A 230686-nucleotide genomic window follows, 5' to 3' on the forward strand; every position below is an offset into this window, starting at 1 on the left:
CTGTAACAGATGCTAATGGATGTTCAGCTCAATCTAGCTATACAGTAATAGCACCTGGTAATTTTGAAATAGATGCCTTAAACACTAAAACTATTAATGTAGCATGTAACGGCGAAAATACAGGAGCTATTGACTTATTTGTTATAGGTGGCATAGCACCGTTTGAATACGATTGGGATAACGATGGCACAGGTGATTTTGATGACGATGAAGACTTAAATAATTTAAGTCAAGGCACCTATACAGTAGTTGTTAAAGATGCTAGTGGATGTACAGTTAATGGAAGTTTTACAATAACAGAACCCGCTAATCTATTAATTGACTTAATAAATACTAAAACAACCAATGTGTCGTGTAATGGTGAACCTAGTGGTACCATTGATTTAGTTGTATCTGGAGGTACTCCTGGCTATAGTTTCTTATGGAGTAATAATGAAACTACTGAAGATATTTCTGGATTAGCAGCAGGAACATACAGTGTTTTAGTAAAAGATGCTAATAATTGTGAAAAATCTGCAAGCTTTACTATAACCGAACCAACTGAAGTAGAAATAGACCTTCTAGCTACAACTATTACTGGTGCTGCTTGTAACGGAGAAGCTTCAGGGTCAATAGACCTTACAGTAGTTGGTGGCACACCTGCATATTCTTATTTATGGAGTAATGGTGCTACTACTGAAGATATCTCTGGGCTAGCCGCCGGTACTTATAGTGTAACAGTAACAGATGCTCTTAATTGTACGATAACTACAAGTTTTGAAATTACTGAACCAAACTCCGTTATAGCAAATGCTGGTATCGATGATGAATTAACGTGCTCAATAACTGAATTAATGTTAAGTGGTTCAGGAACAGGGCAAAATCCATTATCGTATGCTTGGGCTACCGATGATGGTAATATTGTAAGTGGTGCCAATACTGCAACTCCGACAATTAATGAACCTGGTACTTACACATTAACAGTGACAGATGCTAATGGGTGTACAGCAATGGACGCAGTTCTTATTGGTCAGGATACTGTAAAACCTACTGTAGAAGCTCCCGAAGATGTAACAAGATGTGATAGTTATATATTGCCAGAATTAACTAATGGTAATTATTATACCGAATCTGGTGGACAAGGTAATCTTTTAAATGCAGGAGATGAGATTACAACTACACAAACAATTTATGTTTATGTTCAGGTTGGCATAGGTCCAAACTGTGAAGCTGAAGATAGTTTTACAGTAACAATAACTAATACAATAAATTGTTCGATAACTGTAACAGATAATATCTCTTCTTTTGATCTTACTGCTTCATCTGGAGATTCTTATCTATGGTCTACTGGTGAGACAACACAAACTATTACAGTTTCAGACCCTAATACTTATTCAGTTACTATAACAAGTGGTGGCTGCTCTAGCAGTTGTTCATATACAGTAAGTGAAGATTGTGGCACGTCATGGGCTTACAACTCAAATAATTCGACTTGTTTTGATGCTTTAGATCCTAATAAGGTTCCTAAAAATCCACAATGGGGCTTTACCAATCTAATTAATATAGGAACAACTACTTTCGACTTACTAGAAGGAGCTCCAGGTATCTGTACAGATAACCCTAGCGATAGTAATGGTGATGATGTAGGTGATGTAACTGTGACCTATGATGGCACAAACGTAACCATACAAATTGTAACCGAAAGTAATCATTATTTAAGTGAATTACACCTGTATGCTGGTTGTGACCCACTACCTGTTAAACGAAGAGGGAAAAAGGAAACTTATACAACTGCTCCTGGCCAATTCCCAATGAGTATTGCATTGGATAATGTTACAGACACTGGTGTCATTACTTATACATACCCTATTGATAGTGATTGTATAGGTCAGCCAATTTATGTTGCCATACATGCTGTGACTTGTGAATTGTTACAAGAAGGTGAATCAGGGACCTCTGCACCTTATGCTCATATAGCTAGCTCTTCAACCATTACTGATGGTAATTCTAAACCAAGAAGAACGAAAACATCTGTTAGTGCATACCCGCTACCAATTGTGGAAGTATTAAATTTAGGTTTCACTATTGATTATGACACAAATGTTAAGGTGCAAATTTTTGATATGAATGGTAGATTAATTAAAACATTTAAAGATCAAACAATAAAGTCTGGCAGTAATTCTATTAGATACAATGTACCTAATATTGTACAAATATCAGAAACTCCATTCTTGCTTAAAATAGTAACGGATAGAGAGGTTATTGTTAAAAAAGTATTATTTAAATTATAACTACTTAACACAGGTTCAATCTAATATTTATATGACCAATCTTAAAAACCGGCGCTTAAGCGTCGGTTTTTTAATAAATCTGTTAATTGTTTAATGTGAAACAATATTAACAAGTAAATAATTGTTATATTTTTAAACAAAAGATTGGCTATTATGAATATTCCAAAAAGATTAGAACAAGCACTAATTAAATTATATAATGCTTTTCATAATGATGAGTTAAATCCTGAATGTTGTTCGGCTTGTGCTGTGGGGAATATTTTAGATAATCATGATAGCTGGAAACATCTGTCTGATACTCATGGTTCGGTTCAATTAAGTTATGTTGGTAGAATACACCAACAACTAGGCAGAACTTTTAATGGTTATACTCCACTTGAATTATTACAAATAGAAAAAGTATTTTTAGAAGCTTGCGGGTATAAAGTTCCATTATGTCATTACAATCCGAATCCTCCAAAAAATAAAAATAAAGAAGTGTTGTTTAACGGATTATCTGCTGTAGTTGCATTCTTATGCGATTTAGATAATATAGCAAATGTGATGAACTACTCAAAGATCTTTGAGTATGAAAATGAAAATCCGGTCTATAAATTTGAAGTAATCTATCAGTAAATTTATTTAAAATTAAATTTAAATAAATTCGAAAAACTATCAAGTAAACCGAGTTTTAAGTGCGTCTTGTTACAGCTATAACAAACATACCTTTTACTATTTGGCAATAGCATACGCTGGTATTTTTTACGACGTACTCTTTCTAATGTAAAATTACATCTATAGCAATTCATAATGTCTCCCTTTTTCATAACTAACGTTCTGAACGTCAAAATATTTCTCTAAACAGAGTATATATAAATAGCTTTATACAATTTATATGCCAATTTTACGGCCAGAATACTACAATAATTTCTGCTCACATAAAAAATTTGTAACTTTATGACAATTAATGATTTGTAACTTTTTTAATTAAATGTTACATATTTATTAAACAACTCAACCTAACCCCTATGCTCAAATTCTTTAGAAGAATCAGACAATCTCTTGTGTCTGAAAATAAATTTTCTAAATACTTATTGTACGCCATTGGAGAAATACTGCTTGTGGTAATTGGTATTTTGATAGCACTACAGATTAATAATTGGAATGAAAAGCAAAACCAAGAAACGAAGCTCAAGCAATTTTTAGTAGAGTTTAAACAAGGGTTAAAATTGGACATCAAAGAATTTAAACTAGAATTAAAAATAATAGAAGAAGAAATGAAATTAAAGAACAACCTTCTTACAAACAATCGTTTAGATACGATTTCTTTAAATTCTTTAGAAAAATTAGTAGATACAAGATATATACTTACAGCTCACAATCCTTCATTATTGAAACGCTTTGAAAATTCTCAAATTACATCTTATGGAAAATACGATTCTATATTTATATACTTACAAGATTTCTATGGATATCAATGGCCTCAATTTGAAAAAATAAAAGAATGGCATAACGATCAAGTTGATTTTGAAGATCGTTTTTGGCGTTTTGAACAGGATTCTTATGAGTTTGAACTAGAACACTCTCTTAATGCAATTATTAGTAGTGAAGCAAAAAGAAAAGAAGAAATCATAAAGCTATTAAAATCTCCTAGAGTAAGAAATATGTTGAAACAAGATTATGGGCGAAAAGATTATTTCAAAAATCAAATTAAATTTTATATTGAAATGGCAGAACGCCTTCACAAAAAAATTAATGATTTATTAGAATGATTAAATTCTTTAAACATATTAATAGCAAACAAGTATATTTTACAACTTATGTGGTGATACTATTGTTACTATTCAGTTGTAAAGAAAAGCAAACATTACCAGACCCATTAAAAGCAGGTTGGAAAGGCAAAGCCGTTTGCGAAGTGTTAGAAGATAATAAAGAATTAAGAGTGCTGAAGTGTACATTTAAGCCAGGCGTAGGGCATGAAAAACATTATCATAATCCGCACTTTGGGTATACACTTGCTGGTGGAAAATTTAAAATTACAGATACAACAGGTACACGAGAAGTTGACGTACCAACTGGTTATAGCTTTAGTAATAATGAAGTCACTTCTCACGAGGTTTTAAATATTGGAAAAGCTACGGCTGTATTTCTAATTATGGAGTATAAATAAAAACCAATAAATCCCGATCACTATATCTGTTGTCAGTTCGAGTTGAGTTCTGGTAATAATCGGAACGAAGTATCGAGAACTCTTAAGAGTCAAAATTCTTTTTAGCTAGATTTGGAAGCTTTTCTAACTCATTATTAATAAGAGCTTCCTTTTTAACTCTAGACCATTTTTTGACTTGCTTTTCCATATCAATGGCTTCTTCAATATTTGTGAATTCAGCATAAAAAACTAACTCAATTGGTCTTCTATTATAAGTATAACTATTAAAATGTTTTCCTGATTCATGCTCTTGTATTCGTTTTTCTAAGCCGGAAGTAATGCCTGTATAATAGGTTTTGTCTGAGCATTCAAGAATATAAACATAGTAAACTTGCATATCATAAAGTTAACACTTCTCGATACAAAATTCTTATAGAATTTCACTCGAAGTGACAAAAAAGAAAAGCCGAGCAAATTGCTCGGCTTTTTATACTTAAAGTCGCAATGCGACCTATCCTCCAAAGTCATCGAAGCGAATACTTTCGTCTGGTATACCAAAATCTTCACCCATTTTTTGAACAGCTTTGTTCATTAATGGCGGTCCGCAGAAATACAATTCTATATCTTCTGGTGACTCATGATGATTTAAGTAATTATCTATAACACAATTGTGAATAAAGCCTACAAAACCATCACCTTCGCCATCAATACCATCTTTTACTTTCCAGTTATCTTCTTCTAATGGTTCAGATAATGCTAAATAGAATTTAAAATTAGGGAAGTCTTTTTCTAATTTATAGAAATGGTCTAAATAGAATAATTCTCGTTTAGAACGACCACCATACCAATAGGTTACTTTTCTACCAGTCTTTAATGTTCTGAATAAATGATATAAATGCGAACGCATTGGTGCCATACCAGCTCCACCACCTACATATAGCATTTCTGCATCAGATTCATTAATAAAGAATTCGCCGTAAGGGCCAGAAATCGTTACTTTATCTCCTGGTTTTTGTGCAAATATATATGATGATGCTATACCTGGGTTTACATCCATCCATCCATTTTTATTACGATCCCATGGTGGTGTAGCAATACGAACGTTCAACATAATCTCACGCCCTTCTGCAGGATACGAAGCCATAGAATAGGCACGCTCTACTGTCTCAGTATTTTTCATTACCAATGGCCATAGACCAAATTTATCCCACTCTGCTTGAAACTTATCTGGTGTTTCATGCTCTTCAGGATGCGCTGTAATATCAATATCTTTATAATTAATCGTACAGTTTGGGATTTCAATTTGAATATATCCACCTGCTTTATAACCCATATCTTCAGGAATTTCAACAACAAATTCCTTAATAAACGATGCTACGTTATAATTACGAACAACAGTAGCTTCCCACTTTTTAATACCAAATACCTCTTCTGGTATAGTAATATTCATGTCTTGCTTCACCTTTACCTGACAGGACAAACGAGCACCTGCTTTTAATTCTTTACGTGTAAAGTGTGGTGTTTCTGTTGGTAGCGCTTCACCTCCACCTTCTAATACATGGCATTCACACTGTATGCATGTACCTCCGCCACCACAAGCAGATGGTAAAAATATTTTTTGTCCACCTAATGTCGTTAATAGAGAGTCTCCTGATGGAACTTCGATTTCTTTCTCACCATTAATAGTGATTTTTACCGGTCCAGAAGGTGCTAATTTTTGTTTAACAAATAATAATAGACCAACCAATAACAATGTAATTGCCATAAATGCAACTACTGTGGCTAGAATTACTCCTGTTGTACTAACTGCTAAAAACATATTATTGATTTAATGCTGTTGTATTATTTTCAATTTCTTCTTTCAATTTCTCCTTATCTTCATCCTCAACCTTACTCACCTCTTCAATTTTCTCTTTACCATTTCCTTCATCACCAGTTAACATACCACCAAAACTTAAGAAACCAATACCCATTAATCCGGTAATGATAAATGTAATACCTAACCCTCTTAACGGAGCAGGAACTGCCGAATAACGAATCTTTTCACGAATAGCTGCAATTGCAAGGATGGCTAAGAACCAACCAATACCTGAACTAACTCCATAATTTAATGCCAAACCTAATGTAGGAATCTCACGTGCTTGCATAAACAATGAACCTCCTAAAATGGCACAGTTCACCGCAATTAATGGTAAAAAAATACCTAGTGAATTATACAAGGCCGGAGCAAATTTTTCTACAATAATCTCTACCAATTGTACCATGGTTGCAATGGTTGCGATAAACATGATAAACGATAAAAAACTCAAATCGTAATCTGCATATTCCGGGCCCATCGTTTTAGCCAAAGCGCCAGGTTGTAATATGTATTGATCTAACAACCAGTTTAAAGGTACAGTTACTGCTAATACAAAGATTACTGCAGCACCTAAACCTACTGCTGTTGATACTTTTTTAGATACAGCAAGGTAAGAACACATTCCTAAGAATGTAGCGAACACCATATTCTGTATAAAAACCGATTTAAAAAATATTTCTATATGCTCCATATCTTAGTGATCTTCTACTAATGCAGGATTTTTAGTACGCTGCACCCAAATTAATATTCCTACTATAATCAATGCCATAGGTGATAATAACATAAATCCGTTATTCTCATACCCTAAAGCATATAAGCCTGTTTTTGCAATTGGATCACCCAATACTGGGAATCCTAATAAAGTTCCTGACCCTAGTAATTCTCTAAAAAATCCTACAATGATTAATATTACTCCATAACCAGCTGCATTTCCAATTCCATCAAGGAATGATTTCCATGGGCCATTACCTAAAGCAAACGCCTCGAAGCGACCCATAATAATACAATTAGTAATAATTAGGCCAATAAATACTGCCAACTCTTTACTCAAAGCATATGAATATGCTTTTAATACCTGATCAACGATAATTACTAGTGAAGCAACAACAATCAATTGAACGATGATTCTAATTTTAGAAGGAATGATATTCCGCATAAGCGAAATCACCACATTACCAACACCTAGTACAAAAAATACTGCCAAGGTCATTACAATAGACGCCTTTAATTGTGCAGTAATTGCCAACGCTGAACAAATACCTAATACCTGAATTGTAATTGGGTTATTATCTGTTAGTGGATCAGTAATTAATTTTCTGTTTTTCTTAGAAAACAAAGGTTCACTAGGAGCCTTTACTACTTTTTCTTGCTCTGCTACTTCTGCCATTTGTTATTTTTTTAAAGTATTGAAATAAGGTAAGTACATTGCTAAATCTTTTTTGATCATTGCGGTTACACCATCACCTGTAATAGTAGCTCCAGCAATAGCATCAACCTCATTATCTGTTTTATCGTTATTTACAGGATCATTATTTCCTTTTGCTACAGTAATTCCTTTGAATTCACCATTTGAAAATAATGATTCTCCTTGAAAGTCATCTCTAAAATATCCTTCAGTGATATTAGCACCTAAACCTGGTGTCTCACCTTTATGATCGAAATAAGCTCCTTTTACAGTTTCTAGATCTTCATTCAGTGCTACATAAGCCCAAATAGCATCCCAAAGCCCAACACCACGTATTGGTACGATGTAGAATTTCTTACCATCTTTTTCACCTACAAATAAAGGTAGCTTTCTTGTGTAAGTACCATTTTTAGCTTTATCAGCTTCCTTTTTGATATCAATTAAATAAGCTTGATCATCTTCTGTAGCTGTTGTACCTTCTATATAATATTGCTTCGTGATATATTTTCCAAACTCAGCAGAAGCTTTATCAGCTGAGACAAAACTATTAGCGTCAGATTCGTCACCTGAAACTGTAGCCTCATTTACACCCATAGCAAATAAAATATTTTGCTGCTTTTCGGTTTTCATATTCTGAGTAATTGTAGGCTTTAAGTACGATGCTGTAAATGCCAGCAATGAACCTACAACTACTACCATTGCAATTGCAAATAAAACTGTGTATAAATTACCATCTGTTTTCTTAGCCATAACTTATGCTGTTTTTGCTTTTAAACGTTTTAGTCTTCTCTTTACATTTCCTTGAACCACATAATGGTCAATTGTTGGTGCAAATACATTCATTAATAAAATTGCTAACATTACACCTTCTGGATATGCAGGATTAAATACACGGATCATTACTGAAATAAAACCGATTAAGAATCCGTAGATCCATTTACCTCTATTGGTTTGTGATGCCGTTACTGGATCGGTAGCCATATAAACTATACCAAAAGCTAAACCGCCTATTAATAAGTGTTGCCAAAAATCTACTGACATTAACCCGTAGAATTTACTTCCGCTAGTTATCCAACCAGCATCTACAACTTGATTAAATATGAAGCCCATTAGTAAGGCACCTAGTACGGCACTTAGCATAATTCTCCAACTTCCTATTTTTGTAAAGATTAAAAACAGACCTCCTAATAGGATTAATAAGGTTGAGGTTTCACCAACTGAACCTGGTATAAAGCCCATAAAAGATTCCCAAGTATTATAACTTGGTGTAATGTTTTGTGCTAAACTACCGAGCATAGTTTCACCTGAAATTGCATCTGGCTGCCCTACTCTATTTACCGCATCATGTACCCAAACTTTATCACCACTCATCCAAGTTGGATACGCAAAGAATAAGAATGCTCTTATTGTTAAGGCAGGATTCAAAATATTCATCCCAGTTCCACCAAATACTTCTTTACCGATTACTACACCAAAAATAACTGCTACCGCTAACATCCATAATGGAATATCAACAGGAACAATTAATGGTACTAACATACCAGTAACCAAGTATCCTTCTTCTACTTCGTGTCCTTTAATAACGGCAAATACAAATTCAACCGCTAAACCAACACCGTAAGAAACTAGTACTAATGGTAAAATTTTAGTTAAACCAATTAGAAAATTGTTCATGTTCCAGAATTCACCACTAAAGAAACTAGTCGCTCTTTCTATCTCACCAGCCGCCAAATAATGTTGATAACCTGCATTGAACATACCAAAAATAAGACATGGCACTAATGCCATGATTACAATATTCATAGTACGTTTTAGATCATCTGCAGCTTTTATATGAGTACCACCATGTGTAGTCTCATTTGGTAAATACAAAAACGTATGGATTGCATTAAATGCAGGTGCCATTTTAGTGCCTTTGTACTTTTCTTTTAACTTATGTAAGTTTTGTTTTAATCCCATAACGTGTTAACCTATTTCTTCTAGCATTAAATCTAAACCTTCTCTAATTATATGTTGATGTGGTTGTTTAGACACACAAATAAATTCTGTTAATGCAAAATCTTCTGGTGCAACCTCGTACATACCCAATGCTTCCATCTCGTCTAAATCTTTATACAAACATGCTTTTAAGATTTGCATCGGATAGATGTCTAGCGGAAATACTTCTTCGTAAGAACCAGTAAGTACAAAAGCTCTGTGCTCACCATTTGTATTGGTGTTTAGATCATACTTTTTCTTAGGATTTAACCACGAAAAAGTCAACGCTCTAGAGTTAGAAATCTTATTGAAAATTGGTTTGTTCCAACCAAAGAACTCATAATCATCACCTTCTGGTATTGCCGTAATCTGATTATCATAGTATCCTAAGAATCCTTCTTTAGTTACTTGAGTACCAGATAATACGTTACCGCTAATTATACGTTCGTTTTGTTCGTCTAAATTATTAGTAACTAAATCTTCAATTTTAGCACCAACAACTGCTTCTACATATTGCGGTCTTATAATTTTAGATCCTGTTAAAGCAACTAAACGCTTTGCATTGAATTTACCAGTTAATAATAATTCACCAATTATTATTAAATCTTGCGGATTTACAACCCAAACAGTTTCTCCTTTATTAATTGGATCAATCTTTGCAATTTGAGTACTAACGTTTCCGCTTGGATGTGGACCTGAAACCTTATGCAAACTAATACCCGAAAGATCTGTTAATGGATTGCTAGCATTCTTACCAACACTCACATGTACTTTACCTTCGGTTAGTTTTACCAAAGCAGCAACTGCAGCTTTTAGCTCAGCGTCTTTACCAGCTAATACATAATCTAGATCTGCTGCTAATGGAGCACTAGCATAACCAGAAATAAAGATTGCTTTTGGAGCTTTATCAGGGTTAGCAACCACGTCATATGGACGTTGCTTGATAAATGGCCAGCAGCCAGCAGCAAGTAAATGAGCTTTCACTTCATCACCACTCATATTGGCTGTATCTTTCTTACCAAAATCTTGAAATTGCTGTGTTTTATCTGCTAAAATTTTAATCTCTAAAACTTTTCGTTTAGCGCCACGAACTATCTCTACAACTTCACCGCTAACCGGTGATGAAAATAATAGTTGATCGTTAGCTTTAGAATGAAACAAAGCTTCGCCAGCTTTTACTTCATTACCAACTTTTACTAAGAGTTTTGGAGTTATTTTATGAAAATCGTCTGGCTTTACAGCATACACACTACTTAAAGGAAGTTCGGTAGTTGTCTTTTCAGCCTCGCCAACAAGCTTAATATCTAAGCCCTTTTTAATACGAATGTCTGTTGACATATTTATAAATTGAAATTTATTGTCTTTAAAAGAGGTGCAAATTTAAAAATTTTGTCTGTGTTTTTTAAGCATTTAGCTGGTTTAAAACATTATTTATATTTATTCTAAATAAGCTAGCTCTAAATACTAATTCCGTTTCGTTATTTTTGTTTTCTAAAATCGGTATGGCTTTTGATTTAAAGCTTTAAAATTAATAAATGCAACATAAAAGAATAGTATCGTTCTTCTTAATATTAATTTCTTTAACAGGAAGTTTTTTGTGGGCACAATCTAATGTTATTGTAAATCCTCCAGAAAATATTAAATCAATCATACTTCGTTCTACACTAACAAATGATTATTCGCCAATTATCAAATTAGGAAACTCACTTGTTTTAGAATTTGATGATCTTTTGGCCGATCAACAACAATATTCTTATAAAATAGAGCATTACGATTACAATTGGGAAAAATCAAATCTAAACTCAACAGAATATCTTGACGGATTTACATCTGATTGGATCAGAAATTTCGATAACTCTTTTAATACGATACAAGGATATACCCATTATCAATTGAGGATACCGAACGACAATATTCGTTTAAAAATAAGTGGTAATTATCTAATAACTGTTTTAGATGAAGAAGATGAAGTTGTCTTTACCCGACCATTTATTGTGTATGAACCAAAAGTAAATGTTGGTGTAAGTGTACATAGAAGTAGAGATATTGCTACAATTAATAGTAAGCAGAATATTCAGTTTTCTATCAATCATCCTGATTTACTAATCAACAATCCTAGCCTAGAACTCAAAGTGGTTGTTTATCAGAATAATGATTGGAATTCAGCCATTAAAGACATAAAACCTCAGTTTGTTAGAGGTAATCAACTATTATACAAATATGGAGCAAATGTCAATTTTTGGGCAGGTAATGAATTTTTATTTTTTGATACCAAACAAATTCGAGGCGCCACAAATAATATAGCGCGTAGCGAATTAAAAGATCAATTCAACACCTATCTCTATACTGATGAAGAACGTTTAAATATGCCATATACTCTATACCCAGATATTAATGGAAACTTTGTCTTAAGAACTGTAGACACTGATGATATTAATCTTGAAGGCGATTATTCGTGGGTTCATTTTTCATTAGAATCATTTGAAAACATTGAAAATAGTTCTATTTATATTTATGGTGACTTTAATGACTGGCAGTTAACAGAAGAAAACAAAATGAGCTACGATGGGCAAACAAAATTGTATCATGGTAAGTTATTGTTAAAACAAGGTTTTTACAATTATCAATATGTAACTGCAACCGAAAAAAAAGAGGTTAATAATCACGCTATAGAGGGGTCATTTTATCAAACCGAAAACAATTATTCTGTTCTAGTCTATTACAAACCTTTAGGAAGTCGCTACCAACAAGTAATAGGCTTAGGGTCGGCAAATTCAGAAAACTTACGCAACTAAATTTTAAAAATTACATCTAATAGCTAATTGTAAGCAAATTATAATTTGTTTCATACCTTTGTATTTCAGTATTTAACTATGGTTCAACAAGTAACAAACGGAATTAAAATATCTGTAGAGACAAATTTTGAGGGTACTACCTATCAAAATTACAGAATGTATTTTACATTTAGTTATAGTGTTACTATCGAAAACCAGAGTAACGATTCTGTACAATTAATAAGCCGTCACTGGGACATATTCGATTCTCTTAAAGTGAGAGAAGTTGTAGAGGGTGAGGGTGTTATAGGTAAAAAACCTATTTTAAAACCAAAAACAAGCCATACATACAACTCTTACTGTAATTTGGTTTCTCCTTTAGGCTCTATGAGAGGTTATTATAACATGATCAACTTTACAACTACAAAAAATTTTAAAGTAAACATTCCTTCATTTCAATTAAACGTACCAGCCGTTTTAAATTAATTCATTTTTAATAGCTTCTAAATTCTAAAAATAGCACTATTTTTAGGCGATGTTATCATTGTTTAAAAAGAAAAAAAAAGAAAAATTACCTGCACGCCAAAGAGGTAACTCTTGTCTAAATTGTGAAGTTACTCTTAACGGAGAAGAAAACTATTGCCCTGAGTGCGGTCAACGAAACAATGTAAATCAGCTTAGTTTCAAACTTGTTTTTGATGAATTTTTTGGCAATATTTTTACTTACGATTCTAAAGTATGGAATACTTCTGTGCCATTACTTTTAAAGCCCGGTAAAGTGTCTTATGATTATATTACTGGCAAAAGAAAAAACCTCGTAAACCCATTTAGAACTTACTTTACAATATCATTACTGTTCTTTTTAGTATATGGCTTATTAGGTAAAATAAGTGAGTTAAAAGGGGATTCTGAAAAATTTAAACCTAACATTATAACTTTTAATGATAACCAAAAAGATTCGTTGAACATCCAAAATAAAGATTCAATTACTAAAGCTGCTTTAAAAAAAGCTCAAGAAAATATACCTATAGATTTAGACTCTACATTACAAGCTAATAGTATAGATATAGATAGTTTAAGTAAGTATAATACAAATATCGATTCTTTAAAAAATCAAGCTAAGAATCAAAGCCCTTTTATTAAAAAAGTAACTGCTTTCTATGATTTTTATGGTGAAAACAAAGATCACACAAGAACTCAAGCATTAGATAGTTTGGGTTATAAAAATAGCTTTTGGAACCGGTTTCACTACGATAAAGCTCAGAAAACTCACGATATGTTTAATGGTAATCTAGATGAATTTAATCAAACTGTTTTTTCAAAACTTTCGATTGCTATTTTTCTGTTTTTACCAGTCTTTGCTTTATTTTTAAAGTTTATCTATATGCGAAGAAAGTATACATATATGGAGCATTTAGTCTTTGTGTTTTATACGCAATCTGTATTCTTTCTTTTAATGTTACTTTTTGCTCTATTAAGCTTTTTTGTAAAAAATAATGATATGACTTTTATTTTTATTTTTATGACATTATTTTCTATATATCTGCTATTAGCTATGAAATTTTTCTATAAACAAGGTTGGATAAAAACCATTATAAAATATTTTATAGCAAATATTTCTTTTTTAATGGTTTCCACTTTCGGATTAGCAATATTGATTATGCTATCTTTTATCTTTTACTAAATAGTTAGTTCTGAAGTTTTTTTGGTTAATATATCTTCATAATTAACCTTTATTTTATTTTCAGTTTTTTGAATGCACGTAATACTCACTGTTCCACCTAGCTTTCTATCCATTAGTACATCAATTCTTGGGTCGCCAATACCGGCATTATGATGAAATTCTAAAATTGATTCTTTAACAAACTTATTATCCTTTTGCCATTCGGTAAACCAATTCTTCCTTAGCTGTTTAATACCATTATCATATAATGTAGACGAAGACCATATGGCAGGTTTTTGAGGCAGTGTTTTTACATGCTTTTTTTCGCCATCCCAAACAAACTCAATCAATTCTAAAGTATTGTTCCAATCTACAATTGTTAAGGTAAATTGTTCAACGCCTTCTAAATTTGCATCCTCTAGACCTCTACGGATATTATCTACCTTCAATAACTCTTTTACAATGAGGCCCCTACTCCTTTTATAATAACTCAAAGATGTATGATACTCAAACCCGCCATTTAATAAACAGATTAATCTATTCTTAGAGCTTACTCCTATCCAAGTACCGCCAGCTTTACCGTCTTTAGGATACCATAAATCAACTCCATCTTCAGTATATTTTTTAGGATGTTTAGCTCTTTCACGAGCATACGGAACATCCCTGCTAGATGTTAAAATAAAATCAGAATTTCCTAGAGGAAGATAACTTACAGTACACATTATTTATCGCTTCAATTTTCTTAACTTTGCGCTTCAAATTTAGTCGATTAACACTTAAAAACATACAATAATGGGTAAAGGATTTTTTCAAGTACCAGTAGCAGTAAATGAGCCTGTAAAAGGTTATACTCCTGGTTCACCCGAAAGAGATGCTGTTTTAAAGCAATACAAAGCATATTTTAACGGATCTGTAGATGTACCGATGTATATAAATGGAGAGGAAATTAGAACAGGAAACACTCGTAATATGACACCTCCACATGATCATCAACAAGTGGTTGGTCAATATCATTTAGCAGAAAAAAAGCATGCTGAGCAAGCTATTTCAACAGCTTTAGAGGCTAGAAAAGAATGGTCGCAAATGCCATGGGAACAACGCGCTGCTATCTTTTTACGCGCTGCCGATTTATTAGCTGGCCCATACCGAGCAAAAATCAATGCGGCAACAATGATTGCACAGTCTAAAACAGTGCATCAAGCTGAAATAGATGCAGTCGCTGAGTTTATCGATTTTCTACGTTTTAATGTAGAATTTATGACTCAGATCTATGCTGAACAACCAGATTCAGCAGAAGGTATTTGGAATCGTGTTGAGTATAGACCATTAGAAGGTTTTGTGTATGCTATTACGCCATTTAACTTTACTGCTATTGCTGGTAATTTACCTGCTTCAGCAGCTATGATGGGTAATGTAGTAGTTTGGAAACCATCAGACAGTCAGATCTTTTCCGCAAAAGTAATTGTAGATGTATTTAAAGAAGCTGGTGTACCAGATGGTGTTATCAATGTTATTTATGGTGACCCAGTGATGATTACAGAAACAATGTTGGCTTCTCCAGACTTTTCAGGACTACATTTTACAGGATCTACATTTGTCTTTAAAGAGATTTGGAAACAAATTGGTGAAAACATTCACAACTATAAAACCTATCCAAGAATTGTTGGTGAAACTGGCGGTAAAGATTTTATCATTGCGCACCCTTCTGCCAACCCAAAACAAGTAGCAACGGGTATTTCTAGAGGTGCTTTTGAATTTCAAGGGCAAAAATGTTCTGCAGCTTCAAGGGTATATTTACCAGAGTCTATTGCAGACGAAGTATTGGCTTTTGTAAGAGAAGATGTAAAGTCGTTCAAAATGGGATCTCCTGAAGATTTGAGCAATTTTATTACTGCTGTTATTCATGAAGGCTCATTTGATAAACTAGCAAAATATATAGACGGTGCAAAGGCAGATGATGATGCCGATATTATTGCTGGTGGTAGTTACGATAAATCTAAAGGATATTTTATAGAACCAACGGTTATTTTAGCTAAAGACCCTAAATATACTACGATGTGTACCGAGTTATTTGGGCCAGTAGTTACAGTATATGTGTATAAAGATAAAGACTGGGCAAAAACACTTGAGTTAGTTGATGGTACATCGGAATATGCTTTAACAGGAGCTGTATTCTCTACCGATAGATATGCAGTTGTAGAAGCTACTAAAGCATTAGAAAATTGTGCTGGTAATTTCTATATAAACGATAAGCCAACTGGAGCAGTTGTTGGCCAACAACCATTTGGTGGAGCCAGAGCATCTGGTACTAATGACAAAGCTGGTTCTGCACAAAACTTATTACGTTGGGTATCACCTAGATTGATTAAAGAAACATTTGTTTCACCAGAAGATTATAGATATCCTTTCTTAGGATAATTCATACCAGAAAATGTCACCCTGAGCGCAGTCGAAGGGTCTTAAAAATCGTATCAAATTGATGCGGTTTTTTTGTACTTGACTTTCTCGTTTAAAAACGCGAACTTCGTTTACTTGTGCTGAACTTGTTTCAGTGACAGTCGCTAAATGGAATTAAAACTCCTCTTAGCTTAAAGTTGGCAACAAGCTAAAAATGACCTGGAAAAACTTCAAACTTTTCGGAAAATCCAAAGGACAGCGTCTAAACTCTGAATCTGAAAAATCGGAATTTGAGAAAATCAAGGTTTTTAAAAGCTTACCAAAAGAACAATGGAAACCTGCTTACAACGAGCTGAATAAAATAATCGGTACAAACCTAAAAGAATATGGATTTAAAAAGAAAGGACGAAAGCACTATCGACTGACAAATGACCTGCTCGAAGTTATTGACGTTGATAATCGTGGAAGTTGGTCTGGAGCGAAAGATGATATGGAAATCCGAATTGGGTTAGTTCCTTACTGCTGGAAAGGACTTACCAACGAATATTATTTAGTTGGTTCAAAGCCACTTGAGGAAATTGACAAAACAATCAGGAATCATTTTAGAATTTCAAAAGAATATTTGATTTTGGCAGACTATTTATCGGTACGAATCATAAAAAACGCTCTTCCTTTTTTAGAGAAATATAATTCGACTAAAAAAATAACAAGTCAACCGTATATTTTTCCTTATCACACAAAATGTGGTGGAAATGACATTAGAAACTCTCATTTTTTAATTCTATTCTCGGAATTGAAGCAACACAAAATTGATAAAGCTATCGAGATATTAGATAATGAAATTGAATTTGGTTCAGACAGCCTGAATCAAGTGACTTGGAAAGAATTAAAAACATTGACTGAAAACAAAGATTGGGAAACGATTGACAGGATATTTGCTGAAAACGAAAAAGCTGAATTAGATAAATTAAAAATAAAGCCAGTTGCCAACAATGTATAACCGCAATTACGGCGGATTCGACTACGTCCGAATCCACTCGGAATTGCGAGCGTCAGTGCTTAATCGAAAAGTAAAACATATAAACCCCCATAACTGACGGTTATACGAGACCGTTAAACGAACCCATGACCCGTCCTGACTAAAGTTGAAATGTATTTCTTGATACAATTTACACTTCACATTTATATAATTTATTATCATCTTCTCAACTACTTTTTAAAATCGAAAATAATATATTGATTTAATTACAATAATTATTTGTAATTTTCATATTCTGACTTTTAAAACTATTTAATTGAAAAAAATATTAACCATTCTAGGTAAAACTATTCTAGCATTTATCATCTTTATTTTAGTATATATATCTATTGCTTTTATTTTATCAAAAATAACTGTGGATGAAGAAAAAAATGCTAAAGATGAAGTAGAAATACATATTATTACAAATGGTGTCCATACTGATATAGTTGTACCTGCAAAAAATCCTCAAATTGATTGGACTAAAGAGATAAAATATTCTAATACATCTTCAAAAAATTCAGACAATAAGTATTTAGCAATGGGTTGGGGAGATAAAGGCTTTTATTTAGAAACACCAACTTGGGCAGAGTTAAAACCTTCGGTTGCTATTAAAGCGGCTACAGGTTTTAATACAACAGCCATACATGCAACATATTATAATAAAATGGTTGTAAGTGATTCTTGCAGACAAATTTTAATTAGTAAAGAACAGTATGGCAGGTTAATCAATTTTATTTCTGATAGCTTTCAAAAAGATAGTGAAGGTCATTTTATAAATGTTAAAACCGATGCTCATTACGGTGAAAATGATGCTTTTTATGAAGCAAAAGGGCATTATAGTATCTTTAGAACGTGTAATTCTTGGGCAAATGAAGGTTTAAAAACGAGTGGTCAAAAAGCAGCACTTTGGACAGCATTTGATGGAGGAATATTTTCAAAATATGCAACTACAGAATAACACATATATTCTATAATACCTTGTAATCTGAAATCATCATTTTAATAAACTATTTCAATAGTTTTACAGGGTGCTTTAAAAATAAATGTACTGTCTTTTTTCACAAAACACTTTACAAAAGGTTCTTTTTCAAACCAATCTTTTTTTATGATACCCTTTTTTTGATCTTTCTTTTCTTCATGTTGTTTAAATTTAGGGATATAACCGTTTGCTAGACGTTTTATAACCGATTCATGAATTTTAAGTTTTCCGTTATTGTAATCTTTATTTTGTTCTAAAAAGTAGGATAAACGCCTGTTTCGTCTTAAAAAAGCAATTCCATAATCTTTTTGTGCATCATGAATTTTCGCGTAAATATTTTCGTCAGTGATAAGTATGTTGTCGGTAAATAAATTGAATTTTTTAAGCGATTTTAGCATCCATTTTAAAGGAATGTAGGAGAGTTTATCTTCATGAACACCATTCACTTTATAACCTCCACCAACATCAGAATGTGCTCCAGAAAAATAAACTTCGGTCACAAAATCATTTATATCTTTTTGTTGTGTACAATTGGTTTCAATACAAGGGCAAGTTGCTAAAACTGGTGTAAATATACGTGCTCTATTATCATCTATTGATACAGCATGAAACACATTATTTACATTACAGAATTGCTCTAAATGGTTATCATTTGGGCAACAAGGATTATATGTTTTATCTGGAGCACCTAACGATTCTACAGTATCAAATAATCCCATAACTTCAATATTAACATTAGATTTTCGTCTTATAACAACATCGTGCTTAGATTGCCATTTATTAATTACCTCATCAACATCTTGTTTGCGCTCTTCAATAGTCTTTTTACTTAAATATGCTTTATACATCTTTCTAATTAGTCTACGTTGCAATTTTTCGTTCGGAATATTTTCAAAATTCAAAACTCCAGCAACATGAACTAAATTAGCAACTACTTTACAAGAATATGCCCCACGACTGAAACCAAACATACTTATGCGATCATTATTATTTTTCTTATAGTTTTCACAAATAAAGCGGTAGGCATTCTGCACATCAACTGACATACCAACGCCAAGTAATTGACCTGCAGTCTTACTATCTGGACCAGCGCCAACACCAACAGTATAAAATGTGGCTATATCATCTCGCTGTTGAAGCGCATTTTTCAATTTATTTATATTGCTATTATCTTCTGGAGTATAAGAAGTACCATCAATAAAAATAACTAGGTCTTTTGGTAAACTATTTTTTGCAAAAGAATTTGATCTTTCTATAGTTGGAGGGATTGCTTTGCAATTAACTAATACTACTATCGCAAACAAGCATACATAAACTGGTTTCATATTTACTGCTATTTAATAAACTACTATATCTGAATGGTATAGTTTTACAATTATTTCTGTATTGGTTTAAAAATATTTAATCTGTAATCGAAATACAAGTTTAAAAATTATAATTTTTTATCAAGGCTTTTCACAGCACTATTTTTGACAATTATAGTTTTATTAACTATAGTTCCAACGCAACTAACGATACTCGAACAGGTTAAAAGAACTCAAATTTATGTTATAAAAATCTCTCATTTTTTTAAAACGAATTAAGTCCGTCCAAATATGTAAATTGAATCCGTCATAAGCGTATAACTTAAAACAAAGAATATGACACATTCAATTAAGCATTTATTTCATATAGACGCTAAAAAAGAAGACGTTTTTAAAGCTATCTCTACCATAGAAGGTTTATCGAATTGGTGGACGGTAGAAACATCTGGTGTTATTGACCTAGACGGTATTATTAAATTTCGATTCGCAACTAGTGGCGGGCCAGATATGCAAGTAAAAGAAATAAAACCCAATGAAAAGGTGGTTTGGCAATGTATTGAAAGCCAGCATGGCTGGAAAGATCACATATTTACTTTTTTACTAGATGATAACGATGATAAAACCCGTATTCGATTTTCGCATGAAGGCTGGCAAGAAGCTGATGACTTTTACGCTATTTGTTCCTTTAGTTGGGGTAGATATTTAGAAAGTCTACGTCAATTATGCCAAACTGGTAAAGGAAATCCTTTTAGATCAGAAAATTAATTTTTAATTGTTTGTCCAAATAATTTAATCAATTACGTCATAAGATCAGAAAACTATAAAACTTAACAAATTATGAAAAACTACATGTTTATTATTAGAGGTGGCGATGATATTGCCGAATCAAAATCTCCAGAAGAAATGCAAGAACACATGCAAGATTGGCAAAAGTGGATGGGTGGTCTTGCCGAAAAAGGAAAATTAATTGGCGGTGAGCCTTTACAACCAGAAGCCAAATCGTGGATTAATGGCGGCACTAAAGTTATTGATAGAGCATTAGCAGAAGGCAAAGAACTTGTCGGTGGCTATATTATGGTAAAAGCAGATTCTTTAGATGAAGCCAGTGACCTAGCCAAAGGTTGCCCTGGTTTTGAGCACAATTGTACCATTGAAGTACGCGAAATAATGCCCATGTAATCTTTAAATATTGGTTACATTTAGAGTAGTAAACTCTAAATAGAATTTTGAATAAAGAGCAACTAATACATGCAGAATTAAACCATCTTTTTAGGGAAGAATCCGGAAGGATGGTTTCTGTTTTAACCAAGGTTTTTGGCACTGAAAATTATCAACTAGCAGAAGATGTTGTTCAAGATGCACTTATAAAGGCTTTAGAAACCTGGAAGTTTAAAGGATTACCAGATAACCCAAAAGCATGGCTGTATAGAGTTGCTAAAAACAAAGCCATTGATCTTATTAGAAAGAAAAAACATACCAATTATTTTGATTTTTCTGATGCTGAAAGAATGCTCCTTACATCTGAATATACCTTGTCTACTACTATGGAAAACTACTGGCAAGAAGATAATATTAAAGATGATTTTTTAGGAATGATGTATGCTTGTTGCCACCCTAAAATTTCGCAAGAAGGTCAATCAGCATTTATCTTAAAATCATTGTGCGGATTTAGTACAAAGGAAATTGCAAAGGCTTATATCTGTTCTGAGGATACAATTTCTAAAAGGATTTACCGTGCCAAAGAATTTTTTAGAAAAGAAAAGATAAAACCGGCTATTCCTTCTGAAAGTGAACTCGAAACTAAAACTGTTGCTGTATTAAACACAATTTATATGATCTTTAATGAAGGTTATAATGCTACCAATTCTAAAGACCTTATACGTGAAGATTTGATACGACAAGCTATTTCTCTCTGCAATTCAATGCTTGAAAATGAAAAAACCAAAATCTCACAAGTTTATGCATTAATGGCATTGATGCATTATCATGCTGCTAGGTCTGAAGGGAGACTTACGAATGATGGAGCTATAATTACTCTGTCAAAACAAGACCGCTCGAAATGGGATCAAGACATCATTAAACTGGCAAATGAATACCTACTAAAATCTTCTAGTACAGAAAAACTAAGCCAATATCATGTAGAAGCTGCTATTGCCAGAGAGCATTGTAAAGCAAAAGCTTTTAACGATACCAATTGGGAAGCTATATTGGGTTACTACGACATCTTATTGAAATTTGGCAATGATCCGATTATCGCACTTAATAGAAGTTCTATTATTCTACAAGTAAAAGGCCCTGAACAAGCTTTAAAAGAATTACAGAAAATTAAAAACGAAAAGCTAGAAAGTTATTATTTATTCCATGCTATTAGGGGTGAAATCTACCAGCAGCTAGGTAAAAAAAGACAAGCAATAGATTCATTTAATGATGCAAAAGCATTAACCCATTCTAGGCAAGAACAAACTTTATTAGAAGGGAAAATTGCCGTTTTACAGAATTAGTTAAATCGATATTCTAAACTCAAGCTGAATATTGAATTTCTTCGTTTATCTCCAGATTCATAAGGCAGTAAGTTATTTTTCTCTAATCGATTAAATCCATAGTTATAACGAACTCCAACGCCTAAGTTTTTAGTAAAATAATATCCGAACCCTAGATTAGCTCCAAAATTAAATTCGCTTGCACTTTCTTTTTCTTCTGTAACACCAAAACTATCTCTCAAAAACACAACTTGTTCTCCACTTATAGAAAAAATATAATCAAGTTGAGGTCCAATTTCGATTGAAAAATTATCACCTAGAAAGTATTTAAACATTATTGGTAAAATTAATGTTGATTCATTTAATTTTACTTCTTTTAATTCTCTAAATAAGACATCAGGGTCCTGAGGTAAAACCACGGTTATTGAGTTCAAATTATATTTTGTTCCTTGCAAACTATAAAGTAACTCAGGTTGTAGATATAGTCTATCAGCTAATTCAATTCTTGCAAATCCACCTAATTGAAAACCTAATTTATACTTATAATCAAATGGGCTATTAAAATTTTCAGTAAATGCTGCTAAATTGGCTCCTCCTTTAACTCCAAATGTAACTTCTTGAGCAGCAGTAAATTGAAAACAGGTAATAGTAACTATTAATAGCAATATTTTTTTCATAATTGATTTTTGGTTTAAAGAACAAATAAACCAAATTCGAGTCAAAGAAAAAAATAGCAATTATGGCTTATACTTTAGTGGTAAATGCACCACTTTTTTAGTTTCAAAAAAGTCTTCCTTAAAATAATCTGGTAAATTGTAAAGTGTAGCTTTTGGGAAATTAGCTAACTCTTCTGAGAGGTCGCCTCCTTTTAAGTAGAGAATACCATTTGCCAATTGATGATTTTGCTTTTTAGCAATTTTCTTCCTTGTCCACTTTACAAAATCATTCATATTAGTAACGGCGCGACTCACTATAAAATTGAATTCTCCTTTTACTTTTTCTGCTCTTAAATGTCCTGCTTTTACATTTTTTAATCCTAAAGAAGAAGCAACTTCATTTACCACTTTTATTTTTTTACCGATAGAATCAACTAAGCAAAATTTAGTTTCTGGAAATAGAATTGCCAAAGGTATACCAGGGAAGCCTCCACCCGTACCAACATCTAAAATTCTAGAACCAGGCATAAACGCTTGCACTTTTGCTATACCTAAAGAATGCAAAACATGTCTTAAATAGAGTTCGTCTATATCCTTGCGAGAAATAACATTAATCTGAGCATTCCAATATTTATATAACTCTTCTAACTTAGAAAATTGGTGAAGCTGTTCATCAGATAGATCAGTAAAATAGGTAGAAATCAATTCCATAATAATGATTGCAAAACTACATTATCTTGTTAAAAATTTAATAATTTATATCTTTAAACATTTAAGAAACCAAAAATGGTGTAATTTCGCACCATATTAAAGACAACAACTCAACATGTCAAATAACATATCTGTAAAATTCTCACGAATAGACTCAGCCAAGTTTTTTAAAACTTTAAACAAACGCATCAACAATTACTTTAAAGAAAAGAAAATTAAAAAAACAGGTAACTGGAAATTGTATTTAAAAACAATTGTAATGTTTACGCTGTTATTTGCTCCGTTTGTTTTATTACTTACGCTAGAACTACCAACTTGGATACAAATAGTATTTATGATAATTATTGGTATTGGTATTGCTGGAGTTGGTATGAATGTAATGCACGATGCTAATCATGAATCTTTTTCGAGTAAAAAATGGTTGAATAGATTGATGGGTAGTAGTATTCATATACTTGCTGGAAATGATTATAACTGGAAAGTGCAACATAATGTGTTACACCACACCTATACTAATATACAAGGGCATGATGAAGATATTGATGCTGGTAGGGTAATTCGTTTTTCTAGACATGCTAAATGGCATTCGATGCATCGATATCAGCAGTACTATTCAATTTTTCTTTACGGATTATTAACCATAAATTGGGCTATTACGACCGATTTTAAGCAAACTTATTTATACTTAAAGCGTAAATTGTCTTATGGTAAAATGCCAAGTCCTGCTACACAATGGACTAAGTTGATTATCGGTAAAATAGTTTACTATTCTCTGTGGGTCGTACTTCCTTTGGTTATGGGCTATACATGGTGGCAAGTGTTAATAGGCTTTTTTATTATGCATTATACTGCGGGCGTAATTTTAAGTGTCGTTTTTCAATTAGCGCATGTTATGCCAAACACAGAAATGCCTTTGCCAGATAAAGAAGGTAATATGAAAAATACCTGGGCTATTCATCAGTTATTTACAACTGCTAATTTTGCTCCTAAAAATAAAATTGTAGGATGGTTTACAGGTGGGTTAAATAGACAGATTGAGCATCATCTGTTCTCTCATATAAGTCATGTTCATTATAAAGATCTTGCAAAAATTGTTAAAAAAACAGCTTTAGAGTTTAATTTACCTTATAACGAGTATCAAACTACTAGAGCTGCTATTATTTCTCATTTTCAACAATTAAAAGAGTTGGGTAAAAGACCAACTTTAGCTTAATGTAATTACACATTTCTTAATCTTTTGTTATTAACATAACATTGTATAACAAAAAACTAATTATTGAATACTTATTGTGCATTAATCTTTAATTTTGTGCTTTAACTATTTATGATGATTACTTTGCAACAACAACTCTCTGAACGCATTAACAACTTACCTGTTTCACAAACTTTGGCAATGGCAGCTAAAGCACGAGAATTAAAAGCTGAAGGTAAAGATATTATTAGTTTAAGCTTAGGTGAACCTGACTTCAACACGCCAGAATTTATTAAGGATGCCGCCAAACAAGCTATAGATGATAATTACAATTCTTACACGCCCGTAAATGGTTATTTAGAATTGCGAGAAGCCGTTTGTGAAAAGTTTAAAAGAGATAATGGTTTAAGTTATAATGAAAGTCAGATTGTAGTTTCTACTGGAGCTAAACAATCTATTGCAAATGTTGCAATGGTGTTATTGAATCCCGGAGATGAAGTTTTATTACCCGCGCCTTATTGGGTAAGTTATTCTGCAATTGCAACCTTGGCTGAAGCTAAATTTATAGAAATACCATCATCAATAGAAACTGATTTTAAGATTACACCAGAGCAATTGGAAGAAACCATCACGCCAAAAACCAAGATGATCTTTTTTAACTCACCGAATAACCCTAGTGGCTCTACATATACAGAAAGTGAATACAGAGCTTTAGCGGCAGTTTTAGAAAAGCATCCAAATATCTATATTTTATCGGATGAGATTTATGAGCATATCAATTATAGTGAACCTACTTTTAGTTTTGCAAAAATTGAAAGTATGTACGATAGAACTATTACAGTAAATGGCGTTGCCAAAGCATTTGCGATGACAGGATGGAGAATAGGATATATTGGTGCACCAGCTTGGATTGCTAAAGCATGTACTAAAATGCAAGGTCAGATTACCTCAGGAGCAAATTGTATTGCACAAAGAGCTACAATAACTGCTCTTGAAGCACCTGTTTCTAAGATTCAATACATGGTAGATGAGTTTAAACAAAGAAGAGATTTAGTACTTAATATGCTAGATGAAATAGATGGTATGTCTGCCAATATACCAAGTGGTGCATTTTATGTTTTTCCTGATGTTTCTTCATTTTTTGGAAAAACAATAGATGGTTATGCTATTAATAATGCTACTGATTTTTCATTATTTCTTTTGGGAAAAGCGAATGTAGCTACTGTAACAGGTGATGCCTTTGGCGCACCAAATAATATTAGAATATCTTACGCAGCATCAGAAAAAGAATTGAAAGAAGCCTTTAAGCGAATTAAACGCGTTCTTAGTTAATGAGTTTTAAAAAGACATTTCCTACGCTTTGGGCAAGTTTTGATGCCAATAAACATATGCGTCATTCAGCTTATAATGATTTTGCTGCAGAGTGTAGAGTTCGTTTTTTTAATGAAAGAGGCTTTAGTATAAATCGTTGGGAAAAAGAAGGCTTTGGTCCTATTCTATTTAGTGAAGAAACTAAATTTCTAAAAGAAATTAAATTAGGTGAAGATATTACTGTTGAATTATTTCTTGAAGGACTTTCTGCAAAAGCCGAACGATTTAAATTCTATCATAAAATTTTTAGACAAGATGGCGAGCTTGCTGCTGAATTAAGAGTTTATGGAGCTTGGTTAGACACAAAAAAGCGTAAATTAACTGTGCCTCCTACAGATATGTTAACTTGTTTTCAAACATTAGAGAAAACAGATAATTATCAGGAAATTCTTATTGGATCGAAATCTTAATTTGATGAAGAAAGCTATAGCATATCCAGTAATTATCCTTTTAGTTGCTGTAATACTATATTTAATTAGCCCTTCTTCAAAAGAGGAACAACTTCCTACCAACACCAATAAAGAAATTACGAAATCAAGCCAATTTAATTATTTACCAACTTCAACTACGAATCAGGTTATTAAACATGAACATTATACTTTATCCTATAATGAAAAACATGAACAAGCCGAATGGGTAGCCTACGAATTAAAAAAGGAACATATCTCTTATACTAATAGAAAGAGGCCTTTATTTGAACTCGACACAAAAGTAAAAACGAAATCTGCACATTGGGGTAATTATAAAAATTCTGGCTACAGCAAAGGACATTTAATGCCAGCTGGGGATCGCAAATTTTCTAAAGATGCATATATAGAGACTTTTTTAACCTCGAATGTTTCTCCTCAAAAATATGATTTCAATGCGGGTATTTGGAATCGCTTAGAGCAAAAAGTCCGTTACTGGGTGAGTAAAGAAAGAAGTTTATATGTAGTAACCGGGGGAATACTTACTAAAGACTTAAAAACTATTGGTAGAGAAAAAGTAAGTATACCAAAGTATTTTTACAAAATATTATTAGATAATACTAAACCAGAAATTAAAGTCATTGCTTTTTTAGTACCTCATGAAGAATCAAACAACCCTTTGTACAAATTTGTTGTTTCTACAGATGAAATTGAAGAATTAACGGGTATCGATTTCTTTCCTAGCTTAACAGATGGTTTAGAAAATAAACTTGAAAAAAGTTCTGATTATAAGAATTGGAGTTTCTAATGTACTTCAATACTTGTTTTTAGAATATTAAGAAGTTTATCTAATTCTTTATTTTGATTTGTAAATAATAAAAAAGCCATTAAAGGCAACATAGTTGCACCATTAATAACTACTAGACTAGATTTTTTAAATATTCTTTTCATATTAGTGATTTTACATTTACTAAACAACTCATCATTTAAAATTCCTACTAAAATTAGGAGTCATTCATTTAAAAGATTAGTAGATATACCCATTTCGCCATACATTAAACAATCATTGACTAATTGATTATCAATGTGTTGAAAATATTGAATTTAGATTTATTTTATATCTTGTTGTCTTATTAACCAATTAAACTCTATACATTATGTTCTCAAAATCAAATTTACTAGCTACCCTTGCTGGGTTTATAGTTTGTTTTTTTCTAGGCTATTTAATTTACGGAATTCTTACCCATGATTTTTTTGCAAGTCATGCGCTAACTGATGGTGTTATGAAAGAAGAAGGAGATATGTTATATATAGCCTTAGGCTGCCTAATTCAAGCCTTTATTATGGCAACATTGTACTCTAAATGGGCTCGAGGTGTCCACAGTTTAAAAGAAGGATTTGAATTTGGTGCTCTCGTTGGAATTTTTGTGGGATTTGGTATAGGGTTATTAAACTATGGTGTTATGAACCTGTCTGACCTAACAGGTCATTTAGCTGATGGAGTTATTAGCGTTATCTTTTTTGGGTTAATCGGAATGGCTATCGCCTTTGCTTATAAAGCAACCTCGCAAAAAGAAGCTTAAGTAGGTTTCACTTTATAAAAAAAGCCATTGATGGTAACATAGTTGTCCTTTTTATAACGACTAAACTGGATTTTTATACTTACAAAACAATTTTAAGCATAAAATTCTTACTTAATTTATTAGCAATCTATATGGGCTTAATCAAGTAATTTATTTTAAAAATCATTTTCAATAGATTTTCAATAGACTAGAAACATTGATTTTAGATATATTTCATATCTTGCTGGTTATTAACCAACTAATTTTTACATTATGTTTTCTAAAACTAATATTATTGCAACAGTTGTAAATGCCATTTGGGCATTTATGGGAGGTTATTTGCTTTGGGGTATTATTGCCGATCCTTATTTATCTACTCAAACTCGTACTCCAGGTATTATGAGAGATGCGCCAGATTTTATGTGGTTAGCTATAGGCTGTCTTATTATGGCTTTTGCTTTTTCTACAATCTATTCTAAATGGGCAAGGGGTGCACATAGCATTACACAAGGACTACAATTCGGAATGTGGATTGGTATTTTAAAAGGTTTAGGTAGCGGAATAATAGATTATTCTACTGGAAATATTTTAGGGCTAAAAGGCACAATTGCCAATGCTATAGTTTACATAGTGTTCTTCGCAGTTATGGGTGCTTTAGCGAGTCTGGTATATAGTAAAGTTAACTCGTCTGAAGAGTAAAAACTAGAATTTTAAAACAAAAAAAGCCGCTCAAATGAGCGGCTTTTTTATCAGATAAACTTTTTAAAGCATTTCAACTTTACCAGTATGTAAACTATAAACGCCTCCAACAACTTTCAACTCACCATTATCTTCCATTTCTTTTATTATTGGGCTTCTTTCACGAATTCTTTCCATTGTTAAAAGAACGTTATTTGCTACGGTTTTAGCGACAAACTCTTTATTAGATGAGTTTAATTCACCATCAACTTCGTCAGAAGATTTTTTTACTGCAGGCAAAATATTACCTAACATAGAAGTAATATTACCTAATTCTACGCCATCGCATGCAGCCTTAACGGCGCCACAAGCTTCATGACCTAATACAAATACCAATTTACTGCCAGCTACTTTACATGAATATTCTATACTTCCCAAAATATCAGTATTCTCAAAGTTACCTGCTACTCGTGCTACAAACACGTCTCCAATGGCTTGATCGAAAACTGTCTCTACAGGTACTCGTGAATCAATACATGATAATACAACAGCTTTTGGGTTTTGACCACCAGTAGTTTGACTTATTAATGCCGCGTTATCATTAGTATTCATAGATCCGTTAACAAAACGATTGTTACCTTCTAATAAATCACTTAATACACTAGAAGGTGTCATTGCACCTTGCATTTCTTTTGTTATTGCTATATTTTTTGTTGCCATAATTTTTTATGTTAATTTTTTTGAACCATTTAAATTTTGCTTAATCCAATCTACACATTCATCAAAAGTTTCGAAAATGTGCTCATTAGGTATAAAATCTGGAATAATGTCAATTCGTTCCATCATATATTTTGGCTGTGGTAATAATCCTACAAAGAGAGCTTCTACTTCTTTCTTTTTAAGATCTTGAAGCATGTCTTCCATAGCATACAATCCAGACTGATCCATATACTGCATCCTATCTAAACGTATAATTGCAGTTTTTGCAGCATCAGGGATTTGTTGGGCTAATGCTTGAAAATCGCTAGTTGAACCAAAAAACAAAGGTCCTTTAATATGCTTTATAAATACCTTCTCTTTATATTCATCAGGGAAATCTTCTTCATCTTTCCAATACTTTTCCTTTTTCAAGGTTTTTACATCTGAACGTTCTGCAGTAAGATCACCAATCTTTTTCATAAACATTAAAGAGGCAATCACTAAACCTATACCAACTGCATATACTAGATTCCAGAATGTAGAAAGGATTAACACTACCAACATTACAACCACTTCTGTACTAAACTTAAATGGCCCTAGCTTACCATCTTTTGGCAATACTGGTATAGCACGTAATCCTTTATAATCCATCACACCAATACCAACCGTAATTAGAATTCCAGCTAAAACTGCTGCAGGTATTTTAGACGCTATAGGTGCTAAAGCTAAAAGTATAACAAGTAACATAATTCCTGCTATCATACCAGAAAGTCTAGTTTTACCTCCAGAATTAATATTTACAACTGTTCTTATTGTAGCTCCTGCTCCAGGTATTCCGCCAAAAAGTGCTGCAATACTATTACCAATACCTTGTCCTACTAATTCTTTATTTGGTTGGTGTTTTGTCTTTGTCATATTATCAGCCACAACTGATGTTAATAACGAATCAATAGCTCCTAATAAAGCTAATGTTAATGCAGTAAAAATATATGGTGTAATAGAACTTAAACTAAAATTTGTGAAAATATCCATTCTAGGTATTGGTAAGCCCTGAGGTATCTCTTCGATAGGTCGATAATTTAAGCCAAAGCCAATAGCTATGGCTGTCATTACAACCAAAGCAACCAAAGTGCTTGGCACAGCAGTAGTTATTCTCTTAAAACCATAAATAATTATAATAGTGCCTAAAGCTAATAGGACTTCTAACCAACTAATGTTTTTTAAAGCCCTTGGTAAAACTTTAAAAGCACCCATTACACCAGAGGCATCTTTTGCTGCTAGTGTCTGAGATTCTTTTAAGATATCTGCTTGAGTAATTTTCTCAGCTCTTCCGATCGTTTCTTTAAAATCTTCAAGAACCAATATACCTTCTCCAGCTTCTTCTTTTAAGATGTTTTCTAAAATTACCTCTTCAGCTTGAGCTTTATACTGGTTTACGTATTCTGCATCTTCTTTAGGATAATAACCCAAACTCGGTAATATCTGTGTTACCAATATAATAACCCCAATAGCCGTCATAAAACCAGAAACTACTGGGTAAGGAATATAACGAATATACTTACCAAGACCAATTGCGCCAAGGCCAATTTGCATTAATCCTGCTAATAAAAACACTGTTAAAATTGCTGGTAAAGCTTTATTAACATCACCGTCATTTGCGGCAATAATAGCAGCAATAACTACCATACTTACGGCAGTCATAGGTGCGGTTGGTCCGGAAATTTGTGTGTTTGTACCACCAAAAAGAGCAGCGAAAAAACTAATAAAAATTGCACCGTATAAACCAGCACTTGGACCTAAACCAGATGAAACACCAAATGCCAATGCTAATGGTAGTGCAACGATTCCTGCAGTGATACCACCAAAGGCATCACCTCTTATGTTTGAAAATAAATTTTTCATTTAAATAAATTCTGAATGATTAAACTAAAACTAATTTTTATATAAAATAAAAAAATTAGATCAGTTCTGGAGGTGGGTAAATATTTTCGTTATGCAATTCTGAAAATGAATGCATATAAAAATATTGATTCTTCTTTTTATAAGAATCTAGCAAGGAATTAGAAGGCTCTTCTAGTTCTAAAAATTTTATTTCAAAATCTTTAACTATTTCACTCTCTTTGCTTTCTTCTTCGGTAATATCTAAAATTACAATTACTTCTTCACAATCATCAACAATATGAAGAATTGAAGGAGCACAAATAAGCAATATAAAAATTGCGGAGAAAAAAAGTGAAATAAACTTTCTAAACACTTAGGCTTGATTTTTAGAAAAGCAAATATACCATTTACCTATCATATGAATATTAAAATATTCTTAAATAATAAGAACCATTGTAAAATGGATTTTTAGTATATTGAACAAAGTAAATCATAATTAGTATGAAATCAATTTTCTCTTTTTTCACCCTTGCTGTATTGGCTTCTAATATACTCACAGCGCAATCTATATCTAAGAAAACACAAATTCTTGATAAATTCATTATCGAAGGTATTTCTAAATGGAAACCACCTGGGTTGGCTGTAACTGTGGTGAAAGATGGTGATGTTATTTTTAATAAAAGCTATGGTGTCACTAATATAAATACAAATCAAAAAGTCGATTCAAATACTCTATTTGGTTGCATGTCCACTACAAAAGCTTTTGTGGCCGCTGGCCTAGCTATGTTAGTTGATGATGGAAAGCTTGGTTGGGATGATAAAGTTATTGACCATTTACCTCAATTTCGACTTAAAGATCCTTATATAACACGAGAGCTTACTATTAGAGATTTATTAACACATCGCTCTGGATTAGATAATACAGATTACCTCTGGTCATTAAATACTATAAGTGGTGATAGTGCGATTTATAAACTAAGAGATATCGATTTATCTTATTCGCTACGATCGAGTTTTATTTATCAAAATTTAATGTACCATACTGCGGGAAAAGTAATTGAAGTTATAAGTGAGCAATCTTGGGGTGAATTTTTAGACAAGAGAATCTTTACGCCTTTAAAAATGGAAAATACTTATGCTTTATTAAGTGAAATCCAAAATATTGAAAACAAAGCTGATGCCCATTACGAAATTGATGGAAAAATTACCCGAATAGAACAGATAAATGCTGATAATATAGGCGCGGCTGGCTCTATGTCAGCTTCAATTACAGATATGAGTAAATGGATACAATTCTTATTAAATGAAGGTCGAATAAATAACGATACATTAATTAAACCTAAAACATTTACCGAATTGTTCAAACCGCAACAAATTATTCCGACAGACCAATTCTATCCTACGCAAAAGATAACTAAACCCAATTGGATTACTTATGGTTTAGGTTGGTTTCAACACGACTACAAAGGTAAAATGATTCAATTTCACACAGGTAGTCTTCCTGGCTTGGTAGCTATAGCTGGAATGATTCCTGAAGATGAAATTGGTGTGTATGTGATGGGAAATTTAGATCACGTAGAATTAAGGCATGCCATTATGTATGCTGTTTTTGATCTATTTATCGAAGGAAAACTATCAAAAAACTGGAGCGATGAATTTTACGCTTTGTACCATCCTGACAAAACTGAAAAACCTAAAGTAAAACCTATTGAAGGTACATCACCCTCATTTTCATCTAAAGATATAGTTGGTAAATATTCTAACGATCATTTTGGCTGGGTAAAAATCTTCAATCAAGATGACAGTCTTAAATTCAATATAAACAATACTGTGTTTGGTAACCTCAAACACTGGCATTATAACACTTACAAAGGTATTCATAACGAAAAATATTGGAACAATACCTTTTTCAATTTCAGATTAGGTAATAATGGTAAATTGAGTTATATAGAATTGTATGGTGAAGATTTTTATAAAGAATAGGGTCTTCTATTAAGAAAATTTGGTAAAACTTATAGTAAACAAAAAACTCTCAATCTTTTTTGAGAGTTTTGTGCGGCTGAAGGGAGTCGAACCCCCACACCTTTCGGCACCAGATCCTAAGTCTGGCGTGTCTACCAATTCCACCACAGCCGCAGAATTGTGGGTGCAAATATAATCAATCTAGCTAAATAGCAAAGAAGCCCATCCATATTTTTATTACTTTTGAATTCGTCTAATTTTAACTTCATGAATACTATAAAATCTTATATAGATCAGCATAAAGATCGTTTTTTAAACGAGTTAATAGAATTACTTAGAATTCCATCAATAAGTGCAGATTCTGCATATAAAAAAGATGTAATTGCTACTTCTGAAGCAATTAAAAATTCTTTAAAAAAAGCTGGTTGCGACATTGTAGAAATTTGCGAGACTCCAGGGTATCCTATCGTATACGGAGAAAAAATTATTGATGAAAGATTACCAACGATTTTAGTATATGGACATTATGATGTTCAACCACCCGATCCTATAGATTTATGGGACTCTCCACCCTTTGAACCAGTAATTAAAAATACGGATAAACATCCTAAAGGAGCAATTTTTGCTCGTGGTGCTTGTGATGATAAAGGGCAACTTTATATGCATGTAAAAGCATTGGAATACATGACTTCTGAAGGAAAATTACCTTGTAATGTAAAATTTATGATTGAAGGTGAAGAAGAAGTTGGCTCTGAGAGCTTAGCATGGTTTGTTCCTAGAAATAAAGAAAAATTAGCCAACGATGTCATTCTTATTTCTGATACTGGAATGATCGCTAATGACATTCCATCTATTACTACTGGTTTACGAGGTTTAAGCTATGTAGAAGTAGAAGTCACTGGACCTAATCGTGATCTACACTCAGGTTTATATGGCGGTGCAGTTGCTAACCCAATTAATGTATTAACAAAAATGATTGCGTCACTGCATGACAATAATAATCAGATAACTATTCCTGGGTTTTATGATAAAGTTGAAAATCTTTCCGCCGAAGAGCGTGCAGAAATGGCTAAAGCACCATTCTCTTTAGAGGCTTATAAATCTACCTTAGATATCGACGATATTTATGGCGAAAAAGGTTATACTACAAACGAACGAAATTCTATTCGTCCAACATTAGATGTAAATGGTATTTGGGGTGGCTATACAGGTGAAGGTGCAAAAACGGTTATTGCAAGTAAAGCTTATGCGAAAATATCGATGCGATTGGTACCTAATCAAGATTGGGAAGAGATTACGCAATTATTCAAAACACATTTCGAAAGCATTGCCCCAAAAGGTGTAAAAGTTGAAGTGAATCCACATCATGGTGGGCAAGGTTACGTTACACCAATAAATAGTATTGGATATCAGGCAGCTAGTAAAGCTTATGCAGAAACTTTTGGCAAAACTCCTATTCCGCAGCGTAGTGGCGGAAGTATCCCTATTGTATCATTATTTGAAAAAGAGCTTAAAAGTAAAACTATTTTAATGGGATTTGGGTTAGATAGTGATGCTATTCATTCACCAAATGAGCATTTTGGCATTTGGAATTACCTAAAAGGTATAGAAACTATTCCTTGGTTTTATAAGTATTTTACGGAATTAAAATCTTAATTAACCTATAAACTATCTAAAGAATTAAAATAACCTAGTTCGTCATTTTTCTTTCTTAAAGATTTATGTTCTAGATGATTTTTTAGTGACTTCTTATTTTTTGTTGCAAATCTACTTAGTGTAGATAATTTAAATAATTCGGCCTTTAAATTCTTATAGTCTAATTCTGACATTTGTAGTATTTGTTTTTGTGATTGTATAGTAATAACAATTTAAAGGTTCGGATTCCTACCATATATATAAAAAGTGATTCTGCTAATTCTCTAACCGACAATTAATTATTAATTAAAGTAACAACTTCACTTGTTTCACGTCTTACTTGTATCAACCAAATTATACTACTATGACCTCAGCTAGAAAAATAGCTCATACCGCAGGATTCTTCTATTTACTACTAACAATTTTCGGCGTAATAAGCATTATAATAGTTCCATCACAAATAATTGATTGGAATAGCGCTTCTGAAACATGGATTAAAATTAGTAGTACTGACAAAAAATATTTCTTTAACCTTTTTAATGGCGAAGAATTACTCTTTGTTGGGGTAGCTTCTGGTGTTATTTGCTATACAGCTTATATTTTCTTAGCAGTTTGGCTTTATAAATTATTTAAAAACATCTCTAAGTTAGCAGCTACAGTTCTTGTAATTTTTGTATTTGCAAGTATTCCTTTCGCTTTTTCGGCACTAACGCATTTGGCAGAAATTATCGCTTTAGCAAATGGTGGAGATCATTTAACCTCTTTAACCGATCAAGAATTAGCAACAAAGGCATTCTTATCATTAAAAGCATATGGCACTGGTCTTACTTTAGCTGAAATATTTTGGGGTTTATGGTTATTTCCGTTTGGATATTTAGTTTTCAAGTCAGGGTTTCTACCAAAGGTACTCGGTGTTGCACTTATGTTAGGTTGTTTTTATTATTTGATGGAAGTTCTGCGCTTTTTCATAATGCCAAATATTAATGAAAATATTCTGTATGAAATCCTTTCCTATGCTGCAATGATTGGCGAGATGGGTACTATGTTGTGGCTACTTATAGTTGGAACTAGGTGGATAGAGTGGAAAAGCAAATTGTTCAGCAAATAAAAAGTATTTAAATAAACATAATTTTAACTTTTTAAGCGTAACATTTCATCATTATTAGCGTTAAATTATAATATACTCCTTTTGTCATGATAAAAAACTTCTTTTGGATGTGCTCTGGCGCAGATCCCGACCTTCTTAACGATAGTCCAAAATCTGAACAAATTAAATATGCTGGTATTGGCGGTACTGTATTTTTTACAGCAGTGATGGCCTTTATTTCTGGTTCTTATGCTTTATTTACAGTTTTTGATAATGTTTATTTAGCGGTTGCTTTTGGTCTTATTTGGGGATTGCTGATTTTCAATCTTGATCGTTTTATAGTCTCTACTATTAAAAAACGTGATACTATTTGGAAGGAATTAATTCAGGCTTCACCAAGGATTATTTTGGCAGTTATTATTGCCATTGTAATTTCTAAACCTTTAGAGATGAAAATTTTTGAAAAGGAGATCAATCAGGTGCTACTGGAACAAAAGAATGAGTTAACCTTACAAAATCAGAATCAGATAGCTGAACAGTTTACACCAGAAATTGCAAGAATACAATCGGAGATTCTAGCTCTTAAAAATTCTGTTGATGCTAAAGAAAAAGAAGTAAATGACTTATATGAAACTTACATAGCTGAAGCGGAAGGTAGAAAAGGAACGATGCTATTAGGTAAAGGACCGGTCTATAAAGAGAAGCGAGAAAAACATGATGCTCTTTTACAAGAGTTACAACAATTAAAACAGGATAGTAAAACTGAAATTACAGAAAAGGAAGCTGCTATCATAACACTAAGAACCAAACAAGATTCTCAAGTAACTTCTAGTCAACCAATTATTGATGGTTTTGATGGGCTTATGGCTAGAATTAATGCTCTTGGTGAATTGGCATGGTTTCCATCATTTTTTATTTTACTACTCTTTTTAGCTATTGAGACGGCACCAGTTTTTGCTAAAGTAATGGCTCCAAAAGGGGCTTATGACCTAAAACTTGAAGAACAAGAAAATGCATTAGCTACTTGGGTTATACAACAAAAAAATCAGAGAGCTTCGTTATTAGGTACCGATACTGCTCTAAATGAAAAAGTATATTATGATGTGACCGAAGATCAAGAAGTGTATGATTATAAAAAACAAAAAGCAAAAGAATTGATAAGAAAACAATCAGATGCTTTTTATAAAAAACAAACAGATTTATTATAGTCAGTTCGAGTAAAATTGTTTCAATTTTGTATCTAGAACTGATAAATAGAACTTCTCGATACAATTTTCCAAAGAAAATCACTCGAAGTGACATTATAATTTTTTAACGTAGTCAGTAATAATTACTATTTGAGTAGCACCAACTTTCCCTTCAATATAGTTGGCATTTTCTCGATCTAAAGAAATTCTACGTACTGCTGTTCCTTGTTTGGCAACCATACTAGAACCTTTTACTCTTAGATCTTTTATTAGTACAACTGAGTCGCCTGTTTGTAAAATTGTTCCATTGCAATCTCTATGAATCACTTTCTCGCTTTCATCCAATCCTTCACCAGTAGCTTTAGCAAATTTTTGATCCTCCTCCTCCATGTACATCATATCTAGTAAATCTTGAGGCCACCCTTCAGATCGTAATCTAGATAACATTCTCCAAGCCACAACTTTTACAGCTCTTTGCTCACTCCACATGCTATCATTTAAACAGCGCCAATGGTTTGCATCCGTTTTTTCTGGGTTTTCAATTTGTTCTATACAAGTTACACAGACTAAAAGACTTCCATCTGCACCACCAGCAGAAATTGGTGGTACTACGTAGATATTTAAATCGGTTTTAGCTGAGCATAATTCACATTGTTTTCCACTTCTATCTTCTAAATCTTGTAATAATGACATCGTATAAATTTAGCTGCGCAAAAGTAATCTTTTAAATTTATCTGATTATTTTTATCGTATGAATCTAGAAAGTGATCGACTCATTATAAGAGATGCTAAAATAAGCGACGCTCCATTTTATTTTGAATTATTCAATGACCCTGATTGGAAACTATTTATTAGCGATAAAAACTTAAAAACAGTTGAAGAGACTAAAGTATATTTAAAGGACATTCTACTTAAAAATCATCAAACAGGTGGATTAGGTTTTTTTACTGTTATATTAAAAGAAACTAATCAACCAATAGGTACTTCTACCGCCTTGCAAAGAGATAAATTAGATTTTATCGATATTGGGTATGGTTTTTTGCCTAAAGGAAGAGGAAAGGGGTATGCTACAGAAGCTACTCAATTAATTATAGAATATGTTCGTGAAAAGTTTAAGCAAAAAAAAGTCTATGCTTTTACTATGCCAAAGAATAAAAGATCTCAAAAGTTATTAAAGAGTCTCAATTTTAAATATGTTGGTTTAAAAGCTGTATTTGAAGATGGTGAAGATGCAGTTTATGAATATACATTCTAAATTATTTTACTTCTAGCGATGTAAATTTAAACCTATTCCCATCAAACAATCCTTTATCAGATAGTTTTAATGACGGTATCACTAATAGCGCCATAAAAGATAAGGTCATATATGGAGCTCTTAGTTGACTACCCATGTTTTTTGCCATTGCATCTAATTCTGCATATGCTTTACCAATTATCTCGGCAGGCTGGTCACTCATAATACCAGCAACTGGCAAGGCTACAGTTTTTTCTTCTGAATCAGAAACTGCGCAAATACCTCCTTTATTTTCGATAAGAAGATTAACTGCTTTACAAATAGCTTCATCAGAAACACCAATAGCAATAATATTATGAGAATCATGCCCCACTGAGCTCGCTATAGCTCCTTCTTTTAACCCAAAGTTTTTGATAAAAGCTATTGATGGCTCAGTACTCTGATAACGATTCACCACCGTCATTTTTAGAACATCAGTTTCCGTATTCGAGATAAGGTTTCCTTCTTTAATTAAACTATCAATTTCTATTTCATTCGTAACTAATTCTCCATCTAGAGCTTCAATCACTCGAATCTTTTCTGAAGCAGAATGAAATTCAAAATCCGAAACACTTTTTAAACTAGTATTAAAATTATTCAACACTTCAAAATCAACAGATTTTACAAATGACTTTCCTTTTTCCGACACTAATTTACCATCAATATACGTTTGTAAAACGGCGAATTTTTTTAAGTCTTGTACAACAATAAAATCGGCGTCATCACCTTCTCGTAATAAGCCAACATCTAAATTATAATGTTCAACTGGGTTTATACAAGCAGCTTTTAATATTTTGAAAACATCTATTTCTTTAGCAACTGCTCTTTCACATAATTGATTGATGTGTCCTAAAAGTAAATCATCAGGATGTTTATCATCTGAACAAAACATCATGTTCTCATAATGTTCAGGTAGTAAATCTATTAAAGCTTCAAAGTTTTTAGCTGCACTACCCTCTCTAATGATTATCTTCATTCCTTTTTGCAACTTTTCTAACGCCTCATCGTAAGTAAAACACTCATGATCGGTTGAAATTCCAGCTGAAATATATTTTGTTACATCTTCGCCTCTGAGACCTGGTGCATGCCCATCAACTGGTTTATTATAGTTCTTAGCCCATACTATTTTTTGTAATACTTCTTTATCATCAAAAAGTACACCTGGGTAATTCATCATTTCTGCCAGGTATTTTATATCAGGGTTTTGCATCATTTTATTGATATCATCAGAATCAATAACAGCTCCAGCACTTTCAAAAGAGGTAGCTGGCACACAAGATGGTGCACCAAAATTGAATTTTAACGGCACTTTTTTTCCGTTATCAATCATAAATTCCACACCCTTTACTCCTAAGACATTAGCGATTTCATGAGGGTCGGAAACTGTTGCTACAGTACCATGAGTAACAGCAATTTTGGCAAATTCAGAAGGGACTAACATAGAGCTTTCTATATGAATGTGAGCATCAACAAAGCCAGGAAGAATATACTGTAGATTCGCATGATTAACTTCTTTGACTGAAAGAATCTTTCCGTTGGAAATTTCGATTTCTCCTTTAAAAATTTTACGTTTAAGAATATCTACAATGTTTCCTTGTACTAACATTAACTATAAGATTTAAAGCTAATTTACAAAGAATTGAAAGATGTATAACTCTAAAATTTAGAACTAAAAAAACCTTCTCTAGTTGAGAAGGTCTTTAATATATATTTGTTAGCGAATCTGCTATTTAATTCAAAATTGCAGCAATCGAAAAATCTCTCTCTTTAATGTGAATAGTTTCTTTTTCCTCTACTTGCGGTTTGATATTATCTAGAATGTTTTCTGCGAAAGCGTAATCAACTTTTCTAAAACGATCTGCTTTATAAGCATTATAACCACTACGCGGTGATTTGGTTTCTTTTAATACTAAACCTCCATCATAAGGATTAAAGCCAGCTACAGTATATAACTCATTCTTTGCGAGACCGCCTAAACGATACCATTTTCTTTTAGCATTTATACAAACTACTACTTCGCCTATTTTAAAATTATGATTCATAATATTTACTTATTTGGGTTTATCGTTTATAAAACAATCAAGCTTTAAAAACTCCTAACTCTTAAACTATTTTTTTTCTAAAGTATTGTAAAATAAAAGGAGAAAAGCAACCTGTAGATGTTTAGCTATAAAAAAAATTGTGACTTTTCTCCTTTCTCCCCTTAATTGTATAACTATTAATTAAACAGTTATGAATTTTATTAAAAAACTTACCTGACAAACATAGCTAGTTCGTCATACATAAGTCAATAGATAATTTGGTGATTTTTGAAATTCATGGTTTTTGGGGAGTTTTGCAATAATTTCTACAAATCACTTAAAAACCTAATATTTAGTACTTTAGAATTATCTTTTGCTATGATATCCTGTAAAAATAGTAATTGATTCTAAAGAAAATCTAAAGATTTAAAACGTACGATCTGGGTTAAACATATCTAAATTGAGAGAAGTCTTTTTCTCTGAAATGATTTCTGACACTAATTTACCTGTTGCTGTTGCCATACTCCAACCCATCATAGCATGGCCCGTTGCAATTGTTAAGTTCTTACATTTTTTAGATTTGCCAATATAAGGAAGTCCATCAGGAGAAACTGGGCGTAAACCACTTGTAGCAGCTTCTTTTTCTTCTTTTGTTAGTTTTATATCTGGGTAATATTTTTGAGTTGCATCTGCTATTGCCTCTACCCTAACTTTATTAATGCTATTATTAATACCCGCTATTTCCATGGTGCCAGCAAATCGCGTAAATCCGTTCATGGGTGTTATCGCAACTTTAGCTTCAGCTAAAATAGCAGGAATAGTTACATTATGGTCTCTAAAGGAATTAATACGATACCCTTTGCCAGCTTGTAATAATAACTTTAATCCTAGCCTCTTAACTAATAAAGGGGTCCAAGAACCAGCCGCTAATACAAACTCATCAGCGGTTAATGATTGTTTAGAAGTCTTCAAACTTATTATTTCTTTATTGTTAGTTATCAAATCTTCTACCTTTTCATTTGTTAGAATAGCTATCCCCTCTTTTTGAAGATATGCTTTCATATCTTCCATAAACTCATTTGGTGTAGTATGGGAATCGCATTTATAATAAGTAGCTCCTACGGCATCCATATTAGCATTTGGCTCTAATTTTTCAAGATCTTTTTTACCTAATGATGCTACATCTAAACCCTGCTTTTTAGCTAAATCAGCTACTTTAATTTCGGTTTCTAAGCCTTTCTCTGTTTTACAAAGCATTAGGAGGCCTTTTTTATCATAATGAAATCTAAAATTTTCAGTAGTTTTTATTTCATCGTATAACTTCTGACTTAAAACAGCAATATCTTTAATTATCGGAATAGATCTTTTAACATGCTTCGGGTTACAAGATCTATTAAATGCCCAGGTCCACTTTAAAAAATCAGCTTCTAATCGAGGTTTTATGAATAGCGGGCTTGAAGGGTTAAACATCCATTTTAATCCTTTTTTCATCACACCAGGAGCTGCTAGTGGAATAATATGACTTGGTGATAAATAACCAGCATTTACATAAGAAGCACCAGCATCCATATTAGACTGGTCAACAACGGTTACATGATGACCTTGTTTATGAAGATAATAAGCTGAACATAAGCCTATAATTCCTCCTCCAATTACAATAACTTTTTTACTCATACTCTAAATTACCTGAAAGCCATGCGCATAAGGATCATCTTCACCATCTATAACAATAGTATTATAACCATATACTTTTGCCCATCCTTTAATGCTTGGTATAATAGCTAATTTACCATTTATAGTTGTTTCTTCTTCTATGCTACCAATAAATTTACTACCAATATAACTTTCATGTATAAATTCTTCGCCTTTTTTAAGCTTCCCTTTAGCATATAATTGAGCCATTCTAGCAGAAGTACCTGTACCACAAGGTGAGCGGTCTATTGCTTTATCGCCATAAAAAACAGCATTTCTACCAGAGGATGTTGCATCAACTGGAGTTCCGGTCCATAACACATGGCTTACATCTCTTATCGTTTCATTTTCTGGATGGATAAACTTATTAGGATATTCTTGATTAATCCTTTTACGAACGATTTGAGAATACTGAATCAGTTTACTTGCAGTAAAATCTTGAACTCCCGAAAAATTATCCTGAGGGTCGACGATTGCATAAAAATTTCCGCCATAGGCAACATCGAAAATTAGCTCACCTAATTCAGGGCAATCTATGGTTAAATCTTCAGCAGCCAGATAACTTTTAACATTGGTTAATTTTACCCAATCTACTTTAACTCCTGTTTGTTGATATTCTATTTCTACCAATCCTGCTGGTGCTTCCATGCGTATTTTACCTGGCACTTTTGGTTTTATAAGCCGTTCTTCTATACCTATAGTAATTGTTCCAATAGTACCATGTCCACACATCGGCAAACAGCCAGAAGTTTCAATAAATAAAATGGCCAAATCATTTTCAGGGTCATGAGGCGGATACAAAAAGCTTCCACTCATCATATCATGGCCACGTGGTTCAAACATTAACCCTTTGCGAATCCAATCATATTCTTTTAAAAAATGTTGACGCTTTTCACTCATGTTCGCTCCATTTAACTTTGGAGCTCCTTCTTTAATTACACGAACAGGGTTTCCACAGGTATGGCCATCAATACATTTAAAAACACTACGAGGCATTCTTTATTCTATCTATATAATTATTGATTCGTTTTTCTAAAATGGAAAGTGTCACTGTACCTTGTTCTAAAATCACTTCATGAAATTCTCGGATATCGAATTTTGACTCTAATTCTGCTTCAGCTTTTTTACGTAATTCACGAATCTTTAATTCGCCTATTTTATAGGACAACGCCTGACCTGGCCATGAGATATAGCGATCGGTTTCTGTATTGATTTCATGTAATGATAATGCAGTATTCTTAGTCATAAAATCTACAACTTCATCACGCGTCCAGCCTTTAGCATGAATACCAGTATCGACTACTAATCTACAAGCTCGCCACATTTCATAAGTTAATTGACCAAATTTTTCATAGGGTGTGGTATACATACCCATTTCATCAGCTAAATACTCAGTATACAACCCCCAACCCTCACCGTAGGCTGATAAATAAAGGTTTTTTCTAAATTTAGGAATGCTATCACCTAACTCATTATTTAAAGATCCTTGTAAATGATGACCTGGCACAGCCTCATGTACAGTTAGGGCTGGTAAAGTATATAATGTTCTACTTGTTAAATTATAAGTATTCACCCAATAATATCCCGGATTTGTACTGTTTTTTTCAGTCCCCACATATCTACCTGCTGTATATTTTGGAGCAATTGCTTCAGGTACAGGAGCCACCCCATAAGGTTTTCTAGGCAAGGTCATAAAAAAACGTGGCAATTGTTCATCAGCTCTTTTTGCCATATCTCGAGCTATTTTCAACAATTCTTCAGCAGATTTTGGATAAAACTGCTCATCCGTTCGGAGAAATTTAAAAAAGTCTTCGAAGCTTCCTTCAAAATTAAGTTCGGTAATGATCTTTTCCATTTCAGCTTTTATGCGAGCTACTTCGTCTAAACCGATTTTATGAATATCGTCAGCAGTATATTGTTTACTGGTTGTATAGAAATTAATTCTATTCTGGTAATATTCCTTACCATTAGGAGTGTCAGAAGCACCTAATGTTTCTCTTGTCTTAGGATAATATTCGTTTTCAAAAAATTCTTTAATACGCTTAAATTGTGGAATTACTTTTTCTTCTATAATAACCTTAGCTGCACTTAAAACCGAATCTTTTTGTCCTTGGGTTAATGTTTGAGGTAAACCTCTGAAAGGAGAATAGAAATAGCTATCTTTAAAATTATCTACAATATGATCATTATAAGTTGACTCATATCCTTTAAAAATAACTAGTGGCTGTGATACACCTTTATCTAAACCTTCACGTAAATTCACAAAATGTTGATCTACAAAAGTTGGTAAGGCATTGAGCTTATTTAAGTATTCTTTTGTTTTTTCATAGTTAGCCAAAGGTCTAACCATATAATTTAAACTACTATGAAAGCCTGAGTCAGATAACAAAGGATTGAGATATCTTTCAAATTCATAAAAATCAATTATATCTTGTAGTCTAAACTTTAAAAGCTCTAAAGATATCTGCTCTGTTTCACTCAATCCATCAGAATTAATTTTTGAAAGCTCATCAAGTTTCGACTTAGCAAATTCAGCTTCAGCTTGATAATATTCTTTCGTTGGTAATCCTAAAGGATATTCTTTTTTATCATATCCTTCATGATCTTGGTAACTTTCAATGATGCTTTGAAGTTTCTTGCTATTTGATTCTTCCTTTTCACAGGCTAAGAGTAAAACAAATATGAAAATTACAAGAAAAAATTTTAAGTGATTCATAATTAAATTTTTGAATTAGTTTGTTTGCCATTTACTAATCTAGAAATATTTAAAGGGTTTTCATTTTTTAATTCATCTGGTAATAAATCATTAGGCCAGTCTTGATAGCTAAATGGGCGAACCCAACGTTTTATAGAATGAATTCCAACTGCAGTAAAACGGCTATCAGTCGAAGCCGGATATGGGCCGCCATGTAGCATAGATGGGCAAACCTCAACTCCAGTAGGCACACCATTAAAAATAATGCGTCCTACTCTATTTTTAAGTGCTTCTATAACTCCTGAATACTGTGAAGCTTCGTCATCATCAGCAATAATAGTTCCTGTAAGTTGGCCCTCTAATTGCGAAATAATGGTTTCTAGTTGTTGAACATCATTACATTGTACAACCATTGAAAAAGGGCCAAAAACTTCCTGATGTAGTGTTGTATTTTGCAAAAAGGTATTTCCTTCTACAGTAGTAATGGTTTGCCTCGCATAATTGTCTTGTACATCATTTTCATAATTAGCAACTACTTCTAATCCTGATTGAGAAATAGCATTCATCTTATTTTTTTCGTAAGCACCAATAATATTAGGATGCAGCATACAAGAAGGCTCTAGTATTATAATCTCTTCTGAAAGTTTAGAAATAAAATTATTTAACTCAGTACTTTTCACTCCCAATATAAGACCAGGGTTAGTACAAAATTGTCCAGTACCTAATGTAATTGATTTTGCATACGTTTTTGCTAAAGCATCTCCTCTATTACTCAAAGCATTTGGTAAAATAACAACAGGATTTATACTGCCCATTTCTGCAAAAACAGGTATTGGTTCTTTACGTTTAGAGGCTAAATCAAATAACGCTCTACCTCCTCGAATACTTCCTGTAAAACCAACAGCTTTTACTTCAGGATGCTGTACTAGCTGAACTCCAACTTCTATACCTGAACTGTTTAGATTTGAAAATACACCATTGGGCATTCCTGTTTTTTTAGCAGCTTTCACGATTGCCGAAGCTATTAACTCACCTGTACCTGCATGAATAGGATGTGATTTTACAATTACTGGACATCCGGCTGCTAATGCTGATGCTGTATCGCCGCCTGCTGTTGAGTAAGCTAACGGAAAATTACTGGCTCCAAAAACCACTACTGGCCCTAATGACACCATCATCTTACGTGCATCTGATTTTGGGATTGGTTCTCTTTCGGGAATAGCTGTATCTATTGTTGCTTCTACCCATGATCCCTCTTGCAGTAATTCAGCAAAAGAGCGTAATTGAAAAATAGTTCGGCCTCTTTCTCCTTTAGCTCGGCCTTCTGGCAAACCGGTTTCTGAGCGATACGTCTCAATTAGTTCATCATCTAGGTCTAGTATTTCATCAGCTACGGTATTTAAAAATGCCGCTTTTCTTTTACCAGATACCGTTCTAAATTCTTTGAATGTTTCTGAGGCTAACGCAACAGCTTCATTGATTTCATCCTCGGTAGCTTCGGTAAATTCATGTTCATTTTCAATATTTAACTGAGGGTTGAATGTTTTATACTTTCTATCTCCTTTAGCTGATAAATTATTTCCTATATAGTTCTTTCCGGTAATCATTTATAAATTTTTATAATCTGATAATATTGGTCTTTTTTTCAAACCTTCTTCGATAACATGTAATACATACTTACGCTCTTCTCCGTGTAACGGCAATCTCGGAGCACGAACATTTTCGGTCCCAATACCTGTAGCTACTTCTGCCAATTTTATATTCTGTACTAATTTAGGATTAATATCTAACTCTAGCAATGGCAAAAACCATCGATATATATCTAGGGCTTCTTGAATTCTTCCTGCTTTTTGTAATTCATAAATAGCTACCGTTTCTGCTGGAAAAGCGCATACCAGACCTGCTATCCAACCATCGGCTCCCATGAGTAAGCTTTCTAAAGCCAAGGTGTCGACGCCAGTCATAATCTTTAAGCGATCACCAAATCGATTTTTAATTCTCGTTACATTTGAAATATCTCGAGTTGACTCTTTAACTGCTTCAATATTATTACATTTTAGTAACTCATCAAACATATCTAAAGTTACCTCTACTTTGTAGTCAACAGGATTGTTATACACCATAATTGGCAAAGAAGTATTATTAGCTACTGCCTTAAAATACTCAACGGTCTCTCGATCGCCAGCTTTATAACGCATAGGTGGTAACATCATTAATCCTTTGGCTCCATCTTCTTCAGCCTTATGAGCCGCTTCTATGGCACCTTTAGTAGTTTGCTCTGCTATATTTATTAAGACTGGCACATTTTCTTTAACAATATCTACCGTTGTTCTAGTCAATGCTCTTTTTTCATCATCACTCAAAGTACTAGCTTCTCCTAGCGTTCCCCCAAGGACGATACCATGAACTCCTGCATTTAATTGTGCATTTATATTTACCGCAAACATCTTTAAATCTAAGGTGTCATCGTTATTAAATTTGGTTGTAACAGCTGGCATTACGCCTTTCCATTCTATACTCATTTTTTAAATTTTTATTACTCCAAAACTAACAAGCCTTATCTGTAAATAATAATTGATATTTATCCATTAGCAATACTATATTATCCTTTTTTTAAATAATTATAATAATAATGATTAATTTTATATTATGAAAATATTTCCTTTTAAAATACCAAAGCCTAATGATGATGCCATAATTTATCAAGAAGATTATGAGTTTGTCTTCTATGACAAGCTGCATCAACATCAAGAAATTCAATTAAGTTATATTGCTGAAGGAGAAGGTACTCTTATTGTAGGAGATACCATTAATAGCTACAATAAGGGAGATATTTTAGTATTAGGTAGTAACTTGCCTCATGTCTTTAAAAGTGAAAAATCTGATACCAAATCTTTGATGCTATCTTTATTCTTTACTGAAAATTCTTTTGGAAATAATTTCTTCGATTTAGAAGAATTAGAGATTCTTAAATCTTTTTTTAACAAAGCTTACAATGGACTCAAGGTAATTTCGCCCAAAGCGCAACAAAATTTTGTAAAGCTTAAACATCAAAATAAGTTTGAACGTTTTATTAATTTGCTACAATTGTTAGAAATTTTACAAAGCGAGAAATATCTACCTTTATCTACATTTACCCATGAAAAGCAATATTCTGAGACCGAAGGAAAACGTATGAGAAATATTATGGAGTATTCTATAAATAACTTTCAAAGTAATATTTCATTAGATACAATTGCATCTATCGCAAACATGACAAAAAATGCTTTTTGTAAATATTTTAAAAAGCGAACCAATAAGACATATATACAATTCTTAACTGAATTAAGAGTTGAAAAAGCATGTAAATTACTTTTAAACTATAAAGATTCTTCAATAAATGAAATAGCTGAATTTTGTGGGTTCAATAACCTTTCAAACTTTAACAGACAATTTAAAAAATTGAAAAATACAACTCCAAAATTATATAGAAATAAAAAGGACGCTAATTAAGCGTCCTCTTATAATAATATTTTAACCTTTTTATTTTGAAAGCTCAGGAACAGAGGTATAGATATAATCTCCATGCACTCTTGTAAAGTACTTTTGCCCAGATTTATCCATTTCTTTTCTTTTTGTTTCATCAGACCAATGAGCATTATAAAGCTCACCATTCTTTTTAAACATTTTATCTAAAGCATCTAAAGATTCTACAGCAAAAGCTTCTAAAAATTCGGTTCGGTCACTGCCCCAAGCATGAGCAAGAGGATAATAACCTTTTATATGTTCGTTTTTATGAAATACATTTTCAACATACTCTTTATTCAATTTGTCAAATTCTTCTTGAGTTCCATCTTTTGGAAATGCAAAATGACTTCGGCGAACCAGCCAAACAGTTTCTTTATCAGTTGGAGTCATAGCCTTTACATAGGGCATGGTAGCATAAATTTCATCTGAATGGTCATTAGAATAATAAGCGTTTCTTCCTTTGAAATAGGCTTTTCTAGCATCCTCATCAGCCCATGCTTCTTTAACTAATTCTGCTGTTCTTTTCGCAGCTTTGTCTATATCTTCCCAGCTTGCAAAAGACTGTACACTTACCACCTCTGTATTATCTGGTGTAAAGCGGTGCATATAAACACTAGATGCCATTATATGCTCATTCTTTTTTATAACCTTATCTAAAAAATCTTTTTCAGTAGCTATCCATTTGGCTTTATCAAAATCTTGATAATCCATATTCCAATGGTTCGTTGTGATTACTACATACTCGGGAGCTTTTGGTGTTTCTTCTTGTGCAAAACTTATTGCACTACACATTACTAATAGCAACAATGTTACTACTAGGTTTTTTCTAGTTGTTCTCATAATTAATATTCAAGTTTGGTTAATATTCTAAGTAATATGTACAACTGTAGGTTAAGGGTTACCTATCATTTCGAGCACAGAACCGGCTACATATAAGGTGGGTAAACTTACTGATGTAAACAAATATACGAAAAAATTATTAAGTGATTGATTTTAAATTAGTTGTCAGTTATCTGAATACTTATTATTTACTTTTTTTATTAAGAATTTGGTTTATTAAAAATTTTATTTCTACATTTGTAGAGTTAATTCTAACATTGTAGAGCATGAAATTATCAAAAACCGAAGAAGAACTTATGAATCATTTGTGGAAACTTGAAAAAGCTTTTATGAAAGATTTATTAAGTGCTTATACAGAACCTAAACCAGCTACTACCACCATAGCAACGTTATTAAAAAGAATGAGTGACAAAGGTTTTGTTGGTTACACACTATATGGAAAATCAAGAGAGTATTACCCTTTAGTTAAAAAGTCGACTTATTTCTCTAAACATGTAAATGGATTAATTAAGAACTTTTTTAATAACAGTGCTTCTCAGTTTGCATCTTTTTTTACTTCAGAAACCAATCTTACAAAAGAAGAACTTGAAGAGATCATTAAGTTAGCTGAAAAAGAACTTAAAAAGAAAATGAAATGATTCTATATTTAATAAAATCTGGCATCTGTTTACTGTTATTAATAATAATTTATCACATATTATTGGAGCAGGAAAAAATGTACAAATTCAATCGATTTTTCTTATTAGTTGCAGTACTATTTTCGCTAACTATTCCTTTTTTGGAATTAAATTTAGGTTTTATTTTTTTCGACCAAAAAAAAGCTTTAGAAGGCATTCAAATAATAAACACTACATCTGAAGTACAATTAGATCTAGCATCTCACTTTTTTATCTGGGAATATTTTTTTATTAGCCTATACTTTTTAGGGGTATTATTTATGCTTCTTAGATTTACAAGGAATATCTATAAAATTTGTTCCTTAAGAAAGAATGAAAAATTAATTAGAAAAAATGGATACTCGTTGGTATTATTAGAAAAGCTCCTTCCACCTCATTCATTTTTTAATACAATATTTTTGAGTAAATCATTATATGATAATGATAAGATTGATTCTTGTATTCTTGAGCATGAATTGAGTCATATAAAACAAAAACACACATTAGATATTTTATTCATTGAAATTGTTCAGATTGTTTTTTGGTTTAATCCGATAATTTATTCCTACAAAAAAGCTATAAAACTAAATCATGAATTTTTAGCAGATGATTCTGTATTAGAATCAATTGAAGATTCGTCAATATATGTTAATACATTACTTAAAAATATTTTCCGGAATAACCCAAGCTACTTGGCCAGTAGTATAAATTATTCATTAACTAAAAAAAGGTTTATTATGATGACAAAAAATAAGTCAAAAACAAAAATGTTATTTAAACAATTACTTCTAATTCCATTATTCATGTGCTTCATATTATTATTTAGCACTAGTGTAACGGCGCAAGAAAAAGGTGCTTCTAGAGAGCTAATGAAAGAATATACCTCTAAAACTAAAGATAATATAATAAAAAGAAAAGATGTTAAACGCTTAGAATATATTTACAGCTTAATGTCGGATAAACAAAAAAAGAGTGTAACTCCCATTCCTCCAGAACCTCCAAAAAAGACAAAAGTTTATAAAAGAAAAGATGGTAAAGTTAACTCTCCAGATTCGTCACCATTACCTCCTTTCCCTAGAGATGCAAAATTTTATATTAATGGGAAAAAGGTTTCGATTGACAAAGTGGAAAAATTAAGTGTAGACAAAATAAAAAGTGTAGATATAAAAAAGAAAGATGGTGAAAAAAAATCAGTATATATTATATTAAAATAATTACAACTAAAAAGCCGCTTTAATTTATGCGGCTTTTTATAATTGCTCTCTTAATTTTCTAGACATTTTGGCCACAACCAAATCGTAAGAATGATCAATTAATTTTCTAATTAAATTAGAAGGTAAATTTGTAAACTCAACTGTATTCCAGAGTCTTTTGTTCATATGATAACCACCATATATGAGTCCATTATGTTCCTCGCGAAGTTCGATTGCCCATTCTGGGTCACATTTTAAATTTACTTGAGGTGGCGTTCTTTCTAACCCAGTTAAGGCAAACATTTTACCTAAGACTTTAAATACTAGCGTTTGCTCGTCAAAAGGAAATTCTTCCGTAACACCCTTTTTATTTAAGCAATATTCTCTAAGTTCTTCTATATTCAATATGATCAGATTTTTTAAACTTACAACAAAAAGTTATGTTGATAAAAATGCATTTGCTAACTTTAAATCTTCTGGGGTGCCAATATCTAAGCAAGTGCCTTCCTCAAAAATAACACTCTCAACTTCAAAACCACTATTTATAGCCGCTCTTATCACATCACCTACATATATTTCACTATCCCTTAATTCTTCAGGGGAATTATCTCTAGTTAAGTCTAAGACATAAGAGTTGAAAAACTTAGAAAATTCAGTATTCCACACAGCACAAAACCAACCGTATTTTAAGCTTTTATCCGTAGTCGATTTTATAACTAATCTTTTAATTTTAGAATTCACATCATATTCAACCATATCCCATTTTTCTGGGCGATTAATTGGCATAACGCCTAAAACAATTGACGTATTCGGGTTTGACGATAATATAGCTAATAATTGATTATATACTTTTTTTGGCTTAAACAGGATATCAGGAAAGCCCAAACAAACTATTTTGTCTTTAATAAAAGCGTAAGCCGTATTTAATGAAAAAGGAACTCCGTAATCTACATTTGCAAGATGATAACAGAAATTTAAATCAGCATATTTAATATTATTATTGTAATGTGAGGGTATATCCCATTTCCCCTCTTTAATAATTAAATGAAAATTTTCTATTCCAGCATCTTTCATGTGGTCAATTAAATAACTACTAACGACCTTTTTTTGTCCTGCCAATTCTTCATTTGGGCCAACAGGATAAAGCTCTTTACTAAAAGGTAATGCGCCTAATCTTGTAGCACTTCCTGCACAGGGAATTAAACCAACTATATCACTCATATTTCGTTAGTTAATTTAAACTAGTTTTATAAATCAATTCTCTACAAGTACAATAGTTTCCTAATTTGAAAATTGCAATTTCTGATGATGAAAAATTAAATATTTTATTACTCTCAATAACATCACCAACGCCAATGGTTATATGTGGATTAAATTGTGAGGGATTTATGTGTAAATTCGAGTAATCTTTTATCCAAGATATTGTTTTTTCTTCTACTTCTTCAGAATTAACCAACATATTATTCTTGATATCATAGCTTAAATACCTCCATAGGTTTTTCATTACTCTCTCATGCAATTCCTGAATTTTAATATTCTTTTTTATTTTTAGCCACAAAATGTTTTCATTTTTTGAAACAGCTTGTACACTTAACTTTCCTTGAAAATTAAATTGTGAATAATCATTTGATACTTGATCAATAAATTTTATAATTTGAGGCAGATCACTTTCATTAACCCCACCCATACACAATGAAATATGAGGTTGATTAACTACCTCTCCTAGAATAATTTCATTTTCATTATCTATCAATAATTCTCTATTGATTTCAATTACCTTGTCTGTTATTTCTTTTTCGGGTAACAATACTATGTTAACAGCAATTCTTGAAATCTTACTCATTTATTCTTCAATCTGATATAAAACAGGCTTACTTGGCGAAGCATCATTTTCAAAAGGGGCGATCTGTAGATTTAGAAAATAAGTACCATCCTTAACACGGTTTGGTACATAAATCAACTCGGTAATCGTTGCGTCTTTGCGTAGTTTTCCTGCAGTATTCCAAAAAGCATTGTGTGATGCTAGCATACCTTCGTCTTTCTCTCTATCAACACTAGGCAAATCAATCAATAAATGTTTCACTCCTTTCTCCCTCAAATAAATGGCAGCTTCTTCTAATAAATATGGCCAGTTGGTATATGAATAATGTTTATTTAATTTTTCTTTAGTGTTAGGCATAGTACGAATAACAACTGCATCACGTTTTTTATTACCCAAAACAAATTGAATTTGTTTTTTAGAAATTACAAAATCATTATTAAAAGATTCTGGAGCAACAGTTATTAACTCAGCCAAAAAGAAAAACTGCTTTAAATTTTTGTTTATAGAATGAACTTTTTCGGTAATATGCCCTACACATTCTGTATGTGTACCATGAGCATGTGGATTAAATTCTATATTATTAAAATTAATTGACGCTCCTTTTTCTACACTAGCTACCCAGTTGTCTAACTCTACAGGTTCTATTGTTGGCTTGTCTATATACCAGACATTAACATTTTCTTTAGAAGCTCTTAAAGGGATAGAAATGTCTATAGGTTTAAACAAGTCTATTTTGTGTTTTTTAGAATTGTAATCAATCGTAGCAATCATATCTCAAATATACTAAATCATGAACAAGTCTGAAGCTAATCCGTCTACTAAAAATTTTCCTTTTTGGGAAGCTTTTAATTTACCATTAGAGTTTAAAATTAGCCCTTCTTCAATAAATTTTTGAGTTGTTTGTAGTAATTTTTTCTTAATGGGAAGTCCAAAATCTTGCTCAATTTTTTCTAAGGACACACCCCAAATAGTGCGTAAACCAGTCATTATGTATTCATTGAATCTGTCTTTTTCACTTAGGGTTTCTATTTCTTGCGGAATTATTCCTTCTTTGATAGATTTTATGTACTTAATATTATTTGCAATGTTCCAGCTACGCTGTTTTCCATTAAATGAATGTGCCGAAGGGCCAATACCTAAATACAATTTGCCTTGCCAATAACTAGTATTGTGCTTAGAGAAATAGCCTTCTTTACCAAAGTTTGAAATCTCATAATGCACAAAACCTTGTTCTCCAGTTTCTTCAATTAAAATATTAAAATGTTGCTCAGCAAGCTCTTCAGAAACAGGTGGATATTTTCCTTTTTTAATAAAAGAATCTAAAACTGTATTTGGCTCTACCGTTAATGCATAGCTCGAAATGTGATTTATGCCTAAATCAAATGCCTTTTTTAAATTTTCCTTCCAACGATCATTATTCATATCTGGAATTCCGTAGATCAAATCGATCGTTATATTATCAAAGTAGCGGGTAGCTTCCTCCAAACATAGTTTAGCTTCTTTAGAATTATGCACTCGATTCATAGCTTTAAGATCTTCATCAAAAAAAGACTGTATACCAATACTCAATCGATTAATTGGTGACTTTGCTAATTCAATAATCTTTGCGCTTGTTAAATCATCTGGATTTGCTTCTAAAGTTACTTCAGTGTTTTCAACTACTTCATAAATATCACAAATAGTATCTATTAATAATTGTATTTCATTTGTTGTTAATAAACTTGGCGTTCCGCCTCCAAAATAGATAGTTTCAATAACTTCATTTGATAATTCATCCTTACGTAGAACCAATTCTTTCGTAAGTGCTTGTATCATTCCCTTTTTCCGTGAAAGTGAAGTGGAAAAATGAAAATCGCAATAATAACAAGCTTGTTTACAAAAAGGAATATGAATATAAATTCCGGCCAACTATTTTATCTTTTTAGGGTTGTTCTTTACAAAACTTGCCCATCCTGAGTAACTTTTTCCTACCTCAACTCTATCAGCATTGTAAAAATGACAAACGGCAGCAGCCAAGCCATCAGTAGAATCTAAATTTTTAGGTAATTCTTTTAATTGTAATGTACTTTGTAACATTTTGGCAACTTGTTCTTTACTAGCATTACCATTACCGGTAATTGCCATTTTAATTTTCTTTGGAGAATATTCGGTTATTGGTATTTGCCGTGAAAGTCCTGCTGCCATGGCAACACCTTGTGCACGGCCTAATTTAAGCATAGACTGCACGTTCTTGCCATAAAAAGGCGCTTCTATAGCTATTTCATCTGGGTGATAAGTTTCAATTAATTCTATTGTACGCTCAAAAATAATTTTAAGCTTAGTATAGTGATCTTCATACTTTTTTAGATGCAATTCATTCAACTGCATAAATTTCATTTGCTTATTAACCACTCGAATTAACCCAAAGCCCATAATAGTGGTACCTGGGTCTATGCCTAATATTATTTTTTCTGAACTCAAATAAAAAAGATTACTTTGCAGCAATGTACAATTCGTTGCCATACAAAACTAAACAATTCTTGTTTCTCTTAGTAAAGTTGGCTATTATATTTGGAGCTTTTTATTTTATCTATGATAAGATTGTACATAGTGACCAAATTCAGTTTTCTGACTTTTTAGAACAATTAGAAAAAAGTATCTCATCAAGTTCAAAAACTATTTTTATCCTTGCCGGATTTACTATCTTAAATTGGTTTTTTGAAATTATTAAATGGAAAACGTTAGTCTCAAGTCTTAAAAAAATTACGTTTTTTGAATCTTTACAGCAAAGCCTCGGTGCTCTAACAGCTTCATTATTTACTCCGAATAGAATAGGCGAATATGGGGCAAAAGCTATTTATTATAAAAAAGGAAATAGGCGAAAAATTATGTTGCTGAATCTTTTAGGTAATATAGCTCAAATGTCTACAACCATTCTTTTTGGAGTTATTGGGTTAGTTTATTTTTTAATGCATTATTCTGTCGATATTGAAGTTTTTAGGTTACGAAAATTAGCATATATTCTTGCTTTTCTTATCGCTTTCATATTTTTCGGTAAAAAATTTGGCTATAAAAAAATTAGAGGATTTTATATAGATAAAATTGTTAGTTATATTAAAGAACTACCTTTTTCACTTCATTTAAAAAATGGTTTTTTTTCTGTTATACGATACCTCATATTTTCATTTCAATTTTATTTTTTATTAACTGTTTTTAATATTCAGATCGATTATATTACTGCAATGGTATTTATTTCTAGCATGTATTTATTAGCTTCTTTAATACCAAGTTTATCATTTTTCGATTGGCTCATTAAAGGCTCTGTAGCAGTTTGGGTATTTGGATTCTTTCCTGTAAACGAACTCATTATAGTAACGATTACATTATTAATGTGGATGCTTAATTTTGCTATACCAGCCATTTTTGGCAGTTATTTTGTATTGAATTTTAATTCAACATCAATATTTGAAAACAAAAAAGATTTTTAGTGATTGTATTAGCACTTATCATAGCAATTAGTTACTATGCACTTATTAGTGCTTTTATTGTTGGTTTTGATCGTATTAAAGAATTTAAAACTGTAGAAGAAACTCCTAAAAATTGTTTCTCTATTTTAATTCCTTTTCGGAATGAAGAACTCTTTTTACCAGAATTGTTAGAGAGCTTGTTTAAACTAGATTATCCTAAAGATCAATATGAAATTATTTTTATTGATGATGAGTCCCAAGATAGCTCAGCTGATTTGATTAAACAGTTTTTTGCTAACGAACAAATTGACATTAAAATTTTAAAGAACAAGAGAAAAACAAATTCACCCAAGAAAGATGCTATTAATATAGCTATTAAAGAAGCAAAATATGATTGGATTATAACAACTGACGCTGATTGTGTTGTTCTAAAAAATTGGCTTGTTTTATTTGATACTTTCATAGAACAAAATCAGCCTAAAATGGTTGTGGCTCCTGTTACTTATTCAAACATAAATTCCTTTTTAGATAGATTTCAGTTATTAGATTTTTTGAGTTTACAAGGAACAACGATTGGTGCCTTCGGAATTAAAAAACCTTTTCTCTGTAACGGCGCGAATCTTTGCTACAGCAAATCAATTTTTAAAGAGGTAAATGGATTTGAAGGTAATGAGATCATTGCAAGTGGTGATGACATATTCTTATTAGAAAAAATAGCGAAAAAGTGTCCAAAAAAGGTTAAATATTTAAAATCAAATGAAGCAGTAATAACTACAAAAGCTCAAGCTAACCTTAAAGAATTGATTAATCAGCGTGTTCGTTGGGCGGCAAAATCTACAGGATATCAAAATGGCTTTAGTAAGTTTGTGGGAATATCAGTACTTGCCATGAATGTGATGTTAATCATACTTACTGCCCTGAGCATTTTTGGTTATTTTAATTGGTTATATCTATTATTAATATTTCTGGCGAAGTTTACTGTTGATTTTATTTTAATTACAAAAACTGCCACTTTTTTTAATCAAACAAAAGGATTAACGGCAGTGTTCTTAAGCAGTATTGTTTATCCGTTTTTTAGTATGTTTGCTATTATAGCTTCCTTAACTATTGGATATCAGTGGAAAGGAAGACAATTTAAGCAATAACCAGAATCTGCATGTCCATACTTAATTATAACACATCTAACCCTGCATTTAGTAATTATGTGTGGAAAAATTATCGTTCTAAGGCTACACGGATGACCTTAGGAGGAATTTTTGTTAAATCATTTTTTTGCTTGATTTTAGTTGGTATTACCACTTGGTATGTATGGGATTTAGTCAACAAAGGTGTTGATGTAAAGTGGTATACAGCTAGCGGAATGTTAGCTGCAATTTTCTTCAGTTTATTGACTTCATTTAAGCGTGTCTGGGCACCATTTACTACACCATTATATGCCTTAGCTAAAGGATTTTTTTTAGGTGGTATTTCGGCTTATGCCGAGAATCGATTTCCAGGCATGCCAATGAAAGCAGTAAGTATTACTATTCTAACTTTTTTTGTAATGTTAATACTTTATAAGGCAAGAATTATTATAGTTACCAGACGTTTCAGAAGTGTTATAATTTCAGCAGCGATTACTATTTTCTTTATTTATATTATTAATTGGATACTGACCATTTTTGGATTAAGCTTACCTTTTGTTTGGGGTACTTCTTGGTTTGCAATTGGTTTTAATATTATCGCAGCCATTATAGCTTCTTTTTCTTTACTGCTTGATTTTGATTTTATAGATCGTAAGGTCGGTAGAGCGCCTAAATATTACGAATGGGTTGCAACTTGGGGATTACTTGTAACATTAATCTGGCTATATATTGAGGTATTAAGGCTTATGAAAAAATTGGCAATCAGGTTTTAATTTGTTCTAACAACCACAGCTAGTTTATATTGTGATTTTATAGGAATTCCTCTTTTTAATGCTGGTTTAAGCAAGGGTAATTCATCAACACTAGCTTTAATTACACTATCTAATTGAGGTATATTTTCTTGAATTACTTTAGGAGAATCTATCGAAACAACTTTAGCTTTTCCGTTATTATTAATTAAAAGATTTACATAAGAAGAATCATTAATAGTTTCCTTTACTTCATAATCAATTCTATTTAAAGAATTTGACAAACGCTCAACTAAAACATTTTCAAAACATTCTTTTTGAGATTTCTTTTCGGTAAAATCCTGACAATTAGAAAATAAAGGGTACGCATCCACAGAAGTGTAATCTATAACAGTATCTAAAACTTTAAAATTATTTGCGGTAGTAGTATTAGACGATGTAGTATCGCAAGAAAAAAAGAATAAAATCAATAAAATTGCCGCTACCGTTCGCAAAAACATTGTTAATTAATTGACTATGTGAAAGTACAATTTTTTTGCTTTTGTCTAATCTAGCTTTTCACCATTTATAAACAAAGTTTTTTTAATCTCTTTAATACGTCTTTTTACAAAACCTGTTTGTTCTTTATCTTTATTCTCAAATTTATCTAAATATTTTTCGTAGTGCTTTAATGCTATCTTTTTATCTTTATAATATGAGTCAGAAACCAACGCCAATTGATACAGCAAGTTATAATTTTTATGATTATTTTCTAACCCTTTTTCAAAGGCTCTTAGTGCTTTTTTAGGCTGTTTCAATGCTAATTCTGTCTTCCCTAATTTTAAATAATTCTTATCTACATCTGGTCTTTGATTCATTATTGAAATTGTATACATAAATGCTGCAGATTTAAAATCTTTCTTAGCTTCATAAACTAGCCCTAGATTATAAGCTATACTAGGGTCTTTAAAATCTATCTGTTGAGCTCTTTTTAAAGATGCTTCAGCTTTATCATAGTCTTTCATATTCAAATAAACCAAGCCATACAATTGATAAGTAAACTTAGTTTTAAAGCCTAAATCTTCAAGTTTTTTAAGATAAATTATAGAGGTATCAAAGTCTTTGTTATAAAATGCATCTTTTGCTTTTAACTGATTAAAATTAATACTTCTTGGATTTATCTTTAAGCCTTTATCTATAAACAAGGTAGTAGAATCTTTAAATTTTAGATCTCTATAAAACTTAGCCAGATTGTAAATACTTTTTAAATGTGTAGTATCAATTCTATATGCATCTAAATAACTATTAATACTATTAAGAAAACCTTTTCTACCTAATTTTTCATAAGCTACACCTAATTGATAGGGGTAATTAGGGTTTGCTTTATCTTTGTCACTCAGTTCTTCTAACAATTCAATGCCTTTTTCAACTTTTCGCTCACTTATATAAAGTTTAGCTAGTGTATATTTTAACAGTAAATTGTTAGGGTTTACAGCTAAGATTTCATTGTATAGTTCAATAGCTTTATCGGCATTACCAACAAACTGGTAACTTTTACCAATTTGCTCTTTAATCCTATCAGAAGGCTGCAAAGTATAAGCGCTTTTGTAAAACTCAATGGCTTTAGAATGATTGCTAACTTTCTGATAGATACTTGCAATCTTTTCTAATTCTTTAACGGTAGGTTTCTTTTGTTTTTGCAATTCAGATAAGGCTAATTGATAATTACCAGTTTTCATCAAACTATCTGCAATGTTTAAAACCGAAGTCTGTGCCTCGGTTTTAATTAGAATTGCTAATAATGTAATGATTAGGAGTTTCTTTTTCATAAAATTTTAAATTCAATCTACCTCAAAAGAAATTGGTAAAGTATAGGTTACTCTTACATCTTTATTAGTATGTTTACCCGGTTTCATGTTTGGTATATCATAAATTATGTTCTGAACTTGATTCTCTAATGTTTTATGTGGGGCTCTAACTCTTACATCACTTATCGTACCGTCTTCTTTTATTCTAAACTGAGCATAAATACGCTTTTTACCAGAATTTAAACCTAATGATTGAGCAACAGAACTATCAAAATTATTTTTAATGTGCTCTGTAATTTTTTCTTCAAAACATTTCCTTTGATTTTCTGCGTCTTCACAACCAGGGTAAACAGGTGCTTGGTCTACTTTTGCATAGGGTACTACATCTGAATTTTCATAATTGTTCCTCTCTTTATATTCTTGATATTTCTTCCAATCAAATACTTGCATAATTGATTTATTACCATCTTCAGCAACGAATATTTTAGTAGTCACATGATCTCCTTTAAACATACCTCGACTGTAAGAATCAAATTCTCTTTTTTCATCTGCAGATAAGTTTTCATATTTTATTTCCTCACCATCTGGTTTAGCACCAAACATATACATATCAAAATATCTCTCTTTCTTAGATTTTATTTCTCTACTTTCGATTTTATCACCATCACCTAAATGAATTGTAACCAGTCTTTTTTCATTTTTTTTCAATACCTGTTGATTGAATTCTTCTTTTTCACAAGAAGAATAAATAATCATTGCAGACAATATTGGAAATAACAATAAATATTTGAATTTAAATAGCTGTTTAGACTTACTTTTATTCAGCATAATGATTCGTTTTTTAATTAATGAATGTTTAAAAAATGTATTAATAAATGATATTTTATAAGTGCCGAAAGAAGTAGCTAGTATGTTTTGAAAATAAGCAGACCTATTTTCTTCTTTAATAGAATTAGCATCAGCAATATATTCGTGTAGCTCAGAAATTCTGCTTTGGTAGATATAGCTAAAAGGATTAAACCAACACACAATTTTTTGCAGTTCAAAAAATAACAGATCTATTGTATGTTTTTGTTTAACATGAACTAATTCATGCGCAATGATATCACGCATATCTTGTTGAAGTAATTGCTTGTCCAAAAAAATATAGTTGAAAAAGGAAAATGGAATATTTTCTTCTAAATATACTAGTTCATAATCTTGTATTTTTTCTTTTTCATTCTGATTAATAAGTTTAATTATTTTTAAAAGATTACTGATGAAAACTACTACACTAAACAACACTCCTAAAATAAAAATCAACTGTAATGAAGTAAAAAGTAAAGATGACCAATCGAATTGCTCTTTTATAACTGTTTGTGGTGACAATACAACTTCAGGCAAGAGAATGCTGTATTCATGAGGTACAATTTCACTTACTTGTCTTATTTTAATTAACGGTAATATATAGGCCAAAACTGACGTTACTAATAAATAAAACCGGTTCCATTGAAAAAATGTTTCTCTTTTTAATACCAAGTCATACACAACTAAAAATAGTGTTTGAAACAATAATACTTTTACAAAATAATCTAACATAGTCTTACTTTTTAGAATTCATTTCCTTTAAAATAGCTTCCATTTCTTTTAAATTCACATCATTCTTTTCTACAAAAAATGAGACCAAACTTTTAAAAGACCCTCCAAAATAATTATCCATCAATTTGTGAATACTTTGGTTACTATAGACTTCCCTTTCAATTACCGGATAGTATTTATATCCTTTACCAAAAGGATGATGATCAACAAATTTTTTGCTTTCTAAAATTCTAACTATTGTAGAAACGGTATTATAAGCGGGTTTTGGGTTAGGAAGTTTTTCGATTATTTCTTTAACGGTGCATAATTTTAATTCCCATAAAATCTGCATGACTTGTTCTTCTGCTTTTGTTAATTGTCTCGACATTTTTCAACTAATTTTTTAGTTCAACAATACAAATATAACTAAATAGTTAGTTTAAACTAATTTTTTAGTTGAAAACATGTAACAAACTGCTTATATTTACGTCTAGTAGACAAAAACTATGGATATATTATTATTAATTTTAGGGCTTGGCTTAATGTTTTTAGGTCTTATTGGCTCTTTTTTACCAGTATTACCAGGGCCTTTAACTGGCTGGTTAGGTTTACTAATACTACATCTAACAAAGGTAATTCCTATGGATTGGACGGTTCTTGGAGTTACCTTAGCAATTGCAATTATAATTTGGTTACTTGATTATTTTATCCCAGCCATGGGAACCAAAAAATTTGGAGGCAGTAAATATGGTGTTATTGGTACAACTTTAGGGTTACTAATCGGTTTGTTTTTTGTGCCAATTCCTGGTGGATTTATAATTGGGGCTTTTATTGGGGCTTTAGTTGGAGAAATGATTCACGATAGCAAGGATACCAACAGAGCATTAAAAGCGGCCTTTGGTTCTTTTTTAGGTTTTTTAGCTTCGGCCACACTAAAGTTTCTAGTTAGTTTTGGGTTCTTAATCTATTTTGTAGTTATCGCTTGGAACCACAAAGAAGCATTTTTTGCTTAAAATAAAAAAGGCTCTCAAAATTGAGAGCCCTTATTATATCATGAAAAAAAGTCTTAAATAGTATTTTCTTTTTTAGCAATTTTCCCTTTCGGTAAAAATTTATTTTGTTAACGTCGCTTGTAACATTGTTACGTCTATAGAACAACAATCTCTATTTTTTTCCTACCTATTTCTAATAAATTTTTAAATTAAATTTTAATTTGCTGTATTTCAATTATTTAAACATTAATTTTTTATGTCTTAAATTTATAACAGTTAACTTATCCCCTTCAACCAAATGAAAAATTTATACTATGTTTTTATAATTAGTATTCTTTGCTATCATTTTTCATTTGGCCAAGCTTCAAAAATTGATAGTTTAAAAGGTGTTTGGAAAAAAAACTCTCAGCCAGATTCGATATATTTTGATACAGGTTTAACTATATTGAGATTACAATTCAGACAAAACTTAGATTCCGCCAGAAGTACTGGAATAAAACTTTTAGAATTTGCAACCGAAAAAAGTAATCTCAGCTGGCAAGCTACGGCGCATAGAAATATCGGAAACACTTATGCTGTACAAGCAAATTACCCTAAAGCCTTAAATAAATTCATTAAAAGTCATTCAATATTAAAAGCCATTGGTGACAAAAAAGCTATGGCAACAACACTAAATAATATTGGGTTGATTTATTATGAACAAGGTAATTATCCTGAAGCTCTTAGTAATATGTTAGCCGGGCTCAGGCTTTCAGAAGAATTAAATGATAAAACGAATTTAGCTAGGGTTTCAAATAATTTGGGTAATGTTTATTTAAGACAAAAACAATATGAAAAAGCTCTGGAATATTATCTATATGCATTAAATGTGAAAAAAGAATTAAAAGATAAGAATACTATTTCTTTTGCTTACAATAATGTGGGGCTGGCTTATCAAAACTTAAAAAATTATGAGCTCGCTATAGAAAATTTACAACAAAGTGTTAATGCGGCAGAGAAGATCGGAGATAAGAGGTCTTCATCACGCGCCTACAGTAATCTAGGCGAGGTTTACTATGAAAAAAAAGATTACAAAAGTGCTTTAAGCTATTTAAATAAAGGGATTAAGATTAAACAAACAATTAATGACCGTCATGGTCTTGCTGCTGCATTTTTGTATAGAGGAAATGCTTATTTAAGCACTGATAAATTTATCCTTGCAAAAAATGATTGCCTAAATAGCCTTTCTTTAGCAGAAGAAATAAACTTGCTAATAGCTCAAAAGGATGCTTGTCTATGCCTTAGTAATGTCTTTGAAAAAATTGGCAACACGAACCAATCATTAAAATATCATAAACAATTTGTTAAACTACAAGATTCACTATTCAATGAAGAAAAATCTAGTGAAATTGCGCGTCATGAACTTCAATATGAGTTTGATAAAAAACAATTAGCTGACAGCATTGCGTATCACAAAGACAAAGCCCAACAGGAACTTTTATATGAACGAAATTTAAATAGCGAGAAAAACAAATTAAACATAATCATCTTTGGCGTACTAGGGTTATTGCTAATTGGCGGAATTTATTGGAGATCACGTCAGAAAAGTATCAAATTAGCTAGAGAAAGAGAACAAATAAATCAACTTTTAGAAGTAGACAAACTAAAAGATGAATTTCTAGCCAATACTTCGCATGAATTACGAACTCCTCTTACTGGAATTATAGGTTTAACTGAATCTTTAAAAGATGGAATAGCTGGTCAATTACCTAGTGCGGCAATAGAAAATTTAGATATGATCGCCAGTAGTGGTAAAAGATTATCGCATTTAGTAAATGATATTTTAGATTTCTCTAAGCTTAAAAACAGAGACTTAGTTTTAAACTTAAGCCCTGTAGATATTTATGCTTTAACTACTATTGTTATAAAACTTTCTAAATCTTTGCTTACATCAAAAAAAGTTGATTTAATAAACAATATTTCAAAGGATATTTCTTTAGTCAGTGCTGATGAAAATAGATTACAACAAATTTTATATAACCTAGTTGGAAACGCAATTAAGTTTACAAAAAAAGGCACAATAGAAGTTTCAGCAAAAGAAATTAATGATCAGATTCAAGTTATAGTTTCGGATACCGGAATTGGCATCCCAAAAGATAAACATAATTTAATTTTTAAAGCATTTGAACAAGGTGATGGCTCAATAGTTCGAGAGCATAGCGGGACAGGGTTAGGGTTAACTGTAACCAAGCAATTAGTAGAACTACATGGAGGCACTATTAATTTTGAATCTGAAGTTGGAAAAGGAACCTCATTTATATTTTCACTCAAAAAAAGTACCTCTAAGCATATAGATTTAAAGGATAAAAAAACTGGTTTATTTGAAAAACAATTACAAAAAGTACAGCCAACATCTTATAATGAAAATAAAGCAGAAGTAATAACCTCAGCTCCTAAAGCTAATGCGCTTAAAATTCTAATTATTGATGATGAACAAATTAACAGGAGGGTCTTACAAAACCATTTATCACTAGCAGGTTATCTAGTTAAAGAAGCAATAGATGGTAAAGAAGCATTATCCTTTCTTAAGCAAGGCGATCAATATGATCTTATCCTTTTGGACATTATGATGCCGGGTATGTCTGGTTACGAGGTATGTGAGACCGTTAGAAAAAAACATAGTGCAAGTGAGCTACCTATTATTCTGTTAACAGCAAAAAACAGAGTAAGCGATTTAGTAACTGGGTTCAATGCTGGTGCTAACGATTATCTTACTAAACCATTCTCTAAAAATGAATTACTTAGCCGTATCAAGACTCATATTAATCTTAAAAATATTCATAATGCTACCAGTAAATTTATTCCAACGGAATTTTTAAAGTCTATAGATAAAGACGCCATTACTGACGTTGTTTTAGGCGATCATACCCAAAAGGAAGTAACTGTTTTATTCACCGATATACGGGGTTATACCAATTTGGCTGAAAGCATGACTCCTGAGCAAAATTTTAAATTTGTGAATGCCTATGTTAGTAGGATGGGCCCTTTAATTCAACAAAACAGGGGTTTCGTAAATCAATACTTAGGTGACGGCATTATGGCACTTTTCCCTTATCAGCCTTATCACGCTATACAAGCGGCCATAGATATGCAAAAGAAACTTACAACTTATAACAAAAAACGAATTTCTGAAGGTTATAAACCGATATCGGTTGGAATGGGGCTACATACTGGCCCTTTAGTAATGGGAATTATAGGAGATATTAAAAGAAATGATACTGCTATTATTGCAGATACTGTAAATACTGCTTCAAGAATGGAAGGATTAACTAAACATTACGGTGCTAATATTATTATAAGCGGTAATAGTTTAGAAGGTATTGAAAACAAAGAACAATATAACCTACGTTATCTAGGTAAAGTACAAGCCAAAGGAAAAGGAAAAATAATCGATATTTATGAGTGCTATGATGGCGATGGCTTAGAACAAATAGAGTTTAAAAAAGAATCACTTAAAAATTTTGAAAAAGGATTAAAACATTTCCTTAACAAGGAATTTCCTAAAGCAAAAAAAGTATTTGATAAAGTTTTAGAAAAGAACAATCTTGATGTAGTTGCTAGTTATTTTGCACATAAGTCTAAAATCTATTCTAAAGAGTCACCAAAAGATTGGGAGGGCGTTAATATGATGGATGAAAAATAGCGGTAACCTTAATTGATTACCGCTATAAATTATTTTATTTTAATCTATAAGTCCTTGTCCTTCTATATAAGGTGCACCTGCTGTTTTCAGGTCATTTTCGATCGCAGGAAGCTCGGTCGTGTTAAGTGGGCCTAATTGTGATTTGATTTTTGTTAACAATGATTTGGCCGTAGAAAGAGCGGCTCTGTGATTTCCGGTAGGCCCATATGTATTTGATAGAGCTACCATACCTATGAAACCGGCATTATTCGGTGTTCTTGCCGAGCGTTCACCGATTTCTCCCTTCACTTTATTTCCATTAAGAGCTTTATCAATTCGCAAAAGCGTAACTCTGGCATCATTAATTCTGGCAATTAGAGATGGAGTTGATTTTGTTGCTTTATCGGCCGCTCGTTGCATGGCATTCACTTGCTTTAAATTCTTCGCCAAAGTAAGATTGGTTGCTCTCAGGTCTTGCTGAAATTTCACCACTTCATTTCTGAAACTATTGATTTCATCAAATGACTTTCTAGGTAACGCACCCTCGTACATCGGAACTACTTTAAACGATTTAGGGCCCTGTAACGTTGTGGTTTTTCCATCAATACGTTTTACAAGAGTGGCCGTATAATCTCCCGGAGTAGCCATAACTCCTCCTCCACCAAAGAAATTCGGTTGTGGTGGTGGTGGGTCTAATCGTTCGCCGCGTTTACTCGTATGATCAAGCTTCCAATTAACACGATTAAATCCTTTTTTATTTGTTCCTTTAACAGTGTTTACCAAATTACCATTTGCATCTCTAATCAGTACTAGAAGTTCTGGGCCTTGTTGGTTCTTTTCTGCTTCAAGAGCTTCCCAACCCGGAAAGTTGGTGCTTCCTTTCTTTTCACGTTCTTTTCGAACGTCTTTCAAAGACTTCAATTTTTCAGGCATATAATAGGTAAATACCGCTCCAAAAGGAGGGTTTTTAGCAATATACTCTGCATCACCCTGACTACCTACCCTATTTGATTCTTTATACCAATAAACCGGTTTAATTGAGAACAGTGTTGCCTCTGACGAATTCATTGATGAATTAAACTCACGAATTGGAGAAATATCATCGAATACAAAGAACCCCCTACCAAAAGATGCCGCTACCAGATCATTTTCTCTACGCTGAATCGTAATATCCCTAAAAGAAATTGTTGGAACGCCACCTTTTAATTTGATCCAATTTGTCCCGCTATTTTTGGTGAAGTAGATTCCATCTTCGGCCGCCAGGAAAATTAAATTCTTATCAACATGGTCTTGTACCAGACGCCACGTCAATAAACGTGCTGGAAGGTTGCCATTCATTAGCGACCAGGTTCTACCTTTATCTGTACTCTTGATCAAATATGGTTTATAATCGCCATATTTATGATTATCTAGTGCCGCATATACAGTATTAGCATCAAACAAGTCTGCACGAACATCATTTACAAAAGGGATTGGCGGTAAGCCTCGAATATTACCTAAAGAAATCTTACGCCAAGACTCTCCTCCATTTTCGCTAACTTGTATAATACCATCATCTGTACCTGCATACAATAAACCTTCTTGTTTTGGTGATTCTGCAAGAGATGTAATCGTATTATAATTCGACATCGCACCTACATCCCATGAATTATCCCAGCTCTGCTGTTTGCCATACATTGGTAAAGTGATACGGTCTTGGTTTAGGGTTAGGTCTTTAGATATTGGAGTCCAGTCATCACCCCTATTATTAGAACGCCATACACGTTGAGAAGCCACATAGATTCTGGTGGGGCTATGTGGGCTCACAAGAATTGGCGCATCCCAATTGAAGCGCTCAGCAGGATCATCTTCTTTACCCTGAGGCTGTATATACACCGTTTCTCTGGTCGTATTATCGATTCGCCATAAAACCCCTTGCTGAAATTCACCATAACTAATGTTAGGGTTACCGGGTTCTGTTGCACTTTGATGACCATCGGCTCCGAGGGTTTTCCACCAATCTGCATTGGCTATACCATCTGAACTTGTAGTACGAGATGGACCTCCATGAGAACCATTATCTTGCGTTCCACCATAGATATTATAAAACGGAGCTGTATCATCTACAGCAACCTTATAATATTGAGTAATAGGCAAATTTCTAACATACTTCCAACTTTTCGTTAAATCAAAACTTTCATAAAGCCCACCATCTGTACCAAATAACACATAATTCGGGTCGGAAGCTTTAAATGCCATCGCATGACTATCAACATGCTTATTGCGTTCGTTCATCTGTCGATATGTTTTACCATGATCGTCTGAGATGATCACTCGATTATTCATTAAGAATAGTTTTCCTTCATGGTGTGGTGATGCATAAAGTTCTTGATAGTAATGTGGGCCTGTACCACCTGAAACTGCGTCTGATTGCTTTACCCAAGATGTACCTCCATTATCAGACATAAATATGCCCCCTTTTTTTCGATCTAATTCTATAGCAGCATAAATTACCTCAGAGTTAAAAGGAGAAATTGCCAATCCAATTTTACCAAGGTTAGATTTAGGAATTCCATTCGTAAGTTTCGTCCATGTTTCGCCTCCATCAGTACTTTTATGAATACCAGAGCCCGGTCCTCCACCCAAATAGGCTGCAACTGTACGTTGGCGCTGCCAAGTTGCAGCGTATAATACATCTGGGTTATTTGAGTCAATAACAAGGTCAGTTGCGCCGACCCATTCGGCATCACCCAATGTTCGTTTCCAGGTTTGTCCACCATCTTTAGATTTATAAACACCTCTCTCACCTCCTTTACTCCAAAGTGGGCCTTGCGAGGTCACCCAAATAGTATTAGAATCTTCTGGATGTACAATAACATTAGAAAGGTGCTCTGAATTTTTCAGACCCATATTCTTCCAGGTTTTGCCATCATCATGGCTCACGAAAATACCATCACCATAAGCAACATGACGACCTCCAACATTTTCGCCTGTGCCTACCCATATAGTATGATTGTTACTTGGGTCAATGGCAATACAACCTATTGAATAGGTCGATTCATTATCAAAAATGGGGTTCCATGTTGTTCCTGAATTTGTAGTTTTCCAGACACCTCCGGAACCTACAGCAACATACCATATATTCTCATTTTTAGGATGAATTGCAATATCTGCTATCCGGCCAGAAGTAAATGCAGGACCAAGATTTCTAAGTTTTAAACCTGAGAAGGTTTTTTCGTTAATTTGTTGTGCGTGGAGAGGAAATGTTATACCATACACAAATATGAATAGTATTAACATTTTAGATAGATTTTTCATTGTATTTGAATTAGTTGAGCTTTTCGAAAGAAATTTAGTTAATTATTAAGCAATTTAGTAAAATTGTACTAGTTATTATTTAATCTATTTTAGGTATAATTATTTGAGAGCCAAAAAATAATGCATTAAAAAATAGTTTATTGGTTCCAAACCAAGAACCTCTAAAGTTAGGATTATCAGCAAATAAAATTGCACGTCCTTTTCCTACGGGACTTACAACTATAGAAGCTGACTTCTTCATTTTTTCAAGATTTTTTTTACTTATGTACCCATCAACATGTGGATCTTTCGTGTATTTTGCAACGGTGGCATATGGGTTTTTACTCGGCATTAGCCACACCGTAGAGTTTTTATAAATTGGCAGTTCATTATTTTTATAACCAAACCCAATAGGGTTAGTAATATCTAAATCGACATTAACAATAACTCCACCTAAACGTTCTCTACCTATATGCTCACTAGCATCAATAAAAGGTAGTCTTTTAACAACCCTATTAGAATCTTTAGGTTTCTTAAACAATTTCTCTTTTACTATTTTCTTCTTTACCGCCCATTCGCTTGCTTGTCTGGTTGTAATAAGTGTATTGCCTTGTGAAACCCAACCTTTAATTTTCTTGCGTTTTAAACTATCCAATTGATTGTAAGTGCCAGAAACTAATATTAATGTATTGTATTTATTTAAATTAATACTATTAAAAATTCTTAATGGCGCTTTAGTTAAAGGCATATTTAATTTAGTATCTAATAAATGCCATACTTCACCCATTTCGTAAGATGAAATTCCTTGACCAACTAACATTAATGGTTTAGGTTTTATAATAGTTCTAAAATTAGGGCTTCCCAAATCAACTCCTTGTTCACTATATCCACTATTTAAAGAATGCACATCAACCATCAATTCATTTGAAGTAGATTTTAAAAATTTAAATAATTTATCTGCATCTATTTCTTGATCATTCACAGCTACTAATAACGCTCCTCTGTCAAACTGAGTTCCATTAATTTTAAAAGGTTTATATGCTACTTTTACTTTTACGCTCTCACGCTGAAGCTTGTTTAAAAATGCTGGAGCATTATAATCATCCCACGAAATTATATATGCATAATTAGATTTATTAAAGTCGTTTAGTTTAAAGATGTCTTTTGCTGAAGTTATTCGTTCTCCTTTTTTGATGATTTTTTTAGTCTCAGCATGTGGCATATTATAAAAATTTGCCACTGACCAAGCTGAAGCATCATAGTATACACTATCTCTATATTTTTCGTAAGTTTCAAACATTGTTTGAACCATTCTATATTGCTTTTGCTTAGTTGGCACTAAAAAAGAGCTTCCATTTTTAAAAGATCTATTATTCAGTCTTACTGAATTATCCAAATTATAAACATCAATCTTATGCTTTAATAGAAAATCAACAAACCTTTTTGTCCTATTACGATCGTATTCATCGCCGAAAACATAGCCTTTTACAGGATTTTTTACTGCTCTCGATAAAGCAGAATTAAAAAACTCGCGCTTATACTTATGTAAATAATCTTTATTTTTTATTGCAGCTTTAATAGTCGCAAAACTAGAAGTATACTGATTTCTGATAGTAAATTTAAAAGAGATATTACCCGTTTCTGTTTCCTGCAAATGTCCGCGCGAACTAGCTTGTTCAAAAAGTAATGCTAATGCGCCTTGTAGATCAGGATATGAAGAACCATAACCTGGATACGTGCCATCAAACCTTTCTTTAGTAAAATATAGCGAACCTATAGCATCTAAATCTTTTGAAAATTGCTCTGCAAACAAATCATTTAATGTTGTATAATTCTCTTTGGGCATTATAGGATCTTTGGATGCATTTGGTTTCATCGGTTCGAAAAAATAGGTGTTATTTGTTCCCATTTCATGAAAATCAGTAACAACATTAGGATACCATTGGTGATACCAATTCAACTTTCCTTGACTTTCTGGATGCACGGCTAATAACCAATCTCTGTTTAGATCGAACCAATAATGGTTTGTTCGCCCACTAGGATTTGGTTCATTATGCTCCATATCATACTTGTCAGACACTAAAGGGTTCCCTCTACGAGAATTTGCCCAATGCGTATGGCGGTCTCTACCGTCTGGGTTTATAGTAGGGTCAATAAAAATTACAGCATTATTCAAATATTCTTTAATTTTTTCATTTTTAGAAGCAATTAGTGCATAAGCTGTTAGCATTGCTGCCTCAGTACTTGAAGGTTCATTACCATGAACATTATACGCCAAATTGATAAACACAGGCATACTGCTAATATCTGGCATTGGCTTGTTAGGGTCAACTAGTGCTAAATGCTGTTGTCTTAAAGTTTCAAGGTTCTTTATATTATCTGCATTAGAAATAATAAGAATTACCAATTCTCTATTTTCGTGTGTCTTACCATAACTGGTCAAGGTAGCTTTGTCTGAAATTTCTGCGAGTTTTCTAAAGTATTGTACTACTAGGTCATGTCTTGTATGATATTCGCCAATTGGATAATCTAAAAATTCTTCAGGGCTAGGAATTTGATCATCAAAAGGGCCTTGATTACCATAAAAATAATCTTGTGAAAAAACAGAAAGATTGAAAAATAAAATTAATAAAAGCGAAAAGGTACTTTTCATTGTAATTTGAATTAGTTGAGCTAACTAAATTACAAAAACTAATGATGTGTTACAGAATCTTTAATTCTTTTGTTTTGAATTAATTTATTTTGATTTATTTCTGCACTTGTAGACAATTGCAGATACTTATTAAATCTTTTATCAACCTGTTCTTGAATATTTCTTATTATTATTCTTAAGGACACATCGTCTTGTTGAAATATCTTAGAAAAGCGATTTTCTAGTTTTAAATATTTCTCAATTTTAATAGATGGAACTTTAGAATCCAATTGTAATGAATTCAATCCCTTCTCTAATCTTCTCGGATCATTTCTGTATAGCAACCACTGACCAGAATCTACTGCAGCTTTATGATATTTACTAGGACTCTTCATATCAATACCATGTGAAGCGCTATGACAATACGCAATAATGATTGAAGGGCCATCATAACTTTCGGCTTCATTAAAGGCTTTTAATGTTTGCTCTTGATTTGCTCCAATAGCAACTGAAGCCACATATACATTTTCATAGTTCATGGCTAATAAACCTAGATCCTTTTTTTGCTTTTGCTTTCCGTTAAAGGAAAATTTAGCTTGTGCTCCATAAGGTGTAGCTTTAGACATTTGCCCTCCGGTATTATCATATACTTCATTATCCATCACTAGTATATTTATATTCTTGCCTGATGCCAACACATGATCTAATCCACCATAGCCAATATCATATGCCCAACCATCACCGCCAACAATCCATACAGATTTATCTTTTTGCTGTTGATGATCTAAAGCCAATCTAAAGCCCAAGCCAAACTCGGCATTATCTTCAAAGAGTGAATTTGCCCAAGCCGGACCTTTACCCTCTTTATTTTTAGACCAAGGTGTTGTAGGCAAAGCGCCACCAAAAATTGAACTAGCGCCAGTTGCATTTGCAACCAATAACCTACTTCCAATTAATTGCGACAATAATTTAAGGTACGGCGCTTCCCCACAACCTTCAACACCAATTGAATAGTTGAATAAAGGTTCTTTCAGCTGCTGCTGACTCACCTTTTCTGTATTTATTTTTCCGCTGTCTAGCTCTGGAATAACTTCAAAATAATTCCAGTTTTCTTTTTCTATATCTACTAATTCTTTGTTTTCAACCATTTGCAATGCTCCTTTTACAGGACAAGCATCCACGCAATTGTTACAACCTGTACATTGATCTGGATTTACCTGTAATGTAAAGTTCAACAAATCGAAATCTGCTTCTATTGATTTAGTTGATTTAAAGCTTTCTGGAGCTGTTTCTACATAAGAATCTTTATACACTTTCATTCTAATGGTACTTTGTGGACAAGCCATAGAACATGCTCCACATTGTGTACAAGAATCTGGGCTCCAAACTGGTAATTTAGTAGTAGCTACAACATGATTGTATTTTGAAGTATCTGTAGGATAGGTTCCGTCTACCGGAAGTTCACTAACCAACACTTCATTTCCTTTATTTCTAAGCAATTTTACCAATAAGGTATTTGAAAACTCTTTGTTGTTTTCTGCTAACTCTTTTTTTGCAATTGATGTATCTACCTTGTAAATGCTATCTCTTAAATCGGCTATTTCATCAGTATAAATTAGGTCTTTTTTAAGACTTAAAAAAGCCGCGTATAAGCTATTCAACTTATAACCATTAACTGTATATTCTTCTTTTAACCATTCATTATCTATTACAAAGACTTGAATGTTCTTAACTATAATTTCTTCTTGTTTTTTGGCCGAAAGTGTCTGCCAGAATGCTTTTGAAGTCAATTGAGAATTAACCAGAAGTGTTCCGTTAGGTTTTAGTGTTGCTATCGCATTATCATTAGTGATGAAGTATGTATGCTGGCAAGACACAAAGTCGGCTTGTTCTATTTTATATGATGCTTTAATTGATTTAGCATCAATTCTTAAATGTGCTATATTTCTAGAGTTTGATTTTTTATAATCGCATTCTACATAACCTTGCACATAGTTTTTTTCACCTGCCATTTGCAGGATGTTTTCGTAGTTTTCTGTATTGTTTTTTGATTTATTTTGGTAAAAAACAGCTTGATATGTATGATCTAAAAGTTGAACATCTTCTTTAAGCTTCAAACTTAAACTTGTTACATCGTCTGTTATTCCAACTGTAAAATTATTTTTTGGCTGATCTCCTTTAAGGTTATTATAAATAGCATTCACCATAGTTGGTGAAAATTCTTTTGATGATAATCCATACCGACCGCCAATTATTCTAGGTAGATTTTCTATTTCTCTATTTTGAAAAGCTTCGGTTAAAGACTGAACGATGTCTAAATACAAAGGTTCACCTGTCGAACCTGGTTCTTTAGTTCTATCTAAAACAGCTATTGACCTAACTGATTTTGGCAAAACTTCTAGTAAGTGTTTTTTACTAAATGGTCTAAATAATCGAATTTTTATAAGCCCTAATTTTTGTCCTTGTTGATTTAATTGATTGATGGTTTCTTCTATAGTTTCACATGAAGAAGCCATAGAGATTATTACTTGTTCAGCTTCTGGATGACCTACATAATCAAACAAATTATAGTGTCTTCCAGTTAAAGTATGGAACTTATCCATTGTATTCTGAACGATTGTCGGACAAGCATTGTAAAATATATTTTGAGCTTCTCTGCTTTGAAAGAATACATCTGCTCCTTGCGATGTTCCTCGTAAAACGGGATTATCTGGATTTAATGCTCTATCCTTATGTTGTTGTACAAAATCCTCATCGATCATTTTTTTTATAATCTCATCAGAAATTGACTGAATAGTATTTGTTTCATGAGAAGTTCTGAATCCGTCCATAAAATGAACAAACGGGATTCTAGATTTTAAGGTGGCCGCTTGCGCAATTAAAGCAAAATCTTGAGATTCTTGTACAGAGGCGCTACCTAAAAAGGCATAACCTGTTTGGCGTGCAGCCATAATATCACTATGATCTCCATATACCGATAATGCATGTGTAGCTATAGATCTGGTTGCTACATTGATAACATTTGGCAACAGCTGACCAGCAATTTTATACATGTTGGGTATCATTAATAACAATCCTTGAGAAGCTGTAAATGTGCTAGATAAAGCACCTGTTTGTAAAGCTCCGTGCATTGTTCCAGCAACACCTGCCTCACTTTGCATTTCGAAAGTTGTAGGCACAGAACCGAAAATGTTTTGTTGCTCTTTTGCACTCCACTCTTCCGTTAGGGCAGACATTTCTGAAGTTGGTGTACATGGATAAATAGGGAAAACCTCATTGGTTTTATACGCAATCTCAGTAACTGCTTGATAACCTGTGGTAATATGTTTGTTGTTAGTTTTCATTGGTGGTGTTGAAAAAAGAAAAAAGACTACCCGAAAAAGGGAGAACGAGCAGTCAATTCTCTTTAGAAAATTACTTTACAATTTCGATTGAAACTGGAGTAGGATTGGTAAGCATATCGAATACAGGAGAGAACTTAGCTAAATTTTCTAACTGCTCTACTGATGCATCAGATTTTACTTTTAATTTAAATTTAATACCTTCGAATCCTTTACGCACCTCTGCATCTAAGCCTAGGAAACCGTGTAAATCACATCCACCTTCTAAAGTAGATTCAGCACCTTCAATATCGATTCCGTTTGCAGAGGCATGATATACCATAGCACCTGTTAAACAAGAACCTAAAGCGTGTAATACTACTTCTGCAGGTGTTGCAGCTTTGTCTTCACCTAATAATACATTTGGGTGATCACACTCCATTGTAAATGTTTCTTGACGAGTTGTGTCTTCTTGACCTGCACCATAGAAACTCTTAGCACTAGTTACACAATGTCCACCAGTAATCCAATTGTTCTTAGCTCTAAATTCGAACTTTGCCAAAGAAGGCTCAGCTTGAATGTGTTGAATAGTTTCTACTAATTGATCTACGTTTACTCCGTTTTTAATGTTTTCTGTAGTTGTCATTTTTTTAAATTTTTGTGATTAAACAATTTTTATTTGACTTGTTTAATGCTATTGGCGTGCCAAATTATTTAAAATAATGATTTACAGATTATTACATTTTATTTTATCAAACAACAAGTTGTGGAAAATTCGTTTATTAACGATTTTTCGTTATTTATTTACGAAATTTCGATAAATCTGGATAGGGTTTGCAAAAGATTACAGTTGATCTAGCCCAACCCAAATTACTTAACATCATTCAGGTAGTTATTAATAGATTCTATTAGCTTGTTTGTAGTAGTCATCATTTGTTCTATACGCCTATTATGTTCTTTGGTTTTGTTAAACATAATAAATAGACCAGCCAACACTTCTGGGTCTTTATGAACCGTAACCATGTCTACAGCTATAACATCAAAATCTTGATTAGTTATATAATGCATCATTTCTTTATTGACCATTTTAGGCGCTACTTCTTTGAGAAAATTTTGGGTAGAAATAACCAGTTGATTTTGAATACCACCTAACATAGTATCAGAATAATACTTAGAAATTTGCTTTCTCAAATTGTCCGATCTAAGAATATCAATATTACCTGATGAAGTAATATTGTTAAATGCAACACTAGTTGGAGTAAACATTGTATGATTAGTAGTAATGGGTAGTAATTGAGAAAATTCTTTCCCAAAATGTGGGTTATTATTCATCAAAGACATATAATAGAAAGCAGAATCTATCGCCAGTAGTTTGGTACTATTATATTTAAGAACATTTTGTGCATTTAGAAGATCTTCATTAAGATTTTCTCTAATTTCTAAAAGAAAATGATGTTCTTTTTTGATATCATTTCGTTGCTGATTCCAATTATTAATCTGAAGCGCAATTAAAATTCCAATAACAACCAAAATAATTTCGCCAATTGCATAAATTAGGTACTTACTGAAACGATTTTCAGCTAGTAGTTTTTGGCGAATACGGCGGAAGAATTTAATCATAAATTATTCTTTACTTTTAATTATAAGCGCAGGGATATTTAATGATTTATACAAAGCATTATAGGCATCCATTTCAGTATCTATAATAGCATCACGTTCAGTTTTATATACTTGCCAATCTTTCATTAAATCATCCAAACGCTCTTTAGCTCCTTTAGTAACTTTAGGGTCTGCTTGATCTATATAACTTTTTAGCTGAATCAATTGCGCATTGAGTTTGTTATTAAAATTAATTACATCTTGAAATGTTTTTTGCTTGGCTTGAATTAAATTTTCTTCCCAACTGTTAATTCGTTTTGTTAAAGTCTCTCCTTTTTCAATTAGCGTTTTAGCATTCTCATTATCCTTTAAAAGCTTTGCATATTTTTTTAGTTGAGTTTTAGCAGATCTCATTTGGTTTACAGACTCATGCATATCTCTAATTGTATTTTCAACGGTAACCAACATTTTTTGTTGTTCTACAAAATCTTGAGGAGTTGAATTAACCCTAGGGTTTGGAAGAATAGTCACATCCGTTTCAACAGATTCTCCTTCTAATGTCATTCTTAATATATAGTTTCCTGGTGCCACACTAGAGCCAGAAAGGCCACCAAAAACAAGAACTTTATTTATAGATGGTAAGGCACCGCGATTAAAATTCCAAGTAAAACGATTGTATCCTTTTTTCGAGGGTAAAATTTCGGGTTTAGACGGGCCACCTGGCCACGTTTTAAAATCTTTAGGTTTTTTATTTGTATAGATTCTAACAACTTTTGAGTCCTGTAAAATTTCTAACTTTAAATCTAATGTATCTACATCTTTGCTTAAATAATAATCGAAAGTAACACCACTTTTAGGGTTTTGACCTTGACCTATAGCTTTAGACGTACCACCAAAAATTCGATAGGTGTTTTTAGGCTTAAATAATTGAACTGACTTAGTATCTGTACTCATATTTTGAAGCACCCCTAAATCATCTAAAATCCAGAATCCACGACCCGATGTTGCGGCCACCAAATCATTATCTTGAATTATTAAATCATTAATAGCAACTACTGGTAAATTTAATTTTACGTTTTGCCAATGAGCACCATCATCATTAGAAACATATAAACCAGTTTCTGTACCAGCATACAGCAATCCTTTTCGTTTTTTATCTGCTCTTACAACTCTTACAAAACCGTTCGGATCATCTAAACCGTTTACAATTTTTTTCCAAGTTTGCCCATAGTCGGTCGTTTTAAAAACATAAGAACTTAAATCTAAAGATTTATAACGCATTACAACTACATAAGCTGTCGCTGGATCTTGCTCTGAGATATCAATACTATTAATAATACCATCTTTAATTCCTTTTGGTGTTATATTCTCCCAACTTTCACCTCCATTTTTTGTAATATGAAGTAAGCCATCGTCACTGCCAGCATACAAAACACCCTCTTCATGTTGTGATTCTACTAAAGAGGTGAGTGTATTGTAATTTTCTCCACCAGCTGCTTCATTTGTATATGGACCTCCACCTGGGCCATGTTTATCGATTTCATTTTTCGTAAGATCTGGACTTATAGTAGACCAACTTATTCCGCCATCGGTAGTTTTAAAAACAACATTCCCTGCATGATAAATTGTAGTTCTATTATGTGGTGATGTTATAATAGGTGCGTTCCAATTATAACGATATTTTGAATCTTTTGGCGCAATGCTTAATCCTAGTTCTGGGTACTCTTTAATTGATTTTTGTTCTCTAGATGTTTTTGTCCATTTACTAATATTCCCTTGATAAGTTCCTCCATAAACTGTTTCTGGATTTTCTGGGTCGAAAGCAATAAAAGCACTTTCTCCACCAGCAACTGAATACCAATCTTTCCAACCAATACCACCATCATTTGTTCTGCTAGCAATACCAATTGCAGAATTATCCTGTTGACCACCATACACATTATATGGAACCAATTTATCTGTTATAACACGATAGAATTGAGATGTTGGTTGATTCTTTTGCGTACTCCAACTTTTACCTCCATTAAAGGAAATGTTAGCACCACCATCATTAGAATTAATAAGATTCGTATTGTCATTTGGATTGATCCATAAATGATGATTATCCCCATGAGGAACAGGAATATTAAAAAAACTTTTTCCCCCATCAATTGATTTCATTACAGGAGCATTTAATACATACACCACATTTTCGTTTTGAGGATCGGCAAAAATCTCCATATAATACCAAGAACGCGCAATGTTAACACGATTTTTATTTACTTGTTTCCAAGTTTTACCAGCATCATCTGAGCGATAAACTCCTCCTTTTTCATCTTCTGCTTCAATTACAGCAAAAACACGTTCTGGATTTGCTCTAGATACAGATATGCCAGATTTACCAAAAGCTTCTGGCAATCCTTTTTTCATTTTTACCCAACTATCTCCACCATCAGTAGATTTGTACAATCCTGAGTTTTCACCTCCTGATTCCATAATCCAAGGATAACGACGATGCTGCCACATTGATGCATATAAAATACGAGGATTCGTCATATCCATAGACAAGGAAGAAGCTCCAGTTGTGTTATTTACTGATAAAATATTCTCCCAAGTCTTTCCTCCATTGGTAGTTTTATAGATTCCTCGTTCTTTAGACGGTGCATATTGGGCACCCTGTGCTGTTACATAAATAACATCTGGATTTGTAGGATGTATAATAACATCAGAAATGTGACGTGTTTTACCCAATCCCAAATGACTCCATGTTTTTCCGGCATCCATAGATTTGTACACACCATCTCCCATAGAAGTCATAACACCACGAGCAGCATGTTCGCCCATACCAACAACTACAATATTAGGGTCGCTTTCAGATACTGAAATTGCACCTACTGAACCTGTTTTAAAAAATTTATCAGATATGTTTTTCCATGACAAACCATCGTCAGTAGTTTTCCAAACTCCACCACCAGTAGAACCCATATAATATGTGTGAGACTCCCCTATCACACCAGTACAAGCAACACTTCTACCACCTCTAAATGGGCCTATATTACGCCATTTTAATCCATGAAATAAAGAATCTACGAGTTTAATTGTAGGTTCCGAAGCTTTCTTTTTTCTTTTTTGAGAATGCAAGCAGGTTGGTAATATAAGCATGCAAATAAATAATAGTTTTAGCGTTTTCATAAGGTTAGTTTTGATTAGTAATTGACGAGTCAATGGAAGAATTTATAATCTTTAATTTAATAAAGGATATTATCTAAAATACGGTCAAGGTTTTGCTCCATAACCCCAAAAGAACAATCTGAAAAGAATATCTTATAAATATCTCTTCTAAATTCGCTTAATTCTTTAGCAGAATATTCATGCTGATGTATGGCTTCATCTATTTTCTGGAAACGCTCATCTTCGGTATCATTAGAAAACTCTTCATAGATCTTTTTAAAAGTATCTTCATCGGTTTTAGATTTAACCATTCTTATTTCTTGCTTAGTTTCTTCACCATCAGCATTAGCACACATGAGCATTATATAAGTTTGCAGTTCTGTTTTTGTCCAATTATTATTCGATTTCATATTAGTTAGGTTTTATTAAGAAAGTAATTTTGATTGTATTTAGGCTATTCATTTTTAGGAAAGGATCTTCGCCTAATTGGATGAAAGGATTTACACATGGTTTAGTTAGGTTACTATAAACAGTTAATACCGTTATAATTACTTTTTAAAGTTACAAAAAATTAAGATTTGTTGTTGTTAAGCAATTCTCAATACATTTTGAGCAGCAAAACACTCGAATTGACTATGAGCTATATTGGGCGTTCAATGCCCAATACCTTAATTTTTGAAGCCAATGTTGTAGGGCGCATATCAAGTAATTCTGCGGCACCACCTTTGCCAGAAATTTTCCAGCGAGTTTGCTTTAATGCCTTAAGGATATTTTCCTTTTCTAGAGTAACCAACTCTTTTGAAGTCAATATTTTTTGTTGAACCGTTTCTAAGTTAATTTCGTCTCCATTAGAAGCATTCGGTATAATTGCCTGCCAATTAATGCTTCCGTTTTGCGCAACAATCACTGCTCTTTCTATCAAGTTTTGCAATTCTCTAACATTGCCAGGCCAGTTATAATTTAAGAGTACACTTTTATCATTTTTAGATAACTCAGCAATTGGTTTATTTAATTTTTTAGAGAAATGACGTATCATTTCTTGGGCGATCAAAATAATATCGTTTCCTCTGGTACGTAAGGGAGGCACACTAATAGGGAATACATTCAATCGGTAATATAAATCTTCTCTAAACTTATTCTCTTGCGCATGCTTTAATAAATCTCTGTGCGTTGCTGCTATAATGCGCACATCTACTTTTATTGTTTCTGAACTACCCACAGGATCAAATTCTCCTTCTTGAATTACACGTAATAGTTTCGGTTGTAAATCTATTGGCATCTCACCTATCTCATCTAAAAAAATCGTGCCTTTATTTGCTAATAAAAAGCGCCCTTTTCTATCTGAAGTCGCTCCTGTAAAAGCTCCTTTTTTATGCCCAAACAATTCACTTTCTATTAAATTAGCAGGTATAGCTCCACAGTTAATTCTGATAAGTGGTTTATCACTTCTATGGCTCGTCTCATGTATACCTCTTGCCACCAATTCTTTACCTGTACCTGTTTCGCCAGTAATTAAAACAGTTGCGTCAGTTTTGGCCACTTGCTCAACTAGGTTCAGTACATTTTTCATCCCTAAATCTTCGGCTATAATACCATAGTTACTAGTAAGTTCTTTAATCTCTTCTTCGAGGTATTCTGTTTGGTTGGTTAGTAAATTAATAGTGTTTTCTGCCAATATACGTTCTTCAATATTCCGTAAGATAAGCGTATAAAATGTCTCTTCTTCAGTACCATATTTACTAAGCGTACCTTCATTTAAAGTTTCTGTTTCATTTGACCCTATAACTTTTACAACTTTAGGTAAATGTGTATTGATATTCTGTTCATTGTTTTCATCTTTAATAATGTCCTCTATGAGCTGCGCACTTGTTTCATCAAAAAAGAATAAGACATTACGTTGCAATACATCTTCATTTTCTAAAAGGCTGCTTGCCGAAGGGTTTGTTAAAAGGATTCTAAACTTACTATCAAACATTATAATAGCGTCCATAGCGCCATTAATCAACCCACTCATTTTAGTGCCTGCTACTTCAAGATCTCTATTTGCGTTGTACAAGCGCTCTTGAACAGCATCTATATCTCTATGGCGATCTATAAGTACCGATAAGATTCCTTGCGTAAAACCTTCATCAGAAAACAATAAATTTTGAAAATAATCGCGTTCAATACGAAGTACCGTAGTTGGTTCTAAAGTTGAAATAGAAGCGGAGCGCTTTTGACTATCTATTAAGGCATACTCACCAAAACAATCGCCTTTATACATTTTACTAAAAATGTAGCCATCTTCGTGCACTTTAATAGATCCATCTACAATTACATACATTGAATCTCCTTCATCGTTCTTACTGAAAATCTTTTCGTTCTTTCTAAACTGTAATTGCTTTACACCTCCAACAAGATACTCTAAAGAATCCTTTGAGACATGGATGAAAAAAGGAACCTGAGATAAGAACTTTACAATATTGTCTGATTCTTGTTTAGACATTCTGAAGTCAATAAATCTTTGCTAAAGATACCATTAATTAGAAAAGTCACGAAAAATCGTTAATTCGTTAACATTTCCATCAAAATAATCTGATTTAAACGATTACCTTGTTTATTAAAGTCATTATCTATAACAAAGATGATGGATTGATTTCCATTTGAAAGTTTTGGACCAAAACAGATACCCTCAACATTATCAATCATGTTATTTGTTAATTCACTTCTGACTGAATTGAAATCGAAAAGTAGTTCTTTAGTTACAGATGTATATTCTACATTTTTCAAACTTAAAACATCAAGAGTGTTTGTAGCATTAGAAATATTGATGTCATAAACCTTAATATCGTTACCATTAGTTCCATGACCTGATGAAAAGCTACGTTCTATGACTAAAAATTTATTGGGCGCATAAGCTAGTAAATCAGTAACGCCATTTACTGCAAAATCACCTAATGGTGCTTTGGCAATCTTATCCAGTTGATATACAAATTGCTTTTTAGGCTTTTTAGATGCTTTATTAAAATAGGTCATACGAACCGGGGAATCTGCTTTTTCAGGAGTTGGTGCAATACCATCAGCTTCCAAGGGTAATTCTGTAATAATCCAATATCCCTTTTTATCAAAACTTCTGGTTAAACCTTCAAAGACACCATTATTTCTCGGTTTTTGAGAGCTATTTGCTTCAAAATATTCTGGCAATTTAAAATTGTCTAAAATTTCTCCTCGTTGGTTTACTGAAAAAAATGATGGATCTCTACTTTCATTAATTAATCCTTCGCTAACTAATAACACTTTATCCTCTTCATTAAGGATTGCTTCAAGATCATTATGTTGTATTGTATCCTTAACTCTTACAATATCCTTAAAAATAATATCAGAAATTTTACCTGAATTAATTTGAATTTTCGCCTTATAAAATCTAGGGTTTTTAGAATCGTCACACGCTATGTAATAAGTGTTGTTTTGATAATCTATTCCAGAAATTCCTCCTACTAGAGTATTGTCAACATACAAATTATCAGGTAAAACAAATTCATCTAAAAATTTGAGTTCAATCGAATCATTATGCTTTTTACAGGAAACAATAAGAATTATGAATAATAAAAAGGAAAGATTTCGCATAAATTATTTATACCAGCTAGAATATTTTACATAATTATTTGCGATTCTATCGATTTCTCCAGAAATCATTTCTGGCGAAACGTCTTTTATCTTTTTGGCAGGCATACCTGCATAAATTGTTCCTGATTCTACTCGAGTTCCTTTCGTCACAACTGCTCCAGCTGCAACAATAGCATTACTTTCCACCACACAGTCATCCATCACAATAGCACCCATACCGATCAACACATTATCATGAATGGTACAACCATGAACAATGGCATTATGACCTATTGACACATTATTACCAATATTTGTTGGGCTTTTCTCATAAGTACAATGCACTGTAGCGTTATCTTGCACATTTACCTTATTGCCCATTTTTATATAGTGCACATCACCACGAATTACAGCGCTGTACCAAATACTACATTGATTGCCCATTTCTACATCGCCAACTATAACAGCATTTTCTGCAATAAAACAATCGTTACCAAACTGAGGTTCTTTTCCGTTTAATTCTTTTACAATCATCTACTTAAAATATGATAAAAACTCCGCCTTTTTAGAAGCAGACACACTTAATTCTTTTCCGTTACTTAAAGAAACTGTTCCACCCTTTCCTTTTTTGTAGGAAGCAATATAAGACACATTAACTAAATATGATTTATGTATACGAGCAAAACCATTTTCTTTTAAGATATCTTCAAAATATTTGAGTGTTTTACTCACCAGTTTTTTTTGTCCATTTTCAAGATAGATTTCAGTATAATTATCATCTGCTTTGCAATAAATAATGTCTTTCATTTCTAACACTTTAAAACCATCTTGCGTAGGAATTGTGATTTTCTGATCTGTAGAATTCGTTTTAGGAGTCAAAATCGAATTCTGTAATTCGTTCTCCTTTTGTTTTAATTCAGTAACATAATCTACAGCTTTTATTAAATCATCAATAGAAATGGGCTTCAATAAATAATAGGACGCATGTTTGTTTAATGCTTCTATAGCATATTGATTATAAGCAGTTACAAATACTACTTCAAAATCTGTTTTACCAAGCTTATCCAGCAAATCAAACCCCGAACCATAAGGCATTTCTACATCTAAAAAAATAAGATCGAGGTCGTTGTTTCGAATTAAAACCAACGCCTCGTCAATATTCTTTGCTTCACCTACAACCTCTACCGTTGGGCAATATTTACCAAGATAATTCTTAAGAATATCTCTGCTGGTCTGTTCGTCTTCTACTATGAGGACTTTTAAATTCATTAATCTTTTTTAAGGGTCAAAATTACTTTGGTGCCAGTTTCGTCGTCGTATAAATCTTCAATAAACACATCAACTTTATCTTTATACATTTCGTTTAAAATAGCTATTCGCTGTTTGATGTTTTGCATTCCTTTAGATTGCTGCTTTTTTTGATGCTCTGTTTTTAATTCTTTCGATTTTTTTCTGCCAATACCATCATCAGAAATTTCAATAATAATAGTTCCTTCATCTTTTTTAGAAAGTTCAACTTTTAAAAATCCTTTTTCTTCTTTATAGCGCAATCCGTGCCAAACAGCATTTTCAACATATGGCTGTAGTAACATTGGTGGAATTTGAAATTGTTCTTGCTCAATTTCTTTATCAACTATCAGCTCGTAATCAAATTTATCTTGAAATCGAGAATGTTCTAATTTTAGATATAATGACAACAACTCAATTTCTTTTTCTAATGGAATAAAATCTTCCTCAGAATTTACCAGCACACTACGCATTAATGTAGAAAATTCGGTTAAATACCGATTGGCTGTACGTTCATCATTTTGTGCAATAAAACTATTCACCGAATTCAAGGCATTAAAAATAAAATGAGGATTCATTTGAGTGCGTAGTGACTTTAGAGCCAATAAATTGTTTGCTAATTTTCGCTGTCTATTACTACGAATCATCCAAAACAATGATAATAGCAGCAGCGCTAAACCAACAACTAAAGCATAAATGATCGTTTTCTGCCTTCTATCATTTTCAATAGTCAATTGATTTTCTGTTTGATATAGTTGAATTTTACTTTCAGAAAGTGCTCGGTCTTTTTCTAAACTGGTAATCCTGTTTTGTTTTTCAGAAAGATCTCTATTTAAATTTACAGCTGTAGCAATCTCGGCTTCCTTTTGTTGGTACAGTAGATCAACTAACGAAACATATTTTTTATAATTGATTAATGCTTTATCATCATTACCCAAAGAGACATATGCTTCAGATAATTTCTGAACAGCATCTTTTTGTGTTTCTAAATCTTCATCTTTTTCAGCATCTGCAATACTTTCTTCTAACAACGGAATTGCCTCATTCACTTTATTCTGCTTTAAATAAACATTCCCCAAATCTAGCTTAGCACGTGATTTAGTAATCTTCTTTTCGTCTGCTACTACCACTTCTTCTAAAGCTTCATTTTCTAAAGTTTCTAAAGTTTCTTTTCTGAGCTGGGCTTCTTTATTTAGACTATTATTTTTACTATAAAACTCTGCTGCTTTTTGATTTTGAACAATTGCCTTTTGGGGACTTTCTGCTTTTGCTGATTCGATAGAGCGATTTAAATAACCTTCTGCCTCTCCTTGCCTACCCAAAGCATCTAACGCTAACGCAATTTTAGAATTTAATCGTGTCCTTTTAGAAATATTTGAAATCCTCTCATTTAAATTTAACGCAGTTCTGAATTCAGATAGCGCATTGTTATATTCTTTTTGGTTAAAAAATACATCACCTAAACCTTCGTAGACATCTACTTTTTGAGAGGTATTAATAGGCCGTTCTTTTAAAAGATTGCTATATAGGTTTTGACTTTTATTAAACTGACCAGTAAGAAAATAAGCTTTAGCTAATTTTAGTTGAATACTAATTGTTGCCAAATTATCGTTAGCTACTTTATAATTACTAGCAGCCAAATCATATTGCTTAAGGTTCATATACAGATCACCCAAAACATTGTACGATTGTGATAATTGCTGTTTATTATTCCCTGCAAAATTCAAAGCTTCACCAACATAATCTATACTTTTTGTTGGATTGATATTTGAATAAAATAAAGCAGAATCTAATTGAATTTTAAAATTATTATTATTGTCTCTTTTACTGAGATTAATTTTTGATTTCTTTAGGGGTTTTGACCTACTTTCAAACTCAGGAACTCCCAAGGCATCAGATTCATCCTTCACTTCATAATTTAAACTTCCATCATATCTATAAGAATCAATCGTTCTACCATTCTTACTTAATATAATTAAATCTCCTAACTGAGCTTTAATAGTAAATTCACCATTAGAATCTGTTGTAGTAGAACCTCCTTTGCCACGAACTCTTACTGTAACACCAGAAAGTGGTCTGCCGTTTACATCTGTAATTCTATCAGTATAATATCCGTTTTCTCTAGCTTTATTATCTACTTGAGCATTAGATATAAAAACAACAGAAAAAATTAGTAGTAATAATATGTAAACTCTTTTTTTCATCAATACTTCGAATGAGGTAAAACTACATACTTTAAACGACACCTTAAAATCAACTTTACTCAAAAAATGTAAATTTTAGTTTAATATTTCTTGCCTTACTCACTCAATTTTCTCATTTACTCAATTAAATGTCCACTTCACTCATTTTGAATTTTTATTGAAAAAAGTTCCTCATACTTTTATCAAAAATTAAACAAAAGCATCATGAAAAAATTTAGCACAATACTCGTCTTTCTACTAACCTTCACTTCGGCTTTTATTTTTGCCGCCAATGACAATCTAAAAAAGAATACCATAAAAGTGGCACTATTATTAGACACCAGTAATTCTATGGATGGATTGATCAACCAAGCAAAAACACAACTTTGGGAAATCGTCAATGAACTCTCTTATGCCAAATGTGAGCATGAAGACCCTAATTTGCAAATTGCATTGTATGAATACGGTAATGACAATTTATCATCACGCGAAGGATACATTCGTCAGGTCATAGGATTTAGTTCTGACCTAGATGAAATTTCAGAAAAACTATTTGCACTCAGAACTAATGGCGGTAATGAGTTTTGTGGTGAGGTAATTCAAACCTCTTTAAAACAATTAGATTGGGGCAAAAATAAGAATGATCTAAAGTTAATTTTTATCGCTGGTAATGAACCTTTTACTCAAGGAAAAATCAATTACAAAGATGCAGCTGCACAAGCCAATGAACAAGACGTAATAGTAAACACCATCTTTTGTGGTGACTATCAAAATGGTATTTATGGTAAATGGCAAGATGGTGCTAGATTGACCAATGGTGACTATATGGTTATTGATCATAATGAGAGAATTGTTCATGTTGCTTCACCTTATGATCAAGAGATTATTATTCTTAACAAAAAGTTGAATGATACATATATTTATTATGGCAATAAAGGTATAAGTAAAATGCAATTACAATCAGAACAAGACGCTAATGCAGAAACTTTAGATGAAGTTGTTGTTGTAAAACGTGCTGTAAGTAAAAGTTCTAGAGTTTATAAAAATTCATCATGGGATTTGGTAGATGCTGAAAAAGAAAAAGGTTTTAATTATGATAAACTTAATAAGAAAACATTACCTAAACATCTACAAGGAAAGTCAAAGACTGAAATAAAAGACTATGTAGCGAAGCAAAGAATAGAGAGAAAAGAAATTCAAAAAAAGATTAATGATTTAAATACTAAACGCAATAAGTATGTAGCTCAAAAGCAAAAAGAGACAAATACAAAAAGTTTAGATAAAGCCATGATAGAGGCTATTAAAAAGCAAGCTAAAAAAAAGAATTATGTTTGGTAAGTTAAAGCTCGCAGTAGCGAGCTTTTTTGTTTTAATCTTCACTACCTTTGCACAAATTATTTTGAGTAATGCAGAAGACCACAATTACTATAGAAAACACATCTAATGAAGCTATCGTAAAATTTGTTGCTAATTCAATCTTAACTGATGGTAGTTTTGAGTATAACAATGTAGACGAGGCTAAAAATTCAACACTAGTTCAGCAATTGTTTCACCTACCTTTTGTAAAAAAAGTATTTGCTACAGCTAATTTTATTGCAATAGAACGCTACAATATAGTTGAATGGCCAGATGTACAAGAAGAGTTAAAGGTAGTTATTGAAAACTACTTAAACAAGCATGAAAGTTTATTTGGAGATTCTGAAAGTAAACCGAAGATTGTAGAAGTTTATGCCGAAAGCACACCAAATCCTACGGCAATGAAATTTGTAACAAATAGGTTACTAACTTCTCAAAATATAGAAATTTTAAGTTTAGAAGATGCTGTAGAAGTGCCAATTGCTAAGGAGTTATTTAATTTTCCTTTTGTAAGCCAGGTATTTATTTCTGAAAATTATATTTCGATTACCAAGAACGATTCTGTTGAATGGTTTGAAATCACCAATGAACTTCGTGATTTTTTAAAAAACTACACCCGCGAAAGCAAACCTATTATTACTGAAAATTATGTTCCAAAAAAAGTTAATCAACCAGAATTTGAACCTACTGATGTAGAAAATCTAGACGATATCTCACAAGAAATTGTAGCAATTCTAGACGAATATATTAAACCAGCCGTAACATCAGATGGTGGAAATATTATGTTTCAATCATATAATACAGAAAGTAAAACGGTGAATGTTGTATTGCAAGGAGCTTGTAGTGGTTGCCCTTCTTCTACGGTTACTTTAAAAAATGGCATTGAAGCTACCCTTAAACAATTATTACCTAATAAAGTTGAAGAAGTAATTGCCATAAATGGTTAAATTTTGTATTTTTAACTAAACAAATTTTTTAATCTTAAAACTAAATAGTTATGGCAGTAATGAAAGTTATTGAAGTGATGGCAAATTCTGATAAAAGTTGGGAAGATGCTACACGCAAAGCAGTAAAACACGCTTCAAGTAGTGTTAAACATATTAAGTCAGTTTTTGTTCAATCTCAAAGTGCAGTTGTAAGTGGTGATGATATTACTGAGTTTAGAGTTAATGTAAAGATCACTTTTGAAGTGAAGTAATTAAAATTTAGAAAGTATTGAGGCGTTTTGAAATTTCAAAACGCCTTTTTTTATACCTATATTTGAAAAAAAGTAATGACCATGCTGAATAGGATTTTATTACTGATGATTTTCTCTTTTTTAATCTACAGTTGTAACACCCAAAACAGAAAAGAAATGCCAGATCATTTATATACCAATTCATTGATTAATGAATCTAGTCCTTATCTATTACAACATGCTCATAATCCAGTAGATTGGTATCCTTGGGGAGAAGAAGCTTTAGACAAAGCCAAAAAAGAAAATAAATTAATCTTAATTTCAATAGGATATGCTGCGTGCCATTGGTGTCATGTTATGGAACACGAAAGTTTCGAAGATACTGCTGTAGCCAAGATTATGAATCAGAATTTTATCAATATAAAAATTGATAGAGAAGAGCGTCCTGATATTGATCAAATTTATATGAGTGCTGTCCAACTCATGACTGGCCGAGGCGGTTGGCCACTAAACTGCATAGCATTACCTGATGGCAGACCTGTTTGGGGTGGCACTTATTTTCCAAAGGAAAATTGGGTAGATGCATTAAATCAGATCACAAAGGTATATAATGAAACTCCAGAAAAAATGGAGGAATATGCCAGTAAATTAACCGCTGGCGTTCAGCAATCTGATCTTATAAAATTAAACACTTCTGAAACTAGTTTTACAAAAATCGAACTAGACACCATTGTAGAAAAGTGGAAAAAATATATGGATTTTGACCTAGGCGGGAGTGTTGGCTCTCCTAAGTTTCCCATACCTAGCAATTTAGAATTTTTATTAAGATACGCCAAACAAACCGATACTAAAGAAATTGATTCTTATGTTAACAATTCATTATCTAAAATGGCAATGGGTGGTATCTATGATCAAGTTGGTGGTGGTTTTGCCCGCTATTCAGTAGATTCTAAATGGCATATCCCTCATTTCGAGAAAATGCTGTACGATAATGGTCAAATGGTTAGCTTATATTCTAATGCTTTTTTAGCAACTAAAAATCCTCAATACAAAACAATTGTATACGAAACCACCACATTTATTGAAAGAGAGTTATTAGATAAATCTAATGGATTTTATTCATCTCTCGATGCCGATAGCAACAATGAAAAAGATGAGTTAGAAGAGGGTGTCTATTATGTTTGGAGCGAGGAAGAGTTAAAGGAATTAATTAAAGATGACTTTGAAATTTTTAAGGATTATTACAATATTACATCAGAATGGAAGTGGGAACATGAAAATTACAATCTACATAGAACTTTGAACGATGCAGATATTGCTAAAAAACATAATTTATCATCAGAAGAGTTATCGGAAAAAGTTAAAAATTGGAAAAATATTCTCTTAAAAGAACGTGAAAAACGTAGTCGACCAAGATTAGATGACAAAATATTAACCTCTTGGAATGCCTTGATGTTAAAAGGCTATGTAGATGCTTATCGAGTGTTTAATGATGATCATTTTTTAGATAAAGCCTTAAAAAATGCCAATTTTCTTATTAAAAATCAGCTTAGAGAAGATGGTGGCCTTTATAGAAATTATAAAAATGGAAAAAGTTCCATTAATGCCTATTTAGAAGATTATTCAACTTTAATAGATGCTTTTTTACAGTTATATCAGGTAACTTTAGATAAACAATGGTTGCAAACTGCAAAACAACTAACTGATTATAGCTTTGATCATTTTTATGATGATAAAAGTGGTATGTTCTACTTTACCTCTAATGAAGATGAAGCTTTAATTGCTCGAAAAATAGATACAGATGACAATGTAATACCGTCTTCAAATTCCATCATGGCAAATAATTTGTTTTTGTTAGGTCATTATTATTACAATAAAAAATATAGTGATACAGCTAAACAAATGTTACACAACATAAAAGATAAAGCTATTCGTTATGGAGCTGGTTCATCAAATTGGTTAAATCTATATTTAAACTATTTAGGAGATTTCTATGAAGTTGCTATTTCTGGAAAAAATGCCTTATCAGTATTAAAGGAATTAGATAAAGAATATATCCCTAATAAATTAATTGTTGGTAGTACAAAAGAAAGCAATCTACCTTTACTTGAAAATAAATATAACGAAGATCAAACAACGATTTATGTTTGTATAGATGGTGCTTGTAAACTCCCTGTAACAGAAACTAAAAAGGCTTTACAGCAGCTTAAAATTAACTTATAATGGAATTATTAACAAGAATTTTAATAGCACTTGTAGCATTATTACATTTCTATTTTATGATTTTAGAAATGTTTTATTGGACAAAACCTAAGGGTATGAAAGCCTTTGGTCTTACAAAAGAACTAGCTGAGCAATCTAAAACATTAGCAGCAAATCAAGGGCTATATAACGGCTTTTTATCAGCAGGATTAATTTGGTCTTTATTCGATAAAAATTATAGTGATCAAATAGCAATTTTCTTTCTAATATGTGTGACCATAGCTGGTATTTATGGGGCTTATTCCACAAAAAAAACAAGGATATTGTTTATTCAATCAATTCCTGCTATTATTGCACTTATTATTATATTAATCAAATAAATTAAATGGAAAAATTACAACCATATTTAGACAAAGGTTTAGATCTTATTGTAGAGTATTCACCAAAAGTAATTACTGCTTTAATTATTTTACTTATTGGGCTATGGTTAATAAAAATCATAACTAAATATGCTCGCAAATTGATGAAAAAGCGCGATTTAGATGAAACTTTACAAAAATTTCTTGGTGATCTACTTAATTGGACATTAAAGGCTCTATTATTTGTAACCGTTATTTCTCAACTTGGTGTTGCAACCTCATCTTTCGTTGCAATATTAGGTGCCGCTGGTTTAGCTGTAGGCTTAGCACTTCAAGGTTCTCTGGCAAATTTTGCAGGTGGAGTCTTAATTATGATATTTAAACCTTTTAAAGTTGGTGATCTTATCGAAGCACAAGGTGAATTAGGTACAGTTAAAGAGATTCAAATTTTTGTAACAAAATTATTGACCCCTGGTAATAAATTAGCAATTATACCAAATGGGATATTATCTAATGGTAATATTGTTAATTATACTGAAGAAGGTAAATTACGTGTTGATCTTACTTTTGGTGTTGCTTACGAAGCCGATATTAAACAAACAAAAGAAGTATTGATGAGTGCTATTAATGCTACTGAAAAAGTTTTAAAAGATCCTACTCCGACTGTAAATGTATCTGAATTGGCTGATAGTTCTGTCAATTTTGCTGTACGGCCTTGGTGTGACCCTGCTGATTATTGGGATGTTTATTTTGGAACTACTGAAAATGTGAAAAAAGCATTAGATGCAGCTGGTATTGAAATACCATATCCACATGCTGTTGAAATTCAGAAAGAAGGTTAAGATTTTTTAACTAAAAATGTATATTTAAAATCTAGAAATTTCCAAAATTAATATTCAAGAAAAAAATGTAACTTTGTATAGTAAAATTTAAATTATGACTCTTATTAGAACACTACTTACTTTAACTTTATTTATAAGTATTGCATCTTTTAGTCAACAGGCTTTTTTAGCTAGTCAAGATGCCTTAAACCCAATATCTGATGGTTATTTAAATTATGTGAATAGCAATAGAGATAAAAATACTAAAATTGACCTTTCAACTGTAAAAGGTTCTCCCTACGAAAGTGAAGAATTTGTTTTGGGAAAGGCTTTAGAATTAATTTCAAAAAATTCAGGTGAATTTTATATGCGTTATAATATTTATAATGATGCTATAGAAATGAAAAAGAATTTATACGACAAGTCTGCTACAGATCTTGTAAAGTCTGAGAATATATATGCAAAAATAAATGATAAGAGATACCACTATAGGAATTATGTTGATGAAGATGGTAATAGTAAATCTGGTTATTTCATTTTAATATCATCTAGAGGTGATAATAAACTTTATTTAAAAAGAACTAAAAAATTTATACCAAAAAAAGAGTCTACTGACCCTTATGGTAGTGGATCTCCAGCATCTTTTAATGATTACAGTAAGTACTATTTTGAAGTTAACAACTCTCTTATATCTATACCAGAAAAAAAGAAGTCTTTTCTTAAATTGTTTCCTGAGAAAAAAGATGATTTGAGTAATTTTATTAAAACTGAAAAAATAAACTTAAAAAAAGAAGACAATCTAGTAAAGCTTTTAAACTATTTTTATTCTGAACAAAAAGAAGGTTAAGATTTTTTTTGAGTTACTATAAAATCCTTTAAATAAAAGGGTTCAAAATAGGCGACATCTTCGATGTCGCTTTTTTTATACTTTTCGAATGATAATTTTGCCATCTCTTTCGAGGAAGGAAAATAATTATCTAAAAAAATTAAATTCTCATGCTCAATTATTTCTTTACATTTTTCGGAACCGTCTCCTAAAAAATATACTTTGTTTTTTTCTAAATATTCTAAGAAGGAATTTTCGTCTATAATTTCAGCTTTCGTTTCTCTTATTTGATTTAATTCTGAATTAAAAACTGCGCTGTACACCTCCATTCTTCTAGCGTCTAATAAAGGAATAATGACTGCTTCACTTTCTACTTCAATTGAATTAGCTAACGCTTCAAGTGTTAAGATTGAAATCAAAGGTTTATCAAGACTATAGCATAACCCTTTCGCAGTAGAAACGCCAATTCGTAATCCGGTATAAGAACCTGGTCCTTTACTAACAGCTATTGCATCTAAATCATTGAAAGAAACATTCGCTTCTTTTACTACTTTACCTATAAAAACATGTAAATTTTCGCCATGAGAATAATTACCATCATTTAACTCTTCTATAGCAATGATTTTTCCATCTTTAGCAAGACTTACAGAACAATTCTTAGTTGCTGTTTCTATATTAAGTATTAAACCCACAGGTTAATTTTTTGCAAATATAGAAAGACCTGTTAAGTATTACATCTTAACAGGGTCTCTCTTTGTTAACTAATTTAAGTTACTCTGTGATTATTGGAATACCATAGTAGAACTCAAGCACTTTAGTTCTAAATACAAAATTATATTTTGCTCTAGTTAAAGAAGCTTGCGCGTTAACTAATCTGTTTCTTACTTGTTCAAAATCAAAAGAATTTGTTGCACCAAGATCATAGCGTTGTTTTGCGTAGTCAAAAGATAATTGTTGTGCTTCAACAGACTTTTGTGCAGCTTCATATTCTTTTAAAGTTGCTTTAGCATTGATATATGCGCGTTCAATAGCTTCTCTTAAAGCACGTTTTTGATCTGATAAATTAACTTTAGCAATCTCTTGATTAATCTTTGCTCTGTTCACATTTGCTTTTACTTGCCCTTTGCTGAAAATTGGGATATTTAAACTAAATCCAAAGTTTTGACCTAAGTTATTATCCAGTTGAGTAAAGAAAGGAAATTGATTGATTGGAGAATTTTTATCGTCCTTAATTCCTTGTTGATGTGTGTAAAATGTACTAATACTTCCGCCAAGTGTTAAAGTTGGCAAGTAATCTGACTTTGCAATTCTTATTCCAGTTTCAGCATTTTCCACTGCAATTTCTGAACTTTTAATATCTGGTTGATTTGTTAAAGCCTTTTCAAAGATTTCATTAGTATTATCATATAATAACGCAACCGAATTAATATCGACTGGAACGTCTTTGACATCAAAACCTTGATTAGGAATTTGCAATAGTTGAGATAATTCTAGTAATGATAAAGCGACATTATTTTCTGCAGTAACTATGGCATTTTCGTCATTAATCTTTGTGGCTTCTACCTCTAATAAGTTTCCTTTAGGTTGAACTCCTTCATCTACCAGTTCTTTTGTTCTATTAAATTGTTCTTCACTAATTTTTAATTGTGCAATTGCAATTTTTAAATTCTCTTTATTAAATAATACATTAAGGTAGGAGTTCACAATATTTAGAGAAATATCATTTTTCATTTTCTCTAAATCTAATAAACTTGCATCATAACTTTTTTTAGATTGAGTGTAAGCATTTTTGATTCTAAACCCATCAAATAAGGTCATTGAAGCACCAATACTAAAATTATTAGAACGATTATCAATAGTAGCCAAACCTATACCTTGAAGAAATCGAGAACCAAAATTGAAGTTTTGCGAGGCAGATCCAGAAACTCCTGGTAAATAATCTCCCTTAGCAGTGTTTATGTCTTCTTTTCTTAAATCGGTTGTAAATTTGGCTCTTTGTACTGAAAGGTTATTTTCTAAAGCGTGGTCGACACATTGTTTAAGTGTCCATTTTTTATCTTGTGCAAATGAAAAAGTAATAACTAAAACAGCTATTACAGTGGTAAGTTTTGTTTTCATGAATGTATTATATTTCACCAAAAACTATATTTATTTGGTTAGTTTTCAATTTTAAATCTCTTATATGACGTTTAAAAGTAAAACTTGTTACATTTTAACACTATTATTAAAATGTTAAAATTTTAACTTTTCGCGATTCTTGTAGATTAAATAACCTACAACAGCAACTAAAATGTAAGGGAAAGCCATTAAATAAATAATTCCAGAATTAACCCCTTCTGCAATTTCTGCATCGCCAGATTCAACTACTGCCTTACACATTGCACATTGCGCTTCAACTAATTGAGCAGAAAATAATAATATTAAAAAAAATATTCTTTTCATGCGTAATAAGGAGAAATCATTAAATATACTATAACACCACTAATGGCTACATATAACCACAAAGGGAAAGTGATTTTTGCTATCTTTTTATGCCTTTCATAATCATTAGTAATTGCTCTTACATACGTTATTAGCACAAAAGGGATAATTATAACTGATAACAAGATATGTGTAATTAAAATAAAATAATATACATATTTAATTGTCCCTTCTCCATCAAAAGAAGTTGAATCAGAAGTCATATGATATGCAATATACATTACTAAAAAAATCACCGAGCAAACAATTGCAGTTTTCATCAATCTTTCATGCAATTTTCTATTATTATTTTTTATAGCCCAAACTGCTACTATCAATATTAGAGCGGTTATCCCATTTATTGTGGCATAAATAGGTGGTAAGAAGGTCAAAGGTTTAGCATTTGGTATTTTTACTCCAAACAAAGCAGCTACTACCAATGGAATAGCTATTGAAAGAATAACGATCCATTTATTATATTTTTTTGTTGAAGTAATTTCTTGACTCATCTATTCTTCCAATAATTTTTGAATATCCTCTTTTAACAATTCTATCTGATCATTCTCTGTTCCTTGATAATACACTATCGGGTTACCGTGTTCATCTCTTCTACAACGGATATATCCTTTTTTATCTATTAAAGCAAAATAACCTTGATGCTCAAATCCGCCTGCAACATCAGGATTAATCTCAGCAAAAATATTTAATCCTTTATTAGACAATTCATAAACCTTATCTTTATTATCAATGGTAAGCATATGCCAGTTTAATGATGTTATCCCGTAATCTTCTGCATACTGTTTTAACACCAATGGTCTATCTGTTTCAGGGTCTATAGAAAAAGATGCTATACCAAAATCATCTCTTTGCCCATATTCTTTTTCTAACTTTAACATATTGCGATTCATAATAGGGCAAATTGTTGGACAAGTTGTAAAAAAGAATTCTACCACATACACTTTATCTTTGTAATCATTATTAGTTATTAATAAACTATCTTGATTGATAAATGCAAATTCTGGCATTTTTCGTTTTTCGTTATTAATGGTTAGATACGAAAGTTTTCCTTCTACCACTTTATTCATTCGGGTATCTTCTACAACAGTTTTATCATTTATTCTATCTACAACTTTTGGAATTGCGTAAATACCAAACACCAATACAATAAATGATATAGCTATGTATGATTTATTCTTCATTTTTTAACCAATCTTTACGTTTTTTTCTATTCTGTTTTAATGCCATTCTATATTCAGCAACTAATACTTTTACATCATCTAGCATTTTATTATGAATAGGAGCTACCGTCTCTGCTGGATATCCATATAAAATACCATTGGGGATATCTTCATCATTTGTTCTTCCACGTAGGTGCATATTCTTATCAACGATAAATGCGTATTTAGAATAGCCGTTATTAGCAATTTGATAGTCCGTTTTAAAACTATTGAATAGCTCCTTTATTTCTTCTGGCTCTCCAAATAAAAACTTCCACCGCCTCATATCTGTAGCAAATGCAACTTTATTTTTGAGTTCTTGTGCCTCTTTCTCCTTTCCTTTTGGGAGTATAACTAAAAACTGAAAGTCATCAAACTGATTAAAACGTTTGTATATTTTTTGATTCAAGTTAAGTGCATTAGTTTGTGATTTGTCTAAATCATCACCTAAAAAACTGACAATAGAAATTTTCCCTTTTAAGGATATATCAGTTCCATCTTCTGAAATTAAATGTGAAACATCACCTATTTCTTTTGTTAAGACCGGAAGTTTTGCAAAGTTATTTGTACCAGTAATTAAAAACAAATACAATGCTAAAGGAAAAAAGAATAGGATAAATAAGACCCAGAATTTTTTATTTTTTAAAAAACTAAACATACTGTGTTAAGCTAAAAAAAGCGGTTTAAAACCGCTTATTTATAAATTATTTGTTATCCCCATCGCAAATATGGAGCTAATTGTTCAAATTTATAGTCACCTTCTATTAATATCAAGGCGGTTAAGTAAACAATTAGAAATATCACTGTCCAAACTATGGCTCTTCTAAACCATGTTTTCTCGTCTTTTAAATGCATAAAGTACCAAGCGATACCGTAGGCTTTTACTAAGGTTAAGATTAAGAATATCCAGTTTAACAAACTAGTTCCTAAAAATTGCGTTAAGTGTAACGATTCTGGTTTATAGATCCCAAAAGCAACTTCAACAATAGTTACAATTGAAAGAAAACCAAAAACTTTCCAAATTAATGCTGTATGTGATCCTGCGTGTGCCATTTTTTAATATCGTGTTTAAACTAAATAGAAGAATGTAAATACAAATACCCAAACTAAATCTACAAAGTGCCAGTATAAACCAACCTTTTCAACCATTTCGTAATGCTTTCTTTTTTCGTAAGTACCTATAATTACATTAAAGAAGATAATCACATTAATTACGATACCAGAAAACACGTGAAAACCGTGAAAACCTGTAATAAAGAAAAAGAAATCGGCAAATAGTGTTTTACCATATTCATTTACTTTTAGGTTTGCACCTCGTACCACACTTTTAGCTTTTGCTAGTAAAGTCTTTGCTTCTTCTTTAGAAACTATAGTTTTCTTCTTAGTACTTAAATCAATCTTCTCTATTCTAAGATTTACATTAGGATTTGCATTAAAACTTTCTACTACTTCAGTTAAAGTATATTCAGGCAATGAAGATTCAGACATAAACCAAACGCCATCATTTCTTCTCAATTGCTCCCTTTCTGAATGATGAGACTTTACAAAATTTTCTAAGGCTATTTGGTGACCTGTTTCATCGGTAAATTGAACTATTTGTCCGTCTGTTAATTCAACTGCTCCGTAAGAACCATTAATAAATGTTTTCCACTCCCAAGCTTGAGAACCAACGAAAATTAATCCTCCAATTATGGTAAGCAGCATGTAAAGAATTACTTTTCCTTTTTTCATGTGATGGCCTGCATCCACTGCCAACACCATCGTTACAGATGAAAAAATTAGTATAAAAGTCATAAATGCCACATAGATCATTGGGTAACTACCATGTGAAAAAGGAATGTGTGTAAATACCTCGTCGGCAATTGGCCAGCTATCTAAAAATTTAAACCGTATCATACCATATGACACTAAAAATCCAGAAAACGTTAAGGCATCAGACATGATAAAGAACCACATCATCATTTTGCCATAACTAGCACCAAAAGGCCTGCTTCCTCCTCCGCTCCATAATCCGCCTTTCGATTCTTCAGTAGCTACAGTTGCTTCCATATAAAGTTGAATAGTTAATTTGGTTATTCAAGATCTTTTTAAGACCTCTTTCTGTTTAATGAGCAAAAGTAAAAAACTTACTCAGATAAACCAACGGTTTAAAATTGTTTTTTAGACTTTCTAAGATATTATTATCTAATATAATAGAAGAATAAAAATAGAAATATCCATAATATATCTACAAAATGCCAGAAAATAGCGCCTAAATCTAAGCCTAAATAGTTGGCAGCACTATAACGGTTTCTAAAATTATTATAGATAACAACTAACAATACAACAAGTCCAACTAAAACGTGAACTAAATGCGCTAGTGATATTACCATTAAAAGCGAAGAAGACACAATGCTTTCTTTACCAGCCATATAGAAACCTGCTTCTCGCAATTCATAAAATCCTTGAACTTGCGAAGCTATAAACCCTAATCCTAGCAATAATGTTAAGATCAAAAATATTGTTGTTTGAGATCGATTGTCTTTTTTTATACCTCTTTTAGCAAGGATAAATGTAATACTGCTTAAAATGATTAAAAGCGTACTAATATATAAAGCCTGAGGCATCTCTAAAGACACCCAATCTTCTCTTTTACTACTAATTACATATGCACTTGTAAGTCCGGCAAACATCATTACCATACTTATCATAGAAATGTAAAGCATATGTTTAGAAGTTCTCTCTCTTAATCTTAATTCCATTTCTATCAATGTAAAAATTTATCAACTACATATATAACTTGCAAAGCTGTAATGTATAGTACACTAGCTAGCATTAATTTTCTAGCAATTATATCTGTTTGCTTCTTGTGCAATTGTATACCGAAGTATAACATATAACCTCCTAATAATAAAACCAATAAAGCGGCAATTGGCGATAAATATAGGCTACCTGTTAATTTAAATACAGGTAAAATAGATATTAAGATCATCCAAACTGTATATAACAAAATTTGTGTTGTAGCTTTGTTATTTTTTTCTCCGGTAGGTAACATGTTGAACCCTGCTTTTTTGTACTCATCGTATCCTAACCAACCTATTGCCCAAAAGTGTGGAAATTGCCAAAAAAATTGAATCATAAACAACATACCTGGTTCTATATCAAATTTTCCAGTAGCGGCTACCCATCCTAACATAAAAGGTATCGCTCCTGGTATTGCTCCAACAAAAACCGATAATGGTGTTACAGATTTTAAAGGAGTATAAACACTTGCATATAAAAAGATTGAAATAGCAGCGAACATAGCCGTTTTAGCATTGATATTGTATAATATCGCAATCCCCGCAAGGGTTAATATCACACCAATAACCATGGCCACATTTACAGACATTCTGCCAGCTGGTATCGGTCTATTTTTGGTTCGCTTCATTAACTTATCAGTATCTTTTTCTATAATCTGATTAAATGTATTTGAAGCTCCTACCATACAATAGCCTCCAATAGTCAACATTATTAAAGTAGGAATATGAATGGTATCTACAGCCAATAAATAACCAGCGATAGATGAAAATACCACGCTAATAGATAAGCCAAACTTTGTTAATTGTTTTAAATCGTCGAACACAGTTGCTATAGAAGTATTTTTTGCAGTAGAACTATATGTAGTTTGCATGTGCTTTTGCTAAAAATCGGATGCAAATATACCCAATAAATCACGATTAACCATGTTAAAAATAAGTCTTTATAAAAACCTCTTACAAAAACTTAAAAAAAGCCTTTGTGATTCGTAGAAATGTATTAAATTTGCCCTCGCATTTGAAAGAAATGTATGTTCTTTTTAAAAGATGTTCTGCGAAAGTAGCTCAGGGGTAGAGCATCACCTTGCCAAGGTGAGGGTCGCGGGTTCAAATCCCGTCTTTCGCTCAAAAATATACCTATGCTCGAGTGGTGGAATTGGTAGACACGCTGGACTTAAAATCCAGTGGACAGTAATGTCCGTATGGGTTCAAGTCCCATCTCGAGTACTTAAAAGCTCTTAATCAGCAGATTAGGAGCTTTTTTATTTTCTAAGGTAGAGTGTTTTAATAAAAGGAATCCAGGTGCGCCCCTCATCTTTAGATCTACCAACAACTACTTCATTTTCTTTTTCAGATAATTGATTATAGATCATTTTGAAAGTGTAAGATGAAGAAGTATCATTCCCGTTTGTAAGTCTAGGAATTGAATCTGCATTACAAAAGATTAATTTTTTATCAGAAACCTTTCCTTTATAGATATCCATTGTACCCGTAGAAAGATTTAAATTTAATAGCTTGTAAACATCTTTATCATCATAACCAAAAGTGTTGCTCATTGAGATAACCTCATCACCTTTAATTATTTCTATCTCTTCAGACATCAGTTTAGCTTTACAGGAAATAGTAGATTTTCCAACACCAACTTTAGTCCAAAAATCTGATTGATACATATAAAGAGCCACATTAAAATTACCTAATAAATAATCTAAACAATTAAGATAATCTTTAGAAGTCTCTTTTTCGTCGGTTGATAAATACCCCAGCATGTTATTAATTTCTGATTTAGTTAAGAAACAGCTTCCTATTACATAAAGACGCCATTAAATAAACTCTGTTACATTTTTTAACATTTGTGAGGGTAAAAAAAGAGTGAAATCTTTACAAATTTGGTAATACCGATAATAATTTACCTAATTTAACACTTGTTCTAAGTCTTTCCAGAATCGAACATATGATTTAGTAACCACATTAGCATCTCGAATAACAATTGGTGTCCTTAGAGCTAAAGGTGCAAATGCCATTGCCATTCTATGATCATTATAGGTTTCGATCTTAATATTAGGGTTTATATTTTTCGAGGATTTTAAATACAAACTCTCTTCTGTAACATGAATACTTGCTCCTAATTTCTGTAGTTCTGTTTGTAATGCTATTAAACGATCGGTTTCTTTTATTTTTAAGGTGTGTAAGCCAGTCAGATTACAAGATATTCCTAATCCAAAACAAGTAACTGCAATAGTTTGAGCAATATCTGGGGCACTAACCAAGTTGTGAGCTAAGGGTTGCGAATCATGAATTGTTCTTTTTCTTAGGACAATCGAATTTTCTTGAAATTCTGTTTCTACACCAAAATCCTCATATATTTCTGTTAAGCAAGAATCTCCTTGTAAACTATTTTTTTTATAAGATGATAGTTTAATAACTGTTCCTATTTCGCTCATAGCTACTAAGCTGTAATAATAAGAAGCAGAACTCCAATCAGATTCCACTACAATAGTCGTATCATCGATTTCCTTTTGAGGAAAAACTTTAATTTTATTTTTACTCCATTGTGTTTTAACACCCAACTGATTGAGTAATGCAAGTGTCATTTCTAAATAAGGTCTCGAAGTAATTTCATCTAACAACTCTACTTCTAAACCATTTTCAAGCTTAGGAGCAATCAATAATAACGAAGAAATATATTGACTACTCACATTACCAGGTATTGAAACCTTATCCTTTCTAATTTCTTTCCCTCTAATTCTTATCGGTGGATAACCATCTTTATTTTCGTAAGTAATATCAGCATCAAGCATTTTTAACGCCTCTACTAAAACTTTTATTGGCCTGTTTTGCATACGTTCAGAACCTGTTAAAACAACTTCACTATCCTTCTTAACCGAAAAATACGATGTTAAAAAGCGCATTGCTGTACCCGCATGACCAATATTGATAATTTCTTTAGTTGAATTTAATGCGGCTTGTAGGTGCTTTGTATCATCTGAATCTGATAAATTCTTTAGTTGAAAGTCTGGAAACCATTGTTTTAAAATCAACAACCTATTCGATTCACTTTTAGATCCAGAAACTTGAATTTTAGCATTCTTAATTTGCTTGTCTGTATAGTCTAAGTATAAATCCACAGAATTAAAAAGTGTTAATTTTTATTACTAATTTTAGCTTCCTATTCAACTAACCAAATATTATGAAAAAACTTACTTTATTCTTTGTTAGTATTCTATTTCTAACAAGTTTTTCGATCAACGCCCAAAAGTACAAAAGAAAAAAACAAACAAACACTACTAAATTCGATCAAAAATTCTATGATGCTGTCCAATGGAGAAACATTGGTCCATTTCGGGGTGGCAGAAGTGGTGCAGTAACTGGTGTTTCTGGCAAAGCAAACTTGTTTTATATGGGTTCCACTGGTGGAGGTATCTGGAAAACTACAGATGCTGGTAATACTTGGGAAAATATTTCTGATAAATTTTTCGGAGGTTCTGTAGGATCTGTAGCTGTTAGCGAATGGGATAATAATGTTATCTATGTAGGTAACGGTGAAAAGACTGTACGTGGTAATGTATCTTCTGGTGATGGTATTTGGAAATCTGTAGATGCTGGTAAAACTTGGAAACATATTGGTTTAAAAAATTCTCGCCACGTACCAAGAATACGTATACATCCTAAAAACCCAGATATTGTTTATGCAGCTGTTTTAGGTGACCTCTATAAGTCATCTGATGAAAGAGGTGTGTATAAATCTATTGATGGCGGAACCACATGGAAGAAAGTTTTATTTGCAAATAATGATGCTGGAGCAATTGATTTGATAATTGACCCTAATAATTCTAGAGTTTTATATGCTAGCACGTGGAATGTTAGAAGAACTCCATATAGTTTATCAAGTGGTGGTGAAGGCTCTGCTTTATGGAAAAGTATTGATGGCGGTGAAACTTGGGCAAACATTTCTACAAACGAAGGCTTGCCAAAGGGCATTTGGGGAATTAGCGGGGTAACTGTTTCGCCTGTAAATTCTGATATAGTTTGGGCACTCATCGAAAATAAAGATGGTGGCGTTTATAAATCTACAGATGCGGGTAAAACATGGAAATTGATAAATAAAGAACGTAAGCTTCGTCAACGTGCTTGGTATTACACTCGTCTATATGCTGATACACAAGACGAGAATATTTTATATGTTCTAAATGTTAGATATCATCGTTCAACGGATGGTGGTAAAACTTATAAAACATTTAATGCTCCACATGGTGACCATCACGATCTTTGGATCGCTCCAGAAGACAACCAACGTATGATTATTGGTGATGATGGAGGTGCACAAGTAAGTTTCGATGCTGGTACTAATTGGACTACATATCATAATCAACCAACCTCTCAGTTCTATAGAGTAACTACAGATAATCACTTTCCATATCGTATTTATGGTGCACAGCAAGATAATTCTACAGTAAGAATTTCGCATCGTTCTAACGGAAGATTTATTACCGAAAAAGATTGGGAAGCTACCGCTGGAGGCGAAAGTGCTCATATAGCTGTTGACCCAACTGATAATGATATCGTTTATGGCGGTAGTTATGGCGGATTTTTAACTAGAGTAAATCATAAAACTAATGAAGTGCGCGCAATCAATGTTTGGCCCGATGATCCTATGGGACATGGAGCTGAAGATTTTAAATATCGTTTTCAGTGGAATTTTCCGATATTCTTTTCTCCTAATAATCCTAAAAAATTGTATGCCGCTTCTAATCATTTACACGTAACAACTAACGAAGGACAGTCTTGGGAAATTATAAGTCCTGACCTAACCAGAAATGACCCTAAAACATTAGGCCCTTCTGGTGGCCCAATTACTAAAGATAATACGGGTGTTGAATATTATGGAACCATTTTCGCTGCTGCTGAATCACCATATGAAAAAGGATTGATTTGGACAGGCTCTGATGATGGCTTAGTACATATTTCAAAAAACGGTGGAGATGATTGGACGAATGTAACCCCTAAAAATATGCCTGAATGGATGATGATAAACTGCATAGAAATTGATCCGTTCAACAAAGGAGGTGCTTATCTAGTTGGTACAAAATATAAAACCGGTGATTATAGACCTTATCTTTATAAAACCACAGATTACGGTCTAACCTGGAAAAAAATTACCAATGGAATTGGCGACGAAGATTTTACCAGAGCCTTAAGAGCTGATCCTAAACGTAAAGGTTTATTATATGCTGGTACAGAGAGAGGTATGTATGTAAGTTTCGATGATGGAGCCAGTTGGTCAAAATTTCAATTAAACCTACCCATAGTTCCTATTACTGATTTAGCAATTAAAAACGATAATTTAATTGCTGCAACACAAGGACGTTCTTTTTGGATGATAGATGATCTGACACCATTACATCAAATGAAAAATGATTTATCAAATCAAGATTTCTTTGTGTTTAAACCCATTAATAGTTACCGTATGAATGGAGGAAATGGCGCAACTTCAAAAACGCAAGGGCAAAATCACAATGGAGGAGTGACCGTGAATTTTTATGTAAAAGACACAGCCAAAGCTGATACAATTTCTTTATCCTTTTTAGATAAAAATAGAAATTTAATAAAGAAATATTCAACCCATCCTGATAAAGAAAAAAAAGAGGAAAAACTTAAAGTAGAGCCAGGGAGCAATCAGTTTAACTGGAATATGGTATATCCTGACGCAGAAAAGGTAAAAGGTATGATCTTATGGTGGGCTTCTTTAAGAGGACCTAAAGCTTTACCAGGAAATTACATTGTAGAATTATCTAAAAATGGTAACTCAAAATCTCAAGAATTTACTATTTTAAAAGATCCAAGAAGTGAAGCTACAGAAGATGATATGAAGGCTCAATTTGACTTTATGATTTCTGTTAGAGATAAAATGACAGAGATACACAAAGCTTTAAAAAATGTAAAAAAAGTAAAAAATCAAATAGCTCAATTAAAGAAGTCTATAACTGATAAAGATAAATACAAAGAGTTGCTAGATTTTGCCTCTAAAATATCTAAAGATGTTACTAAAATTGAAAATAATTTATACCAAACAAAAAGTAAGAGTAATCAAGATCCTTTAAATTTCCCCATAAAACTAAATAATAAATTAGGGCATTTAAATTCATTATCATCTATAGGTAATTATAGACCTACAGATCAGGCTATTGCTTTTAAAAATGAAATTACGAAACAGATTGATAAAGAGTTAGCAGATTTATATAAGATATTCGATAATGATGTTAAAGAACTCAACAAGAAAGTAAAAGAAAGTGCAATAGATTTAATTCAATTAAATAAATAATAAAAAAGAGGGCTTGTGTAAGCCCTCTTTTTTATTTCATATTTCTATTAATTATCCACATTCCGTAGGCAACACTTATAATTAATTTTGTTGCAAAGAAGCGCACCCAATTACCATTGGCAAAATTTTTAGCAACAATGGCTTCAGTATCAAACTTTAAAATATCTGAAAAACTATTTATTAATAGTGATATAATAATTAAAAGAATAAAAAACATCGAAGCTATTCTTAATGTATGCTTCCAAAAAAGTGGTGTTTTAATTTTCTCTACAAAAGTCATATTATTTTAATTTTTCATTATTGTGATGTCTGTTGTGGTCTCTTTTTGCCTTTATATCTAATTTCTTATTAAAAGCTTCTTGCAGGTCAACTCCTGTTTGATTTGCAAGACACAACACCACAAATAAAACATCTGCAAGCTCTTCACCCAGGTCTTTATTCTTGTCGGATTCTTTTTCACTTTGCTCTCCATAACGTCTTGCAATTATTCTTGCCACCTCACCCACTTCTTCGGTAAGTTGAGCCATATTTGTGAGTTCATTAAAGTAGCGAACTCCATGATTTTTAATCCATTTGTCTACAGCTAACTGCGCATTTTTCACATCCATATCAAGCTATATTTTCTTCTAATTCTGGTTTCTGTTCTTTATCAAATAATGAGAATATTATAACAATTAATGTCCCAAAAACTATAGAAACATCTGCCATATTAAAAATTTCGGTATCAAAAAAACCAAAATCTACATACATAAAATCGGTAACCGAGCCATGAACAATTCTATCGAAGATATTACCTATACCGCCGCCAACGATAAAACAAAAACCAAAAATCACTTCTTTGGTATACTCTTTTTTTATCAATAGCATACCCAATAAAATAAGTAATACAACAGCAGGAATTATTTGTAAAATTATCATTTTAGCTACTGGGCTTAAGTTTGAGCCCCAACTATAAGCAGCACCCGAATTTTCTACTTTGGTAAGTATCAAATTATTCTTAATTACTTGTATCCGTTCGTTAGGAGATATTTTTTCTCTAACTATATGTTTGGAGATCTGATCGCAACTAATATTTAAAAATATTAATGCTAAAATAAGTACGATTCTAGTAACGGGACTTACTTTCATTATGCTTAAAATTCGATTGGCTCAAAGGTAGGTTAAAAATTTTGTTCTTGGTATTTCTTCAGCTCCTAAACTAGCTAAATGTTCGTTATATACCTGGCAGTCAATTAGCTTATAATTCTCTTCTTTTAATCTTCTTACCAGATAAATAAATGCAATTTTTGAAGCATTTGAAACTTTACTAAACATACTTTCGCCACAAAAAACAGAGCCGAGATCAACTCCATACAGTCCTCCGACCAATTCATCATGTTGCCACACCTCAACCGACTTTGCCCAACCAATTCGATGCAACTCTATATAGGCTAGCTTCATTTCATTAGTTATCCAAGTTCCGTTTTGATCTTTACGATTTATGGTTTTACAGTTTTGTATAACTGATTCAAAATCTTGATTAAAGGTAATTCTAAAATCTTCTTTTCGAAGAATTTGCTGCATACTCTTTGAAACTCTTAATTTATCGGGAAACAAAACCATTCTAGGGTTTGGGCTATACCATACAATAGGATCACTATCAGAAAACCAAGGGAAAATGCCACTTTTATAAGCCAGTTGCAAGCGTTCAGTCGATAAATCACCTCCTATAGCTAAAATTCCTTCTGGAGTAGCTTCATTAACATGTGGAAACCATATTTTATCAGATAATAAATACATTCTCTAAAAGAGCAGCAACCCTAAAATATATATAGTAGTACCCACAAACATTAGCAGTAACGTATATGGTAAAATCTCTTTAGCTTTTAATTTAGTTATTCCAAGTAATGGTAATGCCCAAAACGGTTGCAACATATTGGTTATTTGATCCCCATATGCCAACGCCATAATTGCTTTAGGTAATGGTACACCTAGCTTTAAAGCAGATTCAATAACTATGGGGCCTTGCACTGCCCATTGACCACCTCCACTAGGTACAAAAATATTGACCAATCCTGCGCTAAAGAATGTAAAAATAGGCATAGTCGTTTCATTAGCGATAGAAACAAAAAAATCGGAAATTTCATTCACCATTCCTGTACTTTTCATAATACCCATGATACCAAAATACAATGGGAATTGAATCAAAATACCTGAAGTTCCCTTAATTGCCTCTTCAACTGCATTTAGAAAACTCTTAAAATTGCCATGCAATACGATGGCCAAACCAATCATAAAAAAATTGAGCATATTGGGTGTAATTATAAAGTCTAACAATTTTACCCAATATTGATATGTGAAAGCAATTAATACTACAATACCGAAAAATAAAGCAAACCATTTAGAATAATCTAATTTTTCTGCACCTTCTAGATCGTCATTCTTATCAGATTCAAATTGATATTCAGGTAAATTTAGTGTAGTAGGTTCAGCATTTTTAGCCAATATTTTTAAAAATAATGGAATCACAACTAATAACACTCCGAAAATCACCAAATTCCACCAGCTAAAAATGGTACTATAAGTAGAGACTAAATCTGGTAATTGATCTATAAAATCTACATTAGAAATGCCTTGCATCAATTCTTTCAAATGACCCGATTCGGCTACTTTTAAAGGGGCGGAGCCACTCATACCACCATGCCAAATCATTAAGCCTACATAACCAGCTGCCCCAATTAACGGATAGTTAATTTTTATATTATTTCTCTGTGCGTGCTCTCCTACTTTTCTTGCTAAAATAGCTCCAAATATGAGTCCCAATCCCCAATTAAAAAATGAAACCAACATTGTGGTTGTACTTATTAAAACAACTGCATTTTGTGTATTTGTTACTAGGTTGGTGATTTTTGAAATAAGCCAGCTCATTGGTTTGCTTAAAACTAACACATGGCCTAGTACCAAAATTAACATCATTTGGTAGGCAAAAACCAATAAACTATTATTCCAGATACCGTTCTCCCAATGAGAAAGAATATTTAAAAAATGATTGCCGTCAGAGTTGTTTTTAGTAAAAAACAATGCCATTAACATAGTAAACAATGTTAATAAAATGGCGATGGTAAATGGAGACGGTAAGAAACGTTTAAATAATGTTTCTATAGATTTTGTAATATTCATTAATTGAAAATAGAGCTTGAAAATACTTTTTTTTAGGGAATAAAAAAAGGCTTCATATAGAAGCCTAATATAAATTAAAGACCCTTCGACTACGCTCAGGGTGACATTTTACTAAAATGGTAAATCGTCTGGTTCGTTATCTGAAACGCTATCTGCAGGCTCAAAAGCATCTACAGCTTCTATCGGAGGCATTTCTGTAGGAGCATTAGTCTGTAATTTTTCAATTCTCCACCCTTGAATAGAATTAAAGTACTTTGCTTCACCTTCTGGATTTATCCATTCTCTACCGCGCAGATTGATGCTCACTTTTACATCTTCTCCAACATTATAGTTATTCAAAATATCTGTTTTATCCTGTACAAATTCTATCATTAGCATTTGTGGATATTGTTCATCTGTTGTTACTACCAACTCACGCTTTCTAAACCCGCTTGCACCAAATGTTTGGGTTTCACCAATTAATTTAATCTTTCCTGTAATTTCCATATTTCTTATTTTATTAAAAGTACTTTCCAAGCACTTTCTACATCATTATTTTCTAAAAACTCTTTGGCAAATGTATGTTTTTCTTGAGTTTTTAATCCTCTATACTTAGGGTTATTGGCAGCAAAGTTATCAACATCTTGTTGATTGGGTAATGATTCTACATTACCTAACATTCCTAAATTATTACCAGTAAGAATATTACTATCTCTAATTTCATCAGGAACTTGGTCAACACCTATACCTAGAGTAGAAAGCGGTTTAGGTATTTCGAAAAAATCAGTTTTAGCGCGTGAGTAATAACTGCCCCCTGCTCTAGCAACCAAATCTAATTTATGCTGATCTATTGTATTGTTCTTATCTAGTACATCCAAACTAATATGCATTTTTAAAACTTCACAAATAATTAAGTTACCCGCACCTCCTTCTTTTCCTAGTTGTATAACCTCATTCACTTTACATTCAAATTGTACGGGTGATTCGGCAACACGAAATGGTTCTACCAAATCAGATTTGAGCATAGTGAATCCGGCTTTTTCAAATTCATTCACTCCTTTAGCATATTCTGTGCTTGATAAAGACATTTGTTGTACAATAGCATAGTTAACAACATTAATTACGACCTCTTTAACTTCTTTTACATTTTCCAACGTATGCTTGGTTGTATTATCGCGAACACGTCTAGCTGGAGAAAAGATCATAATTGGTGGGTTGGCACTAAACACATTAAAAAAACTAAAAGGAGATAAATTAGGGTTACCATCTTTATCAATAGTACTAGCAAAAGCAATAGGTCTAGGTGCTACAGAACTCAACAAATAACCATGCAGTTTCGCAGTAGAAATATCTTTAGGATCTATACTTAACATCAATAAATTTTAAAGAGTAAAAGTAATTATTAAATGGCAACTATAATATCAATTTATTTTTTTAGTTATATCGTGAGATAATTTTATATTTGTGAGAATGAATCTCCCTCAAAATAAGACATTACTTCGTTGGATACTCGTCATAACTGCCTTTCTGGTTGTTGCTCTTATTTTATGGAATACCAATGTTTTCTTTCAGAAATTTAAGCAAGAAGAGCGTAAGAAAATGGAAGTCATTGCTGCTGCTCTTCAAAACATGAATAATCCTGATTTAGATATTGATATTACTCTAGAAGGAAAAATTATTGAGAGTAATAAGAATATTCCTATGATTTTAACTAACGACGAGGATAAAATTGAAAGTTGGAATAATTTAGATTTTGAAGGTTCTGGTCCTTTTGACAATTTATCAACACAAGATAGGCTCTATCTCACTAAACAATTAGCTATAATGAAAAGTGAGAACAAACCTTTAATAGTTAAAGAACATAATAGCGAAAATATTTCTGGAAATATTTATTATAGAGACTCAGATCTTTTAAACAGATTAAAATATTACCCGCTGGCCTTACTTTTAATCTTATTTCTTTTTGGAGCAGTGATTTATATGGTTTTTAAATCTAACAGAGCTGCCGAACAAAATAGGCTTTGGGCTGGTATGGCTAAGGAAACAGCACATCAAATTGGCACACCATTATCTTCTTTGCTTGGTTGGGTAGAAATCTTACGTATGGAAAATGCCGATGAAGCTACTGTTGTTGAAATTGAAAAAGATGTTGACCGTTTAAACACAATTGCAGATCGTTTTTCTAAAATAGGATCAATTCCGAAATTAGAACGTTACGAGCTCGTTGAAGAAACCAAAAAAGCGTTTGATTATTATGAATCTAGAAGTTCTAAACTAGTAGATTTTGAATTTGAAGTAGTAAATAAAGAGAAAATTTATGCTATGATCAATCACCAATTATTTAGCTGGGTGATTGAGAATTTAGTTAAAAATGCCATTGATGCCATGCAAGGTAAAGGCAGTATTAAAATTCAAATAGGTTCTAAAGATGATAAGTTTGTAAAGATCAATGTAATTGATACTGGTAAAGGTATCCCAAAAGGGCTTTTTAGAAAGATTTTTGATCCTGGTTATACAACGAAAAGACGTGGTTGGGGGCTTGGCTTATCATTAACCAAACGTATTATTGAAGATTACCATGATGGAAAGATCTATGTAGAAAAATCTGAAATCGACAAAGGCACAACCTTTACTGTACTTTTAAAAGAATTATAAATTACTTGTAATCATTTTTGCAATTTCTTCAAACTCTTCTTTAGTTAAATTTACTTTATGTTTAAAATCAATATCACTCATTGAATTTAAAGGAATTAAATGCACATGTACATGAGGCACTTCTAAACCTATTACTGACATCCCTACACGTAAACAAGGCACTGCTTTTTCTAAAGCAATTGCAACTGTTCTAGAAAATTCTAATAAACCAATATAAATATCTTTATCGAGATCAAATATTTTATTAACCTCTTTTTTAGGCACCACTAAAGTATGCCCTTTAGCATTAGGGTTAATATCTAGAAAAGCAAAGAAATTTTCATTCTCTGCCACTTTGTAGCAAGGTATTTCTCCATTTATGATCTTAGTGAAAATAGAAGCCATTATTCTCTGGTAATTTCTAAAATTTCAAACTTCATAGTACCGTTTGGTACTTGTACTTCTGCAATATCTCCAACAGATTTTCCTAACAATCCTTTACCAATGGGAGAATTGACAGATATTTTACCTGCTTTAAAATCAGATTCTGAATCAGCAACCAATGTATATTTAAATTCCATTTTATTAGCTGTATTCTTTATTTTAACCGTAGATAAAGCCAACACCTTAGATACATCTAACTGGCTCTCATCAATTACTCTAGCTGATGCAACTACATTTTTTAATTGAGCAATTTTAAACTCCAACAATGACTGTTCTTCTTTAGCAGCATGATATTCAGCATTTTCACTAAGGTCGCCTTTATCTCTTGCTTCTGCAATAGCATTAGAAACACGAGGTCTTTCTACATGCTCTAAATGTTCTAATTCTTCTTTTAATTTTTTTAATCCTTCTGCTGTATAGTATGATACTTTACTCATAATTCATTCGTTTTAACTAAAAATAAAAAATCTCACGCCGAGAACATAATTCCGAATGAGATTCAGTATGCAAATGTACAAAATATTTTAATTTCAACCCTTAATCACTAACTTGCGGCATATTATTTTTGATGAAAAACTTTGTTTTAATAGTCCTTTTCGTAAGTCTGTTTAGTTGTGGTAGTTCTGATGATGGTAATCCTCTATTACCAAATGTTCCTGTTAATGAAACCGTTTTTTTAAACAACCCTTCTTCACAACCTTTGTTAATTCCTGGCGGTTATATCTCAATTCAGGGAGGTATTTCTGGTATTATTGTCTATAATCTTAATAATTCTCAGTATTTCGCTTACGATAGGGCTTGCCCACATAAAGCTCCGGGAGACTGCCAACCAATGGTAGTTAATGATGGAATAACAATGGAATGTCCTTGCGATGGTGCGAAATTTGCCCTAGCTCTTGGAGGGCAACCACAAAGTGGAACTAATCAAGCAGCTAGACAATATAAAGTTGTTAAAAACGGAAACTCTTTAATTATTACAAACTTTTAATTTGTAGTATTTTCTAATATTAAGATGCTTATTTTTGCTGAAAAGCATTTTTAAGTGAATAATTACTTTTCTTCAGATTTTAAATTAGGAATTCTAGGTGGAGGACAATTAGGCAGAATGCTCCTAACCGAAACACAAAAATTTGACATTTATACTTTAATTTTGGATGCTTCTAATGAAGCTCCGTGTAAAGACGTCTGTAACGAATTTTACCAAGGTAGTTTATTAGATTTTGACACCGTTTATAATTTTGGCAAAAAGGTAGATCTACTTACAATAGAGATTGAGAATGTAAATGTAGATGCCCTCGAAAAATTAGAGAACGAAGGATTAAAAGTGTATCCTTCGCCGAAAACAATTCGAACAATTCAGAATAAGGCAACCCAAAAATTATTTTACGTAGATCATTCAATCTCTACAGCTGATTTTTCTCGTTTCGCTTTTGCGGAAGAAATTAAAACTGCTATAAAACATGAAACACTACAGTTTCCGTTTGTATGGAAGAGTGCTCAGTTTGGCTACGACGGAACGGGTGTAAAAATCATCAGATCTTTAGAAGACTTACAAGGGTTATCGAATGCTGAGTGTATAACCGAAGAAATGATTCCTTTTAAAAATGAATTAGCCGTTATCGTTGCAAGAAATGCAAGTGGTGATCTAAAAACCTATCCTGTTGTAGAAATGGAATTTCATCCTGAAGCTAATCAGGTAGAATATGTAATTTGTCCAGCCAGAATCTCAGAAGAAATTGCAAAAAAAGCTCAAGATGTGGCGTTAAAAGTTGCAACAGCCTTTAAACATGTTGGTTTGCTAGCAGTTGAAATGTTTCAAACTCAAAATGATGAAATTATAGTAAATGAAGTTGCTCCTAGACCACATAATAGTGGTCATTACAGTATAGAAGCATCCTACACAAATCAATTCGAGCAACATTTACGAGCAATTTTAAACTTACCTCTAGGAAACACATCTAGTAAAGTTGGCGGAATTATGGTAAATTTGGTTGGTGCCGAAGGTTATAAAGGAGAAGTTGTATATCAAAACATCGAAAAGGTACTTCGTGTTGATGGTGTTACACCTCATATTTATGGTAAAAAATTAACCAAACCATTCAGAAAAATGGGTCATGTAACAATTGTACATCAAGATATTAATCAGGCTAGAAAATTAGCAGAAGAAGTGAAACAAACAATTAAAGTAATTAGCAAATAAATGCAGTATCAAGGTGTTTTAAGAAAAATGCGAACTGAGTTTTTAGACCCTATCGAATATTATCTAGATATGGGTACAGATTTTATTAATGTAAATCAATTACTTAATCGTGAAATTCAATTCGATTTTATTGGTCACCAATGTTTAAATTGCAGCCTTGATAAACCGATATACCGACAAGGTTTTTGTAAAAGTTGTTTTTATGAAACACCTCGAGCCGGCGATTGGATTATGCGTCCAGAGTTAAGTACTGCTCATTTAGACAAAGAAGATCGTGATTTGGCTTACGAAAAAGAGATGCAATTACAACCTCACATTGTGTATTTAGCAAATTCTAGTAATGTAAAAGTAGGTGTCACAAGAAAACAACAAGTACCAACACGTTGGATAGATCAAGGGGCACACGAAGCCATCGAAATAGTAGAAGTACCCAATCGTTATTTAGCTGGTATTACAGAAGTTGCTTTAAAAGAGCATATTTCTGATAAGACCAATTGGCGAAAAATGCTGAAAAATGAAATTGAGGATCTCGATCTCATCGATGAAAAAAATCGTTTAGAAGCTTATATTCCTGAAGAGGTAAAGCCATATTATCTTGAAAGACAATCTAAAGAAACAAATATAGAATTTCCTGTACATCAATATCCTGAAAAGCCTAAAAGTCTTAATCTAGAAAAAACACCTAGTTATACTGGTGTTTTAAAAGGGGTGAAAGGACAATACTTACTATTTGAAGATCAAACGGTTTATAATATTAGAGCTAACGAAGGTACCGTTGTTAAGTTGAGTGTTCTTTAAAAGCAAAGAAACTTATATTTTAAATTTTTCATAGCAATAATCCCACTCTTTAGTTATTTAAATATCGAAATTTTCTTTTTCGTAGAAATAGTTAGGTGTGATTTTTAAAATATAAGTTTCTAATTACTAACCCAAATAATTAACTCTAAAATTTACACTACAAAGTTGCAGCCTTGAAAAAGACTGCGCAAGAGGAAAAAGCCTAAATATTAGAGGAAAAACCCCTATAGCAAAAAGGGGAATTTTCCCCTTTCTTAATGTGCTTATTAATTGGTAATTTGCAAATAGATAATCCTAAATCATTTTATTATGAAAAATTTCAAACCCTTCTTTTCGAAAATTTCAATCATTCTGTCAGTTCTATTATTCGCTGTACTGTCTTTTTCATGCGAACAAAAACATGAAGAGCAAGAATCTATAACAAGAGATGATATTAAAAGTATGGTAACAGATCATATTATACAGCTTGATGATGCTGTGAAAATGTATAAGAAATATGGTAAGGATAGAATAAAAATTCTAAAAGATACTTTAGAAAAAAAATATAAGGATCCTAAATTTAAAGATACTAGAATGGTGTGGGTAGATATTAAAGATATGAGAGCATATTTAAAATACTTAGAGGATAATACCGAAGAAGCTGAAGGTCTTGGCTTTTATTTTGGAGTAAACTCTAGTAAAGATGATGGCAAGAAAAAGAATCATCAAACATTTTTTATTGCCCCAACAATGAAACATGTTGTAAATGGAGATACAATCCAATCAGGTTATACTATTGAAAAAGGTAAAAAAGTATTCTTATACACTAAATATAAAGATCAAGTAAATAATCAAAGCATGCAAAAAGCAAGCTTTTTTAATTTAACAATGCAAGACCATGGGTATTTATTTGATGGTTTCGAAGATTGCCCTCCTTACGATTGTGAGTAACTAAAAAAATGTTAATGGTTGTTGAAATATCTATACCTTTTATAGCGAGTACAGGCAAATACTTTGAGTTATTAGCAGCCTTAACTGGTTCTATATATTTTTACAAATATCGACATACTAGTTTAAAATATTTTCTGTATTTACTTTGGTACATTACGTTAACAGAATTTACTAGTTTTTTTATGAAAAAAACAGGATTGTTAATATATACAGATATTAATGGGAGGAGATATACTTCTTGGATCTATAATTTACTACGCTTTATAACTTTCACCACCTTGTTTTATGTATATGCCAATTATTTAAGATCAATAATTTTTAAAAAGTGGATTAAAATATTTGCAATAATATATATAATCTCATATATAATAAACTGGATATTTTTTCAAGACTTTATGATAGAAAAATCTGAGGTGCCGAAAATTATTGGTTCTATTTTTCTAATAATATCAATAATATTCTATTTTATTGAATTATTAAGATCTGAAGAAGTATTAGTATTTCATAGAACATTATTATTCTGGGTTAGTATAGGGTTATTATTATTTTATACTGGAACCATTCCTTTTACTCTTAAGTGGAATGGTTATGCTTTAATTCAGGGCGGTCACAATTTATTTTTAATAGTATATACTTTAGGAATTTTGATGTATTTAATATTCACATTTGGTTTTATATGGAGCAAGAAAGAGTAACATTAATTATACTAATTAGTACTATTGTAGTTTTAGTTTTCACCATTGCTATGATAGTATTATTTAGTATATTTCAGAATATTAAAAACAAATTATTACTAGATAATAAATCGTTGCGAGATATTATTAAAAGTAAATTATCCTCACTTGACATTTAATTTTAATTAGATTAATATGTCATTAGATGTTTTTAGAAACTTAGTCCCACTATCAGAATTGTTAGCTGCAGTTGTAGGGACAATTTATTTCTATAAATATAAACATACGCCTATAAAGTATTTTCTACCAATTCTTTGGTATATCACCTTAACTGAATTAACCGGTTGGTATGCAAGCGAAAATAAAGTTTTTGGGTTTTTTGATGAAGAAGGAATACATTATAACTTATGGTTATATAATGTCCTGTATTTCATTTTCTATCCTGTTATTTTGACAATATATTTAAAGTCAGTAAATAAATTGTCTTTCAAAAATTGGATTAAAATTTTTATCATTCTTTATATTATCATTTCAATTATAAATTGGTTTTTTATTCAAAGTTTTAAATACGAATGGTCAGAACTACCAAATGTCGTTGGCTCATTGTTCTTGGCTGTTTCTATTGTATTCTATTTTATTGAATTATTAAGGTCAAACCAAATAGTAATTTATCATAAAAAATTATTGTTCTGGATAAGTGTAGGTTTATTGATATTTCATACAGGTACAATACCATTTAATATAGAAGTCACCAAATATGCCTTAATGAAAGGAATTCACAATCTATTTCTGATAATTTGGATATTGGCAATTATCATGTATATCGTCTTTACTTTTGGTTTTATATGGAGCAATAAAGAAGAAAAGATTGAGTAATTTAGTACAATTCTATGGATACAGGAGACACTACAATCGTTATTCTAATCACCACACTAATGGTCATATTATTAGTGGTGGTTATAATTGTGATATTTAGTATTTTTCAGAACAGAAAGATGAAATTCTTATTAGAAAAACGTGCTGATGAAATACGTTTTGAAGAAGAGATCATTAAATCTCAAATGGAAACTCAAGAGCAAACCTTACAAAATATTAGTTGGGAATTACATGATAATGTGGGGCAATTACTTTCTGTAGCAAAAATGCAACTCAATATGTTACAACCAGATGTTGCTAATGGTCAAAAAGGAATATTAGGTGAAACTGGCGACATTATTTCAAAAAGTTTGCAAGAAATAAGAACGCTTTCAAAACTTTTGAATCCTGAAACGGTTAAAAATATGGGTTTAGAAGAGGCTCTTCAATTAGAACTACATCGCTTCAATCGGCTAAATTTTCTAGATGCCAATTTAGAAATTAAAGGTGAGCAGGTGCCAATAGATCAAAAAGATGAGATTATCCTCTTTAGAATATTGCAAGAATTTTTGTCAAACTCTGTAAAACATGCTAAAGCTAAATCTTTAAATGTGGTTTTAGATTACAAACCTAATGAACTTAAAATAACTGCTAAAGATTCTGGTATTGGGTTCGATGAGAAAAAAATTATTAAAGGTTCTGGTCTGATTAATATGCAAAGTAGAGCAAAACTTATTGATACAGATTTTAAAATAAAATCGAAAAAAAACCAAGGAGTTACATTAACTTTAACCTATCCTTTAAAAACAGTACATGAAGAAATATAATGTTGCCATAGTAGACGACCACTTATTATTTGCACAATCTTTAAAAGGATTGGTAGACACGTTTGATAATTTTAATGTGCTATTTCATGCTACAAACGGGCAAGATCTTATAGATAAATTAGAAACCATTTCAAATGTGCCAGATATTATTTTAATGGACGTTAAAATGCCTGTAATGAACGGAGTTGAAACTACCTATTGGCTTAAAAAGAATAGGCCAAAAATAAAAGTATTGGCACTTTCTATGGAGGATGATGAAAATCATATTATAAAAATGATTAAAAAAGGAGCCCGAGGCTATTTATTAAAAGATATTCATCCTACAGAATTACAAACTGCATTAAAAGAAGTTATAAACGATGGGTTTTATCATACTAAGGAAGTGTCCAAAGTATTACAAAAATCGATGCATAACGAAATAAAAGAAGAATCTGAGCTTTCAGAAAATGAGATTCAACTTCTTAAATATACCTGTACTGAAAAAACATATAGAGAAATAGCTGCAGATATGTTTTTAAGTCCAAAAACGATCGACGGCTATCGTGATACATTATTTAAAAAGATTGGTGTAAAAAGCAGAACAGGCTTGGTTCTTTATGCCATTAAAAACGGTTACTACGAAGTTTGATCACCATATAGCCGAATCTCTTCACCCACACCTAAATTAAACTTCTTTCGTAACAAGTGCACAAAAAGATATAATAAAGGCGTATCTAAAGCAGCAACTACAACTTTAAACAAAAAGCCGCTCAATAATAAACTATAAAAAATACTCCAAGGCAGCACACCGAAAGAACATAATAAAAGTAGTACAGTTAAAGTATCTATAAATTGTGATGTAAAAGTTGAAAAATTATTACGTAACCACAGATGTTTACCTTTTGTATAATCTTTCCAAAAATGAAAAATTCGTATATCAATAAACTGGGCAAACAGATAAGCTAACATAGATGCCAAAACCGCTAAAGGTGATAAGCCAAATACTTTTGTGAAAAGTTCATTATTTACTGGCGAAGCCTCTATTGCTGGTACTTCATTAGCCACATAAATAATTAACATCGAAAAGACTGAAGCAAAAATACCAGCAACTACTACTTCATTTGCTCTTTTCTTACCATATACTTCAGAAATAATATCAGTAATTAAAAAAGTAATTGGATATGGTAAAATACCTACAGAGATTTCAAAACGAAATAACCCAAATGGGTTCCAATAAAAAAATTTCTGAAAGATTAAATTAGAAACAACTAAAGAAGAAATAAATAATGCCCCTAAAATTAAATAAATGCGGTAAGCCGACTTTTGTTGTTTAATATCCATGATTTGCTATCAGCTAAAATATAAAATATCTATTACTAACAAATTACTTATTTTTGTTGCTATTAAAACCGAATAACATGCATGCATATATATTCCCTGGCCAAGGCGCCCAATTTGTTGGAATGGGACTTGATTTTTACGAAAAATCTTCTATAGCTCAAGAAATTTTTGAACAGGCCAATGAGATTTTAGGCTTTCACATTACAGACATTATGTTTGAGGGTACAGATGAAGATTTAAAACAAACAAAAGTTACACAGCCAGCTATTTTTCTACACTCTGTTGCTTTAGCAAAAACTTTAGGCGATAGTTTTAATCCAGATATGGTTGCCGGGCATTCTTTAGGAGAATTTTCTGCATTAGTAGCTAATGCCACTTTAGATTTTGAATCAGCTCTAAAATTAGTATCTCAACGTGCTTTAGCTATGCAAAAAGCTTGTGAATTACAACCTTCAACCATGGCAGCTGTTTTAGGCTTAGAAGATGATATAGTCGAAAAAGTATGTGCCATGACTGATGGAATTGTTGTTGCGGCAAATTATAATTGTCCTGGTCAATTAGTAATATCTGGTGAAATAGATGCCATCAATAAAGCATGTGAGTCTTTAACAGAAGAAGGAGCTCGTAGAGCATTGGTTTTACCTGTAGGTGGAGCTTTTCATTCTCCTTTAATGGAACCCGCTCGTGAAGAATTAGCCGATGCAATAGAGAACACTTCATTTAACGAACCTAATTGCCCCATTTATCAAAATGTAACAGCAAATGCAGTACACTCAGCTGCAGAAATTAAAAATAATTTAATAGCGCAATTAACTGCTCCTGTAAAATGGACACAATCTATACAACAAATGGTTACAGACGGAGCTTCTCATTTTACAGAAGTTGGCCCAGGAAAAGTTCTACAAGGACTAATGCGAAAAATAGATAGAAATGTTACTGCTGATGGAGTAGTTTTTGAAAAACAAAGCTGATTAAATGATTTTATTACAAGAAACTAATACAGCTTACGAAACAGGATATGAATTTGGTTATACAATTGGAAAAGTATTACCCTATGTTCTGATTGCTTTAGTCGTCATTTTGATAGTTTATTTTATTAGAAAGAAGAAAAAGTAAGGCTTAAACATCTTCTAACTAATATGAATAAAAAGTATATTGTTGCACTAGATCAAGGAACTACCAGTTCTCGTTCAGTATTGTTTGACGAAGAAGGAAAACAACTTGCCATCGAACAACAAGAATTTACGCAAATATTTCCCGAATCTGGTTGGGTAGAGCATGATGCTTTAGAAATTTTAGACACGCAACTCAATACTTTTAAAAACCTTATTTCAAAGAATAATATCCATTACGCAGATATTACTGCTATCGGTATTACGAATCAACGCGAGACCGCTGTAGTTTGGAATAAAAATACTGGAAACCCCATTTACAATGCCATTGTTTGGCAAGATAAACGAACTGCAAACATTTGTGAAGATCTAAAAAATCAAGGACTTGAAGATTATATAAGGAAGAATACCGGATTGGTTATCGATTCATATTTTTCAGCGACTAAGATAAAATGGATTTTAGACAATGTTGATGGAGCTAGAATGCAAGCTGAAAATAAAGAATTATTATTTGGAACCATAGATACCTGGTTAATCTGGAATTTAACAAATAGAAAAGCTCATCTAACCGATTATAGTAATGCCTCAAGAACTTTAATTTATAACATCAAATCTCTTGAGTGGGATGATAAATTATTAGATGCTTTAACTATTCCTAAAACCATGCTTCCGCAAGTAAAGCCTTCTAGTTATCATTTTGGTGATCACGAAATTGAAGGAATTAAAATACCCATTACTGGAGTCGCCGGAGATCAGCAAGCTGCTTTATTTGGTCAGGCCTGCTTTAATTCAGGGAAGCAAAAAACACTTATGGAACTGGTTGTTTTTTATTAATGAATACTGGTGAACAGGCACGGTTCTCAGAAAATGGATTACTTACAACTATTGCTTGGGGAATTAATGATAAAGTTTATTACGCTTTAGAAGGAAGTGTTTTTATTGCAGGAGCAGCCATACAATGGTTAAGAGATGGATTGCAATTGATCAATTCTACCGAAGAAAGTGAAGAAATAGCAAAAGAAGTAGAAGGAGATAATCCTGTTTATGTAGTTCCAGCTTTTGCAGGATTGGGTGCACCTTATTGGGATATGTATGCACGAGGTGCTATTTTTGGCTTGAGTCGTGACACTGGTAAAAATTATTTAGTAAAAGCAACTTTAGAATCACTAGCCTATCAAACCAAAGATTTGGTCAATGCTATGCAAGAAGATAGTAGCATTAATTTATCTACACTAAAAGTTGATGGAGGTGCTTGTTCAAATAATCTATTGATGCAATTTCAAGCAGATATTTTAAATGCTGATGTTGAACGTCCTAAGAATATAGAATCTACTGCCTTAGGAGCAGCTTATCTTGCAGGAATAACTATTGGTTTATGGAAACAAGAAGACATCCTTAAAAATAAAGCTGTAGATCAAGTTTTTTCTACAAAAATGGAAAATGACATTAGAGTTAAAAAATATAAAGGTTGGCAGAAAGCAGTTAAGCGAAGTATGGATTGGATAGAAGAATGAAAAAAGATATTGAAATACCAGAAGTTGAAAATGTATACATGGCAATTACACATGGTTACAACGAAACTTTCAAAACTAATGATTGGAATGTCTATCTCATCAATGATAAAAAAGAGCCCATAGAAATGGTGTTAATTGTTTCGCATGGATTTGATGGTGAAACAAAAACTTCAACAATGCGTCATAAATTAGAGCACTTACCTGCTAAATCTGGCGCTAAAATAGAATTAATACAAGATGAAGTCTTAAAGCTAAATAATGAATTTAAATTGACTTTTTTTCTAGATAACAAACTCTATGAAAAGACTTTTTTATTTAAAAAGAATAGTATTAAAGAAAGTGCTTTACGTCAAATTAGAATTTTAAATAAAAGAGGAATTATAGCAAAGTAATCTTAAACTTATGGCGTTTCACAAATCAATTAATAAACGATTACAAAAATTCATTGAATCTCAAAAAGTTTTTTTTGTTGCCACGGCTCCAAAAAATGGAAGAATTAATCTGTCTCCAAAAGGTATGGATACCTTAAGGGTTGTTGACGAAAATCGAATACAATGGCTTAGCGTTACAGGTAGTGGTAACGAAACTTCTGCTCACCTGTTAAACGATAATAGAATTACTATTATGTTTTGCGCTTTTGAAGGTGCTCCCAACATTTTACGTTTATATGGTACAGCTAAAGAAATTCTTCCAAAAGATAAAGAATGGGATCATTTAATTACACAATTTCCTGAATTACCTGGCACTCGTCAAATCTTTGATGTAACTATAGAAAGTGTTCAAACTTCTTGTGGTATGTCTATTCCATTTTACGACTATAAAGGTGAGCGTAATCAATTAAATGAAAGCGCTATTAAAAAAGGTCAAGAAAAAATAGAACAATACTGGAAAGACAAAAATACAGTTAGTATAGATGGTTTACCAACAAATTTTTCAGATTAAATAAATGGCAAGTTTTTCCTTTTCTGATCGACCACAAATTACCGAAGACCTAAAAGATACCGAGTTCGATATTTTAATCATTGGCGGTGGAATTACTGGTGCTGGTATCGCTTTAGATGCCGCTTCACGCGGAATGAAAGTGGCATTAGTCGAGAAAAATGATTTTGCTTCAGGTACAAGTAGTAAATCCACTAAATTAATTCATGGCGGTCTTCGTTATTTAAAACAATTTGACTTTTGGTTGGTTAAAGAAGTTGGTACTGAACGTGCCATCGTTCACAAATTAGCTCCGCATTTGGTAATCCCTGAAAAGATGATCTTACCACTTATTGAAGGTGGAACCTACGGATCTTGGCTCACCTCTATTGGGTTAAAGGTTTATGATATACTTGCAAGTGTTGAAGGTGATGATAAACGAAAAATGCTCAACAAAAAAGAAGCTTTAAAAAAAGAACCTTTATTACCCAAAGATATTTTAAAAGGCGCTGGTTATTATGCAGAATACCGTACTGATGATGCTCGATTAACTATTGAGATTATTAAAACAGCCTTAAAGTATGGCACTAAAGCATTAAATTATGTTGAGGCTAAAGAATTTATTTATAAGAAAAAGCGCGTAGTTGGAGCTCAGGTTTTTGATTCTTTATCTAATGAAACTTATAACATTGACGCAAAGTATGTTGTCAACGCTGCTGGACCTTGGGTAGATGAATTGCGAACCGCTAATAAGTCAAAAAAAGGAAAAAGGTTGCATCTCACTAAAGGGGTACATTTGGTAGTACCACATAAAAAACTGCCTGTAAAACAGTCGGTATATTTTGATATTCCTGATGGAAGAATGATGTTTGCTATCCCAAGAGGAAAAGTCACTTATTTTGGCACGACAGATACTAATTATACTAAAAGCAAAGACAATATCAACGTAAATTTAGTTGACGCAACTTATTTAATTAGTGCTGTAAACAATATGTTCCCAAATATCGAACTAACATTAAATGATGTTGAATCAAGTTGGGCAGGTTTAAGACCATTAATTTATGAAGAAGGTAAATCAGCTTCTGAGCTTTCTCGTAAAGATGAAATCTTTTATTCTGATAGTAAATTGATATCTATTGCTGGAGGAAAGTTAACAGGTTACCGTAAAATGGCTGAACGCGTAGTGGATATGGTAATAAGAAAACTAAGGAAAAGATTTGAACAAGAGTTTGAAGATATAAAAACAGAGGAAATTAACTTAACTGAGAAATCATTTAAAAATTACAACTCTGTTAAGAGATACATCAATGCTATTTCTAAGCAGTTAACTCTATTAGGATTAACTCAAAAAGACGCTTCATATTTAGTACATAATTATGGTAAACAAACAGATAAAATAATTCTAAGTCTTAATGAGTTTACCGATAATGATATTGAAGCTAGACTTATAAAATCTGAATTAAAATATTGCCTACAACACGAAATGGTTTGCACACCAATAGATTTCTTTATGCGAAGAACGGGCAGGTTGTTTTTTGATAAAACTAGTGTTGAAAAATTTAAAGAGATAGTTCTTGATGAGTTTGCTTCTCTTTTTAAATGGAATCAAAAAATTAAGAAACAACACCTAGATAAATTAAACATAGAAATAAAAAATACAACTGCTTTTAACTAGTTTAATTTCATATTCATCAATATTGAAAATGTCTGATTAATATCTGACTCTTTAACAACAATTGTAATTTCGTGTGTGGTAGAAATTACTTCTTGTACTGATATATTTGCCCATGCTAGCTGTTTTAAAATAAAATAATAAACTCCAGATTGTTCCATATTAGAAGTAGGTAATTTAATTGTAACCGAAGCTAGATCAGATAAATACAAAAGTCTTATTTCATTTTTAAATATTTCTAAAACTTGTTTATCCAAACTTTTACTTGCAACCAAGTTTGTTTCGAAAACGCCTTGAGAAATGGTAAAAAAGACATCCTTTTTTTCGATACTCTTTAATAGTTTAGAAATGTTTTGAAGAAGAGTAGGCGAATTTTTAAACGTAAAATCACTCAAGTCAGATCGGACTATAAAATCACCTGCAGACAACGTAATTTTACGAATATTCTTTCTAACTTTTAATATGTTAGAAGGAGAAATTCTATTTATGGCCATCATTACCGCTCCAGGCTTCACTTCTTTTCTCAATAATTTTTCAACCTCTGGCTGAATAATTCTCGCCAACGAAGACACATTAATTAATTTTTCATACAAAGCCTCCTCTATAAATGGCATTTTGTTAATTATAGTAGTTACTGCTTCTTGAATTGTCTTCATGTTTAAATTTAAACTAAATGTTATAATTTACAAAATTAATCCAATTAATCAAACATTTAATAAAATTCAAAAAGAATATTAATAATCCTTTTATTCTGTATACTTTTAAATAGCTCATCTTTTGTGTCTTATAATTTTATAACTTTGTGTTATAACCAATAAAAACTGAAAAAATGTCAGAAGAAAATAAAGATTTAAGTGATAAAGCAGAAGAAGTATTTAATGATGCTAAAGATGCTGCAAAGAATGCAGCTGATAAAGTAGGAGATAAAGCTGCTGAGTTAGCAGATGACGCAAAGGAAACTGCAGGAAATGTTGCCGATGCAGTAAGTGATAAAGCAAAAGATATTAAAGATAGTGCTAAAGAAACTTACGATGACGCCAAAGAAGCTGCAAAAAATGCGGCAGAAAAAGTAGGTGACAAAGCTGAGGAATTAAAAGAAGATGCGAAAGAAGTATTTGAAGATGCAAAAGAAAAAGCAAGTGATTTTGCTGAAGACGCCAAAGAAGCAACTAAAGAATTTGTTGATGATGCTAAAGAAGTTCTAAGCGATGGTAAAACAATTGCAATTGTAGCTCACCTAACTATAATAGGTTTTATTATCGCGCTTATAATGAATAGCAGTAATAAAACAGAATTTGGTAGTTTTTATATACGACAAACACTTGGAATCTTCTTATTGAGTTTAGTTTGGGTCATTCCTGTCATTGGATGGATAGTGGGACTTTTTGTCTTCCTCCTATGGATTATAAGTTTAGTTGGTGCACTTGGTGGCACTAAAAAACCAGTCTTCTTATTAGGAGAACAATTTCAAGAATGGTTTAAATCTCTATAAAATAAAAGAGCTTCGAAATTCGAAGCTCTTTTATTTTTCAGCAAGTTTCCGTTCGAGTTCGGCTTGAAATTCTTCCATAACAGGCTTAACTGTGCTTTCTGGTAAATCAGCAATTCGTATATACATTAATCCGTCTACCGCATTGTTAAATTTAGGGTCTACATTAAATGCCACCAAACGCGCATTTTGCTTAACATATTTTTTAAGTAGAACTGGCATGCGCAAACTACCAGGTTCAATTTCATCGATAATCTTATCGAACTTGATCATATCAGCTTCACTTTCATCAAACACAAAATCTTTATCAGCATCTTTTAACTTTACCTTATATTCTTTTTTAGGATGTATATATTGTGCTAAATAAGGGTCGTAATAATGTGATTTCATAAATTCAATCATTAGCGATTTAGAAAAGTTTGAAAACTGATTGCTAATACTTACCCCACCCATTAAATATTTATGTTCAGGATAACGAAGTGTAACATGCACGATACCTTTCCAAAGTAAAAATAATGGCATTGGCTTTTGTTGGTACTCTTTTATGATGAATGCTCTTCCCATCTCAATGGTTTTTTCCATCATATCATACAATTCTGGCTCTAATCTAAATAAGGTATTAATATAAAAACCTTCTATACCATATTTTTTAAATATCTTTTGGCCAAGCCCCATTCTATACGCTCCTGCAACCAAATTTCTATCAGCATCCCATAAAAACATATGATGATAATAATTATCATATTCATCTAGATCTATTGCATTATTTGTACCCTCACCTACTTCACGGAACGTAATTTCTCGTAATCTACCAATCTCTCTAATAACATTAGGTATCTCGCTACTAGGTGCAAAATAAACCTCGTAATTTTTACTTTCTAAAAGTCTAGAATCATTTTTGCGCAATTTCTCTACTTCCTTTATCATATCTTCGGTCAAAACTGGCGCAATGATCTCCTTAGGTTGTTTCGGCAATTTTAAATTTGGAGGTTTAATTAAAGGCCCTTGAGGATGAAAAGGATTAGCCAACATATAGGTTTTCTTACGAATAAATGAATGAAAATCATCAATATTTTCGTAAGATTCTTGGTCTTTAACCGAAATAGGCTTACCTATTCTAACTTTAATAACACGACTACCTTGAGTTAACAATTCAGAAGGTAATTTAGCAGTCCTCATAGTACCACTTAACTTAGATAATAAATAAAATAGTCGACTATTCTTTGCATGAAAATATATAGGAATAATAGGAACTTTTGCTCTATGTATTAATTTAATAGCACTTTCTTCCCAAGGTTTATCGACAATTAACTTACCATCTTTATATGTAGATACTTCCCCAGCTGGAAAAATCCCTAAAGGAGCACCACTTTTTAAATGCAACAAAGCATTTTTAATGCCAGCAACGCTAGACTGAGCATCCTTTCTATCTTCAAAAGGATTTACAGGCATAACATAAGGTTTTAGTGGTTCGATTCTATGCAGTAAGAAGTTTGCAATGATCTTATAATCAGGTCTCTTTTCAGCTAATAATTTTAGTAGCAAAATGCCATCAATTCCGCCCAAAGGGTGATTAGAAACACTAATAAAAGCACCATCTTTTGGTATACGTTTTAGGTCTTCTTCGGGTATTTCAAAATGAATCTGTACCTCATTTAAAATTGCATTTAAAAAGGCAATATCTTTCTTATTCTTATGTTTGGTGTAGATTTCGTTGAGCTTAGAAATTCGCAATATTTTTAGCAAAATCCATCCTATAAAGGTTCCTATAAACCCATATTTATCTACGTTAATTACTTTAGCAATTTCCTTGGCGGATACTAGGCTCATTCAGTTTTTTTGAGACTCGCTAAGATAGAAAATTCTACTCAATTACAATTTGAACCGTTTCTTGATTTAACTGTTTTAATAACACCTGTTTATCTTGCTCAATAGATCGAATTGATTCCTTAGTAAAGTGTCGAATAGTAAACAAAGAAACACCTTTGTAATAGCTGATTTTAAATTTGCTCTTTAATTGTTCTAATAGTTCGTTAAAATTGTCATATTTATCATCTAAACAAACAGAAAAGCTAATTGCAGAATTTTGAATAAGATTTACTTTCATCTTATAATTGTGCAGCAGATTAAAAATCTCACTTATATTTCGTTCTACAATAAAGGAAAAATCTAAAGAGGAAATAGACAATAAAACTTGATCTTTTTTTACTATAAAACAAGGTGACTCAGGAAAAATATGCAAACCTCTACTTACAGAAGTACCATTATTTTTAGGATTTATGAATGATTTAACATACAACGGAATTTCCTTTTTTTGTAATGGCTGTAACGTCTTTGGGTGTATAACTGAAGCACCATAAAAAGCCAATTCAATAGCTTCGGTGTAAGATATCTGTTCTAGAAGTTCTGTTTCTTTAAAATAGCGCGGGTCGGCATTTAAGACTCCTTTTACATCTTTCCAAATAGTTACACTTTCTGCATTTAAACAATAGGCAAAAATACCAGCCGTATAATCTGAGCCCTCTCTACCTAGAGTGGTGGTATTGTTATTTTGGTCTCTTCCTAAAAATCCCTGAGTGATATAGAGTGTGCCATTAATTTTTATCTCAGAAATTTTCTTTTCGGTTTCAAGCCAGTCTACTTTTGCGTCACGATAATCATTATTGGTTTTAATATAATCTCGTACATCTAACCAGGTATTTTCTATATTAATTTTCTTTAAGTACTCACTAACAATAGCTGTAGATATTAGTTCAGCTTGACTAACTACTTGATCATAAATAAAATCATAATCACTTGATTGGTTTTTAACCAGAAAATCTGATAACCCTGTAAACAGTTTGTTTATTTTATTAAAAATAGCATGATCTTTATCTTCAAAAAGATCATTAATAATGGTATAATGATATTCTTTAATTTCTTGTAAAAGAGTAGAAAGAGATTCGTTTTTATCACAATAAGCTCTAGTTAACTTCTCAAAAGCATTGGTCATTTTACCCATGGCAGATACTACCAAGAATACATCTTGATAACCAACCTGTTTTAAAACATCGGCTACATTTTTAATACCTTTTGCATCTTTTACCGATGCTCCACCAAACTTAAAAACTCTCATTACTTTCTAAAAAAGACTTCATATTAGCTCTACTCATCTGGCAAAGATTCCAGTTTTCAATCATGTTAGCACCTGTACTTAAGTAAAAATCAATAGCAGGTTTGTTCCAATCAATAACTTCCCATTCAACACGTCTAACATCAGTATTATAGGCAGTTTTCATTACTTCGGTATATAAAGCTTTACCAATACCATATCCTCTATAATCTTGATTTACTATTAGGTCTTCTAGATGTAAAGATTTACCTTCCCAAGTAGAATAGCGCTTATAATATAAAGCCATACCAACAATTTTCTTTTTAACTTCGGCAACAAATACTTCAAATTCTGGCAATGCTTTAAAACCATCATTAATTAAATCATTTACAGAAATTTTAACAGCTTCAGGTTCGTTTTCATAAATGGCTAATTCATGAATCAGTTTATAAACTGATTCCATATCTTCTTTTTGTCCTTTACGTATTAAAAAATCCATGAAAGCTATGTGTACCTTAAGAGCAAGCTAATGTAAAAAACTTTGGTAAAAGATATTGAAAAGGTTATTTTTTTTAAACAAGAAAAACGATATTTGTAAAAAATACAACAGCAACTTGCTATGCAAAAACACAGTACCTTAGGTGAGTATATAATTGGACATCAAAAGCAATTTAAATACTCATCTGGTGAGCTCTCACGATTAATAAATTCTATACGTTTAGCGGCAAAAGTGGTAAACCACGAAGTAAACAAAGCTGGTTTGGTAGATATTTTAGGTGAAGCTGGCGATACTAATATACAAGGTGAAGATCAACAAAAATTAGACGTATATGCTAATGAGATCTTTATGAAAAAGCTAACCAAGCGGCAAATTGTTTGTGGTATAGCGAGTGAGGAAGAAGATGACTTTGTAGCCATTTCTGGGAATGATGAAAAGAACAACAACAAATATGTTGTATTAATTGACCCTCTTGATGGTTCTTCTAATATTGATGTAAATGTATCTGTAGGAACTATTTTTTCTGTTTACAGAAGAGTTACTCCGGTTGGTACACCAGTACAAAAAGAGGATTTTTTACAAAAAGGAAATAAACAAGTAGCTGCCGGTTATATAGTATATGGAACTTCTACTATGCTTGTCTACACAACAGGTCATGGGGTAAATGGATTTACGCTAAACCCGGCAATTGGAACTTTTTATTTATCACATCCTGATATGAAATTTCCTGAAGATGGAAATATCTATTCTATAAATGAAGGATACTATGTGCATTTTCCTCAAGGGGTAAAAGATTATTTAAAATATTGTCAGGCAGAAGAAGGCGATCGTCCATATAAAGCACGTTATATTGGGTCTCTGGTTTCTGATTTTCATAGAAATATGATCAAAGGAGGTGTTTATATTTACCCAACAAGTTCGAAAGCTCCAAAAGGAAAATTACGGCTACTTTATGAATGTAACCCTATGGCATTTTTAGCTGAACAGGCTGGAGGAAAAGCAACAGATGGTTACATGAGAATAATGGATATTAAGCCAACCGAATTACATCAGCGTGTTCCTTTCTTTTGTGGAAGTAAAAATATGGTTGATGACGCTCAACGTTTTATGGCTAAGTACCCTGAAGATGCTAATTACTAGCTAAGCTTTTTAATCGATGACTAGCCATGTACCCTTTGTAACTCTCAGGAATTGTATCTTCAGAAAGTAAACACCCTTTAGTCACATAAGGATATATTTCGTCGTATTTAGCAACGGTATTCATACCAACTCTTCTATTTATATGCTCTCTTTTAATTTCATAAGGGCTATTTAAACCAGAAGCAGCTACCATTTCTAAAAAACTATGTATTGTTTCTTCATGGTAATTAGCAGCTCTTGGTGCTTTATCTTCTACTACCAAACCTTTCATTAATGATTTATCTTGAGTTGCAATACCAACAGGGCACGTGTTATTATTACATTGTAAAGCTTGTATACAACCAATAGATAACATCATTGCTCTAGCACTATTACAAGCATCTGCGCCTAAAGCAATTGCTCTAGCCATGTGAAAGCCTGTAATTATTTTACCCGCAGCAATTAATTTAATCTCCTTTTTAAGATCAAACCCTACTAAAGTATCGTGTACAAAAACGAGTCCTTCCCGTAAAGGCATCCCAATAGAATTTGAGAATTCAACAGGTGCTGCTCCAGTACCTCCTTCACCACCATCAACAGCTATAAAGTCAGGAGTAATTCCTGTAGTTAGCATAGCTTTACAGATATCTATGAACTCTTGCTTTTTACCAACACACAACTTAAACCCAACAGGTTTTCCACCAGAAAGATCACGTAATTTTTTAATAAACTTTAAGAGACCATCAGCATCAGAAAATGCGGTATGTGCTGGTGGTGAATGTACAGCCACACCGGCTTTTACATGTCTTATTTTTGCTATTTCTTCTGTATTTTTTTTGGCTGGTAAAATTCCTCCATGGCCTGGTTTTGCGCCTTGAGACAGCTTCAATTCTATCATCTTTACTTCAGGTCTTGTTGCATTTTTTTGGTAACCCTCTTCGCTAAAATTTCCATGTTCATCTCTACAACCAAAATAACCTGTACCAACTTGCCAAATAAGATCACCTCCATACTTTAAATGATACGGACTTACACCACCCTCGCCAGTATTGTGAGCAAATTCGCCAATTTTTGCTCCCTTATTTAATGCCATCACCGCATTTTTGCTTAATGATCCAAAACTCATCGCAGAAATGTTTAATAAACTAGAAGAATAAGGTTGCTTGCAATCTTTCCCACCTATTATTACTCTTGGAAATTCACCTATTTCTTTAGTACTATTTTTGGCATACATTGAATGGTCCATCCATTCGTAACCCGAACGATACACATTCATCTGCGTACCAAAAGGTGCAGTATCATTTACCTTTTTAGAGCGTTGGTATATTAATGACCTAAAAATTCTATTTAATGGTCTACCTTCGGTATCAGTCTCGACAAAATACTGCATGATCTCAGGGCGGATAGATTCCAGTGCATAACGAAAGCGTCCTAATAATGGAAAATTACGTCGTATTGTATGTTTAGTTTGCAACACATCATACCATCCCATAAAAAAAAGTGGAGCAACAAGAATGAAACTCCATAAGATAGGTTTCCAAAAAAAAGAAACTCCAATAATAGAAGCCACAGTTACAAGAGATAAAAGAATAAATTGTTCACGAACTTTCATACATTAAAATTTGAGGTTAAATTTAATAAAATGATTTGATCAAAATGATATTAGTAAGAATCATATCTTTGGGAAAATTTTGTACATGGGAATCATTGAGGTAAAAAATATTAGAGTCTATGCTTATCATGGTTGTTTAGATGAAGAAGGAAAAATAGGCTCAGATTATCGTGTAGATCTTGCAATAAGAGCTGACCTTTCAAAATCTGCAAAATCTGATAAATTAAATGACACTGTAGATTATGTTCATTTAAACAAAATTGTAAAAGAAGAAATGGCAGTGCGTACAAAATTATTAGAAACTGTGGCTGATAAAATTTTAGAAAGAATCTTAAAAGAAATAGCTTTAGTTAAAAAAGCAACTGTTGAAGTTTCTAAGTTAAATCCTCCTATCGGAGGCAATGTAGCCATGGTTACTATTAAAATGTCTAAGAAGCGATAATAGTTAGCATTTTTATTGTGTAAAAAGTTAATTTACTTAAATTTGTAGCCCGTTAAAAAAGGCGTCGTGGCCGAGTGGCTAGGCTGGGCTCTGCAAAAGCTCCTACAGCGGTTCGAATCCGCTCGACGCCTCTAAAACCTCATCGAATGATGAGGTTTTTTCTTTTCTTTAACAATTATTTAGCTTATTTTCAGCATATTTGTAAACTTTTTGCAAAAAAATGACGATTTATCCTATAGAAACAGGAAACTTTAAGTTAGATGGTGGTGCTATGTTCGGAGTGGTTCCTAAATCTTTATGGCAACGTACAAATCCTGCTGATAATAATAATATGATCGATATGAGTATGCGTTGCATGCTTATAGAGGTTGGTAATCGTTTGATTTTAATTGATACTGGTTTAGGTTCAAAACAATCTGATAAATTCTTTAGCTATTATTATCTTTTCGGAGATTTTTCCTTAGATACTTCTTTAGCTAAACATGGTTTTCATCGTGATGATATTACTGATGTTTTTCTAACACATTTACATTTTGATCATTGTGGTGCTAGCATTCAGTGGAATAAGGATAAAACAGGTTACGAACCCGCTTTTAAAAATGCAAAATTTTGGAGTAATACGAATCATTGGCAATGGGCTGTAGAGCCAAATGCTCGTGAAAAAGCATCCTTTTTAAAAGAAAATATTCTGCCTATAGAAGAAAGTGGCCAATTAAATTTTGTTTCACTTCCTGATAAAGATTATCAAGAAAATTCTGAATTGGGATTTGGCATTTTATTTGTAGATGGTCATACAGAAAAACAAATGTTGCCACACATTAACTATAAAGGGAAAACAATAGTTTTTACTGCAGATCTGATACCAACAGTTGGGCATATACCGCTACCTTATGTAATGGGTTATGATACCAGACCTTTAATAACGATGAATGAAAAATCAAAGTTCTTAAATACTGCTGCTGATAACGAATATTATCTATTCTTAGAGCACGATGCAATGAATGAGCTTTGTACAGTAAAACACAGTGAAAAAGGCGTAAGACTAAAAAACACACATACATTTAACGAAATATTTAATTAATAATAATAATGAAGATGAGGATTTTAAAATCAATTTCGGTTGCAGTAATGGCGACTATTATTTTAGCTAGTTGTGCTTCTGCAAAAACAACTACACAAACAACAACGCAACAGAGCACATCGGAAATTCCTAAAACACCAGAAGGGCAGCCTATTGTAAATGAAACTCCTTTTATTGGAGTGAAAATAGTAGCTAAAAAAGGTGAAATGACTGAGGCAGAAATACAATCTTGGCCACATATGGATATTTACAAAGATTCTGTGCCTGGTATGAGTTTAGCTAAAGCCTATGATTTTTTAAGTGGGAAAACTGGAAAAACTGTAATTGTTGGAGTAATTGATTCGGGTATAGATGTAGAACACGAAGACTTAAAAGATGTCGTATGGATAAATGAAGATGAGGTAGCTAATAATGGAAAAGATGATGATGGAAACGGTTATGTTGATGATATATATGGTTGGAATTTTCTAGGTGGAGAAAAAGGACAAGCGAATCCTGAGCAGTTAGAATTAACTCGCATTGTTAAAAAATGGATGCCTCGTTTTGATGGAAAATCGGCTGATCGAATTACAGAAGAAGATAAAGCTGACTTCGAACTTTACACAAAACTAAAGAAAATAGTAGACGACAAAAACTCAAATGCATATAATCAAGTAGCTCAGTACTCTGCAATAAAAGAGTTTGTTGCTAAGGCTAATGATACTATTGTGAAAATTTTGGGTAAAAAAGACTACTCTTTAGAAGAAGTAAACGGTATTACATTGGTAGATCAAGAACTAATGCAAGGCAAAATGATTATGATGAAAATTTTAGACTCTGGTTCTAGTGCAGAAGAAGCTGATAAAGAATTACAGGGCATCGTAGATCATTATTCTAATCAATTAAACGCTCAATACAAAGTAGATTTTAATGGTAGACTGGCTGGTGATAACCCTAATGACATTAATGATAAAAATTATGGCAACGGTTATGTGATCGGTTCTAAAGATGATGAAAGCCATGGTACTCATGTCTCTGGAATCATTGCTGCAAAGCGCAACAATAATATCGGTATGAACGGTGCCGCTCATAATGTTAAAATTATGGCAATTCGTGCAGTACCAGATGGTGATGAGTACGATAAAGATGTTGCACTTGCTATTCGATACGCGGTAGATAATGGTGCTAAAGTGGTTAATATGAGCTTTGGTAAAAGTTATTCACCAGATGCTGAATGGGTTTTTGAAGCTATTAAATATGCAGCAGATAAAGATGTATTGTTAGTGCATGCAGCCGGTAATGATGCTAGTGATTTTGATGTTGATGACAACTTTCCGAATGATTCTAAAGATAAGAATGTAGAAATTTCTGATAATGTATTAACTATAGGTTCTATGACGCGTAATTATAATGAAAACCTAGTATCTTCTTTTTCTAATTATGGGAAAAAAAATGTAGACATTTTTGCGCCAGGTTCAGAAATCTACTCTGCATTCCCTAAAGATTCTTACGAATCTATTCAAGGTACATCAATGGCTGCCCCTCAGGTTGCTGGTGTTGCTGCTTTAATTCGTTCATATTATCCTACTTTAACCGCTAAGCAGGTTAAAAAGATTATTATGGATTCTGGTATTCAATATGATGGTGAGGTAATTTTACCAGGTAGTAAAACAGATAAAGTAAAGTTTAGCGAATTATCAGTTTCGGGTAAAATTTTAAATGCATATAATGCTTTAAAAATGGCAGAAAAGCTTGCTAAAAAATCATAGTTTCGCTTAAAGCGGAAAAATTAAAAAAGCGCGCTCAAATCGAGCGTGCTTTTTTTGGTATCAAAGTTGATATTGGTATCTTGCAACAGTAAATTTTTAAGAATGAAAAATATACTACTTTCAATAGCAACCCTTATAGCATTTTCATTAAATGCACAAAATACCAGTTACTGGCAACAGCATGTTGATTACACTATGGAAATCGATATGAATGTTAAAAATTTTCAGTACGATGGTAAACAAAAAATAGTTTACACCAATAATTCACCAGATACTTTAGATAAGGTATTTTATCATTTATTCTTTAATGCTTTTCAACCAGAGAGCGAAATGGATATTAGATTGCAGACCGTTGCTGACCCTAGTCCGAAAATGGTGAACAATGTAGGTTCGGTAGATAAACCAGTCTTTGAAAGTAGAATTTCTAAATTAAAACCAAATGAAATAGGTTTTATAAAAGTGAAATCTCTAAAACAAGATGGTGTAGCTATAAAACATGAAACTATAGGTACGATTCTAAAAGTAACATTGAGCAAACCTATTTTACCAGGAGAGAAAGTAATTTTCGATATGACTTTTAAAGGTCAAGTGCCTGTTCATATTCGTCGTTCGGGTAGAAATAATAAAGAAGGGGTCGCTTTGTCTATGGCGCAGTGGTATCCTAAACTAGTTGAATATGATTTTGAAGGCTGGCATGCAAGCCAATATATTGGCAGAGAATTTCATGGTGTTTGGGGTGATTTTGATGTGAAAATTAGTATTGATAAAGATTATGTGATTGGCGGAAGTGGGTATTTACAAAATCCTAATGAAATTGGTCATGGTTATGAAACTGGAAAGATTGTTAGACCTAAAGGAGACAAATTAACATGGCATTTTAAAGCACCTAAAGTTCATGATTTTACTTGGGCAGCCGATCCAGAATATATTCATGATAAAATAAAAGGTGAAAATGATGTAACGTTGCACTTTTTATATAAAAAGACCTTAGCCAAAGAATACTTAAAAAACTGGAAAGAGCTGCAGCCTAAAACTGTCGAATTATTGGCTTTCTTTAATAAAAATATTGGGCAGTATCCTTACAAACAATATTCTGTGATTCAAGCTGGTGATGGTGGTATGGAGTATGCCATGTGTACCTTAATTACAGGTGAACGTAATTTTGGTAGCCTAGTCGGTGTTACTTCCCACGAATTGGCACATACTTGGTTTCAATTTTTACTAGCAACAAATGAACAAAAACATGAGTGGATGGATGAAGGGTTTACTACTTACATTTCAAATTTAGCTGTAAATAAAGTACTGCAGCAGAATAAGACAAATCCAAACGAAGGATCTTACAGCAGTTATTTTAAGCTTGCTAAATCTGGAGTTGAAGAACCACAAGCTATGCATGCAGATAGATACCTTTATAATTATTCTTATGGCACTTCAGCATATAGTAAAGGGGCCTTATTTTTAGCCCAATTAGGATATATTATTGGTGAAGAAAATTTACAGAAAACCATTAAAAAATATTTTGAAGATTTTAAATTTAAGCATCCAACGCCTAATGATATTAAGCGTACGGCAGAAAAAGTATCTGGTCTACAGTTAGATTGGTATTTAAATTATTGGACACAAAGTACTAATGTAATAGACTATGGAGTCGATAAAATTGACGGTAAAAATGTATCTCTAAAGCGTAATGGAAATTTACCAATGCCGATTGATTTAAAAGTTACCTATACTGACGGAACTGTAGAAAACTTCTACATACCATTAAGAATGCTACTTGGTCAAAAACCTACAGAAGCTACTGTAATAAACGACTGGTCTTGGGTACAGCCTAACTATACTTTTACTGCTAAAAAAGAAGTGCAGTCTGTAGAAATAGATCCTGAAAATAGAATGGCAGATCTAAATAAAAATAATAATACTAAGTCTATAGAAGTTTCAAAAATTAAAGGATAAATTATACATCTATAATAAAAAAAAGCCGCTCAATGAGCGGCTTTTTTTTATTATATTTTTGTCATTCCATACTTGATACGGAATCTAGCTAATATATAAAATAGATTCCTGCCTTCGCAGGAATAACAAATTAGGTTTTAGATTGCTCCTAAAATATCGTCAACACTAGCTCTCTTTTTATAATCTGGGTCAAAATGAGCATAGATAATTTCTCCCTCTTTATTAATTACATAAGTAGCAGGCACAGGTAATTTTGCTTCACCAGTTGCATTATTTTCTGGTATAGAAACTTTTAGCATTTCATTTACCTTACCAACATAACCATCAGTTACACCAAAATCTACATCAAAAGCTTTTTGTAGACTACCATCAGTATCAGATACAATCGTAAAGTTTGCCTTAGAAGCATCATTTGCCTTTGTAATACCTTCCTCAGTTTCTGGAGTTATAGCTATTAACTTAATGCCTCTATCTTCTAATTCTTTAGCTCTAGTTGCAAACTCTGCTAAGTGCTTGCTACAATAAGGACACCAATAACCTCTGTAAAAAATAACTGCTATATTTTGGTCTTTATAAAGGTCTGCCAATGCAACTTGCTTACCATCTATTGTTAGATTAACTTCTGGTGCTTTTGATCCTTTAGCAAGACCTTTTGGAGCATCGTCATCTTTCATACCATAACTAGCATAATCTACTTTTGGTTCTTCTTTTGTTACCTCTACAACTTCTTCTTTTTTAGGTTCTACAGGTTTTTCTTCCTTTTTTTTACATGCAATTACACTTACTAATGCAACTAGCATAAATAATTTTTTCATTTTGATTGTGAATTTAATTAAGTTAACTATTAGTGAGCTAAGTCGCATAAGAAATTAAGACCTTTCATAGATTATAATTTATTTTGTTACTTAATCAAATTTCTTCGAACTTCGCTTATCTGTCGCTAAATGGAATTAAACTCCTCTTAGCTTAATCGTTAGAGCACATTCAGCTGAAGCTGACTTATGTTGCTACGTGCTTTGCACTCTCACCCCACAAGTGAAATGTGCTCTAACGACCTGCTAAACCAAATTGCTTAAGTCAATATCTACTAACAACAGCTCCTGCTGACGCACTCAAGTGCTTAACGTGCAATAACAGTAGCTAAAAGCAATTTGATACTGCATTTTTTATTCCCAATAACCAGAATTTGGCAAATAACGGTAGCATACTACCTATTTGACGAATCATTATTAGATCTTAATAGGAAGTCATATATCTAATAATGATTACCCAAATTCTTTATATTTACTCAAAAAATACAGAACTGCGTTTAGCAGGTCGATAAGCGAAACATAAAATTTTAAGCATAAAAAAACCCAAACGTTGATATTTGGGTTTTAAAATTTATAGATTTCGATACAATCTCAACATAGTTGAGATCACTCAATTTGACAGTTATTACTTCAATGTTTTCTTAACAGCTACTTCTTGGTAGGCTTCAATAATATCTAGTTCTTTAATATCATTGTAGTTTTTGATCTGCATACCACAATCGTACCCTTTAGCAACTTCTTTAACATCGTCTTTAAATCGTTTTAAAGAAGCTAATTCACCTGTAAAGACAACTACGCCTTCTCTAATAATTCTAATTCTAGAATTTCTAAAGATCTTACCATCAGTTACCATACAACCAGCTATTGTACCTATCTTAGAAATCTTATAGGTCTCTCTAATTTCAGCATTACCCGTAATCTCCTCTTTCATCTCTGGTGATAACATACCTTCCATAGCATCTTTAACATCATTAATTACATCATAAATAATTGAGTAATTTCTGATATCAATTTCTTCTTTATCTGCTAAGGTTCTTGCACTACCAGATGGCCTTACATTAAACCCAACTATAATAGCATCTGAAGCCGATGCTAGTAACACATCTGATTCTGTAATGGCACCAACCGCTTTATGAATAATATTCACCTGAATTTCTTCGGTAGATAACTTCTGTAATGAATCTGTTAATGCTTCTACTGAACCATCTACATCACCTTTAAGGATAATATTCAATTCTTGGAAATCACCTAAGGCAATACGTCTACCAATTTCATCAAGTGTAATATGACGTTGTGTTCTCACTGACTGCTCACGTTGTAACTGAGAACGTTTAGACGCAATTTGTTTCGCTTCACGCTCATCATCCAACACATTGAACTTATCACCTGCCTGCGGAGCACCATCTAATCCTAAGATTGAAACTGGTGTTGAAGGCCCTGCTTCTTCTAATGAATTACCACGCTCATCGTGCATCGCTTTTACTTTACCACTATTCTTTCCGGCAAGCATAAAATCACCGATACGTAAGGTACCTGCTTCAACTAAAATAGTAGAAACATAACCTTTACCTTTATCTAATAAAGCTTCTACAACAGTACCAATTGCATTTTTAGAAGGATTTGCTGTTAACTCTAATAACTCAGCCTCTAGTAATACTTTTTCCAATAATTCATCAACACCTTGTCCTGTTTTTGCAGAAACATCATGAGATTGAACTTTACCACCCCAATCTTCTACTAACAAGTTCATACCTGCCAATTCTTCTTTCACTTTATCAGGATTGGCGTCTGGTTTATCAATTTTATTGATTGCAAAAACAATTGGTACACTAGCAGCTTGCGCATGACTAATTGCTTCTTTTGTTTGAGGCATTATTGAATCATCAGCTGCAATTACAATAATAACCAAATCGGTTACTTGAGCACCACGAGCACGCATCGCTGTAAAGGCTTCGTGACCAGGTGTATCTAAAAATGTGATTTTTTGACCATCTTTTAGCTCAACCGCATATGCGCCAATGTGTTGTGTAATTCCACCTGATTCACCAGCAATTACATTTGCATTACGGATGTAATCTAGTAACGATGTTTTACCATGATCTACGTGACCCATTACGGTAACAATCGGAGCTCTTGGTTGTAAATCTCCTTCTTCATCAACTATTTCTTCTATTGCCTCTTCTACTTCTGCACTTACAAATTCAACTTCGTAACCAAACTCTTCGGCAACAATAGATAAGGTTTCTGCATCTAATCGTTGATTCATGGTTACCATCATCCCTAAAGACATACAAGCAGAGATTACTTGTGTAACAGCAACATCCATCATCGTTGCAACTTCACTAACTGTAACAAATTCTGTTACTTTTAATGTTTTACTTTCTGCTGCTTGTAATTCTAAATCTACTTCAGTTTGTTGACGGTGAGCATCTCTTTTCTCTCTTCTATATTTTGCTCCTTTACCTTTTTTAGATTTTCCTTGAAGTTTTTCTAAAGTTTCGCGTACCTGTTTTTGGATTTCTTCTTCAGATGGCTCTTCTTTAACAACGGCTTTTCTACCTCTACCTGCATTATTACCTCTGTTATCATTTCTTCCTCTAAAGTTATTTCCTCCTCCACGCTGTCCGCCTCCTTGGTTAAAGTTTACGGGCTTACTGATACGTTTTCTTTTCTTCTTATTTGCTTCAGATTCAGCTTTCTTTTTATCTTCTGGCTTTTTCTTTGGCTTTTCGAATTGCTTTAAGTCAATCTTTTCACCTACTTGCTTTGGTCCAGATAATTTTTTATACTTAGTTTCTATTTTTTCTGGCTCAACTTCCTCAACTTCTTCAACTTCTTCGGCCTTAGCTTCTTTCTTTTTAGTTTCTACTTCTTTTTTAGGAGTTTCAACTTTAGCTTTAGGTTCTTCTTTTTTAACTGGTGCTTCTGCTTCTTCTTTTTTGGTAGATTTCTTTTCTTCAAGGTCGATCTTGCCAACAGTTTTTAGTCCAGATAGTTTCTCACTCTCAGTTTTAAAAATTTCTTTTTTGGCTTCTTCTTCTAACCGTTTCTTCTCAAGTTCTTTTTCTTGAGCAATTCGAAGTGCTTCTTTTTCTTTTCGCTTTTCTTCACCAACCTCACGTGAAGCTACCTTCTTACTTTTATCGGTTTGAAATTCGTCTAAGAGTACATTATATATTTCATCAGAAATCTTAGTTGTTGGTCTAGCCTCTATCTCAAAACCTTGTTTTGTTAGATGCTCAACAGCTCTATCTAATGAAATATTTAATTCTCTTAAAACTTTATTTAGCCTCAATGTAGCCATATAATACTATAATTTTTCTTCTTATTTTTTGTATTCTAATTAAGATTAATCTTCAAATTCTTCTTTTAAAATACGCTGAACATCAATAATTGTTTCTTCTTCTAAATCTGTTCTTTTTACCAAGTCGTTCACGTCTTGATCTAAAACGCCACGAGCAGTATCTAAACCTATTTTCTTAAATTCTTGAATTACCCATGCTTCTATCTCATCAGTAAATTCAGTTAATTCTACATCTTCGTCTTCAATGCCTTCACGTTGAACATCTAGCTCGTAGCCTGTTAATTGACTAGCTAAACGAATATTAACTCCACCTTTACCAATTGCTTTTGAAACCTCTTCTGGTTTTAAATATACATCGACGCGAGGTTTTTCTCCTTCAGCGGCTTCTTTAATTTCCATAGACGCTACTTTAGCAGGGCTCAACGCTCTCGCAATAAATATTTTATCGTTTTTTGTATAGTTGATCACGTCTATATTTTCATTGCCTAACTCTCGAACGATACCATGTATACGAGAACCCTTCATACCAACACAAGCTCCAACAGGATCAATTCTATCATCGTAAGAATCTACAGCAATTTTTGCTTTTTCACCCGGTATACGTGCTACTCTTTCTATAGTAATTAAACCGTCAAACACCTCAGGAATTTCTTGTTCAAATAATTTAGTTAAGAACTCTGGTGATGTTCTTGATAGAATAATTGCTGGTTTATTTCCTCTTAACTCAACTGATTTTATAATACCTCTTACAGATTCTCCTTTACGGAAATAGTCAGATTTTATTTGCTCACTTTTAGGTAAAATGATCTCATTACCTTCATCGTCTAACAAAATTACCGCGTTATGACGAATGTGATGTACTTCTGCACTATAAATTTCACCTTCAAGATCCTTAAATTGTTTAAATACATTCGTATTATCATGCTCATGAATCTTAGATATAAGATTTTGGCGTAAAGCTAAAATAGCTCTTCTACCTAGATCTACTAATTTAACCTCTTCAGAGACATCTTCTCCAACTTCAAAATCAGGTTCTATCTTACGTGCTTCTGTTAATGTAATTTCTTCGTTTGGCTCTTCTACTTCGCCATCTTCTACCACTACTCTATTTCTCCAAATTTCTAAATCTCCTTTATCAGGATTTATAATGATGTCGAAATTTTCATCAGAACCGTACTTCCTTTTTAATGCAGCTCTAAACACATCTTCAAGTATTGCCATTAGGGTAACCCTATCTATACTTTTATCGTCTTTAAATTCTGAAAAAGATTCAATTAATGCGATGTTTTCCATTTCATTCTTAAATTAAAAATTTATTTTCACTTTTGCTTGTTTAATATCTATATATTTTATTGTTGCTTCTTTAACAACAGTAACTTTTCCTTTTCCAACTGGTTTTGGTTCTCTAGCTTTCCATTCTAATACAATCTCATCATTATTAGCACTAGCAAGTTTGCCTTCAAAACTTTCAGTTTCAGTTTTCACCTTTAAGGTTCTGCCAATATTTTTTTTATACTGCCTATTATTTACTAAAGGTTCAGTGGCTCCTGGTGAAGTAACCTCTAGAGAAAAATCTTCTTCTTCTCTATCTAAATTGTGTTCTACATGACGACTGATACGTATACATTCCTTTAACGGAACACCATCGTCACCATCTACAACAACAATAATTTTATTATCTGCAGAAAATTTAAGGTCGATTAAAAACAATCGTTCGTTCTCTAAAATTGCTTCGTCTACTAAATTTTTAACCGTTACTTGGTTCATTTTTTGTATAAAAAGAGGGGACTTTCCGTCCCCTCCTATTTCTATTACCTTTATTTTCGCTGCAAATATACAAACTAATTTTTATACTTACAACTTAAGTTTGTGTTGTTAATATTAGTATATTTATACAGCTAACATTAAATCAACTAATTATGAATCGAATTTTAGTTCCGGTTGACTTTTCCGATCAGGCAAAATACGCATGTAAAGTAGCAGCTAGTATTGCTAAAAAAACCAATAGCGAAGTAATTTTATTACATATGTTTGACGTACCCTCTCAAACTATTGATCCTGGCAATTCAAGTAATACTAGTGGAGGTGCTCAGGCCATTTATTATATGAAAGGTGTGCATAAAAAATTTGAAGAATTTATGGCCCTCCCTTTTTTTGACGGTGTAACAGTAAAAGAAGATGTTCGGTTCCATAAAACATTTGAAGGAGTAATAGAAGAAAGCAAAAAGCTTGACGTAGATCTAATTGTAATGGGGTCGCAAGGCGCTACTGGTTTAAAAGAAATGTTTGTTGGCTCTAATACAGAAAAAGTTGTGCGGCACTCTCACATACCTGTACTAGTTATTAAACAGGATATAGATAATTTTGATGCTAAAAATATTGTTTTTGCTTCAGACTTTAGTGATGAAAGTAAAAAAACGTTTCCAAATGTGATTGAATATGCTAATATTTTTGGTGCTAAACTACATTTACTTTTTATAAATACCATCTCTAACTTTAAATCTACAAAAAAAATAAATGAAAGAATGGCAGCATTTGTAGATGGTTTTAATGTCGAAAATTACACTTTAAATATCTATAGTGATAAAACAATTGAGGAAGGTATTTTAAATTTCTCAAGTGAGCTGGATGCGGATATAATAGCCATAAACACTCATAAACGAAGTGGTTTATATCAACTTTTTAGTAGCCATATAGGTAAAGACTTGGCAAATCATGCTTTACGTCCGGTAATGACTTTTAAAATATAAAAAAAGCTCTCATTTCTGAGAGCTTTTTGTTGGCCCACAAGGACTCGAACCTTGAATGACGGTACCAAAAACCGGAGTGTTACCATTACACCATGGGCCAATGCGGGTGCAAATTTAATTCAATCTTTTTATTCAGCAAATATTTTTTATAAAAAATTCAGAGATACTTTTAACACAAATTTAATAACGACAAGAGCTTCTACACACAATAATTCGCCTGTATTAATCGATTATTATTAGTAAATTCGCCCACAGTACAAAAATGAATTCATGAACAACTTCAATTATAAAAAGTTAAACATCATTTTAGGGTGGGTCGCTTTTGCAATTGCTCTCATAACATATACTTTAACTTTAGAACCTACTGTAAGCTACTGGGATTGTGGCGAATATATAGCTACTTCTGTAAAACTTGAAGTTGGTCATCCTCCAGGAGCACCATTATTTCAAATGTTGGGCGCGTTCTTTGCAATGTTTACTAGTGATGTAACGCAAATAGCTAAAATGGTGAATTTCATGTCTGCTTTGGCTAGTGCATTTACTATCCTATTTTTATTTTGGACAATCACCGCACTCGCTAAAAAAATTGTAGGTAAAGCAGAGGAATTAACCAATGCAAAATCTATTGCAATTCTAGGTAGTGGTTTAGTTGGGGCTTTAGCATATACATTTTCAGATAGTTTTTGGTTTAGTGCCGTTGAAGGTGAGGTATATGCAATGTCGTCCTTTTTGATGGCTTTATTGTTCTGGCTAGGATTACGATGGGAAAGTGAAATGGATTCGCCTCGTGGCCACAAATGGTTACTACTCATTAGTTTTGTAGTAGGTTTATCATTTGGAGTTCACATATTATCTCTATTAGTAATTCCGTCTATTGTATTTATCTATTTTTATAAAAAATACAAAGACATTACCACTAAAAAATTCATCATTGCTAATATAGTTTCTGTATTGGTATTAGTATTTGTATTCAAATTTTTATTTCCATACACATTAGCATTTTTTAGTGCATCAGAATTATTCTTTATAAATTCTGTAGGATTGCCTTTTAATTCTGGAAGCATTATCGCTGGTATCTTATTAATCGCGGTATTTTATTTCGGAATTCGTTATACGCGTAAGAAAAAATTATACAATACAAATCTGATCATTCTATGTTTGTTATTTGTTATGATAGGTTTTTCATCATGGTTAATGCTGCCTATCCGTGCAAACGCAAATACAACTATTAATGAAAATAATCCTTCAAGTGCTCGTGAGCTGTTAGCATATTATAATCGTGAGCAATATGGAGATGCCAGTATTTTTTATGATTCATACTATTCAGAAACACGTCAGCAAGATCCTAATGATCCATACAGAGATGATAAACCTAAGTATGAAAAAGACAAAAAAGCAGGTAAATATGTAATTGTAAATAAATACAAAAACGCTTTACCAAATTATACAGATAAACATAAAGGATTTATACCTAGAATGGTGGATCCGTCACCAAGTGTAATTGCAAACTATAAAGCTGTTGCAGGGATACCTCAACGAAGTAAACGTAGGCCAACTTTTGCTGAGAATCTAAAGTTTATGCTCGACTTTCAATTTGGTTATATGTATGGCCGCTATTTTATGTGGAATTTTGTTGGACGACAAGATGATGTACAAGGTAATTTAGACAACCATGGTAATTGGATTAGCGGTATCAGCTTTGTCGATAATTTTTTAAGAGGGTCACAAGATAATTTGCCTCCAGAAATGGCAGAAAATAAAGGGCGAAATACATATTATTTTCTACCGCTTATTTTAGGAATTATAGGTCTCTTATTCCATATAAAATTTGATAAAAAGAATTTTTATGTGCTACTACTCTTCTTTGCCTTTACAGGATTAGCCATTATATTCTACACCAACCCTAAACCATTTGAACCTCGCGAACGTGATTATGCAGTAGTAGGTTCTTTTTACATTTTTGCAATTTGGATTGGCTTTGGTGTACTAGCGCTATTCGAACAATTTAAAAGTAAATTAAATCCTAGGATTGCAGCTCTCACTATTAGTGCAGTATGTTTATTAGCTGTACCTGTGCTTATGGGCTTTCAAAACTGGGATGACCATGATCGGTCTGGGCGTTGGGCAACACATAATAATGCCAAAGCATATTTAGACTCTACTGATAAAAATGCCATCATGTTTACCATTGGTGATAATGATACTTTCCCGCTATGGTATATGCAAGAAGTAGAAGATTACAGAACTGATATTAAGTTGGTAAATACAAGTCTGTTCGCAACGGATTGGTATATTGACCAACAAAAACGTAAAACGTATGACGCAGATCCTATTCCTTCAGAACTAACACATGAAGAATATAGAACTGGCACACTGGATGTTGCTTATCATATACCTATTGAATTAAAAAATATTGCCGTAAAAGATACCATTGATTTATTTGAAGATGATTCTACTGAGGATAAACCATTTGAAAATAGAGTAGATATTGATTTCTTTATGAAATGGTTAAAAAGTGATAGTCCTAGAACATTTATAGACTTTGATGAAGACGGTAATCCTGAAAAAATTTATCCTACTAATAAACTCCGTCTGTATGTAGATAAAGAAGCTGTTTTAAAAAATGGAATTGTAGCTCCAGAAGATGCCGATAAGATTCTACCTTATATTGATTTTGATATTGATGAAAATGGTCTAACCAAAAATCGCATTTTAATGTTAGATGTATTAGCAAATACAAATTGGGAGCGTCCTATCTATTTTACTGGTGGTGCACATGCTGCAGAAGAATATATTTGGTTAAAAGATTATTTACAATTAGAAGGCTTAGCATATAAATTTGTACCTATAAAAACTCCAAGTACTTATCCAGATGGCCGCGCAAGAAGCATATTAGATATAGGTCGCATTAACACAGATATAATGTATAATAATGTAAAAAAATGGGATTGGAAAAATTCTAATAGTGATCATATTTATGTAGATGTTGAAACTCGCAAAAATGGTATTTCATTTAGAAATAATTTGGTTCGACTTGCCGAAGCTTTAATTAAAGAAGGCAAAAAGGATAAAGCAGAGGAGATTCTTGATCTATCTATTGAGAAAATGCCAATTGCACGTTATGGTCATTATGGTATGGTATTAGGGTATATTGAAAATTATTACAAAATAGATAAGAAAGAGAAAGCTCAAAACGTTGCTGATACTTTAGTGAATATTTTTAGAGATCGTATAGATTACTACAGTAGTCTCGATAAATATGGTATCACTAAGAATTATGATGATATAGAGACTACACTTATTATGTATAACAATGTGGTTGCAACTGCTGATGAATTTGATGAATCTTTTGCAGATGAATTGAAAAAAGGATATATCGAATCCGTAAAAATGTTTGAAGGTATATTAGAATAAAGTGCAGCTCGTATTGGTAAAAACTCCATGGATTTTTAAAAAATTATTTCCGAATTATATTTGGAGTATCTCTAATAAGAATCCTGATGAGAAAGTACTTTATCTAACTTTTGATGACGGCCCTACACAAGAAATTACTGAGCAAGTTTTAAATATTCTTAAACAATTCAATGCCAAAGCCACTTTTTTTTGCATTGGTAAAAATGTGAAGAAAAATCCATCCATTTTTAATCTAATCTTAGAAGAAGGGCATTCTATCGGTAACCATACTTTTAATCACTTAAATGGATGGAAAAGTAATAAATCTATGTATTTAAAAGACATAGAAGAAGCTGATAAAAAAATCAACTCTAAACTTTTTAGACCTCCATATGGTAGAATAAAAAACACTCAAGCTAAATACTTAAGAAAACAAGGATATAAGATTGTAATGTGGGATGTTTTAACTTATGATTGGGATACAAGTTTCAACCCCGAAAAAATATTTAATAACGTAATCAATAACTCAAAATCTGGTAGCATTATAGTGTTTCATGATAGCGAAAAAGCAGCAAAAAATGTATTAGTGGTGTTACCAAAAATACTTGAGTATTTCAGTAAAAAAAGTTATTCCTTCAAAAAAATAGAGGTTGCCTAAACGTATTGCTGTACTAAACTAATTAAAGTATTAGCATCTTGCTCACCAGATTGGCGCCATTTCATCTCGCCATTTTTATAGATAATAAATGTAGGGTTACCTTTAATACGCAAAGCATTTGCTAAGGTTTCATTTTTATCAATATCTATTTTAATGACCTTTGCTTTATCGCCAAGTGCAGCCGCAACATCTCTTAGCACAGAGTGTAGACTTGTGTTATTTTCATTCCAATCGGCATAAAAATCGATCAGTGTTGGAATGTTTGAATTAATTAATTCGCCAAATTTTGCCATAAGCATGAATTTTATTTAGACAATAACATTTGGGCTAATAATACTATCTATAAACAAATATAATATTCTTTTATTAATTATGCAGTTTTTGAGCTCTTTTTCAGGGTAATAACACTAATTTCTGGCCAAATACCAACTCTTCCAGGATATGCTAAGAAACCAAAACCTCTATTTACATTAATATATTTACCTGCGTCTTCATAAATACCCGCCCAATGTTTGTAACGCCATTTTACCGGGCTCCATTTGATCCAACCTGGAATTTCTATACCGAACTGCATACCATGTGTATGACCACTTAATGTTAGGTGAAAGTGTTTATCATCTTTTTTTACTTCTTCTTCCCAATGGCTCGGGTCATGACTCAGTAAGATCTTAAAATCTTTTTTGTCAATTCCCGTTGATGCTTTTGGCAGATCACCAGCTTTTTTAAATCCACCAGCTCCCCAATTCTCAACTCCTACCAAAGCAATTTTTTCTCCATTCTTTTCTAAATAACGATTATCATTCAATAAAAGATCAAACCCAATCTCTTTATGAATTTCTTTTAATTTCTCCATGTTTTTGGTTTTACCTTCAGTAGTTTCCCATTGAATATAATCGCCATAATCGTGATTCCCTAATACAGAATACATTCCATCCTTAGCTCCTAACTTTTTAAAAGAATCAACCCAAGGCAGCATTTCATCAGCTCTATTGTTTACCATATCACCAGTAAACAAAATAACATCTGAACTTTGTTGATTTATAAGGTCTATACCATATTCAATCTTTTTCTTATTGTCAAAACTTCCGCTGTGTATATCAGATATTTGTGTAATCTGGTAACCGTCAAAAGCTTTTGGCAAATCATCGAACTCTAAGGTATATTTTAAAACCTTATAGTTATATTTCCCTCTATACATTCCGTATAACAAAGAGGCTAGTGGTATTGCAGCTAAACCTAATGCAATTTGGCTAATAAACTTCCTTCGAGATGGAAAATAATTACCCTCAGCAGCTTTACCTTCTGTAGCCATTCTGTACAATGCTTGTGGAACTCTAAAAATATCCTCTCCAAACATAAATAACAGTAATACAATTTTAGGAATAAACAAACTTAAAAAGAAACCTATGGCTTGATTAGTTGTTGGTGTAATACCCACACTACGATTAAAGGTCACCAATTGGTATATAAAGTTTAACATTACTAAAATAGTTACAATCCAATATAATATATGTAACCACCGATGTTTAAAAGTTGTTTTAAATGCCTGAAAAGCATAAAGATCAATAACTAAATAAATGGCAAGAAAAATAATCCAGCGAATCATACCTAATTTCTGTTAAACCCAAACAAATATAAACCTAAAACAAAGAATCTATTTTAACATCCTGTTAAAGTTTCGTAGCTTTGGTTTTCTTATCAGTTTATACTCATGTCAGAACAAAAACGCCTTTTTTTACTTGATGCTTATGCTTTAATTTTTAGAGGGTATTATGCTTTTATAAAAAATCCAAGAATCAATTCTAAAGGTGTAGACACTTCTGCTATTATGGGTTTTACAAACTCATTATTAGATGTTATAAAACGTGAGCGTCCAGATCATTTAGCTGTTTGTTTCGACAAGGGCGGTAGTGTAGATCGTGTTGAAATGTTCGAAGCATATAAAGCTAACCGTGATGAAACACCTGAAGCTATAAAAATTGCTGTTCCATATATAGAACAGATCTTAAAAGCAATGCATATACCTATTATCGTTAAAGAAGGGTATGAAGCTGATGATATTATCGGAACGTTGGCTAAGAAAGCAGAAAAAGAGGGCTATCAAACTTTTATGGTTACGCCAGATAAAGATTTTGCGCAGTTAGTTTCTGAAAACATTTTTATGTATCGCCCACGTTTTGGAGGTGGTTATGAAACTTGGGGTATTAAAGAAGTTCAAGAAAAATTTGAAGTGGAACGACCAGAGCAAGTCATTGATTTTTTGGGAATGATGGGAGATTCTGTAGATAATATTCCTGGCTTACCAGGAGTCGGCGAAAAAACTGCTAAAAAATTTATTGGTCTTTACGGAAGCATGGAAAGTTTATTAGCTAATACTCATGAATTAAAAGGTAAAATGAAAGAGAAAGTAGAAGCTAATAAAGAATTAGGTTTACTTTCTAAAGAGCTAGCAACAATAATGCTTGACGTACCTGTAGAATTTCATGAAGAGAATTTTGAACTATCACAACCAAATATAGACGCTGTAAAAGAAGTATTTACAGAATTAGAATTTAGACGCTTAACTGAAAATTTTGTCAAAACTTTTAGTACTGAAACTAGTGATATACACACAACAAAAATAACTGAAGTTAAGCCTAAAAAAGTAGCTCCTACTAATAATGGTCAATTTGATCTATTTACAACACCTGGAGCTGGGACAGTTACGCATGAAACTGCTGAAATAACTGGTTATAAAACTATTGCAAATACATCACATTTTTATCAGTTTATAAACACACCTGTTTCACGTAAGCTACTGTTAAGCAAGTTACAGCAACAAAAATCAGTTTGTTTCGACACTGAAACAACTGGCTTAAAAGCTTTAGAAGTTGAATTAATTGGTATTGCATTTTCATGGGAAGTGGGTAAAGGTTATTATGTTGCTTTTCCTGAAGATCAACAAGAAACGCAAAACATTCTTGAAGAATTTCGACCATTCTTCGAAAATGAAGCTATTGAAAAAATTGGTCATAATTTAAAATATGATATTAAAGTATTATCGAATTATAATATTCCTGTTAAAGGAAAATTGTTTGATACTATGATTGCGCATTATTTGATCAATCCCGATATGCGCCATAATATGGATGTATTGGCAGAAACCTATTTAAATTACCAGCCAGTTTCTATTACTGAATTGATTGGTAAAAAAGGTAAAAACCAATTAACTATGCGTGTCGTAGAGTTGCCAAAACAAACTGAATATGCTGTTGAAGACTCAGATATTACTTTACAATTAAAGGAACATTTTGAAAAGGAATTGGAAAGTGGTAACGTAACTAAATTGTTTGATAGCGTAGAATTGCCTTTAGTAAATGTGCTTACATCAATGGAAATTGAAGGTATAAACATAAATACCGATTTTCTAAAGGAGCTTTCTGTTGCTTTAACTGATGATATTAATAGACTCAAAAAAGATATTTACGAACAAGCTGGAGAAGAATTTAATTTATCATCACCAAAGCAGTTGGGGCCTATCCTTTTTGATAAGCTAAAATTAGTAGATAAGCCTAAAAAGACAAAAACGGGTCAATATTCTACAGCAGAAGATGTACTATCCTATCTAGCTAAAGATCATAAAATAGTTGCAGATATTTTAGAGTTTAGACAGTATAAAAAATTACAAAGTACTTATGTAGATGCTTTGCCTAATGAGATCAATCCTAAAACGGGAAGAATTCATACAGTTTATGCTCAGGCCGTTGCTGCAACTGGTAGATTAAGCTCTAATAATCCTAATTTACAAAATATTCCAATTCGTACAGAAAGAGGAAGACAAGTCCGCAAAGCATTTATACCAAGAGATGAAAATCATGTATTGCTGGCGGCAGATTATTCGCAAATAGAATTACGAATTATAGCTGCTTTAAGTGAAGAAAAAACCATGATGGAAGCTTTTAAAAATGGTGAAGATATTCATGCTACTACTGCTGCCAAAGTCTTTGGTGTTGATATTAACGATGTAACAAGGGAACAACGTGGAAATGCTAAAACAGTCAATTTTGGAATTATCTATGGAGTTTCTGCATTTGGGTTGAGTAATCAAACTTCATTAACCAGAAGTGAGTCTAAAGAATTAATTGACACTTATTATAAAACATATCCTAAGCTCCGAAATTATATGTCTGAGCTCGTAGATTTTGCTCGTAAAAATGGTTATGTAGAGACCGTATTGGGTAGACGTAGGTACTTAAAAGATATCAATTCTAGAAACGCTGTAGTTCGAGGTGCCGCAGAACGTAATGCCGTAAATGCACCTATACAAGGTAGTGCAGCAGATATTATAAAATTAGCCATGATCAATATTCACAATCGCTTTGAAAAAGAGCAATTCAAATCTAAGATGCTTTTACAAGTTCATGATGAATTGGTATTTGACGCTCATAAAGATGAATTAGACATTATTAAACCAATTATCAAATCTGAGATGGAAAACGCATACAAGCTCGCTGTACCACTAGATGTAGAATTAGGTGTTGGTGAGAATTGGTTAGAGGCACATTAAATTTATTTCCTATTATTTTAAAAATATATTCTTAAACCATTAATTATTATCAAACAAAAAACACTTTCTAAATACACTTTCATTCTACTGCTAATCTTAGCAGGTGAAGCAGTGTTTATTTTACCTTTTGTGTTAGCACGTATCTTTCTACCTACCTTTTTAGAAACTTTTGACCTTACCAATCTCGAAAAAGGGATTTGCTTTTCGGTGTATGGCATCGTTGCATTTATCTCTTATTTTTTTGGAGGGATGTTAGCCGATAAGTTTAAACCTAACAGTTTGATGGCTATTGCGCTTTGGCTAACCGCCTTAGGTGGATTTTATATGACAACCGTTCCCAGTTACTTTATGCTAAAAGTACTATATGGTTATTGGGGTTTTACTACTATCTTTTTGTTTTGGGCAGCGATGATAAAAGCCACACGTATTTGGGGAGGTGCCAATTCACAAGGAAAGGCCTTTGGTTTTTTAGACGGTGGTCGCGGACTCGTTGCCGCACTATTTGGCACCATGGGTGTTGTTATTTTCTCGATTTTTATACCTTCTGCTGAAGCTTTAGCGGCTGGTGCACAAAGTAGCGAAGCTTTTATTAGAGTGATTTTTATTTCATCTATTATAGTAGCATTTGTAGGAGTGTTGACATTCTTCTTTTTAAAATTACCACAGAAAGAAGCTGCTGAACAGCAAGTAAAAAGCATCACTGCAGCCAATGTAAAAACCGTTTTAAAGCTACCTGCTGTATGGTTGTTAATGATCATTATTTTATGTGCCTATGTAGGTTATAAGTTTACCGATGTATTTTCACTTTATGCAAAAGAAGTGATGCTATATAGTGAAGTTGATGCTGCTAAAACTGGTACGTATTTATTATTTATACGCCCAATAGTTGGGGTATTGGTTGGCTTTTTAGCCGATAGAGCCAAAGCTTCTATTTATTTAGTTGCTGGTTTTGCTGTAGCCATTATTGGTTCTTTGTTATTTGCTAGTGATTTGACAGACCCTTCGATGGACATCTTTTTCCTACTCTCGGTATTTTTAGTAGCACTAGGCGTGTATGCTGCTCGTGTACTCTATTTTGCTGTGTTAGAAGAAGGCAAGATACCTCTAGCTTTAACGGGTACTGCTGTAGGTGTAATCTCGGTAATAGGTTACACCCCAGATATTTTTGCAAGCCCTTTAATGGGTTATTTACTCGACAACTCACCTGGTAGAACTGGTCATCAACATGTTTTTTTAGCGCTTGCAGTTTTTTCGTTGGTAGGATTGATAGCTTCTTTTATTTTCTTAAGACTCCATACTAAGAAAGTAAAATCTTGATTTTTAATTGATTTTCGGTAACTTCGTTTTATTGATCACTAAACGGAATTAAAGCTCCTTTTAGCTTAAATTTATGCTTAATTCTTAAATTTCCTTATGAGAGGAAAATCAACACTTGAAGATATTTATAATGGAATTCTTAAAACAATTAAGAAAGTGATTTTAAATGAAAGTGATTCTGAAATACTGGGAAGTAACACGGAAGATCTCATGGAATATTATATCGGCGAGCATTGTTTTACTCCCGTAAAAATTGACGAAGACGAAAGTGATCATTGGGAACATAAAAAATTCATCAAAACTATTAGAGGTAATGAAAGAGACCCTGCTTACAGATATGAGGGTAACATGGAGATGGAATGCGAATCAATAAAATTAACTATTCCCTTAATTCCTAATGAAGAAACCTTGATCTTATTAACAACTCCTTCAAGATTATTTGCTCGTGATGCTATTCGAACTGGCACTGGAATTTCAATTTCGAAAAATAGCCTTAGCTATGAATTTGAAATAAAGGGCTATAGAATAAATAAAAGTGATGAACAAGTTCAACAAGAATTATCAAGTGCTAAGGACAGAATCACTAAAATTATTAAGGACAAGGAAACTTTTATCCTATCTCAGAATGATCTAATTAGAAGTCAAGTTAAGAACTCAATAAGTGATAGAAAGACGAAAATTAAAGAGGATCAGGAGAGACTTAATAGATTAACCAAAAAAATCAACATCCCATTAAAAAGAAAGAATGAAGAGACAATCAAAAGAATTCGAATTAACAAGAAACCATTCATTAAGAAAATAAAACCAAAGCTTGAACTTCCCACGGAATATATTCTTGATAAGTCCAAAGTACTTGACATTCTCACTATAATTAATAACCAAGGCATACAGTTTGAGAAAACTCCTCAGTCATATAAATCAATGGAAGAAGAGAACCTCAGAGATATTTTATTGGTTAATCTTAATACAGTATTTGAAGGAGCTGCAACAGGTGAAACATTTTCCAACAAGGGAAAAACAGATATCTATCTCAATATTGACCAAGGTAACATCCTAGTCTGTGAATGTAAATTTTGGAAAGGAGCTAATGCTTATCATAAAACAATTGATCAAATTCTAGGATATCTTACTTGGAGAAACAATTTTGGAGTTATTATAACATTCAGTAAAATTCAAAGATTTTCAAAAATATTTGAAGAGATTGAAAATCAGATTAAAAGTCATTCCTCTTATACAGAAGGTTATAAAAAAATTTCAAACACACATTACAGCTCTTTTCATAACCTGCCAATAGATGATGGAAAAAAAGTGGAATTGCATCATCTGTTCTACAACCTTAATGCGAAGTAATAGAGAACTATTCTCAATCTTTTCTAAATAAATTCACTAAAACAAAAGCCACTAAAGAAGGTAATACCCATCCTAAACTATATTGAGAAAGCGGTATCATATTTTGCACACTTGTTAAGCTTTCGGGTTGAATGATAAACTTTAAAAAGTCGGGTATGCTAAATAAAAAAGTGACAGCTACTACTATTTTAAATACGAGTGGTGAAGCATATTTTTCTGGCATCACATTTAACAAAATCAATACAATAGTAATAGGGTAAATAAACATCAATGCCGGTAAGGCAATATCAATAATATAATGTACATCAAACTGCCCAACAACAACACCAATAATACAAGCCAATACAGCAGTAATCGTATAAGCTAATTGTGATTCTTTAAATAATCCTTTAAAGTAATCGGCGGTTCCGGTAATAATTCCCACGGCAGTGGTAAAACAAGCCAAAGCAACCAATATACTTAAAAACGTAGTGCCAAAATTACCCAAAGTAATGGTACTTAAACCTGCCAATACTTCTGTACGTGTGGCTTCAGCATCAAAAGACATATTAAATAACGAGCCACTCAAGATCATACCGCTGTAAATAATAAATAATCCAGCTCCGGCAATAAAACCAGATTTTGTAATGAGTTCTTTCTTCGCTTCAAAAGAATCATGACCGCGCAACTTTAAAGAGATAATTATAACAGCCCCAACCACCACGGCGCCAATGGCATCAAACGTTTGATAACCTTCTAACAGGCCATCTACAATTGGTGTTTTAAACAACGAAGGGTTCTGCAATGGCGTTGAAGAACCCAGAGCAATAGCAATAACTGCTAATAGAATAAGTACAATAAGTGGTGTTAGATATTTACCTATAAAGCTTAAGATCTTTGAGCGATTCATGACAAAGATGAAGACCAAAACAAAATAAATAGTACTCGTTACTAGAGAACTTGTGCCAAAAAATGGTGCAATAGCCATTTCGTGTGTTACTGAAGCTGTTCTAGGTGCAGGCAACGCCACCGAAATAGCATAGACAATTAAACAATACGCTAAACTAAAAACAGGTGATACTTTTTTACCAAAATCATACATGGTACCTTGTAAACGCGCATGTGCTAGAATACCCAATAGTGGAATCAATACAGCAGTTATAGCAAAACCTAAAGCTACCCAAAACCAATCTCCGCCAGCTTTAAAGCCTAAAAAAGGAGGTAAAATGAGGTTTCCGGCTCCAAAGAACATCGAAAACAACGCAAAACCACTAATCCAAATTTCTTTTGTTTTATTCATTTGGTAAAAATTATCTTTGCCGAATATAGTAAAATGATTTTAGCACATAAAGGCATCGATATTTTTTATACCGACCAAGGCAAAGGGCAGGCCGTGATACTATTACATGGATTTTTAGAAAATTCATCGATGTGGGGGCGGATAGCCGCCCAGCTAAGCATGAAAAACCGCGTGATCTGTATCGATCTATTAGGGCATGGTAAAACAGGATGCTTGGGTTATATACATACCATGGAGCAAATGGCCGAAGCTGTTCAAGCTGTTTTGCAGCATTTAAAGATCAGGCGTTCGGTTATGATCGGTCATTCTATGGGTGGTTATGTGGCACTCGCTTTCGCGGAAAAAAATCCGGATGCTTTAAAAGGATTGTGTCTATTGAATTCTACTGCAAAAGGAGACTCAGCAGAGAAAAAGAAGAATAGAAATCGAGCTATTAAAGCCGTAAAGCAAAATCATAAGACTTTTGTAAGAATGTCAATCCCAAATCTCTTCAGACCTAAAAATCGCACGCTATTTTCTAAGGAAATTAAAGAATTAAAAAAGGAAGCGTTAAAAACACCCGCACAAGGCATCGTTGCGGCTTTAGAAGGTATGAAAATACGCGATCATAGAGATATGCTATTGCATTTTTCACCTTATAAAAAATTATTGGTCATAGGCAGAAAAGACCCTGTTTTAGAGTATGACTCACTCATTGATCAAGTGAAAAACACAGAAGTTGACGTTGTAGAATTTGCTGATGGGCATATGAGCCATATAGAAAATTATGAAGAGTGCCTTTTTGAGTTACAGTGGTTTGTAAAAAAATGCAGCTGAGGAAAATTTGTCAATTCGAGTGAATTTTATGAATAAAATTTATATCGAGAATCAAATTTTCAATTAACTAGCAGTTCTCGATACAATTCCGATAAATCGGAATTACTCGAACTGACAATTTATAGGTCTTTTAACAATCTCTCGTGTAATTAAGCTGTATTTTTAGCGACTAGTGAACCTATATATCCAATACATGTTTAAAAAATTAACGCTACTTTTTACAGCAACTCTATTCTTAGCGTCTTGTGCTAAAAAGGAAACACCTGCTTTTACCATTTCTGGAACTGTAAGCCCTGTTTCAGCTGATTATATAATTCTAAAAAAAGAAAGTGATATTGAGCGAAAGCTTACCGAAGTTATAGACACAATAGCTGTAGATCAACAAGGAAATTTTAGAACTTCATTTACTGATGAACCTTACCTCTATTCATTAAACTTCCCGAATAAAAAGAAAATAGATATTGTTTTAAATACAGGTCAAGATGTTCAATTGAATATTACTGGTTATGATACTGATGATTTTGAAGCAACGGCTCAGGGCTCAAAAGACACTGAAGAATTACTAGCATATGAAGCTTTTAGAACTGAATCCTTAGACAGGTTGGTAAAGTCAGTCCGGAGAGAAATTAAAGACCTCAAAAAAATTGAGCCTTTAGACCAAAAAAAATTAGATGAACTTAGTAAACTTGAATTAAGTAATTACGATATACATCTTGATGAATTGGTAGGCTACATCAAAAAAAATATGAACTCTACATTGGGGTTGTACGCTACTTCTATTCGTTGGAAAGGTGCACATCAATTAGCTAATTTCGATTCGTTAGCTAGCGAATTTGAAACTGTGCATCCTGATTTAGCGATCACTAAAAAAATTAGAGAAAAGGTTACTCGTTTACAGCAAACTGCTATTGGCGGAATTGTAAAAAACATAGAAATGCCAAATGCCGCAGGTGATTTGGTAAGCTTATCTTCTATAAAATCTGATTATATCCTTATTGATTTTTGGGCGAGTTGGTGTGGGCCTTGTCGACGTGAGGCTCCAAAATTAAATGAGTTAATGAATAAATACTCACGTGAACAATTTGATATTTATGGAGTATCACTTGATGATAATAGAGATAAATGGCTAAAAGCACTAGAAAAAGATAATCGTACTTGGACGAACGTTTCAACACTCGAGCGATTTAAAACGCCTGCGGCTTATGACTATGCCGTAACAGCTTTACCTGCTAATTTTTTGATCGATAAAAACGGAAAGATCATTACTAAAGACTTGCATGAAGAAGAATTATTTAGGATAATAGACCACCTTGTTAATAAAAAGTAAATACATCCTTTATAAATATGTCATTACTGCGAAAGCAGGTATCCACAATATAATTTACCAGATTCAGGATCAAGTCCGGAATAACAAATCATAAAAAATTACTTATTCATTATTTCGCTAAGATTAATAGAATAAATTCTATTTAAGCCTTTAGGTGATTGTTTATACATCTTTAAAAAAGTATCCAAGTTTAAAGGTTCGTCATAGTGACTTTTGACATCGGTTTTCTGACTTGTAAAATATAATTTACCTTTTTTAACATCTACAAATGGGCAAAAATCTAAATATTCAGAATTTATTTTTTCGAGCAGTTTGCCTTCTGACCAAACGCCATCTTTATTGTAGCTAATATATAGCTCACCTCTACCTTTTCCTTCTTTAGGTCGCTGACCACTAAATAGAATATAACTCTCATCTAGAGCTACAAAAGCATTAAATTCAAAATATTTTGTGTTCAATTCACCCTTTAGTGAGGTTGGTTCTTGATAATTACCATTTTTAAATCTACTCACAAAAATGTCCTCTCTGCCAACTGCTCCTTCGCGTTCTGCTGTAAAATAAATGTCTCCATTATTAGTAATTGAAGGGTAAAACTCATGCGCCGAAGTGTTGATCGGCGCACCTATATTTTTAGGCTTAGACCAACCACTATTAGTTCTATCTACGTACCAGATATCATAATCCTTTGGCTTTATAGAATCCCTATGGACCGGTCTGTTCGACACAAAATATAGTCGTTTGCCGTCTGGAGAAAAAGCAGCTTCTAGGTCACGGTATTTTCCTGTAAAAGAAACTGATTTAGGCTTGCTCCAACCATCTTGAGTTTTTTTGATATAGGAAATAAGCGCTATTCTACTTTTTAGATCATCTACTGTAAAGTAAATCTCTTGTCCATCTGGAGACATGGTGAAATCTCGAACATTTGGATAGCTTTCAAAAACTTCCTGTAAAAAAGGTTTAGCACTTTTCTGTGCAAATGCCGCCAAAGAAATGAAAAAAGTTAACAGCCAAAGTAGTATTCTAACCATAAGACAATTGATTTTAGGTTGTCTAAAATTAGAATATTAAAGTATTCAATAAATTAATGAGAATGGAATTAACTCTTTTTTAACAAAGCATTCCAACCTTGAGCAGTTAGTTCTATCTTTTGATTGGCGCGAGTAATTAAGCTCATTCCTTCGCTTTTATCAGTTATATGACCGATAACTGTAAAATTTGGGTTCGCTTTTATTTTATCAAAATCTCCAATATCTATTGTAAATAACAATTCATAATCTTCACCTCCACTTAAGGCAACCATCGTACTATCAATTTTAAATTCTTCGCAAGTAGAAATAACTTGAGGATCTAACGGCAATTTATCTTCAAACACATTACAACCGACATCACTTTGCTGGCATATATGAATAATCTCTGAGGACAATCCATCAGAAATATCGATCATAGAAGTTGGTTTTACTTCTAAGTCTTTTAATAGTTTAATTACATCTTTACGTGCTTCTGGTTTTAATTGACGTTCTACCAAATAAGTATAATTATCTAATTCTGGCTGTGCTTTCGGATTAGCTTGAAAAACCTGCTTTTCACGCTCTAAAACTTGTAATCCTAAATACGCAGCACCCAAATCACCCGTAACTACAATCAAGTCATTTGGTTTGGCACCACTTCTGTAGACTACATTTTTTTTGTCTGTTTCACCTATGGCAGTAATACTTATCAATAATCCTTTGGTAGAAGAAGTAGTATCACCTCCAACAAGGTCAACATTATAATTCTTGCACGCTAAATGAATTCCAGAATACAGTTCTTCAATAGCTTCCAAAGGAAAGCGATTAGATACAGCAATGGAAACCGTAATCTGAGTTGCATTACCATTCATGGCATAGACGTCCGATAAATTTACCATTACAGCTTTATAACCTAAATGTTTTAATGGCATATACGAAAGATCAAAATGCACACCTTCTACCAATAGATCTGTCGTTACTAAAACCTGATTATCAAATTGTAAAACAGCAGCATCATCACCGACTCCTTTAACAGAAGACTTGTGTTGTAATTTTATAGCATCTGTAAGGTGTTTTATCAATCCAAATTCTCCCAGATCAGCCAGCGAAGTAAGATTTTGATTTTTGTCTTCTAACATGTATCGAGTTTTACAACAAGAAATTCATACATTTGTTTTGCTTTGCAAAAATCGCCATTTATTTTGATACCGTTGCATGGTTTTTGATATAAAATGTTACTACCTAAACAAATTCAGATGATTAAAAAAACTCTTTATCCTATAGTTACCTTTGCAGTTTCGTTGATAATATTTTCATGTTCATCTTCTGATGATTCAGGAAATGATTCTATAATTACAGATGCAGATGGTGACACAATTGTTGATATAAGCGATAATTGTGCTAATGTTGCTAATACAAGTCAAAAAGACAGTGATGGTGATGGCATAGGTAATGCATGTGATGCAGTTTTTAATTTTACAACTAAGTTTTGTGATAGTGGATCTGCTGATATTTATCCTTGTAATAATTATGATCTTTTATTACATATTCCATTAGATTTTTTTGGAGCAGATTCAGCAAATGATTCTTGGGGTTGGACAGATCCTTCTACTAATAAAGAGTACGCCTTATTCGGTTTAAATAATGGTACAGCTTTTATAGATGTTAGTAACCCTAATGAAGCTGTTTTCTTAGGAACCTTACCAACAGCAACTGAAAATAGTGCATGGAGAGATATAAAAATTTATAATAACCATGCTTTTATAGTAAGTGAAGCTGATAACCATGGTATGCAAGTTTTCGATTTGACAAGATTGAGAAGCGTTGCGAATCCCCCACAAACATTTTCTGCTGATACAAGATTTACTGGCTTCGGTAGTGCCCACAATCTAGTTATAAATGAAGAAATGGGTTATGCTTATCCTGTTGGCACAAGTAGGAGTGGTACATATAAAGGAGGTCCATTATTTATCAATATTCAAAACCCTACTTCACCAATTTCAGAAGGTGGCTATGGTGATGATGACTATAGCCATGATGCACAAGTTGTAACGTATGCTGGGCCTGATACAGATTATACAGGTAAAGAAATTTATGTTGGTAGTAATGAGAATGAAATTATAATTGCTGATATCACAGATAAAGCTAACCCTAAGCATATTGCCAGAATTGGTTATAATAATACTTCATATACACATCAAGGATGGTTTACAGAAGATCAAAAGTATTTAATTGTAGGTGACGAACTCGACGAGCGTGATTTTGGTTTAAACTCTCGTAGTTTAATTTTTGATTTATCTGATTTAGATAATCCTACATTCAAGATGGAATATTTAGGCCCTACATCCGCTATAGACCACAATGGTTATGTTAAAGGAGATGTTTTTTACCTAGCTAATTATGCTGCTGGAGTTCGTTTTATTGACATTTCCAATCTTGGTAGTAATACCATGACAGAAGTAGGTTATTTTGATACATTCCCCGTTCATAACAACACAAGTTTTGACGGAGTATGGAATGTATATCCGTATTTTGAAAGCAATAATATTCTTATTAGTGATGCTGATAATGGTTTGTTTATTGTCAAAAAAAAATAACCAAATGAGGTTTTTTAATCTACTTTCTTTTTTAATTCTTTTAATTTTTATTGGATGTAGCTCGGATAATCCAATTTCTATTCCAACTTTAACAGGAGGAATAGAATGGCAAAAAACATTCGGCGGCAGTGGCGATGACATCGCTCGAGGAATTATTGAAACTTCAGATGGTGGCTATGCTATTATAGGATACACCAATAGTATTGACGGTGATGTAACTGATAAAAACTTAACTGAAAATGATTTTTGGGTCTTAAAATTAGATGCAAACGGGACTATAGAATGGCAAAAAACTTATGGTGGTAGTGGGGATGATAAAGGGCGTGCTATTATACAAACAAATGATGGGGGTTATGCCATTACAGGGCCAAGTATGAGCGCCGATGGTGACGGCTCTCAAAATCAAGGATTTCATGATCATTGGTTAATAAAATTAGATGTTCAAGGTAATATCCAATGGGAAAAATCATTTGGTTTTCCGGGTCATGATCATAGTCACTCACTATTTCAAACTAACGATGGAGGTTATTTTATTGGAGGTTATTTAGACGTCACAGCATCTGGCGGCGCTGGTAATGAAACTATTACAACTAAGCATGGTGTAGGCGAATTTTGGGCTCAAAAGTTAGATATAAATGGAAATTTAGAATGGCGTCGTTATTATGGAGGTTCAAATAATGACAGGATTTATAAAGTTTTACAAACACATGATGGGAATTATTTATTAGTTGGCTCATCAGAAAGTGATGATTTCGATATCACAAACACTAATGGTAGCTATGACGTCTGGGTTGTCAAGATGGACGTTAATGGAAATAAATTGTGGGAAAAATCTTTTGGGGGTTCTGGCATAGATGACGGTTATGCAGCTGTAACAACTAACGATGGAAATTATATTATTGCAGCTACAGCAATTAGTTCAGATGGATTAGTTTCTTCCCCAAAAGGAAATGCTGATGCATGGATTATAAAAATTAACGATAACGGTGATTTACTTTGGGAAAAATCTTTTGGCGGCTCTGCTTTTGATGCAGCCTTTGCAATAAGTAAAAGCAATAGCATTTTTAGTTCTTATGTAATCGCAGGTAACTCTAAAAGTAACGATGGTGATCTTTCTACCAATAATGGTGAAAATGATTTTTGGGTTTTAAAAATTGACACTAACGGTAAACTATTATTTGAAAAATCATTAGGTGGCTCAGGATTAGATTTTGCTTATGGTGTTACTGAAACTTTTGATGGAAAAATAGTTGTAGTAGGTGAAACAGAAAGTACAGATATAGATATTACTTCAAATAAAGGTGGAAAAGATATTTGGGTTGTAAAAATTCGATAACTTCGTATTTCTAATATTTTTTCATGCTGTCTATTCTAAGTAATGCTTTAGAAAATGCTAAAAAAGTCACTATTAATTGTGACTCAAAACTTATTTTTTTTAGTGACCTACATAGAGGTGACAATAGTTATGCAGACGATTTTGCACACAATATGCAAATCTATAGTCATGCCTTACAAACTTACTATAAAGACGGATTTACTTATTTTGAATTAGGTGATGGTGTTGAATTATGGGAAAATAATTCTTTCGAACCTATTTATAACGCTCATGCAGCATCTTTTGAATTACTACGTCAATTTCATTTAGAAAATAGAGCTTATATGCTCTATGGTAACCATGATATGATCTTTAGAGATCCCTTAGTTGTTGAAGATATGGTTTATAAATATATTTATACACCCGATGAGCTTAAAGAAAAGCAACGTCTGTTTAATTTACACTATTACGAAAGTATCTTATTAGAAATTGAAAACACAAAAAAGTCTATCCTTTTAATTCATGGTCATCAAGCAGATTGGTTTAACTATAAATTTTGGAAATTGAGCCTCTTTTTTGTGCGCTATTTATGGATGCCTCTACAGAAATGGTTTAATATAAAAGATCCTACAAGCCCTGCGAAGAATTATAAAAATTTAATTAGGGTAGAACGCAGAATACGAGATTGGGTTATAAAAAATAACAATCAGATGGTAATTGCAGGTCATACGCATCGACCACGTTTTCCAGAACCTGGAGACATTCCTTATTTTAACGACGGAAGTTGTGTACATCCAAAATCTATTATCGGTATAGAAATTGAAAATTTAGAAATTTCTTTGGTAAAGTGGCATAATAGTATTGATGAGCAAAATCAATCTAAAATTGTAAAAACTGTTTTAGCTGGGCCTAAAAGTTTAGATCTATATTTATAAGCCTCTTTCTTTCTGTATCTTTTCGTATGCTTTTTGTATACTTCTAAATTTTTCTTCTGCCCCTTTCATATGTTCTTCACCTAAATGACGGACTTTATCAGGATGATGCTTCTTAACCATTTTTCTATAAGCTTTCTTTACTTCATCATTAGAAGCATTTTTATCAATTTCTAATATCTTATACGCACTACTCACCTCATTATAGAACATTGCTTTAATTGACTGAAAATCTCGATCGCTTATGTATAAATATCCTGCAATACGATGAGTAGTGTTCATTTCAACCTCACTAACATTACCATCCGCTTTAGCGATACCAAACAAAAAATGTAATAATTGTAAACGAGAAGAATGATCCATCATTTGACGAATCTGCATACAAACTTGTCTAGTAGAAATTTGATTATTCTTAATAATTCCTCCAAAAAGTTTAAAAGCTCTATTAGCGCGTGGACCGCCGTACATCTTCTTGAACTGATCTCTTACATAGTCTAATTCTCTTCTATCAACATTTCCGTCAGACTTAATTACTACTGCAGCCAATACAAGTAAACTTACCTCAAAATCACCTGGTCTTGTTCTGGTATGAGTTCTAGTTCTAGTATTTCCTTCAGGAATTTGTCTTCTAAAATCTTTAAAATCGGCATCAGAGAATCCATCAATAACACTACCTAAGGCGAAGCCTAAAATACCACCAATAGGTCCTCCAAAAGACCAGCCCAAGCTCGCTCCTAACCATTTTGCAAAACTCATAAATTATAATTCTTTCTAATTAATTTCAAATATACATTTATTGTATTTATACGTATCTTTGCAAGACAATTTGTTACTAAAAATTTAATAAAATATGTATCCAGAAGAAATAGTAAAACCAATGCGTGCGCAATTAGTTGAGGCTGGTTTTAAAGAATTATTTACTGCAGAAGACGTAGACTCAATTATAAAAGAAGAAGGAACAACACTAGTAATGGTCAATTCGGTATGCGGATGTGCAGCCGGAACTGCAAGACCAGGAACTATTGCATCTTTACAAGGAGATAAAAAACCTAGTAATCTAACAACTGTTTTTGCAGGTGTAGATAGAGAAGCTGTAGATAAAGCTCGTGAATATATGATTCCTTTTCCTCCATCATCACCAGCTGTAGCTTTATTTAAGGATGGTGAATTGGTTCACATGTTAGAACGTCATCATATTGAAGGTAGATCTGCAGAGATGATCGCAGAAAATTTAAGCGAAGCTTACGAAGAATTCTGTTAAAAAATAGTTGTACGCAACCCAATGAATGATTTTATATCTATAGAAAAAATAGTAGGTATGAAATCATTTTTTTATTTTATCTGTTTCGCTGTTCTAATATCTTGCTCCTCTTCAGATGATCAAGTCAAACAAAAAGCAGAAGAAATTAGGATTATTGATGAGCTTGGTAATGAGATCAGGGCGTTGGTAGATTCTTCAGTTTGTAACGACTTATCTGAATGCGATTATATAGCTTTTGGAAGTAAACCTTGTGGCGGACCTTGGGGTTATTTAGTTTACTCTACATCTATTGATGTTGACTTACTAAAATCTAAAGTTGAACAATACAACCAGATGGAAGATCAATACAATAGAAAGCACGGCATTGTTTCTGATTGTGCCATAGTTTTACCACCTTCTAGTTTAGAATGTGAAAATGGAAAATGTATTGGAGTATATCCTCAAGTGAGTAATTAGAACACTCTTGAGAGGTTAAATCCAAAAAAGAAATCACCATCACCCCAATCTCCAATTCCTTGACTTAAAAAACCATTTGCGTTCATAGGTTGAGCATTTGTAAAATGCAACTGAAAGACATGGCCGCCTGTTTCAAGGTCGAAACCAATAGACAAAGGGTTCTTAAAAGGAGAATTATCCGTCCTATTTAAGTGCCAACCATAATCAATATTTACAGACCAGCGTTTACTTAATTTATGCCTCCCACCAATACCAATAGCATATTGTGTGTTATCTTGGTTATCCAATATAGTTAGATTTTCATGCAGCAAAGTTGGTATAATTTGTAAAGAAAAATCTTTATTAAACTTTCTTGAAATCAACAACTGGTTTACATACGCAATACGATGTTTAAATTCAAGTTCTGTTATAACATCTTCATCTAAACCTGTATTGATTGTTACACTATTATAGCCAACAACTGTAACTGGAAAACCTTCTTTTTTTTGTCTTAGCAGTCGATATTTTAAAGCACTTTCATACGTTTTATTGAATGAACTTCGAGACACACTTACATTGAGCCAATCATTTATTCCATAAATAAAATTTAACCTTGTAACGGCTTGATCTAGGCCAAAAAATTCTTCAATTCCGGTTTTTACAGAACCAAATCTATGTGAAACAACTAAATAAAATAATTTTTTATCAGCCAATTTTGTCGATTCAAAATTGACAATTTTTAGACCCTTAAAAGCTGCATCTTCAAATTGGTTGGTGTCTTCTTTATCAATATCTTTTAATAGATCTTCTTGCGAAAAAGATAAAAAAGGAATCAATAATAGTAGTAGTAATTTTTTCATAATGTTACGTTTAATCATTAAGTACAATTGCTTGATCGATTTTTAATTGTTCGAGAAGGTCATCATAACCAACATATCTGCCCTTTATAATAACCTTTTCATTAACTTTTATACTTTTTGGCAAAGGCTCTTTAAAAGTGATATAATTCTTATTATCTAAGATCAATCCTTTATTCTCAATTTCAGTTATAAGTCCTTCGAGGCTTATAACTTTATCTAAATACTTAGTGTTGAAATTATCTTTATTTTCTTGAAATGACGTATAAAATGCCAATGAATTTAAAGTGACTACTGCTTCTTCTTTTGCAATATTTCTATGGTCTTTGTTTATATAATTATAAATCAAAATAGCAGTTATAATGATTATCAAAAAGAATATTATTCCTTTTCTTTTCATTGTGCTTTTAATTTAAAATTGAGTTTAACCTTTACTTCTTTTGCTATTTTATTTCGAACAATTTTAGGAATCTTGATATTGAAATCTTGTGGAAGTGCAATAAAATTTCCTTCTAATAAAATAAAATCACCTTGCATGGAAATAAGAAGCTCTGTTTTAATTTTTTTATCAACTCCATGAAAATTTAAAACCCCTTCACAATTAAATTTTCTTTTATTATCAGAAAGTTTTAAGAGATCAAATTCTATAATTTTTCCCTTAAAAGTAGCTTTAGGATAAGTATCAGATTCTATATAGTTTTCGTTAAAATGCTCTTGCATCAAGGCATTTCTAAAGTGAAATTCTTTTACCAAAGCTAAAGCTGCCATATCGCCAGTTTCAGAATTTATAATTGCCGTAGCGGAATTATTTTTCGCCTTAACAGGCTCAAAGGTTACCTCTGAGGCTTCAAAAGTAATAACCCCAGCTCTATCTAAATATTTGTTTTGTGCAGATAAAAAGTTAGATGCTACAACAAGAAAAAAAATGAGAAAAAACTTCATCTATCAGTTTTCTAGCAACCCATCTTTAATCCACTGATCTACAACATCAATAGTAGATTGAGGTAATCTTCCTCCAGGCGGCATCGCTCTAGCCTCACCTGTTTGTTTAGAAATAGCCGTTAATATGCCCGAAGCTCTACTACTAACTTCTGTATAAGTAGTTAAAGGAAAAGGAGCTCCGTTTACTGGAGGGCTAGTATGACAACCTAAACAATTAGCATTAATTGCTGGTCTTACATGCTGATTATAAGTGATTTTTCCAGATGTGGGCGGTGGAGTAACATCATCTTCACTATCGCTTGAACAGCTAAGAAAAAATAAGATAATGGTTAGTGACAGCAAAAGTTTAAGTAATGATTTCATAATATATTATTTAAATTTTTTAGTGAACTATTTTCAAATCAATAAAGATTTGTTTGACTTCGTTATGTGTTTGATAATAAAAAAGCAAAAAGGTTACAATTTTTGTAATTTTTCGAAGAACTTATCATCTAAAAGTAAAAACGACGAAAAATCATGCAAATTGCGAGAATTAAAGATTACAGAAATTATAAAAATTCAGACTCTGAGATCGTTACAAAAATAATAGGAGGTGAATCTGCCTTGTATGAAGTGTTGTTGCGCAGAAATAATCAGCTATTATTTCGAGTTGTTAGAAGTTACCTCAACAAGCGAGAAGACATTGAAGATGTGATGCAAAATACCTATCTAAAAGCCTATGAAAAACTATATCAGTTCAAGCATCAATCAAAATTTTCAACTTGGCTTATACGTATTGGTATTAATGAAGCTTTAGCAAAATTAAAAACCAAAGGAAAAACAATTGAATTAAAACAAGATGGCCATCTGGATATTGATAAACAGGTCATTAAATTATTTGATCATCAAAGACATAATCCTGAACGAAAAGTGATACTCGAAGAAACCAAAAAACTATTAGAGAAAGCCATTGATAATTTAGGGGTAAAATACCGTAATGTATATGTTATGCGAGTTGTTGAAGATATGAGTATAGCAGAAATAGCCGAATGTTTAAATATTACCCCTTCTAATGTTAAAGTTCGCTTACACCGTGCTAAAATAAAATTAAAGGAAAACATTTATGAAATGATTCCAAAATCAGAGCTTTTCGAATTTGGAGCTCATAATTGCGACAACATTGTTAATAAAGTATACTCTAATTTAGAGTTTGTATAATTATTTGATAGAATTTTTGATTAAAATCCTCTAGTTTTTAGAGGATTTTTTATTTTGCGTTATGAACAAACAGGAGATAATTCAAAACACGATTCTATTTGTAAAGGATACGTTGGTAGATGCAGAAGGCGGTCATGATTGGTTTCATATTGAGCGTGTATACAACAATACAAAACTAATCGCTAAAGGAGAAGACGTAGATGGTCTTGTTGTCGCTCTTGGTGCTTTGTTACATGATATTGCTGATTCAAAATTTTATGAAGGTGATGAAACTATTGCTCCTAAAAAAGCAACCGAGTTTTTACTATCTCAGAATGTTGACAGTGCAATAATTGAACATGTGGTGAAAATCATTGATAATATTTCTTTTAAGAATAGTCTTACAAAAGATGTTGTTCCATTTTCTTCCAAGGAGTTAGATGTTATTCAGGATGCCGATCGATTAGATGCTATTGGTGCTATCGGCATTGCTAGGGCATTTAACTATGGAGGATTTAAAAACCGTGAATTATATAATCCTAACATAGCTCCAAAACTAAATATGAGTAAAGAAGAGTATAAAAAATCTACTGCTCCTACTATTAATCATTTTTATGAGAAATTACTTTTGCTAAAGGATAAAATGAACACCAAAACTGGGCGAAAAATAGCAGAACAGCGACATCAATTTATGGAAAAATACCTTAAGCAATTTTATAATGAATGGAATGGAAGAAAATAACAACTTTCTATTTAAACTTATTGAAGGTGTTCCTAATTCTACCGAACTAGAAATACTCGTTTCATTATATCAAAATATTTTTGAAGATGCGCGTATAGATTTCTTTAAACAAAGAATTAAAAATAAAGAAAATGTATTGTCGATTATTGCATTTATAGAAAATAAACCCATTGGATTTAAACTGGGTTATAAATATAACGAAAATACTATGTATAGTTGGGTTGGTGGTATTTTAAAAGAGCATAGAAAACAAGGTATTGCAAAGCAACTTGCCAAACTTCAAGAAAATTGGGCAAAAGAGAAAGGCTATACAAAACTTAGAACGAAATCGATGAATCGTTTTAAGCCTATGATGATCTTAAACCTAAAAAATGGATTTGATCTCAAGCAGATTTACACCAATGATGGTGGGCAAACTAAAATTATTTTTGAAAAAAATATTTAAGAAAAATCAGCCTTACGTTTTTCTAAAAATGCAGTAGTTCCTTCTACAAAGTGCTCCGTGCCAAAACATTTTCCAAATTCATCAATCTCAATTTCATATCCATCTACACCATCTTTAAAGTTGGCATTAACTGCTCTAATTGCTGATGCAATTGCAGTTGATGAATTTCGCATAATTTTGCCTGCTAATTTTTCAGCTAAGGGTAATAAATCTTCTTGTGTACTTACATGATTTACCAATCTGTTTTTTAAAGCATCGTCTGCAGAGATCATTCCAGCCGTCATGATCATTTCCATAGCTTTGCCTTTACCAACCAACTGTGCTAAGCGTTGTGTACCGCCATAACCTGGAATTACTCCTAAACTAACTTCTGGTAAGCCCATTTTAGCATTCTCTGATGCTATTCTAAAGTGTGATGCCATTGCTAGCTCAAGTCCACCACCAAGTGCAAACCCGTTAACAGCAGCAATAACAGGTGTAGATAGATTCTCTACAAAATCAAATAATATTTTCTGTCCGTTTCTGGCTAGTTCTTTTCCTTGTTCTACATTAAAATCAGCAAATTCAGAAATATCAGCGCCAGCTACAAAAGCTTTTTCACCACTTCCAGTAATTATAATCACTTTACATAAAGCATCGGAGTCAGCTACTGCGAAAGCATTATGTAACTCGTTAATAGTTTCTGTATTTAAAGCATTTAATTTTGAAGGACGATTGATTATAATGGTTGTAACTCCATCGTTTTCTTGAACCAATATATTGTTATAATTCATGTCTTATTTTTTAGGAATAGTTACGGTAAAAACCGTACCGTGATTGATTTCTGATACAAAAGTAATATTTCCATTGTATGCTTCTACAATATTTTTAATCATAGGTAAACCAAGCCCCATACCACTAGATTTAGTTGTGAATTTTGGTTCAAAAATCTTATTTTTATCTTCTTCAGAAATACCCTTTCCGTTATCGGCTACAGATATTACAACATTTCCGTTATCCTCGGTAACCTTTACTTCAATTTTTGGGTTTTCTTGTTCTTCTAATGATTGATTTGCATTCTTCACTAGATTTGTAACAACTCGTATTAATTGTGTTTTATCTAGTTGAGCAAATAACTCATCTTTATCATGAAAATAATGGATATACTCTTCATTAAAAATATCGAGAGCAAGTTTTACAACCTCAATAACATTTAATTCTTCGCGTTTTTGTCTTGGCATTTCCGCAAAGCTGGAAAAAGCCGAAGCTATTGAACTCATGGTATCTATTTGCTGAATTAGCGACTTGCTATATTCATTTATTTTTTCTTTTGCTTTTGGATCATTTGGATCAAATCGCTGCTCAAAACTCTGTACAGTCAAGCGCATTGGTGTGAGCGGATTTTTAATTTCATGCGCTACTTGTTTGGCCATTTCACGCCAAGCTTGCTCTCTTTCGCTTTTGGCTAATTTAACTGCACTTTCACCCAACTCATCTACCATATCGTTATAGGCGTTTACTAGATTATGCATTTCTTCACTGGCATTTTCTAAAATGATCTTTTCATTACGCTTGTGCAGTTTTGTTTGATTGATCTTATCACTTACTGTCTTAATAGATTTTGTAATATATTTTGAAACTAAATAAGCAATGGTTATCGCTATTAAGAGCATTAATAAGTAAACCAATGCTAATCTTGATAAGAACTCTTTTAATTCTTTATCTTGAAAGGTGTTGTCTTCTAAATAAGGAAGGTGTAAAATACCAATAGGTTTAAATTTATTATCATTAATATATGTATAAGAAGATTGAAACTCAATTCCGTTAGGCATCTGCTCTTCTTTTACTATTCTATGATTTGCATCTTCTGCTATTTGGTTTAATGTTTCTTTAGGAATATCATAATTAGTTGTATCTCTTGAAAAACTTGAAGATGAACTAATGAGTAACTTTCCGTTAAGATCATAAATATTAATGTCTAATTGATTAATATCTGAAATATCATAAATACGTTCTTTAAATATTTTATTAAGATTTTCTGTAGAAACATGGTAAGTAGTACGGCGTCTCAATTCAAGATCTATACTAGATCGTATAGCGTTTTCTTTACGAGATAAACGACCTTCGTGATAATCTTTAGCCTGTTCATTATACTGATAAACAGTAATTAACGCTATTAAAACAGAAGCAATGACCACTAATAAAATCATTGCAATAAAAATTCGAGTACGTAGTGAAGTTCTTTTAGCCTGCATTTAAGAATCTATTGGGAGTAAAGATAGCAAATATCATTCCTAAAAGAATAGGCTAACTCAGAATTGATGACACGAATTTATTAGTAGTATTTACACCATTGTTAGTAAGATAATTTATAAAGGCAGAACCAATAATTGCTCCTTTTCCATATTGTGTAGCTTGAGAAAATGTTTCATTGTTGGAAATACCAAAACCAACAATTTGCGGACTTTTCAGGTTCATATCTGCAATCCTTTTAAAGTAATCTGTTTGCTCTTTACCAAATCCTGATTGTGTGCCTGTGGTACTAGCAGAACTTACCATATAGATAAATCCGTTAGATATTGAATCAATAAATCGAATACGGTTTTCACTAGTTTGTGGCGTAATTAAAAACACATTCATTAAACCGTACTTTTCAAAAGTTGGTTGATACTCTTCATGATAAACATCTATTGGTAGGTCAGGAATAATCAACCCATCGATTCCAATTTCTTGACATTTTTTACAAAATGCCTCTACACCATACTGTAGTATTGGATTAAAATATCCCATAATAATCAAAGGAATAGTTACGCTCTCACGGATATTCTTTAATTGATTAAAAAGGGTTTCAGTAGTCATTCCATTTTTGAGTGCCTTCGTAGAACTCGCCTGTATGGTTGGTCCATCAGCTAATGGGTCACTAAAAGGCAGACCGATTTCGATCATATCAACCCCTGCGTTCTCTAAATTTTGAATGATCGTTACCGTATCATTTAAGGCAGGATATCCTACCGTAAAATAAATAGACAATAATTTCTTGTCTTCTTTAAGCTTTTCTTGTATTCTGTTCATATTTCTCATTGTCATTCCTGCGAAGACAGGAATCTAATATTAATAGATTTGATTTCTGGATTCCGCATCAAGTGCGGAATGACAAGAAAATTATAATTTGAAATAATCTATATAATTCTGTAAATCTTTATCGCCTCTTCCAGATAAACTGATAACAATAACATCTTCTGGTTTAAACTTTTTATGTTTAAAAATGGCTAGAGCATGACTACTCTCTATAGCAGGAATAATACCTTCTAGATTTGCTAGTTCTAATCCGGCTAGCATGGCTTCTCTATCTGTAGCTGAATAAAACTCACCTCTACCCGATTTGTATAAATGTGAATGTAATGGCCCTACACCAGGATAATCTAATCCTGCTGAGATAGAGTAAGGCTCAGTAATTTGCCCATCATCAGTTTGCATTAACAAGGTTTTGCACCCATGAATGATACCTTCCTTTCCTAATACCGAAGTCGCAGCGCTTTCGCCTGAATGAATTCCTTTTCCAGCTGCTTCTACAGCAATAATTCCAACTTTTTCATCCTCTAAAAAATGATAGTACGTTCCTGCAGCATTACTCCCACCACCGATACAAGCAACTACATAATTTGGATTTTCTTTTCCTTCATGTTCTTTTAATTGCCATTTAATTTCTTCTGAAATCACGGATTGAAATTTTGTTACCATATCGGGATATGGGTGTGGTCCAATGGCCGAACCAATAATGTAATGCGTATCTACTGGATTGTTGATCCAATCTCTTATAGCTTCGTTGGTAGCATCTTTTAATGTGCGACTTCCTGATAAAGCAGGTCTAACCTCTGCCCCTAGCATTTTCATTCGCGCTACGTTTGGGGCTTGACGAGCAATATCTATTTCGCCCATATAAACCACACATTCATTACCCATTAGCGCACATACTGTAGCAGTTGCAACGCCGTGCTGCCCAGCACCTGTTTCGGCTATAATTCTGTTTTTGCCCAAACGCCTAGCCATTAAAATTTGACCAATAGTATTGTTTACTTTATGAGCTCCTGTATGATTTAAGTCTTCTCTTTTTAAATATACTTTTGTGTTGTATTTTTCACTTAACCGTTTGGCAAAATACAATGGTGATGGACGCCCAACGTAATCTTTTAACAACTGATTGAATTCTTCTCGAAAGGAAGGTTCAGTCATTACCTTCAGATAGTTCTGCCGCAATTCTTCTACATTAGGATATAGCATTTCAGGGATGTAAGCTCCTCCAAATTCACCATAATATCCTTTTTCTGTTACATGATAACTCATAACTGAGATTTAAACTTTTTTAATTGTTCAATATTTTTTAAACCTGGCTCAATTTCAAATCTGCTATTTACATCAATAGCATAACAATACTTAGCAGCATCAGTTTTTTTAAATGACTTGATCTTCTCAACTTCATCCAAACCTATTCCTCCACTTAAAAAATAAGGTTTTGTGGATGTATATTCTTTTAATACACTCCAATCAAAGGCGTAACCATTACCTCCAGGGAGCTTACCTTTCGTATCAAACAAATAATAATCACAAACATCTTCGTACGGTTCTAAAATAGAGAAGTCGAATTCATCCTTTACAGAAAATACTTTTATAACTTCTTGTCTTTGATTTTTCAACTCTTTACAATATTCGGGTGATTCACCACCATGTAATTGAATAGCATTTAATCTATACTTCTCTACCTTTTCAAGAACTTTTTCTATTTCTGAATCTACAAAAACACCAACTTTTTTAATCGAATTGGGAAGCTCAGGTATAGTGCCTTCAAAATTCCTTTGAGATCTATCATAAAAGATAAAGCCTAAATAATCTGGTTGAAGTGCTGCTATCTCAACCGTATTATATTTCATACCACAGACTTTTAATTTCATGCTTCTAACTCTTTTATAAATTGATTAGCGTGTAAGCCAGGGTTATCAGTTTTCATAAAGTTTTCACCTATTAAAAAACCTTGATATCCATATTGTTTTAAATCTTTAATCGTTTCAACAGAACTAATACCACTTTCAGATACTTTAACAAATTCATTAGGAATCAAATCACTTAAATTTTTGCTAATTTGAGTGCTTACTTCAAAAGTTTTTAGATTACGATTATTTACGCCAAGCATATCTAAACTAGGCATGATAGATTTTTGCAATTCTTCTTCATTATGTACTTCTAGTAATACATTCAATTCAAGACTTTGTGCTAATTCTGAAAATTGCTTAATTTCATTTTGATCTAAAATTGCTGCTATCAAGAGAATAACATCTGTACCATTAGACTTAGCCTCCAGTAATTGATATTCATCTATAATAAACTCTTTACGAAGTAATGGCAACTTACAGCTTGCTCTAGCTAACAATAGATCATCTAAAGAGCCTCCAAAATATTTACCGTCAGTCAATATTGACATACCGCATACGCCAGCTTCTTCGTATCCTGAGGCAACATCTTGTACATTTAAGCTTTGGTTGATTACTGACTTAGACGGAGAGCGTCTTTTGTGCTCAGCAATAATACCTGAAGTACTTTTTCGTAATCTTTCAGCTAATGAAATGGCCTCTCTTTCAAACAACATAGATTGTTCCAACTGTTTTGTTGGAATCAATTCCTTTTTTAATTCAACTTCTTTGCGTTTATCGGCTACTATTTTATCTAGTATCGTCATTTACTTAATGCAATTAGTTTATCTAACTTCTGTTTTGCCTTCCCAGAAAGTAAGGATTCTTTAGCTAATTCAAAACCGCCTTTTGGTTGTAAACCTTTTATGGTAGCTATCGCCATGCCTGCATTAGCAGAAACAACATTATTCTGCGCTTCAGTTCCATTACCAGAAATAACTTTTATAAAAATATCTGCCGACTCTTTTACGGAATCACCTCCAAAAATAGCTGACGGTTTAATAGCATTCACTCCAAAGTCTTCTGGTGAAATCATATCCTCAGAATTATTTGAGATCATCTTCGTATTCCCCGTAAGGGAAATTTCATCATACCCATCTAAGGCGTGCAAAACGGTAAAATTCTTATTCGATTTTTGATAGAGATATCCGTACAATCGTGCCAATTCTAAACTAAAAACGCCAACCAATTGGTTCTTCGGAAAAGCTGGGTTTACCATAGGGCCTAACATATTAAAAAAGGTTTTTACTCCTAATTCTCGACGAATAGGTGCTACATTTTTCATAGCAGGGTGAAATAATGGTGCATGCAAAACACAAATGTTTGCTTCCTCTAAACAGGTCTTTAAAAAATCACTTTCATTACTAAATTTAATCCCTAAATGTTCCATCACATTACTCGACCCTGAAATCGATGATACTCCATAGTTTCCATGTTTAGTAACATGAATGCCAGCTCCAGCAGTAACAAAAGAAGATAAAGTTGATATATTAAAAGTGTTCTTTCCGTCTCCACCAGTACCACATAAATCAATTGTATTATAATCAGAAACATCTAATGGAATACATAGTTCTAAAAGAGCATCACGAAATCCTTCTAACTCCTCGACAGTAATCGTTCGCATCATATACACCGTTAAAAAAGAGGCTATCAGACTCTGATTGTATTCGCCTTTCGAAATATTTACCAATACATTTCTTGCTTCTTCTTTAGAAATGGTTTCGTGGTTGATGAGTCTGTTTAATAATTTCTTCATAATATTTTATTGTCATTCTGACACTTTGCTTTGCTAAGTGGAAGAATCTAAGAGATGCTTCGACTGCGCTCAGCATGACAGTATCTAACTTTCAATCCAGTTTTTAAGAATTTGTTTTCCGTTTGGAGTTAACACAGATTCTGGATGGTATTGTACACCTTTTACATCATATTCTTCATGTCGTAACGACATAATCTGCCCATTCTCATCAAAAGAAGTAGCTTCTAAACTATCTGGCAAATCTGTATCTACAACCCAAGAATGATAGCGCCCTACAGGAAATTCTTTTTCCAACCCTTTAAACAATTCTTCATCTTCAACACTTAAAGTAACATTAGTTGCTACACCATGATATACTGTGTCTAAATTTGAGATAGTGCCACCAAAAACTTCACCAATAGCTTGTTGCCCTAAGCAAACGCCTAAAATACTTTTTGTTGGTGCATATTTCTCAATAATAGGCTTTAGCAAACCTGCTTCGTCAGGTATCCCTGGTCCTGGAGATAATATAATTTTTTCAAAATCATCTATTTCATCTAAGGCTAATTTGTCATTACGTTTAACCACTACTTCGCAATCTAGATCTTCTAAATAATGAACCAGGTTATAAGTAAAACTATCGTAGTTATCTATTACTAAAACTTTCATATTATTTTATTCTTTCTGCTGCTTCTAGAGCCTTTGTTAAAGCTCCTAATTTATTATATACTTCTTGTAATTCGTGCTCTGGATTTGATTTTGATACCAACCCTGCACCTGCTTGCCAGTGCAATGTATGATTCTTACTTAAAAAAGTACGAATCATAATAGCATGGTTAAAGTTACCTTCAAAATCCATAAAACCAATAGCTCCTCCATAAAACTCTCGATTCGTTTTTTCATATTTTTCAATAAGTTGCATTGCCATATGTTTAGGTGCACCGCTCAAAGTTCCTGCAGGAAATGTATCAGCAACCACTTGCATTGTTGATGTATTTTTATGCTTTTTACCAACAACCTTACTTACCAAATGAATTACATGTGAAAAAAATTGCACTTCTCGGTAACTCTTCACCGTTACTTCAGAACCATGTCGGCTTAAGTCGTTTCTTGCCAAATCAACTAACATTACATGTTCAGCATTTTCCTTTTCATCTGCAGCTAACTGTTTTGCCAGTTCTGCATCCTTTAAATCATCACCTGTTCGTTTAAAGGTTCCTGCAATTGGGTGAATTTCTGCTTCTCCATCCTTAACTACCAATTGAGCTTCTGGCGAACTTCCGAAGATTTTAAAATCTCCAAAATCGAAATAGAATAAGTATGGTGATGGATTAATAGTTCTTAAAGCTCTGTAAACATTGAATTCATCACCTTTAAATTTCTGTGAGAATTTCTTTGATAATACTAACTGAAATACATCTCCTCTAGCACAATGTTTTTTTGCTAATTCTACATGCTCTTTATATTCTTCGTCCGTCAGGTTCGAACTAATAGTTCCATCCTTAGAAAAATCGAATGTTGTATAATTCTTAGCCTTTAGTAATTGATGAATCTCATCAACGTTATGATTTCCGTCAAAACTACTTGAGAAAATATAGGCTACATTTTCAAAATTACTAATGGCTATGATGTTTTGATAAACCGCATAGTGCATATCAGGAATTCCTAAAGAAGCATCCTTTTTTGAAATATTTATATCCTCAAAATAACGAACTGCATCATAAGCTGTATAACCAAAAATCCCATTAGTAATAAACTTAAATTTTTCATTTAAATCAACGCTAAACTTTCTAGAAAACTCATGAAAAATCTCAGGAACATTTGTTTCATTATCAATATCAATTTGAGATGTAGTTCCGTCAGGAAAACTTTGAATTAGCTTTTCATTTGCCACCTTAATTGTAGCAATCGGATTAAAACACACATACGAAAAACTATTATCGGTAGCGCGGTAATCACTGTTCTCTAATAAGATGCTATTCGGATATTGATCACGTACTTTTAAATAGATACTTACTGGTGTAATAGTATCTGCTATAATCTTTTTATACTTTGATTTGAGATTGTATTTGTTCATTTTAAAGACCCTTCGACTACGCTCTGGGTGACAATTTGTTAAATTAAAAAAGGCTTGTCGTGATTGACAAGCCTTTTGATATTATAAGTTTTAAATATACGTAGGTTACTTCACGAAGTTTGAGTTTCGAAAGTTCCACCACCAAGTATTATTTAAAATTGTATTCATCTTTTGTTTGTTGAGACAAATGTAAAAACTTATTTCTACTATCCAAAAAAACTTTTACTATTTATACTTTAATTTAAAATAAATAAGCATCAAAGCTAGAATAGATGTAATCGAGTTTGCTAATATCATTGGTATACTATCTAGATGTATTCCATAAATTAACCATAACACCATACCTATAAAAAACACCAAATACATTGTTAATGACAAACTATCTGTCGATTTCGTTTTCCAAGTTTTATATACCTGTGGAACAAAAGATGCAGTAGTTAGTGTAGCGGCTATAAGCCCTAATATTTCGTAGTTATCCAACAATGTTTACAATTTTACCAGGCACTACAATCACCTTTTTAGGTGTACGTCCTTGCAGCTGTGCTTGTGTTTTTTTGTGTGCCATAACTGCCTCTTCTATCTGCTCTTTATTTAAGTCTAAACCAAGTTCTATAGTAAAACGCATTTTACCATTAAATGAAATAGGATAATTCTTAGTACTCTCTATTAAATGATTTGCATCAAACTCAGGAAATTCAGCAAAAGCAATCGAGTCTTTATGACCCAACTTACTCCATAATTCTTCCGCGATATGTGGTGCATATGGCGAAACTAACACTAATAACGGTTCTAAAATTGCTTTGCTAGAACATTTTTGAGCTGTTAATTCATTTACGGCTATCATAAACGTAGATACAGAAGTATTGAACGAAAAGTTCTCAATATCTTCTTCTACCTTTTTAATGGTTTTATGAAGTGTCTTTAAATTATCTTTAGTAGGGTCATCATCTGTAACTTGAAAGCCGGTCAAATGAACAGCTTTCATAACTTCCCACTCATCATTTATATCGCTCTTATAATAGTTAGGATTTTTTTCTAAGTTTTCATCTTTGGTATGATATAATTTCCAGAGTTTTTTTAGGAAACCATGTACACCTGTAATACCTGCAGTATTCCAAGGTTTTGATTGTTCTAAGGGTCCTAAGAACATTTCATATAAGCGTAAACTATCAGCACCGTATTGTTTACAAATATTGTCAGGGTTTACCACATTGAACCATCTTTTGGACATTTTTTCAACTTCTCGACCCACAATGTATGTGTCATTTTCAAGAATAAATTCTGCGTCTTTGAATTGAGGTTGCCATTCTCTAAGTTTTTCTATATCCAATTTATCTTGAGAATCAACTAGATTAACATCTACTCTCAGCTCATCGGTTTCATATTTGTCTTTAATATTTTTAGAGGCATATTTATTTGTCCCAGAAACTCTATAAACAATAGCACTTGTACCCGTAATCATCCCTTGGTTGATCAACTTTTTGGCAAACTCTTCTTTAGGCGCTAATCCTTTATCAAACATAAACTTTTGCCAAAAACGAGAGTATAATAAATGACCTGTAGCATGTTCTACTCCACCAATATAGAGATCTACATCTTGCCAATAATTAATCGCTTCTTGTGAGAAGATCTCTTTATCATTATGAGGGTCCATATACCTATTAAAGTACTGAGAGCTACCAGCCCAACCTGGCATGGTGTTAAGTTCAAGAGGATAAATCTCTTGATGCGATTCCGAATCAAGTTCGGAATGACGGTCTGTTTCGTCATGCTGAACTTGTTTCAGCATCTCATTAGAAACCACTTTATTGTTCTTGGCATCCCAACTCCAATGCGTTGCATTCCCTAATGGTGGCCTACCGTCTTCGGTTGGTAAGTATTTTTCAACTTCAGGTAATACAATTGGCAAATGTTCTGCATCAATCATTTGCGGCATTTCATCTTTATAATAGACAGGGAATGGCTCACCCCAATAACGCTGACGGCTAAATACAGCATCGCGCAAACGGTAATTTACCTTACCATATCCTAAACCACGTTTTTCGATTTCATAAATAATGGTCTTCATGGCTTTTTTATACTTCAAACCATTTAAGAAATCTGAATTTGCAATGATGGTATTCTCTTTATCAGAAAATGACTCTTCAGAAATATCTACTCCTTCAAAAATATTTGGGATTGGAATATCAAAATGTTTGGCAAAAGCATAATCGCGCTCATCGCCACACGGTACGGCCATTACTGCACCCGTACCATAACTGGCTAGTACATAATCACCAATCCAAATCTGTACTTTTTCTCCAGAAAATGAATGAATTGCGTAGGCACCAGTAAATACTCCAGAAATGGTTTTTACATCAGCCATTCTATCGCGCTCACTACGCTTAGCAGAAGCTTCTACATAAGCATCAACCTCATCCTTTTGCTCTTTAGTGGTAATTTTTGAAACTAATTCATGTTCTGGAGCCAACGTCATAAATGACACCCCAAAAATGGTATCAGGTCTTGTTGTAAATACTTCAATTTTAGCATCATGACCATCAACATCAAATGAAACCATTGCTCCTTCTGAACGACCAATCCAATTGGTTTGAATATCCTTTAAAGGCTGTGGCCAATCAATGGTATTTAATCCATCTAACAAACGCTGAGCATATGCAGAAATACGCATACTCCATTGTTTCATTTTTTTACGAACTACCGGATGACCTCCACGCTCTGAAACTCCATTTACAATCTCATCATTCGCCAACACAGTACCTAGAGCAGGCACCCAATTCACTTCGGTTTCAGACAAAAAAGTTAATCTATATTTTAAAAGTATTTCTTGCTGCTTAATTTCAGAAAAGTTGTTCCATTCTTCTGCTATAAATGTTTCTACGTCATCATCCGCGGAAGCGTTAACAGTAGTATTACCTTCTTTTTCAAATACAGCAATTAAGCTTGAAATATCTTCTGCTTTATTGGTATCATTATTATACCATGAGTTGAATAACTGAATAAATACCCACTGCGTCCATTTATAATAGCTAGGGTCTGAAGTACGAACTTCTCTGCTCCAATCAAAAGAAAAACCTAACTGATCTAACTGACGACGATATGTTTTGATATTCTCTTCAGTCGTAATAGCAGGGTGCTGCCCCGTTTGAATAGCATATTGCTCAGCTGGTAATCCGAATGAATCATACCCTTGTGGGTGTAATACATTAAAACCTTTATGACGCTTATAACGCGCGTAAATGTCACTTGCTATATAGCCTAGTGGATGCCCAACATGCAAGCCAGCTCCCGAGGGATAGGGAAACATATCTAGTACATAATACTTAGGTTTATCTGATGTATTCTCAGTCTTAAAGGTCTCATTCTTTGCCCAATACTCTTGCCATCTGGCCTCTATTTCATTGAAATGGTAGCTCATAATCTATCTTTTCCTGTCATTACGAGGAATAAAATGACGTAGTAATCTGTTTAATGAGATTACCACAGTAAATTCTTAATTTGCTTCGTAATGACGTACTTTTTACGAAGTGGCAAAGTTACATTTTCTTACCTGATTCTAAAATCTTTATTAAGTCTTTCTTGCTAGCCTTTCTTGAGGCATTAAACAATTGTAAGTAAAAGCATTAACTGGAGTTTCAATACCTAATCTTTTACCCTCATTTACGATGTAACCATTAAAGTTTTTAAGTTCACTAGGTTTGCCTTCCATAATATCGCGTTGCATAGAAGCTGTAGTATTTGGCCCCATGCTTAAAAACATAGTAATAGCACGATCTACATCTTCTGAAGTTAAATTAATTTTTTTAGCATTGGCAACAACTCTAATTTCATTAGCAGTCTTATTGATGATATCCATAATATGTTCATCTTGTTGAAACTCACCAAAAGGAACTCTGGTCAACGATCCAATGCCACTAACTGTAGCAATGAATAAAAATTTACGCCAGATATCTAAGTGAATATTTTTAGATATTTTGTTCTTGATATTAGATTTGTTAAAAATGGAATGGACTTCTTGCACTCTTTCTGTTTGGCTGTTGTCATATTCACCAAAGATGATTTCGGGTTCGTAGACAAAATGATTGATGATACCTGGCGCTTCAATCTTGCTAACTATTTTGCATAAACCAGCTAATACATTTTTATGCGGAAGTACAGCTCTTAATTTATCAGCATTATCGGCGCCATTTTGTAATGGTAAAACCATTGTTTTTTTATTCAAAATGGGTTTTATTTGTTTCGCTACTTCCTCAACTTGCCAAGATTTTGTAGCTAAAATAAATAGGTCAGCGTTTTGAATACTATCAACTTTATCAGTTGATTTCGGATGCACTATAAAACCACCTTTAACACTTTTTACTTGTAATCCATTTTTTTTAATAGCTTCTAAATGTTTTCCTCTGGCAACGAAGGTTACATTAAACCCGGCTTGAGCTAATTTTCCACCAAAATAACCGCCAACTCCCCCTGCTCCTACAACAACTATATTCATCTAAATAACTTTAAAATTTAAAAGTACAGTTTTTTGTACATTTAGGCTTCTTAAAACTAAACCATGAAAAATTTACTCTTCGTTCTATTAATGCTATTAACTCTTGCCTGCCAGCAGCAGGAAAAAGCTGATTTATTGGTAATTAATGGTAATATCTATACTGTTAATGACAGTTTTGTTAAAACGGAAGCATTTGCCGTAAAGGATGGAAAGATCATCGCTGTTGGAAGTACGGATGAAATTAAAAAGAAGTATGCAACTCTTAAAACTGTTGATGCTAAAGGAAAGGCAGTATATCCAGGGTTTATTGATGCTCATTGTCATTTTTTCGGATTAGGGTTGGCAGAACAGAATGTAAGATTAGAAGGCACAAAGAGTTTTGATGAAGTGTTACAAAGACTTGTTGATTTTCAGAAAGAAAAGAATGTTTCATATATCACTGGCCGTGGATGGGATCAAAATGATTGGGAAGTCAAAGAATTTCCAACAAAAGAAAAATTAGATTCAATATTTCCGGACACACCTGTTGCAATTAGAAGAGTTGATGGACATGCCTTATTGGTAAATCAAGCTGCCATAGATTTAGCTGGAGTTACGGTTGACACACCATTTTCTGGAGGTTATATATTACAAAAAGATGGAAAATTAACAGGGATATTTATTGACAACCCTATGGACTTGATTGGGGCAACAATTCCCTTAGAGAATATAGGAACTTATGTTAGTGCTTTAAAAGACGCAGAGCGAATTTGTTTTGATCTGGGTTTAACTACGGTAAATGATGCAGGACTGTCTAAAGAAGCCATCGAACTTATAGATAGCTTACAAAAAGCAGGTGAACTAAAAATGCGCATTTATGCTATGATCTCTGGTTCAGAAAAAAATCTTGATTACTATTTAAAGAAAGGGATTCATAAAACTGATCGTTTGAATGTTCGTTCTTTTAAAATTTATGGTGATGGTGCTTTAGGATCAAGAGGTGCCGCTATGCGTAAATCTTATAGTGATAAACCAGATCACTATGGAGCCTTAGTAAATACTCCTGAATTCTTAGCTAATGCAGCTGAACGAATTGCCGATTCTGAATTTCAAATGAATACACATGCTATAGGAGATTCTGCAAATCACTTTTTATTAGAAACATATAAACGTGTTTTAAAGGATAAAAAAGATAGACGCTGGAAGATTGAGCATGCACAAATAGTATCGCCAGAGGATTTTGATACTTTTAAAAATATTATTCCTTCTGTACAACCTACGCATGCCACAAGTGATATGTACTGGGCAGAAGACCGTGTGGGGCCAGATCGTATAAAAGGTGGATATGCTTTTAAAGATTTATTGAATCAATACGGTAAAGTGGCTTTAGGTACTGATTTTCCAGTTGAAAAAGTAAGCCCATTTTTAACTTTTTATGCTGCTGTGGCACGTAAGGATTTGAATAAATATCCTAAAGATGGGTATCAAACGGAAAATGCTTTGTCACGTGAAGAAACTTTAAAAGGAATGACTATTTGGGCTGCTTATTCAAATTTTGAAGAAAATGAAAAAGGAAGTATTGAAGCTGGTAAATTTGCCGATTTCATTATTTTAGATCAAGATATAATGACAATTGACATTGATAAAGTTCCGAACACAAAAGTTGTAGAAACATATGTAAACGGAGAAAAGGTAAAGTAAATTTAACGATCTTCTCTATGCGCTAACGAATTCTCTTTACTTTTGAATTGTAATGGTATTTTCACTCGAGTGGCTTCCCAGCCAAGTACCATGTTTATTTGTTCTGCTTTCTTTTTGAACGCAATAGAGAAAGTTTCTAATTCTTCAGCTTTAGTTACAGGCACATTAATTTCTGCTACATTAAATAGCGGATCATATTGAAAAGCTCCCCAAGTATCTATCTGAGAGTTTAAAATGACTTTCCATTCTTTTTGCCCAGGTATTGTTAATAATACATATGTACCTGCTTTTATCTTTTCATTACCAAAATAAACATCTTTGTAAAATTTTACCTCAGTAGCTTCATTATAGCCTGTACGCCAAACTTCCCCGTAAGGGACAATATTACCAAAAACTTTTTCACCATTATTAGACGGCCTCCCATAAAGTACTTTTACCAATGGAGGTGTAACTCTGGTTTCTCTGTAATACGAAATGTCATGTGGAACTTTATCTACTTTATTAAAAGCCTGAGCTGTACTTTCTATAATAAAAAGTGATAAAAATAGAAATACAAAAAATGCAGCGTAGTTTGTTTTCTTCATGTTAGTTTCTGTTTAGCGTAAGTATCTAACGTTTATAATCATTGCTTTAGTATTGGTATGTATGAATCGTTTAGTTAGAATCTATTAGTATTTGTTATGATAATTGACGAAAATCTTACAGTATTACATTTAATTAAATCTTAAATTATTAATTTATAATTAAATTTTATGTTTTTGTTTTCATTTAGTAATGATAAATCAATATTTGCATACAAATAAAGAACAAAAACAACAAGATTATGTGTGGAATTGTGTGTGCATTCGATTTAAAGCAAGATTCTGAAGTATTAAGGCCTCAAATCTTAGAAATGGCGAAAAAAATTCGTCATAGAGGTCCAGATTGGAGCGGAATTTACAGTAACGATAAGGCTATTCTTGCCCATGAACGTCTAGCCATTGTTGACCCCGCTTCGGGTAAACAACCACTTTTTAGTAAAGATAAAAAATTGGTGCTTGCTGCTAATGGTGAGATCTATAATCATAGAGACATCCGCAAAGATTTTGAGAAAACATATCAATTTCAAACACAATCAGATTGCGAAGTTATTCTAGCTCTTTATAAAGAAAAAGGTGAACGATTTTTAGATGACCTTAACGGGATATTTGGCTTTGCGCTTTATGATGTTGAGGAAGATGCTTACCTAATTGCTCGTGACCATATGGGCATTATACCATTATATATCGGATGGGATAAGTTCGGTACTTTTTATGTTGCTTCTGAATTAAAAGCCTTAGAACGAATTTGTACTAAAATAGAAATATTTCCTCCAGGTCATTATTTATATAGTAAAGATGTAGAAATAAAAGAATGGTATCAACGTGATTGGATGGATTATGAAGCAGTTAAAGAAAATCAAACTAATATTAATGAAATACGAGATGCTTTAGAAGCTGCTGTGCATCGTCAGTTAATGTCTGACGTTCCTTATGGAGTTTTGCTTTCTGGCGGATTAGATTCAAGTATTACCTCGGCAATAGCAAAAAAATATGCTGCAAAGCGTATTGAATCTGATGATACAAAAGAAGCTTGGTATCCTCAATTACATTCATTTTCTATAGGATTAGAAGGGTCGCCTGATTTAATAGCTGCTCAGAAAGTAGCAGATCATATTGGTACTATTCATCATGAAATAACCTTTACAATTCAAGAAGGTTTGGATGCCATTAAGGATGTTATCTATCAATTAGAAACTTATGACATTACCACCGTTAGGGCTTCTACGCCTATGTATTTAATGGCTAGAGTTATTAAATCAATGGGTATTAAAATGGTGTTATCTGGCGAGGGAGCAGATGAGATTTTCGGAGGTTATCTCTATTTTCATAAAGCACCAAACGCAGAAGAATTCCACAAAGAGACTATTAGGAAACTAGATAAACTCTATCAATATGACTGTCTAAGAGCAAATAAGAGTTTAATGGCATGGGGCATCGAAGGTCGTGTTCCTTTCCTTGACAAAGAATTTATGGATGTTGCTATGCGAATTAACCCTGAAGATAAAATGATAAATGGTGAACGTATGGAAAAATGGGTATTACGTAAAGCCTTTGAAAGTTATTTGCCAGAATCCGTAGTGTGGAGACAAAAAGAGCAATTTAGTGATGGTGTAGGTTATAACTGGATTGATACCCTAAAAGAATTGGTTGAAAGAGAAGTAACGGACGAACAAATGAAAAATGCAGCTTTTCGTTTTCCAAAACAGACACCAACCACAAAAGAAGAATATTATTATAGAAGTATTTTCGAAGCGCATTTTCCAAGTGAAGCTGCTGCATTAACAGTGCCTTCTGTACCCTCTATTGCCTGTAGTACACCAACAGCTTTAGAATGGGATGAAAGCTTTAAAAATACTAACGAGCCTAGTGGCCGTGCGATAGCGATGGTGCATGAAGATTCCTATTAATTAAAATATAAAAGGAAGAGTTGTGTTTTTGTTCTAAATACGGTTTCAAAATTTATTTTGGAGCCGTATTTAATTTTGTTCAATTGTTATCCGTAACTTTACATTCCTTAAAAAAACAAGCCATTTTCATTTAAAAAATTAAATAGATGAAAATTTTAATTGTAGAAGACGAAATTGAATTATTAGAAAGTATGGTTAGCTTTCTAAAGAATGAAGATTTTATCTGTGAACAAGCCACAACTTTTTTTGATGCTGAAGATAAACTGATCAGCTTTAAATACGATGTCGTTGTGTTAGATATTAATTTACCCGATGGTAGTGGTATCGATCTATTAAAACTTATTAAAGAGCGTGACTCAAGTATCGGGGTACTAATAGTTTCAGCAAGAGACTCTTTAGACGATAAGCTAGAAGGTTTAGATCTAGGTGCCGATGATTATATCACAAAACCATTCCATTTAGCGGAGTTAAATTCTAGAATTAATTCTTTAATTCGTCGTAGAAGTTTTGGCGGCAGTGAGTCTATTGTTTTCAATGAAATTGAAATTGATCCGGGTTCAAAAACAGTTACTATAGATAAAAAGCCAATAGAACTAACCAAAAAAGAATATAACCTTTTACTATACTTTATAGCTAATAAAAATAAAGTTGTAACCAAAGAATCTATAGCTGAACATCTTTGGGGAGATGAGATTGAGATGGCTGATAGCTTTGATTTTATCTACACTCATTTAGGTAATCTTAGAAAGAAGATGAAAAAGTATGGCTCTAAAGACTATGTAAAAACCATGTATGGCTTAGGTTATAAATTTGCCGAATAACTATAATATCTCCACTTTCGTGGAAGAGGAATATGAAACTTATTGAAAGAACAGGTAGGGCTTATTTATTTTTATCAATTGCAATTTTTGTTCTAGGTGGTATTCTTTTAGCAATAATTTTAACAACAGTAATGAATCGGCGTCTGGACGAAAAATTATTGTACAACAAAGAAGTAGTTGCTAAACGTATTAAGTATGATTATCCTCTAACCATTTTCGAAGAACCCGAAGAATTAACAGAGGCTGAAAATAGATTATACCCTAATGACACACTAATTTATAAAGACACATTAATATTTCATGCCATAGATGATGTAGAAGGAGCAGAAGATTTTGAAAAATATCGTCAATTAACTTCCTACGAAACCCTTCAAGGTATTCGTTATAAAATTGTTACAAGAAACTCTTTAGAAAGAAATCAAGTTTATGTAACATTGATTACTGCCTCTACAATAATTATTATCCTTTTGCTCTTGACCGGATTATGGTTTTTTAACACACGAATTGCTAAGAAAATTTGGAATCCTTTTCATAATAACCTGAATAATTTAACAAATTTTTCTATTCAAGATCAAAAGCCCATCGAATTACAAGAATCTAGCATCGATGAATTTAAGCAGTTGAATAAATCGATAGAAAATTTGACTAAAAAAGTAAGTTCAGATTTTAATAATCTAAAAGAATTTACTGAAAATGCTTCACATGAAATGCAGACGCCATTGGCCATTATGCAATCGAAAATAGAGTTGTTATTACAATCTGAAAACCTAAATGAAGAAGAAATCAATCAACTACAATCTATTTATCAAGCTGGCAAACGGCTTTCTAAGCTTAATAAAACATTATTAACCTTGGCAAAAGTTGAAAATCGCCAATTCAGTGAAATAGAGAGCATTAATCTAACTGAGCTGATTAATAATAAGATTGAAAATTATGAGGATTTTATTTTTCAAAAAGAGCTGTCAGTAACAAAAAAATTAGAACCTAATACTTTTTTATCTACTAACAGCACACTAATTGATATGCTTATTACAAATTTATTGTCGAATTCAATAAGACACAATACCTCTAAAGGCTCAATAAATATAGAGCTTAAACCACAATATTTTTTTATTTCTAATACGGGTAATGAGTTAAAAATTGATCCAAAAAATTTATTTAATCGCTTTAAAAAAGAGAGCTCATCGCCAGATTCTTCTGGCTTAGGTTTAGCTATTGTTAAGAAGATATGTGATATCAATGAATGGAAGATCGACTATACATACGCAGACAAACAACATCAGATTATGGTGCGCTTTTAAATCTTTAGAATTTCTTTAGATTCTTATTATACATTTGGTTTATATAATTGATTGCTTTCGCTGATTGAGATCAAAATAAATAACTTTTTTATTTTTCGATTAATGGCATAAGGGGAAAAATTAAAAAATTAATCAATCAGAATAGAAAGCTAATTCGGTTAATGGCTTGTAGGGTGAAATAGTCTAAAATTGCTTCAAAGTTTTAGACTATTTCTTTTAAAAAGTAGATTAAAAACTAAACATATACTCTAAATTAAGTTAATAACTTCCGCGTTATTAATACAAAAAAAACACGCTAATCGCGTGTTTTTTTATTTTGTAAACTTTAACATAAAAGCTCCTTCTGTTTCAGATTTTCTTTAGAATCGCACTGTACTTTTGATTCTGCAAACAAAAGCTAAATTTTAGCTTAAAACATTTATAATTTATGAAGAAATTAAGCATTCTATTCTTTTTTTCATTTCTATGCGCAATAAGTTACGCCCAAGAAAAAGAAGAAAATAAAATAGCAGAAGTAGTAGAAGAGAAACAAGAAGCAGTTGTTGTTAAAAAAACCAAGGTAGATGTAGGTAGAATTCCAGTTAGGGTATTAGAAACCCTTAAAAATTCTTATGCCAAACATTTTGTAACAAAGGCTTATAAGACAAAGAATAAAGATGTTATATACTTTATCGAACTTCAAAAAAACAGAGAATGGTTTACTATAGCTGTAGACAAAGATGGTCATGTTATTAGAGAAATTAAAGGTGAAACCAAAACCTCTCTTGCTGGACTAAACTAAAATTCAAACCATATTGATTATTTGTATTATTATACATTTTAAAAACATGTTCTTTTAGAACATGTTTTTTTTATGCTTTTTTTAACATAAAATTGAGCATTTTTTTAGATTTCCTTTAGATTCAAAACCTAACTTTGAGCAACAAACAAAAACTATTTTTAATTTAAACTACACATCATGAAAAAATTAAGCATTCTATTTGTATTAGCAATCTTTTGCCTTACAACAACCACCGCATTTGCTCAAGAAGCAAAAGAAGAAGTTAAAAAAGTTGCTAAAAAAGAAATGAAAGCAAAAAAAGATTACGCTGAAGTAGCAACAGCTGATCTTCCTGAAGCTGTTCAAGCAACTTTAAAAGAATCATTTGCCGACTACAATGTTAAAAAAGCTTACAAAACAAAAGCCGATAATGGTAGTGTTATGTATTATGCTAAAGTAGAAAAAGATGGAAAGTGGTTAAAAGTTGGAATCGACGCAGATGGGAAAGTTCTAAAGAAAAAAGAAATTCACAAAAAGCATAAGAAAGAAAAAAGTTCAAAATAGTAAGAGAGATCATTTAAAAAATGGCTCATAGTAGGGTTAGAAATAGCTTAAAATAATTAGTAAGATTTTAAGCTATTTCTTTTTGTAAAATACAGAGACAAATTACTATCTTAATTTTCTAATTTTTGTTAATAACTTACGTTATTATGCAGCTCAAAAAACACACTCAACCGAGCGTGTTTTCTTATATTTGTATGTTTTTGAAAATACGTAAAAAAGAGAGATAAATAATATGAGTGAAGAGGCAAAAAAACCGAATTATTCAGCTGATAGTATTCAGGCATTAGAAGGGATGGAGCATGTAAGAATGCGTCCGTCTATGTATATTGGTGATGTAGGTATAAGAGGACTCCATCATTTGGTTTATGAAGTAGTAGATAATTCAATTGATGAGGCGATGGCTGGCCATTGTGATGCAATTGATGTTTGGATAAACGAAGACAATTCAATTACCGTAAAAGATAATGGTCGTGGTATACCAGTAGGTATGCATAAAAAAGAAGGCGTTTCTGCTTTAGAGGTAGTAATGACCAAAATTGGTGCAGGTGGTAAATTCGATAAAGATTCTTATAAAGTTTCTGGTGGTTTACACGGTGTAGGTGTATCTGTTGTAAATGCATTGTCAAATCATTTAAAAGCTACTGTTTATCGCGAAGGGAAGATTTGGGAACAAGAATATGAAAAAGGTAAAACACTTTATCCTGTAAAAACTGTAGGTGATTCTAATGAAAATGGAACCATGGTGACCTTTTCGCCTGATGACACCATATTTCAAGCAGAAATAGATTTTAGTTACGAGACACTATCGACCCGCATGCGTGAGCTTTCCTTTTTAAATAAAGGAATTAAAATATCTATTACTGATAAACGTGAAAAAGACGAAGAAGGTAACTTTATTAGAGAAGATTTTCATAGCACCGAAGGACTAAAAGAATTTGTTCGATATCTTGATGCTACACGAGAGCAATTAACATCTGATGTGATCTCTATGGAGGGAGAAAAAAATGGTGTTCCTGTAGAGGTAGCTATGGTTTATAATACTTCGTATACAGAGAATTTACATTCTTATGTGAATAATATTAATACACACGAGGGAGGAACACACTTGTCAGGATTTAGAAGAGGATTAACAGGTACTTTAAAGAAATATGCTGAATCTTCTGGTATGTTAGACAAATTAAAGTTTGAAATTGCCGGTGATGATTTCCGTGAAGGATTAACAGCAATTATTTCTGTAAAAGTAGCTGAACCTCAATTTGAAGGACAAACCAAAACCAAATTAGGGAATAGAGAGGTTACTTCTGCTGTAAGCCAGGCTGTTTCAGAGATGTTAACCAATTATTTAGAGGAAAACCCTAGCGATGCTAAAATAATAGTTCAGAAAGTTATTTTAGCTGCTCAAGCACGCCATGCTGCTCGCAAAGCACGTGAGATGGTACAACGTAAAACCGTAATGAGTGGCGGTGGTCTACCAGGTAAGCTTTCTGATTGCGCTTGGAGTGAACCAGAAAAATGTGAAATTTTCTTAGTAGAGGGTGATTCTGCAGGTGGTACGGCAAAGCAGGGACGTGATCGTAACTTTCAAGCAATTTTACCCTTACGTGGTAAGATTTTGAATGTTGAAAAAGCTATGCAACATAAGGTTTTTGAAAATGAAGAGATCAAAAACATGTTTACTGCACTGGGAGTTACCATAGGTACCGAAGAAGATAGCAAAGCTTTGAATCTCGAAAAATTACGCTACCATAAAATTGTAATTATGTGTGATGCCGATGTAGATGGTAGTCACATTGCAACGCTTATATTAACTTTCTTCTTTAGATACATGAAGGAATTGATCGAAGAAGGCTACGTGTATATTGCTGCTCCTCCATTGTACTTAGTTAAGAAAGGCGCTAAAAAAGAATATGCTTGGAATGATGAAGAACGTGATGCATTGGTAGAAAAATTTGGTGGTAGTGCTTCCATACAACGCTATAAAGGTCTTGGTGAAATGAATGCTGAGCAATTATGGGAAACTACTATGAATCCTGAATTTAGAACGATGCGTCTTGTAACGATCGATAGTGGTGTTGAAGCTGATAGAGTTTTCTCTATGTTAATGGGTGATGATGTTCCGCCAAGAAGAGAATTTATAGAAAATAATGCGATCTACGCAAATATTGATATTTAATTAACCTTTTCCATGAAAATGGAAATCTAAACAACACAAAAACAATAATTAAAAAATGAAAGTAACAGTTGTAGGAGCTGGCGCGGTTGGCGCTAGTTGTGCAGAGTATATAGCAATTAAAGATTTTGCATCTGAAGTAGTCTTATTAGATATTAAGGAAGGGTACGCTGAAGGAAAAGCAATGGATCTAATGCAAACTGCTTCGTTAAACGGATTTGACACTAAAATTACTGGTACAACAGGTGATTATAGTAAAACTGCAGATTCAGATATTTGTGTAATTACTTCTGGTATTCCTCGTAAACCCGGCATGACACGTGAAGAATTAATTGGTATTAATGCTGGTATAGTAAAATCTGTATCATCAAGTTTAATTGAGCATTCGCCTAATACTATCATAATCGTGGTATCTAACCCAATGGATACAATGACCTATCTAGTACATAAAACAACTGATTTACCAAAGAATAGAATTATTGGTATGGGTGGCGCATTAGATTCTGCTCGTTTTAAATATCGTCTTGCTGAAGCTTTAGGAGCTCCAATTTCTGATGTAGACGGAATGGTTATCGGAGGACATTCTGATAAAGGAATGGTGCCTTTAACACGTTTAGCTACACGTAATTCTGTACATGTTTCAGAATTTATTTCTGACGAAAGATTAAATCAAGTAAAAGAAGATACTAAAGTTGGTGGCGCAACACTTACTAAATTATTAGGTACTTCTGCTTGGTATGCTCCAGGAGCTGCGGTTTCTGGTTTAGTTCAAGCAATAGCTTGTGACCAGAAAAAAATATTCCCTTGCTCTACTTATTTAGATGGCGAATATGGTTTATCTGATCTTTGTATCGGTGTACCGGTGGTATTAGGTAGAAATGGAATTGAAAAGGTAGTTGAAATTGACTTGAGCGAAGCAGAAAAAGCACATATGCAAGAATCTGCTACAGGAGTATCTAAAACAAATGGATTATTAGAATTATAATCCTTTTCAATAAAATAAAAAAAACCAGCCGATCGGCTGGTTTTTTTTATTAATCTTTTTGTGAATTGATAAACAATCAACCTTTTATCCAAGCGTTTCTTAATTTAGTTTGCTTTTCTGTAGCATTCTCTTTTGGAGCTAGTTTTTTTCCTTTTGTATAAGACTGCGTTAATTTAGTTTTTATAACAATCTCCTCGCCTGCTCTTTCAAGTTTTACTTCTACTTCCTGACCAGGTTGCCACCCAAAAACTTGTCCGAAAACCTGATTAGCATTTTGCAATGTAACTTCAGTACCATTAACAGATTTAACTACATCTTTAGGTTGTACACCTTGCTCATTCCAAAAACTATTATCAGCAACTAAGTCATTAAAAATAATAGCTCCTTTTTCTTGATCAGCTCCAAAAATTAAAGCACCTGCGTTTTGAACGTAATTAGTTTTTACTTTGCTTTCAGAAATTTCTAATCCAACTTTATCAAAATAGGTATTATAATTTATTGGAGTAGATCCTATTACATTAGTATTAAAAAATTCACTAATTGATGGATATGTCATAGCAACAATCTCATCAATAATTTTATCATCCTCAAACGGTTTATTCTTTCCGTATTTTAAAGATAATTCTTTCATTAAACTTAAAATACCTCTATTACCATCACTCTCTTCTCGCATCAAAATATCTATACACATGCCTATTAAAGCTCCTTTTTGATATACATTACCATAGTTATCTGCATATTCTTTTTCTAGAATATTCTCACTCTTCTTCGTAAAACTCATAGCATCATTGTACCCTAAAGATGTATTAATCTTACCCATTACCTTTGTATAAAATTCGTCCTCTGAAACTAGCCCTTGGTTTACTTGAAACAGCGTTGCGAAATATTCTGTAAGCCCCTCATACATCCATAAATGCTTAGAAAAGGTCGGTTGATTATAATCAAAATAGTGTACATCTTCAGAATGTACACTTAAAGGAGTAACGATGTGAAAGAACTCATGAGAAACAATATCTACTAAACTTTTTGATAATGCTTCTTCTGGCATAGATTCTGGCATTACCACAACGGTAGAAGTATGATGTTCTAAAGCGCCAAATTTTGTTGGAGAATCTTCTTCATTTCTAGCTAAATAAACATAAATATCATAGCGAGGTGTACTATTGATATCTCCTAAATAGGCTTTCTGACCTTGCATCATCTTTTCAATTGTCTTCTTAAGTGTACTGGCAGAATGAAGCTTGTTAGGAGAATATACACTTAATACAATTTTAATATCACCCACATTAAACTCTTCTACAGTTAAGCTTCCATACATCATCGGATTATCAGTGATGTCAAAATATCTAGGTGCAAAGTAGCTAGAGGTTAGTGTAGTTCCGTCTTCGCTTATTTTACTATTGGTAACTTGTAAAGCTGAAGTTCGCACAAAGTCTTTAGGAGCAGCAACATCTAATTTATATTGGCTGTTCTTTAAAGAATCAAAATACCCAATAAAACCATGAAGGTTTAAAACATAGTTGTCAGGTTCTATATTAGTCCCTGCCATTGAATATGGTGTATTAATTTCTTTATTCTTTTCTACATCGAATGTGTCATTTACTAAGTATGTGATCTTATCTAATTTAGTAGCATTGTTAATTGTCCATGTATTAGTCGATACTTTTTCTACAGGTATTTCATTCCCATCATAATCAATGGCTTTTAAATCATCAATAAAATATCCGAAATCACTTACCTCATATGTTCCTTGAACCACTTTAGGTAGGCGATATGTAACTGTATCTGTAGTAAATCGCCCAGGGTTGATAGTAACAGGAACCTTATCATCTGTTACTTTCATTAAATCAATAAATGATTCAATTGGAACTTGTGTAGCTAAGTCGTTTGATGTTGCTGTTTTTACAGTACCACAACTAACCAAAATAGCTGCAAGTAAAAGCATCATTGTATTTCTCATTGTATAAAATTTTTAATTTTATAATTAGTATTAAAAAAGGAAATTGTGTTACACTTTTTAACTAATTCTTTAAGATAATCCTGAAATTACACCATTATTATCTATGGTCATATTTTCTGAAGCCGGTTGACCAGGTAAGCCAGGCATACGCATCATTTTACCTAAAATTGGAATTAAGAATCTTGCCCCTGCAGCAATCTCTATTTCTCGAACTGTAATTCTAAACCCAGACGGGCGTCCGATTAATTTTTCATTATCAGAAAAAGATTTTTGTGTTTTTGCCATACAAATAGCAAAATCGTTAAACCCTAAACGATCAATTCGTTTTAAATTGAGTTTAGCTCTATTGTCAAAATCAACGCCATCTGCTCCATATATTTCTCGTGCAATTTTCTCAATCTTTTCAACTACAGGTGTCTTCCAATGGTATAGTGGTTTAAACTGAGTAGCTTTATTTTCAACCACATCAACTACGGCTCTAGCAAGATCTTGTGTTCCATTTCCTCCTTCTGCCCATCCTTTAGAAACAACGGCATTAACCCCTAAAGATTTACATCTATCTATTACTAAATCTATTTCATCTTGAGTATCACTTATAAAACTGTTGATAGCAACTACTGGTTCAATATTAAACTTTCTAATATTTTCAATATGTTTTTCAAGATTTGCAAATCCGTTTGCTACACGCTCAACACTTGGTGTGTTATATTCTTCTTTTGGTGAACCACCGTGATGACGTAATGCTCTAATTGTAGCAACCAGCACAACACATTTAGGGTTTAATCCCGCATATGCCGATTTAATATTTAGAAATTTCTCTGCTCCTAAGTCAGCTCCGAAGCCAGCTTCCGTTACTACATAATTTGATAATGAAAGTCCCATTTTAGTAGCAATGATAGTGTTTGTTCCTTGTGCGATATTCGCAAAAGGACCACCATGAATAATAGCTGGATTATGCTCTAATGTTTGCACTAAATTTGGTTTAATAGCATCTTTTAATAAGATTGCCATAGCGTTTTCAGCTTTTAAGTCACTCGCAAAAATAGGTCTACGGCTAAAGGTAAATCCAACAAAAATATTACCCAAACGCCATTTTAAATCATCAAAATCTTTCGCCATGCAAAGAATAGCCATAACTTCAGAAGCAGGTGTGATATTAAAACCGTCTTCACGTGGAATTCCGTTAGAAATACCCCCCAAACCTATAGTGATTTCTCGTAAGGCTCTGTCGTTCATATCAATCACACGTTTCCAAGCAATGGTACGAGGGTCTATCCCTAAATTATTTACCTTACTTTGTAAATTATTATCAATTAATGCCGATAATAAGTTATTAGCCTTTTCAACTGCATTAAAATCACCTGTAAAATGCAGATTAATATCTTCCATTGGTACTACTTGAGAATATCCTCCACCGGCTGCTCCTCCTTTAATACCAAAAACTGGCCCTAAAGAAGGTTCGCGTAAAACTACTGTCGTCTGTTTACCGATTTTATTTAACCCTTCGGTTAATCCAATAGAAACGGTTGTCTTTCCTTCTCCAGCTGGCGTAGGTGTTAAAGCTGTAACTAAAATCAAATTGTTGTTTTTAGCCTTTTCTTCATTAATTAAATCTAATGGAAGCTTCGCTTTATACTTTCCATAAAGGATTAGATCATCTTCTTCTATATTAATTTTTGCAGCTACATCTTTAATATGTTGCATTTTATTTTGCTGAGCAATTTCAATATCGGTAAGGTGTGACATGTAAAAAAATTTGAGTTTGCTAATATATAAAATTTACCTCGAGAAGCCTTGTGAATAGCATCTCTAAGTCCATTATTTTCAGAGATTTCTGACGTAAAAAGCTGATAAAGAAAAAAGTGCAAAACAATTGGCTATTCATTAACGAAATACTATATTTGCGCGTTAATTACAAATTGAAGATTTTTAAACAGAAAAGAGAATGCAGAATAAAGGACTTATTAAAACATTAGCCATCATTTTTGGATTGATATGTGTGTATTATTTATCATTTACATGGGTAAATAATACAATTGAAAATGATGCCAAGATATATGCTGATGGTGATGCTAAAAAAGAACAAGTATATTTAGATTCGGTATCTAATTTGCCAATTGCCAATTATTTATATACAAAATATACTTATAAAGAGGTACAAGATAAAGCTATAAATCTTGGTTTAGACCTTAAAGGCGGTATCGATGCCACTTTAGAAATTGCAGTTAGAGATATCTTAGTTGGGCTATCTAACGGTTCTAAAAATCCTGTTTTTAATAAAGCTTTAGCTGATGCAACTGCTGCTCAAAGTAATAGTGATAGTGATTATTTGACATTATTTTTCGAAGCTTTTGATAAAGCTAGTGATGGAAATGTAAAATTGGGTGATCCAAGCATTTTTGGTAATAAATCTTTAAAAGATAAGATTAACTTCAAAATGCCTGATAATGAAGTTAAAGCAGTACTTAAAGAAGAAGTTAAAGGTTCTATTAATACTGCTTTTGAAGTATTACGTAGTAGAATTGACCGTTTTGGTGTAACCTCACCAAGTATTCAACAAGTAGGTGAATCTGGTAGAATTTCTATTCAATTACCAGGTGCTAAAGATATTGATCGTGTAAAAAAATTATTACAAAGTACTGCCGAATTGCAATTCTGGGAAGTCTTTGAAAATACAGAAACTTCAAACTTCTTTATTCAAGCAAATACAACATTAGCTGAATTATTAAAAGATGAAGCTCCAGAAGAAGAAAGAGATACTACTATTTCTAAAGATGCAGAAATAGACGAATTATTAGGTGAAGTTCAAGACTCCGTTGATACAAAGGCTGCTAGTCCTTTGTTCTCAGTAATGATTCCTAATATCCCACAGAATCAAAATCAACGTAGTTCTGCGGTTGCGTATGCTAGTATAAAAGATACAGCTACTGTAAATAAATATTTAGCAATGCCTCAGGTTAGAGCATTATTGCCTCAAAACATGACTTATGCTAAATTCTTATGGGACGCCAAACCAATAACAGATTCTGAGCTAATTAACTTATATGCTATAAAATCAAATCGTGAAGATATTGCTCCTATTAATGGAGACGTAATTTCTGATGCTAGTCAAGTATTTGACCAGTTGGGTGTAAATCCACAGGTTAGCATGAACATGAATAGCAAAGGTACTAAGCAATGGGGTAAGATGACAGAAGATAATGTTGGTAAATTCGTTGCTGTTGTTCTTGATGATTACGTGTATTCTGCTCCAAATGTTAATGAGCCAATTCCTAATGGTAGAACTTCTATCTCTGGTAACTTTACTATAGAAGAAGCGCAAGATTTAGCAAATGCTTTAAAGTCTGGTAAACTTCCTGCTGCAGCTCGTATTATAGAATCTTCTGTAGTTGGTGCTTCTTTAGGTCAAGAATCTATTAATAACAGTGTTGTAGCATTTTTAATTGCTCTAACTTTAGTATTGGTTTGGATGATCTTTTACTATGGTAAAGCTGGTATTTTTGCAGACATTGCTCTAATACTTAACATCTTATTCATTTTTGGTGTATTAACTGCTTTTGGAGCGGTATTAACACTTCCTGGTGTAGCCGGAATCATCATCACAATTGGTATGGCAGTTGATGCGAATGTAATTATTTATGAGCGTATTAAAGAAGCTTTAGCTCGTGGTAAAGTATTAAAAGAAGCAATTGTTGAAGGGTTTAGTTTAAAAGGAGCTTTATCAGCAATTATCGATGCTAATGTTACTACATTTTTAACTGGTGTTATCTTATATGTTTTTGGTTCAGGACCTATTAAAGGTTTTGCTACTACATTAATGATCGGTATTGCCACCTCATTAGTATCAGCTGTATTTATTACAAGATTACTAGTGGATTGGGCTGCAAACAAAGATTACGGAATGACCTTTAATACAAACATTACTAAAGGATGGTTCCAAAATATTAGTGTTGAATTCTTAAAGAAACGTAAGCTTGCTTATATAATTTCTGCCACACTTATTATAATTGGTTTAGGGTCTATTTTTACTCAAGGATTTAACCAAGGTGTAGACTTTAAAGGTGGTAGAACTTATACCGTACGTTTTGACCAAGCTGTTAGCCCAGAAGAAGTAAGAACTTCTCTAAAAGAAGTATTTGGTGACGCTCCAGAAGTAAAAACATATGGTGGTGCTAATCAATTAAAAATAACAACTGATTATAAAGTTGATGATAATGCCATTACTGTAAGTGATGAAATTCAAGGATTATTATTTCAAGGATTACAATCATATTTACCAGATGGATCTTCTTTAGAAGGTTTTAAAATAGGTCCAGATCAAGCCGATGATAAAATTGGTATTATGAAATACTTTGAAGTAGGTCCAACAATTGCCGATGATATTAAGCAAAAAGCTGTTTGGGCTATTATAGGGTCTCTAATTGTAGTATTTTTATATATCTTATTAAGATTTAGAAAATGGCAATATAGCTTAGGTGCCGTAGCGGCGGTTTTTCATGATGTATTAATTGTATTAGCGATATTCTCACTATTCTGGAAAGTGTTGCCGTTCGATATGGAAATAGGTCAATCGTTTATTGCTGCAATCTTAACCGTAGTTGGTTACTCATTGAATGATACCGTGGTTATTTTCGATAGAATTAGAGAGTTTGCTGAAAAGCACCCTTCTTGGCCATTTGCAAATACTGTAAATAAAGCTTTAAGTACTACGTTAGGTAGAACTATCAATACTTCGTTAACTACGTTAATCGTATTATTATCGATCTTTATTTTTGGTGGTGATTCTATTAAAGGATTTATGTTCGCAATGATCATTGGTGTAATAGTAGGTACCTATTCATCATTATTTATTGCTTCTCCAATTATGTACGATACAACTACAAAGTTGACAAAAAAGAAGTAATCTAAACTAAAATATATGACTGAGCCGTTTTGTGTTTACTGTTAAAACAGTAGTTCAAAACGGTTTGATCTTTTTAGAAATATGAATACAATTAAATTACACGACAAATATTTTAAACCATTTATTTCAGCAGATAAAATAAATGTGGCTGTTGATAAAATGGCTAAACAAATTGAAAAAGATATAGCTGGTGAAATTCCAATTTTTGTTGGAATATTGAACGGCTCTTTTATGTTCGCTGCAGATTTTATAAGAACTTATAATGGCGATTGCGAAGTTTCTTTTGTGAAATTAGCATCTTATCAAGGTGAAAATTCTTCAGGTAACGTAAAACAATTGGTTGGAATCAATGAAGATCTAGAAGGTAGAACTGTGGTTATACTAGAAGATATTATTGATACAGGCACCACACTTGAAGAGATTTATGAAATCTTTAGAAACAAAAAATTAAAACAACTAAAAATTGCCACCCTTTTCTTTAAGCCTGATGTTTTCCGCAAAGGGTTACCAATAGATTATATCGGAATTTCAATTCCAGATAAATTTATAGTTGGTTACGGATTAGATTATAATGGTCTAGGAAGAAATCTAGCAGATATTTACCAATTAACAACACAACGAATGACAAACATAGTATTATTTGGCCCTCCAGGTGCAGGAAAAGGAACGCAAGCTGATCTATTAAAGAATAAATACAATCTTGTACATATTTCTACTGGAGATGTGTTTAGATATAACATAAAAAATGAAACCGAATTAGGAATGCTAGCCAAGTCATTTATGGATAAAGGCGATTTAGTTCCTGATAAAGTAACTATTGATATGCTGGAGGCTGAAGTAGATAAAAATCCAGATGCCAATGGATTTATCTTTGATGGATTTCCTCGCACAGAAGACCAGGCCAAAGCTTTAGATGCTTTTTTAGCTAAAAAAGGAGAAAGCATAAACGGAATGGTCGCTCTTGAGGTTCCCGAAGATTTATTAGTTGAACGATTATTAGAAAGAGGTAAAACAAGTGGCAGGCCCGATGATCAAGACGAAGAGAAGATTAGAAATCGCTTTAACGAATATAACACTAAAACAGCTGTCTTGCAGCACTACTATCAAGATCAAGACAAATATTTTGGGGTAAACGGTGTTGGAACTATAGAGGATATTACAGAGCGTTTATGCAAAGTAATTGATAAGCTTTAGTTAACTTGTCATTCCGCACTTGATGCGGAATCCATTAGAAAATGGAGTTCCAATTAAAAAGATTCCCGCTTTAGCGGGAATGACAAAAACAACATGACTGAAGGCAACTTTGTAGATTATATTAAAATTTTTGCAACTTCCGGAAAAGGAGGTAAAGGCTCTGTGCATTTACATCGCGAAAAATATATTCAAAAAGGCGGGCCTGATGGTGGTGATGGAGGTCGTGGCGGCCATGTAATCATTCGTGGTAATAAAAATATGTGGACGTTATACCACTTAAAATTCAAAAAACACTTTAAAGCAGAACATGGCGGTGATGGTAGTAAACAACGTAGCACCGGCAAAGATGGTGAAGATATCTATGTTGATGTACCGTTAGGTACCATTATACGAAATGGCGAAACGCAAGAGCAGCTCTTCGAAATCACTGAAGATGGTCAAGAAAAAATATTGGTAGAAGGTGGTATGGGTGGTCGTGGTAATTGGCACTTTAAATCTTCAACCAACCAAACTCCTCGTTATGCTCAACCTGGTATACCTGGTCAAGAAGGTTGGTTTCAAATGGAGTTGAAAATTTTGGCAGATGTAGGTTTAGTAGGTTTTCCGAATGCTGGTAAATCAACATTACTTTCAGTAATTACAGCAGCCAAGCCAAAGATTGCTGACTATGCTTTTACAACTTTAAAACCTAATTTAGGTATCGTCGAATATCGCAATTTTCAAAGCTTTGTAGTTGCTGATATTCCTGGAATTATTGAGGGTGCTGCAGAAGGTAAAGGATTAGGTCATCGTTTCTTACGCCACATAGAACGTAATTCTACTTTACTATTTCTTATTCCGGCAGATTCCGCAGATATTTCTAAAGAATACGATATTCTTTTAAATGAGCTAAAAAAACACAATCCAGAACTATTAGATAAAGATCGGCTATTAGCAATTTCTAAATCTGACATGCTCGATGAAGAGCTTAAAGAAGAAATCGAAAAAGAATTACCTAAAGGAATTGATCATATATTTATCTCTTCAATTGCTCAATCCGGCTTGACCGAATTAAAAGATAAACTATGGCAAATGCTTAATGTTTAAACTGTTAAGTCAAGGCTCACCATCATTAACAAATTAAATTTTTTTTAAAAATCCGTTTTATTGGATTTCAATATACTACCTTTGCACTTTATTAATTTATTATTTTATTATCATGGGTAGAGGTACCGTAAAATTTTTTAATGACTCTAAAGGATTTGGATTCATTACCGAAGAAGAATCTGGTAAAGAGCATTTCGTACATGTTTCTGGCTTAATCGACGAAGTTCGTGAAGGTGATACAGTAGAATTCGATTTACAAGAAGGCAGAAAAGGAATGAACGCAGTAAACGTAAAAGTAGTATAATATATTTATTACCGTTTTACAAGAAGTAAGCCTGTCATTAATTTGACAGGCTTTTTTATTTTTAAAAGTTAGTATCTTACACCATCAATTAACTAAACATGAGTAAGGATTTTAACAACCCTGCCTTTAAAAAACTATTACAAAAACTTCAAGAAGAAAGCTGGCAATTAGAACTATTAATATCTGGTTTTGCCATTTTCGGTTTATTTTCTGCATACGAGCCTGTTGAAATTGCAATAAAAGAAGCGCAACATCATGATCTGGTATATCGTGGTTTAATATTTATGTTTTTAAAATTGTCAATTGCTATTTTATTATTAAACCTACTATTACATGTTATTTTAAGAGGGCTTTGGATTGGTGCTTTAGGTTTACGTTATGTTTCTGGAGATATAGATTACGATGAATTAAAATACAGCCAAAAATTCACAAATTATTTAAGGAAAAAAATTGGTTCGTTTGATAAATATATTGGTACTCTAGAAAATTACTGTAGTGTAATTTTTGCTATTTCTTTTTTGCTCATTTTCTATGTTTTAGCTTTTGCATTTACCATAATTGTTTTAATAGTTTCGATTAAATATTTGATGGATAATGAAAACATTCCCGAATGGTTAGGGAAAGCTATAGGTATTCCGCTAGTTTTATTTATCCTATTTGGAATGACATTAACATTTATTGACTTCTTAACACAAGGTTTTTTAAAACGTAAAAAATGGATCTCGAAGATCTACTTCCCAATTTATTGGATATTTAGTTTTATAACACTTTCATTTCTTTATCGTCCGTTACTCTATAATTTTTTAGATAATAAGTTTGGCAGGCGAATAAGTTTAGCATTGGTGCCTATTTATATTCTTTTATTAATGATTACATCTATTGAAGATAAACAATCTAATTACTTTAAAAGAACTCATAATTCGAGCGAGTATATGGCCAATAAAAGAAACTATGAAGATATGCTTACCGAAAAAGGAGAATTTATTAAAACTGCTGCTATTCCTTCAAAAACAATTAAGGATTCTTACCTTAAAGTGTTTGTTGTCTTTTCTGATGCTATAGAAGATCGCATGTTTGCAAGAAATAAAGGATTGAAACCTGAAAAAGACAAGCGAGGGCTATATACCGATGTAACCTTTACAAACACTACAATTAATTTTAACAAAAGAGATAGTTTAAAGAGAGAGTACTTAAAAACATTTAATAATACCTATAAAGTTTTTATAGATACTATTCAATATAAATCTGATTTTATCCTAGGTGAAAGCAACACCAAAGAGTTTGGTTTCGAAACTTATCTTAATATAAAAAATATCACAGAAGGAAAACATATCTTGAAAATCAAACGAGATGTTTACAGAAAAAAAGACACAATTGTTAGAAGTTTTATAACAATCCCATTTTGGCATTTTAAAGATTAGTCATTCATTTAAATTACTTTAATGATTACCAAACCTACCCTACTACTTGATGAGAAAAAATGTAGAGCCAATATTAAAAAAATGGCTGACAAAGCCAGAAGAAATAATATTGAATTTAGACCACATTTTAAAACTCACCAATCTCAACAAATAGGTGAATGGTTCAAAGAGTGTGGTGTAACTAAAATTACCGTTTCCTCTTTAGAAATGGCCCGCTATTTTGTTAAAAGTGGTTGGAAAGATATCACGGTGGCTTTTCCAATAAATGTCTTAGAGATTGAAACTATCAATGAATTAGCATCTTCAATTGTTTTAAATATTTTGGTTGAGTCTGTAGAAGTCGTTCAACAATTAGACTCAAAATTGAAGGCAAAAATCAACGCTTTTATTAAAGTAAACATTGGCAATAATCGTGCTGGTATAGAACCAGAAAATACAAACCAAATTTCAATGGTTGTTGAAGAACTAGCCTCAAGTAAGAATATTACTTTTAAAGGATTCTTAGGTCATGCTGGACATAGTTACAATTGTAGATCACAACAAGAAATTGAAAAAACTCATACAAAAAGTGTTTCTAAAATTATAAAACTAAAGGAGCTCTTCAATAAGCAATTCTCAAACTTGATTGTATCTGTTGGTGACACACCAACATGTTCTACTATAGAAGATTTTTCAGAAGTAGATGAAATTCGTCCTGGAGTTTTTGTTTTTTATGATTGTAAAATGCTACAAATAGGATGTTGTACCATTGATGAAATAGCCTCTGTTATTGCATGTCCTGTCGTTGCCATCCATAAAGAGAAAAATGAAATTGTAATCTATGGTGGTAGTGTTCATTTTGCATCCGACATTTTAATTGATATGAATGGAGAAAAAGTATTTGGGTATGCCGTTAAAGACAAAGCTAATAGTTGGGGAGAAACTATCGAAAATGTTTATCTAAAAAAACTCTCGCAAGAACATGGTATTCTACATGCGCCCTCTTCATTTATAGATTCTGTTTCTATCGGTGATATTGTGAAAATTATACCTGTACATATATGCACAGCCGCCAACCTATATAACCATTATATAACAACAAAAGGTGAAAAAATCAGCAGATTTAGATTCTAAATCTAAAGTGCTTTAAAATTATTTTCTTTCCCTAACTTTAGACTCCATAAATTTTAAACTATGCGCAATTTACTTTTTCTCTTATTTGTTATTACTAGTTTTTCCTTTCAAGCTCAACAAAAAACATCTTTTAAAAATTTAGATGTCTTTGAATTGGAATGGGCAAACAATCCTGAAATTTCACCAAACGGAACTAAAATAGTCTATCAACGTAGTGGATTTGATATTATGAATGACAATCGTACATCTCGTTTATGGTTAATGGATGTAAATGGATCTAATCACACAAAACTAACAAGCAATGATACAAATGAATCAAATGCAAAATGGTCTCCAGACGGAACAAGAATTGCATTTACAAGTAGTACTGAAAATGGCTCAGAAATATTTGTGTATTGGATTAACACCAACAAAGTTGCTCGTTTAACACAACTCGAAAAATCACCGAGTGCCTTAACTTGGTCTCCTGATGGTAAACAGATTGCTTTTACCATGAAAATAGACAGTAAACAACCTTCTTTGGTGAAACCACCTAAAAAGCCTAAAGGTGCTAAGTGGGCAGATCATCCTAGAGTAACTACTAGATTAAAATACGAAGCCGATGGTTCTGGCTACACAAAACCAGGATTTAGACATCTATTTATTATTAATGCTGAAGGTGGTTCAGCTAGACAAATTTCAAGTGGAGATAAAAATTTCGGTGCCCCACAATGGTCTAAAGATGGTAAAGATTTATTCTTTAGTGGCAATCATAATGACAACTGGGAATATGAGACCAGAAATTCTGAAGTATATTCCATTAATAAAGCTTCCGGAAAAGTTACAGCTTTAACCGATAGAAATGGTCCTGATTTTGGCCTTGCTCTTTCACCAGATGGCAAACAACTGGCCTACTTGGGTTATGATGATAAAATACAAACTTATCAAGTAAATAAAATTTACTTAATGAATATTGATGGTTCTAATAAGAGGATAATCAATACTAATCTAGACAGAGGTAAATCTAATTTGAAATGGAGTTCAGATGGTAAAGGAATCTATTTTCAATATGATGATAAAGGAAATACTAAAATAGGGTACACTACCCTTTCTGGGAAAACAACTAAGGTGGCTGATAATTTGGGTGGCGTTGCAATTGGTAGACCATATGGTGGAGGGTCATATACTATTTCTAATACTGGTAAAATAGCATATACGTATTCGACACCATATCATCCTGCAGAAATAGCCGTTGTTTCAAAAGGACAAAAATCTCAGGTTATTTCGCATTTAAATGATGATATTTTAGCCTATAGAAACTTAGGTAAGACCGAAGAAATTTGGTATAATTCTTCTGTAGATGACAATAAAATTCAAGGATGGATCGTCTATCCTCCTAATTTTGATACCTCAAAAAAATATCCACTATTAGTAGAAAATCATGGTGGCCCGATCTCTAATTATGGCGATCGTTTTTCTCCAGAAATTCAACTGTATGCTTCAGCTGGTTATATCGTTTTTTATCCTAACCCTCGTGGAAGTACTAGTTATGGAGAAAAGTTTGGTAACTTACTGTATCATAATTACCCTGGTGAAGATTATAACGACGTAATGGATGGTGTTGATGTGGTAATTGCCAAAGGTAATATAGACACAAATGAATTATATGTTACGGGTGGCAGCGCTGGTGGAATTATGACTGCTTGGATGATCGGCAAGAACAATCGTTTTAAAGCCGCGGCTGTTGTAAAACCTGTAATGAACTGGATTAGCAAAACTTTAGTGGCTGATAATTATTTCTATTATGCTGATTATCGTTACCCAGGTCAACCTTGGGAAAACTTTGAAACCTATTGGAAATTTTCACCGCTATCATTAGTTGGTAATATTGAAACCCCTACATTGGTGATGGTAGGTACATCTGACTTACGTACGCCATTATCTGAAGCTAAACAATTGTATGGTGCCTTAAAAATCAGAAAAATACCAACTGCCTTAGTAGAAATACCAGGAGCTTATCATGGTATTGCTAGACGACCAAGTCAATTAATTACCAAAGTAGATCATGTAATTGCTTGGTTTGAAAAGTATAGAAACAACTAATGCAAACTTACATCTGTTTATTGCGTGGTATTAATGTAAGTGGTCAAAAAAAGATCAAAATGGTAGAGCTTAAGGCTTCTTTTGAAGGTTTCGGTTTTACAAATGTAGTTACCTATATACAAAGTGGCAATATTGTTTTTAAGTCAAACGAAAATGATTCTAAAAAACTTGAAAACACCATTCATCAACTAATGTTAGATGATTTTGGTTTTGATGTAACTGTTATTGTATTAACTCCAGAGAAAATACAGTCTGCTGCTAATAATAACCCATACAAAAAAGATGCAACTAAAGACCCAAAAAAGTTTTATGTGGTGTTTTTACAGGAAAACCCTTTGCAAGAAAATATTGATGTTTTAGCCACTTATGATTACAGCCCAGAAGAGTACATTTTAGATGACAAAGTCATCTTTTATTATGCTGCAAACGGAGCAGGTAATGCCAAAATGAGCAATAATTTTTTTGAAAATAAACTAAAAGTTAGAGCATCTTCTCGTAATTGGCGGACGGTTAATAAATTGTTTGTACTATCTAATTAGCAATAATTGTTATAAAATGAATAATGTAAATATTTTGGTGCCCATTAACAATAAGTGTCTTTTGATTTTATTTTTGATATTTTTTCAGTCATGTGATAATAAAAAAACTAATAGCAAAATTGAAATTGGAGATAATATTGGTCAATATGAACTAACATTTCCCGATACAGTTATTGTCAATAAATTATATAGAGGGGATATTTTTTATAATTCAATTTTGGACACAGCTAGATTTTCTGCTAAAAACAAAAGATATATCTTCTTATATCTTTCTGAAAATAAGTTTGTTCGAGAATTAGAAGAATTAAAAAAAATTAGACATGATACATTTGTTTCTTTAGATGATCATAGAATTCCTTTTGAATTGAAGTTCAATAAAATTGGAAATAATTTTTTGAATGGATTTATTGAAGATCAAGTTTTAATCCCAAATTATTATAAAGATGGGGGTGCTAGAATGATAACTCATGAAGTTGACGTTTCAAAACAAGTTTATGTTATTAGAGAATAAATTAAACCTTTTTTAAAATATTTCATTTAAAGTTTCTGTTAGATTATCGCGTATATACTCAAATCCGGTATTTTTAATCTTATCATTTTTTAAATACTGACTTTCTAAGGTAATTACAGCCATTTCACCTAAAACCAATTTAATGGCAAACTCAGGCACGTTAGGCAGAAAAATAGATTTTCCTAAGCTTTTAGCCAATGCTTTTGTAAGTTCAGAATTACTTACCGGATTTGAAGTCACTGCATTATAAGTACCTTCTAACTTGTTCTCTATAACATGTAAAAATAATCTTGCCAGATCTTTTATATGTACCCAAGACTGCCATTGCTTCCCTCCACCAATAGCAGCACCAATACCTTGTTTAATGGGCTTTGCCATTGCTTCTAAAGCTCCTCCTTGTTGAGACAAAACAATACCAATACGAATTTTACTAACAGAAATCCCTAATTCTTTAATTGTATCCGCTTCATTTTCCCAAGCCTTAACCACTTGTCCTAAAAATCCTTGGTTGACTTTAACTTCAGTTTCATCATACTTTTTTGTTAGTGATGATGGGTAAATCCCTAAAGCAGAAGCAGAGGAAAAATGTTTTACTTGATGTTCATTTTTAGAAAGTAATTTGTGCAATGTTTGTATAGAATTTATCCTGCTTTGCAGAATTTCTTTTTTATAACTCTTGGTCCATCGCTTAGAAATGCTAGCTCCCGCCAAATTTATAATAGCATCCATCCCATTAAGGCAATCAGTATCTATTTCTGCAGAAGCGGGATTCCAATAAAAACCTTTATAATTTTCTTGCAAAATTATTTTAGACTTATTGGTAGATAAATAATGGACTGTATATTTTTTAGCTAAACATTGTTTAACCAATTCGACACCTACTAAACCTGTAGCTCCTGTAATGAGAATATTCATGCTAAAAAAATCGTTCTATAATTTTTTCGGCATTCAACCAAAAATAGACTACTATTAAAAGTATAATAATCATATAAAATGATCTTTTATTATTCGGTCTTTTTCGTTTTTTGAATCTTCCAAATTCCATGATAATAGCCAATTTAACTACTCAAAAATACGCAATTTTGCAGCTCAAAACTTATTTTGTGCACCGACTTATTTAAGTATCTTTGTGGGCTCAAAAGCCGATAGCTAGACGACGAATGAAAAACATTAGAAACTTCTGTATTATTGCTCATATTGATCACGGTAAAAGTACCTTGGCGGATAGATTATTAGAGTACACCAACACTATTACTGATCGTGAAAAGCAAGATCAGTTACTCGATAATATGGATTTGGAACGCGAGCGTGGAATCACTATTAAAAGTCATGCCATACAGATGGATTATGAGTTAAATGGTGAGCAGTATATTTTAAACCTAATTGACACACCTGGTCACGTAGATTTTTCGTACGAAGTTTCTCGTTCTATTGCAGCATGCGAGGGTGCATTGCTAATTGTAGATGCTGCTCAAAGTATACAAGCACAGACCATTTCTAATTTATATTTAGCATTAGAAAATGACTTAGAGATTATTCCTGTTTTAAATAAGATTGACTTACCGAGTGCTAACCCAGAAGAAGTTACCGACGATATTGTTGATTTACTAGGGTGTGATCCTTCGGAAGTGATTCCAGCAAGTGGAAAAACGGGCTTAGGTGTCGATAAAATTTTAGAAGCGATTATCGATAGAGTTCCTGCTCCAAAAGGAGACCCTGATGCGCCGCTACAAGCCTTAATTTTTGATTCTGTTTACAATTCTTATCGTGGTGTTGAAACCTACTTTAGAGTGATGAATGGTGAGATAAAAAAAGGACAACGTATTAAATTTATGGCTACCGATAATGAATATTTTGCAGATGAAGTTGGTACGCTAAAGCTAAATCAAGTTGTTAAAAAATCTGTTAGAGCTGGTGATGTTGGTTATTTAATAACGGGTATAAAAACAGCCAGTGAGGTAAAAGCTGGTGATACTATTACAGATGCTATAAAACCTACAGATACCGCAATTGATGGGTTTGAAGATGTAAAACCTATGGTTTTTGCAGGTATTTATCCTGTTGATACAGAAGATTATGAAGAGTTACGTAATTCTATGGAAAAACTGCAGTTAAACGATGCTTCTTTGGTTTTTCAGCCAGAAAGTTCTGCTGCACTAGGTTTTGGTTTCCGTTGTGGTTTCTTAGGGATGCTCCATATGGAAATTATTCAAGAACGTTTAGAACGTGAGTTTAATATGACTGTTATTACCACGGTGCCAAACGTGTCGTATCATGCTTATACTCGAAAAAATCCTGATGAAATTCTTATTGTAAATAATCCATCAGATTTACCAGATCCTTCTAGTTTAGATCGTGTTGAAGAACCTTATATTAAAGCATCTATTATTACAAAATCTGACTTTGTTGGTAATGTAATGTCTTTATGTATTGAAAAGCGTGGGCAAATTACCAATCAAACATATTTAACAACAGAACGTGTTGAATTGAATTTTGACATGCCTTTGGCAGAGATCGTTTTTGATTTTTATGATCGATTAAAAACAGTTTCTAAAGGATATGCTTCTTTTGACTATTCGCCTATCGGAATGCGTGTTTCTAAATTAGTTCGTGTAGATATTTTATTAAATGCACAACCTGTTGATGCACTTTCAGCTTTAATACATGCCGATAATGCACAAACTATTGGTAAAAAAATGTGTGAGAAGTTAAAAGAATTGATTCCGCGCCAACAATTCGATATACCAATTCAAGCTGCTATTGGTGCAAAGATTATTTCTAGAGAAACCACAAAAGCATTACGTAAAGATGTAACTGCAAAATGTTATGGTGGTGATATTTCTCGTAAACGTAAACTCTTAGAAAAGCAGAAAAAAGGTAAAAAGCGTATGCGCCAAGTGGGTAATGTAGAAATACCTCAAGAAGCATTTATGGCAGTATTAAAATTGAATGATTAGGTTTTAAGCTTCAAGAGGTTTTCCTAAATAAACCAATTTACTTTCGTTAGTTATCCCATTTTCATTAATAAAAGAAGACACCATGTGTAATTCGCCTTCGTTATCTTTAATAAACAACGGTATTCGATCTGTATCTTTCTTTAGCTCTTCCATTAAATCTACATAATTAGATTTATCGCCTAAGAGAATTTCATTTATAATCGGAAAGTTTTCAGTTGTTTCCGTCAACGCATTATAATCATCGGTTACACTAAACAATCTTTCCTTAATAATATTATCATTTAAGATTTCTGTTTTAGAAGCCAATCTAAAAGATCCATTCTCACCAAATTGCTTTCCTAATTTATTTACCGCATATTCATTAATAGTTGGGTTTCCTGTTAAAGCTAATAAAAAACCTACATCGCTTAATTCGATATCATCGAAGATTGAATCAGAATATATATTTGTATTTATTGCTCGTAAACCTTGTTCTTTAGCCTTTTGAATATTATCTTGGTTACTATCTACAAGTACCACATGGCGTTCATTCTTTTGTAAATAGTCACCAATAAGTCTTGAAAATTTTGAAGCACCAACAATTAAAACTCCTTTAGATTCATTTAAAAACACTCCTATAACTTTAGCAAAATATCGAGCTGTAGTTGCGTTTAATAAAACTGTACCTAGCACCACCATAAAAACCAATGGTGTAATATATTCGGCATTTACAACATCTTCGGCCATTAGTTTACTACCAAATAAAGATGCTATACCAGCAGCCACAATACCACGTGGTCCAACCCAGCTAATAAACAATTTTTCATTAGTAGTTAATGATGAATTTAGTGTGCTTAAAAACACTCCTAATGGTCTAATTACTAAAACAATTATAAAAAATAACAATGCAGTTTTCCAGTTTGCCAATAGCATCAAATTTGCAAAATCAATATTAGCAGCCAACAAAATAAAAAGCACAGAAATTAATAATACACTTAGCGATTCTTTAAAGTATAATAGTTCTTTTAAATAAGGAGCATTTTTATTTCCTAACACCATGCCCATAACTACTACAGACAGTAGACCAGATTCGTGAGCAAAACTATCGGACAAGACAAAAACTCCTAAAACCATTGCCAATGCAAAAACATTCATTAAATAGTGAGGTATCCATTTTTTTCTTATTAAAAAATCTAAAGCATGAGCAAAAGTGAATCCGAATGTAAATCCAAAAAGAACGATTTTACCAAATTCTATCAAAGCAGTTTTTGTGAAGCCGCTACCACCACCAACAAAAATAAATTCAAATACTAATACGGCAACCAAAGCACCAATTGGATCTATTAAAATACCTTCCCATTTCAGTACAGCTGAGACATCATTTTTAAGAGGTATATTTCTTAAAATTGGTGTAATAACTGTAGGTCCTGTCACAATAATTAAAGCAGAAAACAAGAATGAGAGTTCCCAATCTAAGTTGAAAATAAAATGAACGGCTATAGCTGCACAAAAAAATGTAACTAACGAACCTAGCGAAATTAGCTTTGTTATTACTGGTCCTACATTTTTTATCTCACTTATTTTTAGTGTTAACCCTCCTTCAAAAAGTATAATACCTATTGCCAGAGAAACAAAATAATACAATCCTTCACCAGGAAAGAGCCCCTTCTTGTCATTCCATATCGGCTCGATCCATTTTGTACCATCTTCCGATAAAAATTCTGCTGCAATTGGTCCTACCAATAAGCCAATTAGTATTAGTGGTAATATTGCTGGGATTTTAAACTTCCAAGCTACCCATTGTGCTAAAATTCCTAAAATTATAATTCCTGCTAGTTCTAACATTTTCTCAAATTTCTGTGAAAATACTAATTTCTTAAAAACCAAAACATATTCCATCTTTTAAAAAAACTGTATCTTTCAATCCTAACTAAACAGAAACTATACTTTTTTGCAAAAACCATTCAACCGTATAGGTATTGGGGTTACTTTTTCTCCTAACTTAGAAGCTAATATTAACGAAGCTTCAAGGTTATCCTTATTTTTTGATGCTAAATTGGTTCTTATTCATGTTGGTGAAAAGTCTTCTGATAAGGTAGAGAAGTTCGAAAAAATTTTGAGTTCATTTGCTAAAGATGGTCTAGATTATGATTTGGTTTTTCAAACGGGTAATCCTGTAGAAGTTATTTTAAATACTACCAAAGAAAAAAATATTGATTTATTGATTCTTGGAGCTTTACAGCGAGAAAATTTACTAAAATATTATATTGGTTCTATTGCTAGAAAAATATCTAGACAAGCCGATTGTTCTGTTTTATTATTAATTAATCCTTCTTTAGAGCGCATCCCTTGTGAACATATTGTTGTAAATGGTTTAAAAGACCCTAAAACCGAACAGACTATTAACACAGCGTTTTATATTGGTAAACAATTAGGTTCTAATAGAATAACGATTGTTGAAGAAATTGCCCAAGATGAAGTAGCTGTTAAGGTAGAAGATGATAAATCACTCCGAAAAGCTACGGTTCTTAAAGAACGTTTACGATTGCGTGAAGACACTAGGGTAAAGAACATTTTGGCTAAGATTCCGAATAATTATAAAAATGATGTCTCTATAAAAACCCAACCTATTTTTGGTAAGCGTGGTTATTCTATTGGGCATTATGCTCAAATTGCCAGGGCAGATTTATTGGTAATGAATGCTACCGAAAAAACCTCTTTTTGGGATCGCCTTTTTCCTCATGATATTGAACATATATTAACCGAATTACCTACCGATGTTTTAATTATTCAATGAGCGCGAAAAAGAATAACATAAAACATTTCTTTAGCGACTTACCTAAAAACATTTTTTCTGGTTTTGTGGTAAGTTTAATTGCTTTACCGCTCGGTTTAGGTTTAGCAATGGCTAGTGATGCCCCAGCAATATCTGGTGTAGTAACTGCCATTATTGGAGGGGTTATTGTTGCTATTCTGGGTGGCAGTAATGTTACCATTACAGGCCCAGGTAATGGATTGGTAGGTGTTTTATTGGTTGCTATTACTACATTAGGATTAAATGAAGCTTATGCTGCGATTATAGTTTCAGGTGGTTTGTTGATTCTTCTCGGATTTTTACGTTTAGGAAAATTAGCAGATTTCTTTCCGTCATCAGCAATACAAGGTATGCTTGCGGCAATAGGATTGATAATATTAGGAAAGCAGTTCCATATTATGCTGGCTCATAAAATTGATCGCCCAGAAACAATAGATTACCTTATTGAAATTCCGTATACCATTAATGATGCCATTCATTACAATAAATCTGGATTGATTTATGCTGCACTCATTGGTGTATTAAGCTTTTTAATCATGATACTTTACCCTAAAATTAGGAATAAGTATTTGCAGATGGTACCAGCACCTATGTGGATTGTTATTTTATCTATAGGGTTTAGCTATTATTTTGAGCTAATTGCACACCAACCAAACCCAATAGATCCTTTATACATGCTTTCTGGCATTCCAAGCGTAGGTGAAATCATAGAACAATTGCCAGGTATTACTTTTGAAAAAATAGATCAGAGTGCTTTTTGGTCTAGTGTTTTTGCTTTAACTCTAATTGCAAGTATAGAATCTCTTTTGAGTATAAAAGCTGTAGACAAGCTTGATCCTGAAAAACGTAGGTCGAATGTAAATAGAGACCTAAAAGCTCTTGGTTTAGCAACTATTGGTAGTGGTTTTGCTGGCGGACTAAATGTAGTTACCGTTATTGCTCGTAGTTCGGTAAATGTAAACAATGGCGCCACTAACAGATCAGCAAATTTTTCGCATGCCGTTTTTCTAATACTATTTATAGGCTTATTTAGTACACAGTTAACACGGATTCCGTTACCTGCTCTAATGGCTATTTTAGTTTTTACCGGTTATAAATTAGCATCACCAGATATAGTGAGAAAAATATTTTCTATAGGTAAAGAGCAGCTTATTATCTTTTTTGTGACCCTGCTTATAACTTTAAAAGTTGGACTAATTACTGGTATTGCAATGGGTGTATTAACAACACTTATAATACATATAATCATCAACAAAAGTGTAGGTCTTTTTGCTAGAAATTTATTGAAGCCAAACGTACTAATGTATAAGGAAGAAAATGGAAACTATTATGTTAGTGTAAAACATTTCTGTAGCTTTTTAAACTTTTATAAACTCAAACAAAAATTAGACGCAATACCAGAAGATAATGAGGTAATTGTAGATTTTTCTCTATGTGAATTTGTAGATCACACTGTGATGGAAAATATGAATAACTACCAAGAGTTATTCTCTAAAAGAGGAGGTAATTTCGAAGTAATAGGTTTAGATATGCATGGAACAGATTCAAAACATCCTTTTGCCTTACGTCGTATTTTACCTATACCTAGTATTCTTACTAATCTAACAAATAGACAAACTACTATTGAAGAACTTGCAAATGACTTTTCATTAAATTATGATGCAACAAATGATAAAAAAACAAGATTTTTAGAAGATTTTGTTTTCTTTAGAACTAAGCAAATAGATCATATCTATAACAAACTCTCAAATAAAAAGGCAACTATTAATCTTTTTGATATCGAATTTTCTGAAGGAGAGTTTATTGCTAAAGAAATAGTTAGAACGACTATGTTACATATAGAACTAAGTAAGCAAATACCTACATTTACTTTAGATCGTGAAGGTTTTTTGGAACGTATTTATGCTTTTGCTGGGTTTAAAGATGTTCCTATTGAAAACCATAGTGACTTTTCTAAAAGATTTTATCTCTTAGGTGAAGATCGAAAAGCTATTCAAGGGTTTTTTACTGATGATTTAGTACATTTTTTTGAAAGTAATCCGTATTATCATGTAGAGTCAAATGGTCATTCTTTATTAGTATTTGGAAAGGAGCGTTTAGCTAGTGTAAAAGAAGTTAAAAGCCTATTTGACTTTGGTAAAAGATTAAAGAAAACTGTAAGTAAAAAATAGTGTAAAATAAACAAAGACATCATTTGATTTTTATCAAAGATGTCTTTGCGATTAAGAACTGGTTAGTTGTCTTATAATTATTCTTGATTCTTTTTGTTTTCCATAACACTATTTGCAATAAGTGCTATACCTCCAAAAAGAAAAATCATAGAAAAATAACCTACTTCTTCTGGTAATGTAGTATACTCATCAATTAATGAACCTACTAAAATACCTAAGGCAACACCTACTAATAGCATCCCAAATTTTAAAGTAAGGTTAGCATAATTTCTTTTAGTAGCGAACATTGATGCATCGGCCCCTTTTTCTATCATAGATAGTCGTTCTTTGTTGCGCGCTGTAAAGTACACATATAAAATTCCGAAAATAGATGCGAAAAACGCTAATGGAATTAATACCTCTTCTCCCATAATATTAGATTTTTAATTATTATTGATTTACACTACCTATGACGACAGGTTTCTAAAAGTGGTTACACTAGATACTTAATTTTGTATTTTTGAATCTATGCGATTATTTTGTTTTATTATTGTTCTTCTACTATTTTCAAAAACCAATGCGCAAGAAAAAAATGAATCTTTAACTCTAGAATTTATAGATTCTATTTCTCTAAATGCTGACACATTTATTGGTGTAGATGATTTTGAAAATTATTATTATATAAAAGATAATACGCTGTATAAAAAAACGGTCAATAAGAGTTATTCATATGCAAATACACAGTTGGGTAGTATTACATCAGTCGATATTACAAATCCTCTAAAAATCTTACTATTCTATCGTGATTTTAATACTATTGTTATTTTAGACAATCGTTTAAATGAATTCGTCGATGCTATTAATTTCTCTAGGGAGGATTATTCTAAAAATGTTGCATTTACTAGTATTTCGTCTAATAATAATATCTGGTTGTATAGCTTAGATGACAATATTCTTTCTTTATGGAATTATGAAACCAAACAAACCTTTTTCGATTCGCAACCATTAACTTTTTATGACTCTAATTTTGAAGCAATTTCTATGATAAGTGATTATAAGAATTGCTGGATATATTCAAAAAAAGATATTATTAGGTTTAATGAATTCGGAAGTTATTTAGACAATATTTCATTACTCAAAGTTTCAAATATCCGTCCATTTGAAAATGGGTTTACATATTTTAACGAAGAGAATTATTTTGCTTTTAAAAATGACACATCTACTAAACTAGAAATAGTTGATAACAGCCACTTATCAACAAATTATTTTGTTAATAAAAATAGTCTCTATTTTTTTGCTTCGGACGTTCTTTACAAGTATTCTTTTTTAAAAAATTAAGTACCTTTAAGCTCTTTAAAAATCAAACAAAAACTCTAAGAATGCACGTTGCAATTGCCGGAAACATTGGTGCTGGAAAAACTACTCTCACAAAACTTTTAGCAAAACATTATAAATGGAGCCCTCATTATGAGTCTGTTGAAGAAAATCCTTATTTAGATGATTTTTATGCTGAAATGGAGCGTTGGTCTTTTAACCTTCAAATCTACTTTTTAAATAGTCGTTTTCGTCAAATCTTAGAAATTCGCGAAAGCGGGAAGAATATCATTCAAGACAGAACCATCTATGAAGATGCACATATTTTTGCACCTAATTTACATGCTATGGGTTTAATGACTAATAGAGATTTTAGTAATTACTCATCTTTGTTTGAGCTGATGGAAAAACTCGTTGCGCCACCAGATTTATTAATCTATCTACGCGCTAATATTCAGACTCTAGTAGGCCAAATACACAAAAGAGGTAGAGAGTATGAGAATACGATTAGTATCGATTATTTAAGCCGATTAAACGAACGTTATGAAGCTTGGATATCTACTTATACAAAAGGTAAACTTTTAATTATAGATGTAGATAATTTAGATTTTGTAGATAAACCTGAAGATCTTGGTTCTATTATAGATAGAATTGATGCTCAAATACATGGGTTATTCTAATAATAGAAACTTATATAATAATAAAAAATGCGAACCAATTGGTTCGCATTTTTTATTATTATATATTTTGAAGTTTTATTCTTCGTGCTCAGCAATAAGAGTATCTACCTCATCACCTTCAACTGTCTCAACAGTAACCTCTTTTTTACCATCAACTTCAGTAGTAGTAATTACCGTAGCATTCTTTTCGCCATTTTCTTTTTTTACTAAAACTTTCATTTCAGTATTTTCTGCTGCTACTTCATTTACAATTGTTTCTGCATTTGCATGATCATCTGATGAAGTATGACCTCCTAAGATAGGAGCAATTACTAATCCTACTAAACATGTAAGTTTAATTAATATGTTCATTGATGGGCCGGAAGTATCTTTAAACGGATCACCAACAGTATCACCAGTTACAGCGGCCTTATGAGCGTCAGAACCTTTGTAGGTCATTTCACCATCAATCATCACACCAGCTTCAAAAGATTTTTTAGCGTTATCCCATGCACCACCAGCATTGTTTTGGAAAATAGCCCACATAACACCAGATACACAAACACCAGCCATATAGCCTCCTAATGGTTCTGCACCAAATAATAGTCCAATAATAATAGGAGTAATAATTGTAATTAAACCAGGTAAGATCATTTCTCTTAAAGCAGCTTTTGTAGAAATATCTACACACTTTGCATATTCAGGAGTTCCAGTGCCTTCCATAATACCAGGAATTTCCTTAAACTGACGGCGTACTTCCTGCACCATTTCCATAGCAGCTTTTCCTACAGATTTCATTGCTAGAGCAGAAAATACAACAGGAATCATCCCTCCAACAAATAGCATGGCTAATACATCTGCTTTAAAAATGTTTATTCCGTCAATTCCTGTAAAGGTTACATAAGCAGCAAATAAAGCTAATGCTGTTAACGCTGCAGAAGCAATGGCAAAACCTTTACCAACAGCAGCAGTTGTATTACCAACCGAATCTAATATATCTGTACGCTCACGAACGTGAGGCTCTAATTCACTCATTTCAGCTACACCTCCTGCATTATCAGCAATCGGGCCGAAAGCGTCGATCGCTAATTGCATAGCTGTAGTAGCCATCATTGCTGATGCTGCTAAAGCAACACCATAAAATCCTGCTAATTCATAAGAACCATATATAGCAGCTGCGAATAAAATAACTGATAAGAAAGTTGATTTCATACCTACAGCTAAACCAGCTATAATATTAGTTGCAGCACCAGTAGAACTGTTTTGAACTATATCCATTACTGGTTTTTTGCCTAAACTAGTATAATAAGCAGTAACCGCAGAAATTAAAGCGCCAACCGCTAAACCAATACAGGCAGACCAGAAAACATTCATTGAAGAAACTTCACGAGCTCCCTCGCCAAAGAAATTCATAGTCATTGTTTCTGGCAACATCCAATTAATTAAGAAATAACTAGCTACTAATGTTAAAATGATAGATGCCCAGTTACCTAAATCTAATGCTTTTTGAACTTGAGATTCTTTAGCATCATTACTTGATATCTTTACTAAGAAAGTTCCTATGATAGAAGCTAAAATACCAACACCGGCAATTACTAATGGTAATAAAATAGGTCCCATATTATTAAATGCATCTGTAAATTGTGTAACAGAAGACATATCTCTAATAACATAATTACCAAGAACCATTGCTGCTAATACCGTAGCTACATAAGAACCAAAAAGGTCAGCTCCCATACCTGCAACATCCCCTACATTATCTCCTACATTATCTGCAATAGTAGCTGGATTACGAGGGTCATCCTCTGGAATACCAGCCTCTACTTTACCAACTAAGTCGGCACCAACATCTGCAGCTTTTGTATAAATACCACCGCCCACACGAGCAAATAAAGCAATAGATTCAGCGCCTAAAGAAAATCCTGCTAAAGCTTCTAATACTACTGTCATGTTATCGTAAAAAGAACCTTCACCTCCTAAAAATTGACCTGTAAAGAACATAAAGAACAAACTCAATCCTAATACGGCTAAACCAGCAACACCTAGGCCCATTACGGTACCACCGCCAAAAGATACTTTTAATGCTTGAGGTAAACTTGTTTTTGCAGCTTCGGCTGTACGTGCATTTGCTTCTGTAGCCACGCGCATACCAATATTACCAGCTAATGCTGAAAAAATAGCACCTGATATAAATGCAGGAACTATCATCCAACTTGTAGTATCTACTATTTGAGATATTCCGAAAAGTGCAGCAGATGCAATAATTACAAAAACTAATAATAAGCGATATTCAGCATTTAAGAACGCTAAGGCGCCTTCTTTAATCGCTTTAGATATACCTTGCATTTTATCGTTACCAGCTGGTTGCTTTTTAACCCATGCCATTTTAACTAGCATAAATAGCAATCCTAAAACTGCTAAGGCAATTGGTACAAAAATTATGTTTGATTCCATTCTATAAATTTATTTAATTGACTTTTGTTTAAGCGATTGCAAAAGTAGTAAAATACAAGGGATTTAAAAAATAAATTCTAAAGCAAAATGTTTCTATTTTATAGTAAAATCCCTCATCGAAAATTTTCGATGAGGGATTAGTTTTAATTTCAAAATTATTTGCCTCTTTTTACTTACTAGTTAGGTTAATTAGTCATCACAACCAATACCGAAATAAGTAGCCCAAGAAGAACCTTCTTTATTAAATTGGATACCATATTTACCATCTGCCCAAGCAGTCTCAGATCCAGCAGGTGGACACTCTACAGGGTATTTACATATGATAGGTTGATCAAACCCTCCATCCCATGCATTAGGAATTAAAATATAAGCAATATATTCTCCACAACTAGGAACAAACTCATCTCCTTTTGCGTTTACATCACATAAAATAGCATTTACTCTACTCTGATCCCAAGGACCTAATACATCTGGATCAATTAAATCTTCTGGATCATCCATTAATGTCCATATTGCTCGTTGTACGTCTCCAGCTGTAAGTGCGGCTGCATCTGTACCTGAAGGATTACAATCTGAAGTAAGCGGTATAACTAAATCTCCAGTATTAAAATTATTTAATAGATAATTAACCTTATCTAGGTTTTCTGGATACTCAATCTTACCATCTCCAATAATTTCACTTGGTAATGTCTCATAACTTGAGTAAACATTTGAAGAATAATCATAATCTCTATTAATAGACTTATCCGGATCTATGCAATACGCCTCACACTCTCCAGCTATAATACCTCCATCATCACCTATACTTAATCTAAAGTAACTCAACTGTTGCTCATTGTCTGCATAATTTGATACACTAGCAGTTACCTTTTCAGGTAAATTATTTTCAAATTCTGCAATAGCATCAAGATTTGAACCATAAGAAGTAATAGCATCTACATGTATTGCTCCTAAACTATAATTAGAAGGGTTAACTCCGCAGATTTCATAAACACCGTCTGCGGTTCTAAGAGGGCTTAATTTACTTTCACTATCATAGTTATAAGTAAACTTACCTATCTGAGGATTTCCTTTCTTGTTTAACACAAAATCACTATAAGAATTTACAAAATCCATATGAATAGCAGTTAAATCATAATCCCCATCCATATCGATAATTACACAATCACCACTAAAGGTAACTTCACCAACTTTAGTCCCAGCATTTTGATTTCCAACGCCAGCCCAAAGTTCAAGTTGAGTACCTAGTTCTTGTGAACCATAGTTTCGCTCACATAATTTCCCAGAAGAATCATAATAATTAGCACTTGATGGGCTTGTATGCGGATTGTCATTCCCAGCTTTGCCTAAAATAGTAACTTCATCAGAAGATACTAAAGTCTCGTCGCTACAGGCTGTAAAGCCCATAACAACGCATAATAAAATAATAGTTAATTTAATTTTTTTCATAGCTTATAAATTAAGGTTGGCGACAAATATAGTAATTTTTTTTAATAAATTTCAACAGGCTTAGTATAAGGGCATTAGAATCTTTTAAATTAAAAAATATACATATGGAATAAATCTAATTTTTGTTAAAATTTATTGCTTATTAATTTTTTTAGAACTTTGCCATTTAATTGATCCTTAAATTTTCCATTTTCTACTGATAATTTTCCATTTATTATACTATATTCCAATCCTTCTGCTAATTGAAAAGCATTTTTATAATCCGCTTTGTCTTTAAATATCTTTGGGTTAAATATGATAACATCGGCGTAATAGCCTTCCTTTAATTTCCCTCTATTTGGGATTCTAAATATTTCTGCGGTTTTGGATGTGCTATTGTTAATAAATGTGGCAACATCTATCACTTTTTCTTGAAGAACATATTTATTATACTTTCGAGGAAAGGATCCATATTTCCGAGGATGACCAGTATTTCCATCTGAACCTGTAACAACCCATTCTTGCTTCATGAAATTTTGAATGTCATAAGGGTTCATATTAAAAGAAGCCACGCGAACATAGCCAGTTTCTAAAACTTTAAAAACCGTCTCCTCTGGACTTAGTTCAATATCGTTTGCTATTTCCTGTAAATTCTTATTTACAAAGGTAGAATCAGCTGCCTTAACAATTAATAATTTATTGGATCCGCCACGGCGCGTTATGTTCCTTTTAGTTTCTAATAAAATTCGCTGCTTCAATTCAGAATCCTTATATCGAATAAATAACGAATCTTTACCTCCGCTTTCTGCCCATCGAGGAACCACTGCCGCTTTTAATCCGGTAGCCGAAGCATCGTATGGGTATTGATTAGCAGTAACTTCAATACCCTCTTCTCGAGCTTTTTCAACCAATTCTATGATCGCATCACTCTGTTTCCAAACATCTACTCCTAGGCATTTTATATGTGAAATATGAATCGGTAGTTTTGCTTGTCGACCAATTTCTATAGCTTCTTCAATCGCTGGAATAAGACCTATGGTATATGAGCTTTCGTCTCTTAGATGTGTATCATATAAACCATTATTTTCACTAACCGTTTTAGCCAAAGCGACAACCTCATCTGTATTCGAATAACTTCCAGGCGCATAAAATAATCCTGTAGAAATTCCAAAAGCACCTGCATCCATTTCTTGTTGAATCAATTCTTTCATTTTATTAATTTCTTCTTCTGAAGCTCTTGTATCACTCTTACCCATTACTTGTTTTCTAACGGTACCATGACCAACAAGAGGCACAATATTTGTACCAATACCATGTGAATTATAAAGCTTAATATACTGTGAAGTAGGGTAGAAACTATCACCATCATTGCCAGTTACAACAGTTGTAATGCCCTGTAAAAGAAAAGGTTTATTATGCGATTTTAGTGGATCTATTAATTCTCTATCTGCATGAGTATGAGGATCTATAAAGCCCGGAGAAACTATTAACCCTGCAGCATCAATCTTTTTGATAGTTAAAATTTCTACATTTTTATCAGATCCAATATATACAATTCTATCATCTTTTATTGCAATAGAAGATTTACTGGAAACCAAATCTATACCATTATAAACTATTCCATTTTCTATTAAAAGGTCAGCTTTTATTATTTGCTTATTGGAGCAAGAAATAAAAATCAGTAAAACAATTGTTAAATGTATGGTGCTCTTTAAATTCATTAGTTGGCATCAGTTAAAAGCATTGTTTTCATTAATTTCTGAGCATATATTCTTGCCCTTTCTTTTATAATCTTTCTGTCAATTTCGTCACCATCTTCATATGTAACAGCCTCACATCCAAACTTATTGAAAAAATAGTTATAGCAATAGGGCAAGTCTTGACTTCTTCTCCTTGCTTCAACTTTAAACTCAGAATTTTCTTCTATATTCTTAATCCAATTAGGTATAATACCTTTAGATTTAACTTCATTGATAGAATCTAACACTAGCATATAAGGCCCAGAATGAGATGTGTGAAAATCTAACGCAAATTCTATTTTAATACCCTTGTTAGTTATATTCTCAACGTAAGATTTTACCATTTGTGTTTCTGGCTGTGTAAAATCTAACCAATCTCGATTTAAATCAGCTCCATTGGCATTGTGTCGCCAATTTCCCATATCGACACCATCAGGGTTCAATAATGGAAATGTAATAATATTGAATTTTTCTCGAAATGATTTCGATAATTCAGATTCATTTAGTAATTCTTCATAGAAAGCTTTAAAACCGATCGTACCTCCAGGTATTTCTGGAGGATGCTGTCGAGCAACTAAAACGATGGCCTTTGAAAGTTCGTCGTTTGAAGTAACGACATAGTTATTATTCTTTAATACGGTTTGTCCTGCTATTTCTTTATTTAGATAAGAATGTTTATTCAATACCTCTTCAAGCCAATTGTAGGTGTCTTCACTGGATTCAATTTCTTGAGCTGCAACATAAAGTTTTTGTGAAGAAATACTTAACTTTAAAGTAGCAGTTCCTAAATTTTCGTCTATTTTAATTTTTGAAGACTCTATTTTATTCCATGATTTTTTATCAAAACTTAACTTTGGAATGTATCGATGTTTATATTTACCATAATTAAGTATTAACTCTATTTCATTTTCAGCCTCAGTAGAAATTCCAAATGCAAACCAAGGGCTTTTATTGACAGGCTCAAATGCTGGATTTACATAAGCGATATATTGATTATTGCCTTCGTAGGAAACGCTATCTAATCGGGCTCCAGCAAAATCACTATCAAAAAAAACTTCTGTTTCAAGTTCTTTTTTACAACTTAATATTAAAAGAAGTAGTAATGTAAAACCTATAATTTTTTTCATTTCAATAAAATTTTCATCATTTGTTCGGCAGTAACCTTACCTACTAATTTTATTTGATCTCGTGGAGTCTTATCTCCAATTTCATAGGTGATTCCAACGGCATTTTGCCCATATAAGAACCATCCTTTAGAGACTGGTGAAGTGCTATTTGCTGACTTCTCATTTACCTTGTAATCTGGAATATTTTCTTCTAATGCTCTAAACCAATCTTCAATAAAGGTGGGTAATGCGGTATTTTTTCTAATTTTATTTGTATAAAAAACATCTTCATAGGTCGAATGAAAATCTAAACCTAAAATTATTTTGGCGTCGTCTTTCTTCTGTTGTTTTGTAATAAATTTAACCGTCTGACGTACTTCAGGTTGATGATATTGAGACCAATCTCTATTTGTATCTACCCCACCTCCATTATGTCGCCAATGACCTAGATCAACACCATCTGGATTCATTATAGGAAATGCCAAAACGCGAAATTGATTCAAAAAATTATCCGAGAGCTCAGAATCATTTAAAATTGTTTGCAAAAATTCTTTAAAAGCTAAAAATCCTGTAACCTCTGGAGGATGCTGCCGAGTAAGTAAAACAACAATTGGTTTTTTGTCTTTACTTCCTTTGTAAATATCTAAAACGGGTAAGTCTCGACCAAACTTCGACTTTCCGAAATTTTTAAAATGAACATACGATTTTCCATTTATTAATTGAGTATACCAATTCTTCACGTCTGTGGAAGTTTGTAACTCTTGTGCAGAAATAGTTAATGGCTGTCGATCTAAACTAACTTTTATCGTTACCTCTTTATCTTTTTTAATAATGTTTGTAGAATCTATAAGTTGCCAATCGCTATTTTTTCTGAGCTTAGGAACATATCGATGTTTGTGATTTTCTGGATACTTAAAATTGAAATAGAATGTTTTCGGAATCTTCGACCATGTTTTAAAAGCATAATAGGCACTATGATTAATGGGTTGATTCTCTGGATTAATTAGAACAATTGCTGTACTATCATTTAATTTTCTAAAACCATTTAGACGAGCTCCATCAAACTGATTACTCGCATAAACTCCTAGATCGTCAAGCGCATAGATTTGTTTAATTTGAGAAGTAATGGCCTTGGTTGTAGTATCGACAGGTTTTTCGAAGTCGACTTTACTTACACTCTTACAAGAAAAACTTAAAATTAAGATAAGGCCTAGAACTAGACTCTTTAATGTATTTGAATTCATGACTATTGGTTAGTGACACTAAAGTTAAGAAATCTTACTCTTAGACCAAAAAAACCTCAACAAATCTGTTGAGGTTACAGTACTCGAGGTGGGAATCGAACCCACACTCCCGAAAGAACTGGATTTTGAATCCAGCGCGTCTACCAATTCCGCCACTCGAGCATTTTTATATTGGGATGCAAATCTAAAAAATATTTTTCTTCTACCGTAGAAAATATATGATAAGTGTAGTATATCTTTTTAAATAATTTTTACTTTTGTCACGAATTGAAAATCAACACATTTACTATCTAAACACAACTACACAACATGAAACAAAAAGTACCCAAACCTAAACTTTTTGCTTGCTCTCAATCTTTAGAATTAGCCGAAAAAATTGCCGAAGCTTATGGTGCCGAATTAGGGAAATCTAGAAAAAATGTCTTTAGCGACGGTGAATTTCAAGTGTCTTTCGAAGAATCAATAAGAGGTCGTCGCATTTTCATAATCGGTTCTACTATTCCACCAATGGATAACTTAATGGAAATGCTCTTAATGATCGATGCTGCCAAAAGAGCATCTGCTAGACATATTACAGCTGTAATTCCTTATTTTGGTTGGGCACGTCAAGATAGAAAAGATAAACCTCGTGTTCCTATAGCTGCAAAAATGGTAGCTAATCTTTTACAAGCTGCTGGTGCTACAAGAATTATTACTATGGACTTACATGCTGATCAAATTCAAGGATTCTTTGAAAAGCCTGTTGACCATTTATATGCATCTACAATCTTTTTACCAGAAATTAAAGCAATGAATTTAAATGATATTACTATTGCCTCACCAGACATGGGTGGTTCTAAAAGAGCTTATGCTTATTCTAAGTTTTTACAAAGCGAAGTTGTTATTTGTTATAAGCAGCGTAAAAAAGCCAATGTAATATCGCATATGGAGCTAATAGGTGATGTAAAAGGTCGAAATGTAATCTTAGTAGACGATATGATAGATACTGCAGGTACACTTACTAAAGCAGCGGACTTAATGATGGAAAAAGGCGCTAAAAGTGTACGAGCAATTTGTACCCATGCAGTACTTTCTGGTGAAGCTTATAAGCGTATAGAAAATTCAAAATTACAACAGCTAATTATTACAGATACAATTCCTTTAAAAAAGCAATTATCTAAAATTAAAGTTGTATCTTGCGCCCCTTTATTTGCTGACGTCATGCATAAAGTGCAAAGTAATAAATCGATCAGCGATCAATTTTTAATGTAAAATAAATTTAATTAAGTAATGAAATCAATTACGATCAATGGATCTCAAAGAGAAAGCGTAGGTAAAGTTTCGACTAAGGCCTTACGTAATGCTGGAAAGGTGCCTTGCGTGTTATACGGAGGAGATAAACCACTACACTTTTCAGCTGATGAACTAGCGTTTAGAAATTTAGTGTACACTCCTAATGTTTACACGGCGTCAATTGAACTAGATGGTACAAAATATGCTGCAATTATGCAGGATATTCAATTTCATCCTGTTACAGATAAAATCTTACACATAGAT

At 32.6% G+C, this 230686-nt stretch carries 212 protein-coding genes and 6 tRNA genes (1 of these 218 cut by a window edge); 104 read left to right on the top strand and 114 right to left on the bottom strand.

Translation table 11 applies throughout. The features are described from left to right. The 4 genes from AC3IF2_RS09980 to AC3IF2_RS09995 form a co-directional block, all read left to right on the top strand. On the top strand, positions 1–2270 hold a 2270-nt coding region (locus AC3IF2_RS09980; RefSeq protein WP_489166940.1), incomplete at its 5' end, for a T9SS type A sorting domain-containing protein. Between the two features lie 153 nt (positions 2271–2423). Further along, positions 2424–2885 carry a Na(+)-translocating NADH-quinone reductase subunit F gene (locus AC3IF2_RS09985; RefSeq protein WP_489166942.1) on the top strand — a complete coding sequence of 154 codons (462 nt, stop codon included), beginning with the start codon at positions 2424–2426 and terminating at the stop codon, positions 2883–2885. A gap of 428 nt (positions 2886–3313) precedes the next feature. After that, positions 3314–4021, top strand: a complete 708-nt coding sequence (locus AC3IF2_RS09990; RefSeq protein WP_489166943.1) for a DUF6090 family protein — start codon at positions 3314–3316, stop codon at positions 4019–4021. Next, positions 4018–4419 (top strand): cupin domain-containing protein, encoded by a 402-nt coding sequence (locus tag AC3IF2_RS09995; RefSeq protein ID WP_489166945.1) that lies wholly within the window; start codon positions 4018–4020, stop codon positions 4417–4419. Before AC3IF2_RS09990 ends, AC3IF2_RS09995 begins: the two co-directional genes overlap by 4 nt. A gap of 82 nt (positions 4420–4501) precedes the next feature. Here the strand turns inward: AC3IF2_RS09995 and AC3IF2_RS10000 are convergent, their stop codons facing one another. The 7 genes from AC3IF2_RS10000 to AC3IF2_RS10030 form a co-directional block, all read right to left on the bottom strand. Beyond that, the gene (locus AC3IF2_RS10000) at positions 4502–4795 is read right to left on the bottom strand and encodes a GIY-YIG nuclease family protein (RefSeq protein WP_489166946.1); all 294 of its coding nucleotides are present in this window, start codon (positions 4793–4795) and stop codon (positions 4502–4504) included. Between the two features lie 114 nt (positions 4796–4909). Then, a complete protein-coding gene (gene nqrF, locus AC3IF2_RS10005; RefSeq protein ID WP_489166948.1) occupies positions 4910–6217 on the bottom strand; it encodes an NADH:ubiquinone reductase (Na(+)-transporting) subunit F in 1308 nt (435 codons plus the stop codon). A gap of 1 nt (position 6218) precedes the next feature. Further along, a complete protein-coding gene (gene nqrE, locus AC3IF2_RS10010; RefSeq protein WP_489166950.1) occupies positions 6219–6947 on the bottom strand; it encodes an NADH:ubiquinone reductase (Na(+)-transporting) subunit E in 729 nt (242 codons plus the stop codon). A gap of 3 nt (positions 6948–6950) precedes the next feature. Then, positions 6951–7643, bottom strand: coding sequence for an NADH:ubiquinone reductase (Na(+)-transporting) subunit D (locus AC3IF2_RS10015; RefSeq protein ID WP_489166952.1), 693 nt, complete (start codon positions 7641–7643; stop codon positions 6951–6953). A 3-nt stretch (positions 7644–7646) separates the two neighbouring features. After that, positions 7647–8411 (bottom strand): Na(+)-translocating NADH-quinone reductase subunit C, encoded by a 765-nt coding sequence (locus tag AC3IF2_RS10020; protein WP_489166953.1) that lies wholly within the window; start codon positions 8409–8411, stop codon positions 7647–7649. Between the two features lie 3 nt (positions 8412–8414). Continuing rightward, positions 8415–9620, bottom strand: coding sequence for an NADH:ubiquinone reductase (Na(+)-transporting) subunit B (locus AC3IF2_RS10025; RefSeq protein WP_489166954.1), 1206 nt, complete (start codon positions 9618–9620; stop codon positions 8415–8417). Positions 9621–9626: 6 nt separating this feature from the next. Further along, positions 9627–10976, bottom strand: coding sequence for a Na(+)-translocating NADH-quinone reductase subunit A (locus AC3IF2_RS10030; protein WP_489166956.1), 1350 nt, complete (start codon positions 10974–10976; stop codon positions 9627–9629). 197 nt (positions 10977–11173) lie between these two features. Here AC3IF2_RS10030 and AC3IF2_RS10035 point away from each other — a divergent pair, with 197 nt between their 5' ends. From AC3IF2_RS10035 to AC3IF2_RS10045, 3 genes are all read left to right on the top strand, one after another. Beyond that, positions 11174–12433, top strand: a complete 1260-nt coding sequence (locus tag AC3IF2_RS10035) for a type IX secretion system plug protein (RefSeq protein ID WP_489166958.1) — start codon at positions 11174–11176, stop codon at positions 12431–12433. A gap of 78 nt (positions 12434–12511) precedes the next feature. Then, positions 12512–12898: a Co2+/Mg2+ efflux protein ApaG gene (gene apaG, locus AC3IF2_RS10040; RefSeq protein ID WP_489166960.1), complete on the top strand. Its 387-nt coding sequence runs from the start codon at positions 12512–12514 to the stop codon at positions 12896–12898. Positions 12899–12947: 49 nt separating this feature from the next. After that, entirely contained in the window at positions 12948–14096 is a 1149-nt protein-coding gene (locus AC3IF2_RS10045) for a DUF3667 domain-containing protein (RefSeq protein WP_489166962.1), read from the top strand. Here the strand turns inward: AC3IF2_RS10045 and AC3IF2_RS10050 are convergent. Further along, positions 14093–14797, bottom strand: a complete 705-nt coding sequence (locus AC3IF2_RS10050) for an NRDE family protein (RefSeq protein WP_489166964.1) — start codon at positions 14795–14797, stop codon at positions 14093–14095. The genes AC3IF2_RS10045 and AC3IF2_RS10050 overlap by 4 nt on opposite strands. Before the next feature lie 70 nt (positions 14798–14867). Here AC3IF2_RS10050 and pruA point away from each other — a divergent pair, with 70 nt between their 5' ends. The 3 genes from pruA to AC3IF2_RS10065 all read left to right on the top strand — a co-directional run bounded on the left by pruA (position 14868) and on the right by AC3IF2_RS10065 (position 18451). Continuing rightward, positions 14868–16493, top strand: a complete 1626-nt coding sequence (gene pruA / locus AC3IF2_RS10055; protein WP_489166966.1) for an L-glutamate gamma-semialdehyde dehydrogenase — start codon at positions 14868–14870, stop codon at positions 16491–16493. Between the two features lie 193 nt (positions 16494–16686). Continuing rightward, the gene (locus AC3IF2_RS10060; protein ID WP_489166968.1) at positions 16687–17472 is read left to right on the top strand and encodes a hypothetical protein; all 786 of its coding nucleotides are present in this window, start codon (positions 16687–16689) and stop codon (positions 17470–17472) included. Between the two features lie 295 nt (positions 17473–17767). Beyond that, positions 17768–18451 carry a TIGR02117 family protein gene (locus AC3IF2_RS10065; RefSeq protein ID WP_489166970.1) on the top strand — a complete coding sequence of 228 codons (684 nt, stop codon included), beginning with the start codon at positions 17768–17770 and terminating at the stop codon, positions 18449–18451. Positions 18452–18492: 41 nt separating this feature from the next. Here the strand turns inward: AC3IF2_RS10065 and AC3IF2_RS10070 are convergent, their stop codons facing one another. Next, a complete protein-coding gene (locus AC3IF2_RS10070; protein WP_489166971.1) occupies positions 18493–19797 on the bottom strand; it encodes a phospholipase effector Tle1 domain-containing protein in 1305 nt (434 codons plus the stop codon). 315 nt (positions 19798–20112) lie between these two features. On the opposite strand from AC3IF2_RS10070, the gene AC3IF2_RS10075 reads away from it, so the two are divergent. The 3 genes from AC3IF2_RS10075 (at position 20113) to AC3IF2_RS10085 (ending at position 22277) form a co-directional block, all read left to right on the top strand. Beyond that, a complete protein-coding gene (locus tag AC3IF2_RS10075; RefSeq protein ID WP_489166973.1) occupies positions 20113–20541 on the top strand; it encodes an SRPBCC family protein in 429 nt (142 codons plus the stop codon). 72 nt (positions 20542–20613) lie between these two features. Then, positions 20614–20955: a YciI family protein gene (locus AC3IF2_RS10080; protein WP_489166975.1), complete on the top strand. Its 342-nt coding sequence runs from the start codon at positions 20614–20616 to the stop codon at positions 20953–20955. A gap of 47 nt (positions 20956–21002) precedes the next feature. After that, positions 21003–22277 (top strand): RNA polymerase sigma factor, encoded by a 1275-nt coding sequence (locus AC3IF2_RS10085; protein WP_489166977.1) that lies wholly within the window; start codon positions 21003–21005, stop codon positions 22275–22277. Here the strand turns inward: AC3IF2_RS10085 and AC3IF2_RS10090 are convergent. Both AC3IF2_RS10090 and rsmG read right to left on the bottom strand, forming a co-directional pair. After that, complete coding sequence (locus AC3IF2_RS10090; RefSeq protein WP_489166978.1) at positions 22274–22933, bottom strand: porin family protein; 660 nt, start codon at positions 22931–22933, stop codon at positions 22274–22276. The genes AC3IF2_RS10085 and AC3IF2_RS10090 overlap by 4 nt on opposite strands. A 60-nt stretch (positions 22934–22993) precedes the next feature. Continuing rightward, complete coding sequence (rsmG, locus tag AC3IF2_RS10095; protein ID WP_489166979.1) at positions 22994–23623, bottom strand: 16S rRNA (guanine(527)-N(7))-methyltransferase RsmG; 630 nt, start codon at positions 23621–23623, stop codon at positions 22994–22996. A gap of 115 nt (positions 23624–23738) precedes the next feature. Between rsmG and AC3IF2_RS10100 the strand changes: the two genes are divergently transcribed. The 4 genes from AC3IF2_RS10100 to AC3IF2_RS10115 all read left to right on the top strand — a co-directional run bounded on the left by AC3IF2_RS10100 (position 23739) and on the right by AC3IF2_RS10115 (position 27401). Continuing rightward, the gene (locus AC3IF2_RS10100) at positions 23739–24836 is read left to right on the top strand and encodes a fatty acid desaturase family protein (RefSeq protein ID WP_489166980.1); all 1098 of its coding nucleotides are present in this window, start codon (positions 23739–23741) and stop codon (positions 24834–24836) included. Positions 24837–24947: 111 nt separating this feature from the next. Then, positions 24948–26147 carry a pyridoxal phosphate-dependent aminotransferase gene (locus AC3IF2_RS10105; protein ID WP_489166982.1) on the top strand — a complete coding sequence of 400 codons (1200 nt, stop codon included), beginning with the start codon at positions 24948–24950 and terminating at the stop codon, positions 26145–26147. Beyond that, the gene (locus AC3IF2_RS10110; protein ID WP_489166984.1) at positions 26147–26596 is read left to right on the top strand and encodes an acyl-CoA thioesterase; all 450 of its coding nucleotides are present in this window, start codon (positions 26147–26149) and stop codon (positions 26594–26596) included. The genes AC3IF2_RS10105 and AC3IF2_RS10110 overlap by 1 nt, the downstream gene beginning before the upstream one ends. Before the next feature lie 4 nt (positions 26597–26600). Further along, positions 26601–27401, top strand: a complete 801-nt coding sequence (locus AC3IF2_RS10115; protein WP_489166985.1) for a DNA/RNA non-specific endonuclease — start codon at positions 26601–26603, stop codon at positions 27399–27401. Here the strand turns inward: AC3IF2_RS10115 and AC3IF2_RS10120 are convergent. Beyond that, a complete protein-coding gene (locus tag AC3IF2_RS10120) occupies positions 27398–27544 on the bottom strand; it encodes a hypothetical protein (RefSeq protein ID WP_489166986.1) in 147 nt (48 codons plus the stop codon). The two genes, AC3IF2_RS10115 and AC3IF2_RS10120, sit on opposite strands and share 4 nt — an antisense overlap. Before the next feature lie 206 nt (positions 27545–27750). Here AC3IF2_RS10120 and AC3IF2_RS10125 point away from each other — a divergent pair, with 206 nt between their 5' ends. Both AC3IF2_RS10125 and AC3IF2_RS10130 read left to right on the top strand, forming a co-directional pair. Continuing rightward, a complete protein-coding gene (locus AC3IF2_RS10125; protein ID WP_489166987.1) occupies positions 27751–28176 on the top strand; it encodes a hypothetical protein in 426 nt (141 codons plus the stop codon). Between the two features lie 252 nt (positions 28177–28428). Further along, positions 28429–28854: a hypothetical protein gene (locus tag AC3IF2_RS10130; protein WP_489166989.1), complete on the top strand. Its 426-nt coding sequence runs from the start codon at positions 28429–28431 to the stop codon at positions 28852–28854. Positions 28855–28917: 63 nt separating this feature from the next. Here the strand turns inward: AC3IF2_RS10130 and AC3IF2_RS10135 are convergent, their stop codons facing one another. Genes AC3IF2_RS10135 through AC3IF2_RS10145 form a run of 3 tightly spaced genes read right to left on the bottom strand, consistent with a single transcriptional unit; the run spans position 28918 to position 31786 of the window. After that, positions 28918–29553, bottom strand: coding sequence for a carbonic anhydrase family protein (locus AC3IF2_RS10135; RefSeq protein ID WP_489166991.1), 636 nt, complete (start codon positions 29551–29553; stop codon positions 28918–28920). 6 nt (positions 29554–29559) lie between these two features. Next, positions 29560–31434: a SulP family inorganic anion transporter gene (locus AC3IF2_RS10140; protein ID WP_489166993.1), complete on the bottom strand. Its 1875-nt coding sequence runs from the start codon at positions 31432–31434 to the stop codon at positions 29560–29562. Between the two features lie 55 nt (positions 31435–31489). Further along, positions 31490–31786, bottom strand: coding sequence for a hypothetical protein (locus AC3IF2_RS10145; protein WP_489166995.1), 297 nt, complete (start codon positions 31784–31786; stop codon positions 31490–31492). 128 nt (positions 31787–31914) lie between these two features. On the opposite strand from AC3IF2_RS10145, the gene AC3IF2_RS10150 reads away from it, so the two are divergent. After that, entirely contained in the window at positions 31915–33396 is a 1482-nt protein-coding gene (locus AC3IF2_RS10150; RefSeq protein WP_489166996.1) for a serine hydrolase, read from the top strand. A gap of 71 nt (positions 33397–33467) precedes the next feature. Here AC3IF2_RS10150 and AC3IF2_RS10155 read toward each other — a convergent pair. After that, positions 33468–33549: transfer RNA gene (locus AC3IF2_RS10155), tRNA-Leu, on the bottom strand. A 93-nt stretch (positions 33550–33642) separates the two neighbouring features. On the opposite strand from AC3IF2_RS10155, the gene AC3IF2_RS10160 reads away from it, so the two are divergent. Beyond that, entirely contained in the window at positions 33643–35031 is a 1389-nt protein-coding gene (locus AC3IF2_RS10160) for a dipeptidase (protein ID WP_489166998.1), read from the top strand. A 5-nt stretch (positions 35032–35036) separates the two neighbouring features. Here the strand turns inward: AC3IF2_RS10160 and AC3IF2_RS10165 are convergent, their stop codons facing one another. After that, positions 35037–35204 (bottom strand): hypothetical protein, encoded by a 168-nt coding sequence (locus AC3IF2_RS10165; protein WP_489166999.1) that lies wholly within the window; start codon positions 35202–35204, stop codon positions 35037–35039. Between the two features lie 170 nt (positions 35205–35374). Here AC3IF2_RS10165 and AC3IF2_RS10170 point away from each other — a divergent pair, with 170 nt between their 5' ends. Both AC3IF2_RS10170 and AC3IF2_RS10175 read left to right on the top strand, forming a co-directional pair. Then, positions 35375–36118 (top strand): DUF4386 domain-containing protein, encoded by a 744-nt coding sequence (locus AC3IF2_RS10170; protein ID WP_489167001.1) that lies wholly within the window; start codon positions 35375–35377, stop codon positions 36116–36118. A gap of 86 nt (positions 36119–36204) precedes the next feature. Then, positions 36205–37305, top strand: a complete 1101-nt coding sequence (locus AC3IF2_RS10175; RefSeq protein WP_489167003.1) for a DUF4407 domain-containing protein — start codon at positions 36205–36207, stop codon at positions 37303–37305. A 93-nt stretch (positions 37306–37398) separates the two neighbouring features. On the opposite strand, the gene AC3IF2_RS10180 is transcribed toward AC3IF2_RS10175, so the two are convergent. Further along, the gene (locus AC3IF2_RS10180; RefSeq protein ID WP_489167005.1) at positions 37399–37977 is read right to left on the bottom strand and encodes a PhnA domain-containing protein; all 579 of its coding nucleotides are present in this window, start codon (positions 37975–37977) and stop codon (positions 37399–37401) included. Between the two features lie 58 nt (positions 37978–38035). Here AC3IF2_RS10180 and AC3IF2_RS10185 point away from each other — a divergent pair, with 58 nt between their 5' ends. Next, positions 38036–38539: a GNAT family N-acetyltransferase gene (locus AC3IF2_RS10185; protein WP_489167006.1), complete on the top strand. Its 504-nt coding sequence runs from the start codon at positions 38036–38038 to the stop codon at positions 38537–38539. Between the two features lies 1 nt (position 38540). Here the strand turns inward: AC3IF2_RS10185 and ade are convergent, their stop codons facing one another. The 7 genes from ade to AC3IF2_RS10220 form a co-directional block, all read right to left on the bottom strand. Next, on the bottom strand, positions 38541–40163 hold the full coding sequence (gene ade / locus AC3IF2_RS10190; RefSeq protein WP_489167007.1) for an adenine deaminase: 1623 nt from the start codon (positions 40161–40163) through the stop codon (positions 38541–38543). 124 nt (positions 40164–40287) lie between these two features. After that, on the bottom strand, positions 40288–40599 hold the full coding sequence (locus AC3IF2_RS10195; protein ID WP_489167008.1) for a hypothetical protein: 312 nt from the start codon (positions 40597–40599) through the stop codon (positions 40288–40290). Positions 40600–41004: 405 nt separating this feature from the next. After that, positions 41005–42252, bottom strand: coding sequence for an NAD(P)/FAD-dependent oxidoreductase (locus AC3IF2_RS10200; protein WP_489167010.1), 1248 nt, complete (start codon positions 42250–42252; stop codon positions 41005–41007). A gap of 3 nt (positions 42253–42255) precedes the next feature. Next, entirely contained in the window at positions 42256–43266 is a 1011-nt protein-coding gene (locus AC3IF2_RS10205) for a 4-hydroxyproline epimerase (protein ID WP_489167012.1), read from the bottom strand. Further along, on the bottom strand, positions 43256–44986 hold the full coding sequence (locus tag AC3IF2_RS10210; RefSeq protein ID WP_489167013.1) for a DUF885 domain-containing protein: 1731 nt from the start codon (positions 44984–44986) through the stop codon (positions 43256–43258). Before AC3IF2_RS10210 ends, AC3IF2_RS10205 begins: the two co-directional genes overlap by 11 nt. A 2-nt stretch (positions 44987–44988) precedes the next feature. Further along, a complete protein-coding gene (locus AC3IF2_RS10215; RefSeq protein WP_489167014.1) occupies positions 44989–46572 on the bottom strand; it encodes an aldehyde dehydrogenase (NADP(+)) in 1584 nt (527 codons plus the stop codon). Then, entirely contained in the window at positions 46573–47487 is a 915-nt protein-coding gene (locus AC3IF2_RS10220; RefSeq protein WP_489167016.1) for a dihydrodipicolinate synthase family protein, read from the bottom strand. 127 nt (positions 47488–47614) lie between these two features. Between AC3IF2_RS10220 and AC3IF2_RS10225 the strand changes: the two genes are divergently transcribed. Next, positions 47615–48457 (top strand): AraC family transcriptional regulator, encoded by an 843-nt coding sequence (locus AC3IF2_RS10225; RefSeq protein WP_489167017.1) that lies wholly within the window; start codon positions 47615–47617, stop codon positions 48455–48457. Positions 48458–48487: 30 nt separating this feature from the next. On the opposite strand, the gene AC3IF2_RS10230 is transcribed toward AC3IF2_RS10225, so the two are convergent. After that, positions 48488–49312, bottom strand: a complete 825-nt coding sequence (locus AC3IF2_RS10230; RefSeq protein ID WP_489167019.1) for a hypothetical protein — start codon at positions 49310–49312, stop codon at positions 48488–48490. Positions 49313–49578: 266 nt separating this feature from the next. Between AC3IF2_RS10230 and AC3IF2_RS10235 the strand changes: the two genes are divergently transcribed. Beyond that, positions 49579–49950, top strand: a complete 372-nt coding sequence (locus tag AC3IF2_RS10235) for a BlaI/MecI/CopY family transcriptional regulator (RefSeq protein ID WP_489167020.1) — start codon at positions 49579–49581, stop codon at positions 49948–49950. Positions 49951–50387: 437 nt separating this feature from the next. Beyond that, entirely contained in the window at positions 50388–51182 is a 795-nt protein-coding gene (locus AC3IF2_RS10240; protein ID WP_489167021.1) for a M56 family metallopeptidase, read from the top strand. A gap of 36 nt (positions 51183–51218) precedes the next feature. Here the strand turns inward: AC3IF2_RS10240 and AC3IF2_RS10245 are convergent, their stop codons facing one another. Genes AC3IF2_RS10245 through ruvC form a run of 6 tightly spaced genes read right to left on the bottom strand, consistent with a single transcriptional unit; the run spans position 51219 to position 55443 of the window. Then, complete coding sequence (locus AC3IF2_RS10245) at positions 51219–51566, bottom strand: MmcQ/YjbR family DNA-binding protein (RefSeq protein WP_489167022.1); 348 nt, start codon at positions 51564–51566, stop codon at positions 51219–51221. A gap of 33 nt (positions 51567–51599) precedes the next feature. Continuing rightward, the gene (locus AC3IF2_RS10250; RefSeq protein WP_489167023.1) at positions 51600–52382 is read right to left on the bottom strand and encodes a sugar phosphate nucleotidyltransferase; all 783 of its coding nucleotides are present in this window, start codon (positions 52380–52382) and stop codon (positions 51600–51602) included. Positions 52383–52392: 10 nt separating this feature from the next. Further along, positions 52393–53004, bottom strand: a complete 612-nt coding sequence (locus AC3IF2_RS10255) for a hypothetical protein (RefSeq protein WP_489167025.1) — start codon at positions 53002–53004, stop codon at positions 52393–52395. Then, positions 53005–53754: a cyclase family protein gene (locus AC3IF2_RS10260; protein ID WP_489167026.1), complete on the bottom strand. Its 750-nt coding sequence runs from the start codon at positions 53752–53754 to the stop codon at positions 53005–53007. It lies immediately after the preceding gene. 12 nt (positions 53755–53766) lie between these two features. Continuing rightward, positions 53767–54891: a radical SAM family heme chaperone HemW gene (hemW, locus tag AC3IF2_RS10265; RefSeq protein WP_489167028.1), complete on the bottom strand. Its 1125-nt coding sequence runs from the start codon at positions 54889–54891 to the stop codon at positions 53767–53769. After that, positions 54892–55443, bottom strand: coding sequence for a crossover junction endodeoxyribonuclease RuvC (ruvC, locus tag AC3IF2_RS10270; protein WP_489168003.1), 552 nt, complete (start codon positions 55441–55443; stop codon positions 54892–54894). 59 nt (positions 55444–55502) lie between these two features. Between ruvC and AC3IF2_RS10275 the strand changes: the two genes are divergently transcribed. From AC3IF2_RS10275 to AC3IF2_RS10285, 3 genes are read left to right on the top strand one after another with little or no spacing between them, the layout of a single operon-like run. Beyond that, positions 55503–56450, top strand: a complete 948-nt coding sequence (locus tag AC3IF2_RS10275; protein ID WP_489167029.1) for a hypothetical protein — start codon at positions 55503–55505, stop codon at positions 56448–56450. Further along, positions 56450–57574 carry a glycosyltransferase family 2 protein gene (locus AC3IF2_RS10280; protein WP_489167030.1) on the top strand — a complete coding sequence of 375 codons (1125 nt, stop codon included), beginning with the start codon at positions 56450–56452 and terminating at the stop codon, positions 57572–57574. Before AC3IF2_RS10275 ends, AC3IF2_RS10280 begins: the two co-directional genes overlap by 1 nt. A gap of 11 nt (positions 57575–57585) precedes the next feature. Beyond that, a complete protein-coding gene (locus tag AC3IF2_RS10285; protein ID WP_489167032.1) occupies positions 57586–58326 on the top strand; it encodes a Bax inhibitor-1/YccA family protein in 741 nt (246 codons plus the stop codon). Here AC3IF2_RS10285 and AC3IF2_RS10290 read toward each other — a convergent pair. From AC3IF2_RS10290 to AC3IF2_RS10305, 4 genes are read right to left on the bottom strand one after another with little or no spacing between them, the layout of a single operon-like run. Continuing rightward, positions 58323–58802: a hypothetical protein gene (locus tag AC3IF2_RS10290; protein ID WP_489167034.1), complete on the bottom strand. Its 480-nt coding sequence runs from the start codon at positions 58800–58802 to the stop codon at positions 58323–58325. The genes AC3IF2_RS10285 and AC3IF2_RS10290 overlap by 4 nt on opposite strands. A gap of 45 nt (positions 58803–58847) precedes the next feature. Beyond that, a complete protein-coding gene (locus tag AC3IF2_RS10295) occupies positions 58848–60110 on the bottom strand; it encodes a tetratricopeptide repeat protein (protein ID WP_489167036.1) in 1263 nt (420 codons plus the stop codon). Between the two features lie 12 nt (positions 60111–60122). Beyond that, positions 60123–61667, bottom strand: a complete 1545-nt coding sequence (locus AC3IF2_RS10300) for a M56 family metallopeptidase (protein ID WP_489167038.1) — start codon at positions 61665–61667, stop codon at positions 60123–60125. 4 nt (positions 61668–61671) lie between these two features. Beyond that, on the bottom strand, positions 61672–62034 hold the full coding sequence (locus tag AC3IF2_RS10305; protein ID WP_489167040.1) for a BlaI/MecI/CopY family transcriptional regulator: 363 nt from the start codon (positions 62032–62034) through the stop codon (positions 61672–61674). Between the two features lie 118 nt (positions 62035–62152). Here AC3IF2_RS10305 and AC3IF2_RS10310 point away from each other — a divergent pair, with 118 nt between their 5' ends. Together AC3IF2_RS10310 and AC3IF2_RS10315 are read left to right on the top strand one after the other, a co-directional pair. After that, on the top strand, positions 62153–62659 hold the full coding sequence (locus AC3IF2_RS10310) for a DUF456 domain-containing protein (protein ID WP_489167042.1): 507 nt from the start codon (positions 62153–62155) through the stop codon (positions 62657–62659). Between the two features lie 277 nt (positions 62660–62936). Next, the gene (locus AC3IF2_RS10315) at positions 62937–66320 is read left to right on the top strand and encodes a tetratricopeptide repeat protein (RefSeq protein ID WP_489167044.1); all 3384 of its coding nucleotides are present in this window, start codon (positions 62937–62939) and stop codon (positions 66318–66320) included. Positions 66321–66359: 39 nt separating this feature from the next. Here AC3IF2_RS10315 and AC3IF2_RS10320 read toward each other — a convergent pair whose 3' ends face one another. The 12 genes from AC3IF2_RS10320 to AC3IF2_RS10375 all read right to left on the bottom strand — a co-directional run bounded on the left by AC3IF2_RS10320 (position 66360) and on the right by AC3IF2_RS10375 (position 87415). Continuing rightward, complete coding sequence (locus tag AC3IF2_RS10320; RefSeq protein WP_489167046.1) at positions 66360–69596, bottom strand: WD40/YVTN/BNR-like repeat-containing protein; 3237 nt, start codon at positions 69594–69596, stop codon at positions 66360–66362. Between the two features lie 79 nt (positions 69597–69675). Next, on the bottom strand, positions 69676–72228 hold the full coding sequence (locus AC3IF2_RS10325) for a M14 family metallopeptidase (RefSeq protein ID WP_489167048.1): 2553 nt from the start codon (positions 72226–72228) through the stop codon (positions 69676–69678). Positions 72229–72266: 38 nt separating this feature from the next. Continuing rightward, entirely contained in the window at positions 72267–75551 is a 3285-nt protein-coding gene (locus AC3IF2_RS10330) for a thiamine pyrophosphate-dependent enzyme (protein ID WP_489167049.1), read from the bottom strand. A 70-nt stretch (positions 75552–75621) separates the two neighbouring features. Beyond that, positions 75622–76173: an OsmC family protein gene (locus AC3IF2_RS10335; protein WP_489167050.1), complete on the bottom strand. Its 552-nt coding sequence runs from the start codon at positions 76171–76173 to the stop codon at positions 75622–75624. Between the two features lie 224 nt (positions 76174–76397). Continuing rightward, positions 76398–77147, bottom strand: a complete 750-nt coding sequence (locus AC3IF2_RS10340; protein ID WP_489167052.1) for a DUF6090 family protein — start codon at positions 77145–77147, stop codon at positions 76398–76400. Between the two features lie 3 nt (positions 77148–77150). Continuing rightward, positions 77151–80297, bottom strand: coding sequence for a VPS10 domain-containing protein (locus AC3IF2_RS10345; protein WP_489167054.1), 3147 nt, complete (start codon positions 80295–80297; stop codon positions 77151–77153). 56 nt (positions 80298–80353) lie between these two features. Further along, a complete protein-coding gene (locus AC3IF2_RS10350) occupies positions 80354–80686 on the bottom strand; it encodes a hypothetical protein (protein WP_489167056.1) in 333 nt (110 codons plus the stop codon). A 230-nt stretch (positions 80687–80916) separates the two neighbouring features. Next, positions 80917–82761: a sigma 54-interacting transcriptional regulator gene (locus AC3IF2_RS10355; protein ID WP_489167058.1), complete on the bottom strand. Its 1845-nt coding sequence runs from the start codon at positions 82759–82761 to the stop codon at positions 80917–80919. A gap of 59 nt (positions 82762–82820) precedes the next feature. Continuing rightward, entirely contained in the window at positions 82821–83882 is a 1062-nt protein-coding gene (locus tag AC3IF2_RS10360; protein WP_489167060.1) for an esterase-like activity of phytase family protein, read from the bottom strand. A 3-nt stretch (positions 83883–83885) separates the two neighbouring features. Beyond that, positions 83886–84395, bottom strand: a complete 510-nt coding sequence (locus AC3IF2_RS10365; protein WP_489167062.1) for a gamma carbonic anhydrase family protein — start codon at positions 84393–84395, stop codon at positions 83886–83888. Further along, positions 84396–85130: a LytR/AlgR family response regulator transcription factor gene (locus AC3IF2_RS10370; RefSeq protein ID WP_489167064.1), complete on the bottom strand. Its 735-nt coding sequence runs from the start codon at positions 85128–85130 to the stop codon at positions 84396–84398. After that, entirely contained in the window at positions 85130–87415 is a 2286-nt protein-coding gene (locus AC3IF2_RS10375; RefSeq protein ID WP_489167066.1) for a histidine kinase, read from the bottom strand. The genes AC3IF2_RS10370 and AC3IF2_RS10375 overlap by 1 nt, the downstream gene beginning before the upstream one ends. Positions 87416–87556: 141 nt before the next feature. Between AC3IF2_RS10375 and AC3IF2_RS10380 the strand changes: the two genes are divergently transcribed. The 7 genes from AC3IF2_RS10380 (at position 87557) to AC3IF2_RS10410 (ending at position 94093) form a co-directional block, all read left to right on the top strand. Further along, positions 87557–88669 (top strand): vWA domain-containing protein, encoded by a 1113-nt coding sequence (locus AC3IF2_RS10380; protein WP_489167068.1) that lies wholly within the window; start codon positions 87557–87559, stop codon positions 88667–88669. 68 nt (positions 88670–88737) lie between these two features. After that, on the top strand, positions 88738–89634 hold the full coding sequence (locus AC3IF2_RS10385; RefSeq protein WP_489167069.1) for a NifU family protein: 897 nt from the start codon (positions 88738–88740) through the stop codon (positions 89632–89634). Between the two features lie 50 nt (positions 89635–89684). Continuing rightward, positions 89685–89885 (top strand): dodecin family protein, encoded by a 201-nt coding sequence (locus tag AC3IF2_RS10390; protein ID WP_489167071.1) that lies wholly within the window; start codon positions 89685–89687, stop codon positions 89883–89885. A 156-nt stretch (positions 89886–90041) separates the two neighbouring features. Then, positions 90042–92087 (top strand): thioredoxin domain-containing protein, encoded by a 2046-nt coding sequence (locus tag AC3IF2_RS10395; RefSeq protein ID WP_489167073.1) that lies wholly within the window; start codon positions 90042–90044, stop codon positions 92085–92087. Then, the gene (locus tag AC3IF2_RS10400; protein ID WP_489167075.1) at positions 92087–92446 is read left to right on the top strand and encodes a DUF1304 domain-containing protein; all 360 of its coding nucleotides are present in this window, start codon (positions 92087–92089) and stop codon (positions 92444–92446) included. The genes AC3IF2_RS10395 and AC3IF2_RS10400 overlap by 1 nt, the downstream gene beginning before the upstream one ends. Before the next feature lie 5 nt (positions 92447–92451). After that, positions 92452–93267 (top strand): mechanosensitive ion channel family protein, encoded by an 816-nt coding sequence (locus AC3IF2_RS10405; protein WP_489167076.1) that lies wholly within the window; start codon positions 92452–92454, stop codon positions 93265–93267. A gap of 94 nt (positions 93268–93361) precedes the next feature. Then, positions 93362–94093 (top strand): hypothetical protein, encoded by a 732-nt coding sequence (locus tag AC3IF2_RS10410; RefSeq protein WP_489167077.1) that lies wholly within the window; start codon positions 93362–93364, stop codon positions 94091–94093. Here the strand turns inward: AC3IF2_RS10410 and tsaB are convergent. The 10 genes from tsaB to cyoE form a co-directional block, all read right to left on the bottom strand. Next, entirely contained in the window at positions 94090–94764 is a 675-nt protein-coding gene (gene tsaB, locus AC3IF2_RS10415; RefSeq protein ID WP_489167078.1) for a tRNA (adenosine(37)-N6)-threonylcarbamoyltransferase complex dimerization subunit type 1 TsaB, read from the bottom strand. The two genes, AC3IF2_RS10410 and tsaB, sit on opposite strands and share 4 nt — an antisense overlap. 79 nt (positions 94765–94843) lie before the next feature. Next, positions 94844–96190, bottom strand: coding sequence for a TolC family protein (locus tag AC3IF2_RS10420; RefSeq protein WP_489167079.1), 1347 nt, complete (start codon positions 96188–96190; stop codon positions 94844–94846). A 114-nt stretch (positions 96191–96304) separates the two neighbouring features. Next, a complete protein-coding gene (locus tag AC3IF2_RS10425) occupies positions 96305–96514 on the bottom strand; it encodes a hypothetical protein (protein ID WP_489167080.1) in 210 nt (69 codons plus the stop codon). After that, positions 96511–97041: a DUF420 domain-containing protein gene (locus AC3IF2_RS10430; RefSeq protein WP_489167082.1), complete on the bottom strand. Its 531-nt coding sequence runs from the start codon at positions 97039–97041 to the stop codon at positions 96511–96513. The genes AC3IF2_RS10425 and AC3IF2_RS10430 overlap by 4 nt, the downstream gene beginning before the upstream one ends. Beyond that, positions 97042–97731, bottom strand: a complete 690-nt coding sequence (locus AC3IF2_RS10435; RefSeq protein WP_489167083.1) for an SCO family protein — start codon at positions 97729–97731, stop codon at positions 97042–97044. Beyond that, the gene (locus AC3IF2_RS10440) at positions 97721–98407 is read right to left on the bottom strand and encodes a hypothetical protein (protein WP_489167085.1); all 687 of its coding nucleotides are present in this window, start codon (positions 98405–98407) and stop codon (positions 97721–97723) included. Before AC3IF2_RS10440 ends, AC3IF2_RS10435 begins: the two co-directional genes overlap by 11 nt. Before the next feature lie 53 nt (positions 98408–98460). Continuing rightward, positions 98461–98802, bottom strand: coding sequence for a cytochrome C oxidase subunit IV family protein (locus tag AC3IF2_RS10445; RefSeq protein ID WP_489167086.1), 342 nt, complete (start codon positions 98800–98802; stop codon positions 98461–98463). A gap of 15 nt (positions 98803–98817) precedes the next feature. After that, on the bottom strand, positions 98818–99798 hold the full coding sequence (locus AC3IF2_RS10450; RefSeq protein ID WP_489167088.1) for a cytochrome c oxidase subunit 3: 981 nt from the start codon (positions 99796–99798) through the stop codon (positions 98818–98820). Between the two features lie 131 nt (positions 99799–99929). Then, positions 99930–100490: a cytochrome c oxidase subunit 3 gene (locus tag AC3IF2_RS10455; RefSeq protein ID WP_489167090.1), complete on the bottom strand. Its 561-nt coding sequence runs from the start codon at positions 100488–100490 to the stop codon at positions 99930–99932. A gap of 5 nt (positions 100491–100495) precedes the next feature. Further along, the gene (cyoE, locus tag AC3IF2_RS10460) at positions 100496–101401 is read right to left on the bottom strand and encodes a heme o synthase (RefSeq protein WP_489167091.1); all 906 of its coding nucleotides are present in this window, start codon (positions 101399–101401) and stop codon (positions 100496–100498) included. 179 nt (positions 101402–101580) lie between these two features. Between cyoE and AC3IF2_RS10465 the strand changes: the two genes are divergently transcribed. Beyond that, positions 101581–101652 (top strand) — tRNA-Gly (locus tag AC3IF2_RS10465). A gap of 15 nt (positions 101653–101667) precedes the next feature. Next, positions 101668–101753, top strand: a tRNA-Leu gene (locus AC3IF2_RS10470). Positions 101754–101788: 35 nt separating this feature from the next. Here the strand turns inward: AC3IF2_RS10470 and AC3IF2_RS10475 are convergent. Then, complete coding sequence (locus tag AC3IF2_RS10475; protein WP_489167093.1) at positions 101789–102292, bottom strand: hypothetical protein; 504 nt, start codon at positions 102290–102292, stop codon at positions 101789–101791. A 144-nt stretch (positions 102293–102436) separates the two neighbouring features. Further along, positions 102437–103651, bottom strand: coding sequence for a 3-phosphoshikimate 1-carboxyvinyltransferase (locus AC3IF2_RS10480; RefSeq protein ID WP_489167095.1), 1215 nt, complete (start codon positions 103649–103651; stop codon positions 102437–102439). A 62-nt stretch (positions 103652–103713) separates the two neighbouring features. On the opposite strand from AC3IF2_RS10480, the gene AC3IF2_RS10485 reads away from it, so the two are divergent. Then, on the top strand, positions 103714–106845 hold the full coding sequence (locus AC3IF2_RS10485) for a VPS10 domain-containing protein (protein WP_489167097.1): 3132 nt from the start codon (positions 103714–103716) through the stop codon (positions 106843–106845). A gap of 31 nt (positions 106846–106876) precedes the next feature. Here AC3IF2_RS10485 and AC3IF2_RS10490 read toward each other — a convergent pair whose 3' ends face one another. The 7 genes from AC3IF2_RS10490 to AC3IF2_RS10520 all read right to left on the bottom strand — a co-directional run bounded on the left by AC3IF2_RS10490 (position 106877) and on the right by AC3IF2_RS10520 (position 111356). Then, on the bottom strand, positions 106877–107125 hold the full coding sequence (locus tag AC3IF2_RS10490) for a hypothetical protein (protein ID WP_489167099.1): 249 nt from the start codon (positions 107123–107125) through the stop codon (positions 106877–106879). Position 107126: 1 nt separating this feature from the next. Further along, on the bottom strand, positions 107127–107453 hold the full coding sequence (locus AC3IF2_RS10495) for a nucleotide pyrophosphohydrolase (RefSeq protein ID WP_489167101.1): 327 nt from the start codon (positions 107451–107453) through the stop codon (positions 107127–107129). A 1-nt stretch (position 107454) separates the two neighbouring features. Further along, positions 107455–107973 carry a signal peptidase II gene (gene lspA / locus AC3IF2_RS10500; RefSeq protein ID WP_489167103.1) on the bottom strand — a complete coding sequence of 173 codons (519 nt, stop codon included), beginning with the start codon at positions 107971–107973 and terminating at the stop codon, positions 107455–107457. 21 nt (positions 107974–107994) lie between these two features. Then, positions 107995–108624 carry a leucyl/phenylalanyl-tRNA--protein transferase gene (aat, locus tag AC3IF2_RS10505; RefSeq protein ID WP_489167105.1) on the bottom strand — a complete coding sequence of 210 codons (630 nt, stop codon included), beginning with the start codon at positions 108622–108624 and terminating at the stop codon, positions 107995–107997. A gap of 3 nt (positions 108625–108627) precedes the next feature. Then, complete coding sequence (locus AC3IF2_RS10510) at positions 108628–110004, bottom strand: short-chain fatty acid transporter (RefSeq protein WP_489167107.1); 1377 nt, start codon at positions 110002–110004, stop codon at positions 108628–108630. Between the two features lie 111 nt (positions 110005–110115). Beyond that, complete coding sequence (locus AC3IF2_RS10515) at positions 110116–110490, bottom strand: DUF3127 domain-containing protein (RefSeq protein WP_489167109.1); 375 nt, start codon at positions 110488–110490, stop codon at positions 110116–110118. A gap of 5 nt (positions 110491–110495) precedes the next feature. Beyond that, entirely contained in the window at positions 110496–111356 is an 861-nt protein-coding gene (locus tag AC3IF2_RS10520) for a flavin reductase family protein (RefSeq protein WP_489167110.1), read from the bottom strand. Between the two features lie 97 nt (positions 111357–111453). Here AC3IF2_RS10520 and AC3IF2_RS10525 point away from each other — a divergent pair, with 97 nt between their 5' ends. Then, a complete protein-coding gene (locus AC3IF2_RS10525) occupies positions 111454–112638 on the top strand; it encodes a sensor histidine kinase (RefSeq protein WP_489167112.1) in 1185 nt (394 codons plus the stop codon). On the opposite strand, the gene AC3IF2_RS10530 is transcribed toward AC3IF2_RS10525, so the two are convergent. Together AC3IF2_RS10530 and greA are read right to left on the bottom strand one after the other, a co-directional pair. Further along, positions 112633–113022 (bottom strand): HIT family protein, encoded by a 390-nt coding sequence (locus AC3IF2_RS10530; RefSeq protein WP_489167113.1) that lies wholly within the window; start codon positions 113020–113022, stop codon positions 112633–112635. The genes AC3IF2_RS10525 and AC3IF2_RS10530 overlap by 6 nt on opposite strands. Then, entirely contained in the window at positions 113022–113498 is a 477-nt protein-coding gene (greA, locus tag AC3IF2_RS10535) for a transcription elongation factor GreA (protein ID WP_489167115.1), read from the bottom strand. The genes AC3IF2_RS10530 and greA overlap by 1 nt, the downstream gene beginning before the upstream one ends. 131 nt (positions 113499–113629) lie before the next feature. Between greA and AC3IF2_RS10540 the strand changes: the two genes are divergently transcribed. The 8 genes from AC3IF2_RS10540 to AC3IF2_RS10575 all read left to right on the top strand — a co-directional run bounded on the left by AC3IF2_RS10540 (position 113630) and on the right by AC3IF2_RS10575 (position 119973). After that, complete coding sequence (locus AC3IF2_RS10540; protein WP_489167116.1) at positions 113630–114049, top strand: Rieske 2Fe-2S domain-containing protein; 420 nt, start codon at positions 113630–113632, stop codon at positions 114047–114049. Positions 114050–114103: 54 nt separating this feature from the next. Continuing rightward, the gene (locus AC3IF2_RS10545) at positions 114104–115261 is read left to right on the top strand and encodes a 5-(carboxyamino)imidazole ribonucleotide synthase (RefSeq protein WP_489167117.1); all 1158 of its coding nucleotides are present in this window, start codon (positions 114104–114106) and stop codon (positions 115259–115261) included. Continuing rightward, the gene (locus AC3IF2_RS10550) at positions 115262–116059 is read left to right on the top strand and encodes a DUF2797 domain-containing protein (protein WP_489167119.1); all 798 of its coding nucleotides are present in this window, start codon (positions 115262–115264) and stop codon (positions 116057–116059) included. A 309-nt stretch (positions 116060–116368) separates the two neighbouring features. Continuing rightward, positions 116369–116989 carry a hypothetical protein gene (locus tag AC3IF2_RS10555; RefSeq protein ID WP_489167120.1) on the top strand — a complete coding sequence of 207 codons (621 nt, stop codon included), beginning with the start codon at positions 116369–116371 and terminating at the stop codon, positions 116987–116989. Positions 116990–117003: 14 nt separating this feature from the next. Further along, positions 117004–117684, top strand: a complete 681-nt coding sequence (locus AC3IF2_RS10560) for a hypothetical protein (RefSeq protein WP_489167121.1) — start codon at positions 117004–117006, stop codon at positions 117682–117684. Positions 117685–117858: 174 nt separating this feature from the next. Further along, on the top strand, positions 117859–118539 hold the full coding sequence (locus AC3IF2_RS10565) for a hypothetical protein (protein ID WP_489167123.1): 681 nt from the start codon (positions 117859–117861) through the stop codon (positions 118537–118539). Between the two features lie 14 nt (positions 118540–118553). Then, positions 118554–119345 (top strand): sensor histidine kinase, encoded by a 792-nt coding sequence (locus tag AC3IF2_RS10570; RefSeq protein WP_489167124.1) that lies wholly within the window; start codon positions 118554–118556, stop codon positions 119343–119345. Continuing rightward, on the top strand, positions 119332–119973 hold the full coding sequence (locus AC3IF2_RS10575; protein ID WP_489167125.1) for a response regulator: 642 nt from the start codon (positions 119332–119334) through the stop codon (positions 119971–119973). The genes AC3IF2_RS10570 and AC3IF2_RS10575 overlap by 14 nt, the downstream gene beginning before the upstream one ends. Here the strand turns inward: AC3IF2_RS10575 and AC3IF2_RS10580 are convergent. Continuing rightward, entirely contained in the window at positions 119961–120665 is a 705-nt protein-coding gene (locus tag AC3IF2_RS10580) for a queuosine precursor transporter (protein WP_489167126.1), read from the bottom strand. The two genes, AC3IF2_RS10575 and AC3IF2_RS10580, sit on opposite strands and share 13 nt — an antisense overlap. Positions 120666–120742: 77 nt before the next feature. On the opposite strand from AC3IF2_RS10580, the gene fabD reads away from it, so the two are divergent. From fabD to AC3IF2_RS10610, 6 genes are all read left to right on the top strand, one after another. Then, positions 120743–121636, top strand: a complete 894-nt coding sequence (gene fabD, locus AC3IF2_RS10585; RefSeq protein ID WP_489167127.1) for an ACP S-malonyltransferase — start codon at positions 120743–120745, stop codon at positions 121634–121636. Between the two features lie 168 nt (positions 121637–121804). Beyond that, positions 121805–122611, top strand: coding sequence for an FGGY family carbohydrate kinase (locus tag AC3IF2_RS10590; protein WP_489167128.1), 807 nt, complete (start codon positions 121805–121807; stop codon positions 122609–122611). Then, positions 122611–123291 (top strand): FGGY family carbohydrate kinase, encoded by a 681-nt coding sequence (locus AC3IF2_RS10595; RefSeq protein ID WP_489167130.1) that lies wholly within the window; start codon positions 122611–122613, stop codon positions 123289–123291. The genes AC3IF2_RS10590 and AC3IF2_RS10595 overlap by 1 nt, the downstream gene beginning before the upstream one ends. Beyond that, a complete protein-coding gene (locus tag AC3IF2_RS10600) occupies positions 123288–123683 on the top strand; it encodes a hypothetical protein (RefSeq protein ID WP_489167132.1) in 396 nt (131 codons plus the stop codon). Before AC3IF2_RS10595 ends, AC3IF2_RS10600 begins: the two co-directional genes overlap by 4 nt. 10 nt (positions 123684–123693) lie before the next feature. Beyond that, the gene (locus tag AC3IF2_RS10605; RefSeq protein ID WP_489167134.1) at positions 123694–124233 is read left to right on the top strand and encodes a pyridoxamine 5'-phosphate oxidase family protein; all 540 of its coding nucleotides are present in this window, start codon (positions 123694–123696) and stop codon (positions 124231–124233) included. Positions 124234–124237: 4 nt separating this feature from the next. Next, entirely contained in the window at positions 124238–125884 is a 1647-nt protein-coding gene (locus tag AC3IF2_RS10610; protein WP_489167136.1) for a glycerol-3-phosphate dehydrogenase/oxidase, read from the top strand. Here AC3IF2_RS10610 and AC3IF2_RS10615 read toward each other — a convergent pair. Further along, the gene (locus AC3IF2_RS10615; RefSeq protein ID WP_489167138.1) at positions 125881–126537 is read right to left on the bottom strand and encodes a hypothetical protein; all 657 of its coding nucleotides are present in this window, start codon (positions 126535–126537) and stop codon (positions 125881–125883) included. The genes AC3IF2_RS10610 and AC3IF2_RS10615 overlap by 4 nt on opposite strands. A 173-nt stretch (positions 126538–126710) precedes the next feature. Here AC3IF2_RS10615 and AC3IF2_RS10620 point away from each other — a divergent pair, with 173 nt between their 5' ends. Then, a complete protein-coding gene (locus AC3IF2_RS10620; RefSeq protein ID WP_489167139.1) occupies positions 126711–127373 on the top strand; it encodes a YtxH domain-containing protein in 663 nt (220 codons plus the stop codon). 30 nt (positions 127374–127403) lie between these two features. Here AC3IF2_RS10620 and AC3IF2_RS10625 read toward each other — a convergent pair whose 3' ends face one another. From AC3IF2_RS10625 to AC3IF2_RS10635, 3 genes are read right to left on the bottom strand one after another with little or no spacing between them, the layout of a single operon-like run. Continuing rightward, positions 127404–129200: a GNAT family N-acyltransferase gene (locus AC3IF2_RS10625; RefSeq protein WP_489167140.1), complete on the bottom strand. Its 1797-nt coding sequence runs from the start codon at positions 129198–129200 to the stop codon at positions 127404–127406. Positions 129201–129234: 34 nt separating this feature from the next. Beyond that, positions 129235–130485 (bottom strand): aspartate kinase, encoded by a 1251-nt coding sequence (locus AC3IF2_RS10630; RefSeq protein ID WP_489167141.1) that lies wholly within the window; start codon positions 130483–130485, stop codon positions 129235–129237. Continuing rightward, entirely contained in the window at positions 130472–130960 is a 489-nt protein-coding gene (locus AC3IF2_RS10635) for a GNAT family N-acetyltransferase (RefSeq protein ID WP_489167143.1), read from the bottom strand. Before AC3IF2_RS10635 ends, AC3IF2_RS10630 begins: the two co-directional genes overlap by 14 nt. Positions 130961–131080: 120 nt before the next feature. On the opposite strand from AC3IF2_RS10635, the gene fbp reads away from it, so the two are divergent. Beyond that, complete coding sequence (fbp, locus tag AC3IF2_RS10640) at positions 131081–132100, top strand: class 1 fructose-bisphosphatase (protein WP_489167145.1); 1020 nt, start codon at positions 131081–131083, stop codon at positions 132098–132100. Here the strand turns inward: fbp and AC3IF2_RS10645 are convergent. Beyond that, positions 132090–133691: an FMN-binding glutamate synthase family protein gene (locus AC3IF2_RS10645; RefSeq protein WP_489167147.1), complete on the bottom strand. Its 1602-nt coding sequence runs from the start codon at positions 133689–133691 to the stop codon at positions 132090–132092. The genes fbp and AC3IF2_RS10645 overlap by 11 nt on opposite strands. An 85-nt stretch (positions 133692–133776) precedes the next feature. On the opposite strand from AC3IF2_RS10645, the gene folB reads away from it, so the two are divergent. From folB to AC3IF2_RS10670, 5 genes are all read left to right on the top strand, one after another. Next, positions 133777–134133: a dihydroneopterin aldolase gene (gene folB, locus AC3IF2_RS10650; protein ID WP_489167149.1), complete on the top strand. Its 357-nt coding sequence runs from the start codon at positions 133777–133779 to the stop codon at positions 134131–134133. A gap of 60 nt (positions 134134–134193) precedes the next feature. Then, positions 134194–134264: transfer RNA gene (locus AC3IF2_RS10655), tRNA-Cys, on the top strand. A gap of 89 nt (positions 134265–134353) precedes the next feature. Beyond that, positions 134354–135214, top strand: a complete 861-nt coding sequence (locus tag AC3IF2_RS10660) for an MBL fold metallo-hydrolase (protein WP_489167151.1) — start codon at positions 134354–134356, stop codon at positions 135212–135214. 14 nt (positions 135215–135228) lie between these two features. Beyond that, complete coding sequence (locus AC3IF2_RS10665) at positions 135229–136962, top strand: S8 family peptidase (protein ID WP_489167153.1); 1734 nt, start codon at positions 135229–135231, stop codon at positions 136960–136962. 102 nt (positions 136963–137064) lie between these two features. Further along, a complete protein-coding gene (locus tag AC3IF2_RS10670) occupies positions 137065–138915 on the top strand; it encodes a M1 family metallopeptidase (protein ID WP_489167155.1) in 1851 nt (616 codons plus the stop codon). Positions 138916–139052: 137 nt separating this feature from the next. Here AC3IF2_RS10670 and AC3IF2_RS10675 read toward each other — a convergent pair whose 3' ends face one another. From AC3IF2_RS10675 to rimP, 4 genes are all read right to left on the bottom strand, one after another. After that, positions 139053–139730, bottom strand: coding sequence for a peroxiredoxin-like family protein (locus AC3IF2_RS10675; protein ID WP_489167157.1), 678 nt, complete (start codon positions 139728–139730; stop codon positions 139053–139055). 622 nt (positions 139731–140352) lie between these two features. Next, the gene (gene infB, locus AC3IF2_RS10680) at positions 140353–143031 is read right to left on the bottom strand and encodes a translation initiation factor IF-2 (protein WP_489167159.1); all 2679 of its coding nucleotides are present in this window, start codon (positions 143029–143031) and stop codon (positions 140353–140355) included. A 45-nt stretch (positions 143032–143076) separates the two neighbouring features. Next, positions 143077–144324, bottom strand: coding sequence for a transcription termination factor NusA (gene nusA, locus AC3IF2_RS10685; RefSeq protein WP_489167161.1), 1248 nt, complete (start codon positions 144322–144324; stop codon positions 143077–143079). A 12-nt stretch (positions 144325–144336) separates the two neighbouring features. After that, complete coding sequence (gene rimP, locus AC3IF2_RS10690) at positions 144337–144798, bottom strand: ribosome assembly cofactor RimP (RefSeq protein ID WP_489167163.1); 462 nt, start codon at positions 144796–144798, stop codon at positions 144337–144339. A gap of 152 nt (positions 144799–144950) precedes the next feature. Here rimP and AC3IF2_RS10695 point away from each other — a divergent pair, with 152 nt between their 5' ends. Next, on the top strand, positions 144951–145781 hold the full coding sequence (locus tag AC3IF2_RS10695) for a universal stress protein (protein ID WP_489167164.1): 831 nt from the start codon (positions 144951–144953) through the stop codon (positions 145779–145781). Positions 145782–145810: 29 nt separating this feature from the next. Here AC3IF2_RS10695 and AC3IF2_RS10700 read toward each other — a convergent pair. Further along, a tRNA-Gln gene (locus tag AC3IF2_RS10700) sits at positions 145811–145881 on the bottom strand. Between the two features lie 170 nt (positions 145882–146051). Between AC3IF2_RS10700 and AC3IF2_RS10705 the strand changes: the two genes are divergently transcribed. Next, on the top strand, positions 146052–149195 hold the full coding sequence (locus tag AC3IF2_RS10705) for a glycosyltransferase family 117 protein (RefSeq protein WP_489167165.1): 3144 nt from the start codon (positions 146052–146054) through the stop codon (positions 149193–149195). A 1-nt stretch (position 149196) separates the two neighbouring features. Then, entirely contained in the window at positions 149197–149832 is a 636-nt protein-coding gene (locus tag AC3IF2_RS10710) for a polysaccharide deacetylase family protein (protein ID WP_489167166.1), read from the top strand. Here the strand turns inward: AC3IF2_RS10710 and AC3IF2_RS10715 are convergent. Beyond that, positions 149829–150125: a thioredoxin family protein gene (locus AC3IF2_RS10715; protein WP_480198941.1), complete on the bottom strand. Its 297-nt coding sequence runs from the start codon at positions 150123–150125 to the stop codon at positions 149829–149831. The genes AC3IF2_RS10710 and AC3IF2_RS10715 overlap by 4 nt on opposite strands. A gap of 77 nt (positions 150126–150202) precedes the next feature. Continuing rightward, positions 150203–151438 (bottom strand): metallophosphoesterase, encoded by a 1236-nt coding sequence (locus AC3IF2_RS10720; protein WP_489167167.1) that lies wholly within the window; start codon positions 151436–151438, stop codon positions 150203–150205. A gap of 105 nt (positions 151439–151543) precedes the next feature. Between AC3IF2_RS10720 and polA the strand changes: the two genes are divergently transcribed. From polA to AC3IF2_RS10735, 3 genes are all read left to right on the top strand, one after another. Beyond that, positions 151544–154378, top strand: a complete 2835-nt coding sequence (gene polA, locus AC3IF2_RS10725; RefSeq protein ID WP_489167169.1) for a DNA polymerase I — start codon at positions 151544–151546, stop codon at positions 154376–154378. Positions 154379–154426: 48 nt separating this feature from the next. Beyond that, positions 154427–155695 (top strand): MFS transporter, encoded by a 1269-nt coding sequence (locus tag AC3IF2_RS10730; protein WP_489168005.1) that lies wholly within the window; start codon positions 154427–154429, stop codon positions 155693–155695. 96 nt (positions 155696–155791) lie between these two features. Continuing rightward, the gene (locus AC3IF2_RS10735; protein ID WP_489167170.1) at positions 155792–157045 is read left to right on the top strand and encodes a hypothetical protein; all 1254 of its coding nucleotides are present in this window, start codon (positions 155792–155794) and stop codon (positions 157043–157045) included. A gap of 13 nt (positions 157046–157058) precedes the next feature. On the opposite strand, the gene brnQ is transcribed toward AC3IF2_RS10735, so the two are convergent. Next, a complete protein-coding gene (gene brnQ, locus AC3IF2_RS10740) occupies positions 157059–158324 on the bottom strand; it encodes a branched-chain amino acid transport system II carrier protein (RefSeq protein ID WP_489167172.1) in 1266 nt (421 codons plus the stop codon). Between the two features lie 33 nt (positions 158325–158357). Here brnQ and AC3IF2_RS10745 point away from each other — a divergent pair, with 33 nt between their 5' ends. Further along, positions 158358–159140 carry an alpha/beta fold hydrolase gene (locus AC3IF2_RS10745; RefSeq protein WP_489167173.1) on the top strand — a complete coding sequence of 261 codons (783 nt, stop codon included), beginning with the start codon at positions 158358–158360 and terminating at the stop codon, positions 159138–159140. 193 nt (positions 159141–159333) lie between these two features. Beyond that, a complete protein-coding gene (locus tag AC3IF2_RS10750) occupies positions 159334–160467 on the top strand; it encodes a redoxin domain-containing protein (RefSeq protein WP_489167174.1) in 1134 nt (377 codons plus the stop codon). Between the two features lie 98 nt (positions 160468–160565). Here the strand turns inward: AC3IF2_RS10750 and AC3IF2_RS10755 are convergent, their stop codons facing one another. After that, a complete protein-coding gene (locus AC3IF2_RS10755; protein ID WP_489167176.1) occupies positions 160566–161495 on the bottom strand; it encodes a TolB family protein in 930 nt (309 codons plus the stop codon). A 68-nt stretch (positions 161496–161563) separates the two neighbouring features. Beyond that, complete coding sequence (thiL, locus tag AC3IF2_RS10760) at positions 161564–162613, bottom strand: thiamine-phosphate kinase (RefSeq protein ID WP_489167178.1); 1050 nt, start codon at positions 162611–162613, stop codon at positions 161564–161566. 117 nt (positions 162614–162730) lie between these two features. On the opposite strand from thiL, the gene AC3IF2_RS10765 reads away from it, so the two are divergent. The 3 genes from AC3IF2_RS10765 to AC3IF2_RS10775 are packed head-to-tail and all read left to right on the top strand — an operon-like array spanning position 162731 to position 166321. Beyond that, positions 162731–164071 carry a choice-of-anchor B family protein gene (locus AC3IF2_RS10765; RefSeq protein ID WP_489167179.1) on the top strand — a complete coding sequence of 447 codons (1341 nt, stop codon included), beginning with the start codon at positions 162731–162733 and terminating at the stop codon, positions 164069–164071. 4 nt (positions 164072–164075) lie between these two features. Next, positions 164076–165407 (top strand): hypothetical protein, encoded by a 1332-nt coding sequence (locus tag AC3IF2_RS10770; RefSeq protein ID WP_489167181.1) that lies wholly within the window; start codon positions 164076–164078, stop codon positions 165405–165407. 23 nt (positions 165408–165430) lie between these two features. Next, on the top strand, positions 165431–166321 hold the full coding sequence (locus AC3IF2_RS10775; protein ID WP_489167182.1) for a metallophosphoesterase: 891 nt from the start codon (positions 165431–165433) through the stop codon (positions 166319–166321). On the opposite strand, the gene AC3IF2_RS10780 is transcribed toward AC3IF2_RS10775, so the two are convergent. Beyond that, positions 166316–167074, bottom strand: a complete 759-nt coding sequence (locus tag AC3IF2_RS10780; protein ID WP_489167184.1) for a TerB family tellurite resistance protein — start codon at positions 167072–167074, stop codon at positions 166316–166318. The two genes, AC3IF2_RS10775 and AC3IF2_RS10780, sit on opposite strands and share 6 nt — an antisense overlap. 94 nt (positions 167075–167168) lie before the next feature. Between AC3IF2_RS10780 and AC3IF2_RS10785 the strand changes: the two genes are divergently transcribed. Together AC3IF2_RS10785 and AC3IF2_RS10790 are read left to right on the top strand one after the other, a co-directional pair. Further along, positions 167169–167579: a BrxA/BrxB family bacilliredoxin gene (locus AC3IF2_RS10785; RefSeq protein WP_489167186.1), complete on the top strand. Its 411-nt coding sequence runs from the start codon at positions 167169–167171 to the stop codon at positions 167577–167579. 57 nt (positions 167580–167636) lie between these two features. Beyond that, a complete protein-coding gene (locus AC3IF2_RS10790; RefSeq protein ID WP_489167188.1) occupies positions 167637–168035 on the top strand; it encodes a hypothetical protein in 399 nt (132 codons plus the stop codon). On the opposite strand, the gene AC3IF2_RS10795 is transcribed toward AC3IF2_RS10790, so the two are convergent. Genes AC3IF2_RS10795 through AC3IF2_RS10810 form a run of 4 tightly spaced genes read right to left on the bottom strand, consistent with a single transcriptional unit; the run spans position 168032 to position 170176 of the window. Then, a complete protein-coding gene (locus AC3IF2_RS10795) occupies positions 168032–168874 on the bottom strand; it encodes a DUF5777 family beta-barrel protein (protein WP_489167189.1) in 843 nt (280 codons plus the stop codon). The two genes, AC3IF2_RS10790 and AC3IF2_RS10795, sit on opposite strands and share 4 nt — an antisense overlap. Positions 168875–168884: 10 nt before the next feature. Further along, entirely contained in the window at positions 168885–169271 is a 387-nt protein-coding gene (locus AC3IF2_RS10800; protein WP_489167190.1) for an OB-fold protein, read from the bottom strand. Then, the gene (locus tag AC3IF2_RS10805) at positions 169268–169813 is read right to left on the bottom strand and encodes a YceI family protein (protein WP_489167191.1); all 546 of its coding nucleotides are present in this window, start codon (positions 169811–169813) and stop codon (positions 169268–169270) included. The genes AC3IF2_RS10800 and AC3IF2_RS10805 overlap by 4 nt, the downstream gene beginning before the upstream one ends. A 3-nt stretch (positions 169814–169816) precedes the next feature. After that, positions 169817–170176, bottom strand: coding sequence for a hypothetical protein (locus tag AC3IF2_RS10810; RefSeq protein WP_489167193.1), 360 nt, complete (start codon positions 170174–170176; stop codon positions 169817–169819). A gap of 153 nt (positions 170177–170329) precedes the next feature. On the opposite strand from AC3IF2_RS10810, the gene AC3IF2_RS10815 reads away from it, so the two are divergent. The 3 genes from AC3IF2_RS10815 (at position 170330) to AC3IF2_RS10825 (ending at position 172176) form a co-directional block, all read left to right on the top strand. After that, on the top strand, positions 170330–171010 hold the full coding sequence (locus tag AC3IF2_RS10815; protein ID WP_489167195.1) for an RNA polymerase sigma factor: 681 nt from the start codon (positions 170330–170332) through the stop codon (positions 171008–171010). 61 nt (positions 171011–171071) lie between these two features. Continuing rightward, complete coding sequence (locus AC3IF2_RS10820) at positions 171072–171731, top strand: HD domain-containing protein (RefSeq protein ID WP_489167197.1); 660 nt, start codon at positions 171072–171074, stop codon at positions 171729–171731. Continuing rightward, positions 171709–172176 carry a GNAT family N-acetyltransferase gene (locus AC3IF2_RS10825; protein ID WP_489167199.1) on the top strand — a complete coding sequence of 156 codons (468 nt, stop codon included), beginning with the start codon at positions 171709–171711 and terminating at the stop codon, positions 172174–172176. Before AC3IF2_RS10820 ends, AC3IF2_RS10825 begins: the two co-directional genes overlap by 23 nt. Here AC3IF2_RS10825 and AC3IF2_RS10830 read toward each other — a convergent pair. From AC3IF2_RS10830 to AC3IF2_RS10885, 12 genes are all read right to left on the bottom strand, one after another. After that, a complete protein-coding gene (locus AC3IF2_RS10830) occupies positions 172173–172949 on the bottom strand; it encodes an enoyl-CoA hydratase/isomerase family protein (RefSeq protein WP_489167201.1) in 777 nt (258 codons plus the stop codon). The two genes, AC3IF2_RS10825 and AC3IF2_RS10830, sit on opposite strands and share 4 nt — an antisense overlap. A gap of 3 nt (positions 172950–172952) precedes the next feature. Then, positions 172953–174410 carry a sensor histidine kinase gene (locus AC3IF2_RS10835; RefSeq protein WP_489167203.1) on the bottom strand — a complete coding sequence of 486 codons (1458 nt, stop codon included), beginning with the start codon at positions 174408–174410 and terminating at the stop codon, positions 172953–172955. A gap of 52 nt (positions 174411–174462) precedes the next feature. Then, the gene (gene trpA, locus AC3IF2_RS10840; protein ID WP_489167205.1) at positions 174463–175227 is read right to left on the bottom strand and encodes a tryptophan synthase subunit alpha; all 765 of its coding nucleotides are present in this window, start codon (positions 175225–175227) and stop codon (positions 174463–174465) included. 90 nt (positions 175228–175317) lie between these two features. Continuing rightward, positions 175318–176499 (bottom strand): tryptophan synthase subunit beta, encoded by a 1182-nt coding sequence (gene trpB, locus AC3IF2_RS10845; RefSeq protein ID WP_489167207.1) that lies wholly within the window; start codon positions 176497–176499, stop codon positions 175318–175320. Beyond that, positions 176496–177104, bottom strand: coding sequence for a phosphoribosylanthranilate isomerase (locus tag AC3IF2_RS10850; RefSeq protein ID WP_489167209.1), 609 nt, complete (start codon positions 177102–177104; stop codon positions 176496–176498). Before AC3IF2_RS10850 ends, trpB begins: the two co-directional genes overlap by 4 nt. Further along, positions 177101–177886 (bottom strand): indole-3-glycerol phosphate synthase TrpC, encoded by a 786-nt coding sequence (gene trpC, locus AC3IF2_RS10855; protein WP_489167211.1) that lies wholly within the window; start codon positions 177884–177886, stop codon positions 177101–177103. The genes AC3IF2_RS10850 and trpC overlap by 4 nt, the downstream gene beginning before the upstream one ends. Beyond that, the gene (gene trpD / locus AC3IF2_RS10860; RefSeq protein WP_489167213.1) at positions 177883–178875 is read right to left on the bottom strand and encodes an anthranilate phosphoribosyltransferase; all 993 of its coding nucleotides are present in this window, start codon (positions 178873–178875) and stop codon (positions 177883–177885) included. The genes trpC and trpD overlap by 4 nt, the downstream gene beginning before the upstream one ends. 84 nt (positions 178876–178959) lie before the next feature. Further along, positions 178960–179523: an anthranilate synthase component II gene (locus tag AC3IF2_RS10865; protein ID WP_489167215.1), complete on the bottom strand. Its 564-nt coding sequence runs from the start codon at positions 179521–179523 to the stop codon at positions 178960–178962. A gap of 1 nt (position 179524) precedes the next feature. Beyond that, entirely contained in the window at positions 179525–180931 is a 1407-nt protein-coding gene (locus tag AC3IF2_RS10870) for an anthranilate synthase component I family protein (protein ID WP_489167216.1), read from the bottom strand. A gap of 225 nt (positions 180932–181156) precedes the next feature. Further along, on the bottom strand, positions 181157–181411 hold the full coding sequence (locus AC3IF2_RS10875) for a SemiSWEET family sugar transporter (protein ID WP_489167217.1): 255 nt from the start codon (positions 181409–181411) through the stop codon (positions 181157–181159). Continuing rightward, a complete protein-coding gene (leuS, locus tag AC3IF2_RS10880; RefSeq protein WP_489167219.1) occupies positions 181404–184349 on the bottom strand; it encodes a leucine--tRNA ligase in 2946 nt (981 codons plus the stop codon). Before leuS ends, AC3IF2_RS10875 begins: the two co-directional genes overlap by 8 nt. A gap of 150 nt (positions 184350–184499) precedes the next feature. Further along, positions 184500–185423, bottom strand: coding sequence for a ketopantoate reductase family protein (locus AC3IF2_RS10885; RefSeq protein ID WP_489167220.1), 924 nt, complete (start codon positions 185421–185423; stop codon positions 184500–184502). 63 nt (positions 185424–185486) lie between these two features. Between AC3IF2_RS10885 and AC3IF2_RS10890 the strand changes: the two genes are divergently transcribed. After that, positions 185487–187103 carry an amidohydrolase gene (locus tag AC3IF2_RS10890; protein ID WP_489167222.1) on the top strand — a complete coding sequence of 539 codons (1617 nt, stop codon included), beginning with the start codon at positions 185487–185489 and terminating at the stop codon, positions 187101–187103. A gap of 2 nt (positions 187104–187105) precedes the next feature. On the opposite strand, the gene AC3IF2_RS10895 is transcribed toward AC3IF2_RS10890, so the two are convergent. Continuing rightward, a complete protein-coding gene (locus AC3IF2_RS10895; protein ID WP_489167224.1) occupies positions 187106–187687 on the bottom strand; it encodes a DUF2911 domain-containing protein in 582 nt (193 codons plus the stop codon). Between the two features lie 239 nt (positions 187688–187926). On the opposite strand from AC3IF2_RS10895, the gene asnB reads away from it, so the two are divergent. The 7 genes from asnB (at position 187927) to mdh (ending at position 196192) form a co-directional block, all read left to right on the top strand. Further along, positions 187927–189591 carry an asparagine synthase B gene (asnB, locus tag AC3IF2_RS10900; protein ID WP_489167226.1) on the top strand — a complete coding sequence of 555 codons (1665 nt, stop codon included), beginning with the start codon at positions 187927–187929 and terminating at the stop codon, positions 189589–189591. A 146-nt stretch (positions 189592–189737) separates the two neighbouring features. Then, complete coding sequence (locus AC3IF2_RS10905; protein WP_489167227.1) at positions 189738–190412, top strand: response regulator transcription factor; 675 nt, start codon at positions 189738–189740, stop codon at positions 190410–190412. A 32-nt stretch (positions 190413–190444) separates the two neighbouring features. Next, positions 190445–191713 carry a sensor histidine kinase gene (locus AC3IF2_RS10910; protein WP_489167228.1) on the top strand — a complete coding sequence of 423 codons (1269 nt, stop codon included), beginning with the start codon at positions 190445–190447 and terminating at the stop codon, positions 191711–191713. Positions 191714–192140: 427 nt separating this feature from the next. Continuing rightward, complete coding sequence (locus AC3IF2_RS10915; RefSeq protein ID WP_489167229.1) at positions 192141–192494, top strand: hypothetical protein; 354 nt, start codon at positions 192141–192143, stop codon at positions 192492–192494. Positions 192495–192671: 177 nt separating this feature from the next. Beyond that, on the top strand, positions 192672–193037 hold the full coding sequence (locus AC3IF2_RS10920; RefSeq protein ID WP_489167230.1) for a hypothetical protein: 366 nt from the start codon (positions 192672–192674) through the stop codon (positions 193035–193037). A 232-nt stretch (positions 193038–193269) separates the two neighbouring features. Beyond that, positions 193270–195210 carry a DNA topoisomerase (ATP-hydrolyzing) subunit B gene (gyrB, locus tag AC3IF2_RS10925; RefSeq protein ID WP_489167231.1) on the top strand — a complete coding sequence of 647 codons (1941 nt, stop codon included), beginning with the start codon at positions 193270–193272 and terminating at the stop codon, positions 195208–195210. Between the two features lie 55 nt (positions 195211–195265). Continuing rightward, entirely contained in the window at positions 195266–196192 is a 927-nt protein-coding gene (mdh, locus tag AC3IF2_RS10930) for a malate dehydrogenase (protein ID WP_489167233.1), read from the top strand. Positions 196193–196268: 76 nt separating this feature from the next. Here the strand turns inward: mdh and AC3IF2_RS10935 are convergent, their stop codons facing one another. Then, positions 196269–198152: a M61 family metallopeptidase gene (locus tag AC3IF2_RS10935; protein ID WP_489167235.1), complete on the bottom strand. Its 1884-nt coding sequence runs from the start codon at positions 198150–198152 to the stop codon at positions 196269–196271. A gap of 69 nt (positions 198153–198221) precedes the next feature. After that, complete coding sequence (locus AC3IF2_RS10940) at positions 198222–199898, bottom strand: formate--tetrahydrofolate ligase (RefSeq protein ID WP_489167236.1); 1677 nt, start codon at positions 199896–199898, stop codon at positions 198222–198224. A gap of 199 nt (positions 199899–200097) precedes the next feature. Here AC3IF2_RS10940 and secDF point away from each other — a divergent pair, with 199 nt between their 5' ends. From secDF to AC3IF2_RS10985, 9 genes are all read left to right on the top strand, one after another. Continuing rightward, positions 200098–203055, top strand: coding sequence for a protein translocase subunit SecDF (secDF, locus tag AC3IF2_RS10945; RefSeq protein ID WP_489167237.1), 2958 nt, complete (start codon positions 200098–200100; stop codon positions 203053–203055). A gap of 81 nt (positions 203056–203136) precedes the next feature. Then, positions 203137–204249, top strand: a complete 1113-nt coding sequence (locus AC3IF2_RS10950; RefSeq protein WP_489167239.1) for an adenylate kinase — start codon at positions 203137–203139, stop codon at positions 204247–204249. Positions 204250–204342: 93 nt separating this feature from the next. Beyond that, on the top strand, positions 204343–205335 hold the full coding sequence (gene obgE / locus AC3IF2_RS10955; protein WP_489167240.1) for a GTPase ObgE: 993 nt from the start codon (positions 204343–204345) through the stop codon (positions 205333–205335). 112 nt (positions 205336–205447) lie between these two features. Then, a complete protein-coding gene (locus AC3IF2_RS10960; RefSeq protein ID WP_489167242.1) occupies positions 205448–205639 on the top strand; it encodes a cold-shock protein in 192 nt (63 codons plus the stop codon). Between the two features lie 98 nt (positions 205640–205737). After that, positions 205738–207060: a hypothetical protein gene (locus tag AC3IF2_RS10965; protein ID WP_489167243.1), complete on the top strand. Its 1323-nt coding sequence runs from the start codon at positions 205738–205740 to the stop codon at positions 207058–207060. A gap of 21 nt (positions 207061–207081) precedes the next feature. After that, positions 207082–208173, top strand: coding sequence for an alanine racemase (locus AC3IF2_RS10970; protein WP_489167244.1), 1092 nt, complete (start codon positions 207082–207084; stop codon positions 208171–208173). Positions 208174–208233: 60 nt separating this feature from the next. After that, positions 208234–210255 (top strand): S9 family peptidase, encoded by a 2022-nt coding sequence (locus AC3IF2_RS10975; RefSeq protein WP_489167246.1) that lies wholly within the window; start codon positions 208234–208236, stop codon positions 210253–210255. Next, positions 210255–210794 carry a DUF1697 domain-containing protein gene (locus tag AC3IF2_RS10980; protein WP_489167248.1) on the top strand — a complete coding sequence of 180 codons (540 nt, stop codon included), beginning with the start codon at positions 210255–210257 and terminating at the stop codon, positions 210792–210794. The genes AC3IF2_RS10975 and AC3IF2_RS10980 overlap by 1 nt, the downstream gene beginning before the upstream one ends. A gap of 73 nt (positions 210795–210867) precedes the next feature. After that, a complete protein-coding gene (locus tag AC3IF2_RS10985) occupies positions 210868–211305 on the top strand; it encodes a hypothetical protein (RefSeq protein ID WP_489167250.1) in 438 nt (145 codons plus the stop codon). Positions 211306–211317: 12 nt separating this feature from the next. On the opposite strand, the gene AC3IF2_RS10990 is transcribed toward AC3IF2_RS10985, so the two are convergent. Next, complete coding sequence (locus AC3IF2_RS10990; RefSeq protein WP_489167252.1) at positions 211318–212220, bottom strand: TIGR01777 family oxidoreductase; 903 nt, start codon at positions 212218–212220, stop codon at positions 211318–211320. Between the two features lie 245 nt (positions 212221–212465). On the opposite strand from AC3IF2_RS10990, the gene lepA reads away from it, so the two are divergent. After that, complete coding sequence (gene lepA / locus AC3IF2_RS10995) at positions 212466–214262, top strand: translation elongation factor 4 (protein WP_489167254.1); 1797 nt, start codon at positions 212466–212468, stop codon at positions 214260–214262. Between the two features lie 3 nt (positions 214263–214265). On the opposite strand, the gene AC3IF2_RS11000 is transcribed toward lepA, so the two are convergent. Next, positions 214266–216086, bottom strand: a complete 1821-nt coding sequence (locus tag AC3IF2_RS11000; protein WP_489167256.1) for a cation:proton antiporter — start codon at positions 216084–216086, stop codon at positions 214266–214268. 106 nt (positions 216087–216192) lie between these two features. On the opposite strand from AC3IF2_RS11000, the gene AC3IF2_RS11005 reads away from it, so the two are divergent. Both AC3IF2_RS11005 and AC3IF2_RS11010 read left to right on the top strand, forming a co-directional pair. Beyond that, positions 216193–217038: a universal stress protein gene (locus tag AC3IF2_RS11005; protein ID WP_489167258.1), complete on the top strand. Its 846-nt coding sequence runs from the start codon at positions 216193–216195 to the stop codon at positions 217036–217038. Further along, positions 217035–219227: a SulP family inorganic anion transporter gene (locus AC3IF2_RS11010; RefSeq protein ID WP_489167260.1), complete on the top strand. Its 2193-nt coding sequence runs from the start codon at positions 217035–217037 to the stop codon at positions 219225–219227. Before AC3IF2_RS11005 ends, AC3IF2_RS11010 begins: the two co-directional genes overlap by 4 nt. A 77-nt stretch (positions 219228–219304) precedes the next feature. Here AC3IF2_RS11010 and AC3IF2_RS11015 read toward each other — a convergent pair whose 3' ends face one another. Continuing rightward, positions 219305–219637: a DUF6249 domain-containing protein gene (locus tag AC3IF2_RS11015; protein WP_489167262.1), complete on the bottom strand. Its 333-nt coding sequence runs from the start codon at positions 219635–219637 to the stop codon at positions 219305–219307. Positions 219638–219734: 97 nt separating this feature from the next. On the opposite strand from AC3IF2_RS11015, the gene AC3IF2_RS11020 reads away from it, so the two are divergent. Beyond that, positions 219735–220544 (top strand): hypothetical protein, encoded by an 810-nt coding sequence (locus tag AC3IF2_RS11020; protein WP_489167264.1) that lies wholly within the window; start codon positions 219735–219737, stop codon positions 220542–220544. A 41-nt stretch (positions 220545–220585) separates the two neighbouring features. Next, the gene (locus tag AC3IF2_RS11025) at positions 220586–221200 is read left to right on the top strand and encodes a deoxynucleoside kinase (protein WP_489167266.1); all 615 of its coding nucleotides are present in this window, start codon (positions 220586–220588) and stop codon (positions 221198–221200) included. Positions 221201–221275: 75 nt separating this feature from the next. Here AC3IF2_RS11025 and AC3IF2_RS11030 read toward each other — a convergent pair whose 3' ends face one another. From AC3IF2_RS11030 to AC3IF2_RS11055, 6 genes are all read right to left on the bottom strand, one after another. Beyond that, the gene (locus AC3IF2_RS11030) at positions 221276–223633 is read right to left on the bottom strand and encodes a sodium-translocating pyrophosphatase (RefSeq protein ID WP_489167268.1); all 2358 of its coding nucleotides are present in this window, start codon (positions 223631–223633) and stop codon (positions 221276–221278) included. A gap of 189 nt (positions 223634–223822) precedes the next feature. After that, positions 223823–225082: a hypothetical protein gene (locus tag AC3IF2_RS11035; RefSeq protein WP_489167270.1), complete on the bottom strand. Its 1260-nt coding sequence runs from the start codon at positions 225080–225082 to the stop codon at positions 223823–223825. A 125-nt stretch (positions 225083–225207) separates the two neighbouring features. After that, positions 225208–226782, bottom strand: a complete 1575-nt coding sequence (locus tag AC3IF2_RS11040) for an N-acyl-D-amino-acid deacylase family protein (protein WP_489167272.1) — start codon at positions 226780–226782, stop codon at positions 225208–225210. After that, complete coding sequence (locus AC3IF2_RS11045; protein ID WP_489167274.1) at positions 226782–227927, bottom strand: M14 family metallopeptidase; 1146 nt, start codon at positions 227925–227927, stop codon at positions 226782–226784. Before AC3IF2_RS11045 ends, AC3IF2_RS11040 begins: the two co-directional genes overlap by 1 nt. Beyond that, complete coding sequence (locus AC3IF2_RS11050; RefSeq protein WP_489167276.1) at positions 227924–229150, bottom strand: M14 family metallopeptidase; 1227 nt, start codon at positions 229148–229150, stop codon at positions 227924–227926. Before AC3IF2_RS11050 ends, AC3IF2_RS11045 begins: the two co-directional genes overlap by 4 nt. An 80-nt stretch (positions 229151–229230) precedes the next feature. Then, a tRNA-Leu gene (locus AC3IF2_RS11055) sits at positions 229231–229312 on the bottom strand. A 147-nt stretch (positions 229313–229459) separates the two neighbouring features. Between AC3IF2_RS11055 and AC3IF2_RS11060 the strand changes: the two genes are divergently transcribed. After that, positions 229460–230401, top strand: coding sequence for a ribose-phosphate pyrophosphokinase (locus AC3IF2_RS11060; protein WP_489167278.1), 942 nt, complete (start codon positions 229460–229462; stop codon positions 230399–230401). Between the two features lie 18 nt (positions 230402–230419). After that, positions 230420–230686, top strand: partial view of a 50S ribosomal protein L25/general stress protein Ctc gene (locus AC3IF2_RS11065; protein ID WP_489167279.1) — the beginning only. 387 nt of this gene lie beyond the right edge of the window; 267 of the gene's 654 nt are visible here — the first part of the coding sequence; it begins with the start codon at positions 230420–230422; the stop codon falls past the right edge of the window.

The organism is Maritimimonas rapanae (assembly GCF_057837205.1).

Excerpts from the sequence above, each read along its gene's own strand:
- AC3IF2_RS10370 (WP_489167064.1), bottom strand. The coding sequence starts at position 85,130 with ATGAATTTAAAAGTCCTCATAGTAGAAGACGAACAGACCAGCAGAGAT.
- AC3IF2_RS10795 (WP_489167189.1), bottom strand. The coding sequence starts at position 168,874 with ATGAAAAAATTACTACTACTATTATTGATTCCTTTTTTATCTTTTTCG.
- AC3IF2_RS10340 (WP_489167052.1), bottom strand. The coding sequence starts at position 77,147 with ATGATTAAATTCTTCCGCCGTATTCGCCAAAAACTACTAGCTGAAAAT.
- AC3IF2_RS11040 (WP_489167272.1), bottom strand. The coding sequence starts at position 226,782 with ATGAATTTAAAGAGCACCATACATTTAACAATTGTTTTACTGATTTTT.
- AC3IF2_RS10645 (WP_489167147.1), bottom strand. The coding sequence starts at position 133,691 with ATGAAAGTTCGTGAACAATTTATTCTTTTATCTCTTGTAACTGTGGCT.
- AC3IF2_RS10790 (WP_489167188.1), top strand. The coding sequence starts at position 167,637 with ATGAAATCATTTTTTTATTTTATCTGTTTCGCTGTTCTAATATCTTGC.
- AC3IF2_RS10660 (WP_489167151.1), top strand. The coding sequence starts at position 134,354 with ATGACGATTTATCCTATAGAAACAGGAAACTTTAAGTTAGATGGTGGT.
- AC3IF2_RS10390 (WP_489167071.1), top strand. The coding sequence starts at position 89,685 with ATGGCAGTAATGAAAGTTATTGAAGTGATGGCAAATTCTGATAAAAGT.
- AC3IF2_RS10970 (WP_489167244.1), top strand. The coding sequence starts at position 207,082 with ATGATTACCAAACCTACCCTACTACTTGATGAGAAAAAATGTAGAGCC.
- nqrF (WP_489166948.1), bottom strand. The coding sequence starts at position 6,217 with ATGTTTTTAGCAGTTAGTACAACAGGAGTAATTCTAGCCACAGTAGTT.
- AC3IF2_RS10220 (WP_489167016.1), bottom strand. The coding sequence starts at position 47,487 with ATGAGTATAGAATGGAAAGGCGTAATGCCAGCTGTTACAACCAAATTT.
- AC3IF2_RS11035 (WP_489167270.1), bottom strand. The coding sequence starts at position 225,082 with ATGAAAAAAATTAAATTAACTATTATTTTATTATGCGTTGTTATGGGC.
- gyrB (WP_489167231.1), top strand. The coding sequence starts at position 193,270 with ATGAGTGAAGAGGCAAAAAAACCGAATTATTCAGCTGATAGTATTCAG.
- AC3IF2_RS10290 (WP_489167034.1), bottom strand. The coding sequence starts at position 58,802 with ATGTTTTTGCGAACGGTAGCGGCAATTTTATTGATTTTATTCTTTTTT.
- AC3IF2_RS10745 (WP_489167173.1), top strand. The coding sequence starts at position 158,358 with ATGATTTTAGCACATAAAGGCATCGATATTTTTTATACCGACCAAGGC.
- thiL (WP_489167178.1), bottom strand. The coding sequence starts at position 162,613 with ATGTTAGAAGACAAAAATCAAAATCTTACTTCGCTGGCTGATCTGGGA.
- AC3IF2_RS10170 (WP_489167001.1), top strand. The coding sequence starts at position 35,375 with ATGACCTCAGCTAGAAAAATAGCTCATACCGCAGGATTCTTCTATTTA.
- AC3IF2_RS10120 (WP_489166986.1), bottom strand. The coding sequence starts at position 27,544 with ATGAAAAGAATATTTAAAAAATCTAGTCTAGTAGTTATTAATGGTGCA.
- AC3IF2_RS10625 (WP_489167140.1), bottom strand. The coding sequence starts at position 129,200 with ATGAGCCTAGTATCCGCCAAGGAAATTGCTAAAGTAATTAACGTAGAT.
- AC3IF2_RS10205 (WP_489167012.1), bottom strand. The coding sequence starts at position 43,266 with ATGCCTCGTAGTGTTTTTAAATGTATTGATGGCCATACCTGTGGAAAC.
- AC3IF2_RS10675 (WP_489167157.1), bottom strand. The coding sequence starts at position 139,730 with ATGAAAAAATTATTTATGCTAGTTGCATTAGTAAGTGTAATTGCATGT.
- AC3IF2_RS10850 (WP_489167209.1), bottom strand. The coding sequence starts at position 177,104 with ATGAAATTAAAAGTCTGTGGTATGAAATATAATACGGTTGAGATAGCA.
- AC3IF2_RS10515 (WP_489167109.1), bottom strand. The coding sequence starts at position 110,490 with ATGGAAATTACAGGAAAGATTAAATTAATTGGTGAAACCCAAACATTT.
- AC3IF2_RS10865 (WP_489167215.1), bottom strand. The coding sequence starts at position 179,523 with ATGAAAGTTTTAGTAATAGATAACTACGATAGTTTTACTTATAACCTG.
- AC3IF2_RS10260 (WP_489167026.1), bottom strand. The coding sequence starts at position 53,754 with ATGATTGCTACGATTGATTACAATTCTAAAAAACACAAAATAGACTTG.
- AC3IF2_RS10560 (WP_489167121.1), top strand. The coding sequence starts at position 117,004 with ATGGTTGTTGAAATATCTATACCTTTTATAGCGAGTACAGGCAAATAC.
- AC3IF2_RS10365 (WP_489167062.1), bottom strand. The coding sequence starts at position 84,395 with ATGATTGTAAAAGAATTAAACGGAAAAGAACCTCAGTTTGGTAACGAT.
- AC3IF2_RS10770 (WP_489167181.1), top strand. The coding sequence starts at position 164,076 with ATGAGGTTTTTTAATCTACTTTCTTTTTTAATTCTTTTAATTTTTATT.
- AC3IF2_RS10910 (WP_489167228.1), top strand. The coding sequence starts at position 190,445 with ATGAAACTTATTGAAAGAACAGGTAGGGCTTATTTATTTTTATCAATT.
- AC3IF2_RS09995 (WP_489166945.1), top strand. The coding sequence starts at position 4,018 with ATGATTAAATTCTTTAAACATATTAATAGCAAACAAGTATATTTTACA.
- AC3IF2_RS10960 (WP_489167242.1), top strand. The coding sequence starts at position 205,448 with ATGGGTAGAGGTACCGTAAAATTTTTTAATGACTCTAAAGGATTTGGA.
- AC3IF2_RS09985 (WP_489166942.1), top strand. The coding sequence starts at position 2,424 with ATGAATATTCCAAAAAGATTAGAACAAGCACTAATTAAATTATATAAT.
- AC3IF2_RS10350 (WP_489167056.1), bottom strand. The coding sequence starts at position 80,686 with ATGAAATCGAATAATAATTGGACAAAAACAGAACTGCAAACTTATATA.
- aat (WP_489167105.1), bottom strand. The coding sequence starts at position 108,624 with ATGTATTTATTATCTGATAAAATATGGTTTCCACATGTTAATGAAGCT.
- AC3IF2_RS10300 (WP_489167038.1), bottom strand. The coding sequence starts at position 61,667 with ATGTTAGATTATTTTGTAAAAGTATTATTGTTTCAAACACTATTTTTA.
- secDF (WP_489167237.1), top strand. The coding sequence starts at position 200,098 with ATGCAGAATAAAGGACTTATTAAAACATTAGCCATCATTTTTGGATTG.
- AC3IF2_RS10580 (WP_489167126.1), bottom strand. The coding sequence starts at position 120,665 with ATGGATATTAAACAACAAAAGTCGGCTTACCGCATTTATTTAATTTTA.
- AC3IF2_RS10765 (WP_489167179.1), top strand. The coding sequence starts at position 162,731 with ATGATTAAAAAAACTCTTTATCCTATAGTTACCTTTGCAGTTTCGTTG.
- AC3IF2_RS10550 (WP_489167119.1), top strand. The coding sequence starts at position 115,262 with ATGCAGTATCAAGGTGTTTTAAGAAAAATGCGAACTGAGTTTTTAGAC.
- AC3IF2_RS10000 (WP_489166946.1), bottom strand. The coding sequence starts at position 4,795 with ATGCAAGTTTACTATGTTTATATTCTTGAATGCTCAGACAAAACCTAT.
- AC3IF2_RS10490 (WP_489167099.1), bottom strand. The coding sequence starts at position 107,125 with ATGACTTTTGTAGAGAAAATTAAAACACCACTTTTTTGGAAGCATACA.
- AC3IF2_RS10135 (WP_489166991.1), bottom strand. The coding sequence starts at position 29,553 with ATGGCAACAAAAAATATAGCAATAACAAAAGAAATGCAAGGTGCAATG.
- brnQ (WP_489167172.1), bottom strand. The coding sequence starts at position 158,324 with ATGAATAAAACAAAAGAAATTTGGATTAGTGGTTTTGCGTTGTTTTCG.
- AC3IF2_RS10355 (WP_489167058.1), bottom strand. The coding sequence starts at position 82,761 with ATGTCTAAACAAGAATCAGACAATATTGTAAAGTTCTTATCTCAGGTT.
- lspA (WP_489167103.1), bottom strand. The coding sequence starts at position 107,973 with ATGAAAGTAAGTCCCGTTACTAGAATCGTACTTATTTTAGCATTAATA.
- AC3IF2_RS10075 (WP_489166973.1), top strand. The coding sequence starts at position 20,113 with ATGACACATTCAATTAAGCATTTATTTCATATAGACGCTAAAAAAGAA.
- AC3IF2_RS10530 (WP_489167113.1), bottom strand. The coding sequence starts at position 113,022 with ATGGCTTCTATTTTCACTAAGATCATAAATGGAGAAATACCTTGCTAC.
- AC3IF2_RS10335 (WP_489167050.1), bottom strand. The coding sequence starts at position 76,173 with ATGACAACTACAGAAAACATTAAAAACGGAGTAAACGTAGATCAATTA.
- AC3IF2_RS10610 (WP_489167136.1), top strand. The coding sequence starts at position 124,238 with ATGGCAAGTTTTTCCTTTTCTGATCGACCACAAATTACCGAAGACCTA.
- asnB (WP_489167226.1), top strand. The coding sequence starts at position 187,927 with ATGTGTGGAATTGTGTGTGCATTCGATTTAAAGCAAGATTCTGAAGTA.
- AC3IF2_RS10805 (WP_489167191.1), bottom strand. The coding sequence starts at position 169,813 with ATGAAGTTTTTTCTCATTTTTTTTCTTGTTGTAGCATCTAACTTTTTA.
- AC3IF2_RS10705 (WP_489167165.1), top strand. The coding sequence starts at position 146,052 with ATGAACAACTTCAATTATAAAAAGTTAAACATCATTTTAGGGTGGGTC.
- AC3IF2_RS10820 (WP_489167197.1), top strand. The coding sequence starts at position 171,072 with ATGAACAAACAGGAGATAATTCAAAACACGATTCTATTTGTAAAGGAT.
- AC3IF2_RS11015 (WP_489167262.1), bottom strand. The coding sequence starts at position 219,637 with ATGGGAGAAGAGGTATTAATTCCATTAGCGTTTTTCGCATCTATTTTC.
- AC3IF2_RS10200 (WP_489167010.1), bottom strand. The coding sequence starts at position 42,252 with ATGAGTAAAAAAGTTATTGTAATTGGAGGAGGAATTATAGGCTTATGT.
- AC3IF2_RS10950 (WP_489167239.1), top strand. The coding sequence starts at position 203,137 with ATGAATACAATTAAATTACACGACAAATATTTTAAACCATTTATTTCA.
- AC3IF2_RS10230 (WP_489167019.1), bottom strand. The coding sequence starts at position 49,312 with ATGAGAACAACTAGAAAAAACCTAGTAGTAACATTGTTGCTATTAGTA.
- fabD (WP_489167127.1), top strand. The coding sequence starts at position 120,743 with ATGCATGCATATATATTCCCTGGCCAAGGCGCCCAATTTGTTGGAATG.
- AC3IF2_RS10975 (WP_489167246.1), top strand. The coding sequence starts at position 208,234 with ATGCGCAATTTACTTTTTCTCTTATTTGTTATTACTAGTTTTTCCTTT.
- AC3IF2_RS10600 (WP_489167132.1), top strand. The coding sequence starts at position 123,288 with ATGAAAAAAGATATTGAAATACCAGAAGTTGAAAATGTATACATGGCA.
- AC3IF2_RS10305 (WP_489167040.1), bottom strand. The coding sequence starts at position 62,034 with ATGTCGAGACAATTAACAAAAGCAGAAGAACAAGTCATGCAGATTTTA.
- AC3IF2_RS10605 (WP_489167134.1), top strand. The coding sequence starts at position 123,694 with ATGGCGTTTCACAAATCAATTAATAAACGATTACAAAAATTCATTGAA.
- obgE (WP_489167240.1), top strand. The coding sequence starts at position 204,343 with ATGACTGAAGGCAACTTTGTAGATTATATTAAAATTTTTGCAACTTCC.
- greA (WP_489167115.1), bottom strand. The coding sequence starts at position 113,498 with ATGAGTAAAGTATCATACTATACAGCAGAAGGATTAAAAAAATTAAAA.
- AC3IF2_RS11050 (WP_489167276.1), bottom strand. The coding sequence starts at position 229,150 with ATGAATTCAAATACATTAAAGAGTCTAGTTCTAGGCCTTATCTTAATT.
- AC3IF2_RS10570 (WP_489167124.1), top strand. The coding sequence starts at position 118,554 with ATGGATACAGGAGACACTACAATCGTTATTCTAATCACCACACTAATG.
- AC3IF2_RS10565 (WP_489167123.1), top strand. The coding sequence starts at position 117,859 with ATGTCATTAGATGTTTTTAGAAACTTAGTCCCACTATCAGAATTGTTA.
- AC3IF2_RS10965 (WP_489167243.1), top strand. The coding sequence starts at position 205,738 with ATGAGTAAGGATTTTAACAACCCTGCCTTTAAAAAACTATTACAAAAA.
- AC3IF2_RS10360 (WP_489167060.1), bottom strand. The coding sequence starts at position 83,882 with ATGCGAAATCTTTCCTTTTTATTATTCATAATTCTTATTGTTTCCTGT.
- AC3IF2_RS10255 (WP_489167025.1), bottom strand. The coding sequence starts at position 53,004 with ATGAGTAAGATTTCAAGAATTGCTGTTAACATAGTATTGTTACCCGAA.
- AC3IF2_RS10620 (WP_489167139.1), top strand. The coding sequence starts at position 126,711 with ATGTCAGAAGAAAATAAAGATTTAAGTGATAAAGCAGAAGAAGTATTT.
- trpC (WP_489167211.1), bottom strand. The coding sequence starts at position 177,886 with ATGACGATACTAGATAAAATAGTAGCCGATAAACGCAAAGAAGTTGAA.
- rsmG (WP_489166979.1), bottom strand. The coding sequence starts at position 23,623 with ATGGAATTGATTTCTACCTATTTTACTGATCTATCTGATGAACAGCTT.
- AC3IF2_RS10445 (WP_489167086.1), bottom strand. The coding sequence starts at position 98,802 with ATGGCACACGCAGGATCACATACAGCATTAATTTGGAAAGTTTTTGGT.
- AC3IF2_RS10060 (WP_489166968.1), top strand. The coding sequence starts at position 16,687 with ATGACCTGGAAAAACTTCAAACTTTTCGGAAAATCCAAAGGACAGCGT.
- AC3IF2_RS10615 (WP_489167138.1), bottom strand. The coding sequence starts at position 126,537 with ATGAAGACAATTCAAGAAGCAGTAACTACTATAATTAACAAAATGCCA.
- AC3IF2_RS10895 (WP_489167224.1), bottom strand. The coding sequence starts at position 187,687 with ATGAAGAAAACAAACTACGCTGCATTTTTTGTATTTCTATTTTTATCA.
- AC3IF2_RS10440 (WP_489167085.1), bottom strand. The coding sequence starts at position 98,407 with ATGTTTAGTTTTTTAAAAAATAAAAAATTCTGGGTCTTATTTATCCTA.
- AC3IF2_RS11020 (WP_489167264.1), top strand. The coding sequence starts at position 219,735 with ATGCGATTATTTTGTTTTATTATTGTTCTTCTACTATTTTCAAAAACC.
- AC3IF2_RS10940 (WP_489167236.1), bottom strand. The coding sequence starts at position 199,898 with ATGTCACACCTTACCGATATTGAAATTGCTCAGCAAAATAAAATGCAA.
- AC3IF2_RS10140 (WP_489166993.1), bottom strand. The coding sequence starts at position 31,434 with ATGAAAAATTTATTTTCAAACATAAGAGGTGATGCCTTTGGTGGTATC.
- AC3IF2_RS10715 (WP_480198941.1), bottom strand. The coding sequence starts at position 150,125 with ATGGCAAAATTTGGCGAATTAATTAATTCAAACATTCCAACACTGATC.
- AC3IF2_RS10450 (WP_489167088.1), bottom strand. The coding sequence starts at position 99,798 with ATGGAAGCAACTGTAGCTACTGAAGAATCGAAAGGCGGATTATGGAGC.
- AC3IF2_RS10210 (WP_489167013.1), bottom strand. The coding sequence starts at position 44,986 with ATGAATCACTTAAAATTTTTTCTTGTAATTTTCATATTTGTTTTACTC.
- AC3IF2_RS10830 (WP_489167201.1), bottom strand. The coding sequence starts at position 172,949 with ATGAATTATAACAATATATTGGTTCAAGAAAACGATGGAGTTACAACC.
- AC3IF2_RS10050 (WP_489166964.1), bottom strand. The coding sequence starts at position 14,797 with ATGTGTACTGTAAGTTATCTTCCTCTAGGAAATTCTGATTTTATTTTA.
- AC3IF2_RS10070 (WP_489166971.1), bottom strand. The coding sequence starts at position 19,797 with ATGAAACCAGTTTATGTATGCTTGTTTGCGATAGTAGTATTAGTTAAT.
- AC3IF2_RS10775 (WP_489167182.1), top strand. The coding sequence starts at position 165,431 with ATGCTGTCTATTCTAAGTAATGCTTTAGAAAATGCTAAAAAAGTCACT.
- AC3IF2_RS10990 (WP_489167252.1), bottom strand. The coding sequence starts at position 212,220 with ATGAATATTCTCATTACAGGAGCTACAGGTTTAGTAGGTGTCGAATTG.
- AC3IF2_RS10750 (WP_489167174.1), top strand. The coding sequence starts at position 159,334 with ATGTTTAAAAAATTAACGCTACTTTTTACAGCAACTCTATTCTTAGCG.
- leuS (WP_489167219.1), bottom strand. The coding sequence starts at position 184,349 with ATGAGCTACCATTTCAATGAAATAGAGGCCAGATGGCAAGAGTATTGG.
- AC3IF2_RS10915 (WP_489167229.1), top strand. The coding sequence starts at position 192,141 with ATGAAGAAATTAAGCATTCTATTCTTTTTTTCATTTCTATGCGCAATA.
- AC3IF2_RS10100 (WP_489166980.1), top strand. The coding sequence starts at position 23,739 with ATGTCAAATAACATATCTGTAAAATTCTCACGAATAGACTCAGCCAAG.
- AC3IF2_RS10250 (WP_489167023.1), bottom strand. The coding sequence starts at position 52,382 with ATGAGTGATATAGTTGGTTTAATTCCCTGTGCAGGAAGTGCTACAAGA.
- AC3IF2_RS11025 (WP_489167266.1), top strand. The coding sequence starts at position 220,586 with ATGCACGTTGCAATTGCCGGAAACATTGGTGCTGGAAAAACTACTCTC.
- AC3IF2_RS11045 (WP_489167274.1), bottom strand. The coding sequence starts at position 227,927 with ATGAAAAAAATTATAGGTTTTACATTACTACTTCTTTTAATATTAAGT.
- AC3IF2_RS10495 (WP_489167101.1), bottom strand. The coding sequence starts at position 107,453 with ATGGATGTGAAAAATGCGCAGTTAGCTGTAGACAAATGGATTAAAAAT.
- AC3IF2_RS10735 (WP_489167170.1), top strand. The coding sequence starts at position 155,792 with ATGAGAGGAAAATCAACACTTGAAGATATTTATAATGGAATTCTTAAA.
- infB (WP_489167159.1), bottom strand. The coding sequence starts at position 143,031 with ATGGCTACATTGAGGCTAAATAAAGTTTTAAGAGAATTAAATATTTCA.
- AC3IF2_RS10475 (WP_489167093.1), bottom strand. The coding sequence starts at position 102,292 with ATGCTGGGGTATTTATCAACCGACGAAAAAGAGACTTCTAAAGATTAT.
- AC3IF2_RS10455 (WP_489167090.1), bottom strand. The coding sequence starts at position 100,490 with ATGGAATTAAGATTAAGAGAGAGAACTTCTAAACATATGCTTTACATT.
- AC3IF2_RS10020 (WP_489166953.1), bottom strand. The coding sequence starts at position 8,411 with ATGGCTAAGAAAACAGATGGTAATTTATACACAGTTTTATTTGCAATT.
- AC3IF2_RS11010 (WP_489167260.1), top strand. The coding sequence starts at position 217,035 with ATGAGCGCGAAAAAGAATAACATAAAACATTTCTTTAGCGACTTACCT.
- AC3IF2_RS10670 (WP_489167155.1), top strand. The coding sequence starts at position 137,065 with ATGAAAAATATACTACTTTCAATAGCAACCCTTATAGCATTTTCATTA.
- AC3IF2_RS11030 (WP_489167268.1), bottom strand. The coding sequence starts at position 223,633 with ATGGAATCAAACATAATTTTTGTACCAATTGCCTTAGCAGTTTTAGGA.
- AC3IF2_RS10150 (WP_489166996.1), top strand. The coding sequence starts at position 31,915 with ATGAAATCAATTTTCTCTTTTTTCACCCTTGCTGTATTGGCTTCTAAT.
- AC3IF2_RS11060 (WP_489167278.1), top strand. The coding sequence starts at position 229,460 with ATGAAACAAAAAGTACCCAAACCTAAACTTTTTGCTTGCTCTCAATCT.
- AC3IF2_RS10540 (WP_489167116.1), top strand. The coding sequence starts at position 113,630 with ATGAAAAACTTTGTTTTAATAGTCCTTTTCGTAAGTCTGTTTAGTTGT.
- rimP (WP_489167163.1), bottom strand. The coding sequence starts at position 144,798 with ATGAACCAAGTAACGGTTAAAAATTTAGTAGACGAAGCAATTTTAGAG.
- AC3IF2_RS10420 (WP_489167079.1), bottom strand. The coding sequence starts at position 96,190 with ATGAAAACAAAACTTACCACTGTAATAGCTGTTTTAGTTATTACTTTT.
- AC3IF2_RS10665 (WP_489167153.1), top strand. The coding sequence starts at position 135,229 with ATGAGGATTTTAAAATCAATTTCGGTTGCAGTAATGGCGACTATTATT.
- nusA (WP_489167161.1), bottom strand. The coding sequence starts at position 144,324 with ATGGAAAACATCGCATTAATTGAATCTTTTTCAGAATTTAAAGACGAT.
- AC3IF2_RS10315 (WP_489167044.1), top strand. The coding sequence starts at position 62,937 with ATGAAAAATTTATACTATGTTTTTATAATTAGTATTCTTTGCTATCAT.
- AC3IF2_RS10755 (WP_489167176.1), bottom strand. The coding sequence starts at position 161,495 with ATGGTTAGAATACTACTTTGGCTGTTAACTTTTTTCATTTCTTTGGCG.
- folB (WP_489167149.1), top strand. The coding sequence starts at position 133,777 with ATGGGAATCATTGAGGTAAAAAATATTAGAGTCTATGCTTATCATGGT.
- AC3IF2_RS10195 (WP_489167008.1), bottom strand. The coding sequence starts at position 40,599 with ATGAATCATAATTTTAAAATAGGCGAAGTAGTAGTTTGTATAAATGCT.
- AC3IF2_RS10175 (WP_489167003.1), top strand. The coding sequence starts at position 36,205 with ATGATAAAAAACTTCTTTTGGATGTGCTCTGGCGCAGATCCCGACCTT.
- AC3IF2_RS10810 (WP_489167193.1), bottom strand. The coding sequence starts at position 170,176 with ATGAAATCATTACTTAAACTTTTGCTGTCACTAACCATTATCTTATTT.
- AC3IF2_RS10410 (WP_489167077.1), top strand. The coding sequence starts at position 93,362 with ATGACTCTTATTAGAACACTACTTACTTTAACTTTATTTATAAGTATT.
- AC3IF2_RS10905 (WP_489167227.1), top strand. The coding sequence starts at position 189,738 with ATGAAAATTTTAATTGTAGAAGACGAAATTGAATTATTAGAAAGTATG.
- AC3IF2_RS10090 (WP_489166978.1), bottom strand. The coding sequence starts at position 22,933 with ATGAAAAAAATATTGCTATTAATAGTTACTATTACCTGTTTTCAATTT.
- AC3IF2_RS10215 (WP_489167014.1), bottom strand. The coding sequence starts at position 46,572 with ATGATTACCGGAAAGAACTATATAGGAAATAATTTATCAGCTAAAGGA.
- AC3IF2_RS10720 (WP_489167167.1), bottom strand. The coding sequence starts at position 151,438 with ATGATTCGCTGGATTATTTTTCTTGCCATTTATTTAGTTATTGATCTT.
- AC3IF2_RS10160 (WP_489166998.1), top strand. The coding sequence starts at position 33,643 with ATGAATACTATAAAATCTTATATAGATCAGCATAAAGATCGTTTTTTA.
- AC3IF2_RS10345 (WP_489167054.1), bottom strand. The coding sequence starts at position 80,297 with ATGAAAACGCTAAAACTATTATTTATTTGCATGCTTATATTACCAACC.
- AC3IF2_RS10510 (WP_489167107.1), bottom strand. The coding sequence starts at position 110,004 with ATGAATATTACAAAATCTATAGAAACATTATTTAAACGTTTCTTACCG.
- AC3IF2_RS10400 (WP_489167075.1), top strand. The coding sequence starts at position 92,087 with ATGGAATTATTAACAAGAATTTTAATAGCACTTGTAGCATTATTACAT.
- lepA (WP_489167254.1), top strand. The coding sequence starts at position 212,466 with ATGAAAAACATTAGAAACTTCTGTATTATTGCTCATATTGATCACGGT.
- AC3IF2_RS10935 (WP_489167235.1), bottom strand. The coding sequence starts at position 198,152 with ATGAGAAATACAATGATGCTTTTACTTGCAGCTATTTTGGTTAGTTGT.
- AC3IF2_RS11000 (WP_489167256.1), bottom strand. The coding sequence starts at position 216,086 with ATGTTAGAACTAGCAGGAATTATAATTTTAGGAATTTTAGCACAATGG.
- cyoE (WP_489167091.1), bottom strand. The coding sequence starts at position 101,401 with ATGCAAACTACATATAGTTCTACTGCAAAAAATACTTCTATAGCAACT.
- AC3IF2_RS10115 (WP_489166985.1), top strand. The coding sequence starts at position 26,601 with ATGAAGAAAGCTATAGCATATCCAGTAATTATCCTTTTAGTTGCTGTA.
- apaG (WP_489166960.1), top strand. The coding sequence starts at position 12,512 with ATGGTTCAACAAGTAACAAACGGAATTAAAATATCTGTAGAGACAAAT.
- trpA (WP_489167205.1), bottom strand. The coding sequence starts at position 175,227 with ATGAACAGAATACAAGAAAAGCTTAAAGAAGACAAGAAATTATTGTCT.
- AC3IF2_RS10080 (WP_489166975.1), top strand. The coding sequence starts at position 20,614 with ATGAAAAACTACATGTTTATTATTAGAGGTGGCGATGATATTGCCGAA.
- AC3IF2_RS10395 (WP_489167073.1), top strand. The coding sequence starts at position 90,042 with ATGCCAGATCATTTATATACCAATTCATTGATTAATGAATCTAGTCCT.
- AC3IF2_RS10980 (WP_489167248.1), top strand. The coding sequence starts at position 210,255 with ATGCAAACTTACATCTGTTTATTGCGTGGTATTAATGTAAGTGGTCAA.
- AC3IF2_RS10435 (WP_489167083.1), bottom strand. The coding sequence starts at position 97,731 with ATGAAGAATAAATCATACATAGCTATATCATTTATTGTATTGGTGTTT.
- AC3IF2_RS10025 (WP_489166954.1), bottom strand. The coding sequence starts at position 9,620 with ATGGGATTAAAACAAAACTTACATAAGTTAAAAGAAAAGTACAAAGGC.
- AC3IF2_RS10225 (WP_489167017.1), top strand. The coding sequence starts at position 47,615 with ATGAAAATATTTCCTTTTAAAATACCAAAGCCTAATGATGATGCCATA.
- AC3IF2_RS10485 (WP_489167097.1), top strand. The coding sequence starts at position 103,714 with ATGAAAAAACTTACTTTATTCTTTGTTAGTATTCTATTTCTAACAAGT.
- fbp (WP_489167145.1), top strand. The coding sequence starts at position 131,081 with ATGCAAAAACACAGTACCTTAGGTGAGTATATAATTGGACATCAAAAG.
- AC3IF2_RS10180 (WP_489167005.1), bottom strand. The coding sequence starts at position 37,977 with ATGTCATTATTACAAGATTTAGAAGATAGAAGTGGAAAACAATGTGAA.
- AC3IF2_RS10890 (WP_489167222.1), top strand. The coding sequence starts at position 185,487 with ATGAAAAATTTACTCTTCGTTCTATTAATGCTATTAACTCTTGCCTGC.
- AC3IF2_RS10870 (WP_489167216.1), bottom strand. The coding sequence starts at position 180,931 with ATGAACAAATACAATCTCAAATCAAAGTATAAAAAGATTATAGCAGAT.
- AC3IF2_RS10185 (WP_489167006.1), top strand. The coding sequence starts at position 38,036 with ATGAATCTAGAAAGTGATCGACTCATTATAAGAGATGCTAAAATAAGC.
- AC3IF2_RS10105 (WP_489166982.1), top strand. The coding sequence starts at position 24,948 with ATGATGATTACTTTGCAACAACAACTCTCTGAACGCATTAACAACTTA.
- ade (WP_489167007.1), bottom strand. The coding sequence starts at position 40,163 with ATGTTAGTACAAGGAAACATTGTAGATATTCTTAAACGTAAAATTTTT.
- AC3IF2_RS10325 (WP_489167048.1), bottom strand. The coding sequence starts at position 72,228 with ATGAAAAGTACCTTTTCGCTTTTATTAATTTTATTTTTCAATCTTTCT.
- AC3IF2_RS10285 (WP_489167032.1), top strand. The coding sequence starts at position 57,586 with ATGTCCATACTTAATTATAACACATCTAACCCTGCATTTAGTAATTAT.
- AC3IF2_RS10780 (WP_489167184.1), bottom strand. The coding sequence starts at position 167,074 with ATGAGTTTTGCAAAATGGTTAGGAGCGAGCTTGGGCTGGTCTTTTGGA.
- AC3IF2_RS10035 (WP_489166958.1), top strand. The coding sequence starts at position 11,174 with ATGCAACATAAAAGAATAGTATCGTTCTTCTTAATATTAATTTCTTTA.
- AC3IF2_RS10045 (WP_489166962.1), top strand. The coding sequence starts at position 12,948 with ATGTTATCATTGTTTAAAAAGAAAAAAAAAGAAAAATTACCTGCACGC.
- AC3IF2_RS10695 (WP_489167164.1), top strand. The coding sequence starts at position 144,951 with ATGAATCGAATTTTAGTTCCGGTTGACTTTTCCGATCAGGCAAAATAC.
- AC3IF2_RS10575 (WP_489167125.1), top strand. The coding sequence starts at position 119,332 with ATGAAGAAATATAATGTTGCCATAGTAGACGACCACTTATTATTTGCA.
- AC3IF2_RS10165 (WP_489166999.1), bottom strand. The coding sequence starts at position 35,204 with ATGTCAGAATTAGACTATAAGAATTTAAAGGCCGAATTATTTAAATTA.
- AC3IF2_RS10630 (WP_489167141.1), bottom strand. The coding sequence starts at position 130,485 with ATGAGAGTTTTTAAGTTTGGTGGAGCATCGGTAAAAGATGCAAAAGGT.
- AC3IF2_RS10590 (WP_489167128.1), top strand. The coding sequence starts at position 121,805 with ATGAATAAAAAGTATATTGTTGCACTAGATCAAGGAACTACCAGTTCT.
- AC3IF2_RS10030 (WP_489166956.1), bottom strand. The coding sequence starts at position 10,976 with ATGTCAACAGACATTCGTATTAAAAAGGGCTTAGATATTAAGCTTGTT.
- polA (WP_489167169.1), top strand. The coding sequence starts at position 151,544 with ATGTCAGAACAAAAACGCCTTTTTTTACTTGATGCTTATGCTTTAATT.
- AC3IF2_RS10825 (WP_489167199.1), top strand. The coding sequence starts at position 171,709 with ATGAATGGAATGGAAGAAAATAACAACTTTCTATTTAAACTTATTGAA.
- AC3IF2_RS10405 (WP_489167076.1), top strand. The coding sequence starts at position 92,452 with ATGGAAAAATTACAACCATATTTAGACAAAGGTTTAGATCTTATTGTA.
- mdh (WP_489167233.1), top strand. The coding sequence starts at position 195,266 with ATGAAAGTAACAGTTGTAGGAGCTGGCGCGGTTGGCGCTAGTTGTGCA.
- AC3IF2_RS10235 (WP_489167020.1), top strand. The coding sequence starts at position 49,579 with ATGAAATTATCAAAAACCGAAGAAGAACTTATGAATCATTTGTGGAAA.
- AC3IF2_RS10310 (WP_489167042.1), top strand. The coding sequence starts at position 62,153 with ATGGATATATTATTATTAATTTTAGGGCTTGGCTTAATGTTTTTAGGT.
- AC3IF2_RS10425 (WP_489167080.1), bottom strand. The coding sequence starts at position 96,514 with ATGAAAAGAATATTTTTTTTAATATTATTATTTTCTGCTCAATTAGTT.
- AC3IF2_RS10815 (WP_489167195.1), top strand. The coding sequence starts at position 170,330 with ATGCAAATTGCGAGAATTAAAGATTACAGAAATTATAAAAATTCAGAC.
- AC3IF2_RS10525 (WP_489167112.1), top strand. The coding sequence starts at position 111,454 with ATGAATCTCCCTCAAAATAAGACATTACTTCGTTGGATACTCGTCATA.
- AC3IF2_RS10380 (WP_489167068.1), top strand. The coding sequence starts at position 87,557 with ATGAAAAAATTTAGCACAATACTCGTCTTTCTACTAACCTTCACTTCG.
- AC3IF2_RS10800 (WP_489167190.1), bottom strand. The coding sequence starts at position 169,271 with ATGAAAAGAAAAGGAATAATATTCTTTTTGATAATCATTATAACTGCT.
- AC3IF2_RS10595 (WP_489167130.1), top strand. The coding sequence starts at position 122,611 with ATGAATACTGGTGAACAGGCACGGTTCTCAGAAAATGGATTACTTACA.
- AC3IF2_RS10125 (WP_489166987.1), top strand. The coding sequence starts at position 27,751 with ATGTTCTCAAAATCAAATTTACTAGCTACCCTTGCTGGGTTTATAGTT.
- AC3IF2_RS10785 (WP_489167186.1), top strand. The coding sequence starts at position 167,169 with ATGTATCCAGAAGAAATAGTAAAACCAATGCGTGCGCAATTAGTTGAG.
- AC3IF2_RS10885 (WP_489167220.1), bottom strand. The coding sequence starts at position 185,423 with ATGAATATAGTTGTTGTAGGAGCAGGGGGAGTTGGCGGTTATTTTGGT.
- AC3IF2_RS10385 (WP_489167069.1), top strand. The coding sequence starts at position 88,738 with ATGCAGAAGACCACAATTACTATAGAAAACACATCTAATGAAGCTATC.
- AC3IF2_RS10330 (WP_489167049.1), bottom strand. The coding sequence starts at position 75,551 with ATGAAAACTAACAACAAACATATTACCACAGGTTATCAAGCAGTTACT.
- AC3IF2_RS10430 (WP_489167082.1), bottom strand. The coding sequence starts at position 97,041 with ATGAGTCAAGAAATTACTTCAACAAAAAAATATAATAAATGGATCGTT.
- AC3IF2_RS10015 (WP_489166952.1), bottom strand. The coding sequence starts at position 7,643 with ATGGCAGAAGTAGCAGAGCAAGAAAAAGTAGTAAAGGCTCCTAGTGAA.
- AC3IF2_RS10555 (WP_489167120.1), top strand. The coding sequence starts at position 116,369 with ATGAAAAATTTCAAACCCTTCTTTTCGAAAATTTCAATCATTCTGTCA.
- nqrE (WP_489166950.1), bottom strand. The coding sequence starts at position 6,947 with ATGGAGCATATAGAAATATTTTTTAAATCGGTTTTTATACAGAATATG.
- AC3IF2_RS10920 (WP_489167230.1), top strand. The coding sequence starts at position 192,672 with ATGAAAAAATTAAGCATTCTATTTGTATTAGCAATCTTTTGCCTTACA.
- AC3IF2_RS10835 (WP_489167203.1), bottom strand. The coding sequence starts at position 174,410 with ATGCAGGCTAAAAGAACTTCACTACGTACTCGAATTTTTATTGCAATG.
- AC3IF2_RS10110 (WP_489166984.1), top strand. The coding sequence starts at position 26,147 with ATGAGTTTTAAAAAGACATTTCCTACGCTTTGGGCAAGTTTTGATGCC.
- AC3IF2_RS10320 (WP_489167046.1), bottom strand. The coding sequence starts at position 69,596 with ATGAAAAATCTATCTAAAATGTTAATACTATTCATATTTGTGTATGGT.
- AC3IF2_RS10130 (WP_489166989.1), top strand. The coding sequence starts at position 28,429 with ATGTTTTCTAAAACTAATATTATTGCAACAGTTGTAAATGCCATTTGG.
- trpD (WP_489167213.1), bottom strand. The coding sequence starts at position 178,875 with ATGAAGAAATTATTAAACAGACTCATCAACCACGAAACCATTTCTAAA.
- trpB (WP_489167207.1), bottom strand. The coding sequence starts at position 176,499 with ATGAGTTATCATGTAACAGAAAAAGGATATTATGGTGAATTTGGAGGA.
- AC3IF2_RS10295 (WP_489167036.1), bottom strand. The coding sequence starts at position 60,110 with ATGAAAAAGAAACTCCTAATCATTACATTATTAGCAATTCTAATTAAA.
- pruA (WP_489166966.1), top strand. The coding sequence starts at position 14,868 with ATGGGTAAAGGATTTTTTCAAGTACCAGTAGCAGTAAATGAGCCTGTA.
- AC3IF2_RS10520 (WP_489167110.1), bottom strand. The coding sequence starts at position 111,356 with ATGTTAAGTATAGATCCTAAAGATATTTCTACTGCGAAACTGCATGGT.
- AC3IF2_RS10635 (WP_489167143.1), bottom strand. The coding sequence starts at position 130,960 with ATGGATTTTTTAATACGTAAAGGACAAAAAGAAGATATGGAATCAGTT.